Raw genomic sequence first — 230,686 nt, forward strand, 5'->3', positions numbered from 1 at the left:
GGGGTGAACGACTGGCAGAAAGCGTTTGAGAAAGCTGGTTTCAAGAACGCCATCATAGGCAAAGAAGCCCCGAGCGCCAAAGAGAACCCGAACTGGAGCCTGGACGATGCCCGTCACTCGGCTATCGTGTACAAGCCTTCTGAGATTTCCAACGCCAGCGGACCCAGCATCTCTGACCCACGCAGCGGCGAGATCATGGAAAGCCACATCAACTGGTACCACAACGTGATGAAACTGGTGCACGACTGGTACTTCATCCAGACGGCGGCCATTGACCCACGCGCCCGCAAGATGGAGTTCTCAGACGAGCTCATGGGTGATTTGATCCGCTTTGTGTCTTCGCACGAAGTAGGCCACACGCTGGGTCTTCGCCACAACTACGGTTCCAGCTCAACGGTGCCGGTAGAAAACCTGCGCAACAAGAAATGGGTGGAAGAGCACGGCCATACCCCGTCTATCATGGACTATGCCCGTTTCAACTACGTGGCCCAGCCAGAAGACAACATCACCTCTAAAGGCATCTATCCAAGAATCGGGGACTATGACCTGTGGGCTATTGAGTGGGGCTACAGAATGCTGCCGAACGCCAAAAACGCGACGGCCGAGATTCCTATGCTCAACAAAATGACCATGGAGAAACTCAAGAACCGCCGCAACTGGTTCGGGACAGAGATCAACCCAGATGACCCACACTCTCAGAACGAAGACCTTGGTGATAACGCCATGAAAGCCTCTGAGTACGGCATCAAGAACCTGCAGCGTATTCTGGCCAAGCTTCCGGAGTGGACGAAGGAAGAAAACGAAGGCTATGAGAACCTGGAAATCATGTACGGTCAGTTGACGACCCAGTTCAACCGGTACATGGGCCACGTAGCCAAGAACATTGGTGGTATCTACGAAAACCCTAAGACAGTAGAGCAGGAAGGCGTAGTGTATGAGCGCACTCCGGCGGCCACTCAGAAAGAAGCCCTGGCGTTCCTGGACAAGCAACTGTTCACTACCCCTACCTGGTTACTGGCGCCAAATGTGTTGAACAACACTGGCTCTAACCCAATGGTAGTGGTTTCCCGCAGCCAGCAAGCCGTGTTGAACCGCCTCATCAGCAACAACACCCTGACTAAGCTGATCGCTGCCGAGGCCATGGACGGAGCCAAAGCCTACAAGGTAACGGACTTCTTCACCGACATGAACGGTTCTATCTTCAAGGAGGTGAAAAACAAGCAGGCCATTGACGTGTACCGCCGTAACCTGCAGAAAATGTACGTGCAGGAGTTGATTGACATCGTGAAACCTGCTCCGGCTCCAACCGGCGCTCAGGCTGCCCAAGGTGGCCGAGGTGGAAACACCGCTCCAACCATGGATGCCCGCACGAGCGATGTGGTTTCTGTGGCTAAAGCCGAGTTACGTAACATCAACAACCTGATCAAAGCATCGGCGGCTGGCCAGTCAGACTCCCTGAGCAACTACCACTTGCTGGATCTTTCTGACCGTATCAACGAAGCCCTGGACCCAAGAAGTTAATTCTTCCGGTTCTCGAATACAAAAAGCGGCGCCCCACCAGGTGCCGCTTTTTTGCGTTTAAATACAGGTAGAATCGGTTTGGGGCTCCTTTTCCTGAAACTGGCTCAGAAACGGAGGCACAATATATTTACTTTAAAAACGCTTTATAGGTACGATACTGGAGCTTGGGGAAAAGCCAATGAGAAGCAAGAAAACGCGCGAAACCAGGTAACAACTTTAGTATGAACCTCTTTGGTTTCTTCCCAGGCCAACCCCGCTCCGGCGGTGAAAGAAGGGAAGGCATGCTCAGGTTTCTGGCCTGCTTTTTGAAATCTACAGGCAAAATGAATGACGTTTTAAAAATGAAGAACCCCCACAGACTTTTACTTCTGCTTCCTTTTTGGCTCATTTCCCTGGCGGCTTTGGGCCAGAAAGAAGTTACGACCTGGTATTTCGGGCATAACGCAGGTTTGTCCTTCGCTGATCCTGCCAATCCGCAACCACTGAAAGACGGAAAGATGTTCAGTGAGGAAGGCTGTGCCGTGCTTTCAGATGCGCTGGGCAATCTTCTGTTTTACTCTAACGGCATGCAGGTCTGGAACCGCAACAAGCAGATTATGGCCAACGGCGATTCCCTCAAAGGCCACGAGTCTTCCACGCAGTCCTCGGTGATTGTGCCCAAACCCGGTTCATCGCACCTCTACTATCTTTTCACCACCGATTTCCAGGGCCAGAGCCATGGTCTGCAATACCACCTCATTGACCTGAGCCGCAATGGCGGCTTGGGCGAAGTGGTCTCTAAAAACAACCTGGTCTTTGCCCCGGTCACCGAGAAACTCACCGCCATCAAGCACCGCAACGGCCGCGACTACTGGATCATCACCCACCGCTGGAACAGTTCGGCCTTCTACGCTTACCTTATCACCCCCGATGGCATCACCTTCAAACCCGTGGAAAGCCACTTGGGCAGCATCCACTCCGGCGACAATGGCGCCACCATCGGGTACATGAAAGCCTCGCCCGCCGGAAACAAACTGGCGGTGGCTACCTGGGCGGCCGTGAACAAGATTGAGGTTTTTGATTTCAACAACGAAAACGGGAAATTAGCTTTAGCGGTGGATTTAGGCAAGTTCGATGAAGCCTACGGCGTGGAGTTCTCCCCTGATGGCACCAAACTGTACGGCGGTAAAAACGGCATTGCCGGCGGCGAGGCCCGCATCTTTCAGTTCGATCTGGCAGCAGGCACCAATGACGCGATCATCCACTCGGGCAAACAGGTGGCCAAAAGCATCAGCCGCAAGATAGGCGCCCTGCAACTGGGTCCGGACGGTCGTATCTACGTAGCCCGAAACAACAGCAACTGGCTCGGCGTCATCCGCAACCCCAACGCCCTTGGCCCCGACTGTGACTACAAAGACAGCGGCATTAAACTAGGAGACCAGAAAAGTGCGTTAGGCTTACCCAACTTTCCTGCATTTTACTTCCAGAACCTGGCCCCCTCCACAAGTGCCGTTCTACCGGCAAAGTAGCTGCCTCAGGTTGTCGGTTGCGGCTGGAGTTACAAAATTAAGAAACCGGTTTCAGCGCATTGGTCCTGGCTTGCTTTTCTTGGGGTAGACCCTCATGCTCCAAGCCCCACAGGTTGAACGCAATTCTGGGATGGCTTCCTGCTTTTCTGGCCAGTTCTGAGGAGAGCAGCGTCATGCGCTCAATGGTGCGGCTGTTTTTGAGCAAACCCGCATCCAGAATCCGGAAGGGCAACTGCTTCAGCAACTGCATCACCGTTTCTCGGGCTGTCCCGCTGTTGGAGGCTACATAGACGTCGCTCTTCAGGCCTTGCAGCACGGGGGCATCAAACACCACCCAGTACGTATTTTTAAAGGCAGTGACCACATGGCTGTCAGGGATAACTTTCTGCAGTTCCTCGGCTGCGGAGGTGTCGTAAGCGGTGGTGAAATCATCAAAGTTCTCATTGAAGGGATTGGAGATGTCAATGACTATTTTCCCTTCCAGAACTTTTCTGTGTTCCTGCGCCCAGGCCAGCAGGTCGCTGAACCATAAGGTAGGAATGATAACATCGGCTTGGAGTGCCTCTTCCAGGGGCACTGCCTGTAAGGAAAGGTCCAGTTCTTCAATCACGCTTTGGGCGTGCGCTATGTCTCTACCAGTGAATATAACCTGTGTTCCATAGGCTCGGTAAAATGTCTTGAGCAGGCCCTTGCCCATGCGCCCAGTGCCAATAATTGCTACTTTCATCATCATGCAATAGTTTGTTTGTAATAAGATAAGCCAACTCATGCTTAACCCCTATCAGGGTTTGGCTTTGGGAGAATATTTCCCGCGTGTTTTCCAGGTAGAGGGTTTACCCGGTAAAATCTCCTGCCTTGGGCCGGCTACTTACTGCATCCTGTAATTCTTAGTCGCCCTTTTCGTATTTTTCGCGTACTTTCCTGAAATCAGCCTTAAAACGAGTGCCCAAAAGATTTACCCCAGATGAGTATGCCGCCGGAGTTCTGTCAGGGAACCGGGTACTCTTGAGCCGTGCCATTACTTTAGTGGAAAGCACCTTGCTTTCAGACCAGGAACTGGCCCATCAGGTCATGGAACAGGTGTTGCCACACGCGGGCAAATCTGTAAGGGTGGGCATTACGGGTGTGCCCGGAGTAGGCAAAAGCACGTTTATTGAGGCCTTCGGGAATCACCTGTTGGAGCAGCACGGCAAGAAACTGGCAGTGTTGGCCATTGATCCCACCAGTCAGCGTACCGGCGGAAGCATCCTGGGCGATAAAACCCGCATGGAAACGCTTTCCTCTAATCCTAACGCGTACATCCGCCCTTCACCAGCTGGAAAAACCTTGGGCGGCGTGGCCCGAAGTACCCGCGAAAGCATTTTGTTGTGCGAGGCGGCTGGCTTTGACGTTATTTTTGTGGAGACCGTGGGGGTAGGCCAGTCTGAGACGGCGGTGCACGAGATGGTGGATTTTTTCCTGCTGTTGATGCTGGCCGGCGCCGGCGACGAACTTCAGGGAATCAAGAAAGGCATCATGGAAATGGCCGATGCCATTGCGATCACCAAAGCAGACGGTACTAACCTCCACCCTGCCACCAGTGCCCAGGCCGAGTACCAGGGCGCTTTGCACCTTTTCCCGCTTGGCCCCTCTAAGTGGAGCCCCAAGGTGTCGGTGTGTTCAGCCTTCGAGAAAACGGGGTTGGGTACTATCTGGGAATCGGTGACGGAATATGTGCAACTAACGCAGCAGAACGGGTATTTTCAGAAACGAAGACAGGAGCAAAACATGCATTGGCTCAAACACAGCATCCGGCAGCAACTGGAAGAACGGTTCTACCAACACCCGGCGGTGCAGGCGCAATGGACAGCTATTTCAGGGCAAGTGACCCAAGGTCAGAAATCTCCTTTCGCAGCGGCCGCGGAACTGTTTGGGTTGCTTCCATAAAGCTGCGTTTCAGGCCTCTTTTCTAAAAAAAACCCTGAAAAGTAGAGACAAAGCGATGCCTTGTCTCCAAGCTTGCCCCTCCTTTTAACTTCTGGGGTGAAATTCCTGAATGATTTGCTTCAGGTAATCACGGTCCAGATGGGTGTAGATTTCGGTGGTGGTGATGGATTCGTGGCCCAGCATTTCCTGAACAGCGCGCAGATCAGCGCCGCCTTCAATCAGGTGGGTGGCGAAGGAGTGGCGGAAGGTGTGCGGACTGATGCTTTTCTGCAGACCTACTTTAGCTGCCAGGTCTTTGATGATGTTGAACACCATCACGCGGCTTAGACTAGCGCCTCGGCGGTTGAGGAACACAAAATCCTCCTGGCCTTTTTTGATGGTCTGGTGCCGGCGCACGCCATCAAGATACAACCTGATATATTTCAAGGCATCTTTCCCGATGGGCACCAACCGTTCTTTATTGCCTTTTCCGGTGATGCGCAGGAAACCCAGGTCTTCGTAGAGGTTGCTGATTTTTAGTTCGATGAGCTCGGTGACGCGCAGGCCAGAGCTGTAAAGCGTTTCCAGCATGGCCTTGTTGCGGGTTCCCTCTGGGGTGCTCACGTTTATGGCGTCAAAGAGAGCGACAATCTCCTCGTAACTGAGCACATCGGGCAGTTTGCGTTGGAGCTTGGGGGCTTCAATGGTCTCGGTGGGGTCTGCGTTGAGCAGGTCTTCCATGATCAGGAATTTGTAAAAGGCCCTGATGCCGGAGATAGTGCGGGCCTGCGAATGGGAAGTCATGCCCAGGGTATTGATCCATTCCAGAAATCCGCGCAGGTGGTGGGCTTCTACGGCTAGCGGACCGATGTTCTCATTGGTGACTTCAAAATACTGCACCAGCTTACGGACATCTCGCAGATAAGCCTCTACAGAGTGACTTGACAGAGATTTCTCCAGTTGGAGATACCCCTGGAATTGGGTAAGACTTACTGACCAGTTCATTATTGGGGGAGGTAAAAACTAAATATAGCTAAATCCTTATTAATTACAAGTATAGGTAAAAGGATATAGCTACCCAAAGGTAGTTATTCCGTACATTTGGTCATGACCCAGGCGCTAAAATTTAGGCACCTCCCAAACCACACAACTATGAAGATTCTTATACTTAACGGTCCAAACCTAAACTTATTAGGTCGCCGGGAAAAATCTATCTATGGATCCCGCTCTTTTGAAGACTATCTGGAGAAGGACCTCATCCCCGCCTTCCCCGGTTTAGAGCTGGAGTACTTCCAATCAAACATTGAGGGAGGGCTCATAGACAAACTGCATGAGGTGGGTTTCAGCTACCAGGGCATTGTCTTCAACGCCGGGGCGTACACCCATTCCAGCCTGGCGTTGGCAGATGCCATCGCCGCAATTGAAACCCCGGTGATTGAGGTGCATATCTCCAACGTGTTCGCCCGCGAGGCCACCCGGCACGTGACCTACATTGGCGGACGGTGCGTGGGCAGCATCAGCGGTTTTGGGTTGGAAAGCTATCGGCTTGCCTTGCAGTACTTTGAGCGGCAAAAGCCTAATAAGGTAGGATTTACATACACCAAAGCGTAACCAGCGTACGTTTTTCCCGTGTAGGTCATTTCAGCGGGGCCTGCATGGGCTTACTTTTGGCCGATTTTCTGAAAAACACCCCTAAAACACGGGTTACTTCAGAAATTCCAATTTTCCGCTGACCTACGCTACGTTCCACCACTATGCTCTCTGCCCATGCTTAATTTCTATCCGGGTCCGTCTAAAGTACACCCCGAGGTGCGCGACTACCTGACCATGGCTTATGACGAAGGAATGCTCAGTATTCCGCACCGCGGCGAACGGTTTGTGCTGATGATGCGGGAACTGGTGGCTTTGCTTCGGTTAAAACTGAATATTCCGCAGGATTACTATATATTCTTCACCTCCTCGGCCACCGAGTGCTGGGAGATCATTGCCCAGAGCCTTACCCCAAACAAGAGTCTGCACCTGTACAATGGGGCGTTCGGGGAGAAATGGTACGAGTATGCCAAGCGCCTGAAGCCAGACTGCTACGGACAGGCCTTCGGACTGGAAGAGGTGCTGGACGTGCCCAACCTTCCGGTAGAGGATGACACCGACGTGATCTGCGTGACTCAGACCGAGACCTCCAATGGTACCCAGGTGGGCATGAACACGCTTCTGAAACTGCAGAACCAGTTCAAGGACCCGTTGCTGGCCATTGACGCCACCTCCAGCATGGCCGGCCTTAACCTGAAATTCATCCGGGCCGATATCTGGTTTGCCTCGGTGCAGAAGTGTTTTGGGTTGCCCGCCGGCATGGGCGTGCTGGTCTGCTCGCCGCGCACCATTCAGCGGGCCAAAGGCATCAACGAACGGAAGCATTACAACAGCCTGGTGTTTATGCACGAGAAGATGCTGAACTACCAGACTACGTTCACGCCCAACGTGCTCAACCTGTTCCTGCTCAAGAAAGTACTGGAGAAACGGCCGCTGATTAAAAACGTGGACCAACTGTTGGTGCAGCGTGCGCAGGATCTGTACACGTTTTTTGAGGAATTCATGGAAATGGACTTGTTGGTGGAGAACCCCGAGGTGCGTTCCCCTACCGTGATCGCCGTCAAAGGAGCCGACCGCTGGGTTCAGGAAGCCAAGCGCATGGCCGCCACACAGGGCATTACGCTGGGCAACGGATACGGCCCCTGGGCCAAGAACACCTTCCGGATCGCCAACTTCCCCGCCATCTCTGATTCTGAATATGAGACGCTTCGGAATTTCATTTCCGGGCAATATCACTAATTTCGCGGGACGAACCTTAAACCGCAGCCCCAGCACATGCCCCATTTCAGTTTCAAAGAGATTGTTTCCGTTAGCCTGATTCTTTTCGCCATCATTGATATTCTGGGGTCTATTCCCATCATCATTCAGTTGCGACAGCGCGAAGGCATCATCCAGTCTGAGAAGGCGACCCTGGTGGCGGGTGTTCTGATGATTGTGTTCCTCTTCCTGGGCGATGGGATTCTGCGGCTCTTCGGGATTGATTTCGCTTCCTTCGCGCTGGCCGGGGCTATCATTATTTTTCTGATGGGCATGGAGATGGTGCTGGGCATTCACTTGTTCCATTCCAACCCCGAGGTGAAAACCGGTTCCATCGTGCCTTTGGCTTTCCCGTTGATTGTAGGGGCCGGCACCATGACCACGCTCCTTTCGTTACGCGCCGCTTACGCGTTGCCAAACGTGTTGGTGGGCATCCTGCTTAACCTCTTGTTTGTGTACATTGTGTTGAAGAGTTCTAACTGGCTGGAGCGCAAACTGGGTCAGAACGGTACCGAGGTCCTCCGGAAGGTTTTCGGGGTGATTCTGCTGGCCATCGCTATCAAACTTTTCAAAACGCACGTGAGCATCTGATGCTGTTTCAAGCGTGATTTTACAAAAGCAGCCCTGAAACAGAAGGCTGCTTTTTCTTTTTCTACGAAGCTGGCTTTTACCTTGGGCAACCTGCGGTGGCTTCTCTGCATCTACAGAGAAAACAGCCATCGTATGAAACCCATCTTCTTGCTTTTCCTTCTCTTAGGTTCTTTTATCTCCCAGGCACAACGCCTCCAGGGCAGCATCACAGACCAACAAGCCCAACCGCTGGGATACGTGAACATTGGCGTGGTAGGCAAAGATGTGGGCACGGTTTCCACCGCCAATGGCACCTTCACCATTACCTTTCCGGCCGAGTTTGAGGAGGAAACGGTGCAGGTCTCGGCTATCGGGTACGCCACCAGAACCTGGAAAGTAAAGGACTTCAGGCAGCAGTTCAGCGAACCTGATGCCGTAATCTCCTTGAAGGAACAAGCCGTTGCGCTGCAGGAAGTGGTGGTTCGGCCGCGGAAATACGTGACCAAGGTGGTGGGCAATACCACTACCTCTAAAACAACCTCGGCGGGGTTCAAGAGCAACAAATTAGGTTCTGAGGTGGGCATCGCCCTGAAGATCAAGAACCCTTCCTTCCTGGAGAAAGTCACCTTCAACATCGCGCACAACCAGTATGACACGCTTTTCCTCCGGATCAACGTGTACCGGATGACCAAAGAAGGCCCGGAAAACAACCTCCTGCGGGAACCGATTTATCTGAATGTGGCCAAAAAAGAGATTGGCGATGGCGTTTCCCTGGACCTGCGCGACCGCAACATCTACCTGGAGTCTGATGTGTTGGTTTCGCTGGAACTGGTGCGTGATCTGGGGAACGGCGGTTTGAACTTCAGTGCCGGCATCTTCAACAGCGACTGCTACGTGAGGAGCACCAGCCAAAGCACCTGGGAAAAACTTCCGCTGATAGGCCTGGGCTTTAACGCGACTATCAGTTACGCAAAGTAAAAGTATCGGCAAACGTCTCTCGCCAAAGATTTTATCTTTTCCCGATTATGACCCGTTTTAGGAAAACAGGCCATAATCGGGATTTTGCTTGATGGCTGTTTGGTGAACAATCTGGTACCCAAAAAGTGATTTATGCTGAAATACTATGCAACCAAGCTCCTACATTTGTAGTTTTATCTTTGCCTTTTCCGTACTCTGCAAATAACCTTCCCAACAAAAGGCCCATACTGAACTAGGTAAGAGAATAAACTGAGAATACATTTACCTGTATTATGAACGAAACAACGTATGGGAAGTCAGATCGGCAAGATGCCCCCGCCCCCACGGCTGACAGACTTGCGCAACTAGAGGCAGAAAATCAACTTTTGCGCACCCAGATAAGCCAATTACAAGAAGAGAAATCGGCTTATCAATTGCAGCGTGAAGCGGAGAATGCCCTTACCCAGAGGTATGAGGAAAGCCAATCTCGGTTTAAAAGCATTTTCTACCAATCCAAGCTGGCCAATAAAATCATTGCGCCAGACCTGAGGGTGATCCAGATCAATGAGGCCTTGCAGAAAATGCTTGGGTACAGTGAAGAAGAGATAATTGGTACCAGAATCACGGAGTATGCCCACCCAGATTTTATTTCTCATTGGCGGGAGTTACAGGAAAACCTCTGGACCAGGCAAATCCCATCCTTCCAGATTGAGACCTGCCTGGTGAGAAAAGACGGAACCCCTTTTTGGTGCCAGGTAACCTCCATTCTGTTCAAAGACCAGGGCAAAACGTTAGGCTATACCATCATTGATGATATCACTGAGCGGAAGCAGCTAGAACTGGATCTGAAAAAGCTTTATGATAAGCAGGAAACCATTATGCACATGGTGGCCCATGATCTTAAAAACCCGCTCATCAACATTCAATTAGCCGTTGACTTACTGAAAGAGAACCTGGAACAGGTGCTGCTAAGCCACCAGGAAGAGCAGGCAGAATGCTTTGACCTTCTTGGCCTGATTTCAGAAACCTCTGAGAAAATGTTCGCCCTCATCCATGATTTACTTTTCATTGGCGAGTTAGAAATACTAGAGGCTTTTGAAGAAACCAACCTGAATTCTTTTATTCAGCACCAGTTATCTTTTCTTGGCGCGGCTGCCAAGAAAAAGGGAATCAAGGTTGTTTTCCAAGCCCCTGAAACGCCTTTCTTTGTCCACCTCCACCGCGAAAGGTTCAAGCGGTTGTTAGACAACCTGCTTTCCAACGCCGTGAAGTTCACCCCAGCCGGAAGCGGTGAAATCAACATCTCCCTGAAAAAGGCTGATCAAGGCGTCTTGCTGCAAGTAACTGATACGGGAGTAGGAATTCCTGAGAATTTACAACCCACCGTATTTGACAGGTTCACCAAGGCAAGCAGGCTTGGTACCGAGGGAGAACCCACCACGGGATTAGGCCTTTACATTGTCAAACAAATTGTAGAGCTACACAAAGGGCAGATCTGGGTAGAAAGCCAGGAGAATGTAGGCACCTCCTTTTTCATTCAATTGACCTGAAGAAGTTGTATTTCCTTCCATTAACCAATTCCTTATCCGGTAGAAAATAACTGGCCTGCCGTTTGTTTCAGGCCTATTTTCCCCAAAGTAGAAGCAAAACAGAATCGGGGTGATTTGTCGGAAAAAAGCATCCCTTAAAATATTCTCAGCCCATAACACCGCCGCTTGCGCCCAGATGGGTATTTTTGCGGAAGACTAACCCATTCCATTTTGATAGAAGTATTTACCGATGGCGCTTCCCGGGGCAATCCCGGCCCTGGAGGCTACGGCGTCATTCTGCGCTACGGCCCCCACGTGAAAGAAATCAGCGAGGGATTCCGGAAGACCACCAACAACCGCATGGAACTCTTAGCCGTGATCGTGGCCTTAGAGGCGATCACCAAACCCGGCATGCCCGTCACTATTTACTCAGACTCAAAATACGTGGTAGATGCCGTGGAGAAGAAGTGGGTCTTCGGTTGGGAGAAGAAAAGCTTCACCGGCAAGGCCAACCCAGATCTTTGGCAGCGTTTTCTGAAAATCTACCGCAAACACCAGGTACGCTTCGTGTGGGTACGGGGCCACGCCGGCCACGCCGAGAACGAACGCTGTGACGAACTAGCCGTAGCCGCCGCCCTCCAGCCCAACCTCCCCCCTGATAAAGGCTTCGAAGCAAACCCAACCGCTGGGTAGCGGGGTAATTTGCTGATTGTTAAATGTGCTAATGTGCTATTCTTTAAAAGTCAATTGACTTTATTTCTTGAATTTCGCTTAACAAGGCACTTGTCTGAATCAATCAAAAGCAGCTTTTCACTCATTCCCAAGTCAACACATTACCAAATTAGCACCTTCCCAAAGTGGCCAACGACTACTTCCAGTTTAAGCAATTTCTGATCAGGCAGGACAAATGCGCCATGAAGGTCTGCACCGATTCCTGCGTGCTGGGAGCTGCCGTTGATGTAGCCGGGGCTAAACGCATCTTGGACATCGGGGCAGGAACGGGTTTGCTTAGTTTGATGGTGGCCCAACGGGCGCCGGAGGCCCATCTAGAAGCCGTGGAGATTGACCCGGAGGCTGCTGATCAGGCGCAGGAAAACATCAGCATCAGTCCCTGGGCAGATCGCATTCAACTGTTCCCCATAAGCTTGCAGGAGTTGGAGGCCAGTAATCCCGCTCCTTATGAGGTGATCATCAGCAATCCTCCCTTTTTCCAGGCGTCCCTGAAATCTGCTGACCCCGGGAAGAACCAGGCCAAACACACCGAGACGCTCTCTTTCTTTGAGATCATCTCATTTGCCCAGAAGTACTTAACTCCTTCCGGACGGATGCATATTCTGCTGCCCCCGCATGAGGCCCGCGTGTTTGAGCAGGAAGCCCACAAAGCCGGTCTTTTCACCCAATCTATCCTATGGTTGGAGGCCACCCCACAAGGCAAACTGCTCAGAGCCATCCACTCCTATACCCGCCATCCAGTTGCATCAATCAAAGAGAGCACGTTACCGGTTCGGGAGAAAGACCATTCCTACACGGCCGCTTTTCAGGAATTATTGCAGGAATATTACCTGATTTTCTGATCCATTTTGCCCCGTTTTTCAGGAAAACAAGGCTAAAACGGGTTCTTATTCTTCCCGCTCGGTGAAGCATACGCCGTGTTGTTCCAGCTCCTCCAAGATAGGTTCATAGAGGTCGGGCTGCAGTGGCACCACTACGCCTTTAGCTTGTATCTTCCCTTGCAGCAGTAGTTTGACGGCAATGCCCAAGGGAAGGCCCACGGTTTTAGCCATGGCGGTATGTACCTCGTCATCGCCCAGAACCACTAGCGAGGAAGTCAGGTTTCTTTTTTCGCCTTGGAGCTCATATTCAAACTGGTGGAGCATCACAATCATGTCTTTGTCGCCGGCGTTCAGTTTCCATTTAGGCACCAGTAGTTTCTCCAAAGCTTGGGCTGGTGTAGCTTTTTCTAACCCGATGGGGAGGTCGTCAAACAAGCCGGTCCATTCTACCAGACGCAATTCCTCTGAATCTGCGGCAAGGCCTATATACGCGGCCACCCGTTCTTTCAAGGATTTTCCTGTGTCAGCAGCAGGCAGGCAGCTTTCCACCAGGTCCCGGTACGTGAGGTGGGCAGGGTCTTCCAGAAAATAAGAGTCATCGGTGAGGCCCAGTTGCACCAGCACCTGCCAGGCCTGGCAATACCCCGGCCGCCGAAGGGTTCCGCGCAACATGGTGGGGATTCCCTGCAAACCATAAGGCTCCCGGTACGAGAGAGAATCGCGGTTTGCGTACCCATCAAAAGCCCCGAAACCATCAACCTGAAAGGTCTCGGTGCGCCGGAAAAGCTGTGGGTACGGAATGTATTTGTAAGTACCGTTCTCAATGTATTTGGCCGTTCCCTGCCCAGCTAGCACCACGTTGCGGGGGTTCCAGGTAAACTTGTAGTGCCAAGGGTTGTTGTCAGACTCGGGAGCCATCAATCCGCCGGTGAAAGACTTAAACGAGGTGATGGTTCCGCCCTTCTGTTGAATTTGGTGGATGAGGCGCATCGCAGAAAGATGGTCAATGCCGGGGTCCAGGCCACACTCCATCAGAAACGTCAACCCTTTGGCGGCCACTTGGGGGTGCAGCTCTTTGATCTGAGGCGGCACATACGAGGCCGTCACCAGGTGTTTGCCCAACGCCAGGCAGGTTTCCGCTACCAAGGGGTGAAACATGGCCGGAAGCATGGAAATCACCACATCGGCTCCGCCGATTTCTGCCCTCCGCTGGGCTTCGTCCTGAACATCGAAAACAAACGCGCGCGCCTGGGTATTGCCTTGCAGTAGCGCCTCCAGATGATGCACCGACACATCGCCGATGGAGAGGTGCCAGCCGAAGGTTTTCGCGTTGGAAAGCAGGTAATGTATGAGCACGGTGGCGGAGCGGCCAGCGCCTAGGAGCAGGATCTTTTTCATAGTGCGGAAACGGATGCAGGCCTTAAAATGGACAATTTATCTGGCCCAGACAACCACTTCTTGCTTTTTCGGGGCGACTTATTAACTTTGGCTCCCGTACGTGCTCGTGCGGAAACCGCACTATATGATAGAACAAGTACAACTCAACATTACCTATGAGGTAGTGTCTTCCCCGGAGGAATTAACCGATCAGGAACGGCAGGTTCTCTACCTGGCCCAGAAAGCCACCGACAATGCTTATGCTCCCTACTCCAACTACCTGGTAGGCGCGGCGTTGCTTCTCTCAGATGGCACCATGCACCAAGGCACCAACCAGGAAAACGCGGCTTACCCCTCGGGGCTTTGCGCCGAACGCACCCTGTTGTTTGGCGTAGGATCAAACCACCCAGATAAGACAATAGAGATCATGGCTGTGACCGTGCGCCGGAGAAATGAAGCCCACTTCCTGAAAGCCTGTTCCTGCGGCGCCTGCCGGCAGGTGATGGCCGAGTACCAGAGCCGCCAGAATGCTCCTATCCGCCTCATCATGCAGGGCGAAGACGGCAAGGTCATCCGCCTGAACTCGGTGGAGGATTTGCTGCCTTTCATGTTCACCAAAGACCAGCTTTAGTTTGGCAGCCCAACATCGGACCATCTCGGTACCCCGTACGGCGCACCTTCACCAGGTAGGCACCCTTTCTGCAGAAACCAAACACCTCTGGATTGTGCTGCATGGCTATGGCCAATTGGCCCGATATTTCATCCGGCACTTTGAGGCAATGGCAGACGGGCAGACGGTTATTATTGCGCCCGAAGGTTTGTCGCGCTTTTACCTGGAGGGAGTATCGGGCCGCGTGGGGGCCACCTGGATGACGAAAGAAGAACGCCTGCACGAGATCACCGACTACGTCACCTATCTGAACCTGGTGCGCGATATGGCCTTGCAGGAAGCTCCCGGAGCTACGTTGCACGTGTTGGGCTTCTCACAGGGAGGAGCCACGGTTTGCCGTTGGCTGGCGCAGGCGCAATGGCCCGTGGCACAGCTGGTGCTCTGGGCCGGCATGTTCCCCGAGGACATGGAGCTGACTTCTGCCGATTCCGCGTTATCACGAACCCACCTAACGTATGTGTATGGCCTACAAGATCCCTTCGTAGCCGATGATAAAGTACAGGCCCAACTCACGCGGGTACAAGCCGCCGGGCTGCACCCCCAGGTTTTGACCTTTGAAGGCAAGCACGAACTGAACCAGGAAATCTTGCAGCAACTGAAACATAATCCTGTTACTTCCCCGCGTACCTTTTAGGCCTGTTTTCTCCAAAACAGGATTAAATCAGCCGCAGCACCATCAGGCTAATCCCTGTTATCTTTCCCAAATACCGGGTACCACAATCTCCAGCAGGTGTTGGTCCGGGTCCCGGAAGTAGCAGGATTTACGTTCGTGCGGCCAGGTTTGCTCGTGTTCAATGGGGATGTTGGCTTGCCGCAGTTTCTCTTTCCACGAGGGGTAATCCGAGGCTTCACACTCAAAAGCCAGGTGCAGTTGCCCCTCCCCGTAATGCGGTGGCAGGTCCTTGCTTGCCCTGGTTTTCTGCGCGTTGAAACACAGCAGCACCGAATTTCCCACCCTGAAAAAGACATGCCGCCCCGCCACCTGCCCAATCACGGGCAAACCCAATACCTCTGTGTAAAAAGAAGTGGTACGGTCCAGGTCCTGCACATACAGGCACGTCTCCTTTATCTGGGTGAATTTCATCAGCGCACGTTTTCATCTTGCAACGAAAGTACCCCTGCGAAAGATACCCGCTTTAGGTCCGTTTTCCTTAAAACAGCCCTAAAACAAAAAGGCTCACCGGTGGAAACCACCAGCGAGCTTTGTCTTTTATGAAAGGGTAAGTTACTGTTTGTTGATGATGGTGGCCGAAGCCTGGGCTGCGGGTAGAATCAGCACCTCGGCTAAATTCACGCGCTTGGGACGGGTAACCATGAACAGGATCAGGTCAGCTAAATCTTCGGCGGTGAGGGGTTCAAAGCCTTTGTACACGCTGGCCGCGCGCTCTTTGTCTCCTTTGAAACGAACCTCTGAGAACTCGGTCTCTACCGCCCCCGGGTTGATCTCCGATACTTTCACGCCTTCGTGCACCAGGTCAATGCGCATGGCTTTGGATAGGGCGTCCACGGCGAATTTGCTGGCGCAGTACACGTTTCCGTTGGCGTACACCTCCTGCCCGGCAATAGACCCGATGTTGATGATGTGCCCCGCCTTCCGCTCAATCATGATCGGCAGCACTTCCTTGGTCACGTACAAAAGGCCTTTCACGTTGATGTCCAGCATGGCCTCCCAGTCGTCCATATCGCCACTTTGAAAAGGGGCCAAACCGTGCGCGTTGCCGGCATTGTTGATGAGCACGTCAATGGTACGCCACTCAGTAGGCAACGAACTAATGGCGGCATTTACAGCGGCTTTATCCCGCACGTCAAACTCCAGCGGGTAGATGTTCTCGGGGCCGAACTGTTGCACCAGCTCCTGCAGGCGTTCGGTGCGCCGACCGGTGGCGATGATCCTGAATCCGTGCTGTGCCAGGGAGATAGAGGTTGCCCGACCTATGCCAGAGGTGGCACCAGTCACCAGGGCTATTTTCTGCGTCATAATAGACTTATTCGAAGTTGAGGTAAAGCGTCACGGTATTGGTGTTCAGCTGCTGAATGCTGTTGTTGAACACCGTAGGGAAAGGCTGATGCACGTTGGAGATTCCGCGGGAATACCGGATTTCCGGAGCGAACTTGAAGAACGGATAGAACATATCCAGCCCCACGCCATACTCTATCGCGAAGTCCATGCTTTTCACTTGCAGCACCTCGGGGTTACCTTTCTTCTGGCCGCCCACCACTAACGAGGGCTTAATACCCGCAATGAAATACATTTGGGTGTTTTTGCGCCGCTTGGCTTCATATTTCACCAGCAGCGGAAGCTCTCCGGCAAAGGTATTCATCTGTTGCGTAATGTCTCCGCCAGGGGTGATATCATCGGCGGGCACGTTCTTGTATTCAATCAGGCGGCTATGGTAGCCAACTCCGGGTTGGGCCCTAAGCACAAAGTTCGGCGACAGCCGGTACGTAGTGATAAAGTTCACATTAAAGCCGATGCCCGTCTTATCGTTCACGGAGTACCCTTCGTCAATTCGGTCTACATAGTATTGCGAATGCTCCAGCTGGTACCAGGACCCGTTCACGCCCAGAGAGAACCCCCAGCGCAGCCGTTTGAACTCATAGCCGGGTAGGTTTTCACCGTGGAGCTTGCCCTGCGCCAGGGTTTGCTGCCCAGCGCCCAACAAGGCCAGAAATAAGAAAACAGTTATTTTGTGCCGGTGTAAATGGAGCTGATGCCGAAGGTAAGTGAATGCCATTTTGTGTTTTTAAAGCCGATTCTCTGGAAAATACTCAGGAAGTTGTTGCCATCCGGGAACGCCTGCACAGACTCGGGCAGATACGTGTAGGCGGCATTGTCTTTTGAGATCATTTTCCCGAAAACGGGTAAAATATGTTTGAAGTAAAAATTATATCCTTGTTTCATGGGGAACGCCTGCGGCTTGGAGAACTCTAGGATCACCGCCATGCCGCCCGGTTTCAGCACCCGCAGCATCTCTGAAAGGCCTTTCTCCAGGTTCTCGAAGTTGCGCACCCCAAAGGCCACCGTAATGGCGTCAAAGTGATTATCGGGGAATTGGATGTTCTCTGAGTCGCCAAGGTGCAGCTGTACCAAGTGGCTCAGTCCGCGCTTGTTTATCTTCTCACGGCCCACCTGCAGCATTCCCTCTGAGATGTCTATCCCGATGATCTGCTTGGGCTGCAGCCGAAGCGTTTCCAGGGCGAAGTCACCGGTACCTGTGGCAATATCCAACACCATCTGAGGCTTCACCGGCTCCAACAGTTTTACCGCTCTTTTGCGCCAGTAGATGTCTACCCCTGCGCTAAGGAAATGGTTAAGAAAATCGTAGCGTTTGGCAATGCTGTTGAACATCTGCGCCACCTGCTTTTTCTTACCTTCTTCCTGGTCTTTGTACGGAACTACTGACATGTACTACGTTTAGTTAAGGAGGGCAAAGCTACTATGCTTTAACTAGAATTCCCGCATTATGTTGTACACAAGCCTCCCATAAATAGCAGAGCCCCGGCCAAAAGACCGGGGCTCTGTTTCTTCCCTGTTTTCCTGAAAGGAACGCTAAAACGGGGTTGCTTATTGTTGCTCGGCGTTTTTGATCACGTTGAACTCGGTACGACGGTTCAACTGCATGTTCTCAGGAGAATCGTTTGCTGCAGCCGGACGACGCTCACCGTAAGAAACAGTGATCATACGGTTGCTAGGGATTCCCTGCTGAATCAGGTAGTTGTAAGCAGCCATGGCACGGTTCTCACCAAGGGTTACGTTGTACTCATCTGAGGCACGGGAATCGGTGTGGCCGTCAATGGAGATACGCAGGGTTGGGTTGGCTTTCAACACACGAACAATGTTATCCAACTCAGAGATAGACTCAGGACGCAGGTTGTATTTATCGGTGTCATAGTAGATGCGTTTGAAGGCATAAGCACCGGTTCCAATTCCGGTAGTGTCTTCGAAAGCGATGTAGAAATCTTTTTCAAACACAGTGGTATCGCTCAAAGACATAGGCACCTCATATTGCTCAGTGGCGATGGTTCTGCCGTCTTTAGACAAGGTCACTTGGTACGGACGGGCCGAAAGCACGGTCACCTGGTAGGTACCAGAATCTGGCTTGGTTACGTCGCGGGCTTCCAGCGGAGTGTTGTTGGCTGCTTTACCGGAGAACACCAATTCTACCCCTGGGATGATGGTTGAGTCACGCAGGCTGTACACGTGGCCACGTACGCCAGCGTTCCGGATGTAGTTGATAGTATAGATGTCTTTCTCGCCGTAGCCGCCCATGCGGTAAGAAGAAAGGTAAGCGTAAGAACCATCTGGGCTCAAGCGGTAGTAAGTATCATCATCTGGCGTGTTCACTGGATATCCCATGTTGGCTGGTCTGCTCCAACGACGGGCCACGGTGTCAAACTTCATGGTGAAGATATCATAACCACCCATGGTAGAGTGCCCGCGTGAGCTGAAATACATGGTCAGACCATCTGGCGTGAAGTATGGGCTGTCTTCATCGTAAGGAGTGTTTACGCCGTTACCGAAGTTCTTAGGCTCGCCCCACTCGCCGTTTGGCTGGCGCTTAGAATAGTAGATATCCAGGTCACCGTTCTGTGAGAACTGGCTGGTGGAGAAGTAAAGGGTAGTACCGTCTCTAGAAATGAAGGCGTCAGATTCAAAACCTTTGGAGTTGATGTTTCTGCCTAACTTTTGCGGCTGACCCCAATCACCACCATCTCGGCTGGTCATGAAGATATCACCACCTTCGTCCTGACGGTACATCAACAGTTTGGTGTCATTGTCAAATAACTGGATAGAGGCATCGTGACCGGTACCGTTCAAACGGCCGCTCAAAGACTTAGGAGTTTCCCACTGATCTTGTCCTAAACGACGGGTTTCAAAGATATCCTCGAAATACTCACCGTCTTCTGCTTCCTTACCACCGGTTACGCTGGCACTGCGGGAAGTAAACAACAGGTAGTTGTCATCTGAGGAGATCACCGGGCTGTGCTCAGAGTAAGGCGTGTTCACGGTTGGCCCCAGGTTCTTCACGAATACATCCTTAGGGTTGGCCACTTCTTTCTTGGCGTTACGGGCGTGCTGCAACAAAAGAGCCGCTTGCTCTTTTCCATCATCATCACGCTTGCCTAGGGTAGCTTGGTAAGCCTGGGCGTTTTTGATGGCGTTGTCAAACTCATAGTTCACCAGGTCCACTCTACCTAACCAGTAAAGGACATCCTCCCCTACCTTCGGCTTCATTCTGTAGGCCTTATAGATATAGTCGCTCGCTTTTTCCTTGTCGAACGCAATGTAGCTGATACCTGCGCGGTACATGGCCTTTGCATTATTTGGATCACGCTCTAGCGCCCGCTCATAGAAAGGTAATGCCGCCCGAAAATTCGCCTGATTGAAAAATTTGTCTCCGCTTCGGATAAGCTTACGGGTACTCTGGGCCATGGCCGTGGAAGCCATGATAAACAGTGTTAGAAAAAGTAAAGATGTTCTAAACAACCGCTTGTCTAAGTGATTCATAGTGTAAAGGTTTAGGTATAGTAGCTACTTATTAGGCGCAAAAACAAAATAAAGAATGGCAATCGGGCATCAATTCAGCGTCTCTTTTTAATTGTTGAAAATAGAAGAGAACCACAATAATATCTAAAATTTCAAGATAATAAATCGCTATTTCTAAATTATTTCATTGCTATTATTAGCAAAGTGCCGCAATATATAAAAAGTATCTTATCCGATAATCATATTGCTTGCGCTATTCCGCCCTACGATACTCTTATTTGTGTTAAATGGTTACCAGATATAAAAGAAATATATGTCTGATTCAGCCAATTTAGAGATTTTTAAGCGGTTAGCGGTTTATTTGGTACCTTTGTGTTTATCAATAAACGTACAAAGTAATTATGGTCATTAAAGATGCGAAGTTCATTACCAGCAACACCCGTGCTGACTTATGTCCGCAGACAGACCTGCCGGAATATGCGTTTATTGGGCGTTCAAATGTGGGCAAGTCATCGCTCATCAATATGCTGACTAATCGGCTTAAATTAGCCAAAACTTCCTCCTTTCCAGGTAAAACTCAGCTAATCAACCACTTCCTTATCAATGAAAATTGGTATCTGGTAGATTTACCGGGGTACGGCTGGGCCAAGGTCAGCAAGGAGTCTCGGGAAGCGTGGCGTAAGATGATTCTCTATTACCTGAAAAACCGCCAGAACCTGGCCTGCGTGTTCGTGCTGATAGACTCCCGCCTGCCCCCGCAGAAGCCTGACCTGGATTTCATGGAGTTGCTGGGAACCATGGGGGTGCCTTTTGTGATTATCTTCACGAAAACAGACAAACAGTCTGGCACGAAAACTGATATGAACATAGCGCTTTACATGAAGACGCTGAAGGAAACCTGGGAAGAGTTGCCTATGTACATGAAGAGCTCTTCAACCTCCAAGGAGGGGCGCGAGGAGATTCTCCAGTTCATCAGCGACGTAAACCAGCGGTACCAGGAAGAGCGTCAGGGATAGGGCGTTTGTTTAAAGCTTAATTTTTCAAAAATGAAGGTAAAACACATTTTAGCAGCGGCGCTTATTGCCCTGTTCACCTCTGGCGCGTTTGCCCAGACCACAAAGCCAACCGCCACCCAGACCGGTAAATTACCCGTGGCAGAACATTATGCAGGCGGCCAGGACTCTTTGGTTGCCCAGTTGCAGCGCAGCCTCCAGTACCCTGCCCTGGCCAAGCGTAACCGCATGCAGGGCCAGTGCATCATTGGCTTCACCCTGCAGGAAGACGGTTCTATCACCAATGCCAAAATCCTGAAGGAAATAGGCGGCGGTACCGGCCAGGAAGCCTTAAGAGCCGTAAAACTACTCAAATTCAAAGCCCCGGGATACAGCCAGCAATACAGCGTTCCCGTAAGCTTTAAACTATAATCATCCAACATAACCAAACACATCTATGCCATTTGACCTGAAAGAGATCGCCTCTATTTCTGGTATGCCAGGCCTTTACAGAATTGTAGCGCCTACCCGCAATGGAATCATTGTAGAAAGCCTTTCTGAAAAACCAGCACGCAGTGTTGCCCAGGCCCGCAACCGGGTATCCATTCTGCAGGAAATCTCTATGTACACCAATGACGAGGAACACACGGTTCCGTTGGCCGAGATTTTTGACAGAATCAGAAAACAATACGGATCTGATATTCCGGTAAACGGCAAATCCAGCACGCAGGAGTTGGCTTCCTTCCTGGAGTCAGTGCTTCCAGACTATGACCAGGAGCGGGTGTATGCCTCAGACATGAAGAAACTGGCTCAATGGTATCTGATTGTAAACCAGTTCGTGCCTTACTCTGAGGCCGCTGATGAGACAGCTTCCGCCGAAGGAACCACCGAGGAAACATCTGCCACGGCCGAGTAATCTCTTCTGATATTGAGATAGCCTTACACACCGCGGCCCCTGCCATTAGACAGGGGCCGCGGTGTGTAAGGCTATTTTTTGATACTTTTTTAATTCACCAGCATGGAGGACCTCACCGGTCTTTCTCTGGCTACCAGCAGGTTCTCTACCTCATCTACCATCTCTTTAGACCCGATGTAGAAAGTGCAACGCTGGTGTAGTTCTGAAGGCTGCAGTTCCAGGATGCGGTGACGACCGTCTGAGGCTTTTCCGCCGGCCTGTTCCACAATAAAGGCCAAGGCATTGCACTCGTACAACAATCTCAGTTTTCCGCCCGGTGATTTCAGGGTGTTCGGGTACATGTAAATACCGCCTTTGAGCAGGTTGCGGTGGAAATCTGCCACCAGGGAGCCAATATAACGGGCGGCATAATTTCGTACGCGGCAAAGCTCCACGTAATGCTTGATGCTCTCCGGGAAATGGTTGAACCCGCCCTCGTTCACCGAGTAAATATTGCCGTTCTTCGGAGTGGTAATGTTGGGGTGCGACAAAAAGAACTCGCCCAGTGAAGTCTCATAGGTGAACCCGTTTACGCCGCAACCGGTGGTATACACCAGCATGGTGCTGGAGCCATAGATCACGTAGCCGGCGGCCACCTGTTCGGTTCCCTTCTGGTAAAAATCATCTATGGTGGCTTCGGAGCCCACTTCAGAAATACGGCGGTAAATGGAGAAGATCGTCCCGATGGAGACGTTCACGTCAATGTTGGAGGAACCATCCAGAGGATCTATGGCAACGATGTATTTCCCTTTGTTATTTCCCGTATGGATCACTTCCTCTTCTTCCTCAGAAATGATGGCACACACCTCACCGCCGTTGCGTAAGGCCCGTATGAACCGGATATTAGCCACCACATCCAGCTTTTGCTGGTCTTCTCCCTGCACATTCTGTCGGCCGTAGGCTCCACCAATGTCTGTAAGACCTGCATGGTTAATGGCGCGGTTTACTATTTTTGCCGCCAGGGCTATGTCGCGGAGCAACTGAGACAATTCGCCGGTGGCATAGGGGAAGTCTTCCTGCTTGCGCATGATGAACCGGTCAAGCGTGGTACCCACTGGCAGGGCCAGGTTTTCTTTCAGTGTCATAGGATTAAGGTAGATAGGTGAACGGATAGATTGCTGATAACTCAGGTATATAATTGCAAAAATATCAATTAAACCAATACGAAACTGGTATAACTTAACAGTTTTGTAAAATAAGCAAATTTAAATGATAGTTTACAAATTCGGGGGAGCTTCTGTCAAAAATGCGGCGGCATTCAAGAACGTACTTTCCATTCTTTCCATGCTTCCGAGCCCGGAGAAAACGCTGGTAGTGGTATCGGCGATGGGCAAAACCACCAATGCTTTGGAGCAGGTGTACATCTTGGCATTCCAAGGGCAGGACTACACCCAGACCCTGCAGGAAATGCGCCAATACCACCTTGAGATTGTGCAGGAGCTGTTTCAGGATTCAAAGCACCCGGTGTACGCAGCCCTTCAGGATCACTTCATTTTTCTGGAAAACACCCTTGAAACGGTTCAGCCCACTGAATTTGACCGCCAGTACGACCAGATCATCAGCGTAGGCGAATTACTCTCCAGCCTAATCCTTCATCATTACCTGTGCAGCCAGGGCTTCCAGAACCAATGGCTCGACTGCCGTGAGTACCTCCGCACAGATGACACTTGGCGCGAAAGCCGACTGGACTGGGACTACACCGAACAGAAAATCCAGCAGCACCTGCCAGCCATTCTGGAAAAGGAACCCATCATCACCCAAGGGTTTATCGGGAGTAGCCCTACTGGAGCCACCACCACGCTGGGCCGCGAGGGCTCTGACTTCAGTGCCGCTATTTTTGCGTACTGCCTGCAGGCCGATTCCCTCACCATCTGGAAGGACGTACCCGGCCTTTTGAACGCTGATCCTAAGCTTTTTAAGGACACCTTAAGATACGAAGAAATCGCGTACCAAGAAGCTATTGAAATGGCTTATTACGGAGCCTCGGTCATTCACCCGAAGACGGTGCAGCCGCTGGCCAAACGGTGCATTCCGCTGTACGTGAAATCATTTCTGCACCCAGATCAGCCGGGCACCGTCATCCGCAACTGCCAGCACGACCGCATTGCGCCATCCTATATTTTGAAGCAGAACCAATGCCTGCTCTCCTTCCATACCAAAGACTTCGGGTTTATCTCTGAGCAACACCTGAGTTCCATTTTCCAGGCCCTGAGCAAACACCGGCTCAAGATCAACCTTATGCAGAACTCGGCCATTTCGTTCTCTACCTGCGTAGACGCCGATGAACCCAAGGTGGAGGCCCTAAAAGCAGAGTTGGCGCAAGAGTTTGTGATTCTCTACAACCAGCCGCTCTACCTGTTCACCATCAAAAACTACGACCAACCCAGCCTGGATAGTTTAACCGCCGGAAAAGAGATTCTGCTGGAGCAGCGCAGCCGTCACACCTTACAGTTTATCTGCCGCCCCACCCTGGACTTCCCTCACTAGCAGGAAAAACATCGGCCTACAACTAGGATCATTTTGAGGCTGTTTCTCTGGAAATAGCTGTAAAACAGCATCATGTACACCAGTCAACCCTTTATCATTTTTCGAAGGAGTAATTCTTGGCAAGGGAAACAGGCAAGACACCAGGAGGTTGGGGTTTCCTGTAAGAAACCAGGAAAAGTGAAAGTTAGAGGCGGCATTTCCTTTCTTTTTTGCAGGGTAAAACGTTAGCCCTTACCTTTGCACCACCAATTTCCGGAGGGCACAGTTGTACCCTTGGGGAATTATTCTTACAGATAATTTTTAACATTTCTTTTTAACAATGGCCGTATTAGTAGGTAAAAAAGCACCGTCTTTCAAAGCTACCGCAGTAGTAGATTTAGAATTTGAAGAGGATTTTTCCTTGGACCAATACATTGGAAAGCAACACGTTGTGTTCTACTTCTACCCAATGGACTTTACCTTTGTATGCCCTACAGAGATCATTGCGTTTCAGGACCGTTTAGAGGAATTCACGCGTAAAGGCGTGGCCGTAGTAGGTTGCTCTACAGACACCCACCAGTCACACTGGGCCTGGTTGAACACCCCACGTGAAAGAGGCGGTATTGAAGGCGTTACTTACCCACTGGTAGCCGATGCTACCAAAACCATCTCCTCTAACTTTGACGTATTGGCTGGTCACTATGACACCAACGAAGAAGGTGAGTTGATCTTTGTAGGCGAGCCGGTAGCTTACCGCGGCCTGTTCCTGATCGACAAGCAAGGGGTGGTGCGTCACCAAGTGGTGAACGACATGCCGCTTGGCCGTAGCATTGACGAAGCCCTGAGAATGGTAGACGCCCTGCAGTACTTTGAGGAGAAAGGCGAAGTTTGCCCTGCTAACTGGGAAGAAGGACAAGAAGGAATGCAAGCTACCCGCGAGGGCGTAGCCAGCTACCTGACCAGCAACTAATCTACCCGATATTTCCACCAGGAAAAGCTCCCGTTAACGCGGGAGCTTTTTTATTGGCCCTAAGCGTCATTCAACCCTGAAGAGGAAACCACCGAGGCAAGATGTTTGCTGCCAAAAAACAAAGTGCATTTCAATGCCATTTTCCGGAAATCGGCCGTAAAACAATCCTCGTGAGGAAAGTGTCTTAAGCTTGGGCTGATAGCCCGATGCGTTATTTTACTTCCGCAGGTAGGGCTTACTGGCAATTAGGCTGTATATTTACTTGACAGACAACTCAGGCAAGTAAACGGGAAGAGTGATTTTCCTGCTGTAGTACTTAAGAAATCCCAAGAAGTAATGTCAAAGATTCTATACGAAGTTGGGGTAAGGGCCTATGGGTTGGGAGTACGTCTGGCTGCGCCTTTTGTCCCCAAAGCAGCCCAATGGGTGAAAGGACGCAAAGGTATTTTCGAGGAAATCCACCAGAAACTCCAGCACAACACCGCCCCGGTCGCCTGGTTCCATTGCGCCAGCCTGGGCGAGTTTGAGCAAGGACGGCCCCTTATAGAGGCTTTCAAGCAGCGATTTCCTGATTACAAAGTCGTGCTTACGTTTTTCTCGCCCTCGGGCTATGAAGTCCGGAAGAACTATGCCGGGGCCGATTTCATCTTCTACCTACCCCTGGACACCGCCGACAACGCCCACCAGTTTCTTAATTTGGTGAAGCCCGCACTAGCGGTTTTTGTCAAGTACGAGTTTTGGCACCATTACACCAGAGCCCTGCGCAAACGCCATATTCCGCTGTTTTCAGTAGCGGCCATCTTCCGGCCTAATCAGATTTACTTCCAGAAGAAAGGCAGCTTTTACCGCCGCATTTTAGAGCGCTTTACACATATCTACACCCAAAACACCGAGTCGGCGCAGTTGCTGGCCAGCATCAATTTCACCAAGGTGAGCACCGCCGGCGACACCCGCGTAGACCGGGTGCTACAGACCGCTGCCAACGCGGCGCCAATTCCTCTTGCCGAGGCCTTCAAAGACATGGCTCCCGTGATGGTGATTGGCAGTAGTTGGCCAGAGGATCTACAGGTTCTCCTCCCCTTCATGCAGGAACAAATGCCCGGGCTTAAGTTCATCCTGGCCCCGCACGAAATCAAGGACAAAGAGCTAAGCGAGATAGAGGAACAGTTCAAGGGCAAGGCCATCCGGTTTTCCCAGGCCGATGTGGCTACCGTGGCTTCGTACCGTATCCTGCTCATTGACAACATTGGCATGCTCTCTAGCCTGTACCAATACGCCGACTACGCCTACGTAGGCGGGGCCTTCGGGAAAGGGCTGCACAACACACTGGAACCGGCTGCCTTCGGTCCGCCCATCTTTTTTGGACCTAAATACGCCAAATTCCAGGAAGCCAAAGACCTGGTAGATGCGGGCGTGGCCTTCTGCGTGAAATCGGCCCCGGACCTGAGTAAGAAGTTTCTGGCGGTGCATGGCAACCCTGCTGAACTGCAGAAAATCAACGCCACCACCAAGGCTTATCTGCAGAAACAAGCCGGAGCCACTGACCGGATCTTAACTTCGTTGGAATATTGGTTACCTTCGCGCCAGGTATGACAGGCACAGTAGTAAAATCGACGGGTTCTTGGTATTTGGTACGCGGCCACGCAGACGGGCAGCTGTACAAATGCCGCCTGCGCGGGAAATTCAAAAACAAAGGCCTAAAAGTAAGCAACCCCATTGCCGTGGGCGATGAAGTGACCATAGAGCCCGAGGGTGGCGAAAACCAGGGCGTCATCACGGACATCAAGCTCCGGCGCAACTACATCATCCGGAAATCGACGCACAAGGCGCACCATTCCCACATTGTGGCCTCCAACCTGGACCAGGCCTTCTTGGTAGTGACCTTGGTCTCGCCGCGCACCTCCTTCGGGTTTATTGATCGTTTTCTGGTTACCGCCGAGGCCTACGACATCCCCGCCACGCTCCTCTTCAACAAACTGGATTTGTATGATGAAGATGCCCTAGGCTACATGAAACAAGTGATGCAGCTTTACAGCCAAGTGGGTTATCCCTGTTATCCGCTATCGGCGCATACAGGTGAAGGTTTAGAGCAGGTACAAGAACTGCTGGCAGATAAGGTTTCCCTTTTCACCGGCCACTCCGGCGTAGGCAAAAGCACCCTGGTGAACGCCCTGGTTCCTGACCTGGACATTAAAACCTCCGAAATCTCTGCGTTCTCAGACAAAGGCGTGCACACCACCACCTTCGCCGAAATGTTTGAGGTAGAGCCTGGCACTTACCTTATTGACACGCCCGGCATCAAAGAACTGGGCGTGGTGGAGATGAAGCGCGAGGAGATAGCCCATTATTTCCCCGAGATGCGTGCCCGCCTGAACAAATGCAAATACAACAACTGCGTGCACGTGAACGAACCGGGTTGTGCCGTACAGGAGGCCGTGAAAAAAGGCAAGATCGCCCTTCCCCGCTACGAAAGTTACCTGAGTTTGCTTCAGGACGAAGACTCTCACCGGTAAGATAAGTCCTGAGTTCTGAGTCTTGAGTTCGATTTTCCGTTTAGGTCCTGGTTTTTGAAAAAGGGTTTGAAAGGCAGATCACGCCTCTCAGTTCTACCTTCAGCCGATGGGCAAAAATTTCCGTACCTTTGCAGAAGTGGTCGCGGGTATCTCAGATGCTTCGGCCCTGTTTCCATTTAAAAGCACATTCATACTTATGAAAACCGCAGAAATCCATACCCCCAAGGGTGTCATGAAAGTAGAATTCTACGAAAACGACGCGCCTAAAACTGTTGAGAACTTCACGAAACTAGCCAAAGAAGGTTTCTATGACGGTCTTACCTTTCACCGCGTCCTGCCCGATTTCGTGATTCAAGGTGGTTGCCCAAACTCTCGCGAAGGCGCCAAAGGAATGCCCGGTACTGGCGGACCAGGTTATAAAATTGACTGCGAACTAACCGGCGGCAACCAGTACCACGACCGTGGCGTGTTGTCTATGGCGCACGCAGGCCGCAACACCGGCGGATCCCAGTTCTTCATCTGCCACAGCCGCAACAACACCGCGCACCTGGACCGCAACCACACCTGCTTCGGGAAAGTGGTAGAAGGCCTGGACGTGATTGACACCATCAAAGCGGGTGACAGAATCGAGAAAATTGTGGTAAACGAGGCTTAGTCTCTTTAAGGGAAGTATAACCCCAAGCTTTTTTTGATAGCCGGAAGACGCATGTTTTCCGGCTATTTTTTTGAAAGGGCTCTTAAAACGAATTTTACCTTTGGGTATTAAGACCTCCTTTAGTCATAGGCAACTTTTTAAAAACAGGAAAGCCGAAGCAACTGCTGCTCCGGCTTTCCTGTTTTATGTTTAAGGCTTGTTTTCAGGAAAACAGCCTAATAACGCTTGTTGTCGTCCTCATCATCGTCGTCGTCATCGGTCAGGGAGAATCCGCCGCCGGAGAACATACTGCTGAGCAGGTCCTTGAACTGCAGACCCGCAGTCAGGCGGTTACGGGAGATGAGGCTGTACTCGGCCAGGCCGTGCAGGCAGAACTCCATCCAGAACAAATGCTCGGCTTCGCCTTTGGCGTTTGGCTGGAATTTATCAACTACTTCGGAGAGGCCCGGCACTTGGTTCAACACGCGCTTGTACTCGGCATCTGAGGCATCGTTGAGCAAATCCAGGGTGTGCCCGTCTGAGAACCAACCTGATACTTTTTTATAGGGGTCTTTGTCTTTCTGCTTCTTGAACTTGTCTGGGTCTGGGAAGTAATTGAGGAACTGCGTCCGGATGGCTTTGCCCATCAGACGGTAAGCCACGCCCCCGGCTCCCTCCTGCTCGCCTTCGTAGACCAGTTCCACCTTGCCGGTCACGGCCGGTACGGCGGCCAGGAAATCAGCGATGCGCACGTGGGTGGATGACTCGGCGTTGAGCAGCACCCGGCGCTCAGCGGAGCTCACTACGCTCTCATACGCCGAGATGGTCAGACGGGCCGAGACGCCGCTTTTGGCATCTACGTACTCGCTCTCGCGGGCCTCAAACGCGATCTGCTCCACCAGGTCATGGATGAGTTCGTGCCCTTTCACGCGCTCCTGCTGCACGTCGGTGATGCGGGCCTCCTGCTTGGTGATACTTTTACCTACCTCAATGCTCTTTGGATAGTGGGTGATGATCTGGCTATCAATCCGGTCTTTTAAAGGTGTCACGATGGAGCCACGGTTCGTGTAATCCTCGGGGTTGGCAGTGAACACAAACTGGATGTCCAGCGGCAGCCTGATCTTGAACCCCCTAATCTGGATATCGCCTTCCTGCAGAATGTTGAACAAAGAAACCTGGATACGGGCCTGCAAATCGGGTAACTCGTTGATCACGAAAATACCGCGGTGTGCTCTGGGAATGAGGCCGAAGTGAATCACGCGTTCATCTGAATAAGGCAATTTCAGGGTAGCCGCTTTGATAGGATCTGCGTCTCCAATCAAATCCGCCACCGATACGTCTGGGGTGGCCAGTTTCTCGGTGTAGCGCTCACCGCGGTGCAGCCAGGAAACAGGGGTTTCATCGCCGTGGTGGGCTATCTGGTCCAGAGCGTAACGGGAAAGCGGCTGCAGGGGGTCATCGTTCAGTTCAGAACCGGCAACCACGGGCACGTACTCGTCCAGGAGCTGCACCAACAGGCGGGCGATGCGGGTTTTGGCCTGTCCGCGCAAGCCTAGCAGGTTGATGTGGTGGCGGCTCAGGATGGCTCGCTGCAGGTCAGGAATAACGGTCTCCTCGTACCCGAAAATGCCCGGAAACACTTCCTCGCCGCTGCTCAGTTTTTTGATGAGGTTGGCGCGTAGCTCTTCTTTTACGGTTTGCGGCTCATAGCCAGCGGCCTTTAGTTGGCCAAGGGTCTTGATCTTGTGCAGTTGCTCTGCAGGTATATCGGTATAAAGCATGTTTGGTTGCTGATGGTTATTGTTCAATTTGGAGGATATTTCCGTTTCAGGCCTCTTTTTCAGAAAACCGGCCTGAACCATTTTTTTTCGTTAAATTTAATTTTAATAAAAAAGCCTAATGAAGAGTTACACGTTATTGCAAATTCTGGCATATACCCTAATGATTCTGGGGACAGCCCTGCAAATTTTTCATGTGATAGATCGTCCTGCTTTCTACGCTTTCCTGGTAGTTGGTTTTGTGCTAAGCATGATCTCCAGAAACCTGCGCAAACGATCATTGCATCAAAAATAATCAACGTACGTTTTGGTGCTGATTTTCAGAAAACATCGCTAAAACACTTCATCTACAAGCGTTTCTTCTTGTTGCGGCCGTAGTCTCTGAACACCAAGTCACCCAGGCCTTTGAGGCTGCTGTAGTAGGCCTGCCCATTGTTTACCTGGGTAAACTCCTCTACGAACTGCTGCAGGTACGGGTCTGAGGCAATCATGAAGGTGGTGATGGGAATACCAATCCGGCGGCACTGCGCAGCCAGGTTCAGGGTTTTGTTTACCACTTTCCTATCCAGGCCAAAACTGTTTTTGTAGTACTTCAGGCCTTCTTTAAGGCAGGTGGGCTTGCCATCGGTAATCATGAAGATCTGTTTGTTGGCGGTTTTGCGGCGGCGCAGCAAGTCCATGGCTAACTCAAGTCCGGCTACGGTGTTGGTGTGGTACGGCCCCACCATAAGGTAAGGCAGGTCTTTCACACTGATTTGCCAGGCATCGTTACCAAACACAATGATGTCCAGGTTGTCTTTGGGGTACTTGATTTTCACCAACTCGGCCAGGGCCATGGCTACTTTCTTGGCGGGCGTGATGCGGTCTTCGCCGTACAGAATCATGGAATGCGAGATATCGATCATGAGCACGGTGCTCGTGAGGCTTTTGTGCTCGCGTTCGGTCACTTCCAGGTCTTGCTCCGTGAGGAAGAAATCGTCGCCCAGGCCGTGGTGAATCTGCGCATTGCGAATGGACTCGGTGAGCTCGATCTGCTCGGCGGCATCACCGAACTGGAACTCGCGCCGGTCTGCCGAGGCTTCATCGCCCTGCCCGGTTTTAGGCGTGGTGTGGTTTCCGCGACCGCCTTTCTTCAGCTTCCCGAAGATCTCTTCCAGCGCGCTTTTCCTGATCTTCTGCTCGCCCTTGGCCTGTAGCTTGAACTGCCCGTCTGGGCCTTTGTCATCTATGTAGCCGTTTTTCTTTAGGTCCTCAAAGAAATCTCCCAGACCATAGGAGTCATTGGTGAGGTTGTAGCGCTTATCCAGTTCACTCATCCAGGACATGGCTTCGGCCACGTCACCGGCGGTGAGGGTAATGAGCTGAAGGAAAATCTGGAGCAGGGCTTCAAACCCTTTGTCCGTTGGTTCCTCCGGCACGAAATCGGTAAATCTATATCCGGCTGCCATGGGCTTTAGTGTATCTTTTGTTTAACAGATAGTAAACGCAAATGTTCTTCTATTTAGTAACCTTCTCCCCTGAAAGGAGTAAACAATATCAATTAGTACAATCAATTTATAATTAAAATACCATTTACCCTGAACCATGCGCGCAATTTGGAAAAACACGATTATTGCGGAGAGTGACGCTACCATTGAAGTGGAAGGAAACCATTACTTCCCGCCCTCCTCTCTGCGCTGGGAGTTCTTCAAACCCAGTACCCGGCACTCGGTTTGCTCCTGGAAGGGAGAGGCTTCTTACTATTCTCTACAGGTGGGCCACTTTGAGAACACAGACGCCGCCTGGACTTATCCCCAACCCCAGGAAAAAGCAAAAAGCATTGAAGGTTTCATCGCCTTTTGGAAAGGAGTGCAGGTTGTTGGCAAAAACTGATTCCTGCTCCTCCCTATAAATCCTTTTGTTCAGAAAGCCTCGCCTTTAAGTGGGGCTTTCTGATTTTGAGATATACTTTATACTTCAATTTACTTAAAATAAACCAGAAACGCCCTGCAATTGCTTACAGGGCGTTTCTGGTTTATTTTAAGTAAAAGAGGCTAAAAACCCCTTCTGTTCTTAGCTGTCAATCCACTTGAACTTGTACTGCAGTTCTGGTACGCGCAGGCGGTCTGCCACGCGGCGAAGACGGTTAGGCAGGGCCATGAGGTAGTCACGGGCACGCTCGCCAGCTTCGTTCAAGCCCGTCATGCTGGAGATTTTCCACTCTCTGATAAGGGTTTCCATGATCTCCACATAGTCAGAAGAGGTGTACACGCCTATGCGTTGGGCGGCATCGGTGAAGTGCCCGAAGGTCTGTCCCTGGTCAATGCCCAGTTCGCGCAGGTAATGCGCCGGCATCACAATTTTCTTGCGCATCATGTCTTCAAAAGCCAGCATCATCTCTGAAGGGTCTACCTCAAAGATTTTCTTCACGAAAGTTTTGTACGCCTTGGCGTGGCGTCCTTCATCGGCGGCGATGAAATTACAGATCCGCGATAAGGTGGTTTCGCCGGCTTGCTTGGCCAAGGCGCCCACCCTACGGTGCGATACGTTAGTAGCTGTCTCCTGGAAGGAAGTGTACACAAAGCTGCGGTACGGATCATCATCGGTTTTGATGTCCATTCCGTCCGCGATCAGGTACTGGGTGGAGGCTTCCATCTGGCGCATGTCAATTCGGCCCGACAGGTAGAGGTAGCGGTTCAGGAGGTCGCCGTGGCGGTTTTCTTCTGAGGTCCAGCCACGGTTCCACTTCATCCAGGAACTGTCAGGATTGGTGTTCACTTCCTTTATGCTCATAATCCAACTCTCATAAGTTGGAAGGGCCTCCTCGGTGATGGTATCGCCAATTAACACGGCCAGCAGGTCATAAGAAAGGCCTTTAGCACGTTCTTTCAGGTCCCGGATCTCGTCGAAAAAGGAATCAAGGCGCGCATCTGGTAAGAAATCTGCCGGTTGCCAGCTGTCTTCCACAGATTTAAGGAACTCTGGCAGCGCGTTATCCAGAAATTTCTCCACATATATCATCACCTCAGAACGGGTGGCTAAAGCATTATTAATCATAAATCATTAGGATATGGAAGAACAAATATATTACTTTTTCACAGAATGCCCGGCAGCGGTAGTATTCGTTATCCAGACTGCATCACCTTTTAAAACTATTTCTTACGTAAAACACGGACCAGGGTGACAGAGTTTTCCCCATGGATGCCAAAACAAGCCGTTATTTTTTATCTTTGGCTACACCCAACCCTTACCATGTCTCTGCCTCTGTTGAAGAAAGTGCTCCCGGCCCAAACCCGGCTCTCTTTACGAAAGCTTTACTGGCTTTCCAGAAGCTGGCTTTACGTAGGCAACAAGGTGTACTGCCCCCTCTGCGAGGCTTCCTTCCGCACGTTCTTAGCTTTCGGCACCGAACGCAGGCCCAAGGCCCTTTGTCCCCGGTGCCACACCGTAGAGCGCCACCGCTTGCTGTGGCTGTACCTGCAAGAAAAGGAAAAGATTGCCGAGTTGCCCCTGGAAGTGCTGCACATGGCCCCTGAGCCTATTTTGCAAAGCCGTCTCAAGCGCCTCCTGAACCTGCGTTACCGCAGCGCAGACCTTAGCTCACCCGTGGCAATGGACCACGTAGACATTCAGGCCCTTCCCTACCCAGACGCCACTTTTGATCTGATTCTCTGCTCCCACGTGCTGGCGCATGTACCCCAGGATGGAAAAGCCCTGCAGGAACTGCACCGTGTCCTGAAGCCCCAGGGAAAACTTCTCCTCCAGGCCCGCCTGCACCCTATTGCCCAAACCCTAGAGGTGCCCGAGGCGATCACTCCCCAGCAGCGCCTGCAAGCCTACGGCCAAGCCGATCGGTTCCGGAACTACGGCCAGGATTTCGCCCAACGCGTGGCAGCCCAGGGATTTCAGGTTCACCCTGTAGAATACGCCCTCACCCGTACGCCTGCCGAGCAGCAAAGGCTGGGCCTGGGCTTGGGAGAACTCATCTTTGTTTCCACACCCGTCCTGAATGAAGCTCAGTAAAAGGGTAAGCCGCGTTTTTCCTGCCCTTGCCCCGTTCCTGCTCAAAACAGTAGGCCCCCTGAAGCATTTCGCCTGGCGCCTCAAGCCCAAACCAGCTTTGACCACCGACGAAGTAACCTCTGACATGGTTCCTCAATCCTTGGAAGGTTACACCCACAAGCTTTTCTACTTGCCGGGCGAAGTCATTTCTTTCCACCTCAAAGCCTTGTTGCCCCAGAACCAATTAAGGTTACAGCGTAGCGTGGCAGATCAAGAATGGGAGGAATTGACAACGCACGCTTTTGACGTAATTTCTCAAAAAGAGACCTTAAACGAAGCCCAGGAAGGATGTCACTGGGTCGTGAGTTGGCAGTACACCCTGCCCCAAACGACTGCCCCAGGTTATTACCGTGCCTTCCTGACAAACCCCGACTTGGAGAATCCTGCCGAGATCCATTTTCTGGTGGGTTCTGCTTTTCCTTCCTCAAAGGTGGCGGTGCTGGCCCCTGTGACTACCTGGCTGGCCTACAATGCCTACGGCGGACAATCACTCTACAGAAACGCCTTGGGCGAAGGCTATGTGCCTTATGTCTCAATGCTTCGGCCTAACACTGCCCTTACCTATTCCTGCACCCAGCCGCTCCAGCACAACCTCCGGATAGAAGCCAACATCTTCCATTGGTTTTCCCGGCACTTCCAGGCCGATCTCTACCCAGATTATTACCTGGAAGAACATCCCGAGGTATTCCAAAACCACCAAGTGCTGGTATTGGCCTACCATGCCGAATATTTTTCTGCGAAGATGTACACGGCCTTGCGGGAACTGGTTTACCAACAGCGGAAATCTTTACTGGCTCTGGGCGGAAATCAGGTATACTGGCAGGTTCGCTGGCACCAGAACTTTACCCAGGTGGAGTGCCGCAAAAACGGCTCCTTTTTCGAAAACGAGGCGGAAAGAGGTTGCCTCTGGCGGCACACCCCGCAGCCCGAAAGCCAACTTTTAGGTGCCCAGTTCTCGGAGGCGGGCATGGGCACTTTCGCCCCTTATCAGGTGCTGGAACCCAGGCACTGGCTTTTTGCGGGTGTTTCTCTCCAACAAGGCAGTTTATTCGGGGTAAAAGGACTGGACCACCTGCCTATCTGCGGCGATGAGACCGATAAAACCACCTGGAGTACTCCCGCTTCTACCGTTGTATTAGCCAAAGGGTTAAACAAAACTTCGCCGAAGGGCTCGATGGTCTACCAAGCACAAGATCCTGCCTGGAATGGAAGCGGCGGCGGCGAGATCACCTTCACTGAGCTTTCCGAAAAAAACGCTGTCCTGAACACTGGTTCCATCCAGAGCGGCTCAGGCTTGGGAACGGATACCGTTTTCACCCAGTTGATTCAGAATTTCATGCAGCGGTATGCCCATACTTCCAGCGATGATACCACCGCCGCAGGAATTGCAACGGCACCTGCTTCTGCGTGAGCACTTGCAGAATCCGGTAGAGGGGCGCCATGCCTTTTTCCTCTTCCAGCACCTGCAAAAGCTGCCCGGCCTCTGGGTAATTGGCCGTGAGGTAGGCATGCCTTGCCTCGTACTTTATCCTGTTCCGTAAGGCTTCTTTTTCCTGATGCGTCCTGACTAATTTCTGCGCTTTTCTGATCACCTGGATGGTGGAGGCCAGTTGCTTGTCGCCCTTCTGGTAGACTTTCCGGGAAAGCGAATGCGGGTGCATCCGGCGCTGGCACAGCACCTGGTCCAGAAAAAAGTAGTGCCAGTTACGGGATGACCTTACCCAAAAATCGAAGTCCTCGTAGGCCAACAACGGGTCATAGCCCTGCAGTTCTTCCAGCACCTGCCGCCGCATCATCATGGTGGGCGGGCAGATAAAGTAACGGCCCAGCACATCGGCAAAGACATCGCCTTTTGCGGGTTTTGGGCTTATTTTCCCGGAATCGGGCCGTTTATAGAAAAACCCCATTGAAGCTCCCTGCTCGTCAATAAGCTCGGCATCGGTGTACACGACTCCGTAGGTTTCGGGTAAGTGCTGAAAGGCCGCCACTTGCTGCGCCACCCTGTCGGGGTGCAGGACATCGTCTGTCGCGAAATCGATGATGAACTCGCCTCGGCTTAACTGTAGGGCCTCGTTGAATGAGGCGCAGTTACCTATGTTTTGAGCGTGTTTTATGAATCTGATCTGCGGAAACCGATGGGTATACTCTTCTATGATGGTCACGCTGTCATCGGTGCTCAGGTCATCCACCACCAATATCTCCAGATGAGGATAGGTCTGCGCCAGGACGGAATCCAAAGCCTCGCGCAGGAACAAGGCGTGGTTGTAACAGAGGCAGATGATGGAAACGAGCGGCGCGTTCATGCAGAAAAGAAGTAAGACCGGAACAGGTACAAGTGGAATACCAGGTACACTCCGTAGCGGATGGCATGCGCCACGGGTAATCCCTCCAGCCCAAACAAAGGCATCAGCCAGGCCACCAGTGCTACATATAAAACCCCGGACGCCAACTGGGTGAAAATATAAAGTTTTACCCGCGCCTGCACCGTCACGATATACGATAGCACCCAAGCCGTCATTTTCAGGAAATCGCCCAGCAGTTGGTAGTCCATCAGGTCGCGGGCGGCCAAAAACTCTTGGTGGAACAACAGCTGGATAAAGAAATCACGCTGCCACCAGAAAACCAATAGGCCTACTCCTACGCCGGGGACAAGGAAAGAAAATATACTTTTTACGTACTCGCGTAAGGCTTGGGGCGTAGGAAGCAAAGCGGCGATCTTGGGGTAATACACCATGCCCAGGATGGAAATATACACCATGGTATAGCTGTCAGAGATCTTCACCACCGACTGCCACAGCCCGGTCTCCAAGAGGGAGAACTGCCGGATGGCCATCTCGCGCACCACAAAGTCTACTAGTTTGGCCCCCACCAAAGTTGAGAGCGCCATCACCAGGAACTTACCCAGGTTTTTAAGTACCTCGGGGTTCATTTTCAACTGCACGGCTGGCACCAAGCCCTTATAACCCACTACTCCCATACCCACTAGCCCACTGATGCTTTGCCCGGCAAGGAACAGAACCAAGGAAAGCGGAAGGTCCACCTGCCCAACGGCCCACCACATGACGGCCACACTAACCAGGCTGGTGAACAGACTTATGCCCACATAGGCCCGCAGCGCCTGCCGTGCGAGCAACACCGCCAGAAAGAAAAGGTGCAACAATAACAAAAAGAAAAGCACCCCCAGCATTCCACTGGAAAAAGCGCCGTGCTGCGCCAGCAGTTGCTCGCCAAACCGCTCCAGAAAAAAAGAAGGGAACAGTAAAATGGCACCTGCCACCCCTAGGAAAGTAAAAATGTTGAGAAAAATGCCGGCCCAGAAGTAGGCTCGGTACTGGGCACTTCCTTTTTCTTCCTGCGCCAGGTGCCGGATCAGGCCTACATTGATGCCACTATTGGGCAACGTGGTCAGTAACGCGATCAGGTTTTGGAAGTGTGCCAGCAGCGTGATGCCATGGGGCCCGTAGTACACGGCAAATAACTTATTGATCAGAAGCGCACTGGCCGCCCGAGCCACCGTAGAAAGCCCCGACCAAACCGAATTCCCCAAAAATTGCCGCAAGTGCTGCTTTCGCGCCATGGTGCAAACTACAAAGAAATTACCGCAAATTACCTTGGAGACTATCTAACCGATGTTCACCAGCTTCTTGTTTCGGGCTATTTTCCAGAAACAAGGTTTGAAACAGACCTCAGGAAAACGAAGTTGTTTAAAGAAAAAATTCCTGGATTTGTTGTATCACATGGGTTTGTTCTTTGTCGGTCATCCCGGGAAAAAGGGGCAAACTGAGGCTGGTAGCGGCAAGTTCTTCGGTGAGCGGGAAATCTCCCTTTCTGTACCCCAACGACTGGTAAGCAAGTTGCAAATGGGGTGGCACCGGGTAGTGAATCAACGTCTGGACTCCTTTCTCCTGTAGAAACTGCTGCAAATAATCCCGGCGATGGGTTCTTACGACGAACAGGTGGTAAATATGACCGGTGTTTTCAGAAGAAACGCTGGGAAGGCAAAGATCACCTAGTCCGCCCAGGCTTTCGAGGTAGAGGGCGGCTAGACGCTTTCGTTCAGTATTAAGGGTGTCCAGAAATGAGAGCTTTTCTGACAGCACTGCAGCCTGCAGGGAATCTAGGCGGGAGTTGATGCCTGCCTGAGCGTACTCATAGCGCCGAGACTGCCCGTAGTTGTGGTATTGGCGCACCCACTCCGCGATGACGGGATCTTGGGTGGTTACCGCTCCTCCATCACCCACCGCCCCTAAGTTCTTGGTGGGGTAAAAACTGGTGGCGTTCACCTTCCCGAAGGTACCTACCGGTTTGCCCTTGTAAAGAGCACCCTGGGCCTGGGCAAAGTCCTCCACCAGTTCAAGGCCATGCTGTTTGCACAAGGTTAAAAGACCCTCCAGTTCACAGCTTTGGCCGTACAAATGGATGGGCAGGATTACCTTGGTTCGCGTTGATAATACTGGCTCAATAGTAGCAGCGGTGATGTTGTAAGTTCTGGAGTCTGGCTCAGCAAAAACGGGTTTGGCCCCTACCTGCTGCACGGCATTAATGGTAGCGATGTAGCCATTGGCCGGCACCACCACTTCGTCTCCAAGACCAATTCCTAAAGATCTAAGGCTCAAAACCAAGGCATCATACCCATTGCCCACCCCAATCACGTTTCCCCCTCCCAGATACTGGCTGAATTCCTGCTCAAACTTGGTGACTGATGGCCCTAAGATGAGTTGTTTTTTCCTTAATTCTGTTAAAAGGGCAATTTCTACCCGTAGCTGAAGCCCTGCTGGAAAGTCTCGGAAAGTAAAGAAGGGAACGTGCATGGTAATGAGCGAATGAATTTGTGAGTAGTTGACTCTATTTTTGAAGGAAACCCTGAAAACAGAGAAAGGAAGTTTGGGCTGTTTTTATTCAGAACTGAAGTAGGAAACGGCCTTTCTGTTTCAAGCCTCTCTTGCAAAAACAAGCTTAAAACGGGAATTGCGGCCAGGTAGCTTTTCCTCATTCCTTAGCTTCACCTCTCCATAAAAAGGTTGGCTTTCGGGTGGGGATGCCGCCCAGGCGCTCCTTGAATGTAATCAGGCCGGTATAAGCTTCTTCCGATTCTGTGGCGGGTGCCGAGACGCCTAAATCAAGCATAGAAATCTGGTGTTCCTGGCAGAAAGCGTACAAACCGGCATTTAAAAGCACCGATGGACTGTACTCATTAAAACGAGTGGGACTGGCGGGGTACAGATGGTTCAGAATCTTTTTGGCTACCAGCACTGCCACCCCAACAGCCGCCAATTCTGCGCCCCTTCGTACGGTGAATAAAAAATAACGATCGGGGAACAGCTCAAAGTAGCGACTCAGTTGCGGCAGCGACAAAGACAGCGGCTTTTGCTTTTCCAGACGGCACTGTTTCAGGAAGGCGTACGCTTCGGGAAGTTCTTCCAAGGTTTCCTGCCGGAAGGTAAAACCGGCCTTTTGGCACTTCAAAAGCCTCCGCTTTGCGGAAGGATGCACCTGTGCTGCGAAATTATTTCCCGACACTTCGATGTGATGGTTGAGTTGGTCATGCTGCACGTGGTACCTTAGAACTGGTAGTTGGGTACGCAGCCATGCGCTAGATTTCGGGGCGTACGCATCGGGGCACTGAAGCCATTTGATCTGTGTGATCCCTAATTGCTGAAGAGTTTGGTGCAGGTAATGCAGGTAGGCGGCGCTGGTTTCTTGGGGCACCGCTGGGTGCAATTGCAAGCCGCCAAAAGGAGCCCGCCAGGGAGAAAATGCGGTATCAGCGTCTCTGAAAAAATGTGCTACTCCGTCTATCTGGTTTGTCTGGGTATTCAGGAGCACAAACATCCGCCAGTCTGGTCCGGCTTGCAGGGCTACGTGTTTGGGTTGCAGGTACAGGAAAAAATCAAAGGAAAAAGGCGGCAGGGTTTCCCGCTCTGCTTCGGTGGTGAGGCAGTACGCCACGTAGGTTTCTCCGGTTCCCAGGTGTACCATTTTACTTCAGCACCAGTTTTTGGAAATCAAGATAAGAACGGATATAATCTGCCTCTTCGAAAACGGTGGAAGTCATGCAGCAGAGAATGGCCCCCGGCGAGGGATGCACCGTTATCCAGCACAACGGCGGAATGTACAGCCCTTGGTTTGGGGTTTCCAGGCTGAATTCGCCCCTACCATGCGCGGTCTGCGTTTCTACCCTTACCCTTCCTTGTACCACTGTTAGAATTTCCTGTGTGGTGCGGTGGGCATGGCCGCCCCGTTCGGTTTCCTGGCCGGAGGCAAACACCCAAAATACGCGCTTTGCCGCAAAAGGTAAGCCTGAAGCATCCTGGGTGGAAATAAGGGTACCGCCGGCATCGGGTAGGCGATGGAAAGAAAGCAGGTAAGGTTCTGTTGGCAACATTCCCGCGAAGGTACGCAAAGCAGAACAAATGGTGACAGCTTTGCCTCATCCGGATGGTCTGGGGCCGGAATGTATGTTTTGGGTAAGTGTCGTTTTCAGTGCCTTTTCCTAAAATCGCCTCTAAAACGGGAGCGTCGGCTTATTCTGAATCGTTTCGTATTTTTGCCTTCCATGGAGGACACCTACCGCACCATCGCCGCGCCCGTAGAGGGATTGTACAAAGAGAAAGGCAGCAAGTTCATCTCAAAGGCGTACCCGGTGCGTACCGAGGAAGAGATCAAGGAAATCCTCCAGGCCCTCCGAAAAGAGTATTTCGATGCGCGCCACCATTGCTACGCGTACCTGCTGGGTGCTAACCGGGCCACATACCGCGCCAATGACGACGGCGAACCCAACCACTCGGCCGGAGACCCTATTCTGGGGCAGATCAAATCGTTGGGGCTGAGCAATGTGCTGGTGGTGGTAATCCGGTATTTCGGGGGCGTGAAGCTGGGGGTGGGCGGCCTCATCCATGCCTACAAGACCGCCACGGCCGAGGCCTTGGAACAGGCGCAGGTGGTGGAAGAACACGAAACCGCCTTGATCACTGTACAGTTCGGCTACGAGCAGATGAACGAGATCATGAAGGTGGTGAAAGACCTGGACCTGCTTGTGCGGGAACAGGATTTCCAGCTGGATTGCCGCTTAACGGTGGAGGTGCGCACGAGCTTGGTTTCCCAGGTAGAGCAACTCCTCCAGAAAGCCGGCGGCACCCTGCACCTCTAACTCACGCACCTGCATTGTTTTTAGCCTGTTTTAGGAAAACCGGCGTTAAAACAGGTTTATCCCTACCTTTCCGGTTTACGTATCAAGTCCATCTTACCAGACCACGCACCAGACATACCTCCCAGACGTACATGCGCATCCTTCCGAAATCCAAGCAATCGAAACAATCTAAACAGCCTACCAAGAGCATCTTGGAAAGAAGTGTGGGCCAAAAGCCCGGCTCCTTGACGGTTTCTGCCCAGGCCCTGCCCCCACGGCTTTTTCTGGTGACGTTCAATGAGAAGATGTACGATGCACAGGAATTCGGCGACTATGATTCCCTGATGCGGGCGTTCCAGAAGTTTCCTGAGGCGCGGCATTGGATTGATGTGCGAGGTTACGGCAACGTTCCCCTGCTGGAGCGCATCATGATCGATTTCCAGATCCATCCCTTGCAGATGGAGGATGTGATCAACGATTACCAGCGCCCTAAGGTAGAGGAAGACCACAACCGCCTGTTCATCGTTTCGCGCATGGTGGCGTTCACCCCAGACCACAAAGTGGATGATGACCAGCTTTCCATTTTCACCGGTTCCAATTACGTCATTACTTTTCAGAGCGATTATGAAGACTGCCTGGACCCGTTGCGGGAGCGCATAAGGGTGGGGAAAGGAGCCATCCGGAAGAAATCTGCCATGTATGTGGCCTACGCGATCCTGGATGTGGTGCTGGACCATTATTTCCCCGCCATGGCCCAGTTGGGCGAGTACGCCGAGGAACTGGAGGACTGTCTTTTCGAGAACCCCAGCAAAAAGCTGCTGAGCCAGATCCTGGACCTAAAGCGGGAAGTAGTGAAGATAAGGCGCATTGTCTGGCCCGAGCGCGATAAGATCAACGAGATCATGCGCATGGATGAACAGACTATTCCGCACGAACTCAAAATCTACTTTAAGGACATCTACGACCACGCCATCCAACTCATAGATCTGGTAGACAACTACAAGGAGATCACCAGCAGCCTCACCGATCTGTACCTCTCCAACGTGAGCAACCGCATGAACGAAGTCATGAAGGTGTTGACCATTATCTCCACCATCTTCATCCCGTTGAGTTTCATTGTAGGTCTCTACGGCATGAACTTTTCGCGCGAGAACCCCAGAGGCGGCATCAACCCGTTGAACATGCCAGAGTTGTACCACCCATACGGTTACGTGACTTTGTTATGTGTGATGGGAGTCATCGTATCGGGCATGGTCTATTACTTCTACCGCAAAGGCTGGCTCTCCAATCAGTAACCAACTAAGTAAGGCCATAGAATCTACAATGCCGTAGATGGAGAGCTGGAGACTAGATTTCCGGCGGCCCACTGCAGGTAGTATTTGGCTTTGCCGTACTTGCTTCTGAGCTCCAGGAGTTTGATCTGTTGCGTCAGCAGGTTCATTTCCCGGGTGTTGATCAGGAATAGGGAACTCTCCCCGTTCTCAAACCGTTGCTGCTCTCCGTTGCGCAGGAGGGTGTTGTTGGCGATAATCTGCTCCTGTAGCACAATCTGTTCTTCCAACTGTTGCCGTTCATTGTAGGCCGCCTGCACCTGGTTCTGGTTTTCCCGCGAAGTCTGCTGCAACTGCATCTGCGCCGCGTTGATCTTGAGGCGGGTCACCTGCAGTTTCCCCCGCTCCTGCCGCAGGAAAAGAGGTACACTGAAACTGCCGCCCAGTTTAAAGTTATTGGTGGCATAGGGTCCTTCCAGCCATTGCGTCCCTGCGGTGCCTCCCTTGCCAATCAAGTTATACTCTACATTCAGCTTGGGCAGCAACTTATTCTGCGAAAACCGCCGGTCCACCTCCAACTGTCTCAACTTCACCTGTAGCTTGGTTACTTCCGGGTGCCGTTCCTGGGCGTTCGCCAGTAAGTCGGTCAGTTCACTTGGAGAGATAGGTTCAAGGTCGGTGCCTGCCAAGGAGGGAACTACCCCCGCCGGTATTTCCAGGGGCGTGTTGTTTTCTCCCCACAGGAAATTAGACACCATAAGCGCGGCGTTTTGGCTCTCTACGCGGGCCTGCCCGAGCATGGCCAACCGGTTCTGCACTTCTATGGTGGCTTCCACAGAATCAATGGCCGCCAAATCACCTTGCCGCACCCTCTCTTTCACCGCCTGTAGCCGCACCTGGGCCAATTGGTAACCTTGCTCCAGCAACTGCCACCGCTGGTAGGCATACGCCCAGTCCCAGTACGCTTTGGCGGCCTCCAGCAACAGTTTGTTGATGCTCTTCACCCGGTCAGCCTCCGCGAGTTCCTGTGCCTGTTTCGCCTGCAGCAGCGTTGCCCGCCGTTCGTCTATCAGGAGGCCCTGCCCCAGCGGAACCGAAATCCCTACATAGCTTAGGCCATCCCGGGAGGTTACGTTCTCCGGATTGACGTTCACCCCCACATTCCGCTCATGCCCGGCTTTGAGTTCTCCAACCCAGAGCGGCACCTTCAGCACATTATCCCAGAGGGTGAAGTAATTTTTTCCGCTCAGCTCCTTGTTATAGAATTTGGAAGCCAGCACAGGATCAAATGCCCCACGGGCCATGCGTATCTCCTGCAGTGCCTGCTCTGAGAGCTGCTGCGCCTGCCGGGCCACGGGGTGGTGCACCGCAATCTGGCCCATCAGATCCTGGATGGTAAAAACCGCGGTGGAGTCTGACGCCTGAGTTGCCCTACAGGCCAGCAACAGCAGTAAACCTGTCATCAGCCCAAAGCAATAGTGCCTCCGTCTCATTTATCGCCTCCTGTTCCTTTATCTTTGGCTCCCTCTTTCGGCTCACTGTTCATGGGCATCACGTAATCTGGCGGAAAGGCATTCAGCTGTCGCCAGAATTCATACCAGATAGGCACGTCATTGAGCATGGCCCAGCCATAGGCTCCGGAACCTACCCGAATGGCTTCGGGCCAGGGGTTGCTGTTTGGGTCCGGCACCACTAATATGCGGTATTTGCCCTGGCTATCTATGTTGTCAATCACGGCCACCTTGCCCCCAAACGTCCCAAAGCCTACGTTAGGCCACCCGGAGAACACCAGTGCTGGCCACCCTTCAAACTGAAGGCGTACCTGGCGGCCCACCTCCAGCAGCGGAATATCCATGGGTTCCACATACAATTGCACCGCCAACTTTGGATTGGCGGGCATGATGCTACAGATGGCCTCCCCTTCTTTAATGGTTTCGCCAATTCCTGCTTTAAGCGCCCGCACCACATACCCGTCCTGGGGTGCGGTCACCTGATAAAAGGAGCTCCGGATCTGGGTGTTGGCATACTCATTCTCCATCTTAGAGATTTCCCCTTTGGTATCATTGATATAGGCCAGCGTGGAGTTCAGATCTGAACGAGCCTTTGAGATTTTGTCCTGGTATTCTGCTTCCAGGGAAGAGAGCTCAATCCGGGCGTTTTGCTGCTCATTGCGGCTGATGTTAAGTTTGTTCTGGGTACTCAGCCGCTTGGCCTGCACTTCCTGAAACTTAAGCCGGCGGCTTTCCAGCTCGGTCAGGGACTTCAGCCCCTGTTCATACAGTTTCTCTTGGCGGGCATACTGCACCTGGGCAACCTGGTACTCAGCGTTGATGGCTACCAGATCGGCGCTGTCGCTCTGTACTTTGAGGTACGCCTGGCGAGCTTTGTTCCGGGCCTTCTGCAAACTGAACTGCAACCCTTCCTGCAAGGCGGCAATCTGTTTGGTGAGCGCCTCGGCCTTTGACCGGGTGGCCGACATGCTGCCTCCTTTTGCCTGCAACTGTTCCTGCATGCGGCTGAGCAGCAGCGGGTCAAAGTATTTCTCTTTCACCTCAGACAGCACTACCAGCGTATCGCCTTTCTTCACTTTCTGGCCTTCCTGCACCCGCCATTGCTCTATGCGGCCGGCAATAGTAGTATGCACCGTCTGCGGGCGGTCCTGCGGTTGTAACGTGGTGACAGATCCCGCAGAGCGGATGTTCTGCGTCCAGGGAAACAGGGAGGCGATGAACAGTAGGCAAAACAACCCCACGCACCAGTACGCCATTACCTTAGCCAGACGGGGCTTGCTCACCAACTTGAAAGAGTTGAACTGTTCCCAGGTTTGGGGAAGCGGATAATTAGAAGTTTGCTTAGCCATTACACAATACTGTTTAGCTCCTCAGGGCTGGTTCTTTCACTAACTAATTCCTTAATCACCTTACCGTCCTGCAGCAGGGCTACCCGGTGGCAGAGACGCATAATGATGGGGTCATTAGAGATAAGGATCACGGTCCAGGCAATCTCAGAACACACCAACCGTCTGGCGATGCGCTCCCGAAGTGAATTCTTTACCGAAGACAGGAAATTATCCAACAGCAGCAGCTTAGGTTTACGGGCGATACTGCGTGCCAGGGCCAGCCGCTGCAAAACACCCTCCGGCACGCCCGGCGAGTAGCTATGGATGACCGTATGGAGTCCTTCCGGCTGTGATTGGATGTACTGCGAGAGCTCCACCATTTCCAGTGCCCACAGCACATCGTCCAACGTTACCTCGGGCTGCCCCATGGTGATGTTCTCCAGAATGGTGCCTTCAAACAAACGGCCCGGCAAGAGGTAAAAGCCAATTTGTTCGTGCATTATCTCAGGGTTGTAATCGCGCAGCGAAAGACCGTTGAATACTACCGTACCGTCGTAATCGGTATGGATACCTGCCATGATCTGGAGCAAGGTAGACCGGCCGGCTTCTTCAGAGCCCCCAAGACAAATCTTCTCCCCCGCCATCACTGAAAGATTCACGCCCTGTAAGGCATATTTTTGAGCACCCGCGTACCGAAAAGCCACGTCTTTCAGTTGCACAGAAATTGCCTGGTGGCGGGCAGGAAGCTCTCTGCCCAATCGCTTGTTCTCCTCCATGGGCAGATCAGTGACCCCACCTAGCTTCTCCAGGCTGGTTAAGACATCGTAGACCACATCCAGTTTCACCAGCAGTTTCTCCACCGCATTGATAATTAAGATGATTATGATCTCAGAAGCCACAAACTGACCCAGATTGATTTCCTGGTTCACCAGAAGCAAACTACCCATGAGCAACAGCCCCGCCGTGATCACGGTTTTGAAACCTACAAACCCGATGTATTGGGTAATCAGTACCCTAAAATGGGCCTCCCGGGCCTTGATGTAACCAGAGGTATAATAGTCGGTCTTTTCCAGCGACAGCTTCTCATTGGAGGCTGATTTGAACACCATGATGTTGCGGGCCATCTCCTCCAGCCAATGTACCAGCCGGTACTTGTATTTAGATTCCTCCAAGCTGGTGCGCATGCCCTTGGGGCTGGTGAGCCGCAGTATTAGGAAGAGCAGCAGAACGAGCACCAGACCAAAGAAGATAAAGTAGGAGTGGTAGAAAGAAAGCAGAATCAACCCGAACACAATCTGAATGGCGGCCGCCGAGAAATCAGTGAGCATCTTGGCCAATCCTTTCTGCAACGAGACCACATCAAAGAACCGGTTCATCATCTCGGGCAGGTTCTGCGCCCCTAGTTGGTTTCCTTTTATCTTGGTGAGGTGCGTGGCAAACTGAAAGGCTTTGGTGGCGAAGATGCGCTGCTGAATATGCTCCACCAGCGAAAGCTGCATCACCTGCAGCCCGCCCACTACCAGCACCCCCACTACTATAAAGAAAATAAGTACTGAAACAGAGGTCACCAACTGCCCCCCGGAAACAAACCCAATGAGGCTCTGAATCCCTAGCGGCAAGGACAGATTCACAATGCCTGAGAAAACAGCATATAGATAGATGTAACCGATCACTTTCCGCTCTGAGGAAAGTAATTCCACAAACCGCCTGAAAGGACTGGGCTTACCTGATGCTTGTTGTGCCATATTACGTTAGTGGTTAGCGCCTATAGAAGAGGCTTCTCTTGAAAGGGAACTAAACGCCAGATGTTGTAGAAAACCTTCTAAGGTATTTGCACCGGCACTATCAAGTCTCACTTCTGTAAGGGAAGGCAGGTGCTGCGCGAAGAACAGGTGCTTGCGGGCGGCTTCAAAGAGCGTACTCACCAGCGCATGCGGGTAAGGGTAATCTGGCTTTATCTCCAGCACTACTAAAGCAATTTTGTGGCATAGATTTTTGTAGTCCTGGAACAAGCCTGCTTTGTTATCGGTGTCTACCTCTTTGGTAAGATAGGCTTTGGAGGCCTCCAGCACCACTATTCTGGCCAGCGCCTGCACGTCTACGCTCGCTTTAAGCGGCTCACTGCCATGGCTCCCGGCCAGTATCCGGATGAACGTTCTGAGCTTTTCAGAGGCATCGGCCACATGATGGATGTGGTAACTAATCCGGTAATCGAGCCAGTTCCAGTACCACGAAACCAGGTACAGCAGCAGTTTGTGCTTGTTCTCAAAATAGCGGTACACCGATGCTTCAGTGGAGGAAATCTGCTGCGCGAGTTTTTTGAAGGTAAATAACTCAAACCCCAGTTCATCTATCAACCGAATGCTTTCCCTGAAAATGGTCCGGCCTAATTCGGTCTGTTCCGGATCACGCAAGAAAAGCTTCTCGTTCAACTGAATTCTGATGGTAGTGCTCATGTCTCTAATCCAAGTCAAATAATATTTATCCGCAATTATAATAGTATTACTATCACAAACAATATACTTACTCTTTTTGTTTTAGTTCGAGCTGAGAATTTTTCAAGGATGGGAAACATCGCTCATGTGTATCTTCCCAAAAGAACTGGACTAGTTTAGAGCCCCTTTTCAGGAAAACGGCTCTAAAACGTATCGACCAGACATAAAAACAAAAGGCTGTGCTCCAGATGGAACACAGCCTTTTTTATGAAAAACGGGTAATTACTTTTTTGCTACAAGGTCTTTCTGGGCTACCAGGTCAACGGTCAAGTCAAACTCGTTGCTGATGGCTTTGTCACCTAAGTTGTCAAAGAAAGAACCTGAACCGTATTTGATGTCATATTTGGTTCTGTCTACCTTGATGTTGGCTTTCGCTTTGATTTGGTTTCCAGCGTGCGCGATGGTAGCCGGGAACTGGATCGGGTTTTTGATGCCTTTAATAGTCATGTCACCGTTCACCAGGTACTGGCCTTTGGTTTTGGTAGGAGTTACTTTGGTGATTACCAGGGTAGCTTTCGGGTACTTGGCGGTTCCGAAGAAATCATCAGACTTCAGGTGACCTACCAGGTTGCCGTTCATTTTGGCATCGGTGATGTCAGTGCAGACAATAGAAGCCATGTCAATGCTGAAAGAACCGGCCAAGATGTTTTTGCCATCGCTTGTCAGTTGACCGTCTGCGATACTGATCACACCAGAGTGCTCACCCGTTACCTTGGTGCCTCTCCAGCTAACTTTAGATTGGTTGTTCACCACTTTGTACTCAACGCCTTTACCTGCGAAGGCGAAAGTTACCAACGCTACCAGCGCTGCTACTACTGTGTTTCTAAGTTTCATCTCTGTGTGGAAGTAATGTTTAACTGATGCAAATGTATAGACAATTAATGTATATACATATGTTTCTGGCAAATATTTTTTTGATTCTTTTACAAACTTCTCAAAAAGGCTAAAATCCTTGTTCTAAGCGCCTTTTACTTGCTTGCGATTGGATTTTAATTGATCCCAGTTTTCCAGTTTTAGCAGGGTTTTCAGGAAAACGGCCTGAAAGCAGGAGCTTGTAAACTTTGCATTGGAAAGGGGTTATCTGCCCTGCACCACAGTTTTCTGGAGGAGTTTGTTGTAGGTAGAGAAAATGGTGAATTGGTTTTGCACCTCGTTGTAGCGCACGGTCACGGGGTAGCTGGTGTTGATAGGATCTTGTCCCAGCGGTTGCGCGTGCACATCAAACAAATACGCCTTACGGGGACCCGTCTCCCAGATCACGTACAGCTTGCGGTCTCCCCCGAAATGGAAATACTGCACTTCCTTGGCCGAGGACGTAACAAACCTACGGTCCAGGAGCAGCTTCCCGTCCTGCTGGAACAAGGCCACTCTCCCCGGATCAGAGCGCGCGATGATAAAGGACTTTCCTCCGGACTCGGGCACCAGTTTGAACGTGCTGCGTCGGTCTGGGCGAAGGAGCTGTTCGCGTTTGGTGATGGCGCCCGTCAAGTCAAAGGTGATTACCTCGCCCCCCTGGGAGACGGTGGTGAAAAGCGAGCGGCGGAACGAAATCCCCAACTTCGGGAACAGCCCCGATCTTAGGTTGGTGTTCAGGTTGATAGGGAAACCCGGATAAGGCTCGCCCTGCGTGCCAAAGGCGTAGATATAGCCGTTCTCCAGCACCACCATGATCACGTTGCGCCCGTTTACTTTCACATGCTGCGGCGGTGCGGCCAGGCGGCTGTCCAGACGCATGGGGTTCCAGCCAGGTTGCAGGTTGCCTTGGGTGTCCAGGATGAAGAGGTTGCCCAGGTTGTCATCGGCGACCAGGCGGTAATCGTTGGTTTTATCGTAGTCAAAGACCGTGAGGCGTTGCAGACGCAGAGAATCGCCTAAGGTGAACGGGAAATTCTCCTCGTCCTGGCCGTTTTTGTTGATACAGTGGATGCGGTTGGCAGTAGCGAAAAAGTATTTCAACCGGTTGTCTGCGCCGTACGGCAATTGCAGCACCGGCCCCATCACTTTAGAGGAAAGTGTATCGCTCCAGTTGCGGCGGCCTCGCTGCGCCCCAATCCCGTACAGTACCAGCGCTGAGTCCTGCACCACCACCTCCTGGCTGTTGTCCACTACGTACTGGGTCAGGAACGGCGCGGAAACCAGGCGGCTATTGAAGTCAAAGGTTTCCTCCTGCCGGATACCCTGGTTGGCGAGCACCGCTTTCACCCTGGACTCTTCCTGGTGGCGTAGTACGAAACTGGTGTAATATTGGTTCTCGGCGGCGGTGAACTGCACACTGAAATAGTTGAACTTCTTGAAAATAGCACTGTTGCTGAGCAGGCTCACCTGTTTCTGCGGACTCATAGAACGCAGCAGCAGATTCCAGGCATGGCTGGTGTTGACGAAAAGCCCCACGTTGTCTTGCTGCTGTGACTCGTTGAGGATAGGTTTCATGGCTTCAGCTTTCCCCCAGACTTTCCCTTCCTCTACTTCAGAGAGCAGGGAGCGCATGGTGGCTACGTCATCGGTGAAAAGGATGTAGTTCTGCAGGGTGGTGTAGTAGGCCTGCTCAAAACCCCGGAACATCTCCCCAAACAGCTGCTGGGGCAGTTCTTTGGCCGTCAACAACCGGATGGTGTACTTTCCGTGCTTTTCCACGGTACCGGAAGTCTGGCCGGGCTGCAGCCGGTTCAGCATCTGCTGGGTAAGGCCCGGGTTGCTAGATTCCGCGAACAGTATCTTCTCAGGGCTGGTTTTGGTGTCGTAGGCTTCCAGGTAGCAGAGGCCCAGCTCACCCGCAAACGAACCAGAAAGCGAATCAAGGTAGGGGTTCTCGGTCTGGGCGGTTTTGGGGCGCAGGGAATTCATCTGGTTCAACCCCAGGTGCAGCACAATGGCGGCGCGTTCAGGAAGTACCTCGCGCAGGCGGAACGTTTTGCCCGGGTGTCCTTTCAGGCGGCTGTACAACGAGCCCGCTACGGTCTCAGGGTGCGAGAAGCCGTTCAGGAAAAGTCGGTTGTTGTCTAGTTTCAGTTCCAGCATGCTGTTGCGGCAGAGGCTGCTAAGCATGTTCACGTCATCCAGTAAATCCTTTTTCAGGAAAACGCCCAGTAAATCGGGTACGTGCTGGTAGTTGATGAAGACGTTGGCGTAGACATCGGGTTGGCTCAGGTAATTGGTGTTTTTATAATCCTTGGCCGGCGACTCCAACTGGCCCCTGTTTATCTTCCGGATGATCTCCTCCACCAGCACCGGGCTGGGGCTGATGACCAGGTTGTTGTGGAAGCTGAAATAAGAAAGGTTGCCGTTGTTGCTCTGATGGATGAGGTCGGTGATCTGGAATCCCTGGTAGTCGCGCACCTCCTGCCGGTACATGCCGGTTTTGTTCAGATTCTCCACCAGCGTTCTAATGTAGCGGTGCTGCGCTACCGTACTAACCGGCACGTAATAGATCATCTCGTACTCGGTGCGGCCCAGCACGTGCATGGAAACCAGCACGTTCTTTTTGGTCAGGAAATTTCGCAGTTGGGTGCGTCCGTTAGAAGAAAGGCTGTCCAACAGGGCTAATTGGTCATCCATGCGCAGCACGTACGGCATCTGCGAGACAGTAGCCCACAAGTCTGTCTGCTGCAGGTGGTCCACGAAGCGCGGGGCATTGTTGGTTTCCACCACAAAAACGGCATTATCGGGTACCAGCGTCCAGAGGCTCACCTTTTCACGTGCCTCCGTCCATTTAGAAAACCCATAGAAACCCAGCGCCAACAGCACTACCACACCGCACAGCCAGTAAATCGTCTTTTTCGGCATCCTTGAAGGGTTAGGAACACAAAAATAATGGAAAAACCACCGCTTCAGCGTTCGGGCGGTATAAAATGAAGAATGTGCCGAATGGGGCTCGGGCTGCGGCTTTTCTTTTTAACTTGCCCCTTTCTTGGGGAGCGAAGGAGCAGATGAAAGAAGGAGTGAAAGCGTTTTACCCCTCATTTCCCCAAAACCCTGTGAAAACAGCCCAGGCCTTTCCCTCTTACTTTTAGATAATTTCAAGTAATATGCGCGTCGTGATTCAGCGGGTGTCTCAGGCATCTGTCACCATTGAAGGAACCATTAACGGACAAATTGAGCAAGGGCTGCTGGTGCTGGCCGGCTTCACCCAAACTGACAATTCTGAGGACTTGGCCTGGACCGCCAAAAAGATCGCCCAACTCCGGATTTTCTCTGATACCGAGGACAAGATGAACCTGAGCGTGCAAGACGTAAACGGCGGTATTTTGCTTATCAGTCAGTTTACCTTGTACGCCAACACCAAGAAAGGGAATCGCCCCTCCTACATCAGCGCCGCGCCGCCCGCCGTGGCCATCCCGCTGTACGAGCAGTTCCACCAGGTTTTGGAGAAAGAACTGGGAAAACCCATCCCCACCGGCATCTTCGGGGCAGACATGAAAGTGGCCCTGGTGAACGACGGCCCCGTCACCATCACCATCGACTCACAGAACCGGGAGTAAGTTGATTGTTAATTGTTGATTGTTTTTCAAACCTGGTTTCAAACCTGTTTTCAGGAAAATAGCCTTAAAACAAATCAGCCGCAATCACCAATTCCTGCACGAACAACAATCAACAATTGACAACTAACAATTATAAAGATGACCCTAGAAGAAGCCCAACAAGCCGTAGACACCTGGATCAAAGACGTGGGCGTGCGGTATTTCTCTGAGCTGACGAACCTTGCCATTCTCACCGAAGAGGTGGGCGAAGTAGCCCGCATCATCGCCCGGCGGTACGGCGACCAGTCGTTCAAGAAAAGCGACGAGGAAGTAGACCTGGGTGCCGAGATGGCCGATGTCCTGTTTGTGCTCATCACGCTGGCAAACCAGACGGGCGTCAACCTCACCGAGGCGTTTGCCAAAGGCATGGAAAAACGCACCTCCCGCGACAAAGACCGTCATCAGAATAACCCCAAGTTGCGGTAAAGCTAACCGCTGAAAAGAAGGAACCCGTTTCAAGGCTGTTTTTCAGAAATTAGCCTTGAAACGGGTTTGTGTTTTTTTTTGCCTAACCCTTTACTCGGTGGGCACCAGGAAATCACCTTTCAAAACAGGTACCACCGTGTAGGTGTCTTCCTGCAAGCAGAATTCAGTGTCCTTCAGGATGTGCAAACGCTCCAGCCGCTGTACGTGCGAGGATTTGGACAAGAAGCCCAGCATGTCTGGTTTGGCGGCTTGGTACAGGTGGAAAGCGGCGAGCGTGGCATCATTGTTCAGGGCGAAGTCACCTTGCAGGCGCTCAGCCAGGGCTCCGGCAAAAAGCGTGTCTTCCAGGTTGAACAAGCCTTTCCAACCGGCGCATACCACAACCACGTCTTTCCCGGCGCGGCGCACGTACTCGGCTACGGCCCCTACGTTGAGGAACGCCCCGATGAGGACTTCATCCGCGGTGCGGGATTGCCGGATGGCCTGGGTTCCGTTGGTGGTGGTGATAGCCAGCAGGCGGCCGGTGTAATCATCGTCTAGATAATGGAAAGGCGAATTTCCCAGGTCAAACCCATCGGCTTTGATTCCGTCCCGCTCGGCTGCCACCAGGTAGCCTTGGTTCCGGTAGGCCAGGCAAGCCTCCAGTTCGCTCACGGGTGCAATGTGGGTGACGCCGTTGGCTAGGGCAGTCACCATGCTGGAGGTGGCCCGCAGCACATCTACCGCCACGGCAATCTTTCCGGTTAAATCATACAAAGGCAACAGCGCCGGGCTGAAGCAAACATCTATGGAAGGCATAATTAGAAGTTCTGAGTCTTGAGTTATGAGTCCTGAGTTGGGGTAAAAAGATTGGCGTTTAGGGGCCGTTTTTAGAAAAACAGCCTCTAAACGCCAAGGATAGGTTCTGGGTCTTGAGCCGATACAAAAACTTACGTTTTCAACTCAGGACTCTGGACTCAAGACTCAGAACTCCTTTATACAGTGGGTTTGTAGAACGGCAGTTTCACTACCTGGGCTCTGAGTTGCTTGTTGCGCACTTTGATGAACAGTTCGCTGCCGGGAGCAGTGTACTCGTTCTGCACATAACCCAAGCCCACGCCCTTGCCCAAAGAAGGCGACATGGTGCCCGAGGTAACTTCCCCGATGGTGGCACCGTCTGCGTTCACGATCTCGTAGTGGCTACGCGGAATGCCCTGCTCCATCATCTCAAACCCAATGAGTTTGCGGCTCACGCCTTGCTCTTTCTGGGCTTTCAGGTTTTGGGCGTTGGTGAAGTCTTTGTTGAATTTGGTGATCCAGCCCAGACCGGCCTCCAGCGGAGAAGTGGAGTCGGTGATGTCGTTGCCGTAGAGGCAGTAGCCCATCTCCAGCCGCAGGGTATCGCGGGCACCCAGGCCAATCGGTTTGATGCCGAACTCGGCGCCGGCTTCCATGATCTTCTGGAACACCTCTTTGGCGCTCTCGTTGGGCACGTAAATCTCGAACCCGCCGGCACCGGTGTAGCCCGTGGCCGAGATGATCACGTCTGGCTGTCCGGCGAAGGTGCCTTTGTCAAAGGTGTAGTACACCATGTTGGCCAGATCCACGGGAGTCAGAGATTGCAGGGCTTCGGCGGCTCTGGGGCCTTGTACCGCAAACAAAGACATTTCGTCGGAGATGTTCTTCAGCTCGGCACCATTGGTATTGAATTGGCTGATCCAGTTCCAGTCTTTCTCAATATTGGAGGCGTTTACCACCAGCATGTATTCCTCGGGGGCTAGGCAGTACACGAGCAAATCATCTACAATGCCTCCCTCGGCGTTGGGCAAGCAGGAATACTGGATTTTACCGGGTGTCAGTTTGGAGGCATCGTTGGTGGTCACGCGCTGAATCAGATCCAGGGCATTGGGGCCCGACACCAGAAACTCGCCCATGTGCGATACGTCAAAGATACCAACGGCCTTACGCACGGTGTGGTGCTCGTCCAGGTCTGAGCTGTAGCGTACGGGCATGTTGTATCCGGCAAAAGGCACCATTTTAGCGCCCAATGCTTCGTGCACATCATTAAGGGCTATTTTCTTTAATTCCATGTATAGTAGGGTTAGGAAACGCAATAACAGAAAGGCAAAAGTATAAAATTCAGGCGGGTTTGGAAACGGGGTGCCGCCGCTTTGCCTTTTCTCAGCACCTTGGCGGCAACCTACTCCCGAACGTTTGGCGGGCCATTGTCTTAATCTACCTTATGCCTTCAAGTATCCCGTGTTATTGCAGGAAGATTTCTCTTCCTTGAGCGCTTTTTGTTTTAGGCCTGTTTTTCTGGAAAAGCACCAAAATCAGGCTAAAGTCCAAATATGCATTATATTTTTCCGAAACCTTGATTTAAAAATCATCGTAATTGGCATCTACAGCATCAAACCTGTCCTTTCTGCTTGTGTATTTGCATCCATTGCGTGGCGTAATCACAAAGGAGTTGAGAAGTTGAAAGTGCTATTACGCTAACCGCAAGGGGAATATGAGTTTCCGGGAGACAATCTTAATAGAAGCGATGGTAATTCTTGAGCAGAGGCATTGAAGCCGTCTCTACTGAGAACTTACTTGAGGCTCTGGAGATTTCCCGCGGAACCCTGATGGAGATTGCTTCTTCCAAAGAACAACTGGTGCGCCATTGCATCAACCATTCTCTGAAGGTACGCCAGCAGGAAGTAGACAGGGTCATGGCCGAGGCCGAACACCCTTTGGTTGCTTTCCTGCAACTGCTCCAGTTGAGCGTGGAAGAGGTAAGGTCGTTCAGCCCGGCGTATGTGCAGGACCTGCGGGATTTCTACCCCCATTCCTGGGCCCGGTTGGAGTTGTTCATGCGCTCTCTTTCGCGCGATTACCTGACGCCGCTGCTGGAAGAATGCATCGCGCAGGGTTACCTGCAGCAGGACCTTCCGCCCGAGATGGTGGTTCGGCTTTTTTTGCACCAGTTGCATGGGCTCCTTAATCCGCAGCTTTTCCCGCCATCGGCTTTTGATTACCAGCAGCTTTTCAGGATTGTGGTGGTCTATCATCTGCGGGGGTGTGCCACTCCGCTGGGCCAGGCGCGGATTGAGGCGTATGCCAATTCCATGAAGGCCTAAGTACCGTAAAAATTTTACTTTTGCACAGCCGGTTTCCCCACAAAGGGAGTTCGGCTGTTTCTGTATTTACCCGCGAGATGGCCTCCATCTCTCCTACCGCACGCGACATGAATCTTTCAACCAAGCTCTTCGCCGGCTTCGTTCTTATCTCGTTTCTCTTCACCTCGGTGGCCATTGTCAATTACCAATTATCTGAGGATGTGATCTCCAACTCTGAGTTCGTGACGGAATCGCAGAACATCACCCGTACCTCGGCCTCGCTGCAGAGAAGCATCATTGACATGGAAACGGGTATGCGGGGCTACCTTCTCACCGGCAACCGCACCTTCCTGGACCCCTACTTCTCTGCCGAGGCCTTGATCCCAAGTCAGTTTGATTTGCTAAGGCAATTGATGAAAGATAAGCCAGAGCAGTTGAGACGCATCAGTGAGATTGAAGACCTGCACAAAAAATGGCAGGTGGAGTTTGCCGAACTCCTGATTGCCGAAAAAGACAAGGAAAACGCCGAGGGCAAACTCAACCGGGGCATTTCTGCCCTGGACCACGGTTTCCTGGTGCTGAACGAAGAAGGGAAAAACATCACTGACCAAATGCGGGTGTATTTCAAAGACTTCAACAGCATTGAATACAGGGTGCGTGAAGCCCGGAAAAAACGCCTGGAGGATAGTATTACAAATACCCGCCGCATTTCTACCACCCTCACCATTATCTCGGTTCTCCTGGGCTTGGCCTGGGCGTACTACATTACCCGCCTGATCTCGCGCCGCATCTTAAAGATGGTAAACCTAGCCGACCAGATTGCCTATGGCGAATACAAAATCCAGATTGAGGATGACGCCAACGACGAACTCACCCACCTCACTGACTCCCTGAACCGCATGGCGGCCACCATTGACAACACCTTCACCGAGCTTGACAGCAAAAACAAGGAACTGGACCAATTCGCCTACGTGGTATCACATGACCTGAAAGCGCCTTTGCGGGGCATTGAGAACGCCTCGCGTTGGGTAGAGGAAGACATGGGCAAGGAGCTTCCGGCGCACATCCAGGAATATCTGCTCATGATGCGCGCGCGGGTGCACCGCATGGAAAACCTCATTAACGGAATTCTAGCCCTGGCCCGCATCGGCCGCTCTAACCTGGAGGAGAAAATAGTAGACGTACAGGCCCTGCTCTATGAGATCATAGACATGCTGAACCCACCCGCGGGTTTCAAGATCCACATACCAACCCGGCTACCGGTAGTGCAGGCAGCCAAGGTAGAATTGCAGCAGGTTTTCTCCAATCTCATCAGTAACGCCATCAAGTATCACCACAACTCCACCGGAAACGTGACCATTGCGTATCAGCAATTAGAAGACATGCACGAATTCTCGGTGATTGATGATGGCCCCGGCATTGAAGAAGAATACCATGACCGCATTTTCGTGCTTTTTCAGACCCTGCAGGAGCGCGACGCCGTGGAAAGTACCGGAGTGGGGCTGGCCATCGTGAAAAAGATCATTGAACGCCGTGGAGGCACTATTAGGGTTACCTCTACCTTGGGCAAAGGGTCTGCTTTCACCTTCACCTGGCCTACCTTGGTTTTGGAGGAAGCCTGATTACCTCCTATATTTGACGTTTACCAATACCAAAAAGAGTAAAATGAGTGATTCACAGCCAAGTATTTTGTTAGTGGAAGACGATTATCTTGATGCCATGAGCGTGGAGCGTGAGCTCCGGAAAATCAAGGTAATGGTGCCGCTACACAAAGCTAAGAACGGACGCGAGGCCCTGGCCTTGCTACGGGGAGAGCCTGGTACCCCAAAGCTAAACCCTTTGCCCAACATCATCCTCCTGGACATAAACATGCCCAAGATGAACGGGATTGAGTTTTTGGAAGAACTGCGCCGCGACCCGCTTCTCTCGCACCTGAGCGTGTTCATCATGACCACTTCCAACGAAGACTCAGACCGGTTTGCCGCCCAGAACCTGCGCGTGAACGGCTACATTGTGAAACCCCTCACCTTTGACACCTTCAACGACGGAGCCTCCAGCCTTGACAGTTTCAGCCTTTTCCTGGACCTGCTCAAACTGAAACCCCAGTAACAGAACAACAAGACCACAGGAAAGCCGCGGGGCGTTTTGGATTTGATTTGCAAGAATCAACTCCAAAACGCCCCGCGGCTTTTTAATAACTATAGGTCTAAAACTCTGATTTAATGAATATCCTCCAGTACAGAAGCCTCAGTCTCAGGCAGCAACTTAAAGGTAAGCCGGTGGTGCGGCGTAACCCCGTGCTCTCTGATGGCGTTCCGATGCACTTTGGTGGGATAGCCTGCATTCTGCTCCCATTTGTACTGCGGATACGTGGAAGCTAGGGTACTCATCAGGTCATCGCGGTGGGTTTTAGCCAGAATAGAGGACGCGGCGATGTTATAGAAGCGGCTGTCGCCTTTCACCATGCAGGCGTGGGGCACCTCTTTGTAGGGCGTAAACCGATTTCCGTCTACCAGCAGGTACTCTGGCGCGATGTTCAGCAAATCTGTGGCGCGGTGCATGGCCAGGAAAGAGGCGTTCAGGATATTGATCTCGTCTATCTCCTGCGGGCTCACCTCAGCCACGGCCCAATAAACCGCTTCCCGGCAAATTTCCTCCCGCAGTTGTTCGCGTTGTTTGGCACTTAATAGTTTAGAATCGGTGAGCAGCGGATGGAAGTAATCCAGCGGCAGCACTACGGCGCCCGCCACCACAGGTCCGGCCAGGCAGCCCCGGCCGGCTTCGTCTAATCCTACTTCCAGAAGTTTTCCGCTATGGTTTGCGATAAGCATGGCAAAACGATTTTATCAATTTCTACTACAAAACAGGCAAAGGAGGCAAAAAATTCGCGTACTGTATAGCCCTTTTTAGATATATCTCACTAAATTAAGCGATCTGTTGCCAGAGAACCTCGGGCCAGACAGGGCTTTGTGCCTTCTTTTCCGCCACTATTCCCATCACCAAACGAACAAACAAACCATGATTCCAGGTACCCAAACACCCCATGAAATCCTAAACAGCCCCGATTTTAAGAAACTGGTCAAAAAACGCTGGTCGGTCTCACTGGTGCTCACCTTTACCATGCTGGTGGTGTATTTCGGGTTTCTGCTGGTGGTCGCGTTCAACAAACAACTATTGGCTACCAGAATTGGGGAGTACACCACACTGGCTATTCCGGTAGGCTTGGGCATCATCCTGTTTGCCTGGGTGCTTACCGGCATCTATGTTTTCTGGGCCAACTCTGACTATGATTCCTCAGTGGAGAACCTGAAAAACAAAATCTCCTAGCCTTCTCTCCCTTTCCAAACCAAAGACATCTTCAACACTATGTTGTTTCTCCTGCTCCAGGCCCCCAGCGCATCTACGCTGGGCACGGCCAACCCCGTTTCCATTGGCATGTTCTTTCTGTTCGTGGCTGTGACGCTCTACATCACGTACTGGGCCGCCAAGAAAACCAAAACCGGCTCTGAGTTCTACGCCGCGGGCCGCAACATCTCTGGTTTCCAGAACGGTTTGGCTTTGGCCGGTGACTACATGAGCGCCGCCTCTTTCCTGGGCATTGCGGGCATGGTGGCTACCAAAGGCTATGACGGGCTCATCTACTCTATCGGGTTTCTGGTGGGCTGGCCGCTGATCATGTTCCTGATCGCGGAGCCCCTGCGCAACCTGGGCAAGTACACCTTCGCCGATGTAGTGGCGTTTCGGCTACGGCAGCGCCCTATCAGGATTGTCTCTTCTGTTGGTTCGCTCTTAACCATTGCCTTTTACCTGATCGCCCAGATGGTGGGTGCCGGTGGGCTGATAAAAACCCTTTTCGGGCTTAATTATGAAATTGCGGTAATTGTAGTAGGATGCGTGATGACCCTGTATGTACTCTTCGGGGGGATGATTGCCACTACCTGGGTGCAGATTATCAAAGCCGTTCTGCTCTTGAGCGGGGCTACCGTGTTGGTGCTGCTTTCGCTGGCCAAATTCGGGTTCAGCCCAGCTAATCTGCTGGAAACGGTGAGCACGCAGTATGGACAAGAAATGTTGGCCCCCGGCGGCTACATCACCAATCCGTTTGATGCCCTTTCCCTTGGCTTGGCACTTATGCTGGGCACCGCCGGGCTGCCCCACATTCTCATGCGCTTCTATACCGTTCCCGATGCCAAAGCTGCCCGTAAATCGGTGTTCGTAGCGACGGGTTTCATCGGGTATTTCTATCTATTGACGTTCCTGATCGGTTTCTCGGCCATGGCTTTGGTGGGTAAACCTGCCATTGAGGGCATTGACAAAGGTGGCAACATGGCGGCGTTGCTCCTGGCTGAGCAGACCGGCGGCACTGCTTTCCTGGGCTTCATCGCGGCGGTGGCTTTCGCGACTATTCTCGCTGTTGTGGCCGGTTTGACCCTATCTGGAGCTTCCAGTATTTCGCACGACCTGTACGTGCACGTGTTCAAAAACGGCGTTTCCAATGAGAAGGGCGAGATGAAAGTAGCCAGACGCGCTACCATAGCTTTGGGTATTCTCTCTATTGTGCTGGGGCTGGTTTTCAAAGGCCAGAACGTGGCATTTATGGTGGGCTTGGCGTTCTCCATTGCGGCCAGCGCTAATTTTCCGGCCTTGCTTATGTCCATTATCTGGAAACGGTTCACCACGCAGGGCGCGGTCTGGAGCATCGCCATTGGCGCTATCCTTTCCCTGGTTTTGATTGTGCTGAGCCCTACCATCATGGTAGACATCATGGGCTATGAAGAGGCTATTTTCCCGCTGAAGAACCCGGCTTTGGTTTCTATGTCCGGTGCGTTTTTGATGGGAATTGTGGTTTCCCTCCTGAAACCCGAGTCTAGTGCCGCTCTCAAGTTTGAGTCAGAGAAACTGCGAACCTACCTGGGGGTAGGCGCGGAATAAAAGTTAAAAACCAAAGAATGCGTTTTAGAGCTCTGTTTAGAAAAACAGGTCTAAAACGCATTCTCTGGTTTTTCATGGGTGCCGCCTTTTCACCTTCTTTTCAGGAAATCGGGCCTAAAACAAGGGGGTAAACCCTTAGGAATGGCCTTGTTTCTTGGCTGCCTCGGCAGAACTTCTATATTTAAGCCCCCAAACCGAACGAATAAACAAGATGGATTACCGCATAAAATCATTTGAGGAATACCAGGAAGCCTACCAGAAAAGCGTGGAACAGCCGGAGGAATTCTGGGCCGGCATCGCTGAGAACTTCACCTGGCGCAAAAAGTGGGACAAGGTACTGGACTGGAATTTCGAGGAGCCCGATGTGAAGTGGTTCGTGAATGGCAAACTCAACATCACCGAGAACTGTTTAGACCGCCATTTGGAGAAACGGGGCAATAAACTGGCTCTCATCTGGGAACCCAACGACCCCAAAGAGCGCTACATCCGGTTCACGTACCGCGAGTTGCACGAGAAGGTCTGCCAGATGGCCAACATCCTGAAGCGCAATGGCGTGCAAAAAGGTGACCGCGTGTGCATTTACATGCCCATGATTCCGGAGCTGGCGTTCTCCGTGCTAGCCTGCGCCCGCATCGGGGCGGTACATTCCGTGATTTTCGCCGGTTTCTCGCACACCGCCATGGCCGACCGCATCAACGATGCCCAGGCCAAAGTGGTCTTGACGTCTGATGGATTGAACCGCGGCCCGAAGCAGATTCCTGTGAAAAGGGTGGTGGACGAGGCTTTGGAAACCTGCCCTAGCGTAGAGAAAGTGGTGGTGGTAGACCGCATCGGTTGGGCCGTGAACATGGTAGAGGGCCGCGATGTCTGGTACCACGAGGAACTGCAGCACGTAGACAAAAACTGTCCGGCCGAGGAAATGGATGCCGAGGACATGCTTTTCATCCTGTACACGTCAGGCTCGACTGGCCAGCCCAAAGGCGTGGTGCACACCATCGGCGGCTACATGGTCTACACCGATTATACTTTCCGGAACGTGTTCCAGTACGACGAAAGCGACATCTACTGGTGCACCGCTGACATTGGTTGGATTACGGGTCACTCCTACCTGCTGTACGGTCCGCTTCTGTCCGGGGCCACTACGCTGATGTTTGAGGGCGTGCCTTCCTTCCCGGACCCAGGCCGATTCTGGCAGGTGATCGATAAATTCGGAGTGAACATTTTTTATACCGCGCCTACCGCCATCCGCTCGCTCATGGCCTCGGGTTTGGACCACGTGTTGTCTTACAGCCTGGATTCGTTGAAAGTACTGGGCTCGGTAGGGGAACCAATCAACGAGGAAGCCTGGCATTGGTACCACATCCACGTGGGTAAGGAGCGTTGTCCGGTGGTGGATACCTGGTGGCAAACTGAAACGGCCGGTATTATGCTGTCATCACTGGCCGGAGTGACGCCTATGAAACCAAGCCACGCGGGATTTCCCATGCCAGGTGTTCAGCCTTTGCTATTGGACCAGCATGGGGAGGAAATCACCGAGAACGAGGTGGAAGGCTACCTGTGCATGAAGTTTCCGTGGCCCGGAATCATCCGGACGACCTACGGTGACCATATCCGCTGCCGCCTGAGTTATTTCAATGCGTACAAAGGCCTGTATTTCACTGGCGACGGTGCCAAGCGCGATGCCAATGGCTTGTGGCGCATCATTGGTCGGGTGGATGACGTGATCAACGTATCAGGGCACCGCTTCGGGACCGCCGAGATAGAGAACGCCATCAACCAGAACAAGCACATTGTGGAAAGCGCCGTGGTAGGGTATCCGCATGACGTGAAAGGCCAGGGCATTTACGCGTTTGTGGTGTGCGGCGAGGAAGCCCCCGCTAACCAGGAGCACCTACGGGCCGAGATCATTGAAACAGTGGTGGATCAGATTGGGAAAATCGCGAAGCCAGACAAAATCCAGATTGTGAGCGGCTTGCCTAAAACCAGATCGGGCAAGATCATGCGGCGCATCCTTAGGAAAGTGGCCGAGGGTGACACCTCCAACTTGGGAGATACCAGCACCCTACTGGACCCACCGGTAGTAGACGAGATTATCCAAGGGGCCTTATAGGCCCCTTGTTTTTAAGGTGTTTTTAGAAAATCGGCACCAAAAGGGCAAGGTTTAAGGCTAACCTTTTGGGCTTGGATGGGGTACTTCATAAGGGCTTTCCTTGCAGAGCCGTTTACTTGTACTTAACGCGTTACACCATGAATTTAGATATCCAACACGATGAGGAAGCCCAGCAATTTACTGCCCTCCTGGAGCAGGAAGACATTGGGGAATTAGCGTACGCCCTGCCAGACGAGGAAACCATTGATTTCCAGCACACCTACATTGAGGAAGAATACCGGGGCAAAGGGTACGCGAACAAACTGATCAAACACGGCCTTGACTACGCCGCTTCAAAAGGCCTGGAGGTACGCGCCTCCTGCCCTGCCGTAGCCCGCTACCTGGAACGGAACCCTATGTAACTTCAGGAACTCCCATTTTCCAGGAAAGACACACGCTCCTTTTCGGGACGATTTTTAACCCAAAGCAGGAACGGTCCGCAATATGCGGGCCGTTTCTGCTTTAAGGCTGTTTTCTTTAAACTGGCCTGAAAACGAAAAAGAGCCTGTGCAAAGCCCAGACTCTTCTTTCTACAAACAAACCTAAATCGTTTCTCAGGCTTTGGGGATCTTCAAGGTCCAACCCACGTCAATGAGGTTAGGGTCTTTGATTTTATCCAGGTTCGCCTGATGTATCTTGTGCCATTGGGAAGCATCGCCGTAAAAGTTCTTGGCGATTTTAGAAAGAGAGTCTCCGCTTTTCACGGTGTAGGTGTCAAAGGCGGGTTGAGCAGCCGCAGCAGGTTGGGCAGCAGCGGGCTGCGCTACTACCGGCTTGGCGGCAGGTTGGGCAACAGGCTTTTGCACCGGTTTCTCCTCCCCTTTTTTAAGAAAATCAAATAGTCCCATAGTTGTATTTTTTGATTAGTGGTCAGGATCTCACATAGGTATCCAACTGGTATACAGGCTAATTTTTACGGGCACCCCTCAGATAAGTTTGTTTATTTTCATAGAACTGTGGAGAAAAACCCACGTATGAAAAACGTGTTTGCCCCACGGCAAATACGTAGTCACCTGAACCAAACCTTATAACTATGAAAATGAAGATTTCAACTCCGGCCACTCGCCTGTTCACCCTGGTATGCCTTGTGTGGCTGAGCGCTTTCTCCTTTAGCTGCAACAAAAAAGCCGAGACCGGCGGAAATACCCAGATGATCTCGGGCACCAGCAGCAAGATCTGGAAAGCCAGCAAGGAAACCACCGCCACCGGCGACAAAGACAAACTCACCTCAGAAGAGAAACAGGAACAGATTCAGTTCTTCGCGAACGGAAACTTCACCCAGACTTCAGAAAGCCAATCGGCCAACGGTACCTGGACCTACAGCGCGCCTAACAAAACCCTGAGTCTGACCTATGCCAACAACAACGTGAGCGAGAACTTCACCGTTGCTGAACTGGACGACGATGACATGAAACTACAGGCGCCAGACGGCTCCACCCTTACCTTGAAAGCAGAATAAGCAAATCACTGCTTAAGAGCGGCCCACTCAAACTTCTTTGGGTGGGCTCTTTTTTGCCTACTCTGGAACAAGACTAAATTGGAAATCCCGCGCCGAGTTGCGCCAGTGGTTTCAAACCTGTATCATTGGTTACCCAAGTTTTACCTCCACTCCATGAAATTCCGTCTGCAGCTGTTTGAACTGGAAGACCAGACCTGGTTTCCGCATGTGGTGCGGCAAGGCATGATGGATGTGCTGCGGTTCATGATCACCGCGCTGGGCATTTACAAACCCATTGTTCCCTTTCTGGCCCAAGGCCTGGCGCACACGCGGCAAACCAAGCTGGTAGACCTTTGCTCCGGAGCCGGCGGCGGAATCCAGCAGGTATGGAAAGAACTGGAGAAGCAGACCGGACAACCCATCTCCATCACCCTCACCGACAAGTACCCTAACCTGGAAGCGTACCAGTTCCTGGCCCAACAAAGCCACGGAGCCCTGCGGTTTTCACCCGAGCCGATAGATGCCACCGCCGTACCTGTTTCCATGGAAGGCTTCAGGACGGTTTTCTCTGCTTTTCACCATTTCAGCCCCGAAACAGCCACCGCCATCTTAGCCGATGCCGTACGGCAGAACCAAGGCATTGGGGTGTTTGAGGGGGCCGGAAAGCGCTGGCACGAGTTGCTACTGGTTTGGCTGGTGTTTCCATGGGCCATTCTCTTGTTCACGCCTTTTATCAGGCCTTTTACCTGGAGCCGATTGTTTTTCACCTACCTGGTACCGCTCATTCCGCTGGGCACGGTTTGGGACGGCACGGTTTCCCTGCTGCGTCTGTACACCCCAGAACATCTGCAGAAAATGGTTTCCACGTTAAATGCCCCTCAGTACACCTGGCACATTGGGCGGGCGCGGCATTGGAGCGGAACCGGCGTTTTGTATTTAGTAGGCTATCCAACACTCCCGGCATGAACGCTTCCTGGTCCGATGCATGGCGCTTGCTCCGCATCCCGTTTTCTTTGTTTCTGATGCCCATTTTCTGGTTTGCGCTTAGTGCCGAACCTGACGTATCACTTTGGCGGGGCTTGGCCGTTTTCCTGATTCTGCACCTTCTGGTGTACCCCGCCAGCAACGGCTACAACTCTTACTATGACCGCGACGAAGGCAGCATAGGGGGCCTGAAGCATCCGCCTAAAGTCACTGAATTACTGTATTGGCTGGTGCTGGTGTTTGATGTGCTTTCGGTGGTGCTCGCCGCGTTTTTGTCCTGGCTTTTCGGGGCGATGGTATTGCTCTACCTGCTGGTTTCCAAAGCCTACAGCTACGAGGGTATCCGGCTGAAGAAATACCCGATCTTGAGTACACTGGTTGTTGTTATTTTTCAGGGAGCGTTCACATTTGCCATGGTGCAAGTGGGCATCGGGGTATCCGAAGAAACGATTCTGAGCAAAAATAACCTATTGCTGGCGTTGGTGAGCTCTCTGTTTCTTTGCGGCTCTTATCCGCTTACGCAAGTGTACCAGCACGAGGAAGACGCCCGCCGGGGAGACGAGACCCTGAGTTTGAAACTGGGTTTATGGGGTACGTTTCTGTTCGCGGCCACTAGCCTGTTAATTGCCACGGGGCTGCTCTTCTACACCTATTGGCAACGCGGGGAAAGTTGGCACAGCTTGTTTTTCCTGATGGGTACGGGTCCGGTTTTAATGGTCTTCAGTCAATGGCTCTGGAAAGTGAAGCAAGACACGGCAGCCGCCAACTATGAAAATACCATGCGCATGAACAAGGTTTCTTCGCTTTGCATGAGCTTTTCGTTTATTCTAATCCTGCTTTGGCAACTCTGGAAAGGCTGAAACGGCCAACCATGCCAGTTACTGCACGTACATCGGTTTTAGGCCACTTACTCTGAAAACATGTTAAGACTCTCTCTGGTAGCGGTACTGGCCTTCTTGTTCAGTTGCCAATCTTCTGGCTCAGAAGAAGCTACTACCTCCAACCAAACCGGCACCTCTGCTTCCTCAGCCAAGGAAAGCTCTGCTAGAAATGCAGATGAACCTGTGCAGCACATTGTGCAACGCACCCACGCGTTCTCCTCTGACCAGAACCCCGACTTTTTCCGATTGGCGTTACATGGCAATTCCATCACCAAAGGAAAAGTTGAATTCACCATCACTACGCAGGACGGACAGAAAATTTACGAGGAGAACTTTCCCGCCGCTGATCTGGAGGCCAGTATGGTTTACGAGATGCAAAGCCCCACTTCCCCCACTGTCTCTGAGCGCGAAGCCTACATCATCAAGCGGATGGATGACTTTGTGGAAAACACCGATTTTGTTTCTCCGGCCATTGCCCCCAACGCCCCGGTACAAGCCTCGTTTGTAAATGAAACCACCTGGAAACGGATACAGGCCAACCCTAAAGCCATCGGCTTCAAATACCTTCTGGGCAAAGAAGACGGCCGGTTGCTGGTCTATGACTCCGCGCAGAAGAAAGCGGTCCGGTACGGGAGCTTTGGAGGGTAGAAATTGCTTTTGTTCCTTTTCAAGTCAATTCATCAGCTAAGGGGCTTTTGGCTCTGTTTTCTGAAAACAGGCGTAAAACAGAAGGTCCTAAAAACGAAGAAGGCCCCGCAGAGATTTGCGGGGCCTTCTTCGTGAACTTTATTTTCAAAGACTAGCTGTTCATGGAGATCAGGAACTCGTCGTTGTCTTTGGTGCCTTTCATGCGGTCTTTCAGGAACTCCATGGCTTCCACGGAATTCATGTCTGACATAAACTTGCGCAGGATCCAAACACGGCTGAGTTCGTCGCGGTCCATGAGCAGGTCCTCGCGGCGAGTACCGGAAGCCGGAACGTCGATGGCTGGGTACACGCGCTTGTTGGCCAGTTTGCGGTCCAATTGGAGTTCCATGTTACCGGTACCTTTGAATTCTTCAAAGATCACCTCGTCCATTTTAGAACCAGTGTCAATCAAAGCCGTGGCGATGATGGTCAACGAGCCGCCGTTCTCTACGTTACGGGCCGCCCCGAAGAAACGCTTCGGTTTGTGCAGCGCGTTGGCATCCACTCCACCCGATAGGATTTTACCGGAAGAAGGAACCACCGTGTTATAAGCGCGGGCCAGACGAGTGATAGAATCCAGTAGAATTACCACATCGTGTCCACACTCCACCATGCGTTTTGCTTTGTCCAACACAATGCTGGAGATTTTCACGTGGCGCTCGGCTTGCTCGTCAAAGGTAGAGGCAATTACCTCGGCTTTCACACTGCGGGCCATGTCGGTTACCTCTTCTGGGCGCTCGTCGATCAACAGGATCATGAGGTACACCTCGGGGTGATTCTCGGTGATGGCGTTGGCTATCTCTTTCAGCAATACCGTTTTACCGGTTTTCGGCTGAGCCACGATCAAACCACGCTGTCCTTTCCCTATTGGGGCGAACAGATCCATGATGCGGGTGGAGTACTGGCTGGAACGAGTGGTCAGTTTTAGGCGCTCTTCCGGGAAAAGAGGCGTTAAATGCTGGAACGGAATCCGGTCGCGGATCTCCTCGGTAGTACGGCCGTTTACGGAATCAACCTTCAGCAACGCGAAATATTTCTCGCCTTCTTTCGGAGCCCGAACGGTGCCTTTCACGCTATCTCCAGTCTTTAAACCGAATAACTTGATCTGCGACGGAGAAACATAGATATCATCCGGGCTGGCCAGGTAATGGTAATGCGCAGAACGCAGGAAACCATAGCCGTCCTGCATCAGTTCCAGGACACCTTCATTGGCGATTACGCCGTCAAATTCGCGGTAATTAACGTTGTTGGCGTTGTTCTGCTGCGGCCGGTTCTGGTTAGGATTCTGGTTTGGCTCGCGACGATTCTGCCAGTTGGGGTTGTTTTCGCGGGGTTCGCGGTTATTGTTTTCTCTTGGCTCACGTTGCTCTCTGGGCTCGCGCGGTGCTTGCTCCCGAGGCTCCCGAGGCTGAGTATCTCTTGGTTGTTGTTCCCTTGGCTGTTGCTCTCTAGGCTCACGCTGCTCTCTTGGTTCGCGGGGAGCTTGCTCCCGCATCTCTCTGGGCTCGCGTTGTTCCCGCTGCTCCCGAGGCTGGAATTCACGTGGCTGCATCCGGCTTTCGCGCGGTTCAGAACGCTCTGGGCGGTTCTCCCTAGGCTCTGGACGGTTCTCACGGGGTTCAGGGCGGGCCGGTTCCCGCACTTCACGGGGCTCTTCGCGGAAGGCCTGAGGGGCTTGCGGGGTACGAGGTCTTGCCTCACGTACCGCTGAAGGCCCCCGCTCAGCTCTGGCCGGGCGCTCTGGAGCGGTTCTGGCCTGACGGCGGGCTGGTGCAGCAGCCGGACTTTCATCTACAGACGCTAACACCGCAGTCTCTTCTACGGGCGCCGGTACAAAAGCCGGGGTTTCTGCTACAATTTGTTCAGGAGCAGGTGCTTCCGCTACAGTGGCCGGAGCATCGGCTGGTTCGTCTGCCTTCCGAGTAGATTTTTTATATTTTTTGGGGAGGTTCTCAAGGGGGGTAACGGCTTGCTGATCCAGGATTTTGTAGATCAGGTCTTGCTTGCTGAGCTTCTTGAAGTTCGTGACGCCGAGGTTCTCAGCAATCTCTTTGAGTTCTGAAAGAAGAGAATCTTTCAACTCGTCAATGTTGTACATAAATTGAATTAATTAGCTATTCGGTTTAAATGCATAGCAGTTGCAGAGCGCAACGGGCAGACGGATAAAAACAGGAAAAAACTTGGTGTGTAAGATGTAATGAAGAACCCGGATGACGGTCGTTCAGAAAATGTACTGCAATGTTAGACAGCCTTGTTCTATTTTACAAGCAGTACGAGAAAATTAATATATAAAGTTACACAAATTTTCATAAAAAAGTGCCCATTGCCGCACCCTATTCAAAATATTCTATTTTTGCGTACAGTTAACCAGACGCACCATGTTACAGATACCCGTTTTACGCGAGCAAACCGATCTTGTTCTTGCTGGCTTGCAGAAAAGAAACTTTCCCAACGCCGCCCAGGAAGTACAATCGTTGCTGGACCTGGACCAGAAGCGCCGCTCCCTGCAAACCGAGCGCGACGAACTCCTGGGTAGGGCCAACGCTTTAGCCAAAGAAATTGGCGGCCTAATGAAAAGCGGCCAGAAAGACCAGGCCGAAGCCCTGAAAGCCGAAACCGCCGACCTGAAGCTCCGCACCAAAGCCCTGGACGAGGAAGTACAGAACCTGGAGCAGGCCCTGCAGCAGGCGCTTTATAAATTGCCTAACATCCCGCACAGCAGCGTGCCCGCCGGCCGTTCCTCTGAGGACAACGAAGTGGTGCTGGAGCATGGTACTATCCCAACTTTGCATGAAAACGCCCAACCGCACTGGGAACTCATCAAGCAGTATGACATCATTGACTTTGAGCTGGGCATTAAAATCACCGGCGCCGGATTCCCCGTGTACAAAGGAAAAGGTGCCCGTCTGCAACGCGGTTTGATCAATTTCTTCTTGGACGAAGCCATGAAAGCCGGGTACACCGAGGTGCAGCCCCCTATTGTGGTAAACGAGGCATCGGGTTACGGTACCGGCCAACTCCCTGACAAAGAAGGCCAGATGTACCACGCCACCGCCGACAACCTCTACCTGATCCCAACCGCCGAGGTGCCCATCACCAACCTCTACCGCGACGAGATCATCGCGGAAGGCAAGCTGCCCATTAAGAACGTAGGCTACACGCCGTGTTTTAGAAGAGAGGCTGGTTCCTGGGGTGCCGATGTTCGTGGCTTGAACCGCTTGCATCAGTTTGACAAAGTGGAGATCGTGCAGATTCAGGAACCGGAAAAATCCTACCAGGCATTGGAGGAAATGAGCCAGTACATCCAGGGTTTGCTCCAGAAACTGGAACTTCCTTACCGCGTGCTGCGCCTCTGCGGCGGTGACATGGGTTTCACCTCTGCTCTCACCTATGACATGGAGGTTTACTCTGCGGCTCAGGGTCGTTGGTTAGAAGTAAGCTCTGTCTCTAACTTTGAAACCTACCAGGCCAACCGCTTGAAATTGCGTCAGCGCACCGAGGGTGGTAAGCCGCAGTTACTGCACACGTTGAATGGTAGTGCCTTGGCGTTGCCGCGTATTGTGGCTGCCTTGCTGGAGAACAATCAAACCCCAGAGGGTATTAAATTACCGAAGGCCTTGCATTCCTATCTTGGTTTTGAGATGATTACCAAATAAAGAGGTTTCTTTTTGAGTTTTCTGAGAAGCGTTTCAGGCTTGTTTTGGGTAAAACAGGCTTGAAGCGCTTCTTTGCTTTTTAGGCTTTTAAGGATGGCTTTTTATTAATGTTGCCGATATACAGATAATCCGTTTGTTAGCAAAAGGCACTTGTTCCTGAAGAAGAATTGGCTAATTGATCTAATTTATTCTTGTGCATTTATTTATCCGCTTGTTCTAGAGAAGGACCGCTGTTTTCGGGGTGCATGAGCTTTATTGTTCCATATCTGGGCTCCGAGCGCTCACGGCCGCGAGGCCCCGCCTTCCGGCATCGCGCTGCTGTTTTAGCCTTAGCCAGTAGGCCTGCCTGCGGCACCAGGTCTAAAACAAAGGCGCTCAACCGAAAGGCTGGAAACAGAAATGCGCCGGCCAAAAGCTATATTACTATACTTACTATACAAGGTAAATGTACTAGATACTTACTATACAAGGTAAATGTATTAGATACTTACTAGACAAGGTAAATGCACTAGATTCCTTGACGTGATAGTAAGTAAAAGGTAATTGGCCCGGCTTTATGAGACCTCGTATCTCATGGTTCAAGTCTGCGACTTGGACCTAAAATAACCAGCAGTTTGCAACTGCTGTGAGGCGCAAGCCTCAAATTGGCTACTTTAGATTTCTGTCCCTCTAACAATCAGGCTTTCCAAGGTCTGTACTTCACCAACAATTGCCTTCACATGCCATTTACTTGCCATTGTTGGTGTTCTCACCAACAACCCAAACTACTTTTCTGGTCCCCCTTAGGTTTATTTACTTCCTACTTCCACAACTACCCATTTCCTCATTAAGGCCCTAAATAGCATATTTCATCTGCTATACAGTACACACGCAAAAGACCTGTTTCAGAGCTGTTTTCCTGAATCCAACTCTAAAACGTCAATAGGTAAAATTGAAAGAAGAGGCTTATTTCTCTATTCGATATTATTCCCCAACGCTACATCAAGTTCTTCCGGGGAAGGGTTCTTCATGGGTTTCTGCTCTCCCACTACCACCATCGGGAAACGGATTCTGCCGCGGTTCATGTCTTTGATGGCCTGCATGGCTTCGTCGCTTTCCTCCACGTTGATGTAGTCGTAGGCCACGTCATGGGTTTTGAAGTAGTCTTGGATGGCGATGGTTTTCTTGCACCAATCGGCACCGTAAAGAATAGGTTTGGCTTGCATACCACTGAGAGTTGGTTTGCCATTTTCTACGTCTTTTCAGGAAAACAGGCTAAAAGCAGGTCTATCAAAGGGAGGCTCAGGCGGGACGTTCTACCACCGGTAACTGGAAATCAAAATTGATTTCGCGCATGCAGCGGAAGTGGCGTTCAGGGCATTTAGAATAGCCAATTTTAGAGCAGGGTCGGCAGTACAGGTTCTTCACTTCCATCACTTCGTAATCCTGCGTGTACGGGTACATTCCGAAAGCGGGAACGGTGTTCCCCCAGATGCTGTAGATTTTCTTCTGGAAGGCTGCCGCGATGTGCATCAGGCCGGTGTCATGGCTGAAGACTGCCTGGGCCTGGCGCACCAACGAGGCCGATCCGTTCAGGTTATACTTCCCGCAGGCGTTGTAGATAACGGTGCGGTTGTTAGGGTAAGGAGTATCATGCGAGAAGTAAGGTTCTGAGCGGAAAAAGACCTCCATCATGTGCGCCACCGGCTCGTCTTCCTTCCCTCCCAATAAAATAACCGGTCCGTTAATTTTCTCGCAAAGCTCAATCAGACGGTCTACCGGCAGGCGTTTGGTGTAATGCTGCGCCCCGATAGCGATGGCGTAGTAGCCCTGTTGATGGGTAATTGGAAGCATGTTTAGGTCTACTTCGTCTTTTTCGGGGATAAAGTAATCCAGCCCTTTCACGTCGTTCTGCACACCCAAAGGAGCGGCGGTGGCCAGGTAGCGGTCCACAATATGGACATCGGGCATGCGGTTGATCTTGAATTTCACCAGCAACCATTTCTGGTAATTCAGCTTATCAAAACTCCGGCTTGGTCGGTTTAACCGGGTTTTCAGGATGCGGGTGCGAAGGTTGTTGTGCAGGTCCAGCACCAGATCATAGTTCTCGGCCTTCAACTGCAGCAGCAACGCTTTGAGCGAGGTTTCCAGGCAAAACACCTTGTCTACATACGGGTTGCTGGCCACAATATTGCGGAAAGCGGCCTTGGTGCAGAAATGGACTTCGGCCCCGGGCACCTGCTCTTTCACGCACCGGATCACCGGCGTGGTCAACACAATATCACCAATAGACGAGAACCGGATGATGAGGATTTTTTTCAAGCGCAATCTGTTTAAACCATCGGCAAAGGTATGGGTCTTACCGGAGATTTCCCGCGGGTGAAAGTAGCGGACTTGACCACTTCTGTTTCAGCCTCGTTTTTTTAAAAATGCCACCAAAACGGCAACCAGGTACTCTCCTCCTATTTGTCATCTTGAAAAAATCTTGTGGCGAACTAAAAAAGCATTGAAGAAACGCTACTACCACTCGCCACAAGATCTTTTCAGGATGATAAAAGAGAGTAAAGCTATGCATCTGTCATGCGCCCTGACTCGAGGTGTAAGCTCGCGCCAACGGTGTTGATCACGTGTCTAAACCGTTTAAGAGCTATTTTCTGAAAAACCCATCAAAAAAGCCTGTGACGTTTATCACAGGCTTTTCTGTTCATTCAATAATCAAACTATAACCCGTACTTATCAATTAAATACACCAGCGCGGCCATGGAGGCGCCGCCAAGTTCAAGTTCGCGGCGGTTTACTTTGTCAAAGGTGTCGTTGGCGGTGTGGTGGATATCAAAGTAGCGCTGGGAGTCTGGGCGGAAGCCGATGAGGGCCACCCGTTCATCCTTCAGCGGCCCGATATCGGCTCCGCCGCCTTCGCGGTCAATGTCGTGGAGGCCGTAGGGAGCCAGCAGTCCTCTCCAGGCGAAAGCTTTCTGGTAAGCAGCCTCGGTAGTGGTCGCAATCCCGAAGCCCCGGGGCGTGAACCCGCCGGCATCAGATTCAATGGCGGCAATGTGTTTCTCACCCTGTTTTTTGGCGATTTCGGCGTACTTGGTGCCGCCACGCAGGCCATTCTCCTCGTTCATGTACATCACCGCCCTGATGGTGCGCTTGGGTTTGTAGCCCATTGTCTTCATCATCCGCAGCACTTCCATAGACTGCACACAACCGGTCCCGTCATCGTGGGCGCCTTCGCCAATGTCCCAGCTGTCCAGGTGGCCGCCCACCACAATGATTTCGTCTGGTTTCTCTGTGCCCTTGATCTCACCGATGACGTTGTAGCTGAGCACATCGGGGAGCCACTGGGGATTCATGCGGAGGTGGAACTGTAGCTTTTGGTCTTCTTTCAGCAATTTGCTCAATAAATCGGCGCCTTTAGTGCTGATGGCAACGGCCGGAATCTTGGGTGCATCCTCGGCGTAGCGCAAGCCACCGGTATGCGGAAAATCATCGTTGTTGGAAGCCATGGATCGAACTACTACGCCAACGGCGCCCAGACGTCCTGCCTCAGAAGGTCCGCTGGAACGTTGGTCTACGGCACCCCGGTACGCGTGTCCGGTAATGATGTGGGTTTGGTCGAAGCCCCGGTTGAAGAACACGATCTTGCCCTGCACCTTTTTCTTACCCAGTTTCTTCAACTCGTCCAGGCTGTTCACTTCCAGCACTTCGGCAGTGAGGCCGGTGGCGGGCGTGGCCACTGATCCGCCTAAAGCCAGCACGTTTACCTCGCGGGTAGGGGTGATTTTGGAGTTGACAATGGCGGCATATTCTTTATCGCCCCGTACCCAATGCGGCACCATCACTTCTTGCAGGTACACGCGATCCAGGCCCATTTTGCCCATTTCCTGCCGAGCCCACTCTACGGCGGCGGCGGCTTGCGGAGAGCCACTCAAACGTGCCCCGATGCGGCTGGTAAGGTACCGGAGCTGTTCGTAGCTCTGGCCTTGGGTAAGCGCCAGGTCATAAATCTTACGGATGTGCAGGGAATCCTGGTTTTGGGCACTAGTCATCAACGGCAGGAAAAGTGCAGCCGCCAACGTCATCTTTTTAAGGGAGCGAAGCATGTTGGTTGTTTGGTGAGATAGTTTCTGACCCGCGATTTACCACGCAGAACGCAAAATCAGAAATACAGGAAAGGTTTATTAGGCAACCGGCTCCTACTTTACAGCAGGAGTCAGCTTTTTTACTTCAAATCCAGAATCCTTTTCAAATCTGCCGCTGAAACGGTGAGCAAACCTACCGGCGGGAGGCGTTCGGTTAAGGTGCGCCAGTTTTTATCTGCCTTGAAAACGGGTTCCAGAATTTTAATGGCTTCGTCTACTTTGCCGGTGTTGGCTAGCGTAATGCCGTGCCAATACTGCATCTCCAGATTATTGGGCTGAAGCCGTTCGGCGGCGCTGTATTCTTTCATGGCCAGGGCCATGTCGTTTTTCTCTACGGCCAGGTCGCCGTTATTCATGTGCTCATAGGCACGCTGCACGGTAAGCAAGCGGCGCAGTTCCTGCAAAGGCACCTCGTGGTCATCTACCCGAAGGTCCACCAACCGCTCGTTCCAGGGTTCTTTTTTGCTTTTACCCGGCACCACCAGCAAGGCAGCGGATTGTCTTCCCCGGATGTCTCCTCCCTGGGCCTCAGCGGCGTCTAATACGGCCAGCATCCGTTCGGCCAAAGGGAGGTGGGAGTTCTGTTCAAACGCCTTCGCCATGGCGGGCCACACGCTTTCGTTCAGCATCATGTTGGCTTGCACAGAGAAGTCTTTGCCCGTGATGTGCCCCGCGTAGGTGATGCATTTTTTACCGGTATGGGTAGCTACCCCGCCTTTGGCATCCAGAATGGCGACCTGTCTAACTTCGCGGCCCGGATCATTGGCAAGCAAGAGTTTAAGGGTTTCCTCGGCGGTTTTCCCCTGTTTCATCAAAGCCAGTCCGCGCAGTCCGAAGGATTTGTTCGTGAACGACTGGGTGGCAACGACCCCTACCCCGGCCTCGCCCCAACTCACCGAAGTACCCACCGAGAACCAGTGGCTTTGCACAGCCACAGCCATCTCGCCGGTTTTAGGGTCGCGGGCCACAATGGAATAAGTATGGGCCAACGGTTCCTGGGGTTTATACACCTGGGCTGCTGCCGGCCGCGTAAAAGCCAGTGCACCAAGCCCGAGTAAAATAAGAAGCTTTTTCATGAAGTCGTTCTGAGTAATGGAAGGTGGAAGATACAGAAAAACGGCCACTCCTTTCTACCTTTTGCCTGTTCAGGTGACCAGATTCTCGGTTGGAAGAAATTACCTCCTGATTTGAGGAGGGAGTCACGAACGCCGCAGCCTTTTCCAGGAGCCGGGTTGGTTTGGGGCTCATTTCCCTAAACCAACCCGAAAGCCTATGGCTCTTCTTCCTGTTCCAAAACCGAGCCAGGTTGCCTACCTTTAGATATCTCCCCCATACGAACAATCCTATCCCATTCTGCTTAACCCTTCACCCAGGCTCTTCGGTCGGTTTTGCTGGCCTATTCATTGTGCTTTAAGCCTGTTTTCTGAAAAACGGTCCCAAAAGCCTTTCGCCTCATAAGTAGTGGGAATTTCGTTTGGTGCGTTTTGCTGTCGCTACTTTCCTTCTTTCCCTTAGGCTTCGGAACCTATTCTCCCTGCCTTCATCCACACATGACCTCTAAAATTAACAAGGCAAAAAATCTGTTATACTCTGGTTTTCTGTATATTGAATCAGGATCATTCTTCTACCTGAGCCATGAAAACAACCGAAGCAGCCGAACTTCAAGACCTGGCTATTTTCAAACAGGTTCCTTTGGAGCAACTCTCCTGGATGCTGGAGCACGCCACCTTGCTGGAGCTTCTGCCTGGCCAGGTGCTTTTCCAGAAGGGAGACCCCGCCGAAAATATGTATGTGGTACTGGAAGGCCAGATTGATGTAAGGCTGGAGGAAAGCGGTCAGTTAAAACAGGTATTTTCCTTCCATAAAGGCGAAATAACCGGCGTGATGCCTCTTTCCCGGCTTACCCATACCAAAGGCCTGGGCGAGGCAGCCAAGCCTACCCTATTACTTGTGCTGCACAAAAGCCACTTCCCCGAACTGGAGCGAAATAACCCCGATTTACTGCAGGTACTGGTCACCATTATGACTGAAAGGGTGCGTAATTTCACCCAGATGCAGCAATTCAATGAGAAGCTCATGGCCTTGGGCAAGCTTTCGGCGGGTTTGGCCCACGAGCTCAACAACCCCTCGGCGGCCATCGTGCGGAGCTCCGCTGAGTTCCTGCGCATCCACCATAACGTTCCCCAGAAATTCAAGCGCGTGATGATGATGCACCTGACTCCCGAGCAAGTGGATGAAGTGGTGGAATTCACCTTCGCCAAAATAAACAACTGCAAACTGAGCACCCTTCCCCTCCTGGATAGAAGCCGCCTGGAAGACGAATTATTGGAATGGATGGAAGTCCACCAGTTGGAAAACCCGTATCCCTTGGCCGAGATCTTCGTGGAAACCGGGCTGAACCTGACAGATCTGAACCAGGTAGAAAAGATCCTGGACGGCAAGCACCTGGACGAGGTCCTGGAGTGGGTAGCCAATGCCCTCAGCACCGAGCGCCTGATCAATGACATACAGGTGGCCTCTAAACGGATATTTGACCTGGTGAGCGCCGTAAAAACCTACTCCCACATGGACCAGGATCAGGACAAGCAGCCGGTCACCCTGCCCAAGGAAATACAGAGCACCCTTACCATGCTGGGCCACAAGATCAAGGAAAAACGCATCCAAGTGCAGGAAACCTATGCGCCCGACCTTCCCAAAGTGTCTGTGTACCCCGGCAAACTAAACCAGGTCTGGACCAACCTGCTGGACAACGCCATTGACGCCGCTCCAGACCAGGGAACGGTAGAGATAAAGGCCTGGCCCGAAGGAAAAACCATCCATGTGAGTATTACCGACAACGGGGCTGGCATCTCGCCAGAAATAATGGGCCGCATCTTTGACCCGTTTTTCACCACCAAACCCATGGGAAAAGGAAGCGGCCTGGGCCTGGACATCGTGCGCAAGATCATCCAACACCACAATGCCGAAATCTTTGTGGACTCGGTTCCCGGCAAAACCACTTTCACCGTGCAACTGCCGCTGTGAAGCTATCTGTTTTACCTCTTCTTTTCAGAAATAGCCCATGAAACAGCCTATCATTTTCGCGTTAGACGATGATCCGCAGGTGCTCAAGGCCCTGGCGCGGGACGTTCGGCAACAGTTCCGGAAAGAGTACAAAGTCCTGAGCACCACCTCCGCTTCGGAAGCCTTGGAAAGCCTGAAAACGCTCAAGAACCAGCACGAGGCCATCGCCCTTTTCATCTGTGACCAGCGCATGCCCGAAATGCCCGGCGTGGATTTCATGGAGCAGGCCATCAAAATATACCCAGACGCCAAACGGGTGCTCCTAACTGCGTACTCAGACACCGAGGCCGCCATCAAAGCCATCAACGCGGTGGGGCTCCATTACTACCTGCTCAAACCCTGGGACCCGCCGGAGGAACGACTGTACCCCGTGCTGCAGGATCTGCTGGATGAATGGCAGGCCACGTTTATCCCTAAATGGACCGGCCTGAGGGTCATTGGTAACCAATGGTCACCCAAATCGCACCACCTCAAAGATTTTCTGGGTGCCAACCTTTTCCCGTTCCAATGGCTGAACGTAGACGAACCGAACCAGGCCATGGAACTGCTGCGCCTGAACGATTTAAATGAGAGCCAACTGCCCGTGGTTTTCTTCGAAGATGGCTCCTACCTCTGCCAGCCCGAGATTCCGTCCATCGCGCAGAAACTGGGCCTGAAATCCAACGCCACCAATTCTTTGTACGATGTGGTCTTGATTGGGGCGGGCCCGGCAGGGTTGGCGGGCGCGGTGTACGGCGCCTCGGAAGGCCTCAGGACCTTGCTCATTGACAAACGCGCCCCAGGCGGACAGGCCGGCAGCAGCTCCCGCATTGAGAACTACCTGGGCTTCCCGAACGGCCTCAGCGGCAGCGATCTGGCCCACCGCGCCATTGTGCAAGCTACCCGCCTGGGTACCGAGTTCCTGTCGCCGCAGGAAGTGGTGGAGATCAGGTTGCAGGATCAGTACAAGATTATACGTCTGTCTAACGGGAGCGAAATCAGCAGCCGGAGCATCATCATTACCACCGGCGTAGATTACCGCAAGCTGGAGGCGCCAGGTGTGGAAGAATTCACGGGCGCGGGGGTGTACTATGGGGCGGCTATGATTGAGGCCCATGCTTTTAAAGGCAAACAGGTGTACATTGTGGGCGGTGGCAACTCGGCGGGGCAGGCGGCCATGCACCTCTCTAAATACGCGGCCCAGGTTTACATCATCATCCGGAAGCCTGATCTGAGTTCCACCATGTCGCAGTACCTCATAAACCAGATCCAAGGAACAACCAACATCCAGTTACTACCCTTCACCGAGGTGGCAGAAGCCCGCGGCGATCAAAGACTGACGTGCCTGGTGCTTTCCAGGGAGCAGGAGAAAACCACCCAGACCGTGCCCGCCGATGCCCTGTTCATCTTCATCGGGTCCAAACCGTTCACTGACTGGATCAAGCTGGACATCATCAAAAACCCCAAGGGCTGCGTGGAAACCGGCCGCGACCTGCAGAAGTATCCCCTATTCCAAAAGACCTGGAAACTCCCCCGCGACCCGTACCTGCTGGAGACCTGCGTGCCCGGTATTTTCGCGGCCGGCGATGTACGGGCGGGCGCCATGAACCGCGTGGCCTCGGCGGTGGGCGAAGGCGCCATGGCCATCAAGTACGTCCACGAATACCTTGCTCAAACCTAAGATTTATTCTGATAATGGAAACCAAAACCTGCCAGCACCTTCCCGCGCCGGAGAACCTGAAGCCAGCCACTTCACACGTCTGCGCCCAATGCGTAGCCATGGGCAGCACCTGGGTACACCTGCGCCTCTGCCAAACCTGCGGCCAAACCCACTGCTGCGACTCCTCACCCAACAAGCACGCGACAAAACATTATCTGGAAACGAAGCACCCGGTAATCACCTCGGTACAACCCGGCGAAAGCTGGGCCTGGTGCTATGAAGATCAGCTATTCATGCCTTTGCCAGACTCGGTTTCTAAGGTTTGATTTAGCGGTGTTTTGGTAAAAACTGGCTTGAAACCTAGCGGCGTTACAGGGAACGCCGCTACAAACAAAAATCCCCATCAACCTTTATTGGCTGATGGGGATTTTCTATTTATTTGGTTTAGCGGCAACCTAGCTGGCTACGGTCTTTCTTTCAATCTCCCGTAGGTTCTCCATTTTCTTGTTGCGCAGGAAGCCGTTGATGTCTTCGAAGTGCTCTCTGATGCGCTTGTTCCCGAACTCAAATACTTTTTCGGCCAGACCGTCCAGGAAGTCACGGTCGTGGGAAACCAGGATGAGCGTTCCGTCGAAGGCTTTGAGGGCGTCTTTCAGGATGTCTTTGGTTTTGATGTCCAGGTGGTTGGTAGGCTCATCGAGAATGAGCAGGTTCACGGGCTGCAGCAGAAGCTTGATCATGGCCAGTCGGGTTTTCTCGCCACCCGAGAGCATTTTCACTTTCTTCTCCACGGTATCGCCGCTGAACATGAAGGCACCCAGAATGTCTTTGATGCGGGTCCGCATGTCACCCACGGCGATCTGATCGATGGTCTGGAACACGGACAGTTCCTCGTCCAGCAGCGAAGCCTGGTTCTGCGCGAAGTAGCCGATCATGGAGTTGTGTCCCAACTGAAGTTTTCCGTCGTAGTCAATCTCGCCCATAATGGCTTTGATGAGCGTAGATTTACCCTCGCCATTTTTGCCTACAAACGCCACTTTCTGGCCGCGCTCAATGGTCAAAGACGCATCTTTGAACACGGTGTGGTCGCCGTACTTCTTGGTGAGTTCCTCCACAATGACTGGGTAATTGCCGGAACGTGGGGCCGGTGGGAATTTGAGGTTCAGCGCCGAGGTATCTACTTCGTCTACCTGAATGATCTCAATCTTCTCCAGCATCTTCACGCGGGACTGTACCTGAAGCGTTTTGGAGTACGTTCCCTTAAAACGGTCAATAAACGCCTGGATATCGGCGATCTCTTTCTGCTGATCATCGAACTGGCGCTGCTGCTGCTCGCGACGCTCTTTGCGCAGTTGCAGGTATTGGGTGTAGGGCACCTTATAGTCGTAGATGCGGCCCATGGTCACCTCAATGGTTCGGTTGGTGATGTTGTCCACGAAGGTCTTGTCGTGGGAAATCACGATCACGGCTTTGGCGTTGTTCACCAGGAAATCCTCCAGCCACTGCACCGATTCGATGTCCAGGTGGTTGGTGGGCTCATCCAGTAGAATCAAGTCTGGCTTCTGGAGCAGGATCTTGGCCAGCTCAATGCGCATGCGCCATCCGCCGGAGAACTCGCTGGTGGAGCGGGTGAAATCTGAGCGCAGGAAGCCCAGACCCAAGAGGGTTTTCTCTACCTCGGCATCGAAGTTGATCTCCTCAATGGAATAGTATTTTTCGCTGAGTTCAGACACGTCCTCAATCAGCTTCATGTACTCGTCAGACTCGTAATCGGTGCGGGTTTCCAGCTGGGTGTTCAGCTCGTCCATTTTGGCCTTCATTTCCAGAATCTGCCCGAAAGCCTTGGACGCTTCCTCAAACACGGTGCTCTCGTCTTTGGTGAGTAAGTGCTGCGGCAAATAGGCGATCACCGCATCCTTCGGGGCCGACAATTTGCCTTTGGTGGGCTTGTTGACTCCGGCAATGATCTTGAGGAGGGTAGATTTTCCGGCTCCGTTTTTCCCCATGAGGGCGATCCGGTCGGTTTCATTGATGTTGAAGGTAACGTTACTAAAAAGAGCCGCGCCGTTAAACTCAACGGCGACCGAATCAACTGAAATCATGGTGCGTTTTACAATTAGAAAACAAAGATACTAGTATTTCCCCGATTAGGCTGAATTTGAAAACATCAGAAGTCATGGAACTTACGGGAAGGATTCCTCAGGAAAACAGCACAACACAGATCGCATTAGATTTGCTCCATTTTAGGAGTGTTTTTAGAAAATCGGGCGGAAAGTATTAATTTGATGATAATTTATGTTGGCCAGATAGCGCGGCGCTGCAACTTACTACGCCTGAGCAGGGTCGTGTAATAAAGTCAAAGCAAAGCGTATGAAGAATATCCTTTACCCTCTCCTGTTTTTACTCTTGGCCATCAGTTGCACCCCGGAAGACGAGATCTCCCCTGAGCCAGATCAGAATGCCTATAGGCCACCTACGCTGGTTCCTTCACAGGTCATTGGCCAATGGAAACTAGTGAAGATAAACGCAGTATCCATGATGGCCATTGATCCAGATAATAATTGGCCCTTACCCTATGAGGAAATTTTGCACCTAAACCCAGATAGCTCTATCACCAGGTCCCGGAATGGAGTGAAAGCGACCGGGACTTTTTCCATTAAAACTCTGCCTACTAATCCCACAGAATGGTACGTCATCGTAAAATTTGATGATCCATCAGTCGCGTTTCACGACCTCGGGTATTTTAAACCAAATTTCTCCCAAGGAATGTGGCTGAGAAACGGGAACGCTGAGTATCTCATGCTAAACTACTCGGCCTTTGACGGCCCTACTTTCTATTACCAGAAGGAGCCCGCAACGAAGTAGACTCCTTTGTATTGGTTTAAGCACCTAATTGGGGCCTGTTTTTAGAAAAACAGGCCCCAAACGTTTTTAGCCCGGGCATAAGGAAACCAGCCGCAGGAAGCAGCAGCTAACCCAAAAATTTGTACCTTTTCCAAAAAGAAGACTTCGTTTACGGTAAAACCTGGCGGCGGGCACACGCATGGAATGGTTTTTGCCGTTGTGCAGCTATGAAAATCCCGAATAAGAATATACTAAGAACCTCGGCCAGCCTGCTTTTGGCGGGCTTTACGGTGTTTCCGGCACTGGCACAGGATGACCCGGTTTCTTCCGTCTCCGAGTTTGACCAGACCTACGTGAACTGGCACAACCTGGACCCCACGCAAGACAAAATCCAGGGCACGGGCGTGAACAGGGCCTACAAAGAACTGCTGGTCAACAAAAAGCCGAAGAAAACCATTGTGGTGGCGGTCATTGACAGCGGCATTGACATATACCACGATGACCTGAAAGGCAAGATCTGGACGAACAAGAAAGAGGTAGCCGGCAACGGCTTGGACGATGACCAAAACGGTTACGTAGACGATGTGCACGGCTGGGGTTTTCTGGGCAATGCCAAAGGCGAGAACATCCGCTATGAAACCTACGAGTACGTACGCCTGCTCCGCAAACTGGCGCCTTCTTACCAGAACGTCTCTTCCATCAAAGAGGTACCGCTGGCACAGCAACCCGAGTACAAAACCTACCTGCTCGCCAAAGAAGCCTATGACAAGGAACTGGCCAAATACCAGCAGACTAAGCAGGGTTTAGAGGCTTTTGAGAAGGTTTTGATCCAGGTGCAGGAGGTGCTGGCCACGCACTTGAAAACCAAGGAATACACCTTGCAGGACGTACAGCGCATCGCCACACCTGACCAGAACGTGATGAACGCCCGCAACTGGTTGCTGAGCAAATACAGCCAAGGCCTCACGGTAGAGGCTTTCCTGAAGTACAAAGAGCACACCGATACCTACCTGGAGAAACACCTGAACCTGGAGTTCAACCCAAGAGCAGTGGTCGCGGACAACCCTGAGTCTATCGTTGACACCAAGTACGGCAACAGCGATGTCATCGGGCCGAGGCCCACCCACGGCACCCCGGTTTCTGGCCTTATTGCCGGCTTACGCGGCAACAATCTGGGCATTGACGGCATTGCCGAAGATGTGCAGATCATGGCCTTGCGCGCTGTGCCCGAAGGCGACGAACGTGACAAGGACATCGCCTTGGCTATCAGGTACGCAGTTGACAACGGGGCCAACATCATTAACATGAGTTTCGGGAAGACCTTCTCGCCGCAGAAATCGTTTGTGGATGAGGCTGTAAAGTATGCCGAATCCAAGAACGTGTTGCTGGTGCACGCCGCCGGAAATGAGGCCACCGACAATGACAAAGTCACCCACTACCCCACCCGCCTCCTGAACGACGGAAGCCAGATCAAAACCTGGATTGAGGTAGGTGCTTCGTCCCGGATGCTGGGCAAAGACCTGGTGGGTGTGTTCTCCAACTACGGAAAGCAGACCGTGGACCTGTTCGCGCCGGGCGTAAACATCGTCTCCCTGGCTCCGGAAAACAAGTACGCCAAGATGGACGGAACCAGCTTCTCAAGTCCGGTGGTGAGCGGAGTGGCTGCCTTGGTGTGGTCCCACTACCCTGAGTTATCAGCGGCCGAATTGAAAGAGGTTATCCTGAAATCAGCTACGGTGTACCCCAAAGAGACGGCGCTTTATCCTAACCTGGAAAGTGAAGCCCGCAAAAAGGCGAAGTTTTCTGACCTCTCTAGCACGGGCGGTATTGTGAACGCCTACAATGCCCTGGTACTGGCCGAGAAAACGGTATCGCAGAAGAAACCCAAAAGCTAAGACCTCTTCTTACAGACCTATCAAAAACAGAACTGCCTCTGAAAGTACTTTCAGGGGCAGTTCTGTTTTAGGGCAGTTTTACAAAAAGAAAGGCCTAAATACCTAATCAGCTTCCTTTACATTACCCTCATGCCTAAACTAGGAGAACATAAATTATTAAGGAGAAAACTCCGCAGAAGAAAACAACAGGTATTAAAATAATTCATTTCAGCAGAAACTCAACTCAAACAACAGCTTTCCTCTACTGCTCATGACTTTATCACAGAAAAGTCATTTTATTTACCTTACGACCTTTCGGGCGCATCTTAGCTAATCTATATTTCTTAGAGCCAACTTTTTATTCAGAAACAAGCAAATGGTTTTGTTGAAGAGAACTAAAGAAAGTCTATCTTTGTCTTACGCTCTACTAAATCCTCTTGTTAATATTACTATTGCATGAAACGTATACTCAAGAAAGCCATCAAGCCCTTCCTGCCTTCTTACCAGGTAGTAACCACCACCTACCAGGTAATCCCAGGCTTGCCTGTCACTAAGAAACTTTCTACACACTCTTTTGAAAAAGGAGAATCTAAAGAGGCCAAAGCCTTCTATGGCAAAGTGGTTTCTTCTGATTTCACCAAGAAACTGGCGCCGGTAGAAGTTCAGCTTCGGGTAGCTGGTATCACCATCAAGAAAGCCCAGTACGGTCCTTTCCAGAACTTCGACAAAAAGAAAATTGCTCAAAGCTAGACTATTAAGACTCTGGTTTGTTTTCCATTTTAAGAGTCCTTTCTAAAAAGCAGCCTTAATACAAATATCACATAGAAAAGCCCTCCCCTTTACAGGAGGGCTTTTCTATGTGAATTGCTTTTTAACACCTTACATATACATAGGCCTTCTAAAAATTTATGAATAAAAGATTTACCCTCTTCCTTCTTTTTCTAGCACTTTCTATAGGCTGCGCAACAGCTCAGGTCACCCTTATTCCTAAAGCGGGTGTTACTTTTAGCAGCTATACGTTTGAGCGCTTTCCTGAACAGAGAGAAGAAGAAACGTATAAGCCGGGCATTGTGGCTGGAGTAGCCCTTAACTTACCCTTCATGAAATTGCCCTGGTTATCCATTCAGCCTGAGATCAACTACCTGCAGAAAAAGCACATTTACCAAACGTTTGCCACCATTCCTATTGGCCCTGAGGTAGAAATTTCCTTTATGGAGCAGAAGAAAACGCTTTCTTATTTAGAAGTGCCCGTTCTGGTGAAAGCCACTGTACAAAAAGGGAATTGGTACGGGTACGTGAATGCTGGTCCTTCGGTAGGTTACGCGATAGCAGGAAAATTTAAAATGGGAGACCATGAATCAGAGTATGATTTTAGCCAAAGCAATCGGCTGGAACTTAGTGTGCAGGGCGGCGGCGGCGTAGGGCTTACGTTGGGCAGCGGCACGTTGCTTTTAGATGCCCGGTTCAGCTTGGGTTTAACGCACCTGGAGAAGGAGTACACGGGTCCTATCAACATTCCAGGTGAGGAAGCTTGGACGCCCACCGTCCACTTTGACGCTGACCAAAAAAGCCGGGTGCTTAGCTTCACCGTGGGCTATGCGTTTCCTTTATCGGCAATTGACTCAAAATAATCGGACCAGCGCATAGCAGCCATCCTCATTCTGAACAGAACAATCTGGTGGTATTAAATGGTAAGCACCAAACGAAAGAGCCGCTAACTTCAGTTTAGCGGCTCTTTTTCTGAAAACAGGCCTGAACTGGCCTAGCCTTCGGCAAGGCCGCTTTCTACGGTTTTGGAGGCGGCGGGTGCTTTGGCGCCGGGGTTCAGGTCCCATTCGTTGTTGAGCAGGCTGATGGCGTGGCTGGCGGTCATGTCAAACTGGCACGGCACCACTGAGACGTAATTCTGGGCCAGGGCGGCTTCATCGGTGTCTTCGCCTTTGTCGAAGTTCACGAAATTACCGGTAAGCCAGAAGTAGGTGCGGCCCCTGGGGTCTTTGCGCTCATCGAACTCCTCTTCCCACTTGGCCCGGGCTTGGCGGCAGACTTTTACGCCCGCAATGGCTTTGTCAGATTTCTTGGGGAAGTTCACGTTGAGGGCCACTCCGGCCGGAATGCCGTGTTCTAAAGCCTGGCGGGTAATCAACTCAACATATTCCTCGGTGTGCGAAAAGTCAATTTCATGCCCGTAATCACAGAGCGAGAACCCGATGGCGGGCAATCCTTCTATGGCCGCCTCAATGGCCGCCGACATGGTGCCGGAATACAGCACACTGATGCTGGAGTTGGAGCCGTGGTTGATGCCGCTCACGACCAAATCGGGTTTGCGGTTTCTGAGCACGTGGTGCTTGGCCAGCTTCACGCAGTCGGCGGGGGTGCCGGAGCATTCGTAGGATTCCACGTCATCGAAGGCCAGGGATTTATCCAGGCGCAGGGTATTCCCGATGGTGATGGCATGTCCCATACCCGACTGGGGACCGTCCGGGGCTACCACCACTACCTCGCCTATGCGCTGCATCACTTTCACCAGCGTGTGAATACCGGGCGCGGTGATGCCGTCATCGTTCGACACTAAAATCAAGGGCTTCTTCTTCATAGTCATCGGTTCAAAATTTGAGGCCAAATTAGTTTGTATACGGTCCTGGGCCAAATTGAAAGAGGGCAAATGAAACAAAGGCTTGCCTAATGCCGGTAGAAACAGTACCTATGCCCTCTCAAACTTCAGGACAGATGAAAAAGACGATTCTTTTGTTTAGCACGCTGGTGGCGCTGGCTAGCTGCAAAAACGAAACCTCTGACGCCAACACCACCACCGATACCCAGATAGAAGAGGCTGCCGGCGATATCTCCACCGAGGCCGCGGAGTCACCCGCCCAGAGCCCTGATGGCGCTACCCCAACCCCAGCCGTTTCAGAGCCTATGTCTGAGGAACCTTTGCCCGGAGCCACTTCCACGGCATCTACCCCTCCATCTGCGGCGAACCCGCTCTTCAACCTGACGCTGGAGAGAGGCCAGGCCGGTGCCGTGAAAATCGGGATGACTATTGACGAACTGAAGAAAGCCTACGGCCAAAACAAGCTGCGGGAAATAGAACATACCATAGAAGGCACCACCACTCCCGCCTTTGAAGTGCTGGGCGAACGCCATCGGCCCGATTTGCGCGTGGAACAGGAATGCGCGGGCACGGCCTGCAAGGTTACCCGCATTACGGTGCTGAACCCGGCCTTTAAGACGTACAACGGCTTAGGCATCGGCAGCACGTTCGAGGACCTGCAAAAGAGCATCAAGATAACCCGCGTGGCAACCGGCGAAGGAAACTTCGTGGCGATTTCAGAAGATGCCAAAATGAGCTTTGTGCTGGATATGCGCGGCATTCCGGCGCAAAAGTGGGCCAAAATGCAAGTAAAAGACGTACCTGGCTCTACTTTGGTCTCCGGGGTGATGCTTTTCTAGAAGGCACGCCCGGACAGGACAAATTACAAGAAAGGAGAAGCCCCTGCTAGTTGGCAGGGGCTTCTCCTTTCTTTTGCTCATTATTGCTTTTAAGGCCTTTTCAGGAAAACGGGCCCTAAACTGAGGCTATTGCTGAACCTAGCGGGCCATTTGCTCCAGTGCGGCAGATGTGAAGGACTTCTGGTTGAGGGAGGTGTATTTCAGGTCCTGTCCGCCTTTGAAAGTAGCGCCTTTCCACTGCATGGGATCAGAAAGCTTGGCGTACTTGAAATTGGCCAGGCGGTTGAACACCGCATTTTGGAAATCGGCTCCTTGGGGAAAAGCAGCGTATTTAAAGACGGCCTCTCCCTTGAAGTAGGCGGATTTGAAGTTGGCTTTGGCGGGGAATTTCACATATTTGAAGTTGGCCACCTCGGCAAAATCGGTTCTCTCAAAATCAACCTTGCCCGCAAATTTTGTGTACTTGAACAAGGCTTCCTCTTTGAAGGTGCTTCCGTCAAAGGAGGCATCACCCTTGAATTCTGAGTATTTGAAGGCTGTCCGTTGCTCAAAAACGCACTTTTCAAAGCGTACGTCTTTCTCAAAGTTGGTGTTGTAGACCTCGTCGTTGCCTTTGCCTATGGTGACATCTGAGAGTTCGCCATTGAGGCTGTTCGGGTTGAAGTAGGCCAGTACCTTGCCCTTAAAGGTGCAGTTGGTGAAAGAAACCGGCGCCGTCACCGTGCTGATGTACTCTTTGGAGTCATGTTTGCCTTTCTCTCCTTCGCTTTTCTTCAGGGTTTTGTTCTGCAGTTGGGTCAGGTCCAGGTCGCCGGTGATGGTGGCGTTTTGGTAGCTTACCGCTTCACCCCGGCTAATTTTGGCCACGATATCAGCGGCGGAAACAGAAGTCTGGGCCCAGGCAAGAGCCGGCAACAGGAGAAATACCAGCAGATAGATAAGTCTTTTGTGCATTGGGGTAAAGGTTAAGAGTTGGTTGGTTTAGTTCCGGGAATGGAGAGCAAAGGCAGGTCTGCCTAGCTTTGCCCTACACTTCTACAGACACGCAGATTCACGGGAGGTTGCACCCCACGTTTTCCTTTTGCTCTTTTTTGCTTTGTTTCGTAAAACGAGTCAAAAACCTTACACCTTAACTCCCTCCTCCATGGTTCGCCCCCGCAACTTTTACCGTTTCAAAGAAGAAGGTCTCCTGCTGCTCCGGGTGGGCATCGGGTTTATGTTTATTTTGCACGGCTGGCCCAAAATCACGGGCGGAATGGAGATGTGGGAAAAAGTGGGCAGCGCCATGTCTGTGTTCGGGATCACCTCAGGGGCGGCTTTCTTTGGGTTTATGGCAGCCTTTGCAGAAACCGTGGGCGGCCTTTTCCTGATGCTTGGTTTCCTGTTCCGGCCCATGACCCTGCTGCTATTTGCCACCATGCTGGTGGCCACCTTCCGGCACATGGCCGCCGGCGATGGATTTGGGGGCTATTCTCACGCCCTGGAATCGGCCATCCTTTTTCTCGGGCTCTTCTTCATCGGTCCGGGCAAATACAGCCTTGATGACAAGATGCTGGGCGATTCCTCCAAAAACCGGTTGTATTAAGATTCCCCTCAGCCAAGGCACTGACCTTTTTATGCCTGTTTTAAGGAAAACGGCCTTAAAGCCCAGTGCCTGGGAAATTGGCTGGTTTCTAAAACATGATTTCCGAAGAGGCTCCGGATCTGGGGCCTCTTTTTATTTTCTCCGCCAGATTGCCTAACATTACTTTCTCAATTCATCTGGTTTCTATTTCCATGCTCCTACCCCTGCTCACCACTTTAAGTACCCTTTTTCTTTCATCGTCCGCCCCAAATTGGAAGACGCCTTACGAGAAAAGCAACCGCAACCAAACCGCCACTTACTACGAGTGCATTGATTATTACCAGCGTTTGGACGAAGCGTACCCCGAAATCAAAATGACCCCTATCGGGATGACCGATGCAGGCAAACCGCTGCACACCGTGGTCATCTCCACCGATGGTGATTTTGATCCCGCTTCCATCCACCGGAAAGGGAAAACGGTCTTGCTGGTGCAGAACGGCATCCATCCGGGCGAGCCTGAGGGAATTGACGCCACCATGATGCTGGCCCGTGACTTGGTGCTGGACAAGAAACTGCGCAAGCAACTGGACAACACCGTGCTGGTGATTATTCCTATCTACAACGTAGGCGGCTCTTTGAACCGAAACAGCCATACCCGCACAAACCAGAACGGACCCGAGAGCTACGGTTTTAGGGGCAATTCCCGCAACCTAGACCTAAACCGAGACTTCATCAAGGAGGACTCCAAGAACGCCAAAACCTTCGCTACCATCTTCCGGACCTGGGACCCCGAGGTGTTCGTGGACAACCATACCAGCAACGGCGCCGATTACCAGTACACCATGACGCTCATCCCCACGCAGCACAACAAGCTGGGCGGGGCTCTGGGCACGCTTCTGAAACAGCAGATGATACCGGCGCTCTACAAAGGCATGGAGAAACGCAAATGGCCGTTGGTGCCCTACGTGAACTCGCGCGGCGAGACCCCGGAGACCGGCATCTTCGGCTTCGCCGATTTGCCGCGTTATGCCAGCGGCTACACTACGCTTTTCCAGACGCTGGGCTTCATTCCCGAAACCCATATGCTCAAGGCTTTCGACAAGCGGGTACAATCTACCTATGACCTCATGCTGGAGTTCCTGGATTACACGGCCAAAAACGGAAAAGCCATCCAAAACGCCCGCCAAAAAGACCGAGCCGCCCTGCGCACCCAACAAGAGTTTGTCTTGAATTGGGAACCTGATACTACCCAGGTGGAGACCATCCACTTCAAAGGCTACGAAGCCAAATACAAAGCCAGCGAGGTCTCTGGCCTGGAGCGACTGTACTATGACCGCAAAGCGCCGTTCACCCGGCCCGTGAAGTTCTTCGACACCTTCCGTCCGACGCTTACGGTTACCAAACCTGTTGCCTACATCATTCCGCAAGCCTGGACCGAGGTCATTGAACGGCTACAGCAAAACCAGGTGGAACTGAAACGTCTAGCCAAAGACACGCTCCTCACCCCTGAAACCTACTACATCACCGACTACAAAACTGGGCAACGTCCTTACGAAGGTCATTACCTCCACACCGATGTGCAGGTAAAGAAAGTGCAACAGCCCATCCGGTACTTTGCCGGCGATTACGTGGTGTACCTGAACCAGGTGGCCAACCGTTTCCTGGTGGAGACCCTGGAACCGCAAGCTCCGGACTCTTATTTCGCTTGGAACTTCTTTGACTCGGTGCTGGGGCAAAAAGAGCATTTCTCAGCCTACGTCTTCGAGGATTTAGCTGCCCAATACCTTAAACAAGACCCAAAGCTGAAAGCCGCCCTGGAAGAAGCCAAAGCTAAAGATCCCGTCCTGGCCAAGAGCGCCCAAGCCCAGCTCAACTTCGTGTACCGCAACACTCCTCATTACGAGAACACGCACCTGCGCTACCCGGTAGCCCGCTGGCAGGGAGGTGCGTTGCCGGTTCAGTAATGCTATTTTATAGCCGGTATTCATAAATTTTAAGTTTCCCATGCAGGCACATATCCTTGAACTCAAGTATACCTACTCAGCAAAAGAAGAAATCCTTTACCCTGTGATTCTGCAGAGCGGTTTTCATCTTATTCTGGTTGATTGTGGCTACCCAGGTTCTCTGCCTTTGCTTAAAACGGCAGTAAAACAGGCAGGCTTCTCATTGGAAGAATTAACCGGAGTGCTCATCACCCACCACGACATTGACCATATGGGATCTTTGCATGAGCTAAAGCAAAAGTATCCGGCGTTTCGGGTTTATTCCTCTGAGAAAGAAGCGGCGTATATCAGCGGACGTAAAAAATCTGCCCGATTGCAACAGGCCGAGGATTTACACTTTACTCTACCCGAAGCCCAGCAAGCCAATTCGCTTGCCTTCCAACAATTTTTGAAGACGGTAAAGCCAGAAGAGGTAAATGTCACTTTTCACGGAGAAGAAGAGCCTGAACTTTTCAGCGGAGCCCAGATCATCAATACCCCAGGACATACGCCTGGCCATTTTTCTGTCTACCTGCATGCCTCCCAAACCTTGGTCTCAGGAGATGCACTGGTAGTTGAAGAAGACGGAGAGTTGGGAATAGCCAATCCTCAATACACACTTGACCTTGCCAAGGCGGTGAGCTCTGTAAAAAGATTAGCAGACCTTCAGATAGCGCAACTCATCTGCTACCACGGAGGAGTGGTACAAGAAAATATTCCGCAAAAGCTTCAGAAACTGATTTCACAACAGAACGTTTAGCAGCCATTTTACTAGAATCAGGGCAAAACTAAACATAAAAGCAGAAGCCTCTTTCTATCCGGAAAGAGGCTTCTGCTTTTATGTAGAAAATATTTCCTGTTTGACGCACACTTTATTACGAAAATTTCGTAGAATTACGAAGACATCGTAACAAATACACCTATGGAGAAACTGACACAACAGGAAGAGGATGCCATGCAGGTAATCTGGGAAACCCAGGGTGGCTTCATCAAAGATTTTCTGGATAAACTCGCGGAGCCCAAACCGCCTTACACTACCTTGGCCTCCACGGTGAAGAACCTGGAGAAGAAAGGCTTTGTGCAGTCTGAAAGGCTGGGCAACACCTACCGCTATGCGCCTTTGATCAAGGCCGAGGAATACAAGAAGAAGTTTATGAAGGGCTTCGTGGGCAATTACTTCCAGAACTCTTACAAAGAGCTGGTGGCCTTCTTCGTGAAGGAAAAGCAGCTGAGCCCCCAGGAATTAAAGGAGATTATGGACATGATCGAAAACCAAAAACCAGAATAAGATGCCGGCGCTCCTTTTGTATCTGCTGCAAGTCAACGTGGGGCTTATCCTATTCTATGGCACTTATCGCCTGGTGCTGAGGCAAACCACGTTTTACCACCTCAACCGCTTGTTTCTGGGATCGGGATTGGTGCTGTCAAGTCTGTTGCCGCTGGTAGATCTTACCCTTTTGTTCAAAGAGAAAAGGCAACTCTACCAAGCTCTTCAAAGCTTTACCCCTACTTGGCCCGTGCCTCAGGCGACTGCACCCGAGGAGCAGGGATTTGACTTTTGGCTTATTCCGGTGGCTTTGTTCTGGCTGGGTGCGGGTGTAATGGTGCTGCGTTTCTTGGTGCAGATGGCCTCGTTGTACCGCATTCATCGGCTGTCGGAGGTTGGCTCTTACGAAGGCATCGGGTACCGCCGGGTACAAGCCAGTCTGGCTCCGTTCTCCTTCGGAAAGGCCATTTACTTCAACCCCACTCTGCACCCTGAGAAAGACTGGCTGCCCATTCTGCAGCATGAGCAGACCCATGTTCGGCAGTGGCATACGCTAGACATCATGTTAATGGAGATCACCACGCTTTTCAACTGGTTTAACCCGGTGGTGTGGTTCCTGCGCAAAGCCCTGAAACAGAACCTGGAGTTCCTCACCGACCAGCAAACCCTGCATGCGGGCATAGACCGCAAACAGTACCAGTTTTCGCTTCTGCAAACCACGGGTGCAGCCCCGCTATCTTTTACCTCCGCTTTCAGTTATCCATCCTTAAAACACCGAATCATGATGATGAATAAAACCCCTTCTGGCAAAGTCCAGAGAATCCGTTTCTTGGTGGTGGTTCCTCTGCTACTCTCAGGGCTGCTCGCCTGCCATGGCATTGCCGGCTCCAGCGCTGAACTGGGCGAAATGCTTCCGGAAGAGAACTCGCTGAGCGCTTTGCCCTTCCAGAACCAGTACGATGCTTTTCTGGAGCGTAATCCCACGGTTCAAAGAATTACCTGGAGCAATCAGGCCATTCAGGTACAACTAAAATCTGGCATAAAGGAGCAATACCCCAGCACCCCGGAAGGAATAGCAGAAGCCGAGAAGAAATACGGCACCCTTCCTGTTCCTCCTCCACCACCGCCTGTTCCGGCTGCTCCTGCCGCCCCGCCAGCGCCTCCGTTAGCCCCCGAATCTGCCTTGGCCCCGCCTCCGCCACCCCCGCCTTTCAACATGGAACTGACTCAGGAATTCCACAAGCGGAACCCAACCATTGAGGGGCTTAGCATTGGTGAGGAAAGTATTTACGTGATCTTCAAATCTGGAGACGTGGAGAGCTTTGACTTGACGCCCACCGGCATAGCAGCCTTCGAGAAGAAATACGGAAAGCTTCCTCCTCCACCGGCACCGGTTCAAAGGAAGAAAGACGAGTAGCCTGTCTATTCCTAACCCAGCTTCTATTTTAGCGGTAGTTTACGGAAAACAGGCCCTAAATAGAGAGCCCACCTTCACCCGGTGGGCTCTCTCCGTTTTCAAACAAACCTCTTCCAGGCTTACAATTCTGGCAAATCCTTCTAGCTTTGTAAATCAACCTTTCCAATCAAGACTGATTTGGCCAACATTTTAGAGATCCAGGGACTGAGCAAGCGCTACGGCGCCGTGCAGGCCCTACAACAACTAACCATCAACGTACCCGAGGGCAGCATTTACGGATTGCTGGGCCCCAACGGCAGCGGCAAAACCACTACCTTGGGCATTGTGCTGGATGTGATCAATGCCACCGCCGGCACCTTCCAATGGTTTGGGCAGCCGGCTTCCAAAACCACTAAACGGCGCATCGGGGCCTTGCTGGAAACCCCTAACTTTTACCCGTACCTGACTGCCGAAGAAAACCTGCGCATCACCGCCGATGTGAAAGGATTGAATTCTGCACGTATCACGGCCGTGCTGCAAACCGTGGGGCTGGCGAAACGCAAAAACGACAAGTTTAAAGGTTACTCCCTGGGCATGAAACAACGCCTGGCCATCGGCGCAGCCTTGTTAGGTGACCCCGAGGTGCTAGTGCTGGACGAGCCCACCAACGGCCTGGACCCTGAGGGTATTGCCGAGGTACGGGAATTGATCATCCGGATCGCCGCGCAGGGCAAAACCATTCTCCTGGCCAGCCATTTACTTGACGAGGTAGAGAAAGTCTGCACCCACATGGCGGTGCTCCGCAACGGACAACTCAAAGCTGAAGGCCCGGTTTCCTCCATCATGGCCACCAACGACATGGTGTTCATCAGCGGAGGCGCCCCCCTGGAGACGCTTTTACAGGTCGCCCGCACGCTTTCTTTCGTCACCGAAGCCCGCCAAGTAAACCAACAGATCCAACTGTCCCTTCAGCCTGAGGTGTCCAGCTCAGAACTGAACCAGGCCTTCTTCTCCCAGGGCATTGCGTTGGGCCAACTGGTGGTGCGCAAGAAAAGCCTGGAAAGCCAGTTCCTGGAAATCATTAAAGCCGATGCCGTATGACCTCACTCCTCCGGATAGAACTCCGAAAACTTCTGCCTTATTCCACCTTCTGGGTGCTTTTACTGCTGCAGTGCAGCCTGCTGTTCATCTTTTTCTACGCCCGCGGAAACGTGATGGTCAACGGACAGATGGCCGGGGCCGAGCTTTACCAGTTCCCTAAACTGTGGATGCACCTGGCCTACGTCTCCAGCTTCCTGAACCTGATTCCCGGTATCCTGATCATCATCCTGGTCACCGATGAATACGCCTTCAGGACGTTCCGGCAGCAGGTCATTGATGGGTTCTCGCGGGCTAACCTGGTACAAGCCAAATACAGCGTCATTCTACTGCTGGCCTTTCTTTTGGCTGGCTACGTGCTCTTGCTGGGCTTAGGCTTTGGGTTCTACCACGCTAAAGAATCTGGCGCTGTGTTCACAGATGCGCAGTACATCCTTTTTTACCTGGTTCAGTTGGTGGGCTACATGTCACTGGCCATGTTCATCGCCTTTCTGGTCCGGAAAACTGGCTTAGCAATCATGGTGTTCATGGCCTACACTTTGGTGGTGGAACGGTTGATCCAATGGCAAAGCCCCGATGCCCTGGACCGGTACTTCCCCATGAAGACCTTCGGAGCCTTAACCCCTAATCCGCACGCCGAAATAGAGCAATTGATGCTAGGCGTTACAGAAACTCTTTCTCCGCTGCAGGCACTGGCACCGGCGGTACTTTACGTGACCCTTTTCTGCCTTTTTTCTTACCTGCTGCTCCGTTCCCGCGATCTGTAAAAGAGGTTTTAGCCCTGTTTAAGGGAAAGTGGCCTAAAACAAAACGCCCTGCTACCGGAAAGTAGCAGGGCGTTTTGGTCAGCGGAGGAATCTGATGCGGTCAAGTTTCCCTGTATTCTCTTAGTTCACCGAAGTGGTTTTCACCTCGGGCTGGGAGATGGCCCCAAAGTAGCTTACGATTTTGGCCAGATCCGGAAGGCTGGTGTACTTGAGTTTGTTTTGCTTCACGTACTCCTTCATCATTCCGTTTTTCTTCCCGAAGATGAGTTCCAGGTCTTTTTTCACGTTCCGGAGCTCTTTGATTTTCCCGGTGGGCAGCAGGATGAAGAAGTTGTCCAGACGCTGGTCTACGTACATGGGGCCGCCAACCGGGTATCCGCCACCGTATCCGTAAGGGTAATACCCACCACGGTACATAGGATCCCGGCTGATGTCGCGGCGGGTCATGGTTTCGCGCTTAAGCAAGCCGTACTTCCCGATCACGATCTGCTCAAAAAAGGCCGGAGCCAGGAAATCACTGTAATCGTTCCCGAAGTTCCAGCGTTGGGTTACAAACACCCGGCGGTAGCGTCCGTCATTGTCTATGGCCTCAAAGCCCCGCACCGCCACGGGCGAGTAGGCCACCACCGACCCATCGGGGCGGTTTACCCTGATCAGGTCCTCTGACCGGTGATACGTAATTTTGCCGCTCACTGAGTCGCCGGTAGCCAGGTACACCCGGCCCGTGGGCCATTCATCTACCAACCCCGAGGATTGGGCCATGGCACCGGCTGCCCACAACATCAATACTATCAAAAGCCCACCCGCTTTTCTTACCATCATCTTCATGTTATCCTTTCTTAGTATAATAATATACGCTTCTTTAAAAAATATACTGGCTCTAAAATGAGAAGGTTGTCTCATTACCAGTACTTTATAACGCAAAAGAGAGAATTTTTCGTGTGCGGTTTACTCTTATGCCAAATACTCAATTTTCTTGCCAAAGGCAAGCGGGAAGCTGCTGCTATTCAATATACTAAAAAAGTCAAATAAAAGAGGCACATTGTTCAATAAAAGCAAAAAGGCGGAAGAAAATCCTCCGCCTTTTTGCTTTTATTATTTTTTCAGGATCAAGTGCCCTAGTTTATCGCGTTTGGTGGCCAAGTACCTCTGATTGTGTTCGTTAGGGGTAATCTCAATAGGAACTTGCTCTACAATCTGCAGCCCGTACCCAATTAAACCGGTACGCTTGCGGGGATTGTTGGAAAGCAGGCGCATCTTGGTTACGCCCAAGTCCCGGAGGATCTGAGCACCCACGCCATAATCCCGCTCATCGGTCCCGAAACCCAGTTGAAGGTTGGCTTCTACCGTATCCAGACCTTGTTCCTGCAGTTTGTAGGCTTTTAGTTTGTTCAGCAGCCCAATGCCGCGGCCCTCCTGGTTCATGTACACAATTACGCCTTTGCCTTCGCGCTCAATGATTTCCATGGCTTTATGCAGTTGCGGACCGCAGTCGCAGCGGCAAGACCCGAAGATATCGCCGGTCACGCAGGAAGAATGCACCCTCACCAGAATAGGCTCGTCTTCTTCCCAGGTGCCTTTCACCAAAGCCAGGTGCTTGGCGTTGTTGCTGCGCTGGGTGTAGGCGTACAGATCGAAATCGCCCCAGTCGGTGGGTAGTTCTACGGCAATCTCACGTTCAATGAGGCTTTCTTTCTGCAGGCGGTATTTGATAAGGTCTTTGATGGAGATGAGCTTGAGGTTGAATTTCTTAGCCACTTTCTCCAGATCAGGCATGCGGGCCATGGTACCGTCTTCGTTCATGATTTCCACCAGAACCCCTGCCGGCGCCAATCCGGCTAATTGAGCCAGGTCTACGGCTGCCTCAGTATGGCCAGCTCTCCTGATGACGCCTTCTTTGCGGGCACGCAACGGGAAAATATGGCCGGGTTTGCCCAGAGAAGCAGGATCGGTTTTAGGATCGGCTAGGGCTAGGATGGTTTTAGCGCGGTCAGAGGCCGAGATACCCGTGGTACAGCCGTGCCCCAGCAAATCAACTGATACGGTGAAAGGGGTAGCGTGCAGCGCGGTGTTACGGCCCACCATCAGTTCCAGGCCCAGTTCATCACAACGTTCCTCGGTGAGAGGCGCACAGATGAGGCCCCTGCCGTGGGTAGCCATGAAATTCACGATTTCTGGAGTGATTTTCTCCGCGGCACAGATAAAGTCGCCTTCGTTCTCGCGGTCATCGTCGTCCACCACGACCACTACTTTCCCGGCTTTTATATCTTCAATTGCGTCTTCTATTCTATCTAACATGATACTTTTCTTCTACTATGCGGCAAGCCAAACAGTTTTATAAACGCCCGCCTTTGAGCGCGCAAAGATAGCGGTTTTTGCATGGCAAAGATGCGCATCCTTGGGCATGGCACGCCCCTATGATATACTTACTCTGTGTATAACAATCCAGTATAGGAATTAGTGACGAAGCAGAGAACTTTTTGGGCTGAAAACGGCTGTTTTGCGCAAAAAGGCAGCTTGGACAATGAAAACCTCTGGCAACAGAACCATGCCCACAAAAAAGGCGCTTTTAGCCTGGTTTGGTAAAACCAGGCTAAAAGCGCCTATGAGCATGTTTAAAATCTGTCTTTGGTGCTGCAAATGGCCACAGCAAGAACCTGAGTTCACACTTTTATCGCCTTCGTAGCGCTGCTACGAGGCTCAAAAACTGCTTCCTCAGAACCTTACTCTAGCCATTTTCGCTTACCAATCCAAAATTTAACATGCTCTAAAGAAAGAAACGTGTGAAGCTTACTTTCCAGAAAACAGCCTCAAAACAGGGGTGCACACCCTGCTTGGCGGTTCTAGTTCATAGAGAAGGAGTAAACAAACGCGGCCCCCACGGTGGTCTGGGTTTTCTTGGAGAACTGCCCAGCAGAATTCTCAAAGAACGCATCCTTAGCTTTGTCAAACCGAACCTCAGGTTTTACCAGGAAGTTGCCTCCCGCCAGTTTAATGTTGCCCGTCATGGTGTACGAGGCCACTTCCAGCGGCCCAAAATACCTTACGCCTTTTGGGTCAGAAAAATACTCGCCCCTGAAGCCCAAGCCAAACTTGCTGCTAAGTTCATAGCTGGCATACAGCGCCCCGCCGCCCCACGAGGCGTCTTTGGACCAGGTATCTTCACTAGACTCCGTATCAGCACTAGACTCCGTATCAGCGCCGGTGTAAAAGGATCCATAAGCGGCATTGAGGCCTAGCTTGAACTTTGGGGTAGGTTGGTACGAGGTGGTGAGGTCAAACAAACTGGTGTAGCTTCCCTTATTTCCCCCGAAGTTGGACAAGGTGTTGTATTCATCTCCGCCAATCCAGTTCAGGTACATCCCGAAGCCTTCCAAAGGTGTCAGGTGCACCTGCGCGGTCACCGATTTCTGGTCGTTCAGGTCATTGAGGCAATCCCAACCGTTGATCACGCCTAGCATCAGCCCAAGTTTTGGATTAACCGTGTAGTCCAGCTTTGCCCCGGTATGGTAGAAAGGCCCGTTCCCGAACAGGTAAGACAGGCTGTAGTTAAAATTGAGCGGGGCATCTATGAGTTCATACCCTATGTGCGTGGCGTACTGCCCCACCGTGAGCCGGAACTTATCCGTGAAATCATAGGAGATGTAAGCTTGCTTGATGATCTTGGCCGTGCCGGAGTTACCAAAGTTGCACAGGTCTGCGTTGGGTCCAAAGGTAAGATCCACCACCGCTGTGGCTTTGTCTTTTTTGTAAGTCAGCAACGTCTGGATCAGCCCCAGCGAGATATTGTCATGATACTGGTCAAACACGCGACCCTGGTTTTTACCTGACTCTGGCCGGTTGAGGTTGTACTGGTAAAAGGCATCTACGTAGCCGCTCAGGTTGAAGGTCCCTTTAGTAGACGTTACAGGCTCCTCCGCAATGGCTTTCAAGGTGTCTACAGAGGAAATTTCCTGGGCAATCGTTATCTTAGCAGCGGCAAAAAACGTTGCCGCTGTAAGCGCGTAAATCTTTCTCATACTGCTTCTGTTAACTGTTAGGAATGTTTTAGAAAAGTGTTCACACCAGGCCCATGGGCAGCACCTCCTCAAATTGCCGTTTGAGGGAAACAGGTTCTACCGCAAGGAGACCAGTACTAATAAACAAAGTGGGGAGAAGAGGAACCGTGATTTGCCAGAAGTAAAAGCAGGGGTAATGTCTAGACCACATTACCTCCTGTTTTTACGATCCATGTCACTGGTTTCTGCTCCGGCTGCCTGCTCTTAGGCAGTAATGGGGGCTCTTTTAGGAAGGTCTGCTTCCAATACTTCTTCTTTTTCTGGCATGCTCATTTCATACCCGGGGCTGTTGATGTCTGGGTAGGCATGCATTTTATGTTCGTGAATGTCCAGGCCTTCCATTTCTTCTCTTTCGCTTACCCGCAAGCCTATGGTCATTTTAAGGATGGCCCACAGCACAAAGGCAAAGACAAAAGAGAACCCTCCAACGGCCCCAATCCCAATCAACTGGCTGATCAGCTGCGGCGTTCCGGCCAGGTTACCGAAGAAACCCACGGCCAAAGTTCCCCAGATGCCGCACACCAAATGCACCGACAAGGCACCCACCGGATCATCCACCCCTAGTTTGTCAAACACCGTCACCGCGATCACCACCAGGCTACCGGCCACCAGGCCAATGATAACCGAGTCAACCACGCCCATCTGGTCTGCACCGGCGGTGATCCCCACCAAACCTGCCAAGATGCCGTTGAGCACCATGGTAAAGTCACCGGTTTTGAAAAGCAGGTAAGAAAACAGGCAACCTCCCACGGCACCAGCCGCCGCGGCCAAACTGGTCATCACCAACACCCTTGACACTGCCCCTGGAGCCGCCGACAGCACCGATCCGCCGTTGAACCCAAACCAGCCCAACCATAGAATGAAGACGCCAATGGTAGCCATGGGAATGCTGTGGCCTGGGATAGGCTTGATTTTGCCGTTCACGTACTTCCCAATTCTTGGCCCCAGCAACAGAATACCGGCCAATGCTCCCCAGCCGCCCACCGAGTGGACAATAGTAGAACCGGCAAAATCATAGAAGGGCGTAGACAAGGTGTTCAGGAAACCGCCGCCCCACTTCCACATGCCTACAATGGGGTAGCAAAGGCCTACAAACACCACGGAAAATACCAGGAACGTAGCCAACTTGATCCGCTCAGCCACGGCGCCAGACACGATGGTGGCGCAAGTGGCGGCAAACATCCCCTGGAAGAGAAAATCGGTCCAGAAGGTATAGCCCGCGTTGTAGGATGAAGTCTCGCCGCCTTCAGGCAGGTTGATTCCCCAGCCAGAAAACCCAAAGACTTTGCCGGCAAAGTCAGCGCCCGGGTACATGAGAGAGAAGCCCCACAGGGCATACATGAGCAAACCTATGGGCGGCATCATGCTGTTCTTGAACAGGATGTTGACGGTGTTCTTTGACCTGGCCAGACCAGATTCTAACGTGGCGAATCCCAGATGCATGACAAACACCAAAAAGATGGAAACCATCATCCAGACATTGTTGATGACAAATAACTCTTGTGACATGGTAAAATGTTTAGGTGAATAATAGATTTTGATTTGAAGTTGTTTGAGTAAGTGCGAAGGGTGATTTAAAGGGCCGTCTCGCCTATCTCGCCGGTTCTAATCCGGATGACTTCCTCCACGTCCATGATGAAGATTTTACCGTCGCCCACTTTTCCGGTAGTGGCAATTTTGAGGATGGTGGATACCACGGGGTCTACCTGCTCATCGGTGGCAATGAGCTCTATTTTGGTTCTGGGAATAAACCCCACGTTATAGGAGGTGCCCCGGTACACCTGAGAGGAGCCGTGCTCTAACCCGAACCCCTTCACATCATAGGTAGACATGAACGGAATCCCAATCTCAGCCAAGGCTTCGTATACATCCTCAAATTTGGATGTTCTAATGATTGCTTCAATTTTCTTCATAAGCTTAAAGTCTTGATTTACACTTACATTCAAAGGGTGTATTTTCTTGGATTTATATGAATTTAGAACAAACCACCTAAAAAGCAAGGGGTTAAATAATAAAAACACCCATTCATCAACTAAAACCACCCTAAATTTGACACCTCTCTTTTCACTATTCGCAAGATATTTTGCTTTCATTTTTCTTATAACTGCAACAAAACAGAAGGCTCCTTCCCTACTTTTTCACAAAAGGTTTGGTTTACCATGTATTTATTGACGAATTCTTAAAAAAGGAATGAAAAACAAAAAACGCTCTTAACGCTTCTTAGCAGAGAAAGAAATTTTCGTATTCTACCGGCAATTAGAAGCAAGTGCCTTCAACCTGATTGCGGAAGCTAAGGAAAGGTGTAGATAAGGGCTTGGCTGAGTGAATGCAGCACCTGCAAACCAAGCAAACCCCAACTGAAAAGAAATAATACAAAAAGCCCTTTGGTTTATGGTCTGTTTCTATGAAACAAGCCATAAACCAAAGGGCTTCCCAACGCGGATAATCCTATAACTATATAGTAATTCTTTCTGTCAGGCTGTATTTAAGAGTTAAAACAGCTTCAGAACAGCAATCATCTGCGGGTGAGGCCTCAATAAGTTGAGAATATTTTTGCCTTGAGGCCATATTTCTTTATCCAAGCTCAGGCATTGACACCCATCAACTGAACACAATCCCTAGAAGATCAGCAATTTGCTTCTCAAATTCTTTCAGTGCTTTGATGGTGCGCAAGGTTTTATCCAACTCAGCCGCATCAGACGCTTTAGGAAGGGTTGCCATCTGGTCTTTGATCATCAGCTGCACGTTGCGCCACTTTAGGCGCAGCACCTCCCGCTCAGACCCGTACTGGATAAGGTCGCTTTCCCGGGGCACAACTATTTCATGTTTGGCCCACCCATCGCTGAGTTCGTATTTCTCACTTATTAAGTCAATTACTTCCTTTATGATCTCCTGGTCCTCGTGCTGCATCATTTCTGTAGCCGTAGGCAGAAAACCTTGCTCCAGTTTCAAGAGGCACAATTTATACAAGCGATCATAGATAGGCGTGCGGAACTCTACATCCTCCAGTTCACTCAAAATAAATTGGCTCGTGGTGAGTCCCTCCTCTATCTCCTTATCAGCAAAATTGAGAATCCAACGGATAACCTCCCGCTCGCGGGTGCGGAGCAAATCGTTTTGGCCGGTTTCCTGCTGGTCTTCGTCCTCGTACATGGCGGCCTCGGCAGCAGCAGCGGCTTCAGCTTCGGCGGCCATCTCCTCAAAGGAACCAGGCGCGTAGGAAGCTGGAGCCGAGCCATAAGAAGGCTGGGACTGTTGGGACCGGGCGTTTTTTTGCTCGGTGAGGTGGATTTTGTTGTACTCAGAGATGAGTACCTGCTCGTCAATGCCAAACAAAATGCTGCACTGCTTCAGGAACACCGAGCGCTTGATCGCATCCGGTATCTTAGCGATAGACACCACCATTTCCCTGATGGCATCTGCTTTCTTGACCGGGTTGTTCTTGGCTTCCTGCGCGTACAGTTCAGATTTGAACGAGATAAAATCCTGGCTGTGTTTGCTCAGGTGCTCCTTAAAAGCAGTGTCGCCCACCTTCCGGATATAACTATCCGGGTCATCGCCATCAGGAAAGAGCACCACGTTCACGTTCAGGCCACCCTCCAGAATCAGGTCGATTCCGCGTAAAGAGGCTTTAATCCCGGCGGGGTCACCGTCATAGAGTACCGTGATGTTCTTGGTGTATCTTCCGATAAGCTTGATCTGGTTCTCCGTGAGCGAGGTGCCCGAGGAAGCCACGACGTTCTCAATGCCGCCCTGGTGCAGGGAAAGCACATCCAGGTAGCCTTCCACCAGATAGCAGTTGTCTTCCTGCCGGATGGATTGTTTGGCCTGATACATGCCGTAGAGCACATCACTTTTGTGGTAGATGGGTGACTCCGGCGAGTTGACGTATTTGGGTGATTTCTTGTCGTTGGTCTTAAGCGTACGCGCGCCAAACCCAATAGTGCGGCCCGATACGTTCTGGATGGGGAACATCACGCGTCCCCGGAACCGGTCATACTGCTTGCCTTCTTCCTGCTTTACAATGGTGAGGCCGGTTTCCTCCAGGTATTTCAGTTGGAAACCCTTTTCAAGGGCGGCTTTGGTGAAATCGTCCCAAGAATCTAAGCTGTAGCCTAGCTCAAACTTCTGGATGGTTGCCGCCGACAAACCGCGCTGTTTGAAGTACGGTGCCCCGATGCTCTGGCCTTCGTCGTTTTTATGAAGGGCGTTGACAAAGTACTGCTTCGCAAAATCTGAGAGAATGTAGAGACTGTCGCGCTCGTTCTGGGCCTGTACCGCTGCCGGGCTTTGGTCTTCCTCAATATCAATGCTGTACTTCTTGGCCAGGTACTTGAGCGCCTCCACGTAGCTGGTGCCCTCCACGTCCATGATGAACTGCACTGAGTTACCCGCCTTGCCGCAGCCAAAGCATTTGTAAATGCCCTTGTTAGGCGCTACGCTAAAGGAAGGGGATTTCTCATGGTGGAATGGGCAGCAGGCCCACATGTTCTGGCCCTTCTTCTTCAAACTCACAAAATCACCCACCACCTCCACTATGTCGGCTTGCAGGATGATCTGGTCAACAACTTCTTTCTTTATCAGGGCCATGGGTACGCAGGAAAATAAGGCGGTAGACAAAGATACAGATTTCAGTTTTGTTTTGGCTGAAAGGCAGCTATCTCATGAAGGTCTGTTTTTAAATAGTTTTCCCGAAAAGAGGCAGAAAACAGGGCTTAAGGACGACGCACGGTCCCTTTGAATTCTCCGGCCGTAAACAGCAATAATGGGGAAGGATTGACTCCCAACCGGTTCATGGATAACTGGAAAGTACCTTTTATGAAGCCCGTGCTGGAATCATAATTTGTGATAATAAGCTCTGCCGGGGAGTTTCCCTCCGTTAACCTATAAACGCCTGTTACCGCATCCCCTCCTATCAATTCCAGGTATTCCGCCCTGAGGGCAGGCACAGTAAATTTGCCTTCGCCTGTGAATTTGACTTTCATAGTCAGGTGTTGGCTTACTTCATAACAAACAATGTGCAGAGAGTCTTGATACAAATAGATGGAAGGGACTCCATTCCAGGTTTCGCCACCCTTCTGGACAATTAAAGAGTTTTCAGGCCATGTTTCTTTGTCTTCGCAGCTGAAAAACAGGAGGGAAAATACTAAAAGGAAAAAGGACGGTTGAAGCTTCACAAGGCGTTTATGTTAGGTTGATTCTAATTATTTACCGGTCCAGGACAGGATTTTACTTTAACTCGGCAATGGCCGCCTCCACTTTGTCAAGGAACGGATAGAGGTAATCTGGTACGTTGTGCCGGGTTTTATCAATGAAGAAGTAGCGTTTCATTCCGTTTCTGCCAATTTCCAGGTAAATACCTCCGCCATCCGCTGCATCGGGACTCCCGATGATGCTTCTGTCTTCAGAAAGTAACCTGGCGGGCACCTGATGGGGCAAGTCTTTTACCTTTTCGTATAAGGCGGCGCTTTTGGGCTCATAGTTTCCTTCGTAGGGTTTGCCTCCGGGATACTGGTCTTTGGTGTCTTCAAACAGGGTGCCGTTCTCAATCTTGAAGATCTCCACGCAGTTTTCGCCTCCGCAGAAGCCATAGTAATGCCCAAACACCAGGTAATCGGGAGATTCAAGCAGAGCCTCCTCATCCTCCTGGCAGGCGGTGAGAGACAGGAGCATTAACCAACAAAAAAACAGCTTTTTCATGTCTAAATATTTTTGAGAACCCAAAACAGGAGGAGGTTTGTCATACATCACCTCTACGTAGAGGACCCTAAAACCAATCTTAAAGTTGCACCGGCTTTCTGATATTCTATTCCGGCCTTACTTTTTGGAAACCAGCCTTAAAATGGCTTCTGGTAGCTTGTTAAACAGATAGTGTGTATCTTTGTAAGAGCGAATTTTAGCGCTGTAGAACATATGGCAATTACCCAAGAAGACGTATTAAAAGCCCTCAGCTATGTAGAGGAGCCAGATCTGGGCAAGGATCTGGTCACCTTGAACATGATTGAGGACGTGCAAATAAACGGTCTGGACGTGGCCTTTACCGTGATCCTGACTACCCCGGCCTGTCCGCTCAAAGACCTGATCCGGAACGCCTGTATCCGGGCCATCCATACCATGGTGGACAAAGATGCGAACGTAACGGTGAACATGACCTCGCGCGTGACCTCGGCCCGCCAAGACAACCAGGCGCTGCTGAAAGGTGTGAAAAACATCATTGCGGTGGCTTCTGGGAAAGGCGGTGTAGGGAAATCTACCCTCACGGCAAACCTGGCCGTGGCGCTGGCGCAGTCCGGAGCTAAAGTAGGTTTGGTGGATGCTGATATCTCGGGCCCATCGGTGCCTACCATGTTTGGTGTGGAAGATGCCCGCCCGGCGGTATACCGCATGCCCGATGGCCGCAACCTCATCGAACCCATTGAGAAGTACGGCATCAAGCTCATGTCCATCGGGTTCCTGGCCCCGGCCGAGAGTGCGGTGGTGTGGCGCGGCCCCATGGCCAGCTCGGCGCTGAAGCAATTTATTACCGAGGTAGACTGGGGCGAGCTTGATTATTTGCTTATTGACCTACCCCCGGGAACCAGTGACATCCACCTGACGTTGGTACAGACAGTACCGGTTACGGGCGCTATCATTGTGACCACCCCGCAGAAAGTAGCCATTGCCGATGCTGTGAAAGGTTTGCAGATGTTCCGGCAGCCGCAAATCAACGTTCCGATCTTAGGATTGGTAGAAAACATGGCGTACTTCACGCCGGCTGAGTTACCAGAGAATAAATATTATATCTTTGGACAGGCCGGGGGCCGCGACCTGGCAGAACGTTACGGCGTTCCGTTCATTGGCGAGGTACCGTTGGTGCAAAGCATCAGAGAAAGCGGCGACCAGGGAGCCCCGCAGATTCTGCAGGAAGGCACGCCCGCTTCGCAGGCCTTTGAGCAAGTGGCACAAGAAGTGGCCCGGCAGGTTTCCGTACGGAACGCCAGCTTGGACAAAACCAAAGTAGTAGAAATTAAAGCCTAAGAACATGGCAGACAACGCACTGAAAGAGATTTTAATCCAGCAAGTGGAGCTAGCCCTAGACTCTATCCGCCCGTACCTGAAAACAGACGGCGGCGATGTCAAAGTGCTGGACATTACGGAAGAACGGGTGGTAGTGCTGGAACTGATGGGCGCCTGCGGCTCCTGTCCCATGTCTGCCATGACCTTCAAAGGCGGTATTGAGCAAGCCATCATGCGCGCCGTGCCCGAAATCAGAGGCATTCAGGCGGTGAACCTCACCCCTATGGATGTATAAGGTCGCTTAGCATTGTTTTAGATTTTTCAGGCCGGTTGGCAATGAGAGTTTTCCTTTCATTGCCAACCGGCCTTTGTTTTTGGCCTGTTTTCTAAAAACGGGCCGAAAACTAAACAGCCTTTCTTTTCATAGCTGCCAAGGTTTTACGTTCTCGTGATAAGGGATAAATTGGGTCTGCGAATTTGTCGTGAGTCGTGATCTGCTTTAGGGCTTCTTTCCAGAAAACAGGCCTGAAACGGGATTAGCACAGACGCTCGCACGTCCTCCGGTCTTTACGAGGTCTGGGCCCTAGCTGGAAAGCGATTGTCGAAAGGATTTTCTCTTGCAAAATGGCATTCCCTTTTCTCGCAGACCTTTCTATCTTTGTTTGACCACCGATCCCTACCTGCCATGCTAACCGCCAATGACCCCTCGCTGCACTCCTGGATTCAGATTCCCCCCACCAGTGACTTCCAGATACAGAACCTGCCCTTCGGTATATTCCAGGCGAAAGACCGAGATCCCAGGGTGGGCGTAGCCATTGGCGAGTATGTGCTGGATGTATACGTACTCACGCAGCACGGCCTTTTTGACATGCTGGATGTGGAAGACCCTACCGTGTTCCATAAGCCGTACCTCAATGAGTTTATGGCGCTGGGCAGAACCATCTGGCGGCAGGTACGCTGCCGAATCTCAGAACTGCTGCGCACCGATAATCCCGAGATCAGGGACAACCGGGAACTCATGGCCGAGTGCCTGTTGATACAGAAGGATGTGCAGATGCTCATGCCCGTGCTGGTACCTAATTACACCGATTTTTACTCCAGCATGGAACACGCCACCAACGTGGGCTCCATGTTCCGCGACCCGGCCAATGCCCTCCTGCCTAACTGGAAACACCTGCCGGTAGGCTACCACGGCCGCGCCTCCTCCATTATTCCCTCGGGTGTGCCCATCCGGAGGCCTCAAGGTCAGACCAAACCCGCCGATGCCGATGCTCCCGTTTTCGGGCCTACCAAGCAACTGGACTTTGAGTTGGAAGTAGCGTTCATCACCGGTCAACCCACTGAACTAGGAACTTCGCTGACCACTCTGGAGGCCGAGGAATACATCTTCGGGTTGGTCTTGTTCAATGACTGGTCGGCCAGGGATATTCAGGCGTGGGAGTACGTCCCTTTGGGACCATTTTTAGCCAAGAACTTCGCCTCTTCTATTTCGCCCTGGGTTGTGACTTTGGATGCCCTGGAACCTTTCAGAGTGCCAGGGCCGGTACAGGAACCCAGAGTATTGCCTTACCTTGAGTTCAGCGGAAACAAAAACCTCAACATCAACCTGGAGGTAAGTTTACAAGGACCGGGGTTACCCGAAGAAGTGGTGATTTGCCGTTCCAATTTCCGGCACATGTACTGGAACATGAACCAGCAACTGGCGCACCATACCATCAACGGCTGCAATATTGAGGTAGGCGACCTGTATGCCTCAGGCACCATCAGCGGACCAACCCCAGATTCCTACGGCTCCATGCTGGAACTGACCTGGCGCGGCACCAACCCTCTACAGTTTCCCAACAACACCGAACGCAAGTTCCTCCAAGACGGTGACATTGTCACCATGCGCGGCTACGCCGAGAAAAACGGCATCAGGGTAGGTTTCGGAGAGGTCCGCACGGAGATTCTGCCTTCTATTTAAAGGTAAAAATATCAGGATGTGGAAATTTGAAGAACAGGAGACGAAGATCATGCAGATGTAAACCAGCCTCAACTTCCTACATTTTCCAATACGGGCATTTTCTCCTCCCAATTACTATCTCCGCCAGTCTCCAAAACTTTAGACCTTCCGTTTGAGAACTTTTAACCCCAAAGAAATACCTACCGGCGAGTTCCATAGCCTCATGCTGGCCACCATTGCACCGCGCCCTATTGCTTTTGCCAGCACCATAGACAAAGAGGGCAATGTCAACCTGAGCCCTTTCAGCTTTTTCAACTGTTTTGGCTCTAATCCGCCGGTGCTAATCTTCTCCCCGGCCCGCCGGGTACGCGACAATACCGGCAAGCACACCTTAGACAATGTGCTGGAAACGGGCGAAGTAGTCATCAACATCGGGAATTACGCCATGGTGGAGCAGATGTCATTGGCCAGCACTGAATATGACAAAGGCGTGAATGAGTTCATTAAAGCCGGCCTTACACCGGTTGCCTCTACCTTGGTGAAACCACCCCGAGTGGCGGAGGCACCTGCGGCGTTTGAATGCAAAGTACTGGAGGTAAAACCCATCGGGGACAAAGGAGGGGCCGCTAACCTGGTTATCTGCGAAGCGGTTTTGTTGCATGTGCAAGAAGAAGTCTTCGGAAAGGATGGCAAAACCATTGATCCGTTCCGGCTGGATGCCGTGGCGCGCCTAGGTGGTGACTGGTACCTGCGAGCCCAAGGCGATTGCCTGTTTGAGTTGCCAAAGCCATTGCAGAACAAAGGCATGGGCATAGATCAACTTCCTGCTCACATCCGGCAAAGTCCCGTGCTCACCGGCAACAACCTGGCCCGCTTAGGAAACACCCAAGCAATGCCCACCGAGGCCGAAGTGCAGGAATTTGCCAACGAACCCTTGTACCGATACGTGGTCCAAAAGCATCAGCACAATCCCACCGAGTTGGAACGCCAAATTCACCTGCTAGCCAAAAGCTTGCTGGAAGAAGGCCGGGTTCAGGAAGCTTGGAAAGCTTTGCTCACCTTGACGTTGCTAAAATAAACCAGATAGGGTTTTAAGGCTCTTTTCTCTAAAACAGCTTCTAAAAAAGTCCTTGTAGGAGCAATCTCTTTTGGTCGGTCTTGGGTCAATAATAACAAAGGCTCATAAAGGGCAACCACAAGGGTTTTCCCTACACCAAAATGGTGGGTTCCTTTGTGAGCTGAAACAAAAAAATCGTTTCGGGCATCTTTTGACAAAAGGATGCCCGAAACGATTTCTACGAAATTATAATCTTAGTAGCGGCTAGTTCATATCTTAGTTCCTCACAGCAATCATCAGACTTAGTTCTTTGTAGCGCATGTTGAATCTCTTCGCGATGGAGGCGTTGGTGAGGCTTCCTTTGTAGATGTAGACCCCGCTGCGGTAATGTTCGTGGGTGAAGAGGGCCTCGTTGACGCCACCGTATTTGGAGATCTCCAGAAACATGGGCGTAAAGATGTTGCTCAAGGCTTTGGTGGCGGTGCGGGGAACACGCGACGGAATGTTGGGCACGCAGTAATGAATGACGTCATACTTGCGGTAAACAGGTCGCTTATGGGTGGTCATCTCAGAGGTTTCAAAGCAGCCGCCCTCGTCAATGCTTACGTCAATGATAACGGAGCCGGGGTTCATCTTGGCCACCACATCTTCTGAAATCATGCAGGGCACCTGTCCGTCCTCGGCGATGGCGGCCCCTATGACTACGTCGGCATCCTGGATTTCTTTGTGGAGAATAGTGTGGTCCAGCGTGGAGGTGAAGAGTTGGGTTCCTACGTTCTGTTTGAGGCGGCGCAGTTTATACAGATGATCATCGAAAACTTTTACCTCGGCTCCCAATCCCAGAGCGGCGCGGGTGGCGTACTCGGCCACGGTTCCAGCTCCAATGATGACTACTTTGGATGGCGGTACGCCAGTGATTCCGCCAAGAATAACGCCTTTGCCTTCGTTGCTACTGCTCAAGTACTCGGCGGCAATCAGCATGACAGTACTGCCGGCAATCTCGCTCATGGCCCGCACCACAGGTTTGGTATCGGATTTATCCTTGAGCAGCTCAAACGAAATTGCGTTGATCTTTTTGCGGCAAAGCGCCCCAATGTATTCTGAGGTTAGAGAACCTATCTGCAGCGCCGAAATCAGCGTTTGCCCGGGTTTGAAGTAATCCATCTCTGCCAAGGTAGGCGGAGCAATCTTAAGAAGGATATCGGCTTCGTAAACTTCTTTGGTGGAGTAGACAATGACGCCGCCCGCCTCAGAGAACTCGTGGTCAGAGTATTTGGAGGGAGCACCCGCCCCGGATTCAATCCAGACTTCGTGCCCATTATCTGTCAATTGCTTCACGGCCTCGGGGGTAAGCCCGATCCGGTTTTCCTGTAAAGAAGATTCCTTGGGGATGCCAATAAACAGATTCCGTTTACGGGTTTCAATCGCCAACATTGACTCTTTGGGCATCAGGCTACGCGCCGTTGCCTTGGTCAGGGCCTCAAACCCGCTCTTCTCCGTCAATTCCTCCATCATATACTCTCATGCTAATGATACGCGCCTCTTCGGCTTCTCCGGTTTCAATTCTTACCTCCACTCCCTCCTCAGGCAGCAGGTCGGTTACTTTTGACGGCCATTCAATAAGGCAAAGGTGACCGGAACTGAAATACTCCAGCGCCCCAATGTCCAGTGCCTCGGCCTGATTTTCGACCCTATAAAAATCAAAATGGTAAATGAGTTCCCCATTTGCTGCCTCGTACTCGTTCACGAGGGAAAAGGTGGGACTACTAACCGGTTCCTGCACCCCTTTTTGGGCACATATCGCCTTGATAAAGGTGGTTTTACCGGCCGCCATGTCACCCTCAAACAAAATTATCTTTTTTTGCTTGATAAATGACAACAATTCGGCGGCGGCCCTAGGTAAATCCGCTTTTGAGAATATTTCAATAGTGTGCTGGCGCGCTTCAGGCTCAGACATTTCTGGGTGAAAGGGTTATAAATGGAATAATGGTTTCCTCTAAAGAGACGCCTCCGTGCTGGAACGTGTCTTTGTAGTGGTTCACGTAGTAGTTATAATTATTGGGGTACGCAAAGAAGTCGTCGTTCATGGCGAAGACATAGGCCGTAGACACGTTGCTCTTAGGTAAATGGAAACGCTCGGGTTTGCGGCACACCAGTACGTCTTTCTCGGTGAAACCTAAGTTCTTGCCGTGCTTGTAGCGCAGGTTGGTGTTGGTGTTACGGTCACCTACAATCTTGAAAGGCTTTTTCACGCGCACGGTACCGTGGTCGGTGGTGATGATGAGACGGCCTTTCTTATCGGCGATGGCTTTGAGGGTGTCAAACAGGGGCGAATGCAAAAACCAGGAACGCGTGAGTGAACGGTAGGCGGCTTCATCGGCGGCCAGTTCCCGGATCATCTGCATGTCAGTACGGGCGTGGGAGAGCATGTCCACGAAGTTGTAGACAATCACGTTCAGTTTGTTGTTATCCAGGTTGCTGAACTTAGACAGCAGTTCTTTGCCGGCGGTGTTGTTCGTGATCTTATGGTAGCTGAATTTCTCGTTGATCTTGTTTTGCTGGAACTGAATCTCCAGGAAATCTTCTTCGTGCAGGTTCTTTCCTTCTTCTTCGTCATCAGACACCCACAGGTTGGGGTATTTCTTCGCGATATCGGCGGGCAGCATGCCTGAGAAAATGGCGTTACGGGCATAAGCCGTGGTGGTGGGCAGGATGGAGTAATACATCTCCTCGTGTTCCACGTTGAAATAGTCGGTGATGATGGGTTCCAGGACCTTCCACTGGTCATAGCGCAAGTTGTCAATCAAGACGAAGTACACCGGGGTGTCGCTTTCCTTCATCATGGGGAACACGCGCTCCTTGAACAGGCGATGCGACATCAAGGGAATCTCATCGGTCTCGTCGTTCACCCACTCCTCGTAGTTGTCCATGATGAACTTCGCGAAGTTGGTATTGGCCTCGTCTTTCTGCATGTTGATGACATCGGCCATGCTTTTGCCTTCAGTATCAGCGATTTCCAGTTCCCAGTACACTAATTTTTTGTAGACATCGGCCCACTCCTGATAACTCAGCCTTTCGCCGAAGGCCATGCCCAGGGTGCGGAAATCGCGTTGGTACGAGCTATTGGTTCTTTCCTCCACCAGACGGCGGTTGTCCAGGATCCGCTTGGCGGAAAGCAGGATTTGGTTTGGGTTTATAGGTTTGATGAGGTAATCGGCGATCTTGGAGCCGATGGCCTCTTCCATGATATGTTCTTCCTCGCTCTTGGTGATCATGACCACGGGCAGCGTTGGACGAGTCGCTTTTATCTCGGCCAGCGCTTCCAGGCCACTCAGGCCGGGCATGTTCTCATCTAAAAATACAAGGTCATAGGTTTGTTCCTGCACCTTCTCTACGGCATCGGCCCCGCTGTTGACCGGGGTGATGTCGTAACCTCTCTCCTGTAAGAAGAGAATATGGGGCTTGAGAAGGTCAATCTCGTCGTCCGCCCACAAAATAGTATATCTTTGCATGGCTAGTTATTGTTTTTCATAGCGTGTGTATAGGAGTGAGTTTTCTGCGTGTCTTCGGGAAATGTTGCCCTTTCGCTTCTCCTTCCGTAGATATACGCAGAACTCTACATTAACCGACAACGGACACTCGAAGAACTTAGTTATCTTGAATAAGAAAAAAATCTTTAACGACCCGGTTTACGGCTTCATCACGGTTCCTTCTGAGCTGCTGTTTGACATCATCCAACACCCGTACTTCCAGCGCCTGCGCCGGATAAAGCAGCTGGGCCTCACCGAATTCGTGTACCCGGGGGCCTTACACACCCGTTTTCACCATGCCTTGGGTGCCATGCACCTCATGAACATTGCGCTGCAGAGCCTGAGCGGCAAAGATAACATCATTACCGACAAAGAGTGCGAAGCCTCCATGGCGGCCATCCTTTTGCACGACGTTGGCCACGGGCCTTTCTCGCATGCGCTGGAAACTGCTATCTTTGACCAGGTACCCCACGAGCAGATTTCGCTGCATATCATGGAGTTGTTGAATCAAGAATTCGGCGGCCGTCTGCAGTTAGCCATTGACATCTTCACCGACAACTACCACCGCCACTTCTTCCACCAACTGGTTTCCAGCCAGCTGGACGTTGACCGCCTAGACTACCTCAACCGCGATAGTTTCTACACGGGCGTGTCGGAGGGCAAGATCGGGGCTGACCGTTTGCTTAAGATGCTGAACGTGCACGATGACCACCTGGTGGTGGAGGAAAAAGGCATCTATTCTATTGAAAGCTTTTTAGTGAGCCGCCGCCTCATGTACTGGCAGGTGTACATGCACAAAACCGTGACCAGCGCCGAGCAGATGGTCATGAAGATCATGCAACGGGCCCGCGAACTTACCCAACGCGGCGTTGACGTTCCGGCCAGTACCAACCTGAAGTACTTTCTGCGGGAGAGCCTTTCCATCCTGGACTTTGAACGTGACCCCAGCATTCTACGGCGCTTTGTTTCCTTGGACGATTATGATGTTTGGGGCGGCATCAAAGCCTGGGCCGAACACCCCGATAGTATCCTCAGCTATCTTTCTTCGTGCCTGTTGGAGCGGAGGCTTTTTAAAATCCTGCTCTCCCCTACTCCTTTTGACCTGGATTTCCTGGCTGGCGTACGCGAACTAGCACAAGAGCATTTTGACATCTCCCAAGAAGAAGCGCATTACATGGTGGTAGAAGGCAAAATCAGCAACAACGCCTATGAGTCAGGGGGCGAGAACATCAACGTACTCACCAAACAAAGCTTGGTGGTTGACGTGGCCGAAGCCTCCGATTTGCCTAACATCCAGGCCCTGAGCAAGAAAGTGGAAAAATATTACGTGTGCTATCCCAAGGAGATTACCCGTATGAGCCTCTGATTTACTTGTGCTTTGAGGCTATTTCGTGAAAAACAGGTCCAAAACAGGATTTGGTCAAAAGGATCACAAATTCAGCCTACCTTTATATTCTGACCAGAAGGATCAGGTAATTTTCCGGTGCCTGTTTTAGAGCTGTTTTAGTGAAAACAACTCTAAAACAGGCACTGGTTTTGTTTTTTTCAAAAGACTTAAGAACATTCCTGGTTTTTTCTAAGGAAGAAGGAAAAGCTTAGGTCAGGTTTGCTTTGGCAGATTACACCTGGCATAGAATCGACACTTGCCAAAAAAGGAGGAAAGACAAAGAGGTCCAATTACTACACAGAAATAGCTATTCACTTTGTGTTGGTTATTGTGTTTACAACAAAAAAGGAAGAGCGGCTTGCCCTTCCTTTTTTGTTTAATTACTAAGACCGAAGATTAACGCAATCCTATGTCATCAATGTAGACCGTATTAGGGTCTGTACCATAGTTCTTGATGTAGAATTCATTTACCCCTTCAGAAATATTCCCGAAAGCGCTAATAGGCACTTCTATCTTGGAATAGGTACCACCTTTCACAGTAAACTTACCCTCACCAGAGGTGGTTCCTCCGGTAGTCTTTACTTGAAGGGCCATCTGGGTGTCAGCGGTTCCAGTTCCACGAACATAAAGCACTACGTGTGTATATCCGGCAAAAGCGTTGGCATTCTTAGGATGCAATTGGAAAGCACCATAAGGGTCATTAAAGCTTACTTTGATTGCTTTTGAGCCTCTGCTTGGATTTTCAGTATTCGCGGTATCTTGCGAGGCTTTGCCCCATCCGCCCCATAAATCCCAAGCAGCTTTGTTAAGACCCTCATCATAAATGAAATGGGCAATGTTTGGTACGGCGCTGCCAATTTGAGCTTGTTTATCAGTAGTTACCTCAAAGTTAGAAGTAGTGATAAGCTTCAGCACCCCTGTTTTTGCAGCTGCTGGTACTACCAACACAATCTGGTTATCATTATGAGCCACAAAAGAAGAAACAGTTGCTCCTCCGGTAAACACAACCGATTTCACCAGATTAAGCTCTGTACCAGAAATAGTGAGGAAGTTTCCAGCCACTACCGGCTCTGGTGTTACACTTGAAATAGCAGGGAGAACAATGCTTATCTGGGCACCAGTCTCTACTACGTAGTTTTTGGTAGTGGTGATTTTCAGAGCACCTTTCTTCGCATTCATTGGTACTTGTACTACAATGCGGGTAGGTGTCTTGCTCACGAAAGTTGTCACCACTGTACCGCCTTGAAATTCAATACTTTTTACCAAGTCAAGATTTGTTCCATTGATGGTCAGGTTCTGTCCTGGGTCAACCGGGCTTGGAGAAAGTGAAGAAACAGTAGGCAACGTGATCATCAACTCTTGGGAGGTGGTTACTACCGCTCCCGAAAGTGCTGTTAACTTGAGAGCTCCCTTGGAAGCGTTGTCTGGAACTTTCACCACAATCTGAGTAGCAGTTTTGCTCACGAACGTAGTTACTTTAGCTGCTCCTACTCCTACAAACTCAATCTCTTTTACAAGATCCAGGTTGGTACCCGTAATGGTAAGGTTCTCACCGTGTAAGATGGAAGCAGGGCTAAGCGCCGTTACAGCTGGCAAGGTTAAAGTGATTTCCTGTGTGGTGGCCACCTCAACACCTGAATGCGGAATAATAGTAAGCTTCCCTTTTGTTGCGTTGGCAGGTACTTTCACTACCAACTCCGTAGCCGATTGGCTTACAAAGTTAGTAACTGCTGCGGCACCTACTCCAGTGAATCTTACCTCTTTTACTAAGTCAAGGTTAGTTCCTGTGATAGTTAGATTAGCTCCATTGTTAAGGGATGCTGGAGCCAGGGCGGTTACTACTGGTAAGGTTACTACTAATTCCTCTTCGGTTTCAATAAAAGATGGCTCTGTACCACCACCTATAATCAGAAGTTTACCAGTTTTGGCAGTCATTGGTACTTGCAAAACAACTTCGTTAGCTGATTGGCTCACAAAGGTTTTTACAGTGTCTTGCTCAAAAACCACTCCTTCTACCCAAGTCAACTTTGTACCTTTTATAGAAATGTTCGTTCCAGGTTTTGCCTCACCTGTAACTGAGGTAACTGTAATAGGAACTTCAAAACTAAGCTCTGATTTTGAAACTACGTCTGAACCATCACTCACTTTGAGGGTGACCTTACCTTCCATGGCCTCTTCTGGCACAATCAATCTAATCAGATCAGAAGTGTGTTCAACGAACTGTGTTTTATTAACAGTGACACCTGGCAACTCAATTGATTCAACTTTGTTCAAGTTGTGACCAATGAAACGGATCTCTTCTCCGTGCTTAGCACCCGTTGGCCCAAAACTTAACAGTTCAACCTGGCCTCCATTAGGTGAGCTTTCATCATCATCCCCGCAGGAAGTAAAAAATCCCATAGAGACCACCAAAAACGCAAGCAGTACTAACTTTATCTTATAAAAGTTTTTCATATGTCGTGCTTTCTAACAAATAAGTGAATTAGTTTGGTACTACCCTGATATTATCTAAACCAAACATTGCTTTAACTGGAGAAGCGCCACTAAAGTGGAAAGACACCTCGTAACCTGCTGGATTATACTTCAAAGTAGTATTACCCTTAAGGAAGTCTTCCCATGGAATAATAACAGTTTGCCACTCCCCTTTCGTGTCAATGTTTGGCTTCCAATTGTAGTTGATTTTTTCTCTTTCACTAGCCATATTTGCCCCCATATACATATGAAGCTCAGCCCCTTGTAGCGACTGCAATGTATTAAGCTCAAATTTTAAGCTGTATTTACCAGGGTTTGCAAACGCATCAGCAGGAATATTGCTGGTTCCTGTTTTGATTGTACCACCATTCCCTACCCACATTTCATACCAAGCCCAAGCTCCTAAATCTTTATTTGAGCGTAAGAACTTACCACTGATGGCAGGGATTTCTGGATCAGAGGAAACAACAAAGTCTTTACCATGCCACCAACCATCAAAGTTTGTGTCTTCAAAGGCCGCGATGATGTTGCGATTATCACGGAACCAGAAATCTGATTCGGTTGCTCCAAAATTAGAAGTAACCGTGATTGGTCCTGGCTGGGCCCCTTCTGGCACTCTTACTTCCAGGGTTTTGTTATCCTTAATGGAAACAATCTCTCCTTCTGCCCCACCTGTGAAAGTCACTTTTAGAGGTTCATAGAAAAAGTCACCCACAATAGTAGCTACGTCACCCGAGTTAACATACTCGCTCAACATCCGGTCAATCCTAGGCTCACTGATGTCCACTGTAAAATCATGCACCAGTTCCTCACCATTGGCAAAGATGATTTTCATCTTATTAGTGATTTCGGTGGGGATGTTAGAAGGAACACGGGTAATAATTGAATTATTGGTGATCAAGGTTGGAGATAAGGAGGCCTGCTGATCATTGATCCAAAGTTCCCGGGCATTGCCTAAGTTCTCCCCAACAATAGCGATCATGGCACCTTGACCCGCTTTCGTGATAAGTGAATCAGAAGCGGCTGGTCTGGTGACTCTGATATAATTTACCATAGGTTTTCCGCCGTTCGGAAGATCTTCACCTTCCGAACAGGCTGAAAACATTCCCGTCATTACCAAAGCAACAAACAGGAATAACAAAGATTTAAATGATGTTCTCATATAATGTTCTTTTCTATTCTTTCCTAAATGCACTAGTCTTTAAAGGTATATGGAACTGCAGGATCTTTCAGGCTTGGGGCCTGACTTACCTCAGATGCCGGTAATGGAATCAGGAAGTTTCCAGAATTGGCAACCGCCACTCTTTCAGCAAACCAGGATGTTTTAGCAAACGTCCAACCAGTTGGGTTAGGCATTTTGTCTGGTTTCACTACAAACAGACCACGATCCTGGCTGTTGATGATCTCGTAAGCCTTGGTGGGATTATAGTAATGTAATCTTACTAAATCATACCAAACAATGCTTTCCATGGCAAATTCCTTCACGCGCTCCTCGAAGATATCATCCCAGGTAAGGGCACCTTCCCAAGCGGGTAAACCGGCGCGCATATGAACCTTGTTAAAATATTCCAAGGCAGTTCCATCTGTGGTTGAGGCATTGTTACCAAGAGCTGCTTCTGCATAGATCAGGTACATCTCAGCTAAACGCAACATATATGTGTTATTCGGGTAGCGCTGCTGGGAGGCCTGGCCTCCTACGTCTTTGGCTTTCCCAACCACGTATTTCTTAATGCTTGCAAAGTTCTGGTCTGCAGTGGTGGCAGGTGCAGGGAAAACCAAATCCTGTTCAGACTCTTTTCCAGCTGCGTCTCTCACCGTTTGGGTAATCTCAGGATATACCGCACCTGGCAACATGAAGGTTGATTTCAAGCGCTGGTCCAGGGTAAAACCAGGTTTTGCGCCATTGTCCTGCATCAGGCCGTCATAGAGGCTTAACATCCACCATGAAGCTCCTAAGTCACCGCCCCAACCATCACCATTGGCAATGTCATTGCTGTAGGTGATCTGGGAAACCATGGTATTGGCGGAGGCATAGTCTGTAGTAAATACCCATTGCAATTCAAACAACGACTCGTTGTTATTGTCATAAGGGTAAGTAAACAAATCGGCATAGTTTGGCAGAAGAGATCTACCACTCATGGTAATAACTCTTTGCGCGTGTTCTTTAGCCTTATCAAGGTGCTCCTGCTTTCTTACACCACCAGTAGACTCTACTCCAGCACGGGTTAAGAAAGTTCTGGCCAACATTCCTTCTGCCGACCATTTGGTAATTCTTCCTGGCTCAAGGGCAGTAGAGCTCAAATTTTGAGCAGCAAACTGAAAATCTCTTGTAATGAATTCCCAAACGCTTTCTTTGGTATTTCTAACCAAAGTAGCATTCTGCAGAACCGCTATGTTATCCTCAATGATAGGTACTTCGCCGTAGTTAGACACCAGGTGGGTGTAAGCGGTAGCGCGCATGAACCTAGCCTCTGCTAAAGCATGGTTTTTGATTTCAGGAGATACTCCGGCTCCGGCATATGTATTTATATTGGAGATGGCCATGTTAGCCTGCCCCACCACTACATAAAAAGCACGGTAAGCGGCACCATTATCAGGAGAAACCGATGTTGTATTGAACAAGGTATGGTCTCTATCACCCCAAGCCCGGAAAACAGTACCTCCCCGGATGTCACCCAATTTGAAGTTCGCCTGGTCTATATAATCTTTCCATACTACACTGTACAGAGGGGCGGTAGCGGCCAACACCTGCTGATCAGTCTGGTAGAAATTTGCATCAACCAAAGTGTCTTGGGGTGGTCTGTCAAGGAATTCTTCAGAGCAACCTGAAAACACGGTCAGTGCCGTCAATGCCCCTATAAGGAAATATTTATTTTTCATTTTACTCGCTGTTTTAAATTAGAAATCAATACCGATGTTGAAAGAATAAACCGGTGTCAATGGGTAACGTCCGTAATCCACGCCAATGGCTGCGTTATCAGCCCCTGCATTTGGCCCTACATATGAACCAACCTCAGGGTCATATCCTGAATAACCAGTAATGGTCCAAAGGTTTTGTGCACTCATCCCTACTCTGGCTCCTTTGATGAATTTTTGTTTGGCCAACAAGGTAGATGGCAAATTGTAGTTTAAGGTCACGTTCTTAAGTCTAACAAATGAACCGTCTTCTACATACTTGTCTGTGTGGCGGGAGAAGTTGTTGTTTTTGTTGCCTCCTGACATTCTTGCTACGGTAGTACCTGGGTTCTCCAAATAAGGTCTGCCATTGGCGTCCATTGCTACTCTAGCATAATCAAACGCCCCGATGAACAGGTTCCGGCCTAAGTTGATGTTGTTAGGGTTTGAGTTCTCACTACGCAGGTAGTTGTACACATCATTACCTATTGAGCTTGTAATCAACACACTCAAATCAAAGCCTTTGTAGGAGAAAGAGTTAGTTAAACCAGCAAACAACTTTGGCCAAGGGTTACCAATAAAGGTTTGGTCTTCACCAGTAATGATGCCATCACCGTTGATGTCTTTGTATTTCACATCGCCTACCCAAATGCTGTTCTCAGCTATTGGATATTCCACTCCGTTGTTATCAGCTGGCAAAGCACTGGCTTCAATTTCTTCTAAACTTCCGAAGATGCCTTCTTCAACATAACCATAGAACATCCAAGGAGACTCTCCAATAACAGAACGCTGGGTCCAGTTGTTCATCCACCAGTTGATCCGGTCCATGATTCCGGTTGGGTTGTTCAGGTCTTTGATTTTGGTTTTGAAATGAGAGATGTTAAAGTTAGACTCCCACTTAAACTGACCATTGTCTACGTTAATGGTATTTAGAGCAAAGCTCCATCCCTTGTTTTGAAGAGAACCGGCATTTACAGTAGGAGCTGAGATAGAACCATTACCGTTTGTACCCATATACCATGGCAATGAGCTTGGTAAGATCAGGTTATCAGTATTCTTGATATAATAATCTGCCTCAATCTGAACCTTGTTTTCAAACAAACCTAAGGTGATCCCGAAGTTGTCTGTTTTGGTTTCCTCCCACTGGAAGTTTGGATTTGGATATTTGTTTGGTCTGAAGCTGGTTCCCCAGGCAGAAGGACCTGAAGTCAATGTACCGTAAATGGCACCGCTGCCTCCTTGGTTACCGGTTAAACCCGTTTCAAAGCGCAATCTTAAGTCATTAACGAAAGGCACATTGAAGAATGGCTCTTCAGTAACTCTCCAGGCAAAAGATACAGATGGGAAGTATCCCCATTTGTTTTCAGGACCAAAGTTTACCGAACCATCGGCACGGAAAGCAGCCTGAACAATGTAACGGTCGTGGAAATTATAGTTGATACGACCTAAATAAGATTCCATGGCCCAGTCACCGTGACCACCTTCGGTGTCACTTCTAAGTCTGTCACCAGCGTTCAAGTCAAGGATTTCGTTTGTGGTGAAACCATCTCTTTGGGCAAAGACCTGTCTCCAGGTAGACTCCTGCGACTCATGGGTAGCCATGATGTTGATGTTATGGTTTCCAAACTGCTTCACATACTGCAACATTTGGTTCCAATTCCAATAAGTGTTGACATTGTCCCGGTTGTTCAAACGGGCCGTCTCATTCTTCTGATAACCAAACTGGTAGGTTGGTAAAAAGTAAAGAGAGTTGGAGTAGTTAACATTCGTGTTGAAGGAAGTCCGGAAATCTAAACCTGGCAGAATATGGAAAGCCATGTTAAGACCGCCTAAAAACTGTCTTCTGGTTAACTCATTGGTGGTCAGGTTAGCCAACCCGATTGGGTTTGGTGGTGTAAATTGCTCAGAGGTGTTCTGCGTAGTAACAGTACCCCCACCATAAGTACCATTCAGGTTTCTAACCGGAATATGGGGAGGCAATTGAATAGCTCTGGTGATGATGTCGTTCTGGGTAGTGTTCAGTTTCTCGTTTGTTTGAGAAAAGTTGAAATTAGCGCCCAGATCTAACCATTTACGGGTTTTGTTGTCAATGTTTAACCGAACTGAGGCGCGGTCAAATCCTGAGCCCAATGCTACACCCTCCTGGTCTAAATATTCACCAGACAAGTAGAACGTTGTTTTTTCACTACCACCGCTTAAGCTTACCTGATGCTTTTGCATGGCGGCACTATTGAACAATTCACTTTGCCAGTTAGTACCTCCACCTAATAAAGTAGGATCCAGGAATTCTTCCCGAACGGTACCACCTGCAATGGCTTTGTACTCATTTTCCATCTGCGCATACTGACGCAAATTCATCACCTCCAACTGAGAAGGAGCTGTCTGCTGGCTGAACAAATAAGAATAGTTCACCTTCACATCACCTGACTTACCACGTTTTGTGGTGATTAAAACAACCCCGTTGGTTGCTCTAGATCCATAGATAGCAGTAGCAGAAGGACCTTGGAGAATCTCCATGCTTTCAATATCAGAAGGGTTCAAAGCAGAAAGAGGGTTAGATCCTCTTGGAGTGATTTCCCCTGATATTTGAACCCCGTCAATCACGTACAAAGGCTCATTTGTTCCGCTGATAGAGTTTACCCCTCTAATGTTTACAGAGATACCCCCACCAGGAGCACCCGTGTTCTGGGTAACATACACCCCAGGAGCACGGCCTTGAATTGCTTGCTCAATAGTAGTGTTCACTGTTTTCTCAATGGCAGCGGCATTGATGGTAGTTTGAGCACCGGTAAGGTCATTTTTTCTTAGCTCACCATAACCCGTAACAACTACCTCATTCAGAGTCTGAGCATCTTCTCTCAGGCTTACATTAATAGTAGTGTTGCTTCCCACTGGTACTTCCTGAGACACATAACCAATAAAGGTCACTACTAACACATCTGTGTTACCAGCCTCTAAAGAGAAGTTCCCGTTTGCATCAGTAGAAGAGCCGTTTGTAGTACCTTTAACTACTACGCTCACACCTGGCATACCCGAGTTATCAGATGCCGCTGTTACTCTACCAGTAATTGTCCGCTTGGCGGTTTGTGCCAAACCATCAAAAGCCTGGGTGAGAATAGCTATCACCATAGCTATCATCATCCAGGCCCTCTTTGATTTCAAGACATAATTACTTTTTTGGTAATCTTTGTCTGAGTATAAGTTTTTAATCATAGGGTAATTTGAATTAGGTAGTAAACATAGTATTGGTGTAAACAAAAAAACACGCTAGTACTTACTAGCTAGTGGTTCATTTTAACAAGTGTTTGCAATGGTAGAACTAACATAAGAGACGCTTATCCTAGGGGGATGGGTAAGAACATGTCTCATAGTAAGCTCCTAATGAAAGAGTTTCATCAAAACTCCCGCCTCTTCCAACAAAATTTTCAATGGTTTTAGCAGCTATACAAAACTAAGAAGAATTTAAGCCGTGGCATAATACTTTTTTATCATTTGTTTGATTCAAACAAGCTAAACTCCTCTCATTCCATGCCATCGTTGGCATATTTTACAAAAAGACGGCTCCTTAAAGAAATAAAAGTATTAAGGTCACTAATATAGATGATTTTGCAGAATTCACAATCATCTTGACAAATATTCAGATTTACACAAAATGAAATTTTCGCTAATAAGCTACCTCGAAACCAAATAACCGAAAGTTATCTATAGATATTGCTTCCTTTTGAGTCAAAAGTACCAAGTTGTTGGTTTTCCAAACTGGTATTCTTTTAACGCTTTTCCTTCTCTTTGGACCTGTTTGTAGCAGGCCTTCCTTTAAGTATTGCTTCTTTTACTAGATGGAAAGCTTAAAATAAGGGCCATAAATCAAAACAATACCCTTTTTTTAAGAGCCTACCCCCTCTTTTATATCAGGCAATTAGTCACAAAGCACATTCCAGACCACCTTCAAGCTTCACCATACCCCTTACCTTAGATCTAGTTTGGTTTAAAAAATCTGGCTTTCTCCAACTTAGATTCTCAAGGGAAAGCGGTTTGATAGCATAAACCATATCAAAACCACCCTTTATGTAGTAAGAAGTGGATTTATTCAATCCAAAGATGCACCAACTTTAAACCGATTCTTACACCTAGATAGTTCCTATCTTCTAATAGGCAGAAAGCTTCTATGACTTTAGACAATTTAAAGGCAGCCGATAAATTTCATCCAATAAATATAGGCCTTAATAAATAATGTGGAAGACCTCATATGTTTCAGTAAGGGACCTCAAATGTTAAAACTTTACCTTCTTTGAAGGTTTTACCATAATTTACATTAACATAATTCAATCACTTGCCTTGAAATAGCTTCCTGTTAAAGGAAGCCTCATTGACAAAGCTTCAAGAGAAAAGCTGGTATAGCTAAATTTAAAATTTGAAGTATTTTTATAAAACAAGTTTAAAATTTCATAAAACAAGTTTTAAATCGTTAATGAAGTTTCAATTTGAAATCACAAATCACCAGCTTCTAGCTACATACTCTTGATTTCAATTGAAAATTTCGAAAATTTTAAGTGCGTAGTTATCCCAACCAGTTGTTTACTTTAGAGGATTGAAGTCTGAGGTAAAATATATTAGCAAAGACTTTTTATGATTATATCCCAAAGCTCTTGAACTCTGTAATCTTAAGTAGGAAGAGCCAGTCTCTGTGTTAAATTCTTCTACAGGAAACATCTTTTACCATAGGCTTGCTTCCTCACATGATTTATGTAACTCCTGTTTATATACCCCAGTTTATACCGATAATCTATGCGATCAAAACCATTCTCCTGGAAGTCTTTACTCTTCTCTTGTGTACTCCTGCAATTTGGCTGCAGTTCTCCAAGTACCACCTCTTCCTCCATTAACCAAGAAGAAAAGCTTTCTGGCGAAACTATCTCCAAGGTGTACCAGGAAGCGGCTAGCCAATACAAACTACTGGCTTCTACCCTTCCAGAAGGTAAGTTTCCGAAGACGTATCACCCAACTACTGGTAAATTAGATACCAGCGGCTCAGATTGGTGGTGTAGCGGTTTCTATCCGGGTACGCTGCTCAACCTTTATCAGGCTACCGGCGACAAAGCCCTATACGCCGAAGCCACCCGTATCATGGAGGATTTGAAAAAAGAGCAATACAACACCTCCACGCATGATCTGGGATTCATGATGTACTGTAGCTTCGGGAAGGCCAACCAGTTGGCACCTAAACCAGAGTATCGTGACATTCTATTGAACAGCGCTAAATCTCTTTCTACCCGCTTCAACCCTACCGTTGGGGCCATTAAGTCCTGGGATTCTGACCAGAAAGATTTCCTGGTTATCATTGACAACATGATGAACCTGGAGCTTTTATTCTGGGCTACGCGGGTCTCCGGTGATTCTTCCTTCCACAAGCTGGCTGTGACGCACGCCAACACCACTCTACAACATCATTTCCGGCCAGATCATAGTTCTTACCACGTAATAAATTATGACCCCAACACAGGGGCAGTACAGCAAAAGAAAACCGCCCAAGGATATGCCGATGAATCTGCCTGGGCCCGAGGACAGGCCTGGGGACTTTACGGCTATACCGCTACGTACCGGGAAACCAAAGATCCCCGGTATTTAAACCAAGCCACCCGCATCGCGGATTTCATTTTGAATCACCCTAACCTACCCGAAGACAAAATACCTTACTGGGATTTCAATGCTCCAAATATCCCCAGTGCTTTAAGAGATGCCTCCGCAGGGGCGATCAACGCAGCAGCCCTGCTGGAACTAAGTCAATATGTACCTGCCGATGTTTCCAAGAAATACTTCAAAGCTGCCCAGACCATGCTCCAAACGCTTTCCACAGATACGTACCGCGCAGCACCAGGAACGAATGGAGGTTTCCTGCTGAAACACGGAGTGGGCCATAATCCCCAGGGCACAGAAATTGACGTACCCCTCACCTACGGCGATTATTACTACATTGAAGCCCTACAGCGGTATCAGGAACTCACGAAGTAAAACCAAATCAAGAAGAGGCTTACAGTTATTGCTTGACGAACCAATTTTATGCATTTTCATAAAAAGAGGCCTAAAACAGAAGTAGCTGTTTTAGGCCTCTTTTTATGAAAACGCTTCCAAATCACCTTTCCTGTTGCTTCTTCTGGAAAACGTAATTAGCCCACAATTACCCTATCCCCCAATAAAACATCCCACTGCAGGTTAGGTAACTTCATGTTGGGAGAGAAAAAGAGTAAGCAAACTTCATCAACCAAACCTTACACTCAGCTTACCAACAACTGAACGCCCTTCATTTCTGTTTTACCCCTGATTTCATAAAAAAGCAACTAAAACGGAAAGGGCAGCCGTCAGGTAGACGGCTGCCCTTTCCGGTGAGTGGAATAGGCTACAAAATTACTTCACCTCTAACGCGAATGTCTTTTGACGAAGAACCCGCCAGAATCTGGAACTTACCAGACTCCAACACCCACTGCTTCTTGCCTTCGTCATAGAACTGGAAAGCATCTTTGGCTAAAGTAAGAGTCAAGGTTTTGGCTTCTCCTGGTTTCAGGAAGACCTTCTGGAAAGCCTTGAGTTCTTTCTCCGGGCGCTTCACCGAGGCCTGTTCGTCTTTCACATACAATTGCACCACCTCGGCCCCGGCCACAGAACCGGTATTCTTCACTTGCAATTGCACCTGAACGGTATCGCCTTGGCGGTTTACCTTTAAATCGCTGTACCCGAAGGTGGTGTAAGACAAGCCGTGCCCAAAGTTGAAAAGCGGCTCTACTTTGTAGGTGTCAAAGTAGCGGTATCCTACAAAGATCCCTTCCTTGCACTCCAGGTTAACGGTGTCTTTGTCGCCGGGGTACTGGCCTAGGGCGTGCGCCGGAGAATCCTCTAACCTTTTAGGGAATGACACCGGTAGTTTGCCCGAGGGATTGGTCTCTCCGAAGAGCACTTTGGCCAGGGCTGTACCGCCTTCCATGCCCGGATACCAGGCCTGTATCACTGATTTGGTTTGGTTTATCCACTGATTCATGTCAATGGGACCACCGCCTATAAGCACTACTACCGTATTGGGATTCGCTTTCAGCACCGCAGTGAGAAGTTCATCCTGCGCAAAGGGCATTTTCAGGCTTGGTTTGTCGGCGCCTTCTGCGTCGTAGCCGCCGCCGTTCCAATCATCTGTGTACCCGTGCGTCCAGCCGCCTACGAAGATCACCCGTTCAGCGCTTTTAGCGGCTTGCACGGCTTCGTCAATTAACTTTTGATTGGCTTTCTCGGCTCGGGTCACTTCAAAGCCGGGCGCGAAGGTCACTTTCACACCGGCTCCCACCATGCGTTGGATGCCTTGCAACGGTGTCACTTCATACGGCGGACGCACCTGCGACGAACCACCGCCCATGGCTTGCTTGCGGGTAGCGTTGGCCCCAATGACGGCAATGGATTTTAAGCCTCCTTTCTGCAAAGGCAGCAGATTACCGTCGTTTTTCAAAAGCACGATGGCTTCTTCTGCCACTTTCCGGGCGGTTTCCTGGTGGGCTTTGGTGCTCAGGGCACCGGGCTTGCGTTTTGCCCCGATCATGTTGGTATTATACATGACCCGCAGGATACGACGCACTTTCTCGTCAATGAGGGCTTCTTTCACTTTTCCGGATTTCACCATCGTGATCACCGTATCGCCTAATAGGAACTTGTTGTAGTTGATGTTGGGCATTTGCAGGAGATCGGTTCCCATTTCAAGGTCGGTGCCGTTGTGGATGGCTTCCATGGTATTCAGGACGGCTCCCCAGTCGCTCATTACCAAACCTTTGAAACCCCACTCCCCTTTCAGGATGTCGTTGATGAGGTATTCGTTGTGGGTACAGTACTGGCCTCTGAATTTGTTGTAGGCCCCCATGATGGTGAGCGCGCCGGCTTCGGTGATGGCTGCTTTAAAGGCGGGCAGGTAAATCTCGCGCAGCGCCTGTTCGCTCATTTGCACGTCTACCTTGGCGCGTTTTATTTCCTGGTTGTTGGCGGCATAATGTTTCACACAGGCGGCTACTCCCTGGCTTTGCACCCCTTTGATATAGCCCACCGCCATGCGCGAGGACAGATACGGGTCCTCGGAAAGGTATTCAAAATTACGTCCGTTCAAGGGTGTCCGCATGATGTTCACGCCGGGGCCCAGAATAACATCTTTGCCTCGGGCATTGGCCTCGCTGCCTAATACTTCCCCAAAGGCATAGCCCAACTCGGGGTTCCAGGTGGCTGCCAGTGCCACCCCGGTAGGCAAGTAGGTAGAAGAGTCATTTCCGGCATTATCCAAAGACCAATCGCGGCCATGCTCCGGCCGTACCCCGTGCGGCCCATCAGACATGGTCAGTTCCGGGATGCCCAATCTAGCCACTCCTCCAGAGGTAAAGGAAGAAACGCCGTGAATCATGTTCACTTTCTCTTCCAGGGTCATTTTGCTGATCAACTCATTTATCTGGGCATCATAGCTCATGTTAATGCCATTGCCTTCTGGCACAGAAGCCTTTTGCCGGGCTTTCTCTGAGGTAGAACAAGCGGTGATAAGAACCACTAAAACCAAACTGCAATAGCGTTTAAAGTGGGGAAGTTTGTAAGTCATTTTTTGAGAATTGATAGTAAAATAGAATGGAGTCATTTATGAATGACAAGGAAAGTCTGTTTTGGAGCGGCTTATTTCTTAACGATCTTGATAACTCTGACGCGGTCCTGATAAGTGGCTTTCAACACATACACTCCCGGGGCCAGCAACTTGCCTACTGTAGTAGCCCCCGTGCTTTTTCCCGCTTCCATCACTACTCCGGTCAGAGTTCTGATCTCAAAAGCGAAGGCATGCGGAGCTTTCAGGCGCAGTTCCTTGGAAAAAGGGCTTGGCCCATAGGTAAGATTTAGTTCCGGCAACTCAGAAATACCACTTACCACACCCGGGGCATCGCCGTAAACGATTCCCCTACCGGCGGTGGCGACATATATCCGCCCGAATACCCGGGGGTCACCGGTGATGTCGTTCACGCCACCGAACTGGTGCTGGTCATCATTTATTCTCACCCAGGTAGCGCCGGCATCATCTGAGCGGAAGAATCCCACTTGGTCATTCACTTTCCCCACTATGAACACCGCCGGATAAGTACTGCCTTCCTCCGCTTTCCCGAAACCTACTTTGGTGGCTTCCTGCACGTTGGTGACCTTGGTAAATGCCCCCCCGGAGTTGGTAGACCGGTACAATCCTCCGTTCAGGTTGGTCAGCCACAGATCGCCCTCTATCCCGTAGGTGGGATAAATATTTGAGGCCCACAATTGCCAGCTGGCCACCACCGGCAAGTTCGTTGCGGCGGCGGAAAACGAAGTGCCTCCGTTGGTACTTACCAAGACTCGCCCGGCTTCAGGATCATACACGTAGAACTTCCGGGCGTTTACCCGATCAGCTTTGGGTTTCAGATCACTTTTGGAGACACCTGAGGCGGCACTCCAACTAGAACCTCGGTTTGTAGAGTAGAACAAAGACGAAGTTCCCCCGGGAGCCCACACCAGGATAGCCCCATCGGCCGAGGCCGCGATTGCCCCTCCCCCATTGGCGCCTGCCGGAAAATTGGGAAAGGAAGTCCAGGTGGTGCCTCCGTCTGTGGAATATGCCCCATATTTGCCGTCTGCGTTGTTAAAAGCCCGTACCATGAAAGCGGGTTGGTTAGCGGCGTAATCTATCCAAGTGTTGGTGCCGTAACGGGGATTCAGTCTTCCAGCAGACGGAGAAACATTCAAATTGTCGTGCCGAAAACCGTCAATATCCCCGATGGCGCTTAACAAAGGAGCTCCGGTAGGCGGACTGATTAGTTTCAAAGGCACGGTTTCCTCCAGGCCCTTGTTCTGAAAAACCCAGGAAACAGGTCGGTTCTGGGAGGCTTCCTGCAGGTTGGTGGTTTGAAAAACGCCGTAACCGGTGATAAACCAGGCGATATTGGCGTCAAAAGGATCTATTTCAATATCACCCAACCAGTGCGGATTGGAGGCTCCCGCATACGGAGCCGAGGAGTGGTCCCGAGTGCCGGTTCCCAGAACCGCCTTCCAGGAAGTGCCCCCATCGGTGCTGCGGTAGATCTCATCGTTAGGCCACCAGCGGTCCAGGGTTGATATGATCAAAGTATTGGGGTTCTGGGCATCCAGGCTGAGTCCGGCAAAACCTCCTTGCCCGCTCGGTAAGATTAACTCGGTCCAAGCACCTGTGGTAGGGTTAAATTTCCGAACGGCTCCGGCAGTGGCGCCATTTGGCCCCGGGCTGTTGGCATAGGTCACGAAGAGCGTCCCGTCTGAAGCGATTTCAGCATGATGCGGCAGGTAATTGGTATTCTGGTTGGGCACCGCTTCCCAGGAAGTTCCGCCATCGGTGCTCCGGTACAGGTTGGTACTGCCCATCCGAAGGACTCCGACATAGAAAATTGGAGTAGCCGAACCCGTGGAGCCACTACGCTTATCAAACAACACAAACCCGATGCCGCCGCTGCCGATAGGGCTACTGCCAATTGGGAAACTGCTAACCTTGCTCCAACTTCCGCCCGAGTTCGTGCTGCGCCAGAGCCCATCGGTGCTGGAGCCCAAGTACAGGGTGCTGCCCAGGTTAGGATCTACCTGCAACCGCTCTCCGGTAGAACGACCGTCCTCGTTTCCGCCTAGTTTAATAGACAGGTTGGTCCGGGTCCAGGTCGCGCCCCGGTCAGAAGAAGAGAGGATGGCGCCCGTTCCGGCCCAGGATTGGGAGTAAAGCCCTGTAGCCAAATACACTTTGTTTGCATCTGACGGATCAACGGCCACGCTCAGTACCCCCATCAGGTTTTCGTCGTTTCGGGTGAGGTGATCGGTAATCGGAATCCAGATTTTGTTGGCTGCATCCCAGCGGAAAGCTCCGCCAACATCGGTGCGGGCGTACAGCAGGTTCCTTTCGGTAGGGTGGTACACCAAACCCGTGACAAAACCGCCGCCGTTGATCTGCACGCTTTTCCAGCGGTAGGCCTCGGGCGTTTGGGCCAGCAAAGAGAAGTGGATCAGCCCCAAAAGGAGAAACAGCAAACCTTTCCTGCTTTTTGCAGAAAGGGCTATTTTCTTTAAAAGGTAAGTGGAGACTTGGGTAGCGTAAAGGTGGGCCATGCTCTCTTTTTATAAGTAGGTAGGTTTTGGGACAGGTCTATGGCTGCTTTGTTCCAGTCTGTGTTTAAGGCCTGATTTCAGAAAAACAGACCTAAAACAGAGCCTGAAATTTTGCTTTGGTAAAAATAGCTTCACCCTGCCGGGCCAGAGTGCACCAATTGGTTCAGATAACTGCTCTATATGTTATAAGGCAGAAAAGCCCGGTTGGCGGTGGAAATCCTTCTTCCGTTTTTAGCTTGTTTTAAGGAATCGGCCTGAAAACCAGGCGCACCTCTTTCCCGGCTGGCAGGGTCACCTGCGAGGTTCTGCCGCTTGTTGTTTTTCCGCCAGACACCAGTTGCATGTTTTTGGGTGCCTGCAGCGTGATCTGCTGTTTCTGGGGAGCTTTCAACACCACCGATACTTCCTGCTTGCCCCACGTGAGTTGGGGAACTTCCACGCCTCCGCGCAGGAGCAAGCCAGAAATGCTCCCGGTTTCCCACGCCTCCGGCAACGCCGGCAGCAGTTTCACCAAACCAGGCTCAGAATACACCAGCGTCCGCATGATAACCGATGGGTAACCGCCGCTTAAATCCATGTTGAAAAGAGAACCCGGGTTGTGGTACGTGCCCAAGCCGTTGGTCCAGTAAAAGCGCGAGAGCCAGTCAATGAGTTGAGCCGTAGTGGGGGCGTCTTCCAGGTTAGCAGTCACAAAGGCCAACTGCGCCATCCCGAAGACCATTTCGCCGCCGTTTTCCTTGTAGCGGAACTTCATTTTTTCCTCCACCACTTTCCGGGCACCGGCCAGCAATTTTGGGTTGTTCTTGAAGTCTGGGTCTACCTGGTCATAGAGGCTGTACAGGTGCGAGATATGCCGATGCTGGTGGTTGTTCTCCAAACCCGGCCAGAGCCATTCCTTCAGGGCACCGGCTTCGTCCAGCTCGTATTCTGGCATTTTGGTGAGCATCTGCTGCCAGATCTTCACTTGGTTTTTATCGGTTTTCAGTTCCTGCGCGGCCGCGATGCAGTTCCTTAGAAGCTGTTTCGCAATCATGACATCCATGGTGGCGTTGATGCTGGCCTGTGATTTATGGTTTGCCGGGTTGTTCTCGGGCGAGTACGATGGGTTGAACACGTATTTCCCGTCTTGGCTTGTTTTCAGAAAATCCTCATAAAACAGCGCCGATTCTTTCATGAAGGGGTACGCCCGCTCCTTCAGGAACTTGCGGTCACCAGTGTGCAGCCAATAGTCGTTGTAAAAACTGGCGGTCCAGCCGGCGCCACCGGTCCAGAGACTGAGAATCCAGATAGGGTCAAAGTGGTTGTCCCAGCCGTGGCTGCTGGTGTGCGACGGCACGTGAATGCCACGCGTCCCGAACATCTTTTTGGCGTTGTCTCGGTAGAACTGGAGGCGCTTGTCGTGGTAATCAAAATAGGCGAGCATCAGCTCAGGAACCCGGCTGGTGAGAAGCGCCGAGATGGCCACTTCCACGTTTCCGTCATGGGTGAAATCTGAAGACCAGGCCGGCGACCAGGTACCGCCCCAGATGCCCTGCAGATTGGGCGGATTGATGCCGGTGGCCGAGATGATGTTGTAACGGGCGGCATCGAACTGTTTTTCAATAATGGCCGGAGCTACCTTGCCGCTTTTGGTTTTCAGGTTCAGGGCCTCGGTGTAAAGGTCGGCATCGGCCCCGCCGCCTAAATCCAGTTTTACCCGGTTGAACAGCTCGCCGTGTACCTTGTGGTGACGGGCCACTAAACTCTGGTAATCTGCGGGCAGACTGGATAGGTGCTTCTTGATTTGGTCAACCTGCGAGTTGGCGTAGTCAAAGTTGGCGTTGATCTTGATAAAGACCAGCACTTCATTGGCGTCTTTAACGATAAATTCATTGCCTTCGGTCCGGAAACTTCCGCCCTTTACTTCTACCCGGCCCACGCCTTCGTAGCCCTGCAAACTACCGGGCCAGCGTTTCTTGTAGGCGCTTCGGTAAGTGAGCCATTTGTTGTCGCTGGCGCCAATGTTCACGCTTTCCACGGTCTTGTTGATCTGCTCCCACTGCGTCCATTCCACCGGGCGGCGCGCGAAAGAAAGTTGCCCGTTGATCTTAGCAGTTCCTTTAATGGAAATAACGATGACGCTGTCTGGACGCGACACGAAGAGTTTGCGTTGGTAGGTGCCCTTGGCATCGGTCCAGGTGACGTTGGCCTCACCGGTTTCGAAGTCAACGGTTCGCACGTACTTCTGCACGTTAGAGGGTTCCATTTGCAGCCGAACATCAAACGCGGGCACGTAGGGGTTAGACCACAGGTGGCCGCCATAACCTTCTTTCATGCTCTGTGCTACCGGAATTTTGGCCGCTTCCTCCCCTTTTCCCTGCAGAATCAACGCCCGGATTTCGTCCAGTCTGCTCGCCTGGTCAATGGGTGGTTTGGGCTCAGTGGCAGGAAGATACAACTGAGCTTGGTTCAGGATGATGGTCTCGTCATGCGGATTGCCCATCACCATCGCGCCCATCGCCCCGTTCCCACTCAACAGCGCGTGCTCCCAACTGGGGGCCGGAAGCCAACTGGCGAACCCTTTTTTAGGCTGGATAAAAAGATCGGCCTGCCCGAAGGCCTTGAACTGGCTTCCGGTCAAAAGCAAAAAAAGCAGCAATAACGTTGGGTAGCGATGCAGCATTTGAGAATTTAAAGTAAAGGAGTCTGGTTAAGAGAAAGCTCCTCTCTATCTGCTGAAAATTAGTGGCCCGGTTTAGGCCTTGTTTTCAGAAAGAGGGCTTAAAAGCGTTATTTACGGGCGGTCTTGGACCTATTGGCCTGTAGTGCCTTGTGCACCTCACTAGCAAGGAGCGCCGCGCCGTCATCATTGGGATGGATGCCATCATAGGTCAGCTCGGGTTTTCCCAGGAAAGGCGTGTACAGGTCAATGGTTTTCACCTTGGTTTTGCGGGCGATTTTCTTCACCGCGGGCAGAATCTCGTTATTCACCACGGGTTCATTGATGCCCCATTTCGTCTCAAACACCGGCAACGGATTGCAGACGTACACCTGCGGTTTTGAGGGCAGTTTCTTAAAAGAGGTTACAAACTGAATGTAGTCTGGCACAAACTCATCCTTGAATTTCCAGTTCTGGGGCTTGGAGTCATTGGTGCCTAGTTTGATGATCACAATGTCTGGGTTCCAGCCCAGGGCATCCTGGTACTTTGTTTCGTTCCAGTACGGGACATCGCCTTTCTTCAGGAGGGTGCGGCCGCCCAAACCGTAGTTCCGCACTTCATAGGCATCGCCCAGGAGTTGTTGCAGAGCTGCCGGATAGGGTTGTTTCAGGCCAGAACCCTCGGTGATGCTGTTGCCCACGCAGGCTACCTTGATCTTGTTTTGAGCCGAGGCGCTAAAACAAACCAACAGCACCAAAAGGTAGAGGAGAGAGAAATGCTTTTTCATGTCGAAAGTCATAAATGAGAACAGGTTAATTTACTTCCATTTTAAGGCTAATTTCTGAGAATCAGCTTCAAAACAGCAAACCACCTGTTACTTTTTCAGCTGGATGGTTACGGTAGCCGGCGCTAGTCCTTCTGAGGTAGCGGTCAGCTTCACGGTGCCTGCTTCTTCCTGTGCTTGCAAAATAGCGAGGCACAGTCCGTTGAAAGCTTTGCGGTGGCTGGCTTTGAAAGACTCCATGCTGGTTTGCAGACCATTGTCTACGCCCGCGATAGTTGCTTTCCCGTCAATGGCGAAGTTGACCAGGTTATCAGCGGTGGGCACCAGGTTGCCGTCTTTGTCCATGATTTTCACGGTGACAAAGGACAGGTCCTTACCATCGGCGGAGATTTGGGTACGGTCGGCTTCCAGCACGATTTTGGCGGGAGCACCGGCGGTTTTGATTTCCCTGGTGAGCACTTCTTTGCCGTTGGCGCGGGACACGGCTCTTAGGGTACCCGGTTGAAAAGGAACGCGCCATAGCACGTGTAGGTCATCGCCCTTCTTTTTGCGCACTCCCTGAGATTTCCCGTTCAGGAAAAGCTCCACCTCATCGGCGTTGTTGTAGTAGGCCATCACGTCCACGGTTTTGCCGGGTTGCCAGTTCCAGTGCGGAAAAACGTGCAGCACGGGTTTGTCTGTCCACTCGCTTTGGTACATGTAGTACACGTCTTTGGGGAAACCGGCCAAATCCACTATCCCGAAGTACGAGCTGCGGGCCGGCCAGGCGTACGGCGTGGGTTCGCCCAGGTAGTCAAAACCCGTCCAGATGTATTGCCCGGAAAGATAGGCGTGCTTCTTCATTATTTTCCAGGTCTCCTCGTGGGTAGAACCCCAAGGAGTGCTCACGTTGTCGTAGGCAGAAACGGTAAGGTCTTTGTTTCCCTCATGGAAAGGAATGTCCCAGCGCTTCGGCCACCGGCGGATACTGTCAGCCGGCATGTCATAGTGCCCGCGGGTCATCAAGGCGGAGACGGTCTCCGTAGCGATGAATTTTTGACCGGGGAAGGTCTGCGGAAATTTCTCGAAATCCTGGTGATGGTAGTTGAAACCAAACAAATCCAGGGCGCCTGATTTATAGATTGTGTTGTTAGGGGTTGGCTCATTGATGCCCACGGTAACCGGACGAGTAGTGTCCAGGCTCTTCACGATGGCTACCAGTTCCTTGGCAATAGTGGTTCCTTCCGGGGCCCACTGCTCGGGAATCTCGTTGCCGACGCTCCAGATAAAGACGCTGGGGTGATTGCGGTCACGCTTGATGAAATCTTCCAGGTCGCGTTTGTGCCACTCGTCCCAGGCGTGGCTGTAGTCAAACTTGCTTTTCTCTTTCTTCCACATGTCAAAGGATTCGTCCATGACAATGAAGCCCATCTTGTCGCAGAGTTCCAGCAGTTCAGGAGTAGGTGGGTTATGCGAGGTCCGGACGCCATTTACGCCCATGGCTTTCATTATCTCTAATTGACGTTCCAGGGCTCGCACATTCACGGCCGCTCCCAATGCGCCCAAATCATGGTGGTTACACACGCCATTGATCTTCATGGATTTGCCGTTCAAAGTAAATCCTTTCGTCACATCGAAGTTAAAGGTTCTGATGCCCAGCGGCGTCTCATAGTTGTCTACTACCTTGCCATCCTGTTCTACGAACGTCACCACTTTGTACAAATATGGCTGCTCAATGGACCAAAGCTTTGGGTTAGAAATGGTCAATTCCTGCTTTACCTCCGTGAGGGCGTTCTGCAGAACTTGTTTTTCAGCGGCTACCTGGGTTACTTCTTTACCGTCTGAATCCAGAACGACTGTACGCAAGGTGAACTCTCCGCTTTGCTGGCGCGGATTCTTAATACTGGTACTGATGGTTACTTTGGCAGATTGTTCAGAAACTTGCGGAGTGGTCACAAATGTACCCCACTGGTCTACGTGCACAGGGTTGGTTTTCACCAGCCACACATTGCGGTAAATGCCTGAACCCGAGTACCACCGGGAATTAGGCTGTTGCGAGTTGTCTACTTTTACGGCTATTACGTTCTGCTCCTGCCCAAACTTCAGGTGCGGAGTCAGGTCATATCGGAAGGAAATGTAGCCGTTGGGGCGCTTGCCCAGGTATTGGCCGTTGATACAAACTTCAGAGTTGGTATAAACGCCGTCAAAATCAATGTAGAACTGTTTGCCTTTGTCTTTTGAATCTAAGGTGAAGGTTTTGCGGTACCAACCGGTGCCGCCGGGCAAGGCTCCTCCTCCGTATCCGGCGGGGTGTTTCTCATCAAACTTTCCTTCAATGCTCCAGTCGTGGGGTAGGTTCAGTTTCCGCCACTGGCTGTCATCAAAACCGGGGTCTTTGGCACTGGCATTGTCTCCCAAGTTGAAAGTCCAGTTTTTGGTGAAATCGGTTCTTTCGCGCGCAGCGTTTTTCTCCACGGCATTTGCGGTTTTTCCTGTCGTTTTGCAGGAAGAAGCCCCTAAGAGCAAAAAGAAAGCCAGGGCCCAGAACAAGCATTTGAAGGAAGAAGGAATAAGGATGGTTTGCATGTAGGTATCTAAACAATTAAAACAGCCCTGGTGTGAGGTGCTGTTGTCTGGCGGGTAAAAAGCATTTTGGGAACTACCAGGCAAAACGTACTTTTTCAGTCCTGGTGAATGGTCTAAAAGAAGGTGCTTTGATTTGAGCCTACTTTCCAAAAATAAGGCAAAAAACAGAGCCAATAGAGCTAAATTTCCGGGTTTAGCCTATCATCTGAATGGGGAAAATCAAGGAGAAGGCACCGGCAAAACCAAGCTCAATAAAGAAAAACCGGTTGCCGCAGACCATTTCTGGGCAACCGGTTTTAAGCCTAATTTCCTAAAACGTAGTGGAAAGCTAACCACTCATCTTTGGCAGCATCATAGCCGGTTCCAAACCAGATTCCTTTGGTCTGGTAATCGGTGGGGAACGCTTTGATGACCTTGATGGTGTTGGCGCTGGGGTTCATCCAGTGGCCCGGGTTCTGCAGCAACGTGTTGCCGTTGAGGGTTATCTCATTGGTTTCTTCGTTGATGGTAAACGTGCCGGTGGTCTGTACCCCGTTCTGGAAGCGGGTGTAGTTTTGTCCGCCAAAACGGTCAAACCGAATCCAGGAGTTGGCCACGGCGGCATCCCAAGTGTTGTTCCAGCCCCAGTCACGGGAGTCGCCGGTAGCTTTGGTCCAGCCGATACCTGCTTTCACCCAGTCTACGGCGTTGCCGGTGGCATCCAGTTTCCAGACTCTTCCGGAGGAAGGACCGCCGGTGAGCATGTTCAGGAGTTCGCCCGGTTGGAAGGTTGGGTCAAACCCTTCATCAGGCAGCGCCGGACCCGGATCTTCCGGTACGTAGTTATCGGCGTATTCTTTGGAGATGAAGTTCCAGACATAGAGGTAATCGCCTTCACTGTTGGTTCTTCTTACGCCAATCTGCAATGATTTTTCTGTTAAGGACAGAACCACCAATTCATTGGTCCAGTTGGATGCATTGGCAATAAAACTAGGAGACCTTAAGATGGTGCCTCCACTAGTGCTTATTGTATGGTTAACGGCATTGAAAGCATAAGTACCTGTTTCGTCTTTTCCTTCAGAGACTTTATGGGTTTTGAAGAACGGCCCACCTTTCAGGCTGAAGGTCATTGTGCTGGCCTTGTCTGCTTCCGGTATAATCCAAGTGTTGTCTTTCCAACTTGGAGCCCAGCCTAGTTTAGCGGTACCATCCTGCATGTTCTCCCATTTGGTGAGCGGCTCATAGTAATACAAAGGGCCGTCAAATACACCATGGTTGCCATAGTCCAGAATCCAGGTTTTCTCCTGGCCTACCCCACCCGTCAAATACGTCCAAAGCGGGTCATTCACATATTCAAAGTTGTCTTCTGTTACCGTTACAGTAATGGGGTCAGCTTCTACAACGCCACCGGCAGTTAAAGCAGAGAATTTCACTACATAATCCCCTTTGAAAGCAAACCGAACAGTATCTACCGTGCGGGTTGATTTACCGGTACCATAATCCCACATGGCTACAGTACCGGGAGTTTCGTTGATCAGGATAACGGTGTTTCCGCCGGGATCAATGCCCTTATCCTGGACTACCCTGTACCGCAACTCTGACTTGTCTAGCATCCTGCCTAGCTCCATATCATCGTCCTGGCACGCCCCGCTAAAGAGCAGCGGTACCAAAAATAAGTAGAATAGTATTCTTAAATTTTTCATCTGTTTTCAGTTTAATGGTCTTTTTGAAGGTGGAGGCCCATGGAAGAGATTCCAATAAGGCAAGTCCTCTCCAGGAGTCCTCCTAATCCAATCGTCCTAAATACTTATCCTAAATTACCACCCCGGATTTTGCTTCAGTACACCATTAGATAAGGTTATCTGGGTATACGGAATCTGCTGTAAGCCTTGTGTTTCTCTGATTTTGTTTGCCGCAATCACCTTGGTTGCCGCGGTGCCGCCATTGAGCACAGTAGTGCTTTCTGCAATGGCATTGGCCGCCATCTCTATTCCCTGGCGAAGCAGATCCCAGTACCGGATTCCTTCATTGGCGAACTCAAACCGACGCTCGGCCATTATACTTGCCTTTGATACCGCCAAGGGGGTGAAGTTGTCTTTGTAAGCACGCTTTCTTACCAAATCAAAGTAGTTCTGGGCATTAGGGCTTCCTAACTCGGCAGCCATCAACAACACGTCTGCATACCGGATAGCGACATAATCCTGGAATTGACCAATCATGAAGTTCACGGCTCCATTTTTAACGGGAATGCTGTTGCCGTCCTCGTCTACCATTGGGCTATACTTCTTATTGTAGTACCCGGTATACTCGCGTTGCTTTCCTTGATTAACAAAGTCTATTTCCTCATCTGCTATGGAAATAATGGAAGCAGCCCTACGGGTATCATTGGCGTTGTAAGCACTCCACAGTCTGGGGTTAACTGTGCCACCACCCCAACCGTTGCCATACGGATAGCTGGCTTGCTCCCGCATGCCCAACATTACCATCCAGTGGTTACCATCGGTATTGCCGTTGTAATCACTGGTGAAGGTATACTTCACCGCGAACACCGTTTCCTTATTGTCTTCACCGGCATAATCAGCAACCGATGCCGCTGGCCACAGATTGGCAAAGTCATCTACCAAACCATGACCACTATTGGTGATCACATCTTCCAGATACGCCAGGGCCTGGGCCTGGGAAACGGTACCTACTAAATCAGACTTGTTATAGTAGCCGGTGTAATACAAATACACCCGCCCAATCAAGGACTCAGCTGCCCATTTGGTTACTCTACCTCTGTTGCCAACTGCCTGAGTAGCATAATTGGTAGCGGGTAAATTCTCAGCGGCAAACTTCAAGTCCTCGGCAATCAGTTTATACACTTCGTCTGGGCTGGCTTGCGGCACGTTCTCGGTGGTAGGAGCTGTCACCAAGGGAATATTCCCCCACAAACGCACCATATCAAAGTAAAGGAAGGCGCGTAAGTACCTGGCTTCTGCTTCATAGCCAGCTCTCAGTTGCTCGCTTCCAGCCCAATTGATTTGATCCATTTTCCCAATCAAGGTATTGCAACGGAAAACGGCTTCATAATAGGCTGCCCAGTTTGCCCCATATAAGTTCTGGTCTGCGGGAGAGCGGGCTTTGTCAAACTCATCTATCATCTGGTACCCAAAGCCGTCTGAAGCTCCGGTTCCGCCAAAGGCATTATCTGACATGATCTCAGAAGCCACGGGTAAACTCACTCCTTCAGACCAGATGATCTGCAACCCGTCATAACAGCCTACCAATGCTCTGAGAGCATCTTCGGGGGTTCTATAGTAGTTTGTATCGGTAACGTTGGTGATGGGGTCCACCTCCAGAAAACTATCCTTACACGCTCCCAAGGATAATACGCCGGCCAGTAAAATTGCTTTGCTTATATTTTTCATGTTAGTAACTCTCAGGAATTAGAATCTAATATTTGTACCAACCAACATCGTTCTTGGGCGTGGGTAATACCCCAGGTCAATACCTCCGGCAAACCCGTTGCTATAGCCAATTTCCGGATCCATTCCTTCATATTTAGTGAAGGTGAAGAGATTTTGAACAGAGGCGTACACTCTCACCTGGCGCAGGTAGCTTTTGTTGATCAGCTTACCAAAGTCATAACCAAGGGTAATGTTGCTGAGGCGCAAGAAATCACCGTTATGGATGTACAGGTCAGAGAATTGCGTCCAGTTTCTGTTGTCTGAAGTAACACGAGGCATTGTATTGGATGACCCCGGTCCGTGCCAACGATCAAAAATGGCGGTAGTGAAGTTGGAGTATTGGTTTGCCTGGTTGCGGTAAGACTGAACCAATTGGTTTCCGGCTACGCCCGATGCTAACAACGAGAAATCAAAGCCTTTGTAATTAGCCGAAAGGGTGATCCCGAAGGTATAATCTGGGTTTGGATCACCAATCTGGGTTCTGTCATCGTTGTTGATTTGGCCATCACCGTTCAGGTCCACGTAACGTACATCTCCTGGTTGCGCACCCGGCTGGATAAGACCACCCTCAGCACTTCTGTAAGCCGCTACCTCCTGTTCTGTCTGGAAGATTCCGTTTGTTTTCAAACCCCAGAAGTACCCGATCGGGAACCCGTTCTGAGCTCTGTAGAATTCCAACGAGTTATCAAACAACACGTTTGGATCACCATGGATGATTTGGTCATTGGTAGGAATTGCACGTACGCGGTTTTTATTATAAGCACCGTTTACGCCAATGTTGTACTTGAAATCACCAATAGTATTGTTGTAAGCAAGGGCTAACTCAACCCCAGAGTTTCTCACGTCACCACCGTTGATGAAAGGAGCATCTGCCCCGGCAGTTGCCAGGATTGGGGCTCTGATCAACCAGTCTTTGGTGATTTTGTCATACCAGTCAAAGTTGACGCTAAGTTTGCCCGCCAGTAAATTGGCATCAAAGCCAATGTTGGTTTGCTCAGACGTTTCCCACTTCACATCATCGTTCCCTAATCTGCTGATATAGGCACCTGGGGTAAGAACTCCTTCCTTATCTCCGAAAATGTAGTTGGTGTTGGCAAACGTTACCAATGACACGAACTGATAAGGGTCAATGTTCTGGCTACCTACCTGACCCCAGCTGGCACGAAGTTTAAAGTACTCCAGCCAATCTCCGGCACCGTCTGCAAACGATTCGTTTGTCACAACCCAGCCGGCAGAAATGGATGGGAAGTACCCCCAACGTCTGTTTCTACCAAATCTAGCCGAGCCATCGGCCCGGAAAGTAGCATTAATCAGGTACGTTTCTTTGAAGTTATAATTTAGTCTACCGAAGTACGACATTCTTCTGTCCTGGGCCCAAGGCTCGCCGGTCAGGTCAATGGTAGTACCGTCGGTATTGGAGGCGTTGGTCAGATAGGCGTGCTCCAGGTCACTGAGGACAAGGTTGATGTTGCTTCCAGAAAGTTGGGCGCCATCGCTTCTGAAGGCAGAAGTACCCGCCATCACTTCAAAGTTGTGTTCTGTATTGAGGTTGAAGTTATAGCTTAGGAGGTTATCCCAGATGAGCGACTGCCCTTTGCCCTGAAATTGGTTTACCCGTGAATTGTTATTGAAAGCATAAACAGACAGTTTGTAAACCGGTGTAAAGGAGCGGCTTTCGCTGGCACTGTAATCCACCCCGAAACTGGTTCTGAATCTCAGGTTTTTGATGGGCTCTACCACTAAGTACACATCACCTAACAGCCGCTGGTTGTTTCTGCGGTTCTGGTTGTCATATACCATCTGCGCGTACGGGTTGGCTTCCCCGTTAAACCAGGTAGAGTTGCTGTTGTCAAAGAAATTCCCTTCGGCATCATACACCGGTACAAAGGGACTGGTATTGAAGGCCGACCGCAAAGAGTTGTTGTACTGGTTACCCACCCTGATCCCGTTTCTATTGATATAGGAGAAGGTTAAATGCTCCCCGAATTTGATGATATCATTGTAGAAACTGTGCTCAGAGTTAAAGCGGAAGTTGTAGCGCTCATAGTTGGAAAGATCCTTGCCGCCTACAATCCCTTCTTGCCCAGTGTAAGAAAGCGCCGTTGAAAAGGTAGACATATCTGTGCCGCCTGTTGCGCCTAAGGAATAGTTCTGCGTTACGGCATCATTCACAAAAATCTGGTCCATCCAGTCAGTACCTTCTCCCATACCCGCAATTTGCTCATTGGTGAAGGCAGGCATTCTGCCGGAGTTCACGTAGGCCTCGTTCATGATGGCAGCATACTCCCGTGAATTAAGCATGTTGATTTTTCTACCCAGGTTCTGCACTCCGGTGAAACTGTCAAACGTGATTTGGGCAGGCTGGCCTTTTTTACCAGTTCTGGTGGTGATTAACACTACCCCGTTTGCCGCCTGTGAACCATAGATAGCCGCCGAGGCCGCATCTTTCAAGACGTCAATGGATTGGATATCAGCGGGGTTCAGATACGAGATATCACCGGTCAGTACACCATCCACTACATACAGGGGGCTGGCATTGCCAATGGTCCCTACCCCACGTATTACCACGCGCATGCTTTCTCCGGGTTGCCCGGAGGTATTGGAGATCTGAACGCCAGCGGCTTGGCCTTGCAAAGCCTGCAATGGATCGGTGGTGCTTTGACGTTGCAGGTCTTCGCCTTTCACCTGTACCGTGGCACCGGTTACCAGCTTTTTCTGCTGTACGCCATACCCTACTACCACTACCTCTTCCAAGGCTTTGGCGTCGGTCTGTAAAACAATGTTTATCTGGGGTCTGCCATTCACGGCTACCTCTTGGGTGACAAAACCAATATAGGTGATCACCAGGGTTTCATTGCCGGTGGGCAGGTTCAGTTGAAAGTTCCCCTCCACGTCTGTACCGGTAGCCAGGGTAGCATTTCCTTTCACACTAACGGTAGCCCCAATAATGGCGTCCCCACCTTCCTGGGAGGTGACTCTCCCCCTCACGGTTTGTTGGGCAAAGGCTACCCCGCATAAACAGAGCAGCCATGTAAGCAGTAGGTATTTTCTCATAGGTAAAAGAATGACGTGAATAGTTTAAGTATAGGATCAGGTAAGGATTATTTCAGTTTCACTGAAGTGGCATTGCCCGAATAAGCAATGGTGGCATCAGGCTTGGCATCGAATTGGAGGGCTTTGGCTTTGCCGGGTTGTACCAACACCACGTTAAAAGTGCGTTTCTGTAACATGCCGTTGAACTCTCCCTGGCGTTTTCCCACGGTCAGGGTTTTAGAGGCTTCGTTATAGGTGATTGGAATGGTAGCGAACCTGCCTTTCTCGTAGTTGTAGTTCGTGTTTTCGTCTTCGTACAGGTCAAAAGAGGCATCTTTCCCGGCATACACATACAGCGTGATGGTCTCGGCTGGTTTTTGGGTTGTGAATTGTAGCTCTGGCCCGAACGGTAGAATAGAACCTTCTTTTACAAACAGCGGCATGCGCTCATAAGGAGCGGCGGCAGTGATCTGTTGACCACCTTTCTGGTAAGATCCGTCATAGAGGCTGTACCAACCGGAATTGGCGGGCAGGTACAGCTTCCGGCTTGTGGCTTTGGCTTCATGCACCGGATTCACCAACAGACTAGGTCCGAACATGAACTGGTCACTGATATTTTGTACGTTTTTATCCGTCCCAAAGTCCATCACCAGCGGGCGCATGATGGTAGAATTCTTATGATATACATCTCCGGTGAGCGAGTAAATGTAAGGCATCAGGCGGTACCGCAGCTTGTTATAGTACACCATTGACTGATAAGCCTTGTGGTTCTCAGGCGCGATGTTATATACCTCCCGGAAGGGGTATTGCCCGTGTGAGCGGAAAAGTGGGGTAAACGCACCGTACTGGTACCAGCGGGTTTGCAGCTCGCGCCACTCTTCCTGTGCCTCTGGGGTCATAGGTCCGCGGTCATATTTGTTCTCCACGAAGAATCCACCAATGTCTGTGGTCCAGTAAGGCAAACCAGAAAGGGAAAAATTAAGACCAGCCGGAATCTGGCGGCCCATTTCTTCAAATGTAGCGGCAATGTCTCCGCTCCAGGTGGCAGCTCCGTAGCGCTGCAAACCTCCAAAAGCCGAACGGGTCAAGATGAAAACCCGGTCATTGGGGTTAACGCCGCGCTGTCCTTCGTAGATTCCTTTGTTGTGCTGCAGCACGTACGCGTTGAAATACTTATCAGCGGGACCTAAATAGGTAGGGTTCATCAAAGCCTTGCGGTGCTCAATAGAGGAGTTGGAAAGGATGTCTGGCTCAGAGGCATCTTGCCACCAAGCATCAACGCCCATTTTGTAGAGCTTTTCGTTAATCAAGTCCCAAAACATCCGGCGGCCTTCGGGGTTGAACGCGTCATAGAACGTAGAAACGTAGCCTTTGCCAATCCAGTCCTTGATTTGCTCGTTGATGCTGGTTTTGTAAAGCAGCCCTTTCTGGTCGAACTTCTTATAAGCTTCAATGCCTTCGTAGAACTTAGGCCAGGTAGAGATCATTAGGCGTGCGTTGTTGGCGTGCACCTCGTTGATCATGCCCTGCGGATTAGGGAAACGGGTCTCGTCAAACTCCTGGCTTCCCCATTGGTCTTCTTTCCAGTAAGACCAATCCTGCACGATGTTATCCAGCGGAATCTGGCGCTTGCGGAATTCTTTTACCACATCCAGTAACTCCTGCTGCGTTTTGTAGCGTTCACGGCTCTGCCAGAAACCCATAGCCCATTTAGGCATCACCTGCGCTTTGCCCGTCAACTCACGGTACCCACTTATTACTTCGTCCATGTTCTTGCCGTGCACGAAGTAGTAGTCCATTTTGTCACCGGCCTCTGAGGAAAAAGCGATTTTGTTCAGGTCTTGGGCGGATTGCGGCGTTAAGTACCGAAGCGCCAAATAAGACACGCCCCCGTCTGGATTCCACTCTATCTTAAAGGAGTGTTTTTTGCCTTTCTGAAGCGGTGCCTTGAACACCGACATGCCCGGGTTCCAGGCTTCGCGCCAGCGGTCTAACAGCAGTTTGTTGTCAATCCAGACCTTCACGTAGCCCGAGGAAGGCATCTCGAAGCGGTGATCGCCGGTGGCGTCGCTTTCAATAAAACCTTCCCAGGTCATCAGGCCGCCTTCCAGCGAATAACCCGCCGGAAACTGCTTCTGGTTTTCCAGAAATTCGTAGTTAATCTCAGATTCCTGACGAACGATGGGCGCTTTCCCGGCCTTTTTATCAAAAGCATAGGTAGCCGTAAGTCCGCCCGCTTTCTGGTCTTTGCCGTAGAGTTTCAGCTTAGAAAGTGGCTGGTACGGGCGCACATCCCCGAATTTGGTGATGGAGTTGTTGTCCCACAAAATGCCATAGTTTTTGCTGGATACCAGAAAAGGAACCACCGCCACAGAGTTGTACTGCGTCAGGTCAATTTGCCAGCCCCTGTAGTTCATAAGGCCGGTTTGGTGTTGACCTAGCCCATAAAATGCCTCGTCTTTATCGGCTGTAAACGCTTTCTGCAAACGATAACTCTGGGTATTCCCCAACTTCACCGGCGCAAAGGCTTGCTGGCCCTGGTTGTTTTCCTGCAGCAGCACTTTGCCGTTTTTATCAAAGAAGGAAACGGCACCGTTGTCAGCCCCTACTTCCACCCGAAGGTCTTTGGTATTCAACACCAGGGTCTTTCCTTTTTCCTGAAGTTGCCAATCGGTTTTCCTGGTTTTATCTTCCAGTACCATAAGGCTGGCTTCCTCCGAGAATTTCTCCACCGGCGTGGCCGATACCTGGATGATGTTGTCTGCCACTACCCGTACTTTCACAAACTGGGGATCGTTGGCTCCTCTCTGCTCCAATTTCACAAGGACTCCATCTGCCAGTTTCTGGTAGGTTTTCACCGCAGGCTCCTTAAAGGAAAAGAGCGTTCCGACGAGTGCTAAACAAAGCGTGTTTCTAATTTTCATTAGATGATTGGTAAGGTGAGTTTTTTGTTTGTTCCCCTTGAAAAGTCGAGCCTTTGCAACTGTACTTTTTTAGGGAAAAATAATAGCTTGAAGGTAAGGAAGCCTTCAGGAGGGCATATGTATCAAATGTTTCCTAAGTATGTTCCATCCGTTAACAAATGAAAAAACCTCATTTTTAAGCGATAAAAGCAGGTTTTATTTTGCAAAATGTTAACAAACCTCATCCCTTTCAGACACTCGCCCATTTTGGGCCAGTTTTCAGAAAAGAAGCGGTGAAAGGAGAAGCGTTGGTCTGATAGAAGGGATTGATTGAAGATGTAGAACTGGTTTGGACCTGTTTTCCAGATTACAGCTCTAAAATGGCAACAGCTAACCACGGTTCTCGGCACAGACGCTCGCAGGTCCTCTGGATGCTATCAGGTCTTTGGAGAAAGCTGTATAGCGGTAGCAAACAAAAACACCCCTCCTAGTTTAGGAGGGGTGCTCGGAGGGCGGGGTGGTGCAAATGCAGTTGAATGAGCGTAGACATGAATGACCAGCCATGCGCCTGTCGCAGCGAGGAAAGTCAGAGACTATCCAATCATGAGAGGCATGAGTTGCAAATTCGCGCCAGCTTTAAAAAAGGGAATTGATGTTGATGCGTTTAAGAGCTGCTTTCCAAAAACAATGCCTTAAATGACCACCAGCCCTTCCTCTTCCGCCAGCTTGCTGCCTCACAAAATCTACGCAGTGGGCTGCGACTGCTTGCTTTCAGCGTAGACCGATGGCAGCATGTGGTAGGCTTCTTTGAAATACTTAGAGAAGTAGCGCGGGTTGTTGAACCCTACGGCATAAGCGACCTCGGCCACCGTGAGTTGACTTTTCTCCAGGAGTTGCGCCGCCCGCTCCAGCCTGATCTTCCGGATGAACTCTACCGGCGATTGCCCCGTGAGCGCCACGATTTTCTTGTACAGGTACACCCGGCTGATACCCAGTTCGCGGCTCATCAGCTCCACCGAGAACTCCGGCGAATCTATGTTTTCTTCTACCACCTTGATGGCTCTCTGGATGAGTTTATCGTCCAGGGAGACAATGTCAATGGAACTGGTCTGTACGCTGATTTTCTTTCCGTAGGCTTTCTGTAGCAACTGGCACTGCGAGATGAGGTTAGACATGCGGGAAAGCAGCAGCTCAAAGTTGAATGGCTTGGTGATATAGTCATTGGCCCCAATGCCCAAGCCTTTCAGTTTCTGCTCCTCGGCGGTTTGGGCGGTTAGCAAGATGAACGGAATATGCGAGGTTCGGGCATCAGACTTGATCTTCTTGCAGAATTCAATCCCGTTTAGTTCGGGCATCATGAGATCGCTTACAATGAGGTCAGGCAACGCCGAAAGGGCCTTTTGCCAGCCCTCTTTCCCGTTTTTAGCTTCCAACACCGTAAAATGGGCGCTCAGGTTATCTTTGAGATAAGTCCTGAAATCTTCGCTGTCTTCTACCAGCAGCACAACCAACTCGGGCTCCAGGGTTTCTCCGGAAAGGCGCTTCACTGGTTCTGGTTCCTTTTCTGCCAAGGCAACCTCGGAAGTGGTTTCGGGCTCAGGTTCTGAAAGCACAGCCCCGGTTACCTGGATGGGCAAGGTAACGGTAAAACAACTGCCCTGCCCCGGTTCGCTCTGCAGGTTGATCATGCCCCCATGGATTTTCACGAACTCACGGGTAATAGCCAACCCGATGCCGCTGCCTTGGTTCACCAGGTTATCGGGCACGTCTTCCCTGAAGAAGCGGTCAAAAACCTTCTCCTGGTTCTCTTTGGAGATGCCAATACCCGTATCAGATACCTTTATCTCCAGCAGGTGCAGACCAGGGGAATCGGAGTCATTCTCGTGGCAATTCACTTCTACTTTGATGTCTCCGTTCTCGGGTGTGAACTTAAAGGCATTGGAAAGCAGGTTGTACAGGATCTTGCCCAGTTTGTCCATGTCAAAAGAGGCATGCAGCTCGCGCACGGTGCTCTCAAAGGACAGGTTCACGTGGTTTTTCTCAGATAGATCCGAAAAAGAGTACACCGATTCCTTGATGAACTTGATGATGTTTCCGTGCGAAGGCGCGAACGCCACTTCCTCCACTTCCAGTTTCCGAAAATCCAGGAGCTGATTCACCAGCAACAGCAGACGTTTGGCGTTCCGGTTGATCATCTGAAACTGCTTTGACTGCTCCGTATCTTGCGTGGTAGCCAACAGCCTTTCAAGGGGTGCTAAAATCAAAGTGAGCGGAGTCCTGAACTCATGGCTGATATTGGTGAAGAACTTGATTTTCATGAGGTGCAGTTCGCGCATGTGTTTCACCTCACGGCGCTCCCGCTCCAGCTCGAATTTCTCGTTCGCTTTCTGCTTCTCTACCCGGCGCACGACCACCAGCGTCAGAAAAGCCAGCAGGAAGTAAGAGACATAGGCCACATCGGAACGCCAGAACGGCACCTGTACCTCAATATCCAGACTGACACCTTTCCTGTTCCAGACACCGTCATTGTTTGAAGCCTTGACGATCAACTGATAGTTACCTGGATCTAAGTTGGTGTAGGTGATGCGGCGGTTTGCCCCGTCTGCGGTGTGCCATTCCTTGTCAAAGCCCTCCAGTTTGTAGAGGTACTTGTTTTTTTCTGAATGAAAGAAGTTAAGCGCCGCAAATTCCACAGTGAACATGTTCTGGTCATGCTGCAGCGTGATTTGGTCCAGATCTGCCAGGACTTTGGGCAAAATAACCTTACCGCCTACCTCCTCGCCCACCTTCAGGCTCTTGCTGAACAACTGGAAATCGGTGAAGACAATGGTCGGTACCACCTTGTTGGAAGTCAGGTCGCTGGGCTGGAAGAGGTTGAATCCGTTGGGACCGCCAAACACCACCTCGCCTTTCCTGGTAAGGTAGGCGGCGTTTTCATTGAAGACCTTGCCCTGCAGTCCGTCAGATTCATCGTAATTGCGGGTCACAAAGGAAATCTCCCGCGCCAGGCGGCCTTTTATCTCCAGTTTTGAGATTCCGTTGGGCGTACTGATCCAGAGGTCATGGCGGCGATCTTCCAGGATGTTAAGGATGATGTTATCAGCTAAGCCATTCTCCTTGGTGAAAAGCCGGAAGGAATTAGTTTCAGGGTCAAAGAGGTTGAGGCCTTCGTTGGTTCCTACCCACATCTGTTGGCGGCTGTCCCGGAAAATGCTTAAAACCGAGTTACTGCTCAGGCTTTGTGGGTTTTGAGGGTCGTTTCTGAAATGGGTCAGTTTTCCGGAGGCCAGGTTCAGGACTTCTACCCCAATGTCACCGCCCGTCCAGAGGTTGCCTTTTGCGTCTTCGGCAATGGCCGCTACGTACAACGCGGTGATCCCCGGCTTACCGGCCGCAAGCCGGTAAGGAATGAAGGTGCCGGTGGCAGGGTCTAGCCGCTGTAATCCTCCGCGCAGGGTACCCACCCAAATCTGGTTTTGGCTGTCTTGGAACAGCTCCCACACGTTGTCGTTGCTCAGGCTCAACGGGTTTCCTTCCTGGTGGCGGTACCGGATGAATTTCTGCCCGTCAAACTTGCTGAGGCCTCCTAGATAGGTACCCACCCAAAGGTTTTGCTCTTTGTCCAGCAGCAGACTTACAATCACGTTGCTACCCAGGCTATTTGGATCTTTGGGGTTATGCTGATACCGGGTATACTGCCCGGTGCTTCGGTTCCAGTAAAGCAGACCGCCGCCGTTTGTTCCTATCCAAAAGTTACCTTTGGCATCTTCTACAAACCGGTTGATGTCATCGTAGGGCAAGCTTCCTTTCACCAACAATTGGTGCTGGTGGTGCTGAAACCGCAGTAAGTTCTTGTGGTAGTAGTTGACGCCTTTTTTGTAGGTCCCCAGCCAGATGATTCCGTCTCGGTCTTTGTAAAGAGAGATAAGGCTGTTGTGTGACAGGCTGTTTTTTATTTCGGGCCCGTTTTGGACAAACTGCACCGAAAGCGTCTTTTTATCCACGATGTTGATGCCGCCATGGTCAGTGGCCAGCCAGATCTTTCCGTCCTCGTTTTCCACGATGCCCCGCACCAGGTTGGAGTTCAGCCGAAGGGTGGGCGCGTTCTCATGCAACTGCCTGAATGTTTTGGTGGAGGGAGTATACAGAAAAGCCCCCAGGCTCTCGGATAAAAAATAGAACCACAAGTCGCCGTCCCGATCGGTGGTCATGGCGTAGGTCATGGACTGCCCGTTGAACCGCTCCTGCAATCCCTTTTCCTGCGCCTCAACTTTCAAGGTTTTCGGGTTGAGTTTCTGCAGCAGTCCGTCGGTGTGGAGCACCCAGAAATCGCCTTTATTGGTGAAAGACAGGGCATGAATTCTGGCATTTCCCTTGGACCCCGGCAGCAGAACGGGGGTAGAAACCTTGTTTTTGGGGTTGTACCTGGTAATCCCCACACCGGTTTGCAGAAACCAGTAGTTGCCTTCGCGGTCCCGCACAATGTCTTCTATCGGGGCCTGTGGAAGACCGTATTTTTTCAGGAAGGGTGCATAGTTCCGCTCAAACCGATCGGTGCCCGGATCATAGATGGTCAACCCTTTGAGGGAGGTGATCCAGAGGTTGCCGTCCGGGTCTTCAAACAATTTGCTGATGCTGTTGTCTCTAAGCGAAGCGGTAGTGCGGGAGTTATGCCGAAAAACTTTGATACTGTAACCATCAAACCGGTTGAGGCCCGAGGAAGTACCAATCCAAAGATAACCTTGGCGGTCTTTCAGGAAACAGTTGACCTGGTTATGCGATAAACCATTGTTAACGTCAAGATGCAGGAACCGGTGTTGTTCAGGCAGGGAGGCAAGCACCGGAAAGGCGGACCCCAGGAGGATAAAAGCAAAGGCAATATGTAAAAGAAAGCGTATTGACATATCTATAACTTCACCTCCAAGAATTTTCCGGGCATCTCCTAAACCGCTCTTCTCTGATTTAACCCAGAAACCAAAGCCTGCTTTAATGCCCAGATGGGCTTCCCTCCTGCGCAGTGCTTTTTACCAGAGGCGTTTAGCTTGCTGATCCTGCGGCCTTTGCTGCGCAGGCGCTTACCTCTACTTTCTAAGCCAATGCAAGATAGGCTTTTTCACAAAAAAATGCCAGATTCTCTTCCAAAGCCTCAATCAATCCAAACATCCTCTGGCTGGCATTGTTAAAAATGCAACACAGGGCAGGAACGGAATCTCGCGCTAGTTTAAGTAAGAGAACCGCCTGTCTTGTGTTTTCGGGCCTTCAGTCTTAAAAGCACTTAATTTCTTAAGGGATGTTTTGGGCATACTTTAAGGAAAATTGGCTTAGAACGGACTACGCCAAAAAGGGGTGGTCGCCAGGAAGCCATTGTTCTACTGTTCAGGAATATATAGGATCCATCATAGAGCAATGCCCGAAGAGGTGTCATCGTTTAAAAATTGTTTCCTTAACTTTGCTCTATGGAATTCACGGTACAACAGATTGCTGATCTGCTCCAGGGCCAGGTGCAGGGAGACGGTAACGCCAAGGTAAACAGACTGGCGAAAATTGAGGAAGGTGCTCCCGGCGCCCTTTCCTTCCTGTCTAACGCCAAGTATGAGCACTATCTTTATACCACCGGTGCCACTGCCGTGATTGTCTCCAAAAACTTGGAAATCAAGCAACTGGTTACCGCTAACCTGATTCTGGTAGAAGACCCGTATTCTTCTTTCTCCACTTTATTGGAAGTGTACCAGCAAGCCGTGGCCGCTTCCCGCCAAGGTGTGGAAGAACCCTGTTTCATCGGGGAGAACTCCACCATCGGGGACCGCCATTATAGGGGTGCTTTCTCCTATATCGGCAAAAACTGCAAAATCGGAGACGGCGTACATATTTATCCGCAAGTATATATCGGGGACAACGTGACCATTGGTGACAATACCGTTCTGTTTGCCGGTGCCAAAATCTATGCCGACTGTGTGATTGGCGCATCCTGCACCATACATGCCGGAGCCGTGATCGGGAGCGATGGGTTCGGGTTTGCCCCGCAGAAAGATGGCACCTACAAAGCCATTCCGCAGACGGGCAATGTGGTGTTGGAAGACCATGTGCGCATTGGCGCTAATACTACAGTTGACTGCGCCACTATGGGCTCTACCATCATCAGAACCGGAACTAAGATCGATAACCTGGTGCAAGTAGCCCATAACGTGGAAATCGGCCGTCATACCGTGGTAGCTGCGCAGACCGCATTTGCAGGTTCTTCCAAGGTGGGCAACTATTGCACTATTGCCGGACAGGTAGGGGTGGTGGGCCACGTGAGCATCGCAGACAGAACCATTGTAGGTGCCAAATCTGGCATCTCCAAAAACATCAAAGAAGAAGGTACTTTTGTGCAGGGAGCCCCTGCATTTGACTATAAACAGAACCTTAGGGCTATGGCCGTTTTCCGGAAACTACCCGAGTTGCAGAAACAGGTAGAGGAACTCAGAGAAAAGCTTTAACTTTAGCCCCTCTTTACCTATTTAGTGCTTCATGAACGATAAACAGCATACCATAAAGGCGCCGGTGACGGTATCTGGGATTGGATTGCATACGGGAGTAGTGTCAAACATGACCTTCATGCCTGCTCCCATCAACCACGGGTATAAATTCCAACGCATTGATTTGCCTGAACAGCCTATAGTTGAGGCCGATGTAGACAACGTGGTGGACCTCTCCCGCGGAACTACCATTGAACAGAACGGCGCCCGGGTGAACACCGTGGAGCACGTATTGGCCGCTTTGGTCGGGTTAGAGATTGACAACGTCCTCATTCAAATTGACGGTCCAGAGCCTCCTATTATGGACGGTTCTTCCATCCTGTTTGTGCGGCCTCTTTTGGAAGTTGGCCTTCAGGAACAAAACGCCCTGCGTAACTTCTTTGAGGTACCCGAGGAAATCATGTTCCGCGACGGCTCCCGCGAGACTGAGATCGCGATTCTTCCGCTGGATGATTACCGCGTGACCGTGATGGTTGATTACCATTCTCCGGTTCTGGGTTCTCAGCATGCTTCCTTGACGGATCTGAACCAGTTCAAAGACGAGATCGCTTCTTGCCGCACCTTCTGCTTCCTGCACGAGATTGAAATGCTCTACAAGCAAAACCTGATCAAAGGCGGCGACTTGAGCAACGCCATTGTGGTGGTTGACCGCGTGGTAGAAGACAATGAACTAGATTATCTGTCTGACCTTCTGAAAAAGCCCAAAGTGGCCGTAAAGAAGGAAGGAATTCTGAATAACGTAGACCTGCGCTACAAAAACGAGCCTGCGCGCCACAAGCTCCTTGACCTGATCGGGGATTTGGCCTTAGTAGGACGTCCGTTGAAAGGACAGATTTTGGCGGCCCGGCCCGGACACGCGTCTAACGTGGCTTTCGCCAAGAAAATCAAGAAATACATCAAGGAGTCCTCGGTAAAAAACGTGCCGGTGTACGATCCCAAGAAGACGCCGGTGATGGACATCAACCGCATCGAGCAGACCCTGCCGCATCGGTATCCGTTCCTGCTGATCGATAAGATCATTCATCTGGATGAAACCACCGTGACTGGCGTGAAGAACGTGACCATGAACGAGTCTTTCTTCCAGGGCCATTTTCCGGGAAACCCTGTGATGCCGGGCGTCATCCTGATTGAGGCCATGGCCCAAACCGGTGGAATTTACGTACTTAGCACCGTTCCGGACCCGGAAAATTACTGGACCTACTTTATGGGCGTGGACAAATGTCGTTTCCGCCGGAAAGTAGTGCCCGGAGATACTATTATTTTTAAATGCGAGCTGCTAGCGCCTATTAAAAGAGGCATTGCCAGAATGCAAGGCCAAGCCTATGTGGCCGGCCAATTGGTAATGGAGGCCGAAATGTTAGCAAGTATCGTAAGAAAAGACGCATGAACCAGCCATTAGCTTACATCCACCCCGAAGCCAAAATCGCCACCAACGTTGTGGTAGAGCCGTTTACTACCATCTCTAAGAACGTGGAGATTGGCGAAGGCACCTGGATTGGCCCCAATGTTACCATCATGGAGGGTGCCCGCATAGGGAAAAACTGCCAGATTTACCCAGGCGCAGTGATTTCAGCACCACCGCAGGATTTAAAATACAAGGGCGAGCCCTCAACGGTTTCCATCGGGGACAACACCATCATCAGGGAGTGTGTGACCTTGAACCGGGGCACGGCGCTGGATAAAAACACCACCGCTATTGGCACCAATTGCCTGATCATGGCCTACGTACACGTGGCCCATGACTGCATTATTGGTAACAACGTGATTGTGGCAAACGGTGTGCAGTTGGCGGGTCATATTGTCGTGCATGACCACGTGTTCATTGGCGGAACGTCGGCGGTGCACCAGTTTGTGAGCATTGGGGCGCATGCCATGGTGTCTGGCGGATCGTTGGTGCGCAAAGACGTGCCTCCGTTCATCAAAGCTGGTCGTGAGCCTTTGTCGTACGCCGGGGTAAACTCCATTGGCCTGCGCCGCAGAGGATTCAGCAACGAGCAAATCACCGATATCCAACAGATCTACCGCATTCTGTTCATGAGCGGCCTGAACACGGCCTCAGCGGTAGAGAAAATAGAGATTGATTTAGCGCCTAGTTCAGAGCGTGACGAGATCCTGAATTTCGTACGTAACTCTGGCCGCGGCATTATCAAAGGCTATCAGCGCGATGCAGATTAAGCTTACCTCTTTAGGCAAGCGTTTCAATTACGAGTGGATTTTCCGGAATCTGTCCTATGAGTTTGTCTCGGGCAAGGCGTATGCCGTGCTGGGGCACAATGGGTCCGGGAAATCCACTTTGCTTTCTATCCTAAGCGGTTTCCAGCTGCCCACCGAAGGCTCCACTGATTATTCCTCCGGCGGAAAAAACATTCCAGTAGAGGATTTGTACCGCTTTTTATCATTGGCGGCTCCATACCAAGATTTGCTGGAGGAATTCACCCTGGAGGAGATGATCCAGTTTCACACCCGCTTCAAACCGTTGCGCGGCATTACCCCACAACAACTTCCCGACTTACTTCAACTTCAAGCTGCCAGACACAAACTGGTACGGGATTTTTCCTCGGGCATGCGCCAGCGCCTGAAATTGGGCCTTGCGCTCTACTCTGATACCCCGCTCCTTTTACTGGATGAACCTACCACCAACCTGGACCAAGCCGGGGTGGCTTGGTACCTGGAACACCTGGAACGCAACCGGCAAGCCCGGCTGGTGATCATCGGCTCCAACGTTCCCCACGAGTACAGCTTCTGCGACGAGCAACTCCCCATCAACGAGTTCCACTACAAAGCCCCGAGAGGATAAGAGTTTAAGTTGCGCTTTCTGCTGGTTTTAAAGAAATCTGCCTTAAAACACATTCAAGAGGCCGGACAACTACACGGGATAGCCCCCACAAAAATCCTTTCGCACCCCTTTCCATAAACAAGCCTAAAAACACCTACAATGAAAAAAGCCACCTCACCGGTGGCTTTCCCATATATGTAGTAAGATGGCGCTAGTACTTCTTTAGGAACAGCTTCAGAACCAATTTGTTTACTCGTTGGCCGGATACATTTCTGGCGGTTCTTTCTCCCTCGTTTTGACAATGAACGGCCGAAGCGCCTCGGTTTCATCCAGGTACAAGAAAGCGTCGTAGCGCTCAGGGATAATGGTGGGCACGTAATTGCCGTATTTCTCACGGTTGGGGTCATAGACTACGCCAATGGCGCGATGTCCAATTTGTTGCCGGGCTTCGCTGATGTCACGCAGTTCGCGGGATAGCAGGAGTTTATCGGTGGCGCCCAGGTTGTGGAGCCAGTCTTCCCAGGAACCTTGCCGGGCGGGCGGCACTTCCATCTTCTTCATAGGCGCACCCCAGGAGTCGCCGGCGATCACGGAACCTTCATACGACCCGAAACCGGCCAGGTACACGTTTTCGCGGCCGTATTGCTCGCGGGCCAATTGCCCGATGTTTACCATTCCGGCACGGGCCATGTCGGTGAAGCGGGCGTCGCCTACGTGGGTATTGTGTTCCCAGATAATCGCCTTGGAGTCCGGACCATGGAATTCTAGTAACCGGTTCAGGGTTTCCATCATGTGTCCGTCGCGCACGTTCCAGGAGTTTCCGCCGCCGCGTACCATTGATTTGTAGTAGCGTTCGGCATTCACTGCCACTAAGGCGTTCTGCTCGGCATCGAAAAGGGCTTCTGGATTGGTGGCTTCGCCTTGCTCGCGTTTGCCTAGTTCCTGCAGCATGGAAATGACTTCGTCTTCGCAGTCTTCAGAGACGTAGGCCACGGCCCGCGCGTATTCCTGCGGGTCTGAGCTATAGGGCTCAAAACATTTAAATGCTTCTTTGGCCGCCTTTACCGCATGTCCGTCCTTCTTCTCCAGGTACTTCATGATCTGGTTCAGCGAGTCCCAAAGGCTGTACACGTCCAGGCCGTAGAACCCTACTTTAGTTGTGTTAGGCCGATCGTTGTTTTCTTTGAGCCATTCCACCAGTGCCGCCACTTCCCAGTTCCCCCACATCCAGGTTGGCCAGCGGTTGAAATGTTTGAGCACATCAGACACTTTGGTGCCTGGCCGACAGTAGCCGCGTATGAATTTATTGATTTGGTAGCAGTCTGGCCAGTCACCTTCCACCGCGATGAAGGTGAAGCCCTTCTCTTCTATGAGTCGCTTGGAGATGGCAGTGCGCCAGGAGTAATATTCAGAGGTGCCGTGCGAGGCCTCTCCTAACATGACAATGCGGGCATCACCAATATCGTCCAGCAGAATATCTAAATCAGCTTTGTTCTCCAGCCGGTGGTACGGCAGTTTTGAATAAGTCATGGATAACGAGGGAAAAATGAACTCCCTGCCTTTTACCCCGCATCGCTTTTAAAAGTTTACCCGTTTTTGCCCTATTTTTTGAAACAAAGACCTAAACCAACCCTCTGGAACAAACCACTTCTTAGAATAACTAAATTAAAGTGATGCCTTAGGTACCCAAAAGGATAGGTGTTACTATTCCGACACCTTTATCATCACAAACCTCCTTGCATTGTATATATAATCAAAGCGGTACAGGATATCGTTCTCTAAAAAGCCATTTATTATTCAAAACTCTCTGCCTCCACAGCCTTAGGTAAGTTATTGGCTTTCTTTCAGTAAAAGGCACGAAAAAGGGGCAGCTGTACTCGGTACAACTGCCCCCTTCCTATAGGTTTCCTACAACTTATTGCCGAGACCCGAACACGCGCTTGAGTAGCTCAGTAGTGCGGGCAATGGGGTTCTCGCGGATGTTGGCTTCCTCCTGGGCTACCAAGGTAAACAATCCGTCAATGGCTCTTTGGGTGGCATAAGACTCTAGATTTGGATCTGCTTTCTTTACCAGTGGGATTTTGTTGTAGCGGTTCACCAACTCAGAGTAGTACTTGGTGGCATTTACTTTGTCCAGCGACTGGCGCATAATTGGACTGAAGGCGCTGGTCAGTTGGCTGGTGGTGGTGCGTTTCAGGTACTGGGTGGCCGCATCGCGCTCGCCGCGCAGAATGTTCCAGACATCACTGAAGGTTAATTGTTTGATGGCGTTCAGGAAAATAGGAGCGGCGCTTTTGGCAGCATCCTCGGCGCCCCGGTTGAGGGTAAGGATGAATTTATCTACCTCTGAGTCCAGGCCGAGAGTACGCAGGGTATTTTCCACACGCTGCACATCCGGCGGAAAAGGAATTCTGATGAGGCTGTTTTTATAGAAACCATCGGTTTGGGAGGCTTGGGTAGCGCCTTTGTTGATGCCCTGTGAAAGCGCTTGTTTCAGGCCCGAGGCCACTTCGGTTTGGGTAAGCGCCCCAGACTGAGTGGTTTGTCCGGTTTGCTGCGCCACAGTGCCCAAGGCTTGCTCTATCTGAGCCGTAGTGCAGGACGTGAACCCGATTAAAATGAAGCCGCCCAAAACAAATAATGGGGAGACTAGTTTCTTCATACGTGCGTACATGTTTATTACTTTTGATCGATGATGGTCAGGAGGGCATACGCATAAATCAAGCCAAATAATGAAAAAGGAAATATCGGCAGAGATCATGACCATCGGCGACGAGCTGTTGTACGGTCAGGTCATTGACACCAATTCTGCCTGGTTAGGTCAGGAACTAGGGAAAATAGGCATCAGGGTAAAACAAATCACCAGCATCTCTGACAACCCAGAGGCCATCTGCGAGGCCCTCACACAGGCTATCTCCCGCGTCGATATCGTGCTCATCACCGGGGGCCTTGGTCCCACCAAAGACGACCTCACCAAACATACACTGGCCCGCTATTTCAATTCAGAGCTGCAACTGCATCAACCGTCTTTGGAGGATGTAGAGAGCATTTTCAAACGCTTCAACCGTCCTATGTTGGAGGTGAACCGTCAGCAGGCGTTTCTGCCAGCTTCGTGTACGCCCATCCGGAACGTGCTGGGCACCGCCCCGGGCATGCTTTTCCACGAGCAAGAAACCGTGATCGTGTCTATGCCCGGCGTGCCGTTTGAGATGAAACGCATGGTCACAGACACCGTGCTTCCCTACCTGCAGGACCACTTCCATTTGCCGCAGATCATCCATAAGGTAATACAGACCATCGGTATCGGGGAATCGTTTCTGGCCGAAAAGATAGCGGATTGGGAAGACAACCTGCCTGCTCATCTAAAACTCGCCTATCTCCCCTATCTTGCCGGGGTGCGCCTACGTCTCACAGGTTTCTCTGATAACCAGCAGGAGCTGGAAACCCAACTACAGGAACAGGTTGACAGATTAACCGCCCTCATCCCAGACCACATCTTTGCCTACGGCGAAGTCACCCTAGAGGAAGCCATTGGCCAACTGCTGAAAGACCGCAACCTCACCATCTCCACTGCTGAGAGCTGCACCGGCGGTTTGGTGGCCCACAAACTCACCAGCGTTCCCGGAAGCTCGGCCTACTTCATGGGCAGCGTGGTGGCTTACAACAACGAGGTGAAAAAAGCACAGTTAGGCGTAACAACGGAAATACTGGAGCAGCATGGTGCCGTGAGCGAGGAAACGGTACGCGCCATGGCAGAAGGCGTACGGAAACTTCTGAAAACTGATATCGGGATTTCTACCAGCGGAATTGCGGGACCAGACGGCGGCACGCCCGACAAACCCGTGGGCACCATCTGGATTGCCTACGCTGATGCCCACCAAACCATCGCCCGGAAAATCACCTACAACAAGACCCGTTTGCTCAATATCGAGTACACCACGTTGCAAGTGCTGGACCTTGTGCGGCAAAGTTTGCGCCGGCGGGTTGAGGAATAAGCAAAAAAGCCTAAATTTGCCTAACAACAGTTAGGTTTAAGGGACCTGTTGCGGCTTTCCGGTGATTATTCGCTGTTTTTCTGTAACATTGCACAAAACGTCCCGCTTACCTGACTGCGGTATTCTGATCTCAATAACCCAAAAAACTGACATACTCTTACTATGGCTCTTGTAGAAATGGTGATGCCCAAAATGGGCGAAAGTATCATGGAAGGCACCGTGCTGAAATGGTTGAAGCAGGTAGGTGACACCATTGAGCAAGACGAGTCTGTTCTGGAAGTAGCCACTGACAAAGTGGACACTGAGGTTCCCGCTATCCAAGCCGGTATTCTGAAAGAGATCCTGGTGCAGGAAGGTCAGGTAGTGGCTGTTGGGGCCCCAATCGCCATCATCAACACCAACGGGGAAGACCAACCTACTTCGGCAGCCCCCACCCAACAGGAAGCTCCTGTTGCACAGCCTGAAGCACAACCCGCAGCGCAGGCCGCAGAGGCTCCACAGGCATCGGCACAGGTTTCTCAGCGTCTGGAGCAACCAGCATCCGGCCGTTTCTACTCTCCTTTGGTGCTGAACATCGCTCGTGAGGAGGGTATTTCTATGCAGGAACTGGAATTCATCCCGGGTACCGGTAAAGAAGGCCGTGTCTCTAAAAAAGACATTCTGGATTATGTAGCAAACCGTCCGGAAGGAGGCGCTACAGTTGCCGCTACTCAACCATCTGCTGCAGCTCCCCAGGCGCCGCAAGCCGCACCTCAGCCACAACCGGTTCCCGTGCCACCGGCAGCCCAAGTTTCTACCGCTCCCGCCCAGTCGTACAGCGGCAATGTGGAGATCATTGAGATGGACCGAATGCGCAAGATGATTTCGCAGCGCATGGTGGACAGCAAGCGCATCTCTCCGCACGTGACTTCTTTTGTGGAGGCCGATGTGACCAACATTGTCAACTGGCGAAACAAAACCAAAGACGCTTACAAAAAGCGCGAAGGCGAGAACCTCACCTTTACGCCTATCTTCATTGAAGCCATCGTGAAAGCCATCAAAGACTTCCCGATGATCAACGTAAGCGTAGACGGTGACAAAATCATCAAGAAGCGCGACATCAACATTGGGGTAGCCGTGGCTCTGCCTTCCGGAAACCTGATTGTGCCCGTGATCCACAACGCGGACCAGATGAACCTGAACGGCATCTCCAAGCGCCTGAACGATCTGGCCTACCGCGCCCGTATCAACAAACTGACGCCGGCTGACCTGGCAGACCCAACCTATACCATCTCTAACGTAGGTTCTTTCGGGAACGTGATGGGCACGCCTATTATCATGCAACCGCAGGTGGCTATCATGGCCGTGGGCGCCATTAAGAAGAAGCCAGCTGTGATTGAAACACCGGAAGGGGATTTGATTGGCATCCGTCAGTTCATGTTCCTGTCGCACTCCTATGACCACCGCGTGGTAGACGGTTCCCTGGGAGGCATGTTCGTGCGCCGCGTAGCCGATTACCTGGAAGCCTTCGACCCGAATACCAGCATCTAATCTGATGAATTAAAAATAAGGAGATTTGAAAAGGATCTCCTGCGTTGAGAAAGCCTCTCCTTTCCCGGAGAGGCTTTTTTGTGCGGTGTGCTTAAGGCCCGAAATACTAAAATCAGCCTTAAAACAGAAAAGCACAACCCACGTCTTTAGAATATAGTAAAAGTCTTATCTTGCCGGAACCAGACTTTTCCTGGCCCGCACCTACCCTATGAAAAACGCCCTACTTCTGCTTGTCATCGCCTTTCTGCTGTTCTTGGCCATCTTCTTCTACTGGAAGCAAAGCCAAGCTGAAAGCCAATTGGCAATGGCCAACGAGAAAATCACCAGCCTGGAGCAACAGGTGAGGCGCTATACCCACAACGTTCCCGCCGAACCCGTGGCACCCACCCAATCTGAACAACCTGAGCTAACCACTACCCCAGACGCCGAGGAGAAAGTAACGCCTCCGGAGTCCACCTCCTTTGAGGAAGAGATTGGCACGCTCAGCGAACGAGATGTACAGCGCCTGAAACAGAAAGGCCTCAAAAACCCTGAAGCGGATCTCATGAACGACCTCATGCGCAAGCAGAAAAGCCTGCTAACAACTCGGGGTTCTGTGGGCGGCACCATGGCCATCCAGGACGTGCGCATCCTCAACGACCGCCATGCCCTCGCCTACTTTGAAGACGGCCACAACGGCGGCTACTTGCTCCTACGCTATGCCGTGAACAACGGCGCCATCACCTGGACCAGACTAGACTCATCCACCTTGTAGCGTTTAGAGGCTGATTTCTGTAAAACAGCCTCTGAACGAATAATTCCTAAAAACAAAAAGCGGCTGCCCCAGTTGGAGCAGCCGCTTTTATGTATCACATCAATTTTCTACTCAGCAGGTAAAGCAGCCAAGCTTTGTTCCAGGGCAGCAATTTTGGCTTCGGCGTCTGAGCGCTTTTTACGTTCAGCATTGATCACCGCTTCCGGGGCACCAGCAACGAAGCGCTCGTTACTCAACTTCTTGTCTACCGAGGTCAGGAAGCCTTTGGTGTAATCCAGTTCCTTCAGGATACGTTCGCGCTCGGCGGCGGCGTCAATGTTGCCCTCCATCGGAATGAAGAACTCCGCGCTTTCTACCACAAAGGACAAGGCATTGTCCAGCGGCTGCTCGGTTTCCTGAATCTCACTGAGGTTCGCCAGTTTGCTTACCAGAACCTCGTAACCTGCAATGGCACTCTTGCCTTCGGCCAGGCGAACATAAAGTGCCAGCTTTTTGGCCGGAGAGATGTTCTTGCTGTTCCGTTGGTTCCGGATTTGGCCTACCACGTTGAGGACGTATTCGGTCTGTTTTAGCAAATCAGGCTCAATTCTGCCTTTCTCTGGCCAAGAAGCAACAACCAGGCAATCTTTTGGCGCACGCTCTTTCATGGAGTTCCAGATTTCCTCGGTGATGAACGGCATGAACGGATGCAGCACCTTCATGAGTTTTTCCAGGAATTCATACGTCACCTTCAGGGTTTCCGCATCAATGGGTGACCCGAAAGCTGGTTTGATCATCTCTAGGTAATTGGAGCAGAAATCGTCCCATACCAGTTTGTAGACCGTGAGCAAGGCATCCGAAATCCGGAACTTGTCAAAGTGGTCTTCCAGCACGTTCAGCGCCTCGTTGTACTTAGAGTCAAACCACTTGATGGCTTTCTCGTTCGGGTTCGCCAACGTCTCGTCTACTTCCCAGCCGTTGATGAGGCGGAAAGCGTTCCAAATTTTGTTGCTGAAGTTACGGCCCTGCTCGCACAGCTTCTCATCAAACAACAGGTCATTTCCTGCTGGTGAGCTGAAGAGCATGCCTGCACGTACGCCATCGGCACCGTACTGCTCAATCAAGTTCAACGGATCCGGGGAGTTACCCAGCGACTTAGACATTTTACGTCCCTGCGCGTCACGTACAATCCCGGTGAGGTACACGTTCTGGAACGGCAGTTCCTTACGGAACTCATAGCCAGCCATAATCATGCGGGCTACCCAGAAGAACAGAATCTCAGGAGCAGTCACCAGGTCATTGGTAGGGTAATAGTACAGGATATCTTCGTTGTCCGGGTCTTTGAAACCGTCAAACACCGAGATTGGCCATAACCACGAAGAGAACCAGGTATCCAGCACGTCTTCGTCCTGACGCAGGTCTGTCAATTGCAACTCTGGGTTACTGGTCTTGGTACGGGCTTCTTCCAAGGCTTCCTCAGCAGTGCGGGCCACTACAAACGTGCCATCGGGCAGGTAGTACGCCGGAATCTGCTGTCCCCACCACAGTTGGCGCGAGATACACCAGTCGTGCACGTTCTCCATCCAGGAACGGTACATGTTCTTGAACTTAGCCGGGTGCAGCTTAATGGTGTCGTTCATCACGTTCTCTAGGGCCGGTTTGGCCATCTGGTCCATTTTGCACCACCACTGCATAGACAGTTTTGGCTCAATTACGGCATCAGTACGCTCAGAGAAACCTACGTTAGAAACGGAGTCCTCTACTTTCTCCAGCAGGCCCTGGGCATCCAGATCCTTCGTGATTTTCTTACGCACTACGAAGCGGTCCTCGCCTACATAGAGGCCAGCGCGCTCATGGATAGTTCCGTTGTCGTTAAGCACGTCAATGCTAGGTAGGTTGTGTTTCTGGCCCAGTTCATAGTCATTGATATCGTGCGCCGGAGTTACCTTCAATACCCCCGTTCCGAACTCGCGGTCTACGTACTCGTCAAAGATGATAGGGATGGTGCGGTTCACCAACGGAATGATGGCTTTCTTGCCCGCCAGATGCTTGTAGCGCTCGTCTTCAGGGTGTACGCAGATAGCCACGTCGCCCATGATGGTCTCAGGGCGTTTGGTAGCAACTGTCAACACCTCTTCGGAGCCTTCTATGGCGTAGCGCAGATAGTACAGCTTGCCGTTTACCTGCTTGAAGTTTACTTCCTCATCAGATAGTGCGGTCATGCCTTGCGGGTCCCAATTCACCATGCGCACGCCGCGATAGATCTGCCCTTTGCGGTACAGATCCACGAATACCTGGATTACGGCATCCGTTAAGGTTGGCTCCATGGTGAAACGGGTGCGGTCCCAGTCACAGGAGGCGCCCAGTTTTTTCAGCTGCTCCAGGATGATGCCGCCGTATTTCTCTTTCCACTCAAAGGCGTATTGCAGGAACTCCTCGCGGGTAAGGTCACTTTTGCTGATGCTCTTTTCCTTGAGCATGGCTACCACTCGGGCCTCCGTAGCGATGGACGCGTGGTCCGTACCCGGTACCCAGCAGGCCTCTTTGCCTTGCATACGGGCACGGCGCACCAACACATCTTGGATGGTGTTGTTGAGCATGTGGCCCATGTGCAGTACGCCCGTTACGTTGGGCGGCGGAATCACTACGGTATAAGGCTGCTTTTTAGGGTTTGGTTTGGACTTGAAAAAGCCGCGCTCCAGCCAGGTGGCGTACCACTTGTCTTCTACTTCTTTGGGGTTATAGGTCTTCGGAATGGACATCTTGGTTTGGTATCAGGTGGCAGGTATCGGGTAGCACGTTTTTGTTTACGAATCGATGCCACGCCACAATTGAAAAACAAAAATAGCAAATTGTAATTAGAAGCCTGTAGATGTTGCGGATTAGACCACAGGCTTGAAACCCGATTTCTGTTTTGGGCCCGTTTCGTGTGAATTGGCTCCAACAAAAAACCCGCACGAGGCGGGTTCCTGAATAGCTTTATGCAAAGATTAGCTGGCTGCGTGCAACCACTCTTTTTTGGCTAACAAGGCTTCCTCGGTCTCGCGGTAGTCTGGGTCATCGACGCAGCAGTCTACAGGGCAGACGGCGGCGCACTGGGGCTCCTCGTGGAAACCGCAGCACTCGGTGCACTTGTCAGAGACTATGTAATAGAATTCGTCAGAGATGGGGGGTTGTGGGGCTTTGCCGTCTACCACTTCTCCACCGTCAATTTCCACTTTGGTCAGAGATGTACCATCTCCCCACGTCCACTGTACGCCACCTTCATAGATGGCCGTGTTGGGGCACTCCGGCTCACATGCGCCGCAGTTGATACACTCATCCGTGATCATTATCGCCATAATCGTATCTCCTATTTCTTTTTAGTAATTTTGCACCCATTATCAGGTACGCCATCCCGCGCGCAAAAGTAATACGTAGCGCGCATTGTATCAAACGTTTCTCACGCATCCACTGTTACCCCTTCATGCTAACTTTAGAAAATAGAATTTCTGCATTTATAAAACTAGGCGATTACCTACGGAATCTTCCGGAGGAGGATCGTAACTATATGGTCCGCCGGGCCGGAGAGCACAATAACTTCTTTGACCGCCCTAATGTTTCTGCTGCCCTTACCGGAATAGCCGCCATGCTGGAGAAAACCAAGCTGGAATCCTGGATTGCCTCCTACAATCTGCCCCAGGTAAACGAAAACCCGAAGAAGGTAGGCGTGGTGATGGCGGGCAATATTCCGGCCGTAGGTTTCCATGATGCGCTTTGCATTCTGATCTCTGGTCATATTCTGCAGGCCAAGCCCAGTTCGGATGATCCTTTCCTGCTTCCGCACCTGCTGAACAAATTGTGCGAGATTGAGCCCGCTTTCCAGGAGCAGATTCAGTTGGTGATGATGCTGAAAGAATCTGATGCCATCATTGCCACCGGCTCAGACAATACGGCCCGCTACTTTGAATTTTATTTCGCAAAGCGGCCGCACATCATCAGAAAGAACCGCACCAGTGTGGCCGTGCTCACCGGAAAAGAGACCAAAGAGGAACTGACTGCCCTAGGCGATGATATTCTGCGCTATTATGGATTAGGCTGCCGCAACGTGGCCAAGGCGTTTGTTCCCGCCGAGTACGACTTCACCGCGTTCTTTGAGGCGATGGAGTACAAGAAAGAGGTGGTGAACCATCACAAATACCAAAACAACTACGACTACAACAAGTCAATTTACCTGGTGAACGGCGTGCCGCACCTGGACAATGGCTTCATGATGGTAACCGAAAGCCAGCAGCTGGTCTCCCCTATTTCGGTGCTGTTCTATGAAACCTATGCCGATGACCAGGAGCTGGAACAAAAGCTGGAGGCCATTCAGGAAAAGCTGCAGTGTGTGGTTTCGCAGGAAGCCATCTGGCCCAACAGCTACGCCTTCGGGCAGGCCCAGTGCCCGTCCGTGAGCGATTACGCCGACGGGGTGGACACTATGGCCTTTCTGAAAAATCTTTAAAATATTTTAGGGCCATTTTCAAGAAAATAGCCTTTAAACACCATTTTTGGCAGGTATAACAGTTTTTCCGTAGACTTATTGTGTTAAATACCGTTTGTAGATGTAAGAAATTCTTTCTTCATTGGTCTACAGACTAACACCAAACACGCGTACCATGGAAAATAACACCGTGCTCCATCATCAGCTGATTGAAAAGGAAAGCATCCCGCAACTGCAGTTCGGGCATGACGATGTCTTGCAGGAAAAAGAAATGAAAGTAAGACGCCAGCATGACCTGGAGCGAGCCAGCCGGCTGGGCAACGGCTACCAGGGAAAAGTGGAAATCACATTTCAGGTAGCCTCGGGTGAAATCCTGCGGGTCCAGACTACCATCTGGCAAGCCGACAAGGAGTTTACCACCATTAAGTCGGGGGTTACGTTACCAACCCACTCCATTTTAGGGGTAGAATTCTTTTAGATCTTTTGCCTGACCTTAAAAGCCAGGTTGGTCACTTTCTTACAAAGCGATCAGGCTTTCTTATAACTTATCCATTAAAAAGGCCTTTAGAGTTCTCTAAAGGCCTTTTTAATGGATTCTGTTCTATATCCTATCCAGGACTTTCACAATCAGGTCATCAATCACCTGGTCGGCGTTTGCCGCGAACTGGTGGTTGATGCGGTTAGCCACAATAGCATTGAGTGAGAGCACCTCGTGGCCCAACAACCTACCCAGGCTGTAGATGCCGGCGGTTTCCATCTCGAAGTTGGTGAACCGCACATCCTCAAACCGGAAATTGCTTAGTTTTTGGATCACTTCCTCTATTTTGGGCTGTAAACGCAACAAACGACCCTGCGGCGCATAGAACCCTGGGCACGTAATGGTATTCCCATGGATCATGTCAAACCCGATCTGCTCCCGGAGAATGTCAGAGCCTTTTGCGCAGTACGGCAAGAACCCAATTCCCAGAGCCAACTGCATGTTCACCGCGATCTCGGTCTCGTAACCGGTTTCCATGAGCGGGTAAAACTGCATAAGGGTGTCCAGGCCCAGAGCATATTCGGTGGCCAGGTGGCTACCCAGCGGCACATCTTCCTGCAAAGCACCCGAGGTCCCAATCCGAACGATCTTCAGGGAAATGCGGTCATCGTGCTCCAATGCCTCACGGCTCACAAAGTCTATGTTCACCAGCGCATCCAGCTCGTTCAACACGATGTCAATGTTATCCGTCCCAATGCCGGTAGAAACCACGGAAATGCGTTTGCCCTTGTAGTAGCCGGTGTGCGTCACAAACTCGCGCTTGGCCACTTCCACTTCTATGGAATCAAAATGGCGGCTCACCCGGGCCACACGGTCCTGGTCACCCACCGTGATGATGGTATCGGAAATCTGCTCGGGCAGCAGGTTCAGGTGATAAATGCTGCCATCGGCGTTCAGGATTAATTCAGACTCAGGGATACGGGCCATGGTTTCATAGTTTTTAGGTAGGACAAAAGATCGTTGCGTGCTGCCTCATCACCCCTCCTTTGTGGGCCGATGATCTAAGTAAATGTATAAAAAAAGCGCCGACTCCTTGCTTTGCAGCAACAAGCGGCGCTTTCCCTTAAATGCTTTTGGTTTATACGGCCTTTGGCTGCTCCGTCTTGCGGCGGTTCAAGCCTTTGTACGGGTTATAGCCGTTGGTGTTCTTCTGGTAATAGCCGGTTCCATCATAGGGGCGTTTGTCTGGGTGTTCCTGGCAAGTGGTAGAGCAGGCACCATCCATTTCAGTGCCGCAGTTCTCACAAATGGGCACGTGCAGGTTGCAATGCGGATTGGCGCAGTTCACCATCCTGGCCGATGGCTTTTCGCAGACATGACAGCGGGAAATCACCACGGGGTTCACTGTGTTCACGTCTACGGCCACACGGTTATCGAACACATAGCATTTGCCCTCGAAGTCCTCACCCCCGGCTTCCATGCCGTACTTGATGATGCCGCCGTGCAACTGGTACACGTTCTCGAAGCCTTTCTCCAGCAAAAACGCGCTCGCCTTCTCGCACTTGATGCCGCCGGTGCAATACGTCAGGATTTTCTTGCCTTCGTACTTTTCCTTCAGCTCATCAATCTTCTCCGGAAACTCCCGGAAGTTCTCAATGTCCAGCGTGACGGCGTTCTTGAACTTGCCCATGCTGTGCTCATAGTCTGAGCGCACGTCCAGCACCACCACGTCTTCCTGGTCTTTCATCTCCTTGAACTCCTGCGGCGAAAGGTGCACGCCAGTGCGTTCCGTAGGGTCAATGTTGCGAAGGCCGGCATGTACGATCTCCGGTTTGTGACGCACGTGCAATTTGGTGAACGCATGTTCATCGGCGTAATCCACCTTGAAGTCGATGCCTTCAAACCGAAGATCGGCCTTCACAGCGGCCATGTAGGCTTCGCAATCCTCCACTAGGCCAGATACCGTTCCGTTCAAGCCTTCCGGAGCCACAATGATACGGCCTAACAAATTCAGGTTAAGACACAGCAGGTGGTGCTCCTCACGGAACACCTCAGGGTCTTCAATTTTGGTGTAATGGTAATAGAGTAAGATACTGTACTTTTTCATACGGCTTAGTTTCAGACTAAGTGTAACAGGTGAATGTGCTTATTATTTAATGTGCTGATGTGCTAACCTCGGCAACAACAGCTTCTGCATTTTGGTGCGAATTTAAGGAAAACAGCCCTGAAACAGAAAATGATAAAAATCAGTGCTGAGTTCTGAGTCTTTAGTCCTGAGTCTGTTTATAAGAATCAGAAATTATAAAAGTCTAATATCCAGCCTCTAACTTCTAGCGTCAATTTAAACAGGTTTGGCCGGGTTCCCGAAAACGGTTTGCTTCGCGGCGACATCGGCGACCACCACGGCCCCGGCTCCCACGCGCGCGTTTTTCCCGATCTTTACGCCAGACACGATCACGGCTCCAGTACCAATAAAGGCTCCCTCTGCAATGGATACCCCGGAGTTGACCATCGCCCCGGCGCCCAACTGTACATGATCGGCTATAACGGCGTTGGCATCCACGACTGCGCGTGAACCGATGATGCAGTTATCACCCACCTTCGCGTTGGAATTCACGATGGCCCCGGCCTGAATGAAGTTTCCGTGACCCAACCACGCGTGCTCAGAGACATAGCTGAACTTATGGATGGCATTTACCGGAACCACCTTGTAGTCTTCCTTCAACATATTGGTCAAGCTTTTGCGGGCGGCGGTGTCCTCGGCGGCCACAAACACATCACATTTCTTGCCTAACAGTTTGAGGATATTCTCATCCTCGGTGTTGCCCATGACGGTAATCTCATTCACCTCTTTCTGCTGTAAGGCTACCTGATCGTCTAGGAAACAATACACCACTACGTCATTGCTTTGGAAAGCATCTAACGCCAAAACACCCAATTCCTGGGCACCTAATATGATTACTGGATTTTGCATAGGTTTCTTTTCGGTTGATAATCGTTTTATGCGGCTCATCCCCAATGATGACGGCACTTCTCCCTTTTTAATTAGAACGGGATATTGTCTTCGTTTTGAGTCCGTTTTTCGAAAACAAGGCTTTAAACAGAAGAGCCTGCAAAAATAGGCAAAGAAAACGGATTAGGTTAACTCCGGCGTTTTTGCCATTGGTGCAGCCACCCCGGAACAGGTCCCCAAGCCAGCACCACCATGAATAGGAAAGGCAGTAAAGGTGCCCGGTACCGGTGCAGCGACCCCAGGTTGGGGGTAGGCAACGTTACCAGCACCGCCGAGACACAGAAGAACACCAAGAGTACAGCCAGAAAAGAAGGAACCGCCGGAACTTGCCTTCTGCGCACCAGATGCACAACAGTCAATAAAGTCAGCAGCAGCAATAACAGGTTTTCCACCGCCATTAGTTTATAGAAAAAAGGCGCCGATTCCCAAATAAACGGCCGCGTAAGCATCTGAAAAATGGCGGATGGCGCATGCGCTGCTACTGACCATAGGGTGGGTTGCAGATCAGGGAAGGACAACAGCGGGCTAGCGGGGTCAGACGCAGCTACAATGTTCCTGTAATTCCAGAGAATATGCTCAACAAAAAAACCTAGGTTGAACGTAGGGTGTGTAAAGGATGCCACAAAGGCTAAAATACCAAGAATTCCACACCAAATCAGAAAGCGTCGTGTTTTAGATCGGAGGTTGGGGAACTGTCTTGCCATCCATTTGGTGACTAGCAGCGCCCCTAGGAGCACCAACAAAACAGCCGCAAGAAAAAATTTTACTCGCCACAGCAAGTAAATCAAAGGCACATACAGAATAAGTTTTTTCACTGCCTCCATAGAGTTAATGGCATTATATAGCTGTATAAACAAGCCAACTGTAAGGCAAAGACTACCCATAAATAGGGAATCTTTGACAACTCCACTTGTCCAGAATACCACCGAGGGGAACAGAAGGAACACTATGTCTGCCGAGGTATGGTATACCGGAAAATACTTTTGAATTTGCTGCACCAGAAAGCAACATCCCCAGAAACTAAATAAGGATAAGTAAAGACTGCTGGCCCAGTAGGAACTGCCGGTCAGGAAATAAAGGAGGCTTAGCAGCTTTACAAAAAAGAAGGAATTGGAATACTGAGGCCATTTGGCAAACCCAATGGGGATGTCTCCTATTTCATTGAACAAGAGCAACCGAAGGTACTGGCTCCCATTGAGCTGTGCCGAATTTTTCACCTCAACAGCCTGCTTATGGTAGACCCAAGTATCCCCTCCTCCCAAATACTCTAGGTATAAATACCCCAACAGCAAGCCCGCTGACAACTTCAAGCCCAAACTAACCCAAAAGAAAGTCCTTAGACTCTCAGAGTGTTGGGCATATCTCCACAGCAGGTAAACTAAAAATAAGAAAATCGGAAGGTGCAGCCAGTTTTGAAGGTTCATGCAGAGGTTAGGTTCTGTTTCATCAGGTGGTGCCCGATGGCGCAATGTACGCATTTCTGGGGAGCGCAGTACGTTTGGTAAAGGCCTATCAACGCCTGAGAATCTGCCGCGGTTTTGTTCATGAAGCCCAATCCGGCATACAACCGGGTAATTTTGTTTTGCTCTTTGGAAAGGTCTTCCAGCAATTCTACCGCTTTCTCCTGATAAGCTGCATTGTCCGTACGGCGGCTATAGGCTACTAACAGGGGTGCAATTACGTTGATCAATAGCCCCTGAATGCTTTCGTCCCCAATCCGGGTGAAAGGTTGCGCAGATGTTTTCGCTGGAGCATAATGCTGCTGCCAATAATCAGGCGGAGTCTGCCGGAAGAAGCTGAAAAAATCATCCTTAGTCTCGCAGTACAGAATGCCCGACCACAGATGCGGATGTGCCTGCAACACTGCCAGCCATTGCCCCAATCGTACCGCCGGAAAATTTGAAGGTCTTAGCCGCAGGAGATTCCAGGCGCTTTTGGGCAAAGGTGCCGGCAAAGAATGTTTTTGGGTCAAGTACTGGTGTTCTTTGGTTAAGCTTAGCAAATACTCCTCCTGAGACTCCTGCTCCTCTTTCAAGGATAACATACCCGCCTGTCCAAAAACCACCGCTTCGAGTTGCTTTGGAGAGGAACGGTACCGGTTCACCAGATTCCAGGGGAGCACTTGGGTGAGTTGCAGAAAGCCCTGCTGGTTGATCTTGAACCCGAACCCGGCGGCTAAAGTCTGGTACACGGTACTTTCCCAATTCTGTCGGTTTTGTTCCAGCCGCTCAAGAATCAGGTTTGCTTTTGTTTCCAGTCGCTCCAGTAAGGTGCGGTCCATCATGGCAGATTTGTAGATGGAATCTACCTGCCAGACTTGGGTGGCGCAGGGCAGCACATCCTGGCTCCAGAGCAGTTCCTGGTATTTGGCCTGCAAGGGCAACGCCACTCTCCCCTGCAGTTCCAGGGTAGGCATGACCGTTCCTTCTTCCCTTTGAACAGTTTCATCGTTTTCCCAGACCACGTGCAGCACCACTTGGTTGTATTTGCCATCGTGCTGGTGTTGGTGGCGACGCCAGTCGGAGGCTTTCACATGGATTTCTACACTGCCCACCCATTCTGTGGCTCCAATCTTAATGCGGGCGCCGGAGAAATCTGGGCCGGCGTCTGAACGGTTGTAAAAGCCGGGATGCAGCACCATAACCTCCTCACCTGCCGAAGTCAGCAACTGTTCCTTCCGGAAGTATTGGTAGCGCCAGATGTAGTGCAGGAAATCCTCTTTCATAGAAAACCGGAACAGCCTTTCAAACCTTCTGTGTACATACGCAGGAGGACTCGAAAGGCTGTTCCGGTTATTTTAGACGCTGCTGATTTTAAGGTATTTTCGGAAAACAGGCCCTAAAACAATTGGCCGAGCCAAATGACTTATAAACAGTTTAGCGGGGCAGGTATTCATTCAGGTAACGTTCCATTTCCTGCTGCACAGCCAGAGCCGCAGCCCGGGCTTTCTCGGCGAAATCTTCGCCCTGGGAAGTGTAGATAATCTGACGGGCGGAGTTCACCAACAAGCCTCCTTGTTTGTTCAAGCCATACCGTGACACTTCCTCCAAATTGCCGCCTTGGGCACCCACGCCGGGCACCAGCAGGAAGTGGTCGGGGGCCAGTTCGCGCACGCGCTCAATGTAATCGTGGCGGGTGGCCCCGATGACGTACATCATGTTATCGGCGGAGCCCCAGGCCTGGCTGTTCTGGATGACCTTCTCAAACATGAAGTAGGACTTGCCTTCAGACACCACGCTCAGCAACTGGAAATCGTCGTGGCCGGGGTTAGAGGTGAGCGCCAGCAGAATCACCCATTTGTTGGGGAACTGCAGGAACGGCGTCACAGAATCAATGCCCATGTAAGGCGCCACGGTAAGCGAATCGAAGGACAGTTGGTCAAAGAAAGCACGCGCGTAAAGCTCAGAGGTGTTTCCGATGTCGCCGCGTTTGGCATCGGCGATGGTGAAAATGTCTTTCGGGATGACGCTTAAGGTGCGCTCCAGGCTCACCCAGCCTTTGGGGCCGTGCGCCTCGTAAAACGCGATGTTTGGTTTGTAAGCCACGCACAGGTCCGAAGTGGCTTCTATGATCTGCCGGTTGAACTCAAAAATCGGGTCCTCCAGTTGGAGCAGGTGCGGCGGAATTTTCTTGATATCAGTATCTAACCCAATGCATAGGTAGGAACGTTTGCGCTGGATCTGTTCAAAGAGTTCTTGTCTGGTCATGGGCCGAAGTGTAAGTTGGTACAAATCTAACCTGTTTTCGGGAAAACAGGCAAAAAATGGAGGCTTTGCTCCGTTAGGGATCAGCCGTTTTAAGGCTAATTCCCCAAAAATTGCCCTAAAACCCACCCACAAAAAAGGCCCCTGCTAATTAGCAGGGGCCTTGATCTTTTTCCGGAGGTTTACTTATGATGAATCCAGCTTACCGCAGGTCTACCACTTTCAGGCCTTTGTACTTGGTGCGGTTGAACACAAACGTGTTGGCGTCTACCGGCGGGTTTGGCGTGAACTTGTTGATCTTATAGGTATAGCGGTTGCCGTTCTTCCGGAACATCTTCCAGGATTTCAACGAGTTGTCTTTCTTGCTGATGTGCAGGCGCACCTTGAAGATCTGGTTCTCGCGGTCTTCAGGGGTCAGGTCAACCACGTGCACGGCCTCGCCGCCTTCTTTCTCCTCCCCGGCATACACGTAACGGTAGCCTTTCTTGTAGAGGTTATAGATTTGGTTCGGGGTCATTTCCTGCTCATCGGGGTCGTTGTCAGCGATGGTTACTTCGCCTTCTTTCTTCATGATAGTCCAGATGGTGGCGCCGTTGTTGATGATTTCCTGCCCGGCCACCATCAGCCGGTATTTGTTTCCGGAAACCGTGATATCACCGTTGATGGATTCCTTTGCTTTCGCCGATGGACTTTCAACCGTCTGCGTAAATCCTACCTTGAACGCGTTCATGGCCTGGTATTTTTTGCTCATGGCATCCAGCACTTTCTCGGCTTGGGGGTCTTTCTGCACGTTCTGGGCCTGGGCTAGTTGAACCACGGTCAATAACGCGAGCAGAAATGAAAAGTATCGTTTCATGGGTTTGTCTTAAAGTTTAGATAACTGCAAGGAAAAGCTTACGGTTGCATGTTATTCAATAACTGTTCCAAACTGTATTCATCCGGAATTAAAACTTCGCGAGCCTTGCTTCCCTCAAACGGACCTACCACGCCGGCTGCTTCCAATTGGTCAATCAGACGACCAGCGCGGTTGTAACCCAGTTTCAGACGACGCTGCAACAAAGAGGTACTTCCCTGTTGGTGCGTCACCACAATACGGGCGGCCTCCTCAAACATCGCATCCTTGTTGCTCGGGTCGAACTCAGCTTTCTCGTTTCCGCTTTCATCTCCCAGGAATTCCGGCAACAGATACGCATCTGAATAGCCCTGCTGCTCGCCGATGAAATCACAGATGCGGTCCACCTCCGGCGTATCCACGAACGCGCACTGTACCCTGATCAGGTCTGAGCCCAAAGAGAACAGCATATCCCCCTGGCCAATCAACTGGTCGGCGCCGCCGGTGTCCAGAATGGTACGGGAGTCAATCTTAGACGTTACCTTGAAAGAAATACGCGCCGGAAAGTTCGCCTTGATGATACCCGTAATGACGTTCACCGATGGACGCTGTGTGGCCACCACTAAGTGAATCCCAATAGCCCGCGCCAGCTGCGCCAGACGCGCGATAGGCGTTTCCACCTCTTTCCCGGCGGTCATCATCAAGTCAGCCAACTCATCAATCACCAGCACGATGTACGGCATGAACTTGTGGCCTTTCTTGGGGTTCAGGCGGCGCTCTACAAACTTGAGGTTGTATTCCTTCAGATTCCGGCAGCCGGCGTCTTTCAAGAGATCATAGCGCTGGTCCATCTCCATACAGAGCGAATTCAGCGTGTTCACTACTTTCTTGGTATCGGTTATAATGGCCTCATCGGTATCGGGCAGTTTGGCCAGGAAATGGCGCTCAATCTTGTTGAACAGCGACAATTCTACCTTTTTAGGATCTACCAGTACAAACTTCAATTGCGAAGGATGGCGCTTGTACAGCAGGGAAGTAAGAATTGCATTCAGGCCCACCGATTTACCCTGACCCGTGGCACCCGCCATGAGTAAGTGGGGCATTTTGGCCAGATCGGTGATAAAGACCTCATTGGTGATGGTTTTCCCGAAGGCGATAGGCAACTCCATCTCGCTCTTCATGAACTTCTCGGTGCTCAGGATAGACTTGATGGGCACCATCTCCTTTTTCTTGTTCGGCACCTCAATCCCGATGGTTCCTTTACCTGGAATCGGGGCAATAATCCGGATACCTAAGGCAGCCAAACTCAACGCAATATCGTCTTCCAGGCTCTTGATCTTGGAGATTCGCACGCCGGCTTCGGGTACGATCTCATACAGCGTTACAGTTGGCCCGATGGTGGCTTTGATGCTTGCGATGCCGATGTTGTAGTTCCCCAGTGTTTCTACAATGCGGTCTTTATTGGCTTCCAGTTCTTCCTTGGTTACCTGCACTTTCGCTACGCCATAATCAGTGAGCAGTTCAATGGACGGGTATTGGTAGCGCGGGAGATCCAAAGTAGGGTCGTAGTTTTCGCTGACCTCCAGGTTGTCTACTTCTTCCTCTACGGCCAGATTAGCAATATCCAGCTCTACTTCCTCCTCGGGCTCTTCCAGCAAAACATCATCGTCCTGCTCTACTTCCAAAGATAGGGGAACAGATGCCAGAGGAACCGCGGCGCGCGGCGTTACCGGCAATTCGTTCACGGTGAACAAATCTTCCTGCGGTTCTTCTACCTCTTCTTCGTCGTCAAAGTCTTCCTCTTCCTGGTCGTCGTAGAACTCATCGTCCAGCGGTTGGTCTTCGTCGTACTCCTCTTCCTCTGATTCGTCCTGCTTTACCAGAAAAGGGGCCGGAAACGCGGGTTCCTCTTTCTCAGGTTCAAAAGTGCCGCTAGGGTTCGTAAGATGGTTCATACCCGCCGATGGCGAAGCATAGACGCCAGTTTCTGGTCTTTCCACAGCCGCTGCCATGGCAGGCGCAGGAGTCGGAGCAGTCTCGGTTTTAGGGAATCTTGGACGGCCCAGGGTGGTGATATTGAAGAAGAACATCACGAAGGCAATCAGGGCAAAGCCCATCAGAAGGCCGGTTCCCCAGCCCAGAAGGCTCTGCAGCCACAAAGCGGTCTCGTAGCCGATGCCACCGCTCATGAAGCCATAGGTATCAGTAGCCTGGTTTAAAAGGACCAGATAACCTGCGGTCACGCAGCCCCACAAAAGCCCGAAGAGGCAAAGGGTGACTACCGAGGAAAGGGTGATGGAAGTGCGGCGGAAAACGATTTTATACCCGATGTAGAACACCACCGGCACAAAGAAAAACGAGGCAATACCGAACCAGCGGTTGATGAAGTAATCAGAGATCCAGGCTCCGAAGAGGCCCAGCCAGTTTTCAGACTCCAGCCCGGCGGCTTTCACATCCTCGGGCGTCACGGACTCCACAATGCTCTGATCGGCGGTGCCGGTGAACAGGAACGAGACAAACGCGATGGTCAGGTACAGCGAAGACAACAGGAAGAAAAACCCGATGAACAGCTGAAGCCGTCGGTCTTTCAGGAAATTAAAGGAAAGCTGAGGTTTGGGCAGCGACCTCTTGGGCTTAGCCTCTTTTGGTGCGCGCGTCTCTGTCTTTCCCTTCGGTTCATTCTGCGGAATCCGAGGCGCATTTTTAGGCCGCGGACTTGTCCCTACTTCCCGTTTATATGTGTTCGTTGCCATACTGTCTCCAAACTTCAAATCTACACTATTCCGTTCAATAAGCCTTGAACAATTTACCTGTATATGATATTCAAAATATAGTATTTACCTGAGTAAGCGCTCGTTAATCTGCCGGATCAAACTAGGCCCCTCGTAAATAAAACCGGTATATAATTGTACCAAATCGGCACCGGCGGCTAGTTTCTCAACAGCATCCTCGGGGGTCATGATGCCGCCCACGCCTATGAGCCGGATGGCCTCGGGCAACTGTTTTCTAAGGTACCGCAGCACCTCGGTGGAAGCGCTGGTGAGGGGTTTCCCGCTGAGGCCACCCGCCCCGATCTCAGTAATTCGCTGGCCTGAGGTCTGCAAACCCTCCCGGCTGATGGTGGTATTGGTCCCGATGACACCGGAAAGCTGGGTTTGGGCCGCAATCTCCACGATATCGTCCAACTGGGCCTGGTTCAGGTCCGGGGCGATTTTCAGGAGCAACGGCTTAGGTTTGGCTTTGCCCTGGTTGCGGTTCTGCAGGTTGCTCAAAAGATCGCGCAGCGGTTCTTTTTCCTGTAACGCGCGCAGATCAGGCGTATTGGGCGAGCTCACGTTCACCACAAAATAATCTACCACGTCATAGAGTGCGTCAAAGCAGTAGAGGTAATCCTGCAGGGCCTGCTCATTGGGCGTGACCTTGTTCTTGCCGATGTTTCCGCCCACGATCACGTTGCTCTTGCGGCTGCGCAGGCGCTCCACGGCCTGGTCCACCCCCTCGTTGTTGAAGCCCATCCGGTTGATGATAGCGCCGTCCTGCGGCAGACGGAACAGGCGCGGCTTGGGATTGCCTGCCTGCGGCTTGGGCGTGAGCGTGCCTATCTCAATGAAACCGAACCCCATCTCGGCGAACTCATCTATGAGGCGGGCATCTTTGTCGAAACCAGCCGCTAAACCCACCGGGTTAGGGAAGGTGAGCCCGAAGACTTTCCGCTCCAGCCGCTTGTCAGAAACCTGGAACATACCCCTACTAATGGCCTTGGCCAACGGCAACTGAAACCCGGTTTTCAACGCGGAGGTGGTCAAATGGTGCACCTTTTCAGGATCTACCTTGAAAAGTAACGGACGGAGGAGATTTTTATACACGGCAAAACAGGTTTAGGCAAAGATAAAAAATAGCCTGCTACCGGTTTCAATTAAATCAAGGGTTGCGGGACTCGGCCTTTCTACAAAGCTTTCGGTAACTGCTTCAATTGCGCCTAGGTCCAGAACCCGAGGCTTGGCCCAAAGCATGGTTTTAGGCCCATTTTAGAGAAAACTGCCTTAAAACATCAGAATATAAGCAGTACCAGTTACTTTGGGCGGACTTTTCCTTGTTTGATGGCCTTTTAAGGTCTAATTTTCCATCAGAATAATAACTAAGAAAGCCACAAAGGGCATGACTTTTGCTTTTTAGGGTAAGAGGATAATAAGCCTCTTTTGCAATGTTAGAAACCTGGAACCCTAAATTAGAAGTAGTATGGAACGCTGATGAGACCGCGATCCTGGATTCTGCCGTGCTGCTGACCCAGCATTCTGAACAGGCTTCTTTTGTTTCTGACGTGCTTATGTTTCTGTACCAGCACTCTGGGGCAGACATCATCATGATTTGCCATAAGACGAAACTGGCTGGCGAGATGAAGATTCTGGAGATTCTCTTCAAGGGACAGCTTTTCCCCGCCCAGGCTACCTATCCGCTGCAGGGAACGCCCTGCGCCAACGTTACCCGGCACGGAGTTCGGTATTTCGCCTCGGGTGTGAAAGACCGGTTCCCGCTGGATTCTTACCTGCGGAAATATGAGATTGAGAGTTATTTCGGGGCTCCGCTCATGGGCTCCTCTGATGATTTGATTGGCGTAGTGGCCTTGCAGCACCAAAAAACGTTAGAGAATCCGTATTTACTTGAATTATTGCTCACCATTCTTTCCCCTTCCCTGGAAGCCCGGCTTGACCGGATTGTTTCCCAAGCCACCTCATGAAACACAGCAAGAAATGTCCGCATTGTGGCCATTGGTCTGCCTGGAGCCAAGGCGTTTCTGACCGTTGCGAGCATTGCCAGGGTATTCTGGATCCTTCCGCGCTGAAGCGGCAAACTGCCCAGGAAGAACGCAAAGAAGAAGAGGGAAAGCGGTTCACCGTTGATTTCATCCAGATCCACGCCTCAGATTCTGCCTTCACCAAGTTCCTGAAAAGCATAGGCCTTAGATTTCAATTGGCCTTTGTGGGCATCGTCTCATTCTTTCTATGGCTTATCGCGTTACTGGCCGGCTGAACTGGCGCACCTTTACGCCCCTTTTCTGGATTTTGGCGGCTTTGTACCTGGCACACCGCAGCTTGGTTCTCCTGGAGGTGTCCCGCCCAGCATGGCTTAGGTTTTACCTGGATGACCTGCTTTGCCTGCCCTTGCTGCTTACCGTTACCTTGTTCCTGATGCGGTTTCTTTACGGCCCCCAGGTTCGCTTCACTAAATACCACGTGGGCTTTGTGATACTCTATGTTTCCCTGGCGTTTGAGCTGGTTTTCCCCACGTTTTTGCCGCGCTACACCGGTGACCCCGTAGACGTTTTGCTGTACGCAGTAGGCGGATGGCTATTCTACCGTTTCCTGAACCCCGCCTACTCCTAATTTCGTTTTTAAGCCGATTTCCAAAAAAGCACCCAAAACCCAGATGGACTGAACCTGTCTTTGCCGATGCGTATAAGGAGGGCTATGCAGGAAACCGGAACCATCTACATTGGCACCTCGGGGTGGCACTACAATCATTGGAAGGGCAAGTTCTATCCAGAGGGGGTTACGCCGAAGCAGTTCACCGAGTATTATCTGCGCTTCTTCAGGACCGTGGAGATCAACAATTCCTTTTACCGCTTGCCCTCTGCCGAGACGTTTGCCACCTGGCGCACCAGCGTGCCCCCTGATTTTCTGTTCTCGGTGAAAGCCAGCCGATACATCACGCACATGAAGAAGCTTAAGGACCCGCAGCAGAGCCTGGCGCAGTTCTTAGGCAATGCCTTGGCGTTGGAAGAGAAACTGGGTCCTATTCTGTTTCAGTTGCCACCTGTCTGGCGCCTGAACCTGGAGCGTTTCCATGACTTTCTGAAGGCCCTGCCGCCCTACCACCGGTATACTTTTGAGTTCAGGGACCAGAGCTGGTACAACCCCGAAGTCTTTGCCTTGCTCCAGCAATACAACCATGCTTTTTGCATCTACGACCTGGCCGGTCACCTGTCGCCCCTGGAAGTCACCGCAGGTTTTGTGTACGTGCGCCTGCACGGCCCCGAAGGAAAATACGCGGGAAGCTACTCAGAGGAAACCCTGCAATTTTGGGCCTCCCACTGCCGTACCTGGGCCGCCGCCGGCAAAGATGTGTTTGTGTACTTTGACAATGACATTGGAAGCCACGCGCCTTTCAACGCCATTGCCTTGCAGGAACTGGTAAAAAAAAACAGCTAATAGTTTTTAAACCATTAGCTGCGCAGTCTTATACTGGTTTTATGCCACCAACCGGCATTAGTTCCCGGTCATAATACACCAGTTCAGGGTGAGAAGGGTTTTCTGCTACCGTGCAATAGTACACACGTTTTGCGTATCGTCTTATTGTTAACTTAAGGGTAGGATTTACTTTGGCGAAAACAGTTGAGCCTTGGGGATATTGATTTTCCATCATCTTGTAAGATACGGATAAACCCAGGACTTCACCGGATATATCTTCCCTCTTAGGGAAATAGATTTTCTATGCCTCCTTTCCCTAAGCCGCCCCCGCCTGGTTAGGAATGACGGACCAACAGATACGTAGTGGCAAGAATGGCGTTCTGCCTGGTACCCTCGTCCACTCCGGGGCTTAATTGGGTAGCCACCATCTGTATCTCGAACCCGTTTTCCAGGAACTGCGCTACTTGATTGGTAGTATCATTAGAAGAAATCTGGTTGTTTCCTGGCTTTGGATACTCCACCCTGCTCAAAACCGTTATTACCCGCTGTTCCATAAAGCCTTTGCTTGTTTAAGGGCCAAATTTACTGAAATGAGGCAGAAACATCTTGAAATATATTCTTAGGCCGGGATCAGCCCATATGCCTCAGCCAGCAGTTCATAGCTGCGCAGACGGTCCTGAAAATCATAGGTGATGGTGACTATTACTATCTCATCCACGTTGTAGGCCTCGGCCAGGGCATCCAGCTTTGCTTTCACTTGATCTGGAGTGCCTACCACCATCCGTTGGCGATTGTACTGCACCTGGGCGAGTTCATCGGGTTCCAGGTCATCGTAGAAGGCTTTGGCGGTTTCAAAGGAAGGCACGCCGCTGGCTTTTCCCTGCCGGATGTGCAGCATGAGCATGTCCATGGAGAGTTGCAGTTCCTCGGCCTTCTGCTGGGTATCGGCGCAAAGCACAAAGATTCCGAAGTTACCGGCGGGTTTCTTCAACAAAGCCGAAGGCGTGAACCGGGTCTGGTAGGCTTGCATCATCTCTGGGCCGCCTTTAGGGTTAATGAAATGGGCAAAAGAGAATCCCATGCCAAAATGTGCCGCAAACACGCCGCTCTGTCCGCTGGAACTCAGAAGCCAGCGCTCTGGGGTGGTGGCCGAGCGGGGCGTTACCTTCACCTCCGCGGCTTCGGATCCGTTGAGGCCGTCCTGCAGGTAGCGGTCCAGGTTGATGAGTTGGTCCACGAAATCCTGCTCGTTAAATTGGTTGTAGGGGTTGAGCAAGGCGGCGGTTTTGCGGTCAGTTCCCGGGGCCCGACCGATGCCTAGGTCAATTCGGTTGGGATACAGCGCTTCCAGTAACCTGAAATTCTGGGCCACCTTCAAAGCACTGTAATGCGGCAACATCACCCCGCCCGAGCCAATGCGCAGGTGTTGGGTATGGGCAGCCAGGTACGGAATCAACACTTCGGGCGAGGGGCCCGCCAAGCCTAGGGAATTATGGTGCTCGGAGACCCAGTAGCGGGTGTAGCCTAGCCTATCCGCCAGTTTGGCTAGTTCCAGGGTTTCCTTCAGAGCTTGTTCTGCCGTGCCGCCCGCCCGCACCGGCGTCTGGTCCAACACACTTAATTTAATCTTTTTCGCTTCAGCCATCAGGTTGATTCCTAAGGGAGTTAAGTAATAAGACGCAGACACGAAACCTCTGCCGCCTTCGTTTTACGGCTAATTTGAATAAAACGCGCTTAAAACGGCGCAACCTTTGCAGTATCCTTGAGGTAAGCATAGCCTTTGCTTACGTTTATACGTTTTTAGCGCATGCCCTTTTTCAATTCGTACTTCGGAAGCTTCTCAGAGTGGATCAATTCCCGGCGCAAGCGCTGGATTGCACGGCATGGGCAGAAGTTAAGCCTTACTTACTGGCGGTCACTGGACCGGAAGGGCTGGCTGCGGGTCATCGGGAAAATCCTGTCGGCGATACTGCTGCTGTTGTTTTTGTTTTACCTGGCCGTGTACTTCGGGCTGTTCGGTTGGCTGCCCACCAAGCGCCAGCTCAAAGCCGTGCAGAACAACATGCCTTCTGAGGTCTACACCGCCGACAGCGTGCTCATTGGCCGGTATTTCATCCAGGACCGCACCAACGTGGCCTATGACAAGATTGCCGAACCTGCCATTAAAGCCCTGATCGCTACCGAGGATGTCCGCTTCTACGAGCACGACGGCGTGGATTACCGAAGCCTGGCCCGCGTGTTCATCAAATCGCTGCTGTTGCAGGAAGAAAGCTCCGGCGGGGGCAGTACCCTCAGCCAGCAGCTGGCCAAGAACCTGTTTCCGCGCAAGAACCTGGGCATTCTTTCCATGCCTGTGAACAAGCTGCGCGAAGCCATTCTGGCCCGCCGTTTTGAGGCCATTTACACCAAAGAAGAGATCTTGCAGCTGTACCTGAACACCGTGCCCATGGGCGGAAACGTGTACGGCATTGAATCAGCTGCCCGGCGTTTCTTCAGCACCTCCGCCGATTCGCTGAAAACCGAGGAAGCTGCCGTGCTCATCGGGTTGCTGAAAGGCACTACCATGTACCACCCCAAGCTGTACCCAGATCGTTCTTTGCAGCGCCGAAACGTGGTGCTGGCCCAGATGGCCAAGTATGGCTATCTCTCTCCTGCCCAGAAAGACTCGCTACAGAAACGCCCGCTCAAGCTCAGGTACAACCTTTACTCGCACCACAGCGGCCTGGCACCTTACTTCCGGGAACAGCTTCGGAAGGAATTGGATTTGTGGGCGGCGCTCCAGAAAGACGCCGAAGGAGAGCCGTACAACCTCTACAACGACGGTCTTAAAATCTACACTTCCCTGGACAGCAAATTACAGCGCCACGCCGAACTTGCTTTGAAGCAACGCATGAAAGCTTTGCAGATAGATTTCGATAAACACTGGGGAAACAAAGCACCCTGGACGGGTCAACCCGATGTCCTGCAAGCCGCCAAGCTCCGGTCGTTGCGCTACAAACGCCACAAAGCCGCTGGCCTTTCAGACGATGAGATTGACGAGATTTTCAACATGCCGCGCAAGATGCAGGTGTTCCGGTGGCGGGGCGAAACCACCCGCACCATCAGCCCAATGGATTCGCTCCGGCATTACCTACGCTACCTAAACGCCGGTTTCGTAGCCATGGAGCCTAACAGCGGATTTGTACGTGCCTGGGTAGGCGGCATCAACCATAATTTCTTCCAGTATGACCACGTGCGGTCGCGCCGGCAGGTTGGTTCCACGTTTAAGCCCATCGTGTACGCCGCTGCCCTGGACCGCGGCATCGCACCTTGCTCCTATTTCCCGAATGAGCGCCGCGTGTTCCCGGAATACGACAACTGGTCACCGCGCAACTCTGATGACCAGTACGGCGGAGCCTATTCCATGACCGGGGCGCTTACACAATCCATCAACACGGTGTCGGTGAATGTGGCCTTGCAAGTGGGTATTCCTAAGATTGTGCAACTGGCCCATAACTTGGGCATCACGGGGGAACTTCCTTCCACCCCATCTCTGGCCTTAGGCACCGCAGATGCCAGTCTTCTGGAGATGGTGGCTGCCTACGCCGCCTTGGCCAACGGAGGTTACCAGATCAAACCACGATACCTTTTGCGCATCACCGATCGGCAAGGCACCGTGCTCTTGGACCAAAGCAACCCTAACGGCCACGGGCAGCATGTACTCTCCAGCCAAGCCACCGCCCTTCTGCGCCCCATGCTGGAAAGCGTGGTGCAGGAAGGGACCGGCCGCCGCCTCCGGAATGAATTTCGCCTGAACATGGACATTGCGGGAAAGACGGGCACCACTCAATCGCACGCCGATGGCTGGTTTATTGGGTTCACACCTGATCTGGTGGCAGGAGCTTGGGTGGGAGGCGAAGACCGGCGCATCCGGTTCAGGGACCTGGAAAAGGGCGGCGGTGCCAACACCGCATTGCCTATCTGGGGCAACTTCTTCCAGCGCCTCAGCTCAGACCGGGACTACCGCCGCTATTCCTACAGCCGCTTCGCCCCGCTTCCTTCACACTTGCAGAGTTACCTTAACTGTCCGCCGTACCAGCCGCCCTTTGTGGAGGCTCCGGTCATAGAAGAAGACCGCGGCATTGACGAGTTTTTCAAAAGAAGCGGCCGCAAGCTTAAAGACCTTTTCAAGAAGAGAGACAAGAAGGAACGCGAAAAAGAACGAGACCGTGAAAAAGACTGGCAGAAAGACCTGGAGAAGGAATTAGAAAAGAGGGGAAGAGGCAACGGTCGTGGCCGCTGGGGCAGGGAAGATTAGTGTAGGAACACCTTGTAGTTGCCTTTGATGGTTGAACGCACTGGAAAGGGCAGCCACAAGGGATTGCCCCTACTGGTATTAAATAGAAAAAAGAAAAAGCCTCACCCGTTTAGCTACGGGTGAGGCTTTTTTGTTTCTCATTTTTAACCTTGTTTCTCAAAACAGGCTGAAAGCAGGAATTGTATCAATCTAACCTCAGGTACGGCTCTTCTCCAGCGTGATCCTGGCCCGGTGGCAAATGCCGCCCAGCGGAGGGTTGAACTTGGAGACGCTTACCTTTACCTGCTCCACAAAGGGGAACTCCTGGAAGATAGCTTCCAGAATGCGGTGCCCCAGGTGCTCTAAAAGACGGGCCGGAGTGACCATCTCGTGGAGGACCAGTTTGTAGAGCCTTTCGTAATTCACGGTCTCGTCCAGGTTGTCTGAGGCACCGGCGGCGTGCAGATCGGTTTCTATGTACAGGTCTACCCCGTACTTGTTGCCTATTTTCTGCTCCTCGTCATAGAACCCGTGGAAGGCGAAGAACTCCAGGCCTTCCAGCGCAATCTGCCCCATCCTATCTAGAACTAGATTTCGTCAAAGAAAGACCCGCCGCTCACCGCTACCGCAGGAGCTGGTTTAACTTGACTGGTTCCCGGAGGTTGTACCTCTGGTTTCTCTGGTAATGGATGCTCACGCTCTGGTTCCGGCTCCTCTACTGGTGTGGGGCTTGGGGCTGGCGGAAGATCTGGTTTCGGTTCCTCTCTTCTGGGAGGGTCAATGGACGGCGTGGGGATGTGCGGAGGCACGATCTCTGGGGTACGCGGATGCACATCAGGGGCCGGGTTTGGCGTATGTACCGGCGGAATAGTGCCTGGCGTAGACGGAATAGACTCGCGGCTTCCGCCCCCGCCTATTTCGTAACCACCAGCCAGTGGCTGGTCTGTGAAGTTTGCAGCCGGAACATTGTCCACTCTGGGGGCCGGAACTACAGGTGTTATGGGCGTTGAAATAAATGCATTCATAGTAGTATCTTTTTCGTCCTCGGGCCGCTGCGCTTTAATTTGAGCGGCTCTTTGTAAGATACTGGCAAGTGAGGCTTTAGGTTTTGACCTGGTTTTCTCCACCTTATCAAGGGCATCAGAGGCCAGGTTCTGTAGGTCACGTACCATGTTCTCCAGGTAATCTTCCAGGCGCAGGTAATCCTGCTCCAGGTTTTTCACCTCTGCGTGCATTTCGGCTACAGTTTTGTCGGCTTGCATGTAGGCACTTTCCAGCACACTGCGGGCTTTCTGACGAGCGGCTTCTAATACCTGATCGGCTTTCAATTGGGCTTCACGCACCTGCAGATCAGCGGCTTTGGTGGCCTGGTCTACAATGCTGGTGCTGGTGTCTTCGGCGGTCTTGAGGGTTTTGTAGAGCGATGATTCCACCTCACGTAGTTTCTGGACTTCGCGGCCGGCCACTTCCAACTTCATGCGCAGGTCTTTGTTTTCGTCCTGCAGTTTTTCCCATTGCTGGGAAAGCGTGAGCAGAAACGCCTGCACCTCATCCTTGTCCAAGCCCCTAAACGCCTTCTCAAACGTTTTCTGTCTGATTTCTAACGGAGTAATCTTCATATTTCCTTCAAGGTTAACGCCCAAACCGCAATGCTGCGGTCATCACTACACGAAACTAACTGATTCCAATGAGCCGACCAAAACAATTTGTTCACCGACGTACCGTGGCCGGCATGCCGGGCTTTGTCGATCACTTTCAATAATTTGAACGTTTGAGCATCCCACACCTTCACACTTTTATCCATGCTGCAGGTGGCAAAAAGCCGCCCGTTGGGACTGAACGCAATATGGTTTAGGGTGAACAGATGGGCGATGATACTGGTATGTTCATGGTACTGGTTTTCTACCTCCCAAACCCGTAAATGGGCATCACGACTGCCGCTGAGCAGGTATTCCCCGCTTGGCGTATAGGCCAGAGTGAACACCGAGCCGGTATGCCCCTCTAACGTCTGCTTTACCTCCAGCGTCTCTGCGTCCAGAATTAAAATCCGCTGATCGCTCAGACCCAGCGCCAGTTCTGCTTTCTGCGGGTGCACCGCCACCGTCCGGATGCTTTTCTCTGAGTACCGTCTGACTTTCTGTATCTCCAGTTTTTCCAGGTTTACCACCAGTAAAGAACCATCGCTTAATGCAAGGTAGGCTTGTTGCGTCTCCCAGAAGTATTGGATGTCAAAGATGGCGGCGGGCGGAAGTGGAATGGTTTTCACGATGGCTTTGGCCGGCAGATCCAGCACTTCCAGGCTGTTGTGGTTGTGCCCAATGAGGAGCCATTCTTTTTCGGGCACGTATTTGAGGGCGTACACGCTGGAACTCACCCGGGCCACCAATTGGCCGTTCTCGGGTTGGGTCAGGTCCCATTGCACCACCAAGCCATCGGCCCCGGAGGAAAAAAACTTCTGCGGCTCGGGGGCTCGTTCCAGGGTATAAACGCAGTCGCGGTGACCGGTAAGAGTAGTGACTTTCTGAACCTGAAACGGGCTGGCCATGGGGTACGGGAAAAGGGACGGAAGTTATTTTTGTCTAAATTTACCAAAAACAGGTCAAAAACCGTTTCCGCTCCTTCGCCTCCTATGCCGCTTCACCAGTTTACGCCGCTTTCTTCTACTTCTCTTTTAGGGCTTTGGCGGGTAGATGAAACTATTGCCGAACTCCGCGAGATGTTGCTCTCCCAGCGACCCAATCACGAAATACCGGTATTTAAATCAGAGCTTCGGACCCGCGAATGGCTGGCGGTGCGCCTTCTGGCGTATCTATTATTGGAAAAGCTTTCAGCCCCTGAGATGTACCTGCAAACCCAGGAAACCGGCGGCCCGGTGTGTACAGATCCTTCTTGGCACGTATCGCTCACGCATTCCGGGGTGTGGGTGGGGGCTATCGTTTCCAGCTCGCAGGAAGTTGGCATAGATCTTGAAATAAAGGGAGACAAGGCCCCGCGGTTGGCTCCGCGGTTCCTGAACGAGAAAGAACTGTTGGCCTCGGCCGATGATCCGGAGAAAATTCACCTGTACTGGAGCGCCAAGGAAACACTTTACAAAGTGTATCGGAACAAAAGCCTGCACTTCAAGGAGAATTTGCTGCTTGAGGATTTTGATCGGCAAACGGCCGGCACCTTCTTTGGGCGCGTCCTCACCCATACGTTTGAGCAAAGCTACACCGTTCACTATGAAGTTCACCCCGCGTTTGTCTTGACGTATGTGCTGGCACCGCCTTCGTTTATTTGAGTCGCTTTTACTTCCGGAGGATCGTCCTTCGGAAAACAAATACCACCTTTGGACCCAACGTTATGAGATCATTCTTTACCTTTTTACTGGCCATCGTTTTCACCACCGGCGCGTTTGCCCAGACCGGTTACCGTATCGGGACCAAAGTGGAAAACTTCACCCTGAAAGATGCCCAGAACCAGTCGGTGGAGTTGGCTAACTTCAAAGACGCGCCTTTGCTGGTGGTGGTTTTCACCAGCGTAAGCTGCCCCTACGCCAAACTCTATGAGAACCGTCTGCAGAACCTTTCTCAGACATACAGCGGCAAAGGTGTGCGGTTTGTGTACGTGAACACCAACATAGGCCTGGAAGAAGGCAGCCAAACCGATAAAGCTCAACCCGACCGTCCCAGTACCCAGAAATTCCCCTACTTGATTGACGAAGGCCAGCAACTGAGCAAGCAGTTCGGGGCCACCAAAGCCCCTGAGGTGTTTGTGCTCCAAAACTCCACTGACGGTTTCTACCTCCGCTACAAAGGCGCTATTGACGACAATCCGCAGGCCGAAAACTACGTGAAAGAACGGCATTTAGCGGGGGCCTTGGATGCACTTCTGGCAGGACGTTCGGTGGCGAACGCTGAGCGCCGGGCTTCCGGTTGTTTGATCAAGAAATTTTAGAATCGTCTGCTTTAAGCCTGTTTTCAGGAAAAGAGTTTTAAAACAATTCTTCCTGTGTGAGCCTGTCGTTTCCTCGGCAGGCTTCTTTTTTGATCCCAATTAGAGGGAAAGCAGCATTCTGCTTTAAGCCCGTTTCTGGAAAAAGAAGTTAAAAGCCCACTCCTAACCTTTGCAGCTTTACCTTTGCCCATCCTATTTTTCACTTCTAATTCCAACCAAAGAATGGACTTCCTGGACCCAGACCTGAACGCCTACGCCGAGGCGCATACCACTCCTGAGACCCCGTTGTTGCACCGCCTGAACCGCGAGACGCACCTGAATGTGATGAAGCCACGCATGCTGTCTGGGCATTTGCAGGGAAGAACGCTGGCCATGTTTTCGCAGATGCTGCGCCCACGCCGGATTCTGGAAATTGGGACGTATACGGGCTACTCCGCGCTTTGCCTGGCCGAGGGATTGACCGAAGACGGCGTGCTGCACACCATTGACGTGAACGATGAGTTAGAGGACATGGTGCGGAAGTACATCTCGGAGGCAGGTCTGGAGCAGAAGATTCAGCTGCACATTGGGCAGGCCGCGGAAGTCATTCCAACCTTGCACGAGCCATGGGACCTGGTGTTCATTGACGCCGATAAGAAAAGCAACGGTCTCTATTTTGATATGGTCATCGACAAAGTGCGCCCCGGCGGGTTCATTCTCACGGATAATGTGCTTTGGAGCGGCAAAGTGGTGGAGAAATTCAGGCCTAAGCTGGACAAAGACACCGAACTGGTGCTGGACTTCAACCGCAAGGTACACGAAGACCCACGGGTTGAAAACCTGCTGCTGCCCATCAGAGACGGCATTCTGGTGGCCCGCAAGAAGTAATCCACAACTTGTGGACAACCCCGTGGAAAAGCGCGTGGATAAATTTTTACCTACCCCCTGCTTCCTTTACCCCCTCAAAATCACCTACTTTGTAGTACCACCTGTGCTTACAACTGATTACCGGATAGCTACTTAGACCGCCGTAATTCCAGTTTTACAAGAACATAGGTTTTCTGCTATTCTTTTACCAATCCCCACGATAATCAGATGAAAAAATCATTATCGCTCCTGTTACTCAGCCTGTTATGTCTGGTAGCGCAAGCCCAAAGACCCGTTGTTCCAAACAACATCTACTTCGCAGACATCCATCTGCAGATCCAGGAAAGCGCCCGGACCGAAATCCAGAAAGTAGTGGATGCCCTGACCAAGCATCCGGCTTATTTCCAGAAGAAAGTGGATTTAGCCGATGCCTATTTCCCGTTTATTGAGCAGGCGTTCAAACAAGAAGGCGTTCCCTCAGATTTCAAATACCTGGTTCTGCAGGAAAGCGGCCTGGTATCTGATGCCGTTTCCACCTCTAACGCAGTAGGTTTCTGGCAGTTCAAGGAAGGCTCTGCCACTGAACTGGGCATCAAGGTGAACAGCCTGGTGGATGAGCGCAAGCACATCATTGAATCTAGCCGTGGGGCTGCCCGTTACATGCTGCGCAGCAACGCCTATTACAAAAACTGGTTTAACACCCTGCTTTCTTACTACCAGGGCTTGAACGGAACCAAAGCGCTGACCAAAACCTCAGACATCGGGTCTAAGAACATGGAGGTTACGGGCCAGACAAACAAGTACCTGCTTACGTTCCTGGCGCACAAAGTGGCCTATGAAAACGCCATCGGGAAAAACCCTAACCCTACCATTACCTTACAGCCGGTAAAAGCGACTCCGGGCCAAACCCTCACCGAGATTGCCATGGCCGCCCAAGCCGATGCCGCCGAAGTAGAGCGTTACAACAAGTGGCTCATGGCCTCTACCGTGCCCGCCGACAAGGAATATACCGTGATGATACCGTATGTTTCTGGTGCCCCTCGCCCCGTATTGGCCAGCGCCGGACCGGTAAGAACTTCCAGCAACTCGGCTTCAAAAGCCACCGCGAACAAACCACAGGACAGCGTGAGCAGAATCAGTGGTTTCTTCCAGACCATTAAAGCGAAACTCAACAATACCTACACGCCTGCCTCGGTGGTAGCCCAAACCGGTGACACCAAAGAAATGCTGGCCCTGAAAGGCAATATCTCAACCAGCAAATTCCTGCGGGTGAACGACCTGCGCCCTACCGATGAAGTGGTAGCCGGCAAAACGTATTATTTCCAAGCCAAACGCGCCAAAGCCAAGGACACCGAGTTCCACGTAGCGCAACGCGGCGAAACCATGCACGACATCTCCCAGAAATACGCGGTAAAGCTGAACAAGCTCCTTTCTAAAAACCGCATGCAGAAAACCGAGAGCGTGGAGCCCGGCCGCGTAGTTTGGTTACAGGAAACCCGCCCTTCCAGCATTCCGGTGGAAATTAGACCTCTGGAAGAAGAAACCACAACCGATGTTCTGGCCCAGACGTCTGCCCCAGCCGCTCAGCCAATTGCCTCAGCTCCTAAAACCACCCCTGCTGCTACGCCAAAAACAGGTGCCATCAGTGTGGAAGTAGAGGACACCACCGTTCCTCCGTATGTTAAGAAGACGCCCAAAGACGAAGTAGCTACAGCGCCTGCTTCGGCCACGTATCCCGCCAAGGCTCCGGCTGCCTCCTCTAAACCAGCCCCTGTTTTAGAACGCAAAGCCCCAACCGAAACCGTGATTTCTGATGTTAAAGTAGCCCCTGCCCAACCAGTTGCCATTCCAGCTTCGGGTACGCACCTGGTGGAAAAAGGCGAGACCTTTTACTCGATCTCTAGAAAATATGGCATCTCCGTTGCAAATCTTCTGGCTTGGAACAACATGGACGGTAGCACCCCCTTGGCCCTCGGGAAAGAACTGGTGTTAACGGGTGAGGCAACGGCCGCTACAACGGCCCCGGTTTCTACACCAGTTCCCGCAACTACCACTGCCCCAACTTCCGCCACTGCTCCGGTAACCGCTTCCGCTCCTGTAAAAGCAACTCCGGCCATCGCTCCTGTCGCTTCTTCTGGAACCGAGCACACCGTGGCTCCGAGCGAAACCCTGTATGCGATCTCCCGCAAATACGGCGTATCGGTGCAAGACCTGCAGACCTGGAACAACCTGGGCACCGGAGCCATTTCCATCGGACAAAAACTGGTGGTATCCGCTCCCGCTGCTCCTGTTGAAACCATTCAAGCTGATTCTGCCGCCACTCCTGGCACAGCCACCATCACCCACAAAGTAGCGGCCGGTGAATCTATGTATGCCATCTCCCGCAAATACGGCGTCACCGTTCAGCAAATCCAGGAATGGAACAACAAGACAGACCACAACGTGAGTGTAGGCGAAAGCCTGATCATCAAACCGAAACAATAAGGTTCACACAGAATAGCCCTAAAACAGAAGGAGCCCGCAGATTGTGGGCTCCTTCTGTTTTAGGGCTATTTTGTGTAAAACAAGCCTGAAATGAGTTGCTTGAGTTTCGGTTTTAGGGTCAGTTTGGGTTTCGCTAGTTATTGGGCTGGTCGTTTTGGATACGCTAATCTGGTTGTTGGTGAGAACACCAACAACGGCAGTGGAAATCAGGATAGTTGCAAAAAATCAAGAATACTTTAGTTTGAGGCTAGTGCCTCACTGCAGTTGCAAACTGCAGGTCATAATGAGTCCAAGTCACAGACTTGAACCATGAAAATTTGAATGAAAATACGCTGACGAAGAATGAAAATAAACTGCTTTGCTATACAACGCCCCAGTTGAAAGAACCCTATTCCAGTCTTTCGGGTGAGCGCCTAGGCAGGTTCCGTTGCCGACAGGCATTGCGACCTTTAGGGAGCAAAGGAAGCTGGCACAGCGCGAACCCGGAAGACGGGGCCTCGCGGCCGTGAGTGCTCGGAGCTCAGCGATAAAACAACTACGCCCATGCACTCATGCAAACTGCGGCCTTTCGCCAGAACAAGCAGATTGCGTGCACAAGCTAACAACAGAAAGCCGGCCTTCACGCAAGAGAACACCCAAAGGAAAATTCAAAACACATCGTTTTACACCTACTTTCTCCAAAACACCTCAAAAACCAGCCTCACATTTTCCCTCCCTCCGGAGGAGAAGAAAGAGTAGAAGCCGTCTGCAGACCATCGGCAATCTCCGGCAGGATACCTAAGCGCTGATAAATAGGCCGTACCAACTCCCTTGACCGGGGAAGGCTCCGCACAAAAGGCACAATACTCACCAGGCAGATAATGCCGCAGCCCAGCAAGGTATACGCCACCCCGATGCGCTCCGCGACCCAACCAGCCAAAAGGCTCCCGATGGGGGCCATTCCCATGAACGCCATGGAGTAGAAGCTCATTACGCGACCCCGCTTGTCATCATCCACAATGGTTTGCAGGAGCGTGTTGCTGGAGGCCATGCGCAGGATCATGCCCAAGCCCACCACAAAAATCCCAACCATAGAAAGCAGCATGGTTTTGGAAAGGGCAAAGCCAATTAGCCCCACCCCAAACAGGACAGAGGCACCCACAATGACCCGCCCTAGACCCAGCACTGATTTTCGGGAAGCCAGGTACAAAGCCCCGATCAAGGCACCTACCCCGGAGGCGCCCATGAGCAGACCCAAGGTACTGGCATCGCCACCCAACACATCACGGGCAATGGCGGGCATGAGCACTGTGAACGGCATCCCGAACAGGCTTAGCGTGGCAATGAGTACCAGAATATCTCGGATCGGCGCAAACCCGAAGGCGTAACGGAAACCTTCGCCCAAGGATTTCAGCACCTGCGTGTCTTGCACCTTTCGTTCCATTACGGGCAAGCGCATCAACAGCAGGGAAGTCAGGACTGCCAGGTAACTGAGGGCATTGATCAGGAAACAAACCCCTTCGCCCAAGGTAGCAATGATTCCTCCGGCTACGGATGGGCCCACCAACCGTGCCATGTTAAACATGGAGGAATTGAGGGCGATGGCGTTGCTCATGTCCTCGCGTTTTTCCACCAGTTGAACCACCAAGGCCTGCCGGGCACTCATGTCAAAGGCATTCACGATGCCCGCGAAAACACCCAGGGCCAGAATGTAGTGAATGGTAATGGTATCGGTGAGCACCAGTGCGGCGAGGATACTGGCTTCTAACAAAAACAGGAATTGCGTGAGCAACAATACGCGGTGGCGGTTGAACCGGTCTGAGATGACCCCGGCAAATGGCCCCAGCAGAAAAGACGGAATCTGGTTGGCGAAACTCACCATGCCCAGCAGGAAAACCGAATCGGTGAGGCGGTACACAAGCCAACTCATGGCAATCTGCTGCATCCAGGTACCAATGAGGGAAATACTCTGCCCCATGAAGAAGAGGCGGTAATTACGGTATTTGAGCGCCCGAAACATGCCGCCCAGGCGCGACGGTTTCTCTGCTGTTGATGTCTCTTCCATGGGTTCCAACCCTTTTAGGCCGAACCTGTGTACGAGGCAAACTCCTCCTTTTGTTTAAAAACAATTCATCTGTGCTTTTGGCTTGTTTTCGTAAAAACGGCCCTTAAATACACTATCGCATATGCATATGCTTTTGTGCCTTATTTTTCTAAGCCACTAAAACTTTCTACATCCCCCTGATTATCACCTCCAACCTCCTTCCCAGAAGAACCTCAACTCTTTTCGGCAAAAACGTATTATCTGAATTAATACTATGAAAAACGTCACCCTCCCTCGTGTAAATGCCATGCTGCTCCTAGCTTTTCTAGGGGTGGTTGTTCTGTATTACGGCAGGTTGTTCCTGATTCCGGTGGGGTTTGCCCTGCTCTTTTCCATGCTGATGTTACCGGTAGCCCGGAAGCTGGAGCGTTGGGGAGTAGACAGAATTCCGTCTACGTTGCTGTGCATCTTACTTATTCTGCTGTTTCTGGCCGGAGTCTTACTGCTCATCATCGCGCAAGCGGTAACCATCTCCGAAGACTGGCCCCAGATGCAACCCAAGTTACAGCAATTGGTGGCCAGCGTGCAGGAATGGATCAGGCAGCAGTTTGGCGTGGCGCCGCAGGAGCAGATCAAGGTGGTGCAGGAACAGATCCAGAAATTCTCGCAGTCGGCGAACCAATTAGGCACCAGCATCCTGAAGGGTTCTTTGGGCTTGGTGACTTCTTTTGCTTTGGTGCTGCTGTACATGTTCTTCCTGCTCTGGAAACGGGAGAAATACCGCGAGTTTTTCCTACGGCTGTACCAGGAAGAGCGTCACGCAGAGGTGAACCAGGTGCTGAACCAGATCACGAAAGTAGCGGGGCAGTACCTGGCGGGCCGCTTGATCTCCATTGTCTTTATTGCCGTCATTTATGCCATTGGGTTCTCCATCATTGGGCTGCCGAATGCCTTGCTACTTGCCCCCATCGCGGCCCTACCTATTTTGATTCCGTACGTGGGGGCGTTTGTGGGGGCCGTGTTCCCTTTGGTGTTTTCTTTGGTGGGTGGCTCTACCGGAATGGTACTTCCCACCATGGGAGTACTGGTAGTGGCTCAGGTTCTGGATAACAACCTGGTGGAACCTATTGTGATGGGCGCAAAACTAAACCTCAGTCCTATTTTCACCATTATCGCGGTGGTCTCGGGGGAACTGATCTGGGGCGTGGCGGGCATGATTCTGTTTGAGCCTTTGTTCGCCGTGATAAAGATTCTGTGTGACCATGTACAACCGCTCCATCCGTACGGCTTTCTGCTGGGAAACGAAGTAAAAGAACCCGGCTGGCTGAAGAAACTGAAACAGACATTCAGTTAAACGTAACTTCTCCAGACCCGGAATGCACCCTTTCTCCACCATCGGTTTTTGGGGCTTATTTTCAGAAAACACCCCCAAAATGAACGGTAGAAACACTCTCCCTGCACGGGGCAATTGCCCACTTCTTAGAACTTCTTGAATCTTAAGCGACTAGTCCCCGTAAAAAAATACCTATTGTCGTTTGAAATAATTCAACATTCCCAACTAAAAGACATGAAATATTCACTAAAACCACTTAACGAACAGGTAATTGTTATTACGGGTGCCTCCAGCGGAATCGGGTTGGCAACAGCCCTGGCCGCCGCAAAAAAAGGCGCCAAGGTGGTATTGGCCGCCCGCAACCGGGAAGCCTTGCTGGCCATTGAGCAGCAGATCAGAGACGAGGGCGGACAGGCCTTCCATTGCGTAGCCGATGTAGGGCGCAAAGAAGAAGTGCAATGGATCGCCAACGTGGCCATTCAGGAATTCGGGGGATTTGACACCTGGGTGAACGATGCCGGGGTCTCCATCTACGGCCGCATTGCCGAGGTAAGCGACGAAGACAACCACCGTCTGTTTGACACCAACTTCTGGGGCGTGGTGTACGGCTCCAAAGTGGCGGCCCAGCACCTCAGCCACAAAGGCGGCGCCATCATCAACGTGGGCAGCGAGGTTTCTGATATCAGCATCCCGCTCCAAGGCATGTACGCTGCCAGCAAGCACGCCGTAAAAGGCTTCACCGATGCCCTGCGCATTGAGCTGATGGAAGAAAAGGCTCCGGTTTCGGTGACCCTGATCAAACCCGCCGGAATTGACACCCCTTACCCAGAACACGCTAAAAACTACACAGACAAAGCCCTTACCCTTCCCGCTCCGGTGTATACGCCTGAGGAGGTAGCCGCCGCTATTCTGCACGCCGCCGTGCACCCGCACCGCGACATCATGGTAGGCGGAGGCGCCAAGGCGATGAGCGCTTTAAACAAACGGTTCCCGGGAGCCATGGATTGGATCAGTTCCAAGATCATGAGCAAAGAACAATTGGAAGATGCGCCGCCCGTGAACAGAGCCGGTTCCCTGCACCGTCCTTCCAATGATGGCAACGTGCACGGAAACCACAAAGGCTACGTAATGAAAACCAGCCTGTACACCCGTGCCGTGATGCACCCGGTAGCTACCAGCGCCTTGTTTGTGGCCGCCGGAGCTGCTGTGTATGCGCTCATGAACAAGAACGCGTTGAAGAACCTCAGCCTTCCTAAAAACGGCCGATCTTCCAATAGAGACACTCAGCCAGAAGTAGATGCTATCATCGTGACTACCACTTACGTGGAGGATGACAGCTACCTGAATAATGACGCTACTCCCCGGAACGATCCTTACCAAGGAACATCCGGCGGCACTTTGGGAAGAGACCCTTACTTAAAATAGACTAACCTAGAGAAGCGACTCACTCGCTTCCTTTTTGCATGAGAAGGGTACTCCTGGGCTTCGGCACCGGGAGTACCCTTTCTGCTTTTTCGGGTTTCTTTCAGGCAGGAATTAAAAACATCAGCATACAGATACTTCAACTTCTTTCCACCAAAGTGCTAATTCTCCGTATAGGAAATACCCCCTTAACAAGACACACTTACACTATTTTGGTATGGCAAGCGAAAAAAGAGTTAAGGTTCCTGAATCACGGGCTTCAAAAATCATCCCGAAAGGAAAATTATTGGCGATTGGCGGCAAGGAAGACAAGGGAGGAGGCCAGCCGAAAGACCAAACCCAGAACATCAACTTTATAGGGGAGCAGATCATGAAACGATTTGTTTCTGAACTGAAGGGCAAAGAACCGTTGATAGTAATCATCCCCACCGCCTCCGAGATTCCGGAGGAGTCGGCCCAGGATTATGTGGCCCTTTTCAAGGATCTGGGCATCCACAATGTACAGGTGGCAGACATCCGCACCCGCCAGGACGCCAACAAACCAGAATATGTAAACTTGATTTCCAAGGCTGCGGGCATCATGATGACCGGCGGCGACCAGCTTCGGCTCACCGCCCTGCTGGGTGGCACCGATGTGCTGCAGATTCTGAAAGAACGGTACATGTTCTCAGATATCATCATTGCCGGAACCAGCGCCGGCGCTACGGCCATGTCTACGCCCATGATCTATGAAGGGGAATCTGAGGGAGGCTATATTAAAGGCGATGTAAGAATGACTACCGGTCTGGAGTTTCTCAAAAACGTAGCCATTGACACCCACTTTCTCACCCGCGGCCGCATTGTGCGCATGACCCAGGCTATCTGCACCAACCCAGAGTGTATTGGCATTGGCCTGGAAGAAGACACCGCCATCCTGGTCACCGACGGAGGAAATATAGAAGTGGTGGGCAGCGGCCTGGTCACCGTGGTAGATGGCATGGGCCTCACCGAAACCAACATCTACGCCATTGAGAACGGCCAGCCCTTCACCGCCAAAGGCCTGAAGGTGCACTTATTGGGTGACGAGGAGAAATACGTCATTCCGCCGTACCAAAGAATCCAACTGCAGTAACCTTTCCTGTTTCGGGGCAGATTTCCAGAAAGCGGCCCCGAAACAAGTTTAACCCTCTTGTTCTTCTTTCGCTATTTTCTTGTCCAGCACAAACGTTCCGAAGGGAATCAACGAGGCAACGAACGCCATAACTACTTTCCAGAAGGACCATTTGTATTTCACCCACACCTGCAGCAGCAAACCCACAAACAGCACAAACAACACGCCGTGCGCCCAGCCCACGTACTTTACCGGCTCTGGGATACCGGCCAGGTATTTCATGGGCATAGCAATGATCAGCAAAACTAAAAACGAAATACCTTCCAGAATGGCAATGGACCGGAAACGGTTGAGAGGAGTATCGAAGGAAAAATGCATAAGAGGAAACGTTTGAAAACGCAAAGGTACGCCACAAGCGTCTAAACCTCACGCCCATTACCAATCGGTCGCCAGATAATTGCTTCGGCACCCTGATTTTCAGGTCAGTTCTCCCCTATTCCGTTTAGGGCCTGATTTCCGGAAAACAGGGCAAAAGCGCCAATTAAATGGGCAACTTTTCCGCCGCGCTCCGGTGTTTTCTTTGTATCTTCGTAGTCCGTTTCGGGTCCATTTTCAACCCTGGACTCAAGACTCAGAACTCTAGACTATTTACCGCTGTGCCAGATTTTTCCCACCTCCATACCCACACCCAGTACTCGTTGCTAGACGGAGCCGCCAGCATTGGCGCGCTCATGAAAAAGGCTTCGGCCGATGGCATGAAAGCCATCGCCATGACCGACCACGGCAACATGTTTGGGGCGTTCAACTTCGTGGCCGAGGCCAACAAGTACAACGTGAAACCCATTGTGGGCTGTGAGTTCTACCTGGTAAATGACCGCCACCAGAAGACGTTTACCAAAGAGCAGAAAGACGTGCGCCACCACCAGTTGCTGTTGGCCAAAGACCAGGAAGGCTACCAGAACCTGGCCAAGCTCTGCTCCTACTCCTACATTGACGGTCTGTACAGCAAGTGGCCGCGCATTGACAAGGAACTGCTGGTGAAATACCACAAAGGCCTCATCGCTACCTCCTGCTGCATAGGTGCGGAACTACCCCAAGCCATTCTCTGGAAAGGCGAAGAGGAAGCCGAGAAACTGCTCAAATGGTGGCTGGATTTGTTTGGCGACGATTTCTACATTGAAATTCAGCGCCACGGCCTCATGAACATTGACGGCACCGGCCTGAGCCAGGAAGATGTGAACCAGGTGCTCTTAAAGTGGGCTATTAAGTACAACGTCAAGGTGATCTGCACGAACGACTCCCACTACGTGGAGAAGTCTGACTGGAACGCGCACGACATTCTCTTGTGCGTGAATACCGGTGAGCAGGAAACTGTGCCCGTGGGTGATTTCCAGACGCAGTACTTCAGAATGATGTCCGGCAGCGGCGAGGTCATTTATGATACGCTGACCAACATTAGAAACACCTACGGCCATGACGAGAACGTGCGCCGCATGTTGTACCGCATTGAAGAAGAACAGCAGAAACCGCGTCCGCAAGACCGCTTCGGGTTCCCGAACGACCAGTTCTACTTCAAGAACCAGGCCGAGATGAACCAGCTGTTTTCTGATGTTCCGTTTGCGGTAGACAACACCAACGAGATCGTGGACAAGATTACGCCGCCCAAGCTGCAGCGCGATATCCTGTTGCCCAACTTCCCGCTGCCTCCGGAGCACCCCACCGCCGATTTGTTCCTGCGCCACTTAACCTTTGAAGGCGCCAAGAAGCGCTACCACGAGATTACACCCGAGGTAGAGGAACGCCTGAACTACGAGTTGGGCATCATTGAGACCATGGGTTTTGCGGGGTACTTCCTCATCACCCAGGATTTCATCAACAAAGGCCGCAGCATGGGCGTGGCCGTGGGCCCGGGTCGGGGATCGGCGGCGGGTTCTGCCGTGGCCTACTGCGTGGGGATCACTAACATCGACCCGATTAAGTACTCGCTGCTGTTTGAGCGTTTCCTGAACCCGGAGCGGGTGTCTATGCCCGATATTGATATTGACTTTGATGACGTGAACCGCCAGCGCGTGATTGACTACGTGGTAGACAAGTACGGCAAAACGCAGGTGGCCCAGATCATCACCTTTGGTACCATGGCCGCCAAATCGTCTATCAAAGACGTGGCGCGGGTGCTGGATCTGCCATTGTCAGAGGCGAACGAACTGGCCAAAATGGTCCCGGAAGTCCCGGGCACCACGCTGGCCAAAGCTTTCATTGAATCGCCGGAACTGGCCGCCATCCGGGACGGAAACGATTTAAAGGCCAGAACGCTAAAACTAGCCGAGAAACTGGAAGGCTCCGTTCGGAACACCGGCATCCACGCGGCGGGCGTGATCATCGCGCCAGATGACATCACCAATTACATCCCGGTGTCCACCTCCAAGGACTCTGACCTATTGGTGACCCAGTTTGACGGAAAGGTAATTGAAAGTGCGGGCATGTTGAAAATGGACTTTTTGGGTCTCAAAACCCTGTCCATCCTGAAAGATGCCATGGCGCTCATCAAGCGGAACCACGGCGTGGAGATCGACATTGATAACATTCCGCTGGACGATGAGAAGACCTACGCTCTTTATCAGCGTGGCGATACCATTGGTACGTTCCAGTTCGAGTCCGAGGGCATGCGCATGTACCTTAAGGACCTGAAGCCGACCAACATTGAAGACTTGATTGCCATGAACGCCTTGTACCGGCCGGGCCCGATGCAGTTCATCCCGAACTTCATCAACCGGAAGCAGGGCAAGGAAGAAGTGGAGTACCCGCACATCCTGCTGGAACCGCTCTTGAAGAACACCTACGGGATCATGGTGTACCAGGAGCAGATTATGCAAACGGCGCAGGTACTGGCGGGCTACTCCCTGGGAGGCGCCGACTTGCTGCGCCGTGCGATGGGTAAGAAGGACATGAAGAAAATGGCCCTGGAGCGCGAGAAATTCGTGGCCGGTGCCAAAGAGATCCATAACATTCCGGCCAAGCACGCTTCTGAGGTGTTTGACGTGATGGAGAAGTTCGCGCAGTACGGCTTCAACCGCTCGCACTCCGCTGCTTACTCGGTAGTTGCGTATCAGACCGGTTATCTCAAGGCCCACTACCCGGCTGAGTACATGGCCGCCGTGCTCACCCACAACATGAACGACATCAAAAAGGTGACGTTCTTTATTGAGGAGGCACGCAAGCAGCAGATTCAGGTATTGGGGCCCGATGTGAACGAATCCATCCACCAGTTCAACGTGAACCAGCAGGGGCAAATCCGTTTCGGGATGGGTGCCGTGAAAGGCACCGGCGAGGCCGCCGTGGAAGCCATCATCGAGGAGCGCGAGAAAACCGGTCCGTACACCGATATCTTTGACTTCGCGAAGCGCGTGAACCTGCGCGCCGTGAACAAGAAGACCTTTGAAAGCCTGGCCCAGGCAGGAGCCTTCGACTCGTTTGAACGCTATCACCGCGCCCAGTACCTGGAAACCCCGGAAGGCGAAAGCATCAACCTCATTGAAAAGGCGGTACGCTTCGGAAACCAATTCCAGGCCGAGAAAAACGCCGCCCAGCAGTCTTTATTCGGTGGCGGTGGAGCCGTGGATATGCCGTTGCCCAAAGTACCAGACGTACAGCCTTGGACATTGACCGAGATGCTTCGCCGCGAGAAGGAAGTAATCGGTTTCTACCTCTCAGGCCACCCGCTGGATCAGTTCAAGCTGGAGATTGACTCGTACTGCACCTGCAGCCTGGACCGTATTGCGGAGTTCAAGAACCGTGACGTGAACGTAGCCGGCATCATCAGCAACGTGGTCATGCGCACCGGTAAAAATGGCAACCCGTTCCTGCTCTTCTCTTTGGAGGACTACGATAACACCATGGGTCTAGCCTTGTTTGGGGAAGACTTCGTGAAATTCTCGCCCTACGTGAAAGAAGGCATGTACCTGTTCATCCGGGCCAAAGTGACGCTCCGCTATAAATCTGAAGACCAGTGGGAGTTGAAGCCCATCTCCATGCAGCTCCTAAGTGACGTAGCTGATAAAATGGCCAAAGGCGTGCGCATGGACATCGACATCCGGAACATCAACGCCATGCTCATTGACCGCCTGGAGGAAGCCGCCATCAACAGCCCCGGCCAAAAGAAGCTGGAACTGGTACTCACCGAGCCCGGCGAACGCCTATCCGTGGAACTGTTCTCCCGCCGTTACCGCATTGACCCGAAAGCGTTTTTGAACAATGTGAAGGATTTGGAAGTAGCTACCTGCCAGTTGATTTAGAACAGTAGCAAGTACCACAATGATTAAAAGCCCAGTTGAGGATCGCTTCCTCAACCGGGCTTTTCTGTTTTTGGAGTGTTTTCACAAAACCAATCCAAAAACTAGAACCTGATTCATCTAGGCTATAGGCTTTCTCCTATATTCACCAGGAGAAAACCTATCGAAACACCGCCATGCGTCTTCACCTTACTCCAAAGAATACCATTGCATTTCTGGCACTTCTGTTCATCTGCCATGAGCTGCATGAACTGGTTCACATCTTAACCGGGTACTTTTTGTGCGGATGCTTCGGAACGCGGGACTTTGAGGGTTGGGAAGTTTGCACGGCTTGTCCGCCCTCCGTCACCATTGCCTGGATTACGTTTGCAGGGCCTTTCCTCACCTATGGGCTTATGTGGGTGGCTTTCTGGCTGATGTCCTGCCGGAAAACAGCAGGGCAACGGGCAATAGGATTCGCCTTGCTGTTCGCCAATCTGCCATTAGGCCGCATTTTACCGGTCCTGAACCGAGAAGGTGATGAATCGTTTATTACCCGCCAGATAATCCAGAAAACGTCAATGACGGTAATGTCCTGGGGAACGGAAATGGTGATTGTTTTTCTGCTCACAGTGCCGGTGCTCATCAGGGCTTGGCAGTTACTGCATCCCAAATACCGGCTCTTTGTTTTCACTGGCTTCTTAATGGTCCCGCTGCTGGCAGAATCGGTGTTGATGAACAAACTGGCTAATGGCCTGCTCCACCAAGGTGTTTTAGCCGGAACCGGAATTCTGGGGAGTCCGGTGCTGGTGAATGTCTGGAATGCCCTGTGGCTGCTGGTTTTGGTTCTTACCTTCTGGCATTTATCTACCCTTCTTACCGTGGCTGAAGAGAAGCAAGTACCTGCCAGGAAGGTGCTGGAGGAGGCATCCTAAAGTCAGGAAACGCTCCTTCTCTCCCGCTTGAGACCCCGCCATTCTGTCATTTCAGCTTCTTTCTTCCTCAGGCCCAACCTTTTCCGTATGAATCAGTAGATATACTACGTTTCTGCCTCGCTTTCCGGGAAACAGCCTCGAAACGGTATCCTTTAGGATAGTGACAAACCTGACACAAATGCGTTAGTTTTACTGTTCAAAGGGAGTTGGTTCTATTTTTGAACGGCATCTTTCATCATTTTTGATACTTATATAAACCGAAAATTATGGCACATAAAGCAATCGAGCTCACCGATGCGAACTTCGAGGAGATCATCAATTCAGATAAACCTGTACTGGTAGACTTTTGGGCAGAGTGGTGCGGACCTTGCCGCATGGTAGGTCCGGTAGTAGAAGAACTGGCCGGCGACTATGAAGGCCGCGTGGTAGTGGGTAAAGTAGACGTAGACGCTAATCCGCAAACTTCTGCCAAATTTGGTATCCGCAGCATCCCTACTCTGCTTGTTTTCAAAAACGGACAAGTAGTAGACAAACAAGTAGGCGCAGTTCCTAAGAACGTATTGGCCCAGAAATTAGACGGTCAGTTAGCATAATATACCTGTCAGTTTACAAGCAGAAAAGCCTCCCCTTCACCGGAGAGGCTTTTCTGCTTCAGGCCTTTTTTGGAGAAAATGGCCCAAAAAGGAACTCGATCTTAGAGGCTAGTCGCAGCCGCAGAGGTTCTTCTCGGCGGTGCAGATATCGGCGTAGCCTTGGTCAAGACGACGCAGGAATCCGCTAAGGCGTTGGTTGTGTTCTTTTACCTCCTCCAGCTTCAGCTCTTTGGGGGGAGATTTGTAGAGTGCTTCCAGCTCCCCTATGTGCTTTCTGAGTTCCAGTTTCTTTTCGTAGAGCCGTTGCACGTACTCCGGCAGGGACTCGGCGGGGTATTGCGTTTTGAAGGCGTTTTCCATACAATCATCCTTTTTCAGGTAGCCCAGGATCTTACGCTCCACTTGCAGATTCAGGTCAAGAAGCCGGGCCTTTTCCTTTTCCAGCAGCTGCTCGTCCAGGCGTTGGTTGAAAAGGCGGGCGGCTTGTTTCACTTCCTCGCGGCAGGTACGGCACTTGGTAGCGTTGGCTTTCTCCAGCAAGTTGTTCCTGAAAGTGATGTTCTCCTCGGTAGGGGCCATATCGCGCAGGCGGGAGACTTCTTTGGCGTACACCTCATTGTACAAGGTAGACTCCAGCCGGTTCAGGTGCTTTGACAACCCTTCGCCCTCCAGGGTGCTTGCAAGGAACTCGGGGTTGGGCAGCTCTACTGAATACAGTTTGTTCAGGTACTGCTCGCGTTGGGCGATGGAGTAAGTTTTAGCCTGCTCCTGATCCAGATCCAGCAGGGTATTCACCATTTCTTTACCGTTTTTCAGGTTGTAGTCAGATTCCATGTAGCTATCGGCGTTGGAAAGGATGGAGTTGTACTCGCCTTTGAAAATACGTTGGTACGTGTGGTTGCGGGAAAACTCCCGGTCACGCTGATAGGCCAGGGTTTTTAGGCGTTTGTAGTCCTGCACCACCGTGAACAACGTTTTGGCGTTGGCCTCAGGGCTATTGTTTTTGTAGTTAAGCCGATAGTTGTTCAGGTTCTGCTTCAGGTCGCTGAAATTGCGCAGGAACTCCACGAACAGCTTTTCCTGCTTGTAGGCATCGTCAGTCACCAAGCCGGCCGTGTAGGCCTGCTCAATGCGCACGCGGCGTTTTTCAATGGTCTCCGAGGTGATGTCGCTACCTGTCAAAGCATCCATCTTGTAGAGCGATTTGTAGTTGGCTACTACCAGCACCGGGTAGTCTTTGAAGTTGAGGGCCGCCTCCAGTTTCTGGCGTTCAAACCCTTGCGGGCTGTTGCTCAGCAGCTCAGTAAGCCGAACCGTGCGTAATGCGGGCAGTTTCGCAAAAGAAGGCACAAACACGTACACCCGCACCGAGTGCAGGCGCGTGTCAAAGTTCTGACCTTCGTAGAGCCTGATGGTAGAGCTGAATTTATATTCCTTGCGCTGAGCGCTGTTCCTGATCAGGTTCCCGAACTCCCCCACCAATGACAACATGGCGGCCTGAGGCGTCATCAATTTGGAAATATTGGTGAGCTGGTTGGCGATGAGGCTGAAGAAGAGTTCGCGGCTATCTGAGGTGAACAGTTTAGCTTCTACCGTGGCGTCTATGTTGCGCTCATCAGCGGCTAGCGGCAGTTTGTCAATGATCCGGATGGCCTCAATGTTGTCCGAGATACGCGATGAGTAATTCTTTTTGTCATTGGCCGGCTCCAACGCGAAATTGTACAACGGATAGACCACCGGCTCCTGCCCAAACAGCTTGGCGTTCTTGAGCTGCGCCGAAATAAACAAAGACTCCAGGTTGATGTAATCGCGGCGGCGGGCCTTAGTGGTTCCCTGCTCTAGTTCATTGATTACTTTGGTGAACTGGCCTGGGTTGAACAAATACATGTCGGTGGTGAGGTACTGCCACTCGTCTGTGAACTCAAACTTGTCCAGGTAATTGTAGCCCAATCGGGTTTGGATCATGTCCTGTGCCTGGCCGGTAAAGGCACACAGCAGCAGGAAAAGCAGGAAGGAGCGGGTAATGCTTAGCTTCATGTAGGCACTTGGTTTAGTATCTGTTCCCGGAATAACGCAACTCTGCGCTAACACGTGTGTGGTGACACAAAGTTCGTTCCTAAAATGCCCATTCCCAAAGGAATACCCATTGCTTTGTGTAAACTTTCTCCCGACCTTCCGGCTTTTTCAAGACCTTCTGGCCTGTGCATTCTTTTATTTCGGTAATTCCCCGGGTTTTCTCATCGGCCCGCTTCTGGTTTCTGGCTGTCTGCGCCTTTACCCTGTTGTATTTTTTTCTGGAGCACGAAGGCTTCTATTTCGGGGACGATTATTCCTATAGCCTTTACGCCCACCAACTCCTGCACGGCGGTTTTCACTTTGACGATTACTCCTTTTGCCACCGGTTCATGGTGTTTGTGCCCACCGCCCTGTTTTACTGGCTCTGGGGAATGAACGTGTACACCACCACTCTGTGGCCGCTTCTGTGCACCCTGGGCACCTTGCTCTTGCTGTATCTTACCTTACGGAAAGACCACCCTATTGCTACTTCCTGGGCTTTGGTGCTGCTCGGCCTCTATTATTTTCAGCTGAATACCGTCAATTACCTCTACCCAGACAACATCCTGCTGTTTTTTACCACGGCCTGCCTTTTGGTGCTTTACAAAGCCAGAAAACCTCTGCCTTCGGTAAAAAAGGAAGTTCTCTGGGGAATGGCTTTTGCCACCCTGAATCTGCTGGCTTTTCTCACCAAGGAGACCATTGTCTATACCGTTCCATTCTACCTGGCCCTTTTCCTGTATCACCTCCTCCGGCGCAAGAACTTGCGGTTCTGGGCGGCAGCGGCCCTCACCGGCATCTTGCTTTTAGGTGGGTACTTTCTTTTGTACAAAATCTTTTCGGGCGATGCGTTTCAGCGGTTCTATGACATCAAAGCCACTAACACCGCCGAGACAAAGCAGGCCTATTTAGACACCAGATCAGCTACCCTTTTCCCCCGCCTCACTTATGGCCCCATCCTATTTTTCATTGGCTCAGGGCTGGCAATTCCGCTGGTGTTTACCCTCCTTTTATTTTTTGCCTCAACAAAACGGCACCTCTCCTCTTTAGGCGCTCCGCTGGGTTTCTGGCTGTTTGCCCTATTGGGGATGTTGTTGCCCATTTGGTTCGGGACCGCCACGGTAGATTTTTACAAACCCATGCCTTTGGTACCGCGCATGTTTCACCCCCTTTTGCCTGCCTTTTGCCTGGTTGCGGGCTTGACCATAGAACAAATCTGGAACAATCGCAACCACTACCTCCTCCTCGCTCTCCTTTTCGGTAGTTGCGCTTTGCTCACCGATAAGAACATGATGGTCATGTACGCTCCTTTAGCAGCCTTTTTCGCGGGGTTGTTCCTCTGGAAAAAGCCATGGCCCCAGTGGTTAGGTTTGCTGGCAGTAGCAGTGGTCCTTTGCATTAGGCCGGTCTATTTCATGCTGAAGCCTACGGTATCTTATTATTTTGAACAGAAAAGCGTGGTAGACCAGCACCTGAAACACCCTACCGGAAGGTATGTGGTCCTCATGGATTCGGTGATGTTAAGCCGTTATGAATACTTCTATGGCTTTGACGTTCCAGAAAACTATTCCTTTTTGAAATACGCTTCCTACCCCAACCCTACGGCGCAAGCGGCAGACACCACCTTCCTGTTGATCAACAACGGCGTGCTGGAACATCCTGAACTAATGGTGAAGCAGCGGGAAAAGGATATTCTGCCGCTCTTCCCTTCGGCTCAACTCCTTCGGCAAAAAGGCAAGGTGAAACTCTTCTACCTTCCCACAGACACCCTTCAGTAAAAGAATAAAGGCCGGATACGTTTCCGGCCTCTTTTATTAAAAATAGGTTAAAAACAGGTACTACCTGCACCTATGGTTTACAGACCTAGTCACACACTCCCAATTAGCACATCAGTACATTAGAGAATTAGCACCTTACTGCCCCTGCTCTTTCTTGATGCGCTGGTAATCCCTGAGATCTGCTTTGTTCTCAAGGGTTACATACTCGGCCTGCAAGGCTCTGATTTTAGTGGCGTGACGGAGGATGATGTCATCGTGCAGGGCTCTTTCGCGGTCGTTCAGGCGTTTGTAGATGTTGTTGGCGTAATCCCAATCTTCGGTGGTCCAGACTTCTTTGCGGTCACGTACCTGTTGCAGGAAATACACATAAGCATCGCGCAGGCTATCGGCGGGAACCTGGGAGAGGATTCTGTACTGACCCAGCAGTTCGCGTTCCATTTGGGCTTGCTTTCCGGCTACAGGGCCACGGGCTTCGCGGGCCTTCCGTTCGGCGCGTTGGCGGGCAAGGGCCTTACCGGCTTCTTTCAATTCGTCCTTGGTTTTCACGGCAGCCGCATTGGCCTTTTCATCTAATTTCTCCAGCTCACGGGAAGCTATTTCCTTGCGCTCACGAGGGGTGGTCTCACAGGAAGTAACCAGGAGGGCGCCCAGCAACGCGGGCAACACCCAGCGGTATAAGTAAAACTGATTTGCTTTTTTCATAGTAGAACAGGAAAGTAAACACCCCGCATACGCAAGCTACCCAAATTTGGGTGCCTAGGCACCTTTGTACCCACTTCTATGGCAAAAAACGGCTTTAACTATTCCCTGGATTTCAAGACCACCGATTTCCGGCAACATCCTGAACTGTACCGTGTGGGCGTAGGTGAACAGGGTGTTTTGCTGGTAGAGCCGTTTAAAAGTGAGATACTGCCGCACTGGCGGTTCAAGAATGTGGAAGTGGCTAGTGCATCGGCGGAGAAGATTTACGGGTTATTTGAAGCGTATTTGGCACAAGAGGAGTTTGTGGGTGCCGACATGGCCCGGAAGTTCCTGCAGATGGGCTTCACCCGCGCCCGCCGCTACGCCAATCACAAGGGTGGCCGCAAATACACACCCTCACCGGAAGATAATAACGAAGGACTCCCCTACCCTTATTCCTCAGGTAGTGCGCACAAGGGAAATGCTGTCCTTCCGCAGGAGGCTGATGCCCTCACGAATGAAAAAGCACAGGCGGCAGCTATCTTCAAGGAATATTGGTTTAAGGCCAAAGAACACCCCGAGTACCTGCGCCAGAAACAGGCTTTCAGAGAGAAGTATTACGAGAAGTAACGTTTCGGGCGTGTTTCTGTGAAAGGAATCCCAAAACGCAAGCAGCTTATTCCTGACGGATGGGATATTTATGATGGCCCGACCCATAAAGCAATCGGGCTTCTGTTTTGAGGCAGTTTTGCGAGAAACCTGCTCAAAACAGAAGCCCGGAAAGTATTGGAGTTTCTGAAGCTCAGGTTACATCACCGGCTGCTGATGCGCTTTGTAAGCGGCTACCCCGGCATCCAGGAACTTGACGAAGTTCTGCACATTAAGCTCGTAGGCAATGGGGGTCACCAGGGGATTCTCGTTGGCGTCCATCAGCACGTAATAAGGCTGGGCGTTGACGTTGAACTTGGTGATCTGGTAATCGGCGTACTTCTTGCCCAGGGTGGTTTTCTGTTTTTGGTCATAGGCGCTGGTGTACCACTCGCTTTTATCCAGTTCGGTTTTGTCATCTACGTACAGGGCCACAATCACGAAATTCTCACGCAGACGTTTCAGCACTTCGGGGTCTGACCATACGTTGGCTTCCATTTCGCGGCAGTTCACGCAGCCGTGGCCGGTGAAATCCACAAAGATGGGTTTTCCTTGCTCCTGAGCACATTTCTTGGCTTGCTCCAAATCGAAGTAGCCTTGCAGGTTGTGGGGCAGGTGCAGAAAATCGGAGTACTTGGGAGGCTCGCAGATGGTACTGGCGGCATTGGCCGAGGACATGCCGGCGGTCAGGTTAAAGTCCTGTGTGGTCTGCGGCGGCAGGTAACCGGCTAGGGCTTTTAACGGGGCACCAAACAGGCCTGGCACCATGTACACCACAAACCCGAAAGTAGCCACGGCAAACAGAAGGCGCGGCACACTTAGATAAGGCAGCTCTGAGTCATGCGAGAACCGGAGTTTGCCCAGCAGGTAAAATCCCATGAGGGTGAAAATCACGATCCACAAAGCCAGGTACACCTCGCGGTCCAGCAGGCGCCAGTGGTACACCTGATCGGCGATGCTCAGGAACTTAAGGGCCAGCGCCAGCTCAATGAACCCCAGGCACACTTTTACCGAATTCAGCCATCCGCCCGATTTAGGCAGGGAACCCAGCCAGTTTGGAAAGATAGCGAACAAGGTAAACGGCAGCGCAAACGCCATGGAATACGCGAACATGCCCGAGATAGGCTTCAGGGTCTCGCCCCCCGCCGACATCACCAGCAAGGAGCCTACAATGGGTCCGGTGCAAGAAAACGACACCAACACGAGCGTAATTGCCATGAAAAACACGCCGTAGTAACCGCCCTTGTCGGCCTGGGCATCGGCTTTGTTCACGAGCCAGTGCGGAAGGGTAATCTCGAACATCCCCAGGAAGGACATCGCAAACAGCAGGAAAACCACAAAGAAAATGAGGTTGGGCAGCCAATGCGTACTGAGAAAGTTTGCGACCTCGGGCCCCGCCAGTTTGGCCACCAATGTCCCGATGAGGGTGTAAAAAGCGATGATAGACAGACCATACACCAGTGCCTTGATGATTCCTTTCATGCGCCCCGAGCTTCCGCCGGTGAAAAAGGTTACGGTCATTGGAATCATGGGGAACACGCAGGGCGTCAGGAGCGCGATCAATCCAGAAACAAAGGCCCCCAGCATGAATTCCCAAAGCCCTATTGGAGCTACCGCATTAGGTGCCCCGGAGGCAATGCCAGCTTCAATGGTCTGGGGCTGCGGCTGAGAAGTGATAGTAGTCCGTCCGCTGTCAGTGGCCTGTGGCAGAGAAGTAACAGAGGCATCAGGAGGGGTGATAAGCGAGGTATCTGAAGTCACCGCCAAGGCAGAACCGGCAATAGGAGCAGCCGAGGTAGCATTAGGTGGTGCAGGGCTTGGAGCGCCACTGCCAGAAACACCGGGCGTTGGGGTACCTCCGGCCCCGCTGTCGTTGGTACCGGTACCCGGGGCCGGTGTATTGGCCGGGGCACTGCCCGGAAGCACCTTGATCTGGGTAAAATTGAAGTCGCCCTCACCGGGAATACACTGGCCATTTACCTCAGAGCAAACTTGGTACTCGTAGCTTCCTTTCACCACTAAAGTGGGTTGCAGCACTTTGATCCGTTGCCGAAACTGGGCCGTTTTCACAAAATAGGTGTATTCGCCGCCCCAGGTCTGGTCAAACTTCTTTTTGGGGTTCACCGGCTTTATCTTGCCCACCAGCGCGTACGAGGGGTGTTTCTGAAAGGTAAAGGTGGTGACGATAGGTCCCAGATCTGGGTCGAAGTCAGAGGAATAGAGGTACCACTCTGGGATAATCTTTGCGTTGAAGATGAGTTCCACCTCCTCGCCTACTTTCACCTCGGTCGCCGATACGTCATGACTCCACGTGGAAGGCTTGAGTATCTGGGCCTGCGCCGTCAGGATGAAAAAGAACAAGGTGAGCAGCAATCCGCCACCGCGTTGCCAAACTATTTTCATTTGTTTTTAGCTTCTAAATAAAGAGGGGCAAATTACTACAAATCCACCGTAAACCCGAACATACCAGCACAAAGCATGCTTATTAAACCCAGGGAGTAGTCTACTTTCTGGCGCAGTTCACGTACAGGAAACGAACCTCAACACTTTGATAGTGCTGATAAACCATTAAATTTGATGCAAGCGTCTCTTTTATACCCCTGAAGAAACGCCTCCCACTATGATCCTCAACATATTTCTGACGCTTTTTCTGGTAGCGCTTAACGGTTTCTTTGTGGCTGCCGAGTTCGCCTTGGTTAAAGTCCGTGCCTCACAGATAGAACTCCGGGCGCAAGCCGGTAATCAGTTGGCCAAAATTGCCTACCACATGATTGGGCACCTGGATGCCTACCTTTCGGCCACCCAGTTAGGAATTACGCTGGCCTCCCTGGGCTTGGGTTGGATTGGCGAAGGTGTGGTGTCTGAAATCATCATTGAGATCATGCACGCGTTCGGCGCAGCCCCAGATCCGGTGCTGGCCCACAAGATTGCGCTACCTATTTCCTTTGCCGTCATCACCGTTTTACACATTGTTTTCGGGGAATTGGCCCCAAAATCCTTGGCCATCCAACGCCCAGAATCAACCGCGCTGGCCGTGGCCGTTCCGCTCCGGATTGTGTATTACGTCTTGCTTCCCTTCATCTGGGTACTCAACGGTTTCTCTAATTTCATCCTGAAGCGCGTGGGCATCACGCCCATGCACGGCTCAGAAGTACACACCGCCGAGGAACTGCGACTGCTGTTTGAGCAGTCTGCCGAGAGTGGCGAGATTGGCGGAAGCCAGCAGGAGTTGATTGAGAACGTGTTCGAGTTCAACGAGCGCATGGTGAAGCAGATCATGGTGCCCCGCACCAAACTGGTGGCCCTGAACATTGACGCCACCGAAGATGAGATCTTTGAGGTGGTTTTCAACGAAGGCTACACCCGCATGCCCATCTACCGCGACACCATTGACAACATTGTGGGTATCATGTACGTGAAGGACCTGCTGGTGGTGCTTCGGGCCGGCGAGCAGGTTAACTTGGAGAAGCTCATGCGCCAGGCCTACTTCGTGCCCGAAACCAAGAAAATAAGCCGATTGCTCAAAGATTTCCAGCGCAACCGCATGCACATTGCCGTAGTGTCAGATGAGTTCGGTGGCACCTCGGGAATCGTCACCATCGAGGACATCATTGAAGAATTGGTGGGAGAAATCCAGGACGAGTACGACGAGGAAACGCCGCTGGTAGAAAAGCTGAACGACTTCGAATTTAAAGTCGATACCTCAGCCTCCATTTTAGATGTAAACGATGACCTGCCCTATCCGCTTCCCGAAGGCGAGGATTACGAAACCGTAGGCGGTTACCTCAACATGATCTACGGCCGTATCCCAGAGATCGGCGAAACCACCATCCATGGGGTCTACGAATTCAGAATCCTGGAGAAAACCGAGCGAAACGTAGAATCTGTGTTGCTGAAAGTAACCGAAGACAAACGCGACGATATCTTATAGAGGTGTTTCTGGCCTGTTTCTGCCAAACCAACTCAAAACCAAACCTTCCTTCTACCTCCTGGGCTAAACTCAGGAGGTCTTTTTTTTGCACTTTCTTTATTGACTTTAAACGGCAAAACAATCTAGTGAACTCCACTTGTTTGCTGCGGAAGGGGTGTTTCTATTTAAATATGCAGCGACAGCCAACATTCTTCTAGTATTTGTACGTATTCCGCATCAGGGTAAGTACCAAGAAAGCTTTGTAGCTATAACCCAAGCATGCTTTTGCACGTTCTTTTCACTAAACAAAAAAGGAAAAAAGCTATATATTAATTCATCAGCATCTTCTTCTATGGTTAAAGCCACTTCTACCCCTCAGAACTCTATCGCCGTTGTAAGTGGCGGAGCGTCTGGCATGGGGAAGGCCATTACGGAGCAATTGACAACGGCTGGCAAAAAGCTCAACAAAGCCGAGGGACCAATGCCCCAGGAAGAATCAGACGCTGAATTTTCCTTCGGCAAGGTAGCTAACCAAGAAGACATATCGGCGCTTTACGCCCCTTTTTCCCAAACGTACGGCAAACCAGACATTTTGGTATGCTTCCCTAACCAAGGCGTTCAGGGTTTTGGGGTAAGCACCACCGCTTCTGACGTCACAGACACCTACTCATCTAAGAACACAATATCCCGACATAACACGGTTGAATCCCTCGGGTACAGAGCCCCGCAGCAAGCACGGCACCTCTCGCTGAACTACCTTACAGTTCACCCGAGCCTTCAACCCTTCTAACCCCCTAAACACCCACTAACAACTATGAAAAAGAAAGTCTTGATTACCGGCGGTGCAGGCTTCATTGGGTCTCACCTGGCAGATGAACTAATCAACTTCGGATATGAGGTACGCGCGCTAGATAACCTTTCTGAGCAGGTGCACGGCAAAGACTGTGAACGCCCTGAATACCTGAACCCGGCCGTAGAACTGCAGGTAGGTGACGTGCGCGACAAAGCGGCCGTGATGAAAGCCTTGGAAGGCGTAGATGCCGTGTTCCATTTCGCCGCCATGGTGGGTGTGGGCCAGAGCATGTATGAAATCAAGGAGTATACCGATGTGAACAACATCGGCACCGCCGTTCTTTTGGAGTGCCTGATTGAGAAACCGGTAAGCAAACTGGTGGTAGCCTCCAGCATGAGCATCTACGGCGAAGGTCTGTACCATTCCGCCACCGGCGAGAAAGTAATTGCCGCCGAGCGTGGTTTAGAGCAACTCAAAGCCGGTGACTGGGAACTGAAAAGCGAAAAAGGCGAGGTGCTGACCCCAGTGGCGACGCCAGAATCTAAGATTCCGTGCCTGTCCTCGGTGTACGCACTGTCTAAATATGACCAGGAGCGTCTTTGCCTGATGGTAGGCCGGGCGTACAACATCCCAACGGTAGCCATGCGCTTCTTCAACGTGTACGGCACGCGTCAGGCGCTTTCTAACCCGTACACCGGCGTGCTGGCGATCTTCGCCTCCCGCTTCCTGAACAACAACGCCCCTATGATTTTCGAGGACGGAAACCAGCAGCGTGATTTCGTGCACGTGCGCGATGTGGCGTTGGCATGTCGTCTGGCCATGGAAAAAGAAGAAGCCAACGGACAGGTCTTCAACGTGGGCAGCGGAAACAATTACACCATCAAAGAAATTGGCGAGCGTCTGGCCGAGGTGATGGGAAAACAGGAATTAACTCCCGAGATTACCGGCAAGTACCGCGTAGGCGACATCCGTCACTGCTACGCCGACATCAGCCTGGCCAAAGAAGTCTTGGGCTTTTACCCACAGGTAGAATTCAACAGCGGTTTAACAGAGCTAGCCGATTGGCTGGAAGGACAGATTGCGTACGACCGCGTCAATGAGGCGAGCGCCGAGCTAGCTGCCCGTGGCCTGACCGTCTAGGCGTTGCGTTTCTGACCTGTTTTCCTAAAAAGAAGCTTAAAACCGTATGACAAGAATCGCCAAAACACATCCTACACATACTCCCCTGGCCGCCCCCACCATCGGCTTGGTGCAATGGTTCCAGCCTGGTGAGCACGCCCGCGTAGAAACTGTTCTGGCGGAGGTAAAGGAGTTGGGCGTCACGGAACTGCGCACCGGCATCTCCTGGGCCGCCTATACCACCCAAGAAGGTAAGGCTTGGTACAACTGGCTTATCCCTACCTTAGCCAAACAAGTGCAGGTCCTGCCTTGCTTTCAAGACACCCCAGCTTCTTTGGCGGTGGCTCCTAAAACATCGGCCCCGCCGCAAAACCCTACTGCTTTTGCAGAGTTTCTAGACAGCGTACTTACTGACCTAGGCACCCATTTTGAATGGGTGGAACTTTGGAACGAGCCCAACAACAAAGCCGAATACGACTTCACCTTAGACCAGAACTGGAATACGTTCTCCCAGATGATTGCCGTTGCCGCTCAGGTAGTCAAGCAACATGGCAAGAAAACCGTTTTGGGTGGCATGAGTCCCATTGACCCCAACTGGCTGCAATTGATGTACAACCGTGGGGTGCTGGAGAACATGGACGCGATAGGAATTCACGGGTTCCCCGATGTCTTTGACCAAAACTGGGAAGGCTGGGATGCCAACATTCAACGCGTGCGCGAGGTACTAGACCGCAACAGTGTCAAAGCTGAAATCTGGATTACCGAGGCCGGTTTCTCTACCTGGCAACACGATGAATTCAAACAGTTTCAAGAGTTCCGCAACGTATGCAAAGCACCGGTAAATAAAGTTTACTGGTCTAGTGTGCAAGATTTAGACATGAACAGCACCGAAGAGTTTCACGCAGATGAGCGGAAAAACCACTTCGGTCTAAAACACGTGGACGGTTGCCCTAAACTGTTGTACCGCCTGTGGGCTGAGAACGGCTTGGATGGATTGGACAAGTTCAACTTCATCCGCCGCAAAGAAGATTTCTCAGACCAGGAGCGCTACTCAGTAGTAACCGGCGGGGCCGGATTTGTGGGCACCAACCTGGCCAAGCGCCTGCTGGAACAAGGCAAACGCGTCTTGATTTTCGATAACCTTTCCCGCACTGGCGTAGAGCGCAACCTGCAGTGGCTGCACCAGAACTACGGAGACAAGCTGGAGGTGTACGTAGGTGACATCCGCGATTTACAGGCCGTAAAACGCGTGATGAAGTACGCCAACGAAGTATACCATTTCGCAGCGCAAGTAGCAGTGACTACTTCGCTCACCGGTCCTATTCAGGATTTTGAAATCAACGCCCGTGGCGTGGTGAACGTGCTGGAAGCCATCAGAGCTCAGGACAACCCACCTCCGTTGGTGTTCACGTCTACGAATAAAGTGTACGGCGGCTTGGAAGACTTGCGCTTCATCCAAAACGGCACCCGGTACAACCCATCAGACAAGCACATCAAGGCCAATGGTATCTCAGAGGCTCGTCCGCTGGACTTCCACAGCCCGTACGGCTGCTCTAAAGGCGCTGCTGACCAGTACGTGGTAGACTACGCCAGAACCTATGGCATTCCGGCCGTGGTGTTCCGGATGAGCTGCATCTACGGCCCGCACCAATACGGCAACGAAGACCAGGGCTGGGTGGCGCACTTCGCCATCAGAGCCATCGAAAACAAGGCCATCAGCATTTACGGCGACGGCAAGCAGGTGCGCGATATCCTGTTTGTGGAAGATTTGGTAGATGCGTTTTTGCTGGCGCAAGAGAACATGAAAGACCTTTCGGGGCAAGCCTTCAACATTGGCGGTGGCGTGAAAAACACCACCAGCTTGCTTGAATTGCTGGACTTGATTGGAAACTACCGCGGCAAGAAAGTGAACCTGAGTTTCGGAGATTGGCGCCCCGGCGACCAGCACTACTATGTGTCTGACATCCGCAAGTTCCACGAGGCCACCGGCTGGTACCCTAAAAATAGCGTGGCCGAAGGCGTAGCCAAACTGTACCAATGGTTGTGCGAGACTAGAGGCATTGAAGTCTCTTTGAAAGCGCCTGTCGCCCTAGAACAAGAAACCGATAACGTAGCCGTAGCATAACAGCACATGCAAACCGACCTATTCCAAGAAACCCTAGACACCTCCGAAGCCACCACCAACATGGCTGCGGCGGTGATTACCGCTCCTAAACAAGTAGAAATCCAGGAGGTGGCTCTGCCCGAACCAAGCGCCACGCAAGTGCGCATCAAGCTGGAAGGCTGCGGCCTGTGCGCCTCCAACATACCCGTGTGGGAAGGCCGTGAGTGGTTCTCCTACCCTATTCCGTCCGGCAACCCAGGCCACGAAGGCTGGGGCATTATTGACGCTGTGGGCGAAGAAGTGAAAGACCTGAAGGTAGGCGACCGCGTAGCCGCCCTTTCCTATAATTCCTACGCCGCTTATGACGTAGCCGATGCCACCTCAGTGGTGAAGTTACCGGAGTCATTGGCCGGCAAACCGTTCCCCGGTGAGCCTTTGGGTTGTGCCATGAACATCTTCAAACGCTCTGACATCAAAGCTGGACAGACCGTTGCCATTCTGGGCATCGGGTTCTTGGGGGCTTTACTCGTACAATTAGCCAAAGAGGCGGGCGCCAGGGTTATTGCCATCTCCCAGCGTCCGTTCTCTCTGGACATCGCCCAGCAGTGCGGCGCCGATGAAATCATCCCCATGGATGACCACTACAAAATCATTGAGCGCGTAAAAGAACTCACCGGCGAAGTTTTCTGCGACCGCGTGATTGAGTGTACCGGCAAAGAATGGCCCTTGAACTTGGCTGGCGAATTGTGCAAAGAGCGCGGCCGCCTCATCATTGCCGGTTTCCACCAGGACGGCATGCGCCAGGTGAACATCCAACTCTGGAACTGGCGCGGCCTAGACGTGATTAACGCCCACGAACGCGACCCACAGATGTACTTAGACGGCATCAAAGAAGCGGTGGAAGCCGTGGAAAGCGGCCGCATGAAACCCGAGATGCTCTACACCCACACCTTCCCACTGGAGAAAATGGTCGAGGCATTTGCCGCCTTAACTGACCGCCCAGACGGATTCATGAAGGCGATTGTAACGATGTAAAATATTGGATGTCACGCATTCCGTCCCCCCTTTGAAGGGGGTAGGGGGATGACAAGGCCTCTCAAGATTCAACTAGCTCCGGCTACAAAGAAAGACCTCAGAATTTAGAATCGGGGATGTGCTCAGCACGAGTAGTCATCCCCTACCCCCTTCAAAGGGGGACGTTCACCGTAAGACACAAACCCGTTTCCCGCCTCTTTTTACAAAAACAGGTGGGAAACCTTTTGCTTCTACAAAGAAGCTCTAACACCCAAACAGACCCTTTATTCTAATGACTGAAGATACTTTACTAGAACCTACCCCAGAAGCAACTGCTTCTAGTACTGATACTCTCAAACTAGGCTTTCTAGGAATCGGCTGGATTGGCCGTAACCGCATGGAAGCCATTGCCAATGCAGGCGTAGCCGAAGTGACTGCCGTGGTAGACCCAGCCCCGCAAAACATAGAGGAAGCGCACAAAACCGCTCCTGCTGCCAAAGTGGGAGAAAGCATTGAAGATTTACTGACTGATGAAATAGATGGCGTAGTCATCGCCACACCTAGCGCCTTCCATGCCGATCAATCTATCCAGGCCTTAGAGAGCGGCAAAGCCGTTTTCTGCCAGAAACCCTTAGGCCGGTTTGCAGAGGAAACCAGACGCGTAGTAGAAGCGGCTCGTAAAGCCGATACGCTCTTGGGCGTGGACCTCTCCTATCGCAGCACCGTCGCCATGCGCAAAGTGTATGACCTGGTAAAATCAGGCGAACTAGGCGATATCTACGGCGTGGAACTGGTCTTCCATAACGCCTATGGACCTGACAAGCCTTGGTTCTATGACCCTCAACTCTCTGGCGGCGGCTGCGTGATTGACCTGGGGGTGCACCTTGTAGACCTAGCGCTCTGGACCTTAGACTTCCCGGAAGTGGAAAGTGTGACCAGCAGCCTCTTCTCCAAAGGCAAGCGCCTGACCACTTCGGCCGATACCGTGGAAGACTACGCCACCGCCAGCATTCAATTAGCCACTGGCCCGCACGTGCAACTGACTTGCTCCTGGAACTTACCCGCCGGGCAGGAAGCCATTATCAGCGCTACGTTTTACGGCACCAAGGGAGGCGCAGCCTTCAAAAACGTGAACGGTTCTTTCTATGATTTCGTGGCCGAGCGCTTCTGGGGCACCAAAACCGAGACCCTGGTTTCGCCGCCGGATGCCTGGGGCGGACGGGCCGGTGTGGAATGGGCGCAGCGCGTAACCAACGGCGAAAAGTTCAGCGAAGAAGCCGAGCAGTTTGTGAAAGTTGCAGAAGTACTGGACAAAATCTATGGTAGATAAACCGCATCGGCGCGTACTCATGACCACCGACAGCGTGGGCGGGGTCTGGACCTACAGCTTGGAGCTCATCCGGGCGTTGGCGCCGCATAACGTGCACTTTTACCTAGCCACTATGGGCGCAGCCGTTACCCTGCAGCAACGGCAGGAACTAGCGGCCCTGACCAATGTGACCGTGTACGAGAGCGAATACCAGTTGGAATGGATGGACAATCCCTGGACGGAGGTGGACCAAGCCGGCGAGTGGCTTTTGGAGCTAAGCGAACAACTTAACCCAGACCTCATCCACCTGAACAATTTCTGCCACGGGCACCTGCCTTGGAACAAACCGGTGCTCATGGTCATCCATTCCTGCGTGCAGACCTGGTGGCGCGCCATGAAAAATGAGAATGCCCCCACCAACTGGAACACGTATTTCGAACGCGTGCGCGATGGGTTACATGCTGCCGATCTCGTGATCGCCCCTACACAAGCCATGCTGGAGGAAGCCGAAGCCGTTTACGGGCAGTTTTCCCAAAAGCAGGTCATTAACAACGGCCGTGATCCGCATGCCTTTCATTTCGGGCGCAAAGAGCCGTTTATCTTCAGCATGGGCCGCGTGTGGGACGAAGCCAAAAACATTGCCTTGCTCACCCAGGTAGCCGATGCCGTGGACTGGCCCATTTACATCGCTGGCGATGCCGTGCATCCGGCCACCGGCGACAGCAAGCTGTTCAAAAACGTGCATTTCCTAGGCAAACTCTCGCAACGCGAAGTAGCCGACTGGCTTTCCCGCGCCTCGTTGTATGTGCTGCCCGCCAAGTATGAACCCTTTGGGTTATCCGTTCTGGAGGCCGCTTTTTCGGGTTGCGCGTTGGTGTTGGGTAAAATCAACAGCCTCAAGGAAATCTGGGGCACCTCGGCAGAATACGTAGGCACCAATGACGTGGAAGGATTGACCACCATCCTCCAAAAACTCATTGACGATGAATTTTTGCGCAACATCATGGCCTGCCGGGCGGTGAAAAAAGCCCAAGACTATACCACCGCGCTCATGGCCCAGGAATACTTGCAAGCCTACTCCACCTTGCCGAACCACGTCAAGGACAAAGCGGCTGATGAAGTGGAGACATTGTAAAACTACCCTCTTCTTCGTCCCCCTTTGAAGGGGGTAGGGGGATGACAAGGCGGATTAAAGAACTGGCAGCGATTACAATGAAACAAAGGGGACCGATTCTCGGGAATGCAATTATCTGCACGAGACATCATCCCCCTACCCCCTTCAAAGGGGGACGGAATACGTGAAAAAGAACGAACCAAATAAGTCTAGTATCCAACTACTAGCATCCAAATACAACTATGAAACTAGTATTATTCTACCACTCCCTGCTCTCAGACTGGAACCACGGCAACGCCCACTTCCTGCGCGGCATTGTGCAGGAACTCAAAAGCCGCGGCCATGATGTGCAGGTCTACGAACCCAAAGATGGCTGGAGCCTCAGCAACCTCATCTCGCAATATGGCGAGGAGAAGATTGAGGAACTTCACCAATACTACCCCGGCCTGGACACTAACTTCTATGAGCTGGACACGCTCAACTTAGATGAGGTGCTGGCGGGCGCTGATTTGGTGCTGGTGCACGAGTGGAACGACCATGACCTGGTACGCTTGGTGGGCGAGCACCGCAGTAAAAACAACTACCGCCTGCTTTTCCATGACACGCACCACCGGGCCGTGACCGAGCGCGAGAGCATGGCGGCCTATGACCTCAGCCACTATGATGGCGTACTGGCCTTCGGGAATGTCATCAAAGAACTATACCTGAACGAAGGCTGGACGAAGAAAGCCTGGACCTGGCACGAAGCCGCCGATACCCGTATTTTCTATCCGCGCACCGCCACGGAGAAGGAAGGCGACTTAGTCTGGATTGGCAACTGGGGCGACGAAGAGCGCACCGCCGAACTGCACGAATTCCTGCTGAACCCGGTGAAAGAACTCGGCTTGAAAGCCAAAGTATATGGCGTCCGTTATCCAGACCACGCTATCAAATCTCTGGCTGAAGCCGGAATTGAGTACGGTGAGTGGTTACCCAACTACAAAGCCCCAGAAGTGTTCGCCAAGTACAAAGTGACCGTGCACGTGCCGCGCAGACCGTACGTGGAGGCCTTGCCAGGTATTCCTACCATCCGCCCTTTTGAGGCCTTGGCCTGCGGCATTCCGTTGATTACCGCGCCTTGGGAAGATGCCGAAAATCTGTTCACGCCCGGCCAAGATTTCCTGGTAGCCAAAAACGGCGATGAAATGAAAAAACATCTGCAAACCGTGTTACAAGACCAGCGGTTCACCCAAGACATGGTAGCCGACGGACTGCGAACCATCAACCGCAGACACTCCTGCTCACACCGTGTGAACGAGCTGGAAGAAATCTGCGAAGAACTGGGCATCGCGCCTGAAAAAATCCATCCATCCTCAAAATCTCCTGTGACCCATGCAGAATAAAAAGCTCAACATCGCCTTCTTCGGTTCTAGTCTGGTTTCCGCGTACTGGAACGGTGCTGCCACCTACTACCGCGGCATCGTGCGGGCGCTGCATGACCGTGGCCACCAAGTAACGTTCTACGAGCCCGATGCCTACCAACGCCAGGAAAACCGTGATATTCCAGACCCCGAGTACGCCAAAGTAGTGGTGTATCCGGCCACCGAAGAAGCCGTGTACCAGGTGCTGGAGGATGCGGCATCAGCCGATGTGGTGGTAAAAGCCAGCGGCGTAGGGGTGTTCGACGAACTACTAGAAGCCGAAGTGCTGAAACTGCAAAGCCAGAACTGCCTCGTAATTTTCTGGGACGTAGACGCGCCTGCCACCCTAGACCGCGTAGAGAACGACCCCGCCGACCCATTCAGAGCCCATGTTCCGCAATATGACCTGATTCTGACCTACGGCGGTGGTGACCCAGTCATCAATGCCTACTCAAAACTAGGCGCGAAGAAGTGTGTGCCTATCTACAACGCTTTGGACACCGCCACGCACTACCCAGTGGCACCAGAAGAGCGCTTCGCCTGTGACCTGGCTTTTTTGGGCAATCGCTTGCCAGACCGCGAAGCCCGTGTAGAGCAGTTCTTTTTAGACGTAGCTGCGAAACTTCCCGAGCAGCAGTTTATCATCGGGGGCAGCGGCTGGGGCGACAAACCCATGAGCGCGAACGTGAACTACATCGGGCACGTGTACACCAAAGAGCACAATGCCTTCAACTGCACACCCAAAGCGGTATTGAACATCAGCCGCGAGAGCATGGCCCGCTACGGCTTCTCCCCTGCCACCCGCGTGTTTGAAGCCGCCGGTGCCGGAGCCTGCATCATCACCGATTACTGGGAAGGTATCGACTTCTTTTTCGAGCCGGAGACCGAAATCTTAGTAGCCAAAGACGGAGCCGAAGTAGCCGAGCAGTTACAGAACTTGACTCCGGAACGTGCAAAAGCCATCGGTGAAGCAGCGTACAAAAAAGTACTTGCCCTGCACACCTACGGCCACCGCGCTGATGAACTGGAGCAATTGCTTTTGACTACGCCACGGACTAAGACCAATATTGCGGCTACTGACACGAAGGAAGTTGTTTCCTAAAACTTGTTTCGGGGCTGCTTTCAGTAAAGCAACTCAAAATCAGCCCCTGGCGCGAGCGTCCCGCTCGTGTCCGCACGCATTCCCGGTCCTCTTTATGTGAATCGAGAGAAGTAATTCAGCAATACTTGCGGACACGAGCTGCAAGCTCGCGCCAGCGAAAGAAATCTTGATACCTGATACTTGATACATGATACTAGTATGAGTCAAAAATCCTTGAACATAGTCATCTTGGGCCTGTCCATCACCTCCAGTTGGGGCAACGGGCACGCCACTACCTTTAGGGGCTTGGTGCGCGAGCTGCGGAATCGGGGTCACCATATCCTATTTCTGGAACGCGATGTACCGTGGTACGCCTCTAACCGCGACTTACCGAATCCTGAATATTGTCAAACTGAACTGTACCAGTCCCTGGAAGATTTGCAGTCCCGTTTCACCCAACAGGTGCGCGATGCGGATTTCGTGCTGGTGGGCTCCTATGTGCCAGAAGGTGTAGCCGTAGGTGAATGGGCCATCCAGACCGCGCAGAGCGTGACCGGCTTCTACGACATTGACACGCCGGTGACCTTGGCCAAGCTGGCCCGCGAAGACTACGAATACCTACACCCGCGCCTCATCCCACAGTATGACATGTATTTGTCGTTCACCGGTGGCCCTACGCTGGAGAAACTGGAAAAGGAGTTTGGTTCACCTATGGCCCGCCCGTTGTACTGCTCGTTTGATCCCGAGCTATACTTCCCCGAGCCGCAGGAAGAGAAAGTGTGGGACTTAGGCTATTTGGGTACGTACTCCGATGACCGCCAACCGCCGCTGGAGAAACTCATGCTGGATGCCGCCCGTGAGTGGCCAATTGGCTCCTTCGTCGTAGCCGGCCCGCAGTACCCGGAGACCATTCAGTGGCCGGAAAACTGTGAGTACATCCATCACTTACCGCCTGCCGAGCACCGTAAATTCTACAACCAGCAGCGCTTCACCCAGAACATCACCCGCGCCGATATGATCAAAGCTGGCTACTCGCCCAGCGTGCGCCTCTTTGAAGCCGCTGCCTGCGGTACGCCCATCATCTCTGATTACTGGGACGGACTTAATGAGCTTTTTGAATTCGGGAAAGAAATTCTGGTTTCCTATTCCGCAGAGGACACGCTGAATTTCCTGATCCACTTACCGGAAGATGAACGAACAGCTATAGCCGAACGCGCCCGCCAGAAAGTATTAGCCCACCACACTGCCGCGCACCGTGCGCAGGAACTGGAAGGCTATGTGTTGGAAGTCTTGGGTTCTGAATCTGAAGTTCTGCGTGACAAAGAAGAGATAGAGTTAGGAAGCTAGCTTCCCTTTAACAAACGTGATTATTGTTTTCGGCCTGTTTTGAAGAAAGCAGGCCGAAAACGTTTTTACGCCAATCTCAATAGCCTATCAACCAACCATTACCTTCCAATTGTCAAAGCTGCCTCAAAACATGGATTGTCTACCTTAATGATAGATTCGGCGGGTTTTTACACGTATAAAGGAAGATCATGGGAACAGAAAAGCACATATGGGTTAGTGGCTTTCTTTTGCTATTGCTAGGCTCCGCCTGTGAATCTTCCTCCTCGCAGAACCAGCCAGAAGCCGCGACTGCTCAACCTGTTGCGAATAGCTGCGATAACCCCGATGGCGCTATTGAATGCTGCTTTTTGAACATGCCTCAGAAACTCACCAGTACCATGACCATTGCGGGACCAAAAGAGCCCGGGGAACGCTTGGTGATTATGGGCCGAATTTTCAAAAGCGACGGCAAAACGCCTCTTGCCAATGCCATCGTCTACGCCTACCAGACAGATAATACGGGTCATTATTCTAAAAAAGGAAATGAAACCGGCGTCCAGAAATGGCATGGCCGCTTGCATGGCTGGTGTAAGACAGACCAAACCGGGGCTTACGAAATCCATTCCATCAGGCCCGCGCGCTACCCAGATAACTCCATGCCTGCGCACATCCATGCCGCTATAAAACCGGAGAACGGCGCACCCTTTTACATTTCAGACTTTGTCTTCAAAGACGATAGCTTGGTGAATGAAAAATACCTGGCTTCTATATTTACTCCTGTAGGAGGCACCGGAGTAGTGGAAGTGCGTAAATCACCCGACAATACCTGGACCGGAAAAAGAGACATCACCCTGACCCAGTGAGGATTTCCTGTTCTGAGACAACCTCCTTTGTTATCCTTGCAATTCACCTAAAGCTTCTTATCTTCATACTGGAGGGATTTATCAATAAAACCCCTCCGTCCTTTTGCAAGCCTTGCAAAGAGCAGTAACGCAAACTTTGTTCACCCAAAGCTAAGACTATGTTTACGATCAATTCTCTTGCAAGATTTTTACTACTCCTTTCCCTTCTAATAGCTTTTCCTTTTACCCAATTAAAAGCCCAGAGCAAAACCCTGCATGTTTTAAAAATCAGCTCTTCAAAAGAGTTGTTTGACTTCTTCCGGTTCAGCGAAAACAGCATTCCTTTAATAAGTGGCCATCGGGGTGGTATGGAGAAAGGGTATCCTGAGAACTCCATTGAAACCTTAGAACATACCCTCCGCACCACACCGGCTTTTTTTGAGGTTGATCCCCGCCTGACCAAAGACAGTGTGATTGTGCTCATGCATGATGAAACGCTGGACCGCACCACCACGGGCAGCGGCAAAGTCTCCGATTTCACCTGGGAAGAATTGAAGAAACTTAAGCTGAAAGACAAAGAAGGCAAGGTGACTAACTTCCGGATTCCCACTTTGGAAGAGGCGATCACCTGGAGCAAAGGGAAAACCATCCTGAACCTGGACAGAAAAGATGTGCCGCCGGCCATGATTGCCCGGCTCCTGCGAGAAAGCAAAGCCGAAGCCCACGTCATGCTGACGGTGCATAATGCCCAGCAAGCCAGGTTCCATTATGAGCAAAACAATAAGGTGATGTTTTCCGCGCATGTGCTCTCCAAAGAAGCGTTCCTGGAATATGAGAAAGCAGGTATTCCCTGGTCACAAATGATGGCCTACATTGGCCCAACGTACAAGTCCGAGAACCAGGGACTACTGGACCTGCTGCATGCCCGCGGCGTGATGTGTATGATTTCGGCAGCTCCTACGTATGACAAACTTCCTGACAAAACAGAACGACAGAATGCCTACCGGGCAATCATCACATCTGGGGCTAATATCATTGAATCTGATCTGCCCATCGAGGCTGCCGAAGCCATCAAACCTCTGATTTCCGCTCAAAGTAAAAAAGCCCAATACTTTGGGAAAGTGATCGCAAAATAGCTTTCTTGCTAGCCTGTGACATCCAAGAAATGAAAAGCTCGAAGGCTTTCTTTATCTATCACCTATTGATCTTCCCACCAGAACTCATCAAACGTTAAGCGAATATAACCACCATATGAATCAAAGCATAAACAGACTTTTCCTACTGCTTCTACTGGCGGTACTGATTGCCCCCGCAGTGGCGCAAACTAAAAAGGCAACGGCTACCACTTCCTCATCCAACCAGGTAAAGACGGCCAATGGCATACTGGAAGGCACCCTGGAGAAAAGCGGCATCCGCTCGTTTAAAGGTGTGCCGTTTGGCGCACCGCCGGTAGGCAATCTGCGCTGGCGCGAGCCGCAGCCGGTGAAGAACTGGCAGGGCGTCCGGAAGGCCACGCAGTTCGGGCCGAGGGCCATGCAGTTGCCGGTGTTCGGGGATATGAATTTCCGAAGCAATGGGGTAAGCGAGGATTGCCTGTACCTCAATGTCTGGACCCCAGCCAAAACCGGGAAAGAGAAACTGCCGGTGCTGGTGTATTTCTATGGTGGCGGCTTTATTGCAGGCGACGGTTCTGAGCCGCGCTATGACGGCGAGAGCATGGCCCAGAAAGGCATGGTAGCCATCACCGTCAACTACCGGTTGGGCGTGTTTGGATTCTTCTCGCACCCAGAGTTGAGCAAGGAGTCGCCTTACAAAGGCTCGGGTAACTACGGCTTCCTGGACCAGGCAGCGGCTTTAAAATGGGTAAAGGCGAACATTGCCGCCTTCGGAGGTGACCCAAATAGAGTGACCATCGCAGGTGAATCCGCGGGCTCTATGTCGGTGAGTGCGCAGATGGCGTCTCCCTTGTCTAGGAACCTGATTGCGGGGGCCATTGGGGAAAGTGGGGCGCTGGTGAACTCGGGTTTTGATCCGGTTCCACTGGCCGAGGGTGAGCAGAACGGCGTGAAGTTCGCCACCAGCATCGGTGCTCCTTCTCTGGCGCAACTACGGGCCATGGACGCGCAGCAGCTTCTGAACGAGGCCGGCAAGCCAGGTATGGGCCGCTTTGTGCCCACCATTGACGGCTACTTCTTCCCGAAATCCCCGGCAGCCATTTTTGCGGCGGGTGAGCAGGCCAAGGTTCCATTGCTGGCGGGCTGGAACTCAGAGGAAATGACCTACCGGGCCCTCTTCGGGCAGGAGGCGCCTACAAAGGAAAACTATACCAAACTGGTGCAGAAACTGTACGGCCCTCGTGCCGAGGATGTCCTGAAACAATACAACGCTGCTACCGATGCCGATGTCCCGCAGGTGGCTACTGATTTATCCGGCGACCGGTTTATTGCCTACAGCACCTGGAAATGGATTGACTTGCACAGCAAAACCGGCGGCAAACCCGTGTACCGCTACCTTTACTCGCGTCCCCGTCCCGAGATGGTGCCGGAGATGGGCAATGCCTCTGCGGGTCTGGCCGGAGGAGTAGTCAAAGATTCCATCGCGCCCAAAGCCCCACCCGCCACAGGCGCCGTCCACTCCGCCGAGATCGAGTACGCCATGGGCAATCTGTCCACAAACAAAGTCTTCGCCTGGGGTCCGGAGGATTACAAAGTCTCCAAAACCATTCAGGAGTACTTCGCCAACTTCGTGAAAACCGGAAACCCCAACGGCGGGAGTTTGCCTAAATGGCCCACCGCTTCCGGCAACCCCGTGCAGTACCAGGTCATCGACGTGAACACCAAAACCGTTACCGAGAAAAACCGTGGGCGCTACCTTCTCCTGGACGAACTCAACGCAAAAAAATAGCCAATTAACTATATCCTAACTCGGCAAAGCCATCGGTCAGAAACAAGCTTTTCAGGAGCTCCTTTTTCTGGCAGATGGCTTTCTCTTTTTATGCTTACTTTAGCCTTTATTTCTGTAAAACACCCCTTAAACGCCATCCGAGAATCTATCAATTCCGCCACCCTATGAAAACAAAATTAACCCTCGGGTTTATCGCCTTGCTGCTCACTTGCCTCGGAATGTCTTCCTTTCTACCCAAGAAAGAATGGACGCCTTTACTGGACAAGAATCTCACGCAGTGGGAAACGTATCTGAGCTATCGGCATAAACTGGGCTACAACGGCAAGGTGCCCACCGATGCGCAGGGCAAGGAGATTGCGCCAATTGGGTACAACCAGAAAGGGCAGACAGTGTTCACCTACATGGAGGAGAAAGGCGAACCCATGCTGAAGGTGAGTGGCGAGATTTACGGGTGCGTCTATACCAAAAAGGAGTACGAGAACTACCACCTCAAACTCAAGTACAAGTGGGGCCAGAATAAGTATGAGCCGCGCAAAGATTTGCTCAAAGACTCGGGCGTGCTGTACCACTCCATAGGGGAAAGCGGTAAGGATTACTGGCGTGCCTGGATGCTCTCGCAGGAATTCCAGATTATGGAGGGCCACACCGGCGATTACTGGAGCATCGCTAACTCGGCCATCGATATCCGGGCGTTTCTTCCTGAAGGCATGATGAACTCCGTGGCTGATGCCAAGCAGCCGTTCCTAGGCTTCGGCAGAGGCTCCGGCAGAGACGGCCTGTGCCTCCGCAGCGAAAACCGCGAAAGTAAAAACGGCGACTGGACCGAGATTGAGCTGATCTGCTATCAAGGCAAAAGCCTGCATATTGTGAACGGCCAGGTAGTGATGGTGCTGCAGAACTCCCGCTACGTAGAGAACGACAAAGCCACCCCGCTCACCAAAGGCAAAATCCAGATCCAAAGCGAAGCCGCAGAGGTGTACTACAAAGACATCCTGTTGAAAGAGTTAGACGAGCTGCCGAAAGAGTACACGGCGTATTTTTGATGGGTACCTACTCCACCTGTCATCTTGGAAAGATCTTGTGAACGAACTAGAAAAGCCTTGAAGTAAACGCTTTTACTGTTCGCTCACAATATCCTTTCAGGATGAAAATGAGGAGAGTGTTGCATCAGGAAATCGCTCGTATAGAGAGCCCTAAAAAGGAAAGAATAACAAACACAAAATCCCCGCTGCTTTCGGCTTGTTTTCTTAAAAACAGCCTGAAAACAACGGGGATTTTCACAACTAGAAACCTGCTTACTTCTTCGCAGAGGCAGTCGCCTTCAGGTGTTTGGCGGCCTCGATGAAGGTGGTGTTCCAGATGTCTTTTTCGTTCTTCTTCAGGAACTGCAGAAGTTGACGGTGCGCTTCCAGGGAGACGGTCAGGGAGTGCTCCCCGCCTACGCCGTGGAACAGGAATACGATCATGCTGTTGGTTTCCATGGCCTTCTTCACCATGGCAATGAGTTGGTCGCCGGTCTGGCCATTGATCATGAAAGAACCTACGTTGTACAGGTCTGTGGTGGGCTTGTTGGGCACGTAGACACCTTGCACGCCGCGGGCGGCTACTAGTTCTCCTTTCAGGCCGTCAACATAAGAAACACCTGCTACCTGAGTGTCGCCGCAGGGGTAGGCGAAGGTGCGCTCTTTTTTACCGTCCAATGCTTCCAAGGCGGCGTTGGTCATTTTGATTTCATCGGTGATGCGGCGAACGGTGTAGGTGGCGAGGTTATAGTCGGGGGTGACGAAGCTGCGGCCGGGTTGGCTGCCGTCACAGGGGTGGAAAAGCGTGTGGTTGGCGAGTTCGTGCTTATTGGCGGCGGCTTTCTTCCACTCGGGCAGACGTTTGGTGAACGCGGGTGAGGCAGCGGTCAGGTAGAAGGTGCCTTTGAGTTTCACAGAATCGAGGGCCGGTACCACTTGGTCCAGGTGCGTGTTGAGGGCATCGTCATAGGTCAGTACCACGGCGCACTTTTTCTTGTTCCAGTCCTGGGCGAACGCAGAGACGCTCAGCAGGCAGAGCAGGAACGGGAGGGTTCTTTTAAAGATCATGTGGGTTGTCTGGAGAGCTTTTAGATAGACGTCAAGTTTGCTTCAAGTTACAGGTTCTCGGCAAGAACTCCGGCATTTGGGGTCCGATTTTCAGAAACCGGCCCTGAAACAATCTTCGGTCTGGTTCCGGTGGGTTCTTTATGCCCGCTGCGGGGTGGCAGACATCCTCCTTCGGGTTTCAGAAACATATAACTTTTACTATCCTGTTTTCCGTACAAGCGGGTGAATTCATTTTCTAACGCAAACACCCCCTATGGATCTAACTCAGGAAATAGCCCAACTAGGACCCTGGTTTCATAACCTGCACCTTCCAGACGGTACCCAAACCGCCCCCAACCATAGCTTAGGCGATTTCCCAGCCTTTAAGTGGAAACACATCCAAAACTACATTCCGGAGGACCTGACCGGCTGGCGCGT

General features: G+C 51.4%; 185 protein-coding genes (2 of these 185 running past the window's edge). 101 read left to right on the forward strand and 84 right to left on the reverse strand.

Going from position 1 to position 230,686, the window contains the following annotated elements; genetic code table 11:
- A protein-coding gene (locus tag EFB08_RS01145; RefSeq protein ID WP_123125076.1) for a zinc-dependent metalloprotease crosses the window boundary here: on the forward strand, positions 1-1,521 show its 3' portion. Its footprint begins 1,050 nt before the window's first position; only the last 1,521 of its 2,571 coding nucleotides appear in the window; its start codon lies off the left edge, out of view; it ends in the stop codon at positions 1,519-1,521.
- A 341-nt stretch (positions 1,522-1,862) separates the two neighbouring features.
- Positions 1,863-3,029, forward strand: coding sequence for a YncE family protein (locus EFB08_RS01150; RefSeq protein ID WP_123125588.1), 1,167 nt, complete (start codon positions 1,863-1,865; stop codon positions 3,027-3,029).
- A gap of 37 nt (positions 3,030-3,066) precedes the next feature.
- Here the strand turns inward: EFB08_RS01150 and EFB08_RS01155 are convergent, their stop codons facing one another.
- A complete protein-coding gene (locus tag EFB08_RS01155) occupies positions 3,067-3,762 on the reverse strand; it encodes an NADPH-dependent F420 reductase (RefSeq protein WP_165864767.1) in 696 nt (231 codons plus the stop codon).
- A gap of 209 nt (positions 3,763-3,971) precedes the next feature.
- Between EFB08_RS01155 and meaB the strand changes: the two genes are divergently transcribed.
- The gene (gene meaB, locus EFB08_RS01160) at positions 3,972-4,955 is read left to right on the forward strand and encodes a methylmalonyl Co-A mutase-associated GTPase MeaB (RefSeq protein ID WP_123125078.1); all 984 of its coding nucleotides are present in this window, start codon (positions 3,972-3,974) and stop codon (positions 4,953-4,955) included.
- Positions 4,956-5,039: 84 nt separating this feature from the next.
- On the opposite strand, the gene xerD is transcribed toward meaB, so the two are convergent.
- The gene (gene xerD, locus EFB08_RS01165; RefSeq protein ID WP_123125079.1) at positions 5,040-5,939 is read right to left on the reverse strand and encodes a site-specific tyrosine recombinase XerD; all 900 of its coding nucleotides are present in this window, start codon (positions 5,937-5,939) and stop codon (positions 5,040-5,042) included.
- Between the two features lie 147 nt (positions 5,940-6,086).
- Here xerD and EFB08_RS01170 point away from each other — a divergent pair, with 147 nt between their 5' ends.
- The 7 genes from EFB08_RS01170 (at position 6,087) to EFB08_RS01200 (ending at position 12,411) form a co-directional block, all read left to right on the forward strand.
- The gene (locus tag EFB08_RS01170; RefSeq protein WP_123125080.1) at positions 6,087-6,545 is read left to right on the forward strand and encodes a type II 3-dehydroquinate dehydratase; all 459 of its coding nucleotides are present in this window, start codon (positions 6,087-6,089) and stop codon (positions 6,543-6,545) included.
- A gap of 156 nt (positions 6,546-6,701) precedes the next feature.
- Positions 6,702-7,763 carry an aminotransferase class V-fold PLP-dependent enzyme gene (locus EFB08_RS01175; protein WP_123125081.1) on the forward strand — a complete coding sequence of 354 codons (1,062 nt, stop codon included), beginning with the start codon at positions 6,702-6,704 and terminating at the stop codon, positions 7,761-7,763.
- A 36-nt stretch (positions 7,764-7,799) separates the two neighbouring features.
- Positions 7,800-8,372 (forward strand): MarC family protein, encoded by a 573-nt coding sequence (locus tag EFB08_RS01180; protein WP_123125082.1) that lies wholly within the window; start codon positions 7,800-7,802, stop codon positions 8,370-8,372.
- A gap of 132 nt (positions 8,373-8,504) precedes the next feature.
- Positions 8,505-9,329, forward strand: a complete 825-nt coding sequence (locus EFB08_RS01185; protein ID WP_123125083.1) for a carboxypeptidase-like regulatory domain-containing protein — start codon at positions 8,505-8,507, stop codon at positions 9,327-9,329.
- Between the two features lie 272 nt (positions 9,330-9,601).
- Positions 9,602-10,858 carry a PAS domain-containing sensor histidine kinase gene (locus EFB08_RS01190; protein WP_123125084.1) on the forward strand — a complete coding sequence of 419 codons (1,257 nt, stop codon included), beginning with the start codon at positions 9,602-9,604 and terminating at the stop codon, positions 10,856-10,858.
- 210 nt (positions 10,859-11,068) lie between these two features.
- Positions 11,069-11,530 (forward strand): ribonuclease HI, encoded by a 462-nt coding sequence (rnhA, locus tag EFB08_RS01195; RefSeq protein ID WP_123125589.1) that lies wholly within the window; start codon positions 11,069-11,071, stop codon positions 11,528-11,530.
- 164 nt (positions 11,531-11,694) lie between these two features.
- On the forward strand, positions 11,695-12,411 hold the full coding sequence (locus EFB08_RS01200) for a tRNA1(Val) (adenine(37)-N6)-methyltransferase (protein ID WP_123125085.1): 717 nt from the start codon (positions 11,695-11,697) through the stop codon (positions 12,409-12,411).
- A gap of 45 nt (positions 12,412-12,456) precedes the next feature.
- Here EFB08_RS01200 and EFB08_RS01205 read toward each other — a convergent pair whose 3' ends face one another.
- Entirely contained in the window at positions 12,457-13,788 is a 1,332-nt protein-coding gene (locus EFB08_RS01205) for a saccharopine dehydrogenase family protein (protein ID WP_123125086.1), read from the reverse strand.
- 124 nt (positions 13,789-13,912) lie between these two features.
- On the opposite strand from EFB08_RS01205, the gene cdd reads away from it, so the two are divergent.
- Both cdd and EFB08_RS01215 read left to right on the forward strand, forming a co-directional pair.
- The gene (gene cdd / locus EFB08_RS01210) at positions 13,913-14,398 is read left to right on the forward strand and encodes a cytidine deaminase (RefSeq protein WP_123125087.1); all 486 of its coding nucleotides are present in this window, start codon (positions 13,913-13,915) and stop codon (positions 14,396-14,398) included.
- 1 nt (position 14,399) lies between these two features.
- Complete coding sequence (locus tag EFB08_RS01215) at positions 14,400-15,071, forward strand: alpha/beta hydrolase (protein WP_227006160.1); 672 nt, start codon at positions 14,400-14,402, stop codon at positions 15,069-15,071.
- Positions 15,072-15,128: 57 nt separating this feature from the next.
- Here EFB08_RS01215 and EFB08_RS01220 read toward each other — a convergent pair whose 3' ends face one another.
- From EFB08_RS01220 to EFB08_RS01240, 5 genes are all read right to left on the reverse strand, one after another.
- Positions 15,129-15,521 (reverse strand): VOC family protein, encoded by a 393-nt coding sequence (locus EFB08_RS01220; RefSeq protein ID WP_123125088.1) that lies wholly within the window; start codon positions 15,519-15,521, stop codon positions 15,129-15,131.
- 141 nt (positions 15,522-15,662) lie between these two features.
- Complete coding sequence (locus EFB08_RS01225; RefSeq protein WP_123125089.1) at positions 15,663-16,415, reverse strand: SDR family NAD(P)-dependent oxidoreductase; 753 nt, start codon at positions 16,413-16,415, stop codon at positions 15,663-15,665.
- 7 nt (positions 16,416-16,422) lie between these two features.
- A complete protein-coding gene (gene porT / locus EFB08_RS01230; protein ID WP_123125090.1) occupies positions 16,423-17,172 on the reverse strand; it encodes a type IX secretion/gliding motility protein PorT/SprT in 750 nt (249 codons plus the stop codon).
- On the reverse strand, positions 17,121-17,843 hold the full coding sequence (gene ubiE / locus EFB08_RS01235) for a bifunctional demethylmenaquinone methyltransferase/2-methoxy-6-polyprenyl-1,4-benzoquinol methylase UbiE (RefSeq protein WP_123125091.1): 723 nt from the start codon (positions 17,841-17,843) through the stop codon (positions 17,121-17,123). The genes porT and ubiE overlap by 52 nt, the downstream gene beginning before the upstream one ends.
- 159 nt (positions 17,844-18,002) lie before the next feature.
- Complete coding sequence (locus tag EFB08_RS01240; protein WP_227006161.1) at positions 18,003-19,886, reverse strand: OmpA family protein; 1,884 nt, start codon at positions 19,884-19,886, stop codon at positions 18,003-18,005.
- 440 nt (positions 19,887-20,326) lie between these two features.
- Here EFB08_RS01240 and yihA point away from each other — a divergent pair, with 440 nt between their 5' ends.
- The 3 genes from yihA to EFB08_RS01255 are packed head-to-tail and all read left to right on the forward strand — an operon-like array spanning position 20,327 to position 21,833.
- The gene (gene yihA / locus EFB08_RS01245; protein ID WP_123125093.1) at positions 20,327-20,941 is read left to right on the forward strand and encodes a ribosome biogenesis GTP-binding protein YihA/YsxC; all 615 of its coding nucleotides are present in this window, start codon (positions 20,327-20,329) and stop codon (positions 20,939-20,941) included.
- A 30-nt stretch (positions 20,942-20,971) separates the two neighbouring features.
- Positions 20,972-21,349: an energy transducer TonB gene (locus EFB08_RS01250; protein ID WP_123125094.1), complete on the forward strand. Its 378-nt coding sequence runs from the start codon at positions 20,972-20,974 to the stop codon at positions 21,347-21,349.
- 25 nt (positions 21,350-21,374) lie between these two features.
- Positions 21,375-21,833, forward strand: a complete 459-nt coding sequence (locus tag EFB08_RS01255; protein ID WP_123125095.1) for a DUF5606 family protein — start codon at positions 21,375-21,377, stop codon at positions 21,831-21,833.
- Positions 21,834-21,922: 89 nt separating this feature from the next.
- Here EFB08_RS01255 and fbp read toward each other — a convergent pair whose 3' ends face one another.
- Positions 21,923-22,957, reverse strand: a complete 1,035-nt coding sequence (gene fbp, locus EFB08_RS01260) for a class 1 fructose-bisphosphatase (RefSeq protein ID WP_123125096.1) — start codon at positions 22,955-22,957, stop codon at positions 21,923-21,925.
- Between the two features lie 124 nt (positions 22,958-23,081).
- Between fbp and EFB08_RS01265 the strand changes: the two genes are divergently transcribed.
- The 5 genes from EFB08_RS01265 (at position 23,082) to EFB08_RS01285 (ending at position 28,476) form a co-directional block, all read left to right on the forward strand.
- The gene (locus tag EFB08_RS01265; protein ID WP_123125097.1) at positions 23,082-24,359 is read left to right on the forward strand and encodes an aspartate kinase; all 1,278 of its coding nucleotides are present in this window, start codon (positions 23,082-23,084) and stop codon (positions 24,357-24,359) included.
- A gap of 319 nt (positions 24,360-24,678) precedes the next feature.
- Entirely contained in the window at positions 24,679-25,308 is a 630-nt protein-coding gene (locus EFB08_RS01270; protein ID WP_123125098.1) for a peroxiredoxin, read from the forward strand.
- Between the two features lie 336 nt (positions 25,309-25,644).
- Positions 25,645-26,901 (forward strand): 3-deoxy-D-manno-octulosonic acid transferase, encoded by a 1,257-nt coding sequence (locus tag EFB08_RS01275; protein ID WP_123125099.1) that lies wholly within the window; start codon positions 25,645-25,647, stop codon positions 26,899-26,901.
- Positions 26,898-27,821 (forward strand): ribosome small subunit-dependent GTPase A, encoded by a 924-nt coding sequence (gene rsgA / locus EFB08_RS01280; RefSeq protein ID WP_123125100.1) that lies wholly within the window; start codon positions 26,898-26,900, stop codon positions 27,819-27,821. Before EFB08_RS01275 ends, rsgA begins: the two co-directional genes overlap by 4 nt.
- 196 nt (positions 27,822-28,017) lie before the next feature.
- Positions 28,018-28,476, forward strand: a complete 459-nt coding sequence (locus tag EFB08_RS01285; protein ID WP_123125591.1) for a peptidylprolyl isomerase — start codon at positions 28,018-28,020, stop codon at positions 28,474-28,476.
- Positions 28,477-28,691: 215 nt separating this feature from the next.
- On the opposite strand, the gene EFB08_RS01290 is transcribed toward EFB08_RS01285, so the two are convergent.
- Positions 28,692-30,236, reverse strand: coding sequence for a sigma 54-interacting transcriptional regulator (locus EFB08_RS01290; RefSeq protein WP_123125592.1), 1,545 nt, complete (start codon positions 30,234-30,236; stop codon positions 28,692-28,694).
- 344 nt (positions 30,237-30,580) lie between these two features.
- Entirely contained in the window at positions 30,581-31,681 is a 1,101-nt protein-coding gene (locus tag EFB08_RS01295; protein ID WP_123125101.1) for a vWA domain-containing protein, read from the reverse strand.
- Between the two features lie 136 nt (positions 31,682-31,817).
- Here EFB08_RS01295 and EFB08_RS01300 point away from each other — a divergent pair, with 136 nt between their 5' ends.
- Complete coding sequence (locus EFB08_RS01300) at positions 31,818-32,105, forward strand: DUF427 domain-containing protein (RefSeq protein ID WP_123125102.1); 288 nt, start codon at positions 31,818-31,820, stop codon at positions 32,103-32,105.
- A 180-nt stretch (positions 32,106-32,285) separates the two neighbouring features.
- Here EFB08_RS01300 and EFB08_RS01305 read toward each other — a convergent pair whose 3' ends face one another.
- Positions 32,286-33,269 (reverse strand): acyl-ACP desaturase, encoded by a 984-nt coding sequence (locus EFB08_RS01305; protein WP_193553952.1) that lies wholly within the window; start codon positions 33,267-33,269, stop codon positions 32,286-32,288.
- Between the two features lie 195 nt (positions 33,270-33,464).
- Here EFB08_RS01305 and EFB08_RS01310 point away from each other — a divergent pair, with 195 nt between their 5' ends.
- A complete protein-coding gene (locus tag EFB08_RS01310) occupies positions 33,465-34,235 on the forward strand; it encodes a class I SAM-dependent methyltransferase (protein ID WP_165864768.1) in 771 nt (256 codons plus the stop codon).
- Positions 34,222-35,685 carry a N,N-dimethylformamidase beta subunit family domain-containing protein gene (locus EFB08_RS01315; protein ID WP_123125104.1) on the forward strand — a complete coding sequence of 488 codons (1,464 nt, stop codon included), beginning with the start codon at positions 34,222-34,224 and terminating at the stop codon, positions 35,683-35,685. The genes EFB08_RS01310 and EFB08_RS01315 overlap by 14 nt, the downstream gene beginning before the upstream one ends.
- Here the strand turns inward: EFB08_RS01315 and EFB08_RS01320 are convergent.
- The 5 genes from EFB08_RS01320 to EFB08_RS01340 form a co-directional block, all read right to left on the reverse strand.
- Positions 35,609-36,577, reverse strand: a complete 969-nt coding sequence (locus tag EFB08_RS01320; RefSeq protein WP_123125105.1) for a glycosyltransferase family 2 protein — start codon at positions 36,575-36,577, stop codon at positions 35,609-35,611. The two genes, EFB08_RS01315 and EFB08_RS01320, sit on opposite strands and share 77 nt — an antisense overlap.
- On the reverse strand, positions 36,574-37,851 hold the full coding sequence (locus EFB08_RS01325; RefSeq protein WP_123125106.1) for an MATE family efflux transporter: 1,278 nt from the start codon (positions 37,849-37,851) through the stop codon (positions 36,574-36,576). The genes EFB08_RS01320 and EFB08_RS01325 overlap by 4 nt, the downstream gene beginning before the upstream one ends.
- A gap of 127 nt (positions 37,852-37,978) precedes the next feature.
- Positions 37,979-39,085 carry a DegT/DnrJ/EryC1/StrS family aminotransferase gene (locus EFB08_RS01330; RefSeq protein ID WP_123125107.1) on the reverse strand — a complete coding sequence of 369 codons (1,107 nt, stop codon included), beginning with the start codon at positions 39,083-39,085 and terminating at the stop codon, positions 37,979-37,981.
- A 178-nt stretch (positions 39,086-39,263) separates the two neighbouring features.
- Positions 39,264-40,253 (reverse strand): GNAT family N-acetyltransferase, encoded by a 990-nt coding sequence (locus EFB08_RS01335; protein WP_123125108.1) that lies wholly within the window; start codon positions 40,251-40,253, stop codon positions 39,264-39,266.
- Between the two features lies 1 nt (position 40,254).
- Positions 40,255-40,659, reverse strand: coding sequence for a sugar 3,4-ketoisomerase (locus EFB08_RS01340; RefSeq protein ID WP_125077620.1), 405 nt, complete (start codon positions 40,657-40,659; stop codon positions 40,255-40,257).
- Positions 40,660-40,830: 171 nt separating this feature from the next.
- Between EFB08_RS01340 and EFB08_RS01345 the strand changes: the two genes are divergently transcribed.
- Both EFB08_RS01345 and corA read left to right on the forward strand, forming a co-directional pair.
- A complete protein-coding gene (locus EFB08_RS01345) occupies positions 40,831-41,424 on the forward strand; it encodes an IMPACT family protein (RefSeq protein ID WP_123125110.1) in 594 nt (197 codons plus the stop codon).
- Between the two features lie 131 nt (positions 41,425-41,555).
- On the forward strand, positions 41,556-42,698 hold the full coding sequence (gene corA, locus EFB08_RS01350; RefSeq protein WP_123125111.1) for a magnesium/cobalt transporter CorA: 1,143 nt from the start codon (positions 41,556-41,558) through the stop codon (positions 42,696-42,698).
- A 23-nt stretch (positions 42,699-42,721) separates the two neighbouring features.
- On the opposite strand, the gene EFB08_RS01355 is transcribed toward corA, so the two are convergent.
- The 6 genes from EFB08_RS01355 to EFB08_RS01380 all read right to left on the reverse strand — a co-directional run bounded on the left by EFB08_RS01355 (position 42,722) and on the right by EFB08_RS01380 (position 51,791).
- Positions 42,722-44,137 (reverse strand): TolC family protein, encoded by a 1,416-nt coding sequence (locus tag EFB08_RS01355; RefSeq protein WP_165864769.1) that lies wholly within the window; start codon positions 44,135-44,137, stop codon positions 42,722-42,724.
- 26 nt (positions 44,138-44,163) lie between these two features.
- Positions 44,164-45,534 carry an HlyD family secretion protein gene (locus EFB08_RS01360; protein ID WP_123125113.1) on the reverse strand — a complete coding sequence of 457 codons (1,371 nt, stop codon included), beginning with the start codon at positions 45,532-45,534 and terminating at the stop codon, positions 44,164-44,166.
- Positions 45,534-47,258: a peptidase domain-containing ABC transporter gene (locus EFB08_RS01365; protein ID WP_123125114.1), complete on the reverse strand. Its 1,725-nt coding sequence runs from the start codon at positions 47,256-47,258 to the stop codon at positions 45,534-45,536. Before EFB08_RS01365 ends, EFB08_RS01360 begins: the two co-directional genes overlap by 1 nt.
- A 6-nt stretch (positions 47,259-47,264) precedes the next feature.
- Positions 47,265-47,969: a TetR/AcrR family transcriptional regulator gene (locus EFB08_RS01370; RefSeq protein ID WP_123125115.1), complete on the reverse strand. Its 705-nt coding sequence runs from the start codon at positions 47,967-47,969 to the stop codon at positions 47,265-47,267.
- 261 nt (positions 47,970-48,230) lie between these two features.
- On the reverse strand, positions 48,231-48,842 hold the full coding sequence (locus EFB08_RS01375; RefSeq protein WP_123125116.1) for a YceI family protein: 612 nt from the start codon (positions 48,840-48,842) through the stop codon (positions 48,231-48,233).
- Positions 48,843-49,085: 243 nt separating this feature from the next.
- The gene (locus EFB08_RS01380) at positions 49,086-51,791 is read right to left on the reverse strand and encodes a hypothetical protein (RefSeq protein ID WP_125077621.1); all 2,706 of its coding nucleotides are present in this window, start codon (positions 51,789-51,791) and stop codon (positions 49,086-49,088) included.
- Between the two features lie 242 nt (positions 51,792-52,033).
- Here EFB08_RS01380 and dtd point away from each other — a divergent pair, with 242 nt between their 5' ends.
- Both dtd and EFB08_RS01390 read left to right on the forward strand, forming a co-directional pair.
- Positions 52,034-52,486, forward strand: coding sequence for a D-aminoacyl-tRNA deacylase (gene dtd / locus EFB08_RS01385; protein ID WP_123125118.1), 453 nt, complete (start codon positions 52,034-52,036; stop codon positions 52,484-52,486).
- A gap of 138 nt (positions 52,487-52,624) precedes the next feature.
- On the forward strand, positions 52,625-52,951 hold the full coding sequence (locus EFB08_RS01390) for a nucleotide pyrophosphohydrolase (protein WP_123125119.1): 327 nt from the start codon (positions 52,625-52,627) through the stop codon (positions 52,949-52,951).
- A gap of 90 nt (positions 52,952-53,041) precedes the next feature.
- Here the strand turns inward: EFB08_RS01390 and EFB08_RS01395 are convergent, their stop codons facing one another.
- Together EFB08_RS01395 and gcvT are read right to left on the reverse strand one after the other, a co-directional pair.
- Positions 53,042-53,749 (reverse strand): 2-phosphosulfolactate phosphatase, encoded by a 708-nt coding sequence (locus EFB08_RS01395; RefSeq protein ID WP_123125120.1) that lies wholly within the window; start codon positions 53,747-53,749, stop codon positions 53,042-53,044.
- A 176-nt stretch (positions 53,750-53,925) separates the two neighbouring features.
- Entirely contained in the window at positions 53,926-55,020 is a 1,095-nt protein-coding gene (gcvT, locus tag EFB08_RS01400; RefSeq protein WP_123125121.1) for a glycine cleavage system aminomethyltransferase GcvT, read from the reverse strand.
- Positions 55,021-55,485: 465 nt separating this feature from the next.
- Between gcvT and EFB08_RS01405 the strand changes: the two genes are divergently transcribed.
- From EFB08_RS01405 to EFB08_RS01415, 3 genes are all read left to right on the forward strand, one after another.
- Complete coding sequence (locus EFB08_RS01405; protein ID WP_123125122.1) at positions 55,486-56,052, forward strand: TetR/AcrR family transcriptional regulator; 567 nt, start codon at positions 55,486-55,488, stop codon at positions 56,050-56,052.
- Between the two features lie 107 nt (positions 56,053-56,159).
- Positions 56,160-57,653, forward strand: a complete 1,494-nt coding sequence (locus tag EFB08_RS01410) for a sensor histidine kinase (RefSeq protein WP_123125594.1) — start codon at positions 56,160-56,162, stop codon at positions 57,651-57,653.
- Positions 57,654-57,696: 43 nt separating this feature from the next.
- Positions 57,697-58,140 (forward strand): response regulator, encoded by a 444-nt coding sequence (locus EFB08_RS01415; protein WP_123125123.1) that lies wholly within the window; start codon positions 57,697-57,699, stop codon positions 58,138-58,140.
- 110 nt (positions 58,141-58,250) lie between these two features.
- Here EFB08_RS01415 and EFB08_RS01420 read toward each other — a convergent pair whose 3' ends face one another.
- The gene (locus EFB08_RS01420) at positions 58,251-58,862 is read right to left on the reverse strand and encodes a ribonuclease HII (RefSeq protein WP_123125124.1); all 612 of its coding nucleotides are present in this window, start codon (positions 58,860-58,862) and stop codon (positions 58,251-58,253) included.
- A gap of 187 nt (positions 58,863-59,049) precedes the next feature.
- Here EFB08_RS01420 and EFB08_RS01425 point away from each other — a divergent pair, with 187 nt between their 5' ends.
- The 4 genes from EFB08_RS01425 to EFB08_RS01440 all read left to right on the forward strand — a co-directional run bounded on the left by EFB08_RS01425 (position 59,050) and on the right by EFB08_RS01440 (position 63,474).
- Positions 59,050-59,358, forward strand: a complete 309-nt coding sequence (locus tag EFB08_RS01425) for a DUF485 domain-containing protein (RefSeq protein ID WP_123125125.1) — start codon at positions 59,050-59,052, stop codon at positions 59,356-59,358.
- Between the two features lie 39 nt (positions 59,359-59,397).
- On the forward strand, positions 59,398-60,963 hold the full coding sequence (locus EFB08_RS01430) for a sodium:solute symporter family transporter (protein ID WP_123125126.1): 1,566 nt from the start codon (positions 59,398-59,400) through the stop codon (positions 60,961-60,963).
- Positions 60,964-61,174: 211 nt separating this feature from the next.
- Positions 61,175-63,073: an acetate--CoA ligase gene (acs, locus tag EFB08_RS01435; RefSeq protein WP_123125127.1), complete on the forward strand. Its 1,899-nt coding sequence runs from the start codon at positions 61,175-61,177 to the stop codon at positions 63,071-63,073.
- A gap of 137 nt (positions 63,074-63,210) precedes the next feature.
- A complete protein-coding gene (locus tag EFB08_RS01440) occupies positions 63,211-63,474 on the forward strand; it encodes a GNAT family N-acetyltransferase (RefSeq protein ID WP_123125595.1) in 264 nt (87 codons plus the stop codon).
- A gap of 192 nt (positions 63,475-63,666) precedes the next feature.
- Here EFB08_RS01440 and EFB08_RS01445 read toward each other — a convergent pair whose 3' ends face one another.
- The gene (locus tag EFB08_RS01445; RefSeq protein WP_123125128.1) at positions 63,667-63,960 is read right to left on the reverse strand and encodes a LysM peptidoglycan-binding domain-containing protein; all 294 of its coding nucleotides are present in this window, start codon (positions 63,958-63,960) and stop codon (positions 63,667-63,669) included.
- Between the two features lie 185 nt (positions 63,961-64,145).
- Here EFB08_RS01445 and EFB08_RS01450 point away from each other — a divergent pair, with 185 nt between their 5' ends.
- The 4 genes from EFB08_RS01450 (at position 64,146) to EFB08_RS01465 (ending at position 67,063) form a co-directional block, all read left to right on the forward strand.
- Complete coding sequence (locus EFB08_RS01450) at positions 64,146-64,571, forward strand: lipocalin-like domain-containing protein (protein ID WP_123125129.1); 426 nt, start codon at positions 64,146-64,148, stop codon at positions 64,569-64,571.
- 153 nt (positions 64,572-64,724) lie between these two features.
- Positions 64,725-65,516, forward strand: coding sequence for a class I SAM-dependent methyltransferase (locus EFB08_RS01455; protein WP_125077622.1), 792 nt, complete (start codon positions 64,725-64,727; stop codon positions 65,514-65,516).
- Positions 65,513-66,394 (forward strand): UbiA family prenyltransferase, encoded by an 882-nt coding sequence (locus EFB08_RS01460; RefSeq protein WP_123125131.1) that lies wholly within the window; start codon positions 65,513-65,515, stop codon positions 66,392-66,394. Before EFB08_RS01455 ends, EFB08_RS01460 begins: the two co-directional genes overlap by 4 nt.
- Positions 66,395-66,454: 60 nt before the next feature.
- The gene (locus EFB08_RS01465; protein WP_123125132.1) at positions 66,455-67,063 is read left to right on the forward strand and encodes a hypothetical protein; all 609 of its coding nucleotides are present in this window, start codon (positions 66,455-66,457) and stop codon (positions 67,061-67,063) included.
- Positions 67,064-67,214: 151 nt separating this feature from the next.
- Here the strand turns inward: EFB08_RS01465 and rho are convergent, their stop codons facing one another.
- Positions 67,215-69,200, reverse strand: coding sequence for a transcription termination factor Rho (rho, locus tag EFB08_RS01470; RefSeq protein ID WP_123125133.1), 1,986 nt, complete (start codon positions 69,198-69,200; stop codon positions 67,215-67,217).
- A 280-nt stretch (positions 69,201-69,480) separates the two neighbouring features.
- Between rho and serS the strand changes: the two genes are divergently transcribed.
- Positions 69,481-70,758: a serine--tRNA ligase gene (serS, locus tag EFB08_RS01475; RefSeq protein ID WP_123125134.1), complete on the forward strand. Its 1,278-nt coding sequence runs from the start codon at positions 69,481-69,483 to the stop codon at positions 70,756-70,758.
- Between the two features lie 953 nt (positions 70,759-71,711).
- Here serS and EFB08_RS01480 read toward each other — a convergent pair.
- From EFB08_RS01480 to EFB08_RS01495, 4 genes are all read right to left on the reverse strand, one after another.
- Positions 71,712-71,963, reverse strand: coding sequence for a glutaredoxin family protein (locus EFB08_RS01480; protein ID WP_123125135.1), 252 nt, complete (start codon positions 71,961-71,963; stop codon positions 71,712-71,714).
- A gap of 76 nt (positions 71,964-72,039) precedes the next feature.
- A complete protein-coding gene (locus tag EFB08_RS01485; protein ID WP_123125136.1) occupies positions 72,040-73,059 on the reverse strand; it encodes a glycosyltransferase family 9 protein in 1,020 nt (339 codons plus the stop codon).
- A gap of 398 nt (positions 73,060-73,457) precedes the next feature.
- Positions 73,458-74,843: a M28 family peptidase gene (locus EFB08_RS01490; protein WP_394342937.1), complete on the reverse strand. Its 1,386-nt coding sequence runs from the start codon at positions 74,841-74,843 to the stop codon at positions 73,458-73,460.
- Positions 74,844-74,962: 119 nt separating this feature from the next.
- Positions 74,963-75,958 carry a DUF1028 domain-containing protein gene (locus EFB08_RS01495; RefSeq protein ID WP_123125596.1) on the reverse strand — a complete coding sequence of 332 codons (996 nt, stop codon included), beginning with the start codon at positions 75,956-75,958 and terminating at the stop codon, positions 74,963-74,965.
- Between the two features lie 559 nt (positions 75,959-76,517).
- Here EFB08_RS01495 and EFB08_RS01500 point away from each other — a divergent pair.
- Genes EFB08_RS01500 through EFB08_RS01510 form a run of 3 tightly spaced genes read left to right on the forward strand, consistent with a single transcriptional unit; the run spans position 76,518 to position 79,910 of the window.
- A complete protein-coding gene (locus tag EFB08_RS01500) occupies positions 76,518-77,906 on the forward strand; it encodes a sensor histidine kinase (RefSeq protein ID WP_123125138.1) in 1,389 nt (462 codons plus the stop codon).
- Between the two features lie 37 nt (positions 77,907-77,943).
- Positions 77,944-79,605: an FAD-dependent oxidoreductase gene (locus EFB08_RS01505; RefSeq protein ID WP_123125139.1), complete on the forward strand. Its 1,662-nt coding sequence runs from the start codon at positions 77,944-77,946 to the stop codon at positions 79,603-79,605.
- Between the two features lie 14 nt (positions 79,606-79,619).
- Entirely contained in the window at positions 79,620-79,910 is a 291-nt protein-coding gene (locus EFB08_RS01510; RefSeq protein WP_123125140.1) for a UBP-type zinc finger domain-containing protein, read from the forward strand.
- Between the two features lie 129 nt (positions 79,911-80,039).
- On the opposite strand, the gene EFB08_RS01515 is transcribed toward EFB08_RS01510, so the two are convergent.
- Positions 80,040-81,686, reverse strand: coding sequence for an ABC-F family ATP-binding cassette domain-containing protein (locus EFB08_RS01515; protein ID WP_123125141.1), 1,647 nt, complete (start codon positions 81,684-81,686; stop codon positions 80,040-80,042).
- 268 nt (positions 81,687-81,954) lie between these two features.
- Here EFB08_RS01515 and EFB08_RS01520 point away from each other — a divergent pair, with 268 nt between their 5' ends.
- The 4 genes from EFB08_RS01520 to EFB08_RS01535 all read left to right on the forward strand — a co-directional run bounded on the left by EFB08_RS01520 (position 81,955) and on the right by EFB08_RS01535 (position 85,933).
- Positions 81,955-82,449 carry a hypothetical protein gene (locus EFB08_RS01520; RefSeq protein WP_123125142.1) on the forward strand — a complete coding sequence of 165 codons (495 nt, stop codon included), beginning with the start codon at positions 81,955-81,957 and terminating at the stop codon, positions 82,447-82,449.
- A gap of 206 nt (positions 82,450-82,655) precedes the next feature.
- The gene (locus EFB08_RS01525; protein ID WP_123125143.1) at positions 82,656-84,323 is read left to right on the forward strand and encodes a S8 family peptidase; all 1,668 of its coding nucleotides are present in this window, start codon (positions 82,656-82,658) and stop codon (positions 84,321-84,323) included.
- A 435-nt stretch (positions 84,324-84,758) separates the two neighbouring features.
- Positions 84,759-85,052 carry a hypothetical protein gene (locus EFB08_RS01530; RefSeq protein WP_123125144.1) on the forward strand — a complete coding sequence of 98 codons (294 nt, stop codon included), beginning with the start codon at positions 84,759-84,761 and terminating at the stop codon, positions 85,050-85,052.
- 158 nt (positions 85,053-85,210) lie between these two features.
- On the forward strand, positions 85,211-85,933 hold the full coding sequence (locus tag EFB08_RS01535; RefSeq protein WP_123125145.1) for a porin family protein: 723 nt from the start codon (positions 85,211-85,213) through the stop codon (positions 85,931-85,933).
- A 131-nt stretch (positions 85,934-86,064) separates the two neighbouring features.
- On the opposite strand, the gene surE is transcribed toward EFB08_RS01535, so the two are convergent.
- Positions 86,065-86,898 carry a 5'/3'-nucleotidase SurE gene (gene surE / locus EFB08_RS01540; protein ID WP_123125146.1) on the reverse strand — a complete coding sequence of 278 codons (834 nt, stop codon included), beginning with the start codon at positions 86,896-86,898 and terminating at the stop codon, positions 86,065-86,067.
- A 134-nt stretch (positions 86,899-87,032) separates the two neighbouring features.
- Here surE and EFB08_RS01545 point away from each other — a divergent pair, with 134 nt between their 5' ends.
- Positions 87,033-87,755 carry a hypothetical protein gene (locus tag EFB08_RS01545; RefSeq protein WP_123125147.1) on the forward strand — a complete coding sequence of 241 codons (723 nt, stop codon included), beginning with the start codon at positions 87,033-87,035 and terminating at the stop codon, positions 87,753-87,755.
- 138 nt (positions 87,756-87,893) lie between these two features.
- Here the strand turns inward: EFB08_RS01545 and EFB08_RS01550 are convergent, their stop codons facing one another.
- Positions 87,894-88,709 carry a pentapeptide repeat-containing protein gene (locus tag EFB08_RS01550; protein WP_123125148.1) on the reverse strand — a complete coding sequence of 272 codons (816 nt, stop codon included), beginning with the start codon at positions 88,707-88,709 and terminating at the stop codon, positions 87,894-87,896.
- A 190-nt stretch (positions 88,710-88,899) separates the two neighbouring features.
- Here EFB08_RS01550 and EFB08_RS01555 point away from each other — a divergent pair, with 190 nt between their 5' ends.
- The 7 genes from EFB08_RS01555 (at position 88,900) to EFB08_RS01585 (ending at position 95,829) form a co-directional block, all read left to right on the forward strand.
- Positions 88,900-89,340 carry a DoxX family protein gene (locus EFB08_RS01555; RefSeq protein WP_123125149.1) on the forward strand — a complete coding sequence of 147 codons (441 nt, stop codon included), beginning with the start codon at positions 88,900-88,902 and terminating at the stop codon, positions 89,338-89,340.
- Between the two features lie 95 nt (positions 89,341-89,435).
- Positions 89,436-91,283, forward strand: a complete 1,848-nt coding sequence (locus tag EFB08_RS01560) for a M14 family metallopeptidase (protein WP_227006162.1) — start codon at positions 89,436-89,438, stop codon at positions 91,281-91,283.
- 40 nt (positions 91,284-91,323) lie between these two features.
- The gene (locus EFB08_RS01565; RefSeq protein WP_123125150.1) at positions 91,324-92,061 is read left to right on the forward strand and encodes an MBL fold metallo-hydrolase; all 738 of its coding nucleotides are present in this window, start codon (positions 91,324-91,326) and stop codon (positions 92,059-92,061) included.
- Between the two features lie 162 nt (positions 92,062-92,223).
- Positions 92,224-92,589, forward strand: a complete 366-nt coding sequence (locus EFB08_RS01570; protein ID WP_123125151.1) for a BlaI/MecI/CopY family transcriptional regulator — start codon at positions 92,224-92,226, stop codon at positions 92,587-92,589.
- 1 nt (position 92,590) lies between these two features.
- Positions 92,591-93,985 carry a M56 family metallopeptidase gene (locus EFB08_RS01575; protein ID WP_123125152.1) on the forward strand — a complete coding sequence of 465 codons (1,395 nt, stop codon included), beginning with the start codon at positions 92,591-92,593 and terminating at the stop codon, positions 93,983-93,985.
- 177 nt (positions 93,986-94,162) lie between these two features.
- The gene (locus EFB08_RS01580; protein ID WP_123125153.1) at positions 94,163-95,065 is read left to right on the forward strand and encodes an ABC transporter ATP-binding protein; all 903 of its coding nucleotides are present in this window, start codon (positions 94,163-94,165) and stop codon (positions 95,063-95,065) included.
- A complete protein-coding gene (locus tag EFB08_RS01585) occupies positions 95,062-95,829 on the forward strand; it encodes an ABC transporter permease (RefSeq protein WP_123125154.1) in 768 nt (255 codons plus the stop codon). The genes EFB08_RS01580 and EFB08_RS01585 overlap by 4 nt, the downstream gene beginning before the upstream one ends.
- A 120-nt stretch (positions 95,830-95,949) precedes the next feature.
- Here EFB08_RS01585 and EFB08_RS01590 read toward each other — a convergent pair whose 3' ends face one another.
- The 8 genes from EFB08_RS01590 to EFB08_RS01630 form a co-directional block, all read right to left on the reverse strand.
- The gene (locus EFB08_RS01590; RefSeq protein ID WP_125077623.1) at positions 95,950-96,651 is read right to left on the reverse strand and encodes a hypothetical protein; all 702 of its coding nucleotides are present in this window, start codon (positions 96,649-96,651) and stop codon (positions 95,950-95,952) included.
- 273 nt (positions 96,652-96,924) lie between these two features.
- Positions 96,925-98,127 carry a bifunctional 3,4-dihydroxy-2-butanone-4-phosphate synthase/GTP cyclohydrolase II gene (locus tag EFB08_RS01595; RefSeq protein WP_123125156.1) on the reverse strand — a complete coding sequence of 401 codons (1,203 nt, stop codon included), beginning with the start codon at positions 98,125-98,127 and terminating at the stop codon, positions 96,925-96,927.
- A 545-nt stretch (positions 98,128-98,672) separates the two neighbouring features.
- Positions 98,673-99,848, reverse strand: a complete 1,176-nt coding sequence (locus EFB08_RS01605; RefSeq protein WP_123125158.1) for a porin — start codon at positions 99,846-99,848, stop codon at positions 98,673-98,675.
- Positions 99,849-100,091: 243 nt separating this feature from the next.
- Positions 100,092-101,396 (reverse strand): ammonium transporter, encoded by a 1,305-nt coding sequence (locus EFB08_RS01610; RefSeq protein WP_123125159.1) that lies wholly within the window; start codon positions 101,394-101,396, stop codon positions 100,092-100,094.
- 65 nt (positions 101,397-101,461) lie between these two features.
- Positions 101,462-101,800, reverse strand: a complete 339-nt coding sequence (locus tag EFB08_RS01615; RefSeq protein WP_123125160.1) for a P-II family nitrogen regulator — start codon at positions 101,798-101,800, stop codon at positions 101,462-101,464.
- A 688-nt stretch (positions 101,801-102,488) separates the two neighbouring features.
- Positions 102,489-104,507 (reverse strand): DNA primase, encoded by a 2,019-nt coding sequence (gene dnaG, locus EFB08_RS01620; RefSeq protein ID WP_317125577.1) that lies wholly within the window; start codon positions 104,505-104,507, stop codon positions 102,489-102,491.
- A 95-nt stretch (positions 104,508-104,602) separates the two neighbouring features.
- Complete coding sequence (locus EFB08_RS23300) at positions 104,603-104,872, reverse strand: hypothetical protein (RefSeq protein ID WP_125077624.1); 270 nt, start codon at positions 104,870-104,872, stop codon at positions 104,603-104,605.
- Between the two features lie 244 nt (positions 104,873-105,116).
- The gene (locus EFB08_RS01630) at positions 105,117-105,587 is read right to left on the reverse strand and encodes a hypothetical protein (RefSeq protein WP_123125162.1); all 471 of its coding nucleotides are present in this window, start codon (positions 105,585-105,587) and stop codon (positions 105,117-105,119) included.
- 213 nt (positions 105,588-105,800) lie between these two features.
- Here EFB08_RS01630 and EFB08_RS01635 point away from each other — a divergent pair, with 213 nt between their 5' ends.
- The 4 genes from EFB08_RS01635 (at position 105,801) to EFB08_RS01650 (ending at position 109,903) form a co-directional block, all read left to right on the forward strand.
- Positions 105,801-106,904 (forward strand): Mrp/NBP35 family ATP-binding protein, encoded by a 1,104-nt coding sequence (locus EFB08_RS01635; RefSeq protein WP_123125163.1) that lies wholly within the window; start codon positions 105,801-105,803, stop codon positions 106,902-106,904.
- Positions 106,905-106,908: 4 nt separating this feature from the next.
- Positions 106,909-107,178, forward strand: a complete 270-nt coding sequence (locus EFB08_RS01640; RefSeq protein WP_123125164.1) for a NifU family protein — start codon at positions 106,909-106,911, stop codon at positions 107,176-107,178.
- Between the two features lie 390 nt (positions 107,179-107,568).
- Complete coding sequence (fahA, locus tag EFB08_RS01645; RefSeq protein ID WP_123125599.1) at positions 107,569-108,846, forward strand: fumarylacetoacetase; 1,278 nt, start codon at positions 107,569-107,571, stop codon at positions 108,844-108,846.
- Between the two features lie 151 nt (positions 108,847-108,997).
- Positions 108,998-109,903, forward strand: a complete 906-nt coding sequence (locus EFB08_RS01650; protein WP_227006163.1) for a flavin reductase family protein — start codon at positions 108,998-109,000, stop codon at positions 109,901-109,903.
- A gap of 255 nt (positions 109,904-110,158) precedes the next feature.
- On the opposite strand, the gene EFB08_RS01655 is transcribed toward EFB08_RS01650, so the two are convergent.
- From EFB08_RS01655 to porX, 3 genes are read right to left on the reverse strand one after another with little or no spacing between them, the layout of a single operon-like run.
- A complete protein-coding gene (locus EFB08_RS01655) occupies positions 110,159-111,394 on the reverse strand; it encodes an alanine dehydrogenase (protein WP_123125601.1) in 1,236 nt (411 codons plus the stop codon).
- Positions 111,363-111,839, reverse strand: coding sequence for a tRNA (adenosine(37)-N6)-threonylcarbamoyltransferase complex ATPase subunit type 1 TsaE (gene tsaE / locus EFB08_RS01660; protein ID WP_123125165.1), 477 nt, complete (start codon positions 111,837-111,839; stop codon positions 111,363-111,365). Before tsaE ends, EFB08_RS01655 begins: the two co-directional genes overlap by 32 nt.
- On the reverse strand, positions 111,832-113,394 hold the full coding sequence (porX, locus tag EFB08_RS01665) for a T9SS response regulator signal transducer PorX (RefSeq protein WP_123125166.1): 1,563 nt from the start codon (positions 113,392-113,394) through the stop codon (positions 111,832-111,834). Before porX ends, tsaE begins: the two co-directional genes overlap by 8 nt.
- A 145-nt stretch (positions 113,395-113,539) precedes the next feature.
- On the opposite strand from porX, the gene EFB08_RS01670 reads away from it, so the two are divergent.
- The gene (locus EFB08_RS01670; protein WP_123125167.1) at positions 113,540-114,778 is read left to right on the forward strand and encodes an HD domain-containing protein; all 1,239 of its coding nucleotides are present in this window, start codon (positions 113,540-113,542) and stop codon (positions 114,776-114,778) included.
- Between the two features lie 417 nt (positions 114,779-115,195).
- Here EFB08_RS01670 and EFB08_RS01675 read toward each other — a convergent pair whose 3' ends face one another.
- From EFB08_RS01675 to EFB08_RS01690, 4 genes are read right to left on the reverse strand one after another with little or no spacing between them, the layout of a single operon-like run.
- Entirely contained in the window at positions 115,196-117,253 is a 2,058-nt protein-coding gene (locus EFB08_RS01675) for an IPT/TIG domain-containing protein (protein ID WP_123125168.1), read from the reverse strand.
- A 28-nt stretch (positions 117,254-117,281) separates the two neighbouring features.
- Positions 117,282-118,433 (reverse strand): glycan-binding surface protein, encoded by a 1,152-nt coding sequence (locus tag EFB08_RS01680; RefSeq protein WP_123125169.1) that lies wholly within the window; start codon positions 118,431-118,433, stop codon positions 117,282-117,284.
- A 32-nt stretch (positions 118,434-118,465) separates the two neighbouring features.
- Positions 118,466-120,151, reverse strand: a complete 1,686-nt coding sequence (locus EFB08_RS01685; protein WP_123125170.1) for a RagB/SusD family nutrient uptake outer membrane protein — start codon at positions 120,149-120,151, stop codon at positions 118,466-118,468.
- A gap of 18 nt (positions 120,152-120,169) precedes the next feature.
- The gene (locus EFB08_RS01690; RefSeq protein WP_123125171.1) at positions 120,170-123,379 is read right to left on the reverse strand and encodes a SusC/RagA family TonB-linked outer membrane protein; all 3,210 of its coding nucleotides are present in this window, start codon (positions 123,377-123,379) and stop codon (positions 120,170-120,172) included.
- A 1,572-nt stretch (positions 123,380-124,951) separates the two neighbouring features.
- On the opposite strand from EFB08_RS01690, the gene EFB08_RS01695 reads away from it, so the two are divergent.
- Positions 124,952-126,175, forward strand: coding sequence for a glycoside hydrolase family 88 protein (locus EFB08_RS01695; protein ID WP_123125172.1), 1,224 nt, complete (start codon positions 124,952-124,954; stop codon positions 126,173-126,175).
- Between the two features lie 385 nt (positions 126,176-126,560).
- Here EFB08_RS01695 and EFB08_RS01700 read toward each other — a convergent pair whose 3' ends face one another.
- The 10 genes from EFB08_RS01700 to EFB08_RS01745 all read right to left on the reverse strand — a co-directional run bounded on the left by EFB08_RS01700 (position 126,561) and on the right by EFB08_RS01745 (position 151,567).
- The gene (locus tag EFB08_RS01700) at positions 126,561-128,774 is read right to left on the reverse strand and encodes a glycoside hydrolase family 3 C-terminal domain-containing protein (protein WP_227006164.1); all 2,214 of its coding nucleotides are present in this window, start codon (positions 128,772-128,774) and stop codon (positions 126,561-126,563) included.
- A gap of 71 nt (positions 128,775-128,845) precedes the next feature.
- Positions 128,846-131,311, reverse strand: a complete 2,466-nt coding sequence (locus EFB08_RS01705; RefSeq protein ID WP_123125173.1) for a T9SS type A sorting domain-containing protein — start codon at positions 131,309-131,311, stop codon at positions 128,846-128,848.
- Between the two features lie 241 nt (positions 131,312-131,552).
- A complete protein-coding gene (locus EFB08_RS01710; protein ID WP_123125174.1) occupies positions 131,553-133,973 on the reverse strand; it encodes a glycosyl hydrolase family 95 catalytic domain-containing protein in 2,421 nt (806 codons plus the stop codon).
- A gap of 107 nt (positions 133,974-134,080) precedes the next feature.
- The gene (locus tag EFB08_RS01715; RefSeq protein ID WP_123125603.1) at positions 134,081-134,737 is read right to left on the reverse strand and encodes a GDSL-type esterase/lipase family protein; all 657 of its coding nucleotides are present in this window, start codon (positions 134,735-134,737) and stop codon (positions 134,081-134,083) included.
- Between the two features lie 87 nt (positions 134,738-134,824).
- The gene (gene galB, locus EFB08_RS01720) at positions 134,825-137,299 is read right to left on the reverse strand and encodes a beta-galactosidase GalB (protein WP_123125604.1); all 2,475 of its coding nucleotides are present in this window, start codon (positions 137,297-137,299) and stop codon (positions 134,825-134,827) included.
- A 302-nt stretch (positions 137,300-137,601) separates the two neighbouring features.
- Positions 137,602-138,981, reverse strand: a complete 1,380-nt coding sequence (locus EFB08_RS01725) for a hypothetical protein (protein ID WP_123125175.1) — start codon at positions 138,979-138,981, stop codon at positions 137,602-137,604.
- A gap of 114 nt (positions 138,982-139,095) precedes the next feature.
- Positions 139,096-140,688 carry a RagB/SusD family nutrient uptake outer membrane protein gene (locus tag EFB08_RS01730; RefSeq protein WP_123125176.1) on the reverse strand — a complete coding sequence of 531 codons (1,593 nt, stop codon included), beginning with the start codon at positions 140,686-140,688 and terminating at the stop codon, positions 139,096-139,098.
- An 18-nt stretch (positions 140,689-140,706) separates the two neighbouring features.
- Positions 140,707-143,781 (reverse strand): SusC/RagA family TonB-linked outer membrane protein, encoded by a 3,075-nt coding sequence (locus tag EFB08_RS01735; RefSeq protein ID WP_123125177.1) that lies wholly within the window; start codon positions 143,779-143,781, stop codon positions 140,707-140,709.
- Positions 143,782-143,828: 47 nt separating this feature from the next.
- Positions 143,829-146,684, reverse strand: a complete 2,856-nt coding sequence (locus EFB08_RS01740; RefSeq protein WP_123125178.1) for a TIM-barrel domain-containing protein — start codon at positions 146,682-146,684, stop codon at positions 143,829-143,831.
- 722 nt (positions 146,685-147,406) lie between these two features.
- Complete coding sequence (locus EFB08_RS01745; protein WP_227006165.1) at positions 147,407-151,567, reverse strand: hybrid sensor histidine kinase/response regulator transcription factor; 4,161 nt, start codon at positions 151,565-151,567, stop codon at positions 147,407-147,409.
- Positions 151,568-152,119: 552 nt separating this feature from the next.
- Between EFB08_RS01745 and lpxD the strand changes: the two genes are divergently transcribed.
- The 4 genes from lpxD to EFB08_RS01765 are packed head-to-tail and all read left to right on the forward strand — an operon-like array spanning position 152,120 to position 155,978.
- Complete coding sequence (lpxD, locus tag EFB08_RS01750; RefSeq protein ID WP_123125179.1) at positions 152,120-153,142, forward strand: UDP-3-O-(3-hydroxymyristoyl)glucosamine N-acyltransferase; 1,023 nt, start codon at positions 152,120-152,122, stop codon at positions 153,140-153,142.
- Between the two features lie 31 nt (positions 153,143-153,173).
- Entirely contained in the window at positions 153,174-154,568 is a 1,395-nt protein-coding gene (locus EFB08_RS01755) for a bifunctional UDP-3-O-[3-hydroxymyristoyl] N-acetylglucosamine deacetylase/3-hydroxyacyl-ACP dehydratase (RefSeq protein ID WP_123125180.1), read from the forward strand.
- The gene (gene lpxA, locus EFB08_RS01760) at positions 154,565-155,356 is read left to right on the forward strand and encodes an acyl-ACP--UDP-N-acetylglucosamine O-acyltransferase (protein ID WP_123125181.1); all 792 of its coding nucleotides are present in this window, start codon (positions 154,565-154,567) and stop codon (positions 155,354-155,356) included. Before EFB08_RS01755 ends, lpxA begins: the two co-directional genes overlap by 4 nt.
- Entirely contained in the window at positions 155,346-155,978 is a 633-nt protein-coding gene (locus EFB08_RS01765) for an ABC transporter ATP-binding protein (RefSeq protein WP_123125182.1), read from the forward strand. Before lpxA ends, EFB08_RS01765 begins: the two co-directional genes overlap by 11 nt.
- 228 nt (positions 155,979-156,206) lie before the next feature.
- Here EFB08_RS01765 and EFB08_RS01770 read toward each other — a convergent pair whose 3' ends face one another.
- Both EFB08_RS01770 and EFB08_RS01775 read right to left on the reverse strand, forming a co-directional pair.
- Positions 156,207-157,487: an erythromycin esterase family protein gene (locus tag EFB08_RS01770; protein ID WP_123125183.1), complete on the reverse strand. Its 1,281-nt coding sequence runs from the start codon at positions 157,485-157,487 to the stop codon at positions 156,207-156,209.
- 385 nt (positions 157,488-157,872) lie between these two features.
- Positions 157,873-158,619, reverse strand: a complete 747-nt coding sequence (locus EFB08_RS01775; protein ID WP_123125184.1) for a DUF4197 domain-containing protein — start codon at positions 158,617-158,619, stop codon at positions 157,873-157,875.
- Between the two features lie 70 nt (positions 158,620-158,689).
- Here EFB08_RS01775 and EFB08_RS01780 point away from each other — a divergent pair, with 70 nt between their 5' ends.
- The 3 genes from EFB08_RS01780 to EFB08_RS01790 all read left to right on the forward strand — a co-directional run bounded on the left by EFB08_RS01780 (position 158,690) and on the right by EFB08_RS01790 (position 162,236).
- On the forward strand, positions 158,690-159,952 hold the full coding sequence (locus EFB08_RS01780; protein WP_123125185.1) for a competence/damage-inducible protein A: 1,263 nt from the start codon (positions 158,690-158,692) through the stop codon (positions 159,950-159,952).
- 162 nt (positions 159,953-160,114) lie between these two features.
- On the forward strand, positions 160,115-161,482 hold the full coding sequence (locus tag EFB08_RS01785; protein ID WP_123125186.1) for a dihydrolipoamide acetyltransferase family protein: 1,368 nt from the start codon (positions 160,115-160,117) through the stop codon (positions 161,480-161,482).
- 208 nt (positions 161,483-161,690) lie between these two features.
- A complete protein-coding gene (locus tag EFB08_RS01790) occupies positions 161,691-162,236 on the forward strand; it encodes a hypothetical protein (protein ID WP_123125187.1) in 546 nt (181 codons plus the stop codon).
- A 107-nt stretch (positions 162,237-162,343) separates the two neighbouring features.
- Here EFB08_RS01790 and EFB08_RS01795 read toward each other — a convergent pair whose 3' ends face one another.
- Both EFB08_RS01795 and EFB08_RS01800 read right to left on the reverse strand, forming a co-directional pair.
- Positions 162,344-164,977, reverse strand: coding sequence for a valine--tRNA ligase (locus EFB08_RS01795; protein ID WP_123125188.1), 2,634 nt, complete (start codon positions 164,975-164,977; stop codon positions 162,344-162,346).
- A 228-nt stretch (positions 164,978-165,205) separates the two neighbouring features.
- Complete coding sequence (locus EFB08_RS01800; protein WP_123125189.1) at positions 165,206-165,556, reverse strand: 4Fe-4S binding protein; 351 nt, start codon at positions 165,554-165,556, stop codon at positions 165,206-165,208.
- Positions 165,557-165,681: 125 nt separating this feature from the next.
- On the opposite strand from EFB08_RS01800, the gene EFB08_RS01805 reads away from it, so the two are divergent.
- Positions 165,682-166,701 (forward strand): acyl-CoA reductase, encoded by a 1,020-nt coding sequence (locus EFB08_RS01805; protein WP_123125190.1) that lies wholly within the window; start codon positions 165,682-165,684, stop codon positions 166,699-166,701.
- Positions 166,702-166,855: 154 nt separating this feature from the next.
- Positions 166,856-167,158, forward strand: coding sequence for a hypothetical protein (locus EFB08_RS01810; protein ID WP_123125191.1), 303 nt, complete (start codon positions 166,856-166,858; stop codon positions 167,156-167,158).
- A 123-nt stretch (positions 167,159-167,281) separates the two neighbouring features.
- Here the strand turns inward: EFB08_RS01810 and EFB08_RS01815 are convergent, their stop codons facing one another.
- The 9 genes from EFB08_RS01815 to EFB08_RS01855 all read right to left on the reverse strand — a co-directional run bounded on the left by EFB08_RS01815 (position 167,282) and on the right by EFB08_RS01855 (position 178,573).
- Positions 167,282-168,145: a nucleoside phosphorylase gene (locus tag EFB08_RS01815; RefSeq protein WP_123125192.1), complete on the reverse strand. Its 864-nt coding sequence runs from the start codon at positions 168,143-168,145 to the stop codon at positions 167,282-167,284.
- Between the two features lie 151 nt (positions 168,146-168,296).
- Positions 168,297-169,265, reverse strand: coding sequence for an oxygen-dependent tRNA uridine(34) hydroxylase TrhO (gene trhO / locus EFB08_RS01820; protein WP_123125193.1), 969 nt, complete (start codon positions 169,263-169,265; stop codon positions 168,297-168,299).
- Between the two features lie 234 nt (positions 169,266-169,499).
- Entirely contained in the window at positions 169,500-170,132 is a 633-nt protein-coding gene (locus EFB08_RS01825; RefSeq protein ID WP_123125194.1) for a NeuD/PglB/VioB family sugar acetyltransferase, read from the reverse strand.
- A 167-nt stretch (positions 170,133-170,299) separates the two neighbouring features.
- Positions 170,300-170,794 carry a hypothetical protein gene (locus tag EFB08_RS23305; protein ID WP_125077625.1) on the reverse strand — a complete coding sequence of 165 codons (495 nt, stop codon included), beginning with the start codon at positions 170,792-170,794 and terminating at the stop codon, positions 170,300-170,302.
- A 797-nt stretch (positions 170,795-171,591) separates the two neighbouring features.
- Positions 171,592-172,896: a DUF2851 family protein gene (locus EFB08_RS01835; RefSeq protein ID WP_123125196.1), complete on the reverse strand. Its 1,305-nt coding sequence runs from the start codon at positions 172,894-172,896 to the stop codon at positions 171,592-171,594.
- Between the two features lie 151 nt (positions 172,897-173,047).
- The gene (gene pyrF, locus EFB08_RS01840) at positions 173,048-173,878 is read right to left on the reverse strand and encodes an orotidine-5'-phosphate decarboxylase (RefSeq protein ID WP_123125197.1); all 831 of its coding nucleotides are present in this window, start codon (positions 173,876-173,878) and stop codon (positions 173,048-173,050) included.
- Between the two features lie 199 nt (positions 173,879-174,077).
- On the reverse strand, positions 174,078-174,731 hold the full coding sequence (locus EFB08_RS01845; RefSeq protein ID WP_123125198.1) for a LolA family protein: 654 nt from the start codon (positions 174,729-174,731) through the stop codon (positions 174,078-174,080).
- Between the two features lie 38 nt (positions 174,732-174,769).
- Positions 174,770-177,460, reverse strand: coding sequence for a DNA translocase FtsK (locus tag EFB08_RS01850; protein WP_123125199.1), 2,691 nt, complete (start codon positions 177,458-177,460; stop codon positions 174,770-174,772).
- 84 nt (positions 177,461-177,544) lie between these two features.
- Positions 177,545-178,573, reverse strand: a complete 1,029-nt coding sequence (locus EFB08_RS01855) for a quinone-dependent dihydroorotate dehydrogenase (protein WP_123125200.1) — start codon at positions 178,571-178,573, stop codon at positions 177,545-177,547.
- A gap of 338 nt (positions 178,574-178,911) precedes the next feature.
- On the opposite strand from EFB08_RS01855, the gene EFB08_RS01860 reads away from it, so the two are divergent.
- The 4 genes from EFB08_RS01860 (at position 178,912) to EFB08_RS01875 (ending at position 180,916) form a co-directional block, all read left to right on the forward strand.
- Positions 178,912-179,445: a GAF domain-containing protein gene (locus EFB08_RS01860; protein WP_123125201.1), complete on the forward strand. Its 534-nt coding sequence runs from the start codon at positions 178,912-178,914 to the stop codon at positions 179,443-179,445.
- Complete coding sequence (locus tag EFB08_RS01865) at positions 179,442-179,738, forward strand: hypothetical protein (RefSeq protein WP_123125202.1); 297 nt, start codon at positions 179,442-179,444, stop codon at positions 179,736-179,738. The genes EFB08_RS01860 and EFB08_RS01865 overlap by 4 nt, the downstream gene beginning before the upstream one ends.
- Positions 179,711-180,091 (forward strand): hypothetical protein, encoded by a 381-nt coding sequence (locus tag EFB08_RS01870; RefSeq protein WP_123125203.1) that lies wholly within the window; start codon positions 179,711-179,713, stop codon positions 180,089-180,091. Before EFB08_RS01865 ends, EFB08_RS01870 begins: the two co-directional genes overlap by 28 nt.
- 84 nt (positions 180,092-180,175) lie before the next feature.
- Positions 180,176-180,916, forward strand: a complete 741-nt coding sequence (locus tag EFB08_RS01875; protein WP_123125204.1) for a DUF72 domain-containing protein — start codon at positions 180,176-180,178, stop codon at positions 180,914-180,916.
- A gap of 314 nt (positions 180,917-181,230) precedes the next feature.
- Here EFB08_RS01875 and EFB08_RS01885 read toward each other — a convergent pair whose 3' ends face one another.
- Together EFB08_RS01885 and EFB08_RS01890 are read right to left on the reverse strand one after the other, a co-directional pair.
- On the reverse strand, positions 181,231-181,449 hold the full coding sequence (locus EFB08_RS01885) for a hypothetical protein (protein ID WP_123125206.1): 219 nt from the start codon (positions 181,447-181,449) through the stop codon (positions 181,231-181,233).
- A gap of 65 nt (positions 181,450-181,514) precedes the next feature.
- Positions 181,515-182,540 carry an LLM class flavin-dependent oxidoreductase gene (locus EFB08_RS01890; protein ID WP_123125606.1) on the reverse strand — a complete coding sequence of 342 codons (1,026 nt, stop codon included), beginning with the start codon at positions 182,538-182,540 and terminating at the stop codon, positions 181,515-181,517.
- 162 nt (positions 182,541-182,702) lie between these two features.
- Between EFB08_RS01890 and EFB08_RS01895 the strand changes: the two genes are divergently transcribed.
- Positions 182,703-185,192 carry a penicillin-binding protein 1A gene (locus EFB08_RS01895; protein WP_123125207.1) on the forward strand — a complete coding sequence of 830 codons (2,490 nt, stop codon included), beginning with the start codon at positions 182,703-182,705 and terminating at the stop codon, positions 185,190-185,192.
- Positions 185,193-185,387: 195 nt separating this feature from the next.
- Here EFB08_RS01895 and folB read toward each other — a convergent pair whose 3' ends face one another.
- Genes folB through EFB08_RS01910 form a run of 3 tightly spaced genes read right to left on the reverse strand, consistent with a single transcriptional unit; the run spans position 185,388 to position 187,716 of the window.
- Complete coding sequence (gene folB / locus EFB08_RS01900) at positions 185,388-185,747, reverse strand: dihydroneopterin aldolase (RefSeq protein WP_123125208.1); 360 nt, start codon at positions 185,745-185,747, stop codon at positions 185,388-185,390.
- Positions 185,748-185,758: 11 nt separating this feature from the next.
- Positions 185,759-186,790 carry a DivIVA domain-containing protein gene (locus EFB08_RS01905; protein ID WP_123125209.1) on the reverse strand — a complete coding sequence of 344 codons (1,032 nt, stop codon included), beginning with the start codon at positions 186,788-186,790 and terminating at the stop codon, positions 185,759-185,761.
- Positions 186,787-187,716 carry a WD40 repeat domain-containing protein gene (locus EFB08_RS01910; protein WP_123125210.1) on the reverse strand — a complete coding sequence of 310 codons (930 nt, stop codon included), beginning with the start codon at positions 187,714-187,716 and terminating at the stop codon, positions 186,787-186,789. Before EFB08_RS01910 ends, EFB08_RS01905 begins: the two co-directional genes overlap by 4 nt.
- Before the next feature lie 30 nt (positions 187,717-187,746).
- On the opposite strand from EFB08_RS01910, the gene EFB08_RS01915 reads away from it, so the two are divergent.
- The 4 genes from EFB08_RS01915 (at position 187,747) to EFB08_RS01930 (ending at position 192,437) form a co-directional block, all read left to right on the forward strand.
- A complete protein-coding gene (locus tag EFB08_RS01915; RefSeq protein ID WP_165864770.1) occupies positions 187,747-188,451 on the forward strand; it encodes a 4'-phosphopantetheinyl transferase family protein in 705 nt (234 codons plus the stop codon).
- A 62-nt stretch (positions 188,452-188,513) separates the two neighbouring features.
- Positions 188,514-189,107: a redoxin family protein gene (locus EFB08_RS01920; protein ID WP_123125212.1), complete on the forward strand. Its 594-nt coding sequence runs from the start codon at positions 188,514-188,516 to the stop codon at positions 189,105-189,107.
- A gap of 222 nt (positions 189,108-189,329) precedes the next feature.
- Complete coding sequence (locus EFB08_RS01925; protein WP_123125607.1) at positions 189,330-189,974, forward strand: O-methyltransferase; 645 nt, start codon at positions 189,330-189,332, stop codon at positions 189,972-189,974.
- A gap of 207 nt (positions 189,975-190,181) precedes the next feature.
- Entirely contained in the window at positions 190,182-192,437 is a 2,256-nt protein-coding gene (locus tag EFB08_RS01930; RefSeq protein ID WP_123125213.1) for a LysM peptidoglycan-binding domain-containing protein, read from the forward strand.
- Between the two features lie 700 nt (positions 192,438-193,137).
- Here the strand turns inward: EFB08_RS01930 and EFB08_RS01935 are convergent.
- Positions 193,138-194,481, reverse strand: a complete 1,344-nt coding sequence (locus EFB08_RS01935) for an MFS transporter (protein WP_123125214.1) — start codon at positions 194,479-194,481, stop codon at positions 193,138-193,140.
- Between the two features lie 253 nt (positions 194,482-194,734).
- Here EFB08_RS01935 and EFB08_RS01940 point away from each other — a divergent pair, with 253 nt between their 5' ends.
- The 3 genes from EFB08_RS01940 to EFB08_RS01950 all read left to right on the forward strand — a co-directional run bounded on the left by EFB08_RS01940 (position 194,735) and on the right by EFB08_RS01950 (position 198,326).
- Complete coding sequence (locus tag EFB08_RS01940) at positions 194,735-195,814, forward strand: AI-2E family transporter (protein WP_123125215.1); 1,080 nt, start codon at positions 194,735-194,737, stop codon at positions 195,812-195,814.
- 213 nt (positions 195,815-196,027) lie between these two features.
- Entirely contained in the window at positions 196,028-197,218 is a 1,191-nt protein-coding gene (locus EFB08_RS01945) for an SDR family oxidoreductase (protein WP_123125216.1), read from the forward strand.
- A gap of 214 nt (positions 197,219-197,432) precedes the next feature.
- Positions 197,433-198,326, forward strand: coding sequence for a cyanophycinase (locus EFB08_RS01950; protein ID WP_123125217.1), 894 nt, complete (start codon positions 197,433-197,435; stop codon positions 198,324-198,326).
- Between the two features lie 48 nt (positions 198,327-198,374).
- Here EFB08_RS01950 and EFB08_RS01955 read toward each other — a convergent pair whose 3' ends face one another.
- Positions 198,375-198,683 carry a DUF3817 domain-containing protein gene (locus EFB08_RS01955; protein WP_123125218.1) on the reverse strand — a complete coding sequence of 103 codons (309 nt, stop codon included), beginning with the start codon at positions 198,681-198,683 and terminating at the stop codon, positions 198,375-198,377.
- A 278-nt stretch (positions 198,684-198,961) separates the two neighbouring features.
- Between EFB08_RS01955 and dnaE the strand changes: the two genes are divergently transcribed.
- From dnaE to trxA, 3 genes are all read left to right on the forward strand, one after another.
- Entirely contained in the window at positions 198,962-202,597 is a 3,636-nt protein-coding gene (dnaE, locus tag EFB08_RS01960) for a DNA polymerase III subunit alpha (protein ID WP_123125608.1), read from the forward strand.
- A 173-nt stretch (positions 202,598-202,770) separates the two neighbouring features.
- Positions 202,771-203,508, forward strand: a complete 738-nt coding sequence (locus EFB08_RS01965) for a hypothetical protein (RefSeq protein ID WP_123125219.1) — start codon at positions 202,771-202,773, stop codon at positions 203,506-203,508.
- 266 nt (positions 203,509-203,774) lie between these two features.
- Positions 203,775-204,101 (forward strand): thioredoxin, encoded by a 327-nt coding sequence (gene trxA / locus EFB08_RS01970; RefSeq protein WP_123125220.1) that lies wholly within the window; start codon positions 203,775-203,777, stop codon positions 204,099-204,101.
- Positions 204,102-204,209: 108 nt separating this feature from the next.
- Here trxA and EFB08_RS01975 read toward each other — a convergent pair whose 3' ends face one another.
- Positions 204,210-206,138: a hypothetical protein gene (locus EFB08_RS01975; RefSeq protein WP_123125221.1), complete on the reverse strand. Its 1,929-nt coding sequence runs from the start codon at positions 206,136-206,138 to the stop codon at positions 204,210-204,212.
- A 164-nt stretch (positions 206,139-206,302) separates the two neighbouring features.
- On the opposite strand from EFB08_RS01975, the gene EFB08_RS01980 reads away from it, so the two are divergent.
- Positions 206,303-207,934, forward strand: a complete 1,632-nt coding sequence (locus tag EFB08_RS01980; protein ID WP_123125222.1) for a glycosyltransferase family 39 protein — start codon at positions 206,303-206,305, stop codon at positions 207,932-207,934.
- Positions 207,935-208,069: 135 nt separating this feature from the next.
- Here the strand turns inward: EFB08_RS01980 and EFB08_RS01985 are convergent, their stop codons facing one another.
- Positions 208,070-208,636 carry a hypothetical protein gene (locus tag EFB08_RS01985; protein WP_125077626.1) on the reverse strand — a complete coding sequence of 189 codons (567 nt, stop codon included), beginning with the start codon at positions 208,634-208,636 and terminating at the stop codon, positions 208,070-208,072.
- 78 nt (positions 208,637-208,714) lie between these two features.
- On the opposite strand from EFB08_RS01985, the gene EFB08_RS01990 reads away from it, so the two are divergent.
- The gene (locus EFB08_RS01990; RefSeq protein WP_123125224.1) at positions 208,715-209,245 is read left to right on the forward strand and encodes a DUF4385 domain-containing protein; all 531 of its coding nucleotides are present in this window, start codon (positions 208,715-208,717) and stop codon (positions 209,243-209,245) included.
- Between the two features lie 177 nt (positions 209,246-209,422).
- On the opposite strand, the gene EFB08_RS01995 is transcribed toward EFB08_RS01990, so the two are convergent.
- Positions 209,423-211,666 (reverse strand): protein-disulfide reductase DsbD family protein, encoded by a 2,244-nt coding sequence (locus EFB08_RS01995; RefSeq protein WP_123125225.1) that lies wholly within the window; start codon positions 211,664-211,666, stop codon positions 209,423-209,425.
- Positions 211,667-211,883: 217 nt separating this feature from the next.
- On the opposite strand from EFB08_RS01995, the gene EFB08_RS02000 reads away from it, so the two are divergent.
- The 14 genes from EFB08_RS02000 to EFB08_RS02065 all read left to right on the forward strand — a co-directional run bounded on the left by EFB08_RS02000 (position 211,884) and on the right by EFB08_RS02065 (position 229,222).
- Entirely contained in the window at positions 211,884-213,194 is a 1,311-nt protein-coding gene (locus EFB08_RS02000; protein WP_123125226.1) for a hemolysin family protein, read from the forward strand.
- Positions 213,195-213,525: 331 nt separating this feature from the next.
- On the forward strand, positions 213,526-213,963 hold the full coding sequence (locus EFB08_RS02005) for an SDR family oxidoreductase (RefSeq protein ID WP_125077627.1): 438 nt from the start codon (positions 213,526-213,528) through the stop codon (positions 213,961-213,963).
- Between the two features lie 24 nt (positions 213,964-213,987).
- Positions 213,988-215,106: an NAD-dependent epimerase/dehydratase family protein gene (locus EFB08_RS02010; protein WP_123125228.1), complete on the forward strand. Its 1,119-nt coding sequence runs from the start codon at positions 213,988-213,990 to the stop codon at positions 215,104-215,106.
- Between the two features lie 46 nt (positions 215,107-215,152).
- Positions 215,153-217,210, forward strand: a complete 2,058-nt coding sequence (locus EFB08_RS02015; protein WP_123125229.1) for an SDR family NAD(P)-dependent oxidoreductase — start codon at positions 215,153-215,155, stop codon at positions 217,208-217,210.
- Between the two features lie 6 nt (positions 217,211-217,216).
- Complete coding sequence (locus EFB08_RS02020) at positions 217,217-218,224, forward strand: MDR/zinc-dependent alcohol dehydrogenase-like family protein (RefSeq protein ID WP_227006166.1); 1,008 nt, start codon at positions 217,217-217,219, stop codon at positions 218,222-218,224.
- Between the two features lie 271 nt (positions 218,225-218,495).
- Positions 218,496-219,533: a Gfo/Idh/MocA family protein gene (locus tag EFB08_RS02025; RefSeq protein WP_123125230.1), complete on the forward strand. Its 1,038-nt coding sequence runs from the start codon at positions 218,496-218,498 to the stop codon at positions 219,531-219,533.
- Positions 219,523-220,647: a glycosyltransferase gene (locus tag EFB08_RS02030; protein ID WP_227006167.1), complete on the forward strand. Its 1,125-nt coding sequence runs from the start codon at positions 219,523-219,525 to the stop codon at positions 220,645-220,647. The genes EFB08_RS02025 and EFB08_RS02030 overlap by 11 nt, the downstream gene beginning before the upstream one ends.
- A gap of 221 nt (positions 220,648-220,868) precedes the next feature.
- Positions 220,869-222,008: a CgeB family protein gene (locus tag EFB08_RS02035; RefSeq protein ID WP_123125232.1), complete on the forward strand. Its 1,140-nt coding sequence runs from the start codon at positions 220,869-220,871 to the stop codon at positions 222,006-222,008.
- Complete coding sequence (locus EFB08_RS02040; RefSeq protein ID WP_123125233.1) at positions 221,998-223,128, forward strand: CgeB family protein; 1,131 nt, start codon at positions 221,998-222,000, stop codon at positions 223,126-223,128. The genes EFB08_RS02035 and EFB08_RS02040 overlap by 11 nt, the downstream gene beginning before the upstream one ends.
- A gap of 198 nt (positions 223,129-223,326) precedes the next feature.
- Positions 223,327-224,454, forward strand: coding sequence for a CgeB family protein (locus EFB08_RS02045; RefSeq protein WP_123125234.1), 1,128 nt, complete (start codon positions 223,327-223,329; stop codon positions 224,452-224,454).
- A gap of 188 nt (positions 224,455-224,642) precedes the next feature.
- Positions 224,643-225,296, forward strand: coding sequence for a dioxygenase family protein (locus tag EFB08_RS02050; protein ID WP_123125235.1), 654 nt, complete (start codon positions 224,643-224,645; stop codon positions 225,294-225,296).
- 347 nt (positions 225,297-225,643) lie between these two features.
- Complete coding sequence (locus EFB08_RS02055) at positions 225,644-226,411, forward strand: glycerophosphodiester phosphodiesterase family protein (RefSeq protein ID WP_227006168.1); 768 nt, start codon at positions 225,644-225,646, stop codon at positions 226,409-226,411.
- Positions 226,412-226,526: 115 nt separating this feature from the next.
- A complete protein-coding gene (locus tag EFB08_RS02060; protein ID WP_123125237.1) occupies positions 226,527-228,179 on the forward strand; it encodes a carboxylesterase/lipase family protein in 1,653 nt (550 codons plus the stop codon).
- 164 nt (positions 228,180-228,343) lie between these two features.
- Positions 228,344-229,222, forward strand: a complete 879-nt coding sequence (locus tag EFB08_RS02065; RefSeq protein WP_123125238.1) for a 3-keto-disaccharide hydrolase — start codon at positions 228,344-228,346, stop codon at positions 229,220-229,222.
- 252 nt (positions 229,223-229,474) lie between these two features.
- Here EFB08_RS02065 and EFB08_RS02070 read toward each other — a convergent pair whose 3' ends face one another.
- Positions 229,475-230,269, reverse strand: coding sequence for a polysaccharide deacetylase family protein (locus EFB08_RS02070; protein ID WP_123125239.1), 795 nt, complete (start codon positions 230,267-230,269; stop codon positions 229,475-229,477).
- A 253-nt stretch (positions 230,270-230,522) separates the two neighbouring features.
- Between EFB08_RS02070 and EFB08_RS02075 the strand changes: the two genes are divergently transcribed.
- Positions 230,523-230,686, forward strand: partial view of a TIGR04290 family methyltransferase gene (locus tag EFB08_RS02075; RefSeq protein WP_123125240.1) — the beginning only. Its footprint extends 652 nt past the window's final position; 164 of the gene's 816 nt are visible here — the first part of the coding sequence; its start codon is at positions 230,523-230,525; the stop codon falls past the right edge of the window.

It is taken from the genome of Rufibacter latericius (assembly GCF_003721515.1).
Lineage (GTDB): Bacteria > Bacteroidota > Bacteroidia > Cytophagales > Hymenobacteraceae > Nibribacter > Nibribacter latericius.

Excerpts from the sequence above, each read along its gene's own strand:
- EFB08_RS01150 (WP_123125588.1), top strand. The coding sequence starts at position 1,863 with ATGAAGAACCCCCACAGACTTTTACTTCTGCTTCCTTTTTGGCTCATT.
- EFB08_RS01155 (WP_165864767.1), bottom strand. The coding sequence starts at position 3,762 with ATGATGATGAAAGTAGCAATTATTGGCACTGGGCGCATGGGCAAGGGC.
- xerD (WP_123125079.1), bottom strand. The coding sequence starts at position 5,939 with ATGAACTGGTCAGTAAGTCTTACCCAATTCCAGGGGTATCTCCAACTG.
- EFB08_RS01170 (WP_123125080.1), top strand. The coding sequence starts at position 6,087 with ATGAAGATTCTTATACTTAACGGTCCAAACCTAAACTTATTAGGTCGC.
- EFB08_RS01175 (WP_123125081.1), top strand. The coding sequence starts at position 6,702 with ATGCTTAATTTCTATCCGGGTCCGTCTAAAGTACACCCCGAGGTGCGC.
- EFB08_RS01180 (WP_123125082.1), top strand. The coding sequence starts at position 7,800 with ATGCCCCATTTCAGTTTCAAAGAGATTGTTTCCGTTAGCCTGATTCTT.
- EFB08_RS01185 (WP_123125083.1), top strand. The coding sequence starts at position 8,505 with ATGAAACCCATCTTCTTGCTTTTCCTTCTCTTAGGTTCTTTTATCTCC.
- EFB08_RS01190 (WP_123125084.1), top strand. The coding sequence starts at position 9,602 with ATGAACGAAACAACGTATGGGAAGTCAGATCGGCAAGATGCCCCCGCC.
- EFB08_RS01205 (WP_123125086.1), bottom strand. The coding sequence starts at position 13,788 with ATGAAAAAGATCCTGCTCCTAGGCGCTGGCCGCTCCGCCACCGTGCTC.
- cdd (WP_123125087.1), top strand. The coding sequence starts at position 13,913 with ATGATAGAACAAGTACAACTCAACATTACCTATGAGGTAGTGTCTTCC.
- EFB08_RS01220 (WP_123125088.1), bottom strand. The coding sequence starts at position 15,521 with ATGAAATTCACCCAGATAAAGGAGACGTGCCTGTATGTGCAGGACCTG.
- EFB08_RS01225 (WP_123125089.1), bottom strand. The coding sequence starts at position 16,415 with ATGACGCAGAAAATAGCCCTGGTGACTGGTGCCACCTCTGGCATAGGT.
- porT (WP_123125090.1), bottom strand. The coding sequence starts at position 17,172 with ATGGCATTCACTTACCTTCGGCATCAGCTCCATTTACACCGGCACAAA.
- ubiE (WP_123125091.1), bottom strand. The coding sequence starts at position 17,843 with ATGTCAGTAGTTCCGTACAAAGACCAGGAAGAAGGTAAGAAAAAGCAG.
- EFB08_RS01240 (WP_227006161.1), bottom strand. The coding sequence starts at position 19,886 with ATGGCTTCCACGGCCATGGCCCAGAGTACCCGTAAGCTTATCCGAAGC.
- yihA (WP_123125093.1), top strand. The coding sequence starts at position 20,327 with ATGGTCATTAAAGATGCGAAGTTCATTACCAGCAACACCCGTGCTGAC.
- EFB08_RS01250 (WP_123125094.1), top strand. The coding sequence starts at position 20,972 with ATGAAGGTAAAACACATTTTAGCAGCGGCGCTTATTGCCCTGTTCACC.
- EFB08_RS01255 (WP_123125095.1), top strand. The coding sequence starts at position 21,375 with ATGCCATTTGACCTGAAAGAGATCGCCTCTATTTCTGGTATGCCAGGC.
- fbp (WP_123125096.1), bottom strand. The coding sequence starts at position 22,957 with ATGACACTGAAAGAAAACCTGGCCCTGCCAGTGGGTACCACGCTTGAC.
- EFB08_RS01265 (WP_123125097.1), top strand. The coding sequence starts at position 23,082 with ATGATAGTTTACAAATTCGGGGGAGCTTCTGTCAAAAATGCGGCGGCA.
- EFB08_RS01270 (WP_123125098.1), top strand. The coding sequence starts at position 24,679 with ATGGCCGTATTAGTAGGTAAAAAAGCACCGTCTTTCAAAGCTACCGCA.
- EFB08_RS01275 (WP_123125099.1), top strand. The coding sequence starts at position 25,645 with ATGTCAAAGATTCTATACGAAGTTGGGGTAAGGGCCTATGGGTTGGGA.
- rsgA (WP_123125100.1), top strand. The coding sequence starts at position 26,898 with ATGACAGGCACAGTAGTAAAATCGACGGGTTCTTGGTATTTGGTACGC.
- EFB08_RS01285 (WP_123125591.1), top strand. The coding sequence starts at position 28,018 with ATGAAAACCGCAGAAATCCATACCCCCAAGGGTGTCATGAAAGTAGAA.
- EFB08_RS01290 (WP_123125592.1), bottom strand. The coding sequence starts at position 30,236 with ATGCTTTATACCGATATACCTGCAGAGCAACTGCACAAGATCAAGACC.
- EFB08_RS01295 (WP_123125101.1), bottom strand. The coding sequence starts at position 31,681 with ATGGCAGCCGGATATAGATTTACCGATTTCGTGCCGGAGGAACCAACG.
- EFB08_RS01300 (WP_123125102.1), top strand. The coding sequence starts at position 31,818 with ATGCGCGCAATTTGGAAAAACACGATTATTGCGGAGAGTGACGCTACC.
- EFB08_RS01305 (WP_193553952.1), bottom strand. The coding sequence starts at position 33,269 with ATGATTAATAATGCTTTAGCCACCCGTTCTGAGGTGATGATATATGTG.
- EFB08_RS01310 (WP_165864768.1), top strand. The coding sequence starts at position 33,465 with ATGTCTCTGCCTCTGTTGAAGAAAGTGCTCCCGGCCCAAACCCGGCTC.
- EFB08_RS01315 (WP_123125104.1), top strand. The coding sequence starts at position 34,222 with ATGAAGCTCAGTAAAAGGGTAAGCCGCGTTTTTCCTGCCCTTGCCCCG.
- EFB08_RS01320 (WP_123125105.1), bottom strand. The coding sequence starts at position 36,577 with ATGAACGCGCCGCTCGTTTCCATCATCTGCCTCTGTTACAACCACGCC.
- EFB08_RS01325 (WP_123125106.1), bottom strand. The coding sequence starts at position 37,851 with ATGGCGCGAAAGCAGCACTTGCGGCAATTTTTGGGGAATTCGGTTTGG.
- EFB08_RS01330 (WP_123125107.1), bottom strand. The coding sequence starts at position 39,085 with ATGCACGTTCCCTTCTTTACTTTCCGAGACTTTCCAGCAGGGCTTCAG.
- EFB08_RS01335 (WP_123125108.1), bottom strand. The coding sequence starts at position 40,253 with ATGGTACACCTGGGAACCGGAGAAACCTACGTGGCGTACTGCCTCACC.
- EFB08_RS01340 (WP_125077620.1), bottom strand. The coding sequence starts at position 40,659 with ATGTTGCCAACAGAACCTTACCTGCTTTCTTTCCATCGCCTACCCGAT.
- EFB08_RS01345 (WP_123125110.1), top strand. The coding sequence starts at position 40,831 with ATGGAGGACACCTACCGCACCATCGCCGCGCCCGTAGAGGGATTGTAC.
- corA (WP_123125111.1), top strand. The coding sequence starts at position 41,556 with ATGCGCATCCTTCCGAAATCCAAGCAATCGAAACAATCTAAACAGCCT.
- EFB08_RS01355 (WP_165864769.1), bottom strand. The coding sequence starts at position 44,137 with ATGACAGGTTTACTGCTGTTGCTGGCCTGTAGGGCAACTCAGGCGTCA.
- EFB08_RS01360 (WP_123125113.1), bottom strand. The coding sequence starts at position 45,534 with ATGGCTAAGCAAACTTCTAATTATCCGCTTCCCCAAACCTGGGAACAG.
- EFB08_RS01365 (WP_123125114.1), bottom strand. The coding sequence starts at position 47,258 with ATGGCACAACAAGCATCAGGTAAGCCCAGTCCTTTCAGGCGGTTTGTG.
- EFB08_RS01370 (WP_123125115.1), bottom strand. The coding sequence starts at position 47,969 with ATGAGCACTACCATCAGAATTCAGTTGAACGAGAAGCTTTTCTTGCGT.
- EFB08_RS01375 (WP_123125116.1), bottom strand. The coding sequence starts at position 48,842 with ATGAAACTTAGAAACACAGTAGTAGCAGCGCTGGTAGCGTTGGTAACT.
- EFB08_RS01380 (WP_125077621.1), bottom strand. The coding sequence starts at position 51,791 with ATGCCGAAAAAGACGATTTACTGGCTGTGCGGTGTGGTAGTGCTGTTG.
- dtd (WP_123125118.1), top strand. The coding sequence starts at position 52,034 with ATGCGCGTCGTGATTCAGCGGGTGTCTCAGGCATCTGTCACCATTGAA.
- EFB08_RS01390 (WP_123125119.1), top strand. The coding sequence starts at position 52,625 with ATGACCCTAGAAGAAGCCCAACAAGCCGTAGACACCTGGATCAAAGAC.
- EFB08_RS01395 (WP_123125120.1), bottom strand. The coding sequence starts at position 53,749 with ATGCCTTCCATAGATGTTTGCTTCAGCCCGGCGCTGTTGCCTTTGTAT.
- gcvT (WP_123125121.1), bottom strand. The coding sequence starts at position 55,020 with ATGGAATTAAAGAAAATAGCCCTTAATGATGTGCACGAAGCATTGGGC.
- EFB08_RS01410 (WP_123125594.1), top strand. The coding sequence starts at position 56,160 with ATGAATCTTTCAACCAAGCTCTTCGCCGGCTTCGTTCTTATCTCGTTT.
- EFB08_RS01415 (WP_123125123.1), top strand. The coding sequence starts at position 57,697 with ATGAGTGATTCACAGCCAAGTATTTTGTTAGTGGAAGACGATTATCTT.
- EFB08_RS01420 (WP_123125124.1), bottom strand. The coding sequence starts at position 58,862 with ATGCTTATCGCAAACCATAGCGGAAAACTTCTGGAAGTAGGATTAGAC.
- EFB08_RS01425 (WP_123125125.1), top strand. The coding sequence starts at position 59,050 with ATGATTCCAGGTACCCAAACACCCCATGAAATCCTAAACAGCCCCGAT.
- EFB08_RS01430 (WP_123125126.1), top strand. The coding sequence starts at position 59,398 with ATGTTGTTTCTCCTGCTCCAGGCCCCCAGCGCATCTACGCTGGGCACG.
- acs (WP_123125127.1), top strand. The coding sequence starts at position 61,175 with ATGGATTACCGCATAAAATCATTTGAGGAATACCAGGAAGCCTACCAG.
- EFB08_RS01440 (WP_123125595.1), top strand. The coding sequence starts at position 63,211 with ATGAATTTAGATATCCAACACGATGAGGAAGCCCAGCAATTTACTGCC.
- EFB08_RS01445 (WP_123125128.1), bottom strand. The coding sequence starts at position 63,960 with ATGGGACTATTTGATTTTCTTAAAAAAGGGGAGGAGAAACCGGTGCAA.
- EFB08_RS01450 (WP_123125129.1), top strand. The coding sequence starts at position 64,146 with ATGAAAATGAAGATTTCAACTCCGGCCACTCGCCTGTTCACCCTGGTA.
- EFB08_RS01455 (WP_125077622.1), top strand. The coding sequence starts at position 64,725 with ATGAAATTCCGTCTGCAGCTGTTTGAACTGGAAGACCAGACCTGGTTT.
- EFB08_RS01460 (WP_123125131.1), top strand. The coding sequence starts at position 65,513 with ATGAACGCTTCCTGGTCCGATGCATGGCGCTTGCTCCGCATCCCGTTT.
- EFB08_RS01465 (WP_123125132.1), top strand. The coding sequence starts at position 66,455 with ATGTTAAGACTCTCTCTGGTAGCGGTACTGGCCTTCTTGTTCAGTTGC.
- rho (WP_123125133.1), bottom strand. The coding sequence starts at position 69,200 with ATGTACAACATTGACGAGTTGAAAGATTCTCTTCTTTCAGAACTCAAA.
- serS (WP_123125134.1), top strand. The coding sequence starts at position 69,481 with ATGTTACAGATACCCGTTTTACGCGAGCAAACCGATCTTGTTCTTGCT.
- EFB08_RS01480 (WP_123125135.1), bottom strand. The coding sequence starts at position 71,963 with ATGCAAGCCAAACCTATTCTTTACGGTGCCGATTGGTGCAAGAAAACC.
- EFB08_RS01490 (WP_394342937.1), bottom strand. The coding sequence starts at position 74,843 with ATGCTTCGCTCCCTTAAAAAGATGACGTTGGCGGCTGCACTTTTCCTG.
- EFB08_RS01495 (WP_123125596.1), bottom strand. The coding sequence starts at position 75,958 with ATGAAAAAGCTTCTTATTTTACTCGGGCTTGGTGCACTGGCTTTTACG.
- EFB08_RS01500 (WP_123125138.1), top strand. The coding sequence starts at position 76,518 with ATGAAAACAACCGAAGCAGCCGAACTTCAAGACCTGGCTATTTTCAAA.
- EFB08_RS01505 (WP_123125139.1), top strand. The coding sequence starts at position 77,944 with ATGAAACAGCCTATCATTTTCGCGTTAGACGATGATCCGCAGGTGCTC.
- EFB08_RS01510 (WP_123125140.1), top strand. The coding sequence starts at position 79,620 with ATGGAAACCAAAACCTGCCAGCACCTTCCCGCGCCGGAGAACCTGAAG.
- EFB08_RS01515 (WP_123125141.1), bottom strand. The coding sequence starts at position 81,686 with ATGATTTCAGTTGATTCGGTCGCCGTTGAGTTTAACGGCGCGGCTCTT.
- EFB08_RS01520 (WP_123125142.1), top strand. The coding sequence starts at position 81,955 with ATGAAGAATATCCTTTACCCTCTCCTGTTTTTACTCTTGGCCATCAGT.
- EFB08_RS01525 (WP_123125143.1), top strand. The coding sequence starts at position 82,656 with ATGAAAATCCCGAATAAGAATATACTAAGAACCTCGGCCAGCCTGCTT.
- EFB08_RS01530 (WP_123125144.1), top strand. The coding sequence starts at position 84,759 with ATGAAACGTATACTCAAGAAAGCCATCAAGCCCTTCCTGCCTTCTTAC.
- EFB08_RS01535 (WP_123125145.1), top strand. The coding sequence starts at position 85,211 with ATGAATAAAAGATTTACCCTCTTCCTTCTTTTTCTAGCACTTTCTATA.
- surE (WP_123125146.1), bottom strand. The coding sequence starts at position 86,898 with ATGAAGAAGAAGCCCTTGATTTTAGTGTCGAACGATGACGGCATCACC.
- EFB08_RS01545 (WP_123125147.1), top strand. The coding sequence starts at position 87,033 with ATGAAAAAGACGATTCTTTTGTTTAGCACGCTGGTGGCGCTGGCTAGC.
- EFB08_RS01550 (WP_123125148.1), bottom strand. The coding sequence starts at position 88,709 with ATGCACAAAAGACTTATCTATCTGCTGGTATTTCTCCTGTTGCCGGCT.
- EFB08_RS01555 (WP_123125149.1), top strand. The coding sequence starts at position 88,900 with ATGGTTCGCCCCCGCAACTTTTACCGTTTCAAAGAAGAAGGTCTCCTG.
- EFB08_RS01560 (WP_227006162.1), top strand. The coding sequence starts at position 89,436 with ATGATTTCCGAAGAGGCTCCGGATCTGGGGCCTCTTTTTATTTTCTCC.
- EFB08_RS01565 (WP_123125150.1), top strand. The coding sequence starts at position 91,324 with ATGCAGGCACATATCCTTGAACTCAAGTATACCTACTCAGCAAAAGAA.
- EFB08_RS01570 (WP_123125151.1), top strand. The coding sequence starts at position 92,224 with ATGGAGAAACTGACACAACAGGAAGAGGATGCCATGCAGGTAATCTGG.
- EFB08_RS01575 (WP_123125152.1), top strand. The coding sequence starts at position 92,591 with ATGCCGGCGCTCCTTTTGTATCTGCTGCAAGTCAACGTGGGGCTTATC.
- EFB08_RS01585 (WP_123125154.1), top strand. The coding sequence starts at position 95,062 with ATGACCTCACTCCTCCGGATAGAACTCCGAAAACTTCTGCCTTATTCC.
- EFB08_RS01590 (WP_125077623.1), bottom strand. The coding sequence starts at position 96,651 with ATGATGGTAAGAAAAGCGGGTGGGCTTTTGATAGTATTGATGTTGTGG.
- EFB08_RS01595 (WP_123125156.1), bottom strand. The coding sequence starts at position 98,127 with ATGTTAGATAGAATAGAAGACGCAATTGAAGATATAAAAGCCGGGAAA.
- EFB08_RS01605 (WP_123125158.1), bottom strand. The coding sequence starts at position 99,848 with ATGAGAAAGATTTACGCGCTTACAGCGGCAACGTTTTTTGCCGCTGCT.
- EFB08_RS01610 (WP_123125159.1), bottom strand. The coding sequence starts at position 101,396 with ATGTCACAAGAGTTATTTGTCATCAACAATGTCTGGATGATGGTTTCC.
- EFB08_RS01615 (WP_123125160.1), bottom strand. The coding sequence starts at position 101,800 with ATGAAGAAAATTGAAGCAATCATTAGAACATCCAAATTTGAGGATGTA.
- EFB08_RS23300 (WP_125077624.1), bottom strand. The coding sequence starts at position 104,872 with ATGAAAGTCAAATTCACAGGCGAAGGCAAATTTACTGTGCCTGCCCTC.
- EFB08_RS01630 (WP_123125162.1), bottom strand. The coding sequence starts at position 105,587 with ATGAAAAAGCTGTTTTTTTGTTGGTTAATGCTCCTGTCTCTCACCGCC.
- EFB08_RS01635 (WP_123125163.1), top strand. The coding sequence starts at position 105,801 with ATGGCAATTACCCAAGAAGACGTATTAAAAGCCCTCAGCTATGTAGAG.
- EFB08_RS01640 (WP_123125164.1), top strand. The coding sequence starts at position 106,909 with ATGGCAGACAACGCACTGAAAGAGATTTTAATCCAGCAAGTGGAGCTA.
- fahA (WP_123125599.1), top strand. The coding sequence starts at position 107,569 with ATGCTAACCGCCAATGACCCCTCGCTGCACTCCTGGATTCAGATTCCC.
- EFB08_RS01655 (WP_123125601.1), bottom strand. The coding sequence starts at position 111,394 with ATGGAGGAATTGACGGAGAAGAGCGGGTTTGAGGCCCTGACCAAGGCA.
- tsaE (WP_123125165.1), bottom strand. The coding sequence starts at position 111,839 with ATGTCTGAGCCTGAAGCGCGCCAGCACACTATTGAAATATTCTCAAAA.
- porX (WP_123125166.1), bottom strand. The coding sequence starts at position 113,394 with ATGCAAAGATATACTATTTTGTGGGCGGACGACGAGATTGACCTTCTC.
- EFB08_RS01675 (WP_123125168.1), bottom strand. The coding sequence starts at position 117,253 with ATGAAAAACTTTTATAAGATAAAGTTAGTACTGCTTGCGTTTTTGGTG.
- EFB08_RS01680 (WP_123125169.1), bottom strand. The coding sequence starts at position 118,433 with ATGAGAACATCATTTAAATCTTTGTTATTCCTGTTTGTTGCTTTGGTA.
- EFB08_RS01685 (WP_123125170.1), bottom strand. The coding sequence starts at position 120,151 with ATGAAAAATAAATATTTCCTTATAGGGGCATTGACGGCACTGACCGTG.
- EFB08_RS01690 (WP_123125171.1), bottom strand. The coding sequence starts at position 123,379 with ATGATTAAAAACTTATACTCAGACAAAGATTACCAAAAAAGTAATTAT.
- EFB08_RS01695 (WP_123125172.1), top strand. The coding sequence starts at position 124,952 with ATGCGATCAAAACCATTCTCCTGGAAGTCTTTACTCTTCTCTTGTGTA.
- EFB08_RS01700 (WP_227006164.1), bottom strand. The coding sequence starts at position 128,774 with ATGACTTACAAACTTCCCCACTTTAAACGCTATTGCAGTTTGGTTTTA.
- EFB08_RS01705 (WP_123125173.1), bottom strand. The coding sequence starts at position 131,311 with ATGGCCCACCTTTACGCTACCCAAGTCTCCACTTACCTTTTAAAGAAA.
- EFB08_RS01710 (WP_123125174.1), bottom strand. The coding sequence starts at position 133,973 with ATGCTGCATCGCTACCCAACGTTATTGCTGCTTTTTTTGCTTTTGACC.
- EFB08_RS01715 (WP_123125603.1), bottom strand. The coding sequence starts at position 134,737 with ATGAAAAAGCATTTCTCTCTCCTCTACCTTTTGGTGCTGTTGGTTTGT.
- galB (WP_123125604.1), bottom strand. The coding sequence starts at position 137,299 with ATGCAAACCATCCTTATTCCTTCTTCCTTCAAATGCTTGTTCTGGGCC.
- EFB08_RS01725 (WP_123125175.1), bottom strand. The coding sequence starts at position 138,981 with ATGAAAAATTTAAGAATACTATTCTACTTATTTTTGGTACCGCTGCTC.
- EFB08_RS01730 (WP_123125176.1), bottom strand. The coding sequence starts at position 140,688 with ATGAAAAATATAAGCAAAGCAATTTTACTGGCCGGCGTATTATCCTTG.
- EFB08_RS01735 (WP_123125177.1), bottom strand. The coding sequence starts at position 143,781 with ATGAGAAAATACCTACTGCTTACATGGCTGCTCTGTTTATGCGGGGTA.
- EFB08_RS01740 (WP_123125178.1), bottom strand. The coding sequence starts at position 146,684 with ATGAAAATTAGAAACACGCTTTGTTTAGCACTCGTCGGAACGCTCTTT.
- EFB08_RS01745 (WP_227006165.1), bottom strand. The coding sequence starts at position 151,567 with ATGTCAATACGCTTTCTTTTACATATTGCCTTTGCTTTTATCCTCCTG.
- lpxD (WP_123125179.1), top strand. The coding sequence starts at position 152,120 with ATGGAATTCACGGTACAACAGATTGCTGATCTGCTCCAGGGCCAGGTG.
- EFB08_RS01755 (WP_123125180.1), top strand. The coding sequence starts at position 153,174 with ATGAACGATAAACAGCATACCATAAAGGCGCCGGTGACGGTATCTGGG.
- lpxA (WP_123125181.1), top strand. The coding sequence starts at position 154,565 with ATGAACCAGCCATTAGCTTACATCCACCCCGAAGCCAAAATCGCCACC.
- EFB08_RS01765 (WP_123125182.1), top strand. The coding sequence starts at position 155,346 with ATGCAGATTAAGCTTACCTCTTTAGGCAAGCGTTTCAATTACGAGTGG.
- EFB08_RS01770 (WP_123125183.1), bottom strand. The coding sequence starts at position 157,487 with ATGACTTATTCAAAACTGCCGTACCACCGGCTGGAGAACAAAGCTGAT.
- EFB08_RS01775 (WP_123125184.1), bottom strand. The coding sequence starts at position 158,619 with ATGAAGAAACTAGTCTCCCCATTATTTGTTTTGGGCGGCTTCATTTTA.
- EFB08_RS01780 (WP_123125185.1), top strand. The coding sequence starts at position 158,690 with ATGAAAAAGGAAATATCGGCAGAGATCATGACCATCGGCGACGAGCTG.
- EFB08_RS01785 (WP_123125186.1), top strand. The coding sequence starts at position 160,115 with ATGGCTCTTGTAGAAATGGTGATGCCCAAAATGGGCGAAAGTATCATG.
- EFB08_RS01790 (WP_123125187.1), top strand. The coding sequence starts at position 161,691 with ATGAAAAACGCCCTACTTCTGCTTGTCATCGCCTTTCTGCTGTTCTTG.
- EFB08_RS01795 (WP_123125188.1), bottom strand. The coding sequence starts at position 164,977 with ATGTCCATTCCGAAGACCTATAACCCCAAAGAAGTAGAAGACAAGTGG.
- EFB08_RS01800 (WP_123125189.1), bottom strand. The coding sequence starts at position 165,556 with ATGGCGATAATGATCACGGATGAGTGTATCAACTGCGGCGCATGTGAG.
- EFB08_RS01805 (WP_123125190.1), top strand. The coding sequence starts at position 165,682 with ATGCTAACTTTAGAAAATAGAATTTCTGCATTTATAAAACTAGGCGAT.
- EFB08_RS01810 (WP_123125191.1), top strand. The coding sequence starts at position 166,856 with ATGGAAAATAACACCGTGCTCCATCATCAGCTGATTGAAAAGGAAAGC.
- EFB08_RS01815 (WP_123125192.1), bottom strand. The coding sequence starts at position 168,145 with ATGGCCCGTATCCCTGAGTCTGAATTAATCCTGAACGCCGATGGCAGC.
- trhO (WP_123125193.1), bottom strand. The coding sequence starts at position 169,265 with ATGAAAAAGTACAGTATCTTACTCTATTACCATTACACCAAAATTGAA.
- EFB08_RS01825 (WP_123125194.1), bottom strand. The coding sequence starts at position 170,132 with ATGCAAAATCCAGTAATCATATTAGGTGCCCAGGAATTGGGTGTTTTG.
- EFB08_RS01835 (WP_123125196.1), bottom strand. The coding sequence starts at position 172,896 with ATGAAAGAGGATTTCCTGCACTACATCTGGCGCTACCAATACTTCCGG.
- pyrF (WP_123125197.1), bottom strand. The coding sequence starts at position 173,878 with ATGACCAGACAAGAACTCTTTGAACAGATCCAGCGCAAACGTTCCTAC.
- EFB08_RS01845 (WP_123125198.1), bottom strand. The coding sequence starts at position 174,731 with ATGAAACGATACTTTTCATTTCTGCTCGCGTTATTGACCGTGGTTCAA.
- EFB08_RS01850 (WP_123125199.1), bottom strand. The coding sequence starts at position 177,460 with ATGGCAACGAACACATATAAACGGGAAGTAGGGACAAGTCCGCGGCCT.
- EFB08_RS01860 (WP_123125201.1), top strand. The coding sequence starts at position 178,912 with ATGTTAGAAACCTGGAACCCTAAATTAGAAGTAGTATGGAACGCTGAT.
- EFB08_RS01865 (WP_123125202.1), top strand. The coding sequence starts at position 179,442 with ATGAAACACAGCAAGAAATGTCCGCATTGTGGCCATTGGTCTGCCTGG.
- EFB08_RS01870 (WP_123125203.1), top strand. The coding sequence starts at position 179,711 with ATGGCTTATCGCGTTACTGGCCGGCTGAACTGGCGCACCTTTACGCCC.
- EFB08_RS01875 (WP_123125204.1), top strand. The coding sequence starts at position 180,176 with ATGCAGGAAACCGGAACCATCTACATTGGCACCTCGGGGTGGCACTAC.
- EFB08_RS01885 (WP_123125206.1), bottom strand. The coding sequence starts at position 181,449 with ATGGAACAGCGGGTAATAACGGTTTTGAGCAGGGTGGAGTATCCAAAG.
- EFB08_RS01890 (WP_123125606.1), bottom strand. The coding sequence starts at position 182,540 with ATGGCTGAAGCGAAAAAGATTAAATTAAGTGTGTTGGACCAGACGCCG.
- EFB08_RS01895 (WP_123125207.1), top strand. The coding sequence starts at position 182,703 with ATGCCCTTTTTCAATTCGTACTTCGGAAGCTTCTCAGAGTGGATCAAT.
- folB (WP_123125208.1), bottom strand. The coding sequence starts at position 185,747 with ATGGGGCAGATTGCGCTGGAAGGCCTGGAGTTCTTCGCCTTCCACGGG.
- EFB08_RS01905 (WP_123125209.1), bottom strand. The coding sequence starts at position 186,790 with ATGAAGATTACTCCGTTAGAAATCAGACAGAAAACGTTTGAGAAGGCG.
- EFB08_RS01910 (WP_123125210.1), bottom strand. The coding sequence starts at position 187,716 with ATGGCCAGCCCGTTTCAGGTTCAGAAAGTCACTACTCTTACCGGTCAC.
- EFB08_RS01920 (WP_123125212.1), top strand. The coding sequence starts at position 188,514 with ATGAGATCATTCTTTACCTTTTTACTGGCCATCGTTTTCACCACCGGC.
- EFB08_RS01925 (WP_123125607.1), top strand. The coding sequence starts at position 189,330 with ATGGACTTCCTGGACCCAGACCTGAACGCCTACGCCGAGGCGCATACC.
- EFB08_RS01930 (WP_123125213.1), top strand. The coding sequence starts at position 190,182 with ATGAAAAAATCATTATCGCTCCTGTTACTCAGCCTGTTATGTCTGGTA.
- EFB08_RS01935 (WP_123125214.1), bottom strand. The coding sequence starts at position 194,481 with ATGGAAGAGACATCAACAGCAGAGAAACCGTCGCGCCTGGGCGGCATG.
- EFB08_RS01940 (WP_123125215.1), top strand. The coding sequence starts at position 194,735 with ATGAAAAACGTCACCCTCCCTCGTGTAAATGCCATGCTGCTCCTAGCT.
- EFB08_RS01945 (WP_123125216.1), top strand. The coding sequence starts at position 196,028 with ATGAAATATTCACTAAAACCACTTAACGAACAGGTAATTGTTATTACG.
- EFB08_RS01950 (WP_123125217.1), top strand. The coding sequence starts at position 197,433 with ATGGCAAGCGAAAAAAGAGTTAAGGTTCCTGAATCACGGGCTTCAAAA.
- EFB08_RS01955 (WP_123125218.1), bottom strand. The coding sequence starts at position 198,683 with ATGCATTTTTCCTTCGATACTCCTCTCAACCGTTTCCGGTCCATTGCC.
- EFB08_RS01965 (WP_123125219.1), top strand. The coding sequence starts at position 202,771 with ATGCGTCTTCACCTTACTCCAAAGAATACCATTGCATTTCTGGCACTT.
- trxA (WP_123125220.1), top strand. The coding sequence starts at position 203,775 with ATGGCACATAAAGCAATCGAGCTCACCGATGCGAACTTCGAGGAGATC.
- EFB08_RS01975 (WP_123125221.1), bottom strand. The coding sequence starts at position 206,138 with ATGAAGCTAAGCATTACCCGCTCCTTCCTGCTTTTCCTGCTGCTGTGT.
- EFB08_RS01985 (WP_125077626.1), bottom strand. The coding sequence starts at position 208,636 with ATGAAAAAAGCAAATCAGTTTTACTTATACCGCTGGGTGTTGCCCGCG.
- EFB08_RS01990 (WP_123125224.1), top strand. The coding sequence starts at position 208,715 with ATGGCAAAAAACGGCTTTAACTATTCCCTGGATTTCAAGACCACCGAT.
- EFB08_RS01995 (WP_123125225.1), bottom strand. The coding sequence starts at position 211,666 with ATGAAAATAGTTTGGCAACGCGGTGGCGGATTGCTGCTCACCTTGTTC.
- EFB08_RS02000 (WP_123125226.1), top strand. The coding sequence starts at position 211,884 with ATGATCCTCAACATATTTCTGACGCTTTTTCTGGTAGCGCTTAACGGT.
- EFB08_RS02005 (WP_125077627.1), top strand. The coding sequence starts at position 213,526 with ATGGTTAAAGCCACTTCTACCCCTCAGAACTCTATCGCCGTTGTAAGT.
- EFB08_RS02010 (WP_123125228.1), top strand. The coding sequence starts at position 213,988 with ATGAAAAAGAAAGTCTTGATTACCGGCGGTGCAGGCTTCATTGGGTCT.
- EFB08_RS02015 (WP_123125229.1), top strand. The coding sequence starts at position 215,153 with ATGACAAGAATCGCCAAAACACATCCTACACATACTCCCCTGGCCGCC.
- EFB08_RS02020 (WP_227006166.1), top strand. The coding sequence starts at position 217,217 with ATGCAAACCGACCTATTCCAAGAAACCCTAGACACCTCCGAAGCCACC.
- EFB08_RS02025 (WP_123125230.1), top strand. The coding sequence starts at position 218,496 with ATGACTGAAGATACTTTACTAGAACCTACCCCAGAAGCAACTGCTTCT.
- EFB08_RS02030 (WP_227006167.1), top strand. The coding sequence starts at position 219,523 with ATGGTAGATAAACCGCATCGGCGCGTACTCATGACCACCGACAGCGTG.
- EFB08_RS02035 (WP_123125232.1), top strand. The coding sequence starts at position 220,869 with ATGAAACTAGTATTATTCTACCACTCCCTGCTCTCAGACTGGAACCAC.
- EFB08_RS02040 (WP_123125233.1), top strand. The coding sequence starts at position 221,998 with ATGCAGAATAAAAAGCTCAACATCGCCTTCTTCGGTTCTAGTCTGGTT.
- EFB08_RS02045 (WP_123125234.1), top strand. The coding sequence starts at position 223,327 with ATGAGTCAAAAATCCTTGAACATAGTCATCTTGGGCCTGTCCATCACC.
- EFB08_RS02050 (WP_123125235.1), top strand. The coding sequence starts at position 224,643 with ATGGGAACAGAAAAGCACATATGGGTTAGTGGCTTTCTTTTGCTATTG.
- EFB08_RS02055 (WP_227006168.1), top strand. The coding sequence starts at position 225,644 with ATGGAGAAAGGGTATCCTGAGAACTCCATTGAAACCTTAGAACATACC.
- EFB08_RS02060 (WP_123125237.1), top strand. The coding sequence starts at position 226,527 with ATGAATCAAAGCATAAACAGACTTTTCCTACTGCTTCTACTGGCGGTA.
- EFB08_RS02065 (WP_123125238.1), top strand. The coding sequence starts at position 228,344 with ATGAAAACAAAATTAACCCTCGGGTTTATCGCCTTGCTGCTCACTTGC.
- EFB08_RS02070 (WP_123125239.1), bottom strand. The coding sequence starts at position 230,269 with ATGATCTTTAAAAGAACCCTCCCGTTCCTGCTCTGCCTGCTGAGCGTC.